The sequence below is a fragment of the Nocardioides terrae genome, from assembly GCF_900112345.1.
GTDB lineage: Bacteria > Actinomycetota > Actinomycetes > Propionibacteriales > Nocardioidaceae > Nocardioides > Nocardioides terrae.
In genome coordinates this window covers 1-226799 of sequence record NZ_FOLB01000004.1, presented here as the reverse complement: position 1 = coordinate 226799, position 226799 = coordinate 1, and the positions used below count along the sequence as shown (strand labels likewise).

212 protein-coding genes, 3 tRNA genes, 1 other RNA gene, 1 pseudogene and 1 riboswitch (1 of these 218 running past the window's edge) are annotated in these 226799 nt (G+C 72.4%); of the genes and pseudogenes, 78 read left to right on the top strand and 139 right to left on the bottom strand.

Annotated elements, in window-relative coordinates; translation table 11 throughout:
• From BM236_RS07460 to BM236_RS07435, 6 genes are all read right to left on the bottom strand, one after another.
• Positions 1 to 453, bottom strand: the start of a protein-coding gene (locus BM236_RS07460; protein WP_091122022.1) for an acyl-CoA dehydrogenase family protein. The gene continues 1572 nt to the left of window position 1, outside the view; the window shows 453 of its 2025 coding nt (coding positions 1-453); it begins with the start codon at positions 451 to 453; the stop codon falls past the left edge of the window.
• A 63-nt stretch (positions 454 to 516) separates the two neighbouring features.
• Positions 517 to 1824: a C40 family peptidase gene (locus BM236_RS18920; protein WP_175507592.1), complete on the bottom strand. Its 1308-nt coding sequence runs from the start codon at positions 1822 to 1824 to the stop codon at positions 517 to 519.
• An 84-nt stretch (positions 1825 to 1908) separates the two neighbouring features.
• Entirely contained in the window at positions 1909 to 2958 is a 1050-nt protein-coding gene (locus BM236_RS07450; RefSeq protein ID WP_091122017.1) for a phosphatase PAP2 family protein, read from the bottom strand.
• Between the two features lie 9 nt (positions 2959 to 2967).
• Complete coding sequence (locus BM236_RS07445) at positions 2968 to 3957, bottom strand: ABC transporter ATP-binding protein (protein ID WP_091122014.1); 990 nt, start codon at positions 3955 to 3957, stop codon at positions 2968 to 2970.
• On the bottom strand, positions 3957 to 5573 hold the full coding sequence (locus BM236_RS07440) for an ABC transporter permease (RefSeq protein WP_245750194.1): 1617 nt from the start codon (positions 5571 to 5573) through the stop codon (positions 3957 to 3959). The genes BM236_RS07445 and BM236_RS07440 overlap by 1 nt, the downstream gene beginning before the upstream one ends.
• Positions 5570 to 6622, bottom strand: coding sequence for a thiamine ABC transporter substrate-binding protein (locus BM236_RS07435; protein WP_091122012.1), 1053 nt, complete (start codon positions 6620 to 6622; stop codon positions 5570 to 5572). The genes BM236_RS07440 and BM236_RS07435 overlap by 4 nt, the downstream gene beginning before the upstream one ends.
• Positions 6612 to 6718: riboswitch (TPP riboswitch) on the bottom strand. (Overlaps the previous gene by 11 nt.)
• A 92-nt stretch (positions 6719 to 6810) precedes the next feature.
• Between BM236_RS07435 and BM236_RS07430 the strand changes: the two genes are divergently transcribed.
• From BM236_RS07430 to BM236_RS07410, 5 genes are all read left to right on the top strand, one after another.
• Positions 6811 to 7839: a LacI family DNA-binding transcriptional regulator gene (locus BM236_RS07430; RefSeq protein ID WP_091122009.1), complete on the top strand. Its 1029-nt coding sequence runs from the start codon at positions 6811 to 6813 to the stop codon at positions 7837 to 7839.
• Between the two features lie 116 nt (positions 7840 to 7955).
• Positions 7956 to 9566 carry a glycoside hydrolase family 13 protein gene (locus BM236_RS07425; protein ID WP_245750193.1) on the top strand — a complete coding sequence of 537 codons (1611 nt, stop codon included), beginning with the start codon at positions 7956 to 7958 and terminating at the stop codon, positions 9564 to 9566.
• Positions 9567 to 9604: 38 nt separating this feature from the next.
• Positions 9605 to 10978, top strand: coding sequence for an ABC transporter substrate-binding protein (locus BM236_RS07420; protein WP_091122002.1), 1374 nt, complete (start codon positions 9605 to 9607; stop codon positions 10976 to 10978).
• Between the two features lie 104 nt (positions 10979 to 11082).
• Entirely contained in the window at positions 11083 to 11967 is an 885-nt protein-coding gene (locus BM236_RS07415) for a carbohydrate ABC transporter permease (protein WP_091122260.1), read from the top strand.
• Positions 11967 to 12848 (top strand): carbohydrate ABC transporter permease, encoded by an 882-nt coding sequence (locus BM236_RS07410; RefSeq protein WP_091122000.1) that lies wholly within the window; start codon positions 11967 to 11969, stop codon positions 12846 to 12848. The genes BM236_RS07415 and BM236_RS07410 overlap by 1 nt, the downstream gene beginning before the upstream one ends.
• Here BM236_RS07410 and BM236_RS07405 read toward each other — a convergent pair.
• From BM236_RS07405 to BM236_RS07395, 3 genes are read right to left on the bottom strand one after another with little or no spacing between them, the layout of a single operon-like run.
• On the bottom strand, positions 12845 to 13906 hold the full coding sequence (locus BM236_RS07405) for an MBL fold metallo-hydrolase (protein ID WP_091121998.1): 1062 nt from the start codon (positions 13904 to 13906) through the stop codon (positions 12845 to 12847). The two genes, BM236_RS07410 and BM236_RS07405, sit on opposite strands and share 4 nt — an antisense overlap.
• On the bottom strand, positions 13903 to 14313 hold the full coding sequence (locus BM236_RS07400) for a hypothetical protein (protein ID WP_091121996.1): 411 nt from the start codon (positions 14311 to 14313) through the stop codon (positions 13903 to 13905). The genes BM236_RS07405 and BM236_RS07400 overlap by 4 nt, the downstream gene beginning before the upstream one ends.
• Entirely contained in the window at positions 14310 to 14666 is a 357-nt protein-coding gene (locus BM236_RS07395; protein WP_091121994.1) for a hypothetical protein, read from the bottom strand. The genes BM236_RS07400 and BM236_RS07395 overlap by 4 nt, the downstream gene beginning before the upstream one ends.
• A 16-nt stretch (positions 14667 to 14682) precedes the next feature.
• Here BM236_RS07395 and BM236_RS07390 point away from each other — a divergent pair, with 16 nt between their 5' ends.
• Positions 14683 to 15525: a methyltransferase gene (locus BM236_RS07390; RefSeq protein WP_245750192.1), complete on the top strand. Its 843-nt coding sequence runs from the start codon at positions 14683 to 14685 to the stop codon at positions 15523 to 15525.
• A gap of 113 nt (positions 15526 to 15638) precedes the next feature.
• Here BM236_RS07390 and BM236_RS07385 read toward each other — a convergent pair whose 3' ends face one another.
• Entirely contained in the window at positions 15639 to 16721 is a 1083-nt protein-coding gene (locus tag BM236_RS07385; RefSeq protein WP_091121989.1) for a PLP-dependent cysteine synthase family protein, read from the bottom strand.
• Positions 16722 to 16864: 143 nt separating this feature from the next.
• On the opposite strand from BM236_RS07385, the gene BM236_RS07380 reads away from it, so the two are divergent.
• Positions 16865 to 19726 carry an immune inhibitor A domain-containing protein gene (locus BM236_RS07380; protein ID WP_091121987.1) on the top strand — a complete coding sequence of 954 codons (2862 nt, stop codon included), beginning with the start codon at positions 16865 to 16867 and terminating at the stop codon, positions 19724 to 19726.
• Between the two features lie 91 nt (positions 19727 to 19817).
• Here the strand turns inward: BM236_RS07380 and BM236_RS07375 are convergent, their stop codons facing one another.
• A complete protein-coding gene (locus BM236_RS07375; protein WP_091121984.1) occupies positions 19818 to 21443 on the bottom strand; it encodes an AMP-binding protein in 1626 nt (541 codons plus the stop codon).
• Positions 21444 to 21594: 151 nt separating this feature from the next.
• Between BM236_RS07375 and mqo the strand changes: the two genes are divergently transcribed.
• A complete protein-coding gene (mqo, locus tag BM236_RS07370; RefSeq protein WP_245750191.1) occupies positions 21595 to 23085 on the top strand; it encodes a malate dehydrogenase (quinone) in 1491 nt (496 codons plus the stop codon).
• A 119-nt stretch (positions 23086 to 23204) separates the two neighbouring features.
• Here the strand turns inward: mqo and BM236_RS07365 are convergent, their stop codons facing one another.
• The 3 genes from BM236_RS07365 to BM236_RS07355 all read right to left on the bottom strand — a co-directional run bounded on the left by BM236_RS07365 (position 23205) and on the right by BM236_RS07355 (position 26391).
• Positions 23205 to 24005: a sigma-70 family RNA polymerase sigma factor gene (locus BM236_RS07365; protein WP_091121981.1), complete on the bottom strand. Its 801-nt coding sequence runs from the start codon at positions 24003 to 24005 to the stop codon at positions 23205 to 23207.
• A gap of 202 nt (positions 24006 to 24207) precedes the next feature.
• The gene (locus tag BM236_RS07360) at positions 24208 to 24807 is read right to left on the bottom strand and encodes a response regulator transcription factor (RefSeq protein WP_091121978.1); all 600 of its coding nucleotides are present in this window, start codon (positions 24805 to 24807) and stop codon (positions 24208 to 24210) included.
• A gap of 120 nt (positions 24808 to 24927) precedes the next feature.
• The gene (locus tag BM236_RS07355; RefSeq protein ID WP_091121976.1) at positions 24928 to 26391 is read right to left on the bottom strand and encodes a benzaldehyde dehydrogenase; all 1464 of its coding nucleotides are present in this window, start codon (positions 26389 to 26391) and stop codon (positions 24928 to 24930) included.
• 145 nt (positions 26392 to 26536) lie between these two features.
• Here BM236_RS07355 and BM236_RS07350 point away from each other — a divergent pair, with 145 nt between their 5' ends.
• The gene (locus tag BM236_RS07350) at positions 26537 to 26977 is read left to right on the top strand and encodes a DUF2269 family protein (protein ID WP_091121973.1); all 441 of its coding nucleotides are present in this window, start codon (positions 26537 to 26539) and stop codon (positions 26975 to 26977) included.
• 10 nt (positions 26978 to 26987) lie between these two features.
• On the opposite strand, the gene BM236_RS07345 is transcribed toward BM236_RS07350, so the two are convergent.
• The 3 genes from BM236_RS07345 to BM236_RS07335 are packed head-to-tail and all read right to left on the bottom strand — an operon-like array spanning position 26988 to position 29532.
• Positions 26988 to 27638, bottom strand: coding sequence for a 3-oxoacid CoA-transferase subunit B (locus BM236_RS07345; RefSeq protein ID WP_091121971.1), 651 nt, complete (start codon positions 27636 to 27638; stop codon positions 26988 to 26990).
• Positions 27638 to 28333: a 3-oxoacid CoA-transferase subunit A gene (locus BM236_RS07340; RefSeq protein WP_091121969.1), complete on the bottom strand. Its 696-nt coding sequence runs from the start codon at positions 28331 to 28333 to the stop codon at positions 27638 to 27640. Before BM236_RS07340 ends, BM236_RS07345 begins: the two co-directional genes overlap by 1 nt.
• The gene (locus tag BM236_RS07335; protein ID WP_091121966.1) at positions 28333 to 29532 is read right to left on the bottom strand and encodes a thiolase family protein; all 1200 of its coding nucleotides are present in this window, start codon (positions 29530 to 29532) and stop codon (positions 28333 to 28335) included. The genes BM236_RS07340 and BM236_RS07335 overlap by 1 nt, the downstream gene beginning before the upstream one ends.
• Positions 29533 to 29617: 85 nt before the next feature.
• Here BM236_RS07335 and BM236_RS07330 point away from each other — a divergent pair, with 85 nt between their 5' ends.
• Positions 29618 to 30502: a LysR family transcriptional regulator gene (locus BM236_RS07330; protein ID WP_091121964.1), complete on the top strand. Its 885-nt coding sequence runs from the start codon at positions 29618 to 29620 to the stop codon at positions 30500 to 30502.
• Here BM236_RS07330 and BM236_RS07325 read toward each other — a convergent pair.
• From BM236_RS07325 to pcaH, 5 genes are read right to left on the bottom strand one after another with little or no spacing between them, the layout of a single operon-like run.
• Positions 30483 to 31709: a 4-hydroxybenzoate 3-monooxygenase gene (locus BM236_RS07325; RefSeq protein WP_091121962.1), complete on the bottom strand. Its 1227-nt coding sequence runs from the start codon at positions 31707 to 31709 to the stop codon at positions 30483 to 30485. The genes BM236_RS07330 and BM236_RS07325 overlap by 20 nt on opposite strands.
• Positions 31706 to 32842: a bifunctional 3-oxoadipate enol-lactonase/4-carboxymuconolactone decarboxylase PcaDC gene (gene pcaDC / locus BM236_RS07320; RefSeq protein ID WP_091121959.1), complete on the bottom strand. Its 1137-nt coding sequence runs from the start codon at positions 32840 to 32842 to the stop codon at positions 31706 to 31708. Before pcaDC ends, BM236_RS07325 begins: the two co-directional genes overlap by 4 nt.
• Positions 32842 to 34041, bottom strand: a complete 1200-nt coding sequence (locus tag BM236_RS07315) for a lyase family protein (RefSeq protein WP_091121958.1) — start codon at positions 34039 to 34041, stop codon at positions 32842 to 32844. Before BM236_RS07315 ends, pcaDC begins: the two co-directional genes overlap by 1 nt.
• Positions 34038 to 34583, bottom strand: coding sequence for a protocatechuate 3,4-dioxygenase subunit alpha (gene pcaG, locus BM236_RS07310; RefSeq protein ID WP_091121955.1), 546 nt, complete (start codon positions 34581 to 34583; stop codon positions 34038 to 34040). Before pcaG ends, BM236_RS07315 begins: the two co-directional genes overlap by 4 nt.
• Positions 34584 to 34597: 14 nt before the next feature.
• Entirely contained in the window at positions 34598 to 35446 is an 849-nt protein-coding gene (gene pcaH / locus BM236_RS07305) for a protocatechuate 3,4-dioxygenase subunit beta (RefSeq protein WP_245750190.1), read from the bottom strand.
• Between the two features lie 66 nt (positions 35447 to 35512).
• Here pcaH and BM236_RS07300 point away from each other — a divergent pair, with 66 nt between their 5' ends.
• The gene (locus tag BM236_RS07300) at positions 35513 to 36247 is read left to right on the top strand and encodes an IclR family transcriptional regulator (RefSeq protein WP_091121950.1); all 735 of its coding nucleotides are present in this window, start codon (positions 35513 to 35515) and stop codon (positions 36245 to 36247) included.
• A gap of 46 nt (positions 36248 to 36293) precedes the next feature.
• Here BM236_RS07300 and BM236_RS07295 read toward each other — a convergent pair whose 3' ends face one another.
• From BM236_RS07295 to BM236_RS07255, 9 genes are all read right to left on the bottom strand, one after another.
• Positions 36294 to 37244: a catechol 2,3-dioxygenase gene (locus BM236_RS07295; protein WP_091121947.1), complete on the bottom strand. Its 951-nt coding sequence runs from the start codon at positions 37242 to 37244 to the stop codon at positions 36294 to 36296.
• Between the two features lies 1 nt (position 37245).
• Positions 37246 to 38289 (bottom strand): PrpF domain-containing protein, encoded by a 1044-nt coding sequence (locus BM236_RS07290; protein ID WP_091121944.1) that lies wholly within the window; start codon positions 38287 to 38289, stop codon positions 37246 to 37248.
• A gap of 64 nt (positions 38290 to 38353) precedes the next feature.
• Complete coding sequence (locus BM236_RS07285) at positions 38354 to 39064, bottom strand: 4-carboxy-4-hydroxy-2-oxoadipate aldolase/oxaloacetate decarboxylase (protein WP_091121941.1); 711 nt, start codon at positions 39062 to 39064, stop codon at positions 38354 to 38356.
• 17 nt (positions 39065 to 39081) lie between these two features.
• Positions 39082 to 39816 carry a PIG-L deacetylase family protein gene (locus tag BM236_RS07280; RefSeq protein ID WP_091121939.1) on the bottom strand — a complete coding sequence of 245 codons (735 nt, stop codon included), beginning with the start codon at positions 39814 to 39816 and terminating at the stop codon, positions 39082 to 39084.
• Between the two features lie 128 nt (positions 39817 to 39944).
• Positions 39945 to 41198 carry an ABC transporter substrate-binding protein gene (locus tag BM236_RS07275; protein ID WP_091121936.1) on the bottom strand — a complete coding sequence of 418 codons (1254 nt, stop codon included), beginning with the start codon at positions 41196 to 41198 and terminating at the stop codon, positions 39945 to 39947.
• Entirely contained in the window at positions 41195 to 42292 is a 1098-nt protein-coding gene (locus BM236_RS07270) for a branched-chain amino acid ABC transporter permease (RefSeq protein ID WP_091121934.1), read from the bottom strand. Before BM236_RS07270 ends, BM236_RS07275 begins: the two co-directional genes overlap by 4 nt.
• Complete coding sequence (locus BM236_RS07265; RefSeq protein WP_091121932.1) at positions 42292 to 43173, bottom strand: branched-chain amino acid ABC transporter permease; 882 nt, start codon at positions 43171 to 43173, stop codon at positions 42292 to 42294. The genes BM236_RS07270 and BM236_RS07265 overlap by 1 nt, the downstream gene beginning before the upstream one ends.
• 2 nt (positions 43174 to 43175) lie before the next feature.
• Positions 43176 to 43886 (bottom strand): ABC transporter ATP-binding protein, encoded by a 711-nt coding sequence (locus BM236_RS07260; protein WP_091121929.1) that lies wholly within the window; start codon positions 43884 to 43886, stop codon positions 43176 to 43178.
• Positions 43873 to 44655 carry an ABC transporter ATP-binding protein gene (locus tag BM236_RS07255; protein ID WP_091121928.1) on the bottom strand — a complete coding sequence of 261 codons (783 nt, stop codon included), beginning with the start codon at positions 44653 to 44655 and terminating at the stop codon, positions 43873 to 43875. Before BM236_RS07255 ends, BM236_RS07260 begins: the two co-directional genes overlap by 14 nt.
• 243 nt (positions 44656 to 44898) lie before the next feature.
• Here BM236_RS07255 and BM236_RS07250 point away from each other — a divergent pair, with 243 nt between their 5' ends.
• On the top strand, positions 44899 to 45552 hold the full coding sequence (locus tag BM236_RS07250; RefSeq protein WP_091121926.1) for a GntR family transcriptional regulator: 654 nt from the start codon (positions 44899 to 44901) through the stop codon (positions 45550 to 45552).
• A gap of 22 nt (positions 45553 to 45574) precedes the next feature.
• Here BM236_RS07250 and BM236_RS07245 read toward each other — a convergent pair whose 3' ends face one another.
• The 3 genes from BM236_RS07245 to BM236_RS07235 are packed head-to-tail and all read right to left on the bottom strand — an operon-like array spanning position 45575 to position 47864.
• On the bottom strand, positions 45575 to 46534 hold the full coding sequence (locus tag BM236_RS07245) for a PDR/VanB family oxidoreductase (protein WP_091121924.1): 960 nt from the start codon (positions 46532 to 46534) through the stop codon (positions 45575 to 45577).
• A complete protein-coding gene (locus BM236_RS07240; protein ID WP_175507590.1) occupies positions 46531 to 46743 on the bottom strand; it encodes a hypothetical protein in 213 nt (70 codons plus the stop codon). Before BM236_RS07240 ends, BM236_RS07245 begins: the two co-directional genes overlap by 4 nt.
• A 5-nt stretch (positions 46744 to 46748) precedes the next feature.
• Positions 46749 to 47864, bottom strand: coding sequence for an aromatic ring-hydroxylating oxygenase subunit alpha (locus tag BM236_RS07235; protein ID WP_091121921.1), 1116 nt, complete (start codon positions 47862 to 47864; stop codon positions 46749 to 46751).
• A gap of 109 nt (positions 47865 to 47973) precedes the next feature.
• On the opposite strand from BM236_RS07235, the gene BM236_RS07230 reads away from it, so the two are divergent.
• A complete protein-coding gene (locus BM236_RS07230) occupies positions 47974 to 48783 on the top strand; it encodes an IclR family transcriptional regulator (protein ID WP_091121920.1) in 810 nt (269 codons plus the stop codon).
• Between the two features lie 15 nt (positions 48784 to 48798).
• On the opposite strand, the gene BM236_RS07225 is transcribed toward BM236_RS07230, so the two are convergent.
• The 6 genes from BM236_RS07225 to BM236_RS07200 form a co-directional block, all read right to left on the bottom strand.
• On the bottom strand, positions 48799 to 49911 hold the full coding sequence (locus BM236_RS07225) for a 5-methyltetrahydropteroyltriglutamate--homocysteine S-methyltransferase (protein ID WP_091122257.1): 1113 nt from the start codon (positions 49909 to 49911) through the stop codon (positions 48799 to 48801).
• A gap of 94 nt (positions 49912 to 50005) precedes the next feature.
• Complete coding sequence (locus BM236_RS07220) at positions 50006 to 50854, bottom strand: class III extradiol dioxygenase subunit beta (protein ID WP_091121917.1); 849 nt, start codon at positions 50852 to 50854, stop codon at positions 50006 to 50008.
• On the bottom strand, positions 50847 to 51206 hold the full coding sequence (gene ligA, locus BM236_RS07215) for a protocatechuate 4,5-dioxygenase subunit alpha (protein ID WP_091121915.1): 360 nt from the start codon (positions 51204 to 51206) through the stop codon (positions 50847 to 50849). Before ligA ends, BM236_RS07220 begins: the two co-directional genes overlap by 8 nt.
• Positions 51203 to 51481, bottom strand: coding sequence for a muconolactone Delta-isomerase (locus BM236_RS07210; protein WP_091121913.1), 279 nt, complete (start codon positions 51479 to 51481; stop codon positions 51203 to 51205). The genes ligA and BM236_RS07210 overlap by 4 nt, the downstream gene beginning before the upstream one ends.
• Before the next feature lie 24 nt (positions 51482 to 51505).
• Positions 51506 to 52210, bottom strand: a complete 705-nt coding sequence (locus tag BM236_RS07205) for an alpha/beta hydrolase (RefSeq protein WP_091121911.1) — start codon at positions 52208 to 52210, stop codon at positions 51506 to 51508.
• A gap of 115 nt (positions 52211 to 52325) precedes the next feature.
• Complete coding sequence (locus BM236_RS07200; RefSeq protein ID WP_245750203.1) at positions 52326 to 52715, bottom strand: DUF1932 domain-containing protein; 390 nt, start codon at positions 52713 to 52715, stop codon at positions 52326 to 52328.
• A gap of 184 nt (positions 52716 to 52899) precedes the next feature.
• Between BM236_RS07200 and BM236_RS07195 the strand changes: the two genes are divergently transcribed.
• Positions 52900 to 54759: a penicillin-binding transpeptidase domain-containing protein gene (locus BM236_RS07195; RefSeq protein WP_091121907.1), complete on the top strand. Its 1860-nt coding sequence runs from the start codon at positions 52900 to 52902 to the stop codon at positions 54757 to 54759.
• Positions 54760 to 54768: 9 nt separating this feature from the next.
• Here the strand turns inward: BM236_RS07195 and BM236_RS07190 are convergent, their stop codons facing one another.
• Both BM236_RS07190 and BM236_RS07185 read right to left on the bottom strand, forming a co-directional pair.
• A complete protein-coding gene (locus BM236_RS07190) occupies positions 54769 to 56367 on the bottom strand; it encodes a S53 family peptidase (protein ID WP_091121904.1) in 1599 nt (532 codons plus the stop codon).
• 169 nt (positions 56368 to 56536) lie between these two features.
• Positions 56537 to 56836, bottom strand: coding sequence for a chorismate mutase (locus BM236_RS07185; protein ID WP_091121903.1), 300 nt, complete (start codon positions 56834 to 56836; stop codon positions 56537 to 56539).
• 171 nt (positions 56837 to 57007) lie between these two features.
• Between BM236_RS07185 and BM236_RS18915 the strand changes: the two genes are divergently transcribed.
• Together BM236_RS18915 and BM236_RS19610 are read left to right on the top strand one after the other, a co-directional pair.
• Entirely contained in the window at positions 57008 to 57385 is a 378-nt protein-coding gene (locus tag BM236_RS18915) for a hypothetical protein (RefSeq protein ID WP_175507589.1), read from the top strand.
• A complete protein-coding gene (locus tag BM236_RS19610) occupies positions 57346 to 57750 on the top strand; it encodes an ATP-dependent DNA ligase (RefSeq protein ID WP_175507588.1) in 405 nt (134 codons plus the stop codon). Before BM236_RS18915 ends, BM236_RS19610 begins: the two co-directional genes overlap by 40 nt.
• 64 nt (positions 57751 to 57814) lie before the next feature.
• Here BM236_RS19610 and BM236_RS07175 read toward each other — a convergent pair.
• The 7 genes from BM236_RS07175 to topA form a co-directional block, all read right to left on the bottom strand.
• Positions 57815 to 57887 (bottom strand) — tRNA-Thr (locus BM236_RS07175).
• Between the two features lie 104 nt (positions 57888 to 57991).
• On the bottom strand, positions 57992 to 59545 hold the full coding sequence (locus BM236_RS07170) for an alpha/beta fold hydrolase (RefSeq protein WP_091121900.1): 1554 nt from the start codon (positions 59543 to 59545) through the stop codon (positions 57992 to 57994).
• Positions 59542 to 60711, bottom strand: a complete 1170-nt coding sequence (locus tag BM236_RS07165) for a DNA polymerase III subunit delta' (protein ID WP_245750189.1) — start codon at positions 60709 to 60711, stop codon at positions 59542 to 59544. Before BM236_RS07165 ends, BM236_RS07170 begins: the two co-directional genes overlap by 4 nt.
• The gene (gene tmk / locus BM236_RS07160) at positions 60708 to 61352 is read right to left on the bottom strand and encodes a dTMP kinase (protein ID WP_091121898.1); all 645 of its coding nucleotides are present in this window, start codon (positions 61350 to 61352) and stop codon (positions 60708 to 60710) included. The genes BM236_RS07165 and tmk overlap by 4 nt, the downstream gene beginning before the upstream one ends.
• 10 nt (positions 61353 to 61362) lie before the next feature.
• Positions 61363 to 61671: a putative quinol monooxygenase gene (locus BM236_RS07155; RefSeq protein ID WP_091121896.1), complete on the bottom strand. Its 309-nt coding sequence runs from the start codon at positions 61669 to 61671 to the stop codon at positions 61363 to 61365.
• Positions 61672 to 61680: 9 nt separating this feature from the next.
• Positions 61681 to 62502, bottom strand: a complete 822-nt coding sequence (locus BM236_RS07150) for an alpha/beta hydrolase family protein (protein ID WP_091121893.1) — start codon at positions 62500 to 62502, stop codon at positions 61681 to 61683.
• Complete coding sequence (gene topA / locus BM236_RS07145; protein ID WP_091121891.1) at positions 62499 to 65195, bottom strand: type I DNA topoisomerase; 2697 nt, start codon at positions 65193 to 65195, stop codon at positions 62499 to 62501. Before topA ends, BM236_RS07150 begins: the two co-directional genes overlap by 4 nt.
• Before the next feature lie 175 nt (positions 65196 to 65370).
• On the opposite strand from topA, the gene BM236_RS07140 reads away from it, so the two are divergent.
• On the top strand, positions 65371 to 66144 hold the full coding sequence (locus tag BM236_RS07140; protein ID WP_091121888.1) for a hypothetical protein: 774 nt from the start codon (positions 65371 to 65373) through the stop codon (positions 66142 to 66144).
• On the opposite strand, the gene BM236_RS07135 is transcribed toward BM236_RS07140, so the two are convergent.
• From BM236_RS07135 to BM236_RS07125, 3 genes are all read right to left on the bottom strand, one after another.
• The gene (locus BM236_RS07135; protein ID WP_091121887.1) at positions 66141 to 67637 is read right to left on the bottom strand and encodes a DUF7059 domain-containing protein; all 1497 of its coding nucleotides are present in this window, start codon (positions 67635 to 67637) and stop codon (positions 66141 to 66143) included. The genes BM236_RS07140 and BM236_RS07135 overlap by 4 nt on opposite strands.
• 122 nt (positions 67638 to 67759) lie before the next feature.
• Positions 67760 to 70063: a sodium-translocating pyrophosphatase gene (locus BM236_RS07130; RefSeq protein WP_091121885.1), complete on the bottom strand. Its 2304-nt coding sequence runs from the start codon at positions 70061 to 70063 to the stop codon at positions 67760 to 67762.
• A gap of 165 nt (positions 70064 to 70228) precedes the next feature.
• A complete protein-coding gene (locus tag BM236_RS07125; protein WP_091121883.1) occupies positions 70229 to 70567 on the bottom strand; it encodes an anti-sigma factor antagonist in 339 nt (112 codons plus the stop codon).
• 186 nt (positions 70568 to 70753) lie between these two features.
• Between BM236_RS07125 and BM236_RS07120 the strand changes: the two genes are divergently transcribed.
• The 3 genes from BM236_RS07120 to BM236_RS07110 are packed head-to-tail and all read left to right on the top strand — an operon-like array spanning position 70754 to position 73840.
• A complete protein-coding gene (locus BM236_RS07120) occupies positions 70754 to 73087 on the top strand; it encodes a DEAD/DEAH box helicase (protein WP_245750188.1) in 2334 nt (777 codons plus the stop codon).
• Positions 73088 to 73097: 10 nt separating this feature from the next.
• Positions 73098 to 73400, top strand: a complete 303-nt coding sequence (locus tag BM236_RS07115) for a MotA/TolQ/ExbB proton channel family protein (protein WP_091121880.1) — start codon at positions 73098 to 73100, stop codon at positions 73398 to 73400.
• A complete protein-coding gene (locus tag BM236_RS07110) occupies positions 73397 to 73840 on the top strand; it encodes an MOSC domain-containing protein (RefSeq protein WP_091121878.1) in 444 nt (147 codons plus the stop codon). Before BM236_RS07115 ends, BM236_RS07110 begins: the two co-directional genes overlap by 4 nt.
• Positions 73841 to 73887: 47 nt before the next feature.
• On the opposite strand, the gene BM236_RS07105 is transcribed toward BM236_RS07110, so the two are convergent.
• The 7 genes from BM236_RS07105 to ssd all read right to left on the bottom strand — a co-directional run bounded on the left by BM236_RS07105 (position 73888) and on the right by ssd (position 78612).
• Positions 73888 to 74229 carry an Rv3654c family TadE-like protein gene (locus BM236_RS07105; protein ID WP_091121876.1) on the bottom strand — a complete coding sequence of 114 codons (342 nt, stop codon included), beginning with the start codon at positions 74227 to 74229 and terminating at the stop codon, positions 73888 to 73890.
• Positions 74226 to 74597, bottom strand: coding sequence for a TadE family protein (locus tag BM236_RS07100; RefSeq protein WP_091121874.1), 372 nt, complete (start codon positions 74595 to 74597; stop codon positions 74226 to 74228). Before BM236_RS07100 ends, BM236_RS07105 begins: the two co-directional genes overlap by 4 nt.
• Positions 74597 to 74779 carry a DUF4244 domain-containing protein gene (locus BM236_RS07095; RefSeq protein ID WP_091121872.1) on the bottom strand — a complete coding sequence of 61 codons (183 nt, stop codon included), beginning with the start codon at positions 74777 to 74779 and terminating at the stop codon, positions 74597 to 74599. Before BM236_RS07095 ends, BM236_RS07100 begins: the two co-directional genes overlap by 1 nt.
• A gap of 147 nt (positions 74780 to 74926) precedes the next feature.
• Entirely contained in the window at positions 74927 to 75646 is a 720-nt protein-coding gene (locus tag BM236_RS07090; RefSeq protein WP_091121870.1) for a type II secretion system F family protein, read from the bottom strand.
• Positions 75643 to 76404, bottom strand: coding sequence for a type II secretion system F family protein (locus BM236_RS07085; RefSeq protein ID WP_175507587.1), 762 nt, complete (start codon positions 76402 to 76404; stop codon positions 75643 to 75645). Before BM236_RS07085 ends, BM236_RS07090 begins: the two co-directional genes overlap by 4 nt.
• 7 nt (positions 76405 to 76411) lie before the next feature.
• Complete coding sequence (locus BM236_RS07080) at positions 76412 to 77578, bottom strand: TadA family conjugal transfer-associated ATPase (protein WP_091121866.1); 1167 nt, start codon at positions 77576 to 77578, stop codon at positions 76412 to 76414.
• Positions 77575 to 78612 carry a septum site-determining protein Ssd gene (gene ssd / locus BM236_RS07075; RefSeq protein ID WP_091121864.1) on the bottom strand — a complete coding sequence of 346 codons (1038 nt, stop codon included), beginning with the start codon at positions 78610 to 78612 and terminating at the stop codon, positions 77575 to 77577. Before ssd ends, BM236_RS07080 begins: the two co-directional genes overlap by 4 nt.
• Before the next feature lie 131 nt (positions 78613 to 78743).
• Here ssd and BM236_RS07070 point away from each other — a divergent pair, with 131 nt between their 5' ends.
• Entirely contained in the window at positions 78744 to 79565 is an 822-nt protein-coding gene (locus BM236_RS07070) for an HAD family hydrolase (protein WP_091121861.1), read from the top strand.
• A 291-nt stretch (positions 79566 to 79856) separates the two neighbouring features.
• On the opposite strand, the gene BM236_RS07065 is transcribed toward BM236_RS07070, so the two are convergent.
• Positions 79857 to 80585: a Fic family protein gene (locus tag BM236_RS07065; protein ID WP_091121859.1), complete on the bottom strand. Its 729-nt coding sequence runs from the start codon at positions 80583 to 80585 to the stop codon at positions 79857 to 79859.
• A 141-nt stretch (positions 80586 to 80726) separates the two neighbouring features.
• On the opposite strand from BM236_RS07065, the gene BM236_RS07060 reads away from it, so the two are divergent.
• Positions 80727 to 81617, top strand: coding sequence for a class I SAM-dependent methyltransferase (locus BM236_RS07060; protein WP_091121857.1), 891 nt, complete (start codon positions 80727 to 80729; stop codon positions 81615 to 81617).
• A 13-nt stretch (positions 81618 to 81630) separates the two neighbouring features.
• On the opposite strand, the gene BM236_RS07055 is transcribed toward BM236_RS07060, so the two are convergent.
• The 8 genes from BM236_RS07055 to BM236_RS07025 all read right to left on the bottom strand — a co-directional run bounded on the left by BM236_RS07055 (position 81631) and on the right by BM236_RS07025 (position 92079).
• The gene (locus tag BM236_RS07055) at positions 81631 to 82425 is read right to left on the bottom strand and encodes an SDR family oxidoreductase (protein WP_091121855.1); all 795 of its coding nucleotides are present in this window, start codon (positions 82423 to 82425) and stop codon (positions 81631 to 81633) included.
• Between the two features lie 40 nt (positions 82426 to 82465).
• Positions 82466 to 82624: a hypothetical protein gene (locus BM236_RS18905; protein WP_175507586.1), complete on the bottom strand. Its 159-nt coding sequence runs from the start codon at positions 82622 to 82624 to the stop codon at positions 82466 to 82468.
• A 175-nt stretch (positions 82625 to 82799) separates the two neighbouring features.
• Entirely contained in the window at positions 82800 to 83942 is a 1143-nt protein-coding gene (locus tag BM236_RS07050; protein WP_091122248.1) for a uroporphyrinogen-III synthase, read from the bottom strand.
• Positions 83943 to 84067: 125 nt separating this feature from the next.
• Complete coding sequence (nirD, locus tag BM236_RS07045) at positions 84068 to 84391, bottom strand: nitrite reductase small subunit NirD (protein ID WP_091121853.1); 324 nt, start codon at positions 84389 to 84391, stop codon at positions 84068 to 84070.
• Positions 84388 to 86958, bottom strand: a complete 2571-nt coding sequence (gene nirB, locus BM236_RS07040; protein WP_091121850.1) for a nitrite reductase large subunit NirB — start codon at positions 86956 to 86958, stop codon at positions 84388 to 84390. Before nirB ends, nirD begins: the two co-directional genes overlap by 4 nt.
• A 92-nt stretch (positions 86959 to 87050) precedes the next feature.
• Positions 87051 to 88451: an FAD-dependent oxidoreductase gene (locus tag BM236_RS07035; protein ID WP_091121847.1), complete on the bottom strand. Its 1401-nt coding sequence runs from the start codon at positions 88449 to 88451 to the stop codon at positions 87051 to 87053.
• The gene (locus BM236_RS07030) at positions 88448 to 90514 is read right to left on the bottom strand and encodes a molybdopterin oxidoreductase family protein (RefSeq protein WP_091121844.1); all 2067 of its coding nucleotides are present in this window, start codon (positions 90512 to 90514) and stop codon (positions 88448 to 88450) included. Before BM236_RS07030 ends, BM236_RS07035 begins: the two co-directional genes overlap by 4 nt.
• Complete coding sequence (locus BM236_RS07025) at positions 90514 to 92079, bottom strand: MFS transporter (RefSeq protein ID WP_091121843.1); 1566 nt, start codon at positions 92077 to 92079, stop codon at positions 90514 to 90516. Before BM236_RS07025 ends, BM236_RS07030 begins: the two co-directional genes overlap by 1 nt.
• Before the next feature lie 229 nt (positions 92080 to 92308).
• On the opposite strand from BM236_RS07025, the gene BM236_RS07020 reads away from it, so the two are divergent.
• A complete protein-coding gene (locus BM236_RS07020) occupies positions 92309 to 92929 on the top strand; it encodes an acetate uptake transporter (RefSeq protein ID WP_091121841.1) in 621 nt (206 codons plus the stop codon).
• A 110-nt stretch (positions 92930 to 93039) separates the two neighbouring features.
• Positions 93040 to 95016, top strand: a complete 1977-nt coding sequence (gene acs, locus BM236_RS07015) for an acetate--CoA ligase (RefSeq protein ID WP_091121838.1) — start codon at positions 93040 to 93042, stop codon at positions 95014 to 95016.
• Positions 95017 to 95084: 68 nt separating this feature from the next.
• On the opposite strand, the gene BM236_RS07010 is transcribed toward acs, so the two are convergent.
• Positions 95085 to 95381, bottom strand: a complete 297-nt coding sequence (locus BM236_RS07010) for a hypothetical protein (protein ID WP_139230051.1) — start codon at positions 95379 to 95381, stop codon at positions 95085 to 95087.
• A gap of 139 nt (positions 95382 to 95520) precedes the next feature.
• Complete coding sequence (locus BM236_RS07005; RefSeq protein WP_091121834.1) at positions 95521 to 96522, bottom strand: agmatine deiminase family protein; 1002 nt, start codon at positions 96520 to 96522, stop codon at positions 95521 to 95523.
• 14 nt (positions 96523 to 96536) lie between these two features.
• Between BM236_RS07005 and BM236_RS07000 the strand changes: the two genes are divergently transcribed.
• On the top strand, positions 96537 to 98216 hold the full coding sequence (locus tag BM236_RS07000; RefSeq protein WP_091121831.1) for an amidase: 1680 nt from the start codon (positions 96537 to 96539) through the stop codon (positions 98214 to 98216).
• A gap of 18 nt (positions 98217 to 98234) precedes the next feature.
• Here the strand turns inward: BM236_RS07000 and BM236_RS06995 are convergent, their stop codons facing one another.
• Entirely contained in the window at positions 98235 to 98612 is a 378-nt protein-coding gene (locus BM236_RS06995; RefSeq protein ID WP_091121829.1) for a cupin domain-containing protein, read from the bottom strand.
• A gap of 78 nt (positions 98613 to 98690) precedes the next feature.
• Here BM236_RS06995 and BM236_RS06990 point away from each other — a divergent pair, with 78 nt between their 5' ends.
• The 4 genes from BM236_RS06990 to BM236_RS06975 all read left to right on the top strand — a co-directional run bounded on the left by BM236_RS06990 (position 98691) and on the right by BM236_RS06975 (position 102595).
• Positions 98691 to 99158: a MarR family winged helix-turn-helix transcriptional regulator gene (locus BM236_RS06990; RefSeq protein ID WP_091121827.1), complete on the top strand. Its 468-nt coding sequence runs from the start codon at positions 98691 to 98693 to the stop codon at positions 99156 to 99158.
• A 97-nt stretch (positions 99159 to 99255) separates the two neighbouring features.
• Positions 99256 to 100713 carry an MFS transporter gene (locus BM236_RS06985; protein WP_245750187.1) on the top strand — a complete coding sequence of 486 codons (1458 nt, stop codon included), beginning with the start codon at positions 99256 to 99258 and terminating at the stop codon, positions 100711 to 100713.
• A 129-nt stretch (positions 100714 to 100842) separates the two neighbouring features.
• Entirely contained in the window at positions 100843 to 102129 is a 1287-nt protein-coding gene (gene nhaA, locus BM236_RS06980) for a Na+/H+ antiporter NhaA (protein WP_091121825.1), read from the top strand.
• Between the two features lie 46 nt (positions 102130 to 102175).
• Positions 102176 to 102595, top strand: a complete 420-nt coding sequence (locus BM236_RS06975) for a phage holin family protein (RefSeq protein WP_091121823.1) — start codon at positions 102176 to 102178, stop codon at positions 102593 to 102595.
• Between the two features lie 137 nt (positions 102596 to 102732).
• On the opposite strand, the gene BM236_RS06970 is transcribed toward BM236_RS06975, so the two are convergent.
• Positions 102733 to 103410 (bottom strand): Crp/Fnr family transcriptional regulator, encoded by a 678-nt coding sequence (locus BM236_RS06970; protein ID WP_091121820.1) that lies wholly within the window; start codon positions 103408 to 103410, stop codon positions 102733 to 102735.
• Positions 103411 to 103570: 160 nt separating this feature from the next.
• Here BM236_RS06970 and nth point away from each other — a divergent pair, with 160 nt between their 5' ends.
• The 4 genes from nth to BM236_RS06950 are packed head-to-tail and all read left to right on the top strand — an operon-like array spanning position 103571 to position 106786.
• On the top strand, positions 103571 to 104299 hold the full coding sequence (nth, locus tag BM236_RS06965) for an endonuclease III (protein ID WP_245750186.1): 729 nt from the start codon (positions 103571 to 103573) through the stop codon (positions 104297 to 104299).
• Positions 104299 to 104904, top strand: coding sequence for a TlpA family protein disulfide reductase (locus tag BM236_RS06960; protein WP_091121816.1), 606 nt, complete (start codon positions 104299 to 104301; stop codon positions 104902 to 104904). The genes nth and BM236_RS06960 overlap by 1 nt, the downstream gene beginning before the upstream one ends.
• The gene (locus BM236_RS06955) at positions 104901 to 105599 is read left to right on the top strand and encodes an NUDIX hydrolase (RefSeq protein WP_091121815.1); all 699 of its coding nucleotides are present in this window, start codon (positions 104901 to 104903) and stop codon (positions 105597 to 105599) included. The genes BM236_RS06960 and BM236_RS06955 overlap by 4 nt, the downstream gene beginning before the upstream one ends.
• A complete protein-coding gene (locus BM236_RS06950; RefSeq protein ID WP_091121812.1) occupies positions 105596 to 106786 on the top strand; it encodes a MarP family serine protease in 1191 nt (396 codons plus the stop codon). Before BM236_RS06955 ends, BM236_RS06950 begins: the two co-directional genes overlap by 4 nt.
• Before the next feature lie 9 nt (positions 106787 to 106795).
• On the opposite strand, the gene BM236_RS06945 is transcribed toward BM236_RS06950, so the two are convergent.
• The 4 genes from BM236_RS06945 to sp36 all read right to left on the bottom strand — a co-directional run bounded on the left by BM236_RS06945 (position 106796) and on the right by sp36 (position 108983).
• Entirely contained in the window at positions 106796 to 107542 is a 747-nt protein-coding gene (locus BM236_RS06945) for an MBL fold metallo-hydrolase (protein WP_245750185.1), read from the bottom strand.
• 44 nt (positions 107543 to 107586) lie between these two features.
• Positions 107587 to 108279, bottom strand: a complete 693-nt coding sequence (locus BM236_RS06940) for an NUDIX hydrolase (protein ID WP_091121811.1) — start codon at positions 108277 to 108279, stop codon at positions 107587 to 107589.
• Between the two features lie 96 nt (positions 108280 to 108375).
• On the bottom strand, positions 108376 to 108834 hold the full coding sequence (locus BM236_RS06935; protein WP_091121808.1) for a RidA family protein: 459 nt from the start codon (positions 108832 to 108834) through the stop codon (positions 108376 to 108378).
• Positions 108831 to 108983 carry a Sp36 family protein gene (gene sp36, locus BM236_RS18665; RefSeq protein ID WP_139230050.1) on the bottom strand — a complete coding sequence of 51 codons (153 nt, stop codon included), beginning with the start codon at positions 108981 to 108983 and terminating at the stop codon, positions 108831 to 108833. The genes BM236_RS06935 and sp36 overlap by 4 nt, the downstream gene beginning before the upstream one ends.
• 79 nt (positions 108984 to 109062) lie before the next feature.
• Between sp36 and BM236_RS06930 the strand changes: the two genes are divergently transcribed.
• The 5 genes from BM236_RS06930 (at position 109063) to BM236_RS06910 (ending at position 114991) form a co-directional block, all read left to right on the top strand.
• Positions 109063 to 110247, top strand: a complete 1185-nt coding sequence (locus BM236_RS06930) for a sensor histidine kinase (protein ID WP_091121807.1) — start codon at positions 109063 to 109065, stop codon at positions 110245 to 110247.
• Positions 110248 to 110297: 50 nt separating this feature from the next.
• Entirely contained in the window at positions 110298 to 110963 is a 666-nt protein-coding gene (locus BM236_RS06925) for a response regulator transcription factor (protein WP_091121804.1), read from the top strand.
• A gap of 76 nt (positions 110964 to 111039) precedes the next feature.
• Positions 111040 to 111744, top strand: coding sequence for an ABC transporter ATP-binding protein (locus BM236_RS06920; RefSeq protein ID WP_091121801.1), 705 nt, complete (start codon positions 111040 to 111042; stop codon positions 111742 to 111744).
• Entirely contained in the window at positions 111744 to 114098 is a 2355-nt protein-coding gene (locus BM236_RS06915) for an ABC transporter permease (protein ID WP_091121798.1), read from the top strand. Before BM236_RS06920 ends, BM236_RS06915 begins: the two co-directional genes overlap by 1 nt.
• 71 nt (positions 114099 to 114169) lie before the next feature.
• Positions 114170 to 114991 carry a maleylpyruvate isomerase family mycothiol-dependent enzyme gene (locus BM236_RS06910; RefSeq protein WP_091121797.1) on the top strand — a complete coding sequence of 274 codons (822 nt, stop codon included), beginning with the start codon at positions 114170 to 114172 and terminating at the stop codon, positions 114989 to 114991.
• On the opposite strand, the gene BM236_RS06905 is transcribed toward BM236_RS06910, so the two are convergent.
• On the bottom strand, positions 114981 to 115577 hold the full coding sequence (locus tag BM236_RS06905; protein ID WP_091121794.1) for a YdeI/OmpD-associated family protein: 597 nt from the start codon (positions 115575 to 115577) through the stop codon (positions 114981 to 114983). The two genes, BM236_RS06910 and BM236_RS06905, sit on opposite strands and share 11 nt — an antisense overlap.
• 38 nt (positions 115578 to 115615) lie before the next feature.
• Positions 115616 to 116281 carry a VOC family protein gene (locus BM236_RS06900; RefSeq protein ID WP_091121793.1) on the bottom strand — a complete coding sequence of 222 codons (666 nt, stop codon included), beginning with the start codon at positions 116279 to 116281 and terminating at the stop codon, positions 115616 to 115618.
• A gap of 48 nt (positions 116282 to 116329) precedes the next feature.
• On the opposite strand from BM236_RS06900, the gene bagA reads away from it, so the two are divergent.
• Positions 116330 to 117331, top strand: coding sequence for an ATPase BagA (bagA, locus tag BM236_RS06895; RefSeq protein WP_091121790.1), 1002 nt, complete (start codon positions 116330 to 116332; stop codon positions 117329 to 117331).
• Positions 117328 to 118500, top strand: a complete 1173-nt coding sequence (gene bagB, locus BM236_RS06890) for an ArsA family ATPase (protein WP_091121789.1) — start codon at positions 117328 to 117330, stop codon at positions 118498 to 118500. Before bagA ends, bagB begins: the two co-directional genes overlap by 4 nt.
• 56 nt (positions 118501 to 118556) lie before the next feature.
• On the opposite strand, the gene BM236_RS06885 is transcribed toward bagB, so the two are convergent.
• Complete coding sequence (locus BM236_RS06885; RefSeq protein WP_091121786.1) at positions 118557 to 118835, bottom strand: WhiB family transcriptional regulator; 279 nt, start codon at positions 118833 to 118835, stop codon at positions 118557 to 118559.
• A gap of 217 nt (positions 118836 to 119052) precedes the next feature.
• Between BM236_RS06885 and BM236_RS06880 the strand changes: the two genes are divergently transcribed.
• Complete coding sequence (locus tag BM236_RS06880; protein ID WP_175507584.1) at positions 119053 to 121446, top strand: transglycosylase domain-containing protein; 2394 nt, start codon at positions 119053 to 119055, stop codon at positions 121444 to 121446.
• 54 nt (positions 121447 to 121500) lie between these two features.
• On the opposite strand, the gene BM236_RS06875 is transcribed toward BM236_RS06880, so the two are convergent.
• Positions 121501 to 121968 (bottom strand): GatB/YqeY domain-containing protein, encoded by a 468-nt coding sequence (locus BM236_RS06875; RefSeq protein WP_091121785.1) that lies wholly within the window; start codon positions 121966 to 121968, stop codon positions 121501 to 121503.
• 17 nt (positions 121969 to 121985) lie between these two features.
• On the opposite strand from BM236_RS06875, the gene BM236_RS06870 reads away from it, so the two are divergent.
• Positions 121986 to 122939, top strand: a complete 954-nt coding sequence (locus BM236_RS06870) for a metallophosphoesterase (protein WP_091121782.1) — start codon at positions 121986 to 121988, stop codon at positions 122937 to 122939.
• Positions 122940 to 122993: 54 nt separating this feature from the next.
• Positions 122994 to 123070: transfer RNA gene (locus BM236_RS06865), tRNA-Pro, on the top strand.
• A gap of 172 nt (positions 123071 to 123242) precedes the next feature.
• Here the strand turns inward: BM236_RS06865 and BM236_RS06860 are convergent.
• From BM236_RS06860 to BM236_RS06845, 4 genes are all read right to left on the bottom strand, one after another.
• On the bottom strand, positions 123243 to 123914 hold the full coding sequence (locus BM236_RS06860; protein ID WP_091121780.1) for a M15 family metallopeptidase: 672 nt from the start codon (positions 123912 to 123914) through the stop codon (positions 123243 to 123245).
• Positions 123915 to 124008: 94 nt separating this feature from the next.
• On the bottom strand, positions 124009 to 125205 hold the full coding sequence (locus tag BM236_RS06855) for a SpoIID/LytB domain-containing protein (protein ID WP_091121778.1): 1197 nt from the start codon (positions 125203 to 125205) through the stop codon (positions 124009 to 124011).
• Between the two features lie 286 nt (positions 125206 to 125491).
• Positions 125492 to 126076: an LOG family protein gene (locus BM236_RS06850; protein WP_091121776.1), complete on the bottom strand. Its 585-nt coding sequence runs from the start codon at positions 126074 to 126076 to the stop codon at positions 125492 to 125494.
• A 9-nt stretch (positions 126077 to 126085) separates the two neighbouring features.
• Positions 126086 to 127219 carry a citrate/2-methylcitrate synthase gene (locus BM236_RS06845; protein WP_139230049.1) on the bottom strand — a complete coding sequence of 378 codons (1134 nt, stop codon included), beginning with the start codon at positions 127217 to 127219 and terminating at the stop codon, positions 126086 to 126088.
• A 109-nt stretch (positions 127220 to 127328) separates the two neighbouring features.
• On the opposite strand from BM236_RS06845, the gene BM236_RS06840 reads away from it, so the two are divergent.
• Positions 127329 to 128312: a DUF2332 domain-containing protein gene (locus tag BM236_RS06840; protein ID WP_245750184.1), complete on the top strand. Its 984-nt coding sequence runs from the start codon at positions 127329 to 127331 to the stop codon at positions 128310 to 128312.
• A 20-nt stretch (positions 128313 to 128332) separates the two neighbouring features.
• Positions 128333 to 129013, top strand: coding sequence for a chromosomal replication initiator protein DnaA (locus tag BM236_RS06835; RefSeq protein WP_139230048.1), 681 nt, complete (start codon positions 128333 to 128335; stop codon positions 129011 to 129013).
• Between the two features lie 94 nt (positions 129014 to 129107).
• On the opposite strand, the gene BM236_RS06830 is transcribed toward BM236_RS06835, so the two are convergent.
• From BM236_RS06830 to BM236_RS06805, 6 genes are all read right to left on the bottom strand, one after another.
• Positions 129108 to 130157, bottom strand: coding sequence for an aspartate-semialdehyde dehydrogenase (locus BM236_RS06830; protein WP_091121770.1), 1050 nt, complete (start codon positions 130155 to 130157; stop codon positions 129108 to 129110).
• A gap of 1 nt (position 130158) precedes the next feature.
• Entirely contained in the window at positions 130159 to 131442 is a 1284-nt protein-coding gene (locus BM236_RS06825) for an aspartate kinase (RefSeq protein WP_091121768.1), read from the bottom strand.
• Positions 131443 to 131542: 100 nt separating this feature from the next.
• On the bottom strand, positions 131543 to 132115 hold the full coding sequence (locus BM236_RS06820; RefSeq protein ID WP_091121765.1) for a DUF5063 domain-containing protein: 573 nt from the start codon (positions 132113 to 132115) through the stop codon (positions 131543 to 131545).
• Positions 132112 to 132708 (bottom strand): recombination mediator RecR, encoded by a 597-nt coding sequence (gene recR, locus BM236_RS06815; RefSeq protein WP_091121763.1) that lies wholly within the window; start codon positions 132706 to 132708, stop codon positions 132112 to 132114. The genes BM236_RS06820 and recR overlap by 4 nt, the downstream gene beginning before the upstream one ends.
• Positions 132709 to 133080, bottom strand: coding sequence for a YbaB/EbfC family nucleoid-associated protein (locus BM236_RS06810; protein WP_091121761.1), 372 nt, complete (start codon positions 133078 to 133080; stop codon positions 132709 to 132711).
• A 13-nt stretch (positions 133081 to 133093) separates the two neighbouring features.
• Positions 133094 to 135280: a DNA polymerase III subunit gamma and tau gene (locus tag BM236_RS06805; protein WP_091121757.1), complete on the bottom strand. Its 2187-nt coding sequence runs from the start codon at positions 135278 to 135280 to the stop codon at positions 133094 to 133096.
• 70 nt (positions 135281 to 135350) lie between these two features.
• Between BM236_RS06805 and BM236_RS06800 the strand changes: the two genes are divergently transcribed.
• From BM236_RS06800 to BM236_RS06790, 3 genes are all read left to right on the top strand, one after another.
• A complete protein-coding gene (locus tag BM236_RS06800) occupies positions 135351 to 136217 on the top strand; it encodes an NAD-dependent epimerase/dehydratase family protein (protein WP_091121754.1) in 867 nt (288 codons plus the stop codon).
• Positions 136218 to 136262: 45 nt separating this feature from the next.
• An RNA gene (gene ffs / locus BM236_RS06795) (signal recognition particle sRNA small type) lies at positions 136263 to 136352 on the top strand.
• Positions 136353 to 136420: 68 nt separating this feature from the next.
• Positions 136421 to 136508 (top strand) — tRNA-Ser (locus BM236_RS06790).
• A gap of 44 nt (positions 136509 to 136552) precedes the next feature.
• On the opposite strand, the gene BM236_RS06785 is transcribed toward BM236_RS06790, so the two are convergent.
• Positions 136553 to 137596 carry a LacI family DNA-binding transcriptional regulator gene (locus BM236_RS06785; protein ID WP_091121753.1) on the bottom strand — a complete coding sequence of 348 codons (1044 nt, stop codon included), beginning with the start codon at positions 137594 to 137596 and terminating at the stop codon, positions 136553 to 136555.
• Between the two features lie 103 nt (positions 137597 to 137699).
• On the opposite strand from BM236_RS06785, the gene lacZ reads away from it, so the two are divergent.
• The gene (gene lacZ / locus BM236_RS06780; RefSeq protein ID WP_091121750.1) at positions 137700 to 140735 is read left to right on the top strand and encodes a beta-galactosidase, LacZ type; all 3036 of its coding nucleotides are present in this window, start codon (positions 137700 to 137702) and stop codon (positions 140733 to 140735) included.
• 15 nt (positions 140736 to 140750) lie between these two features.
• Here the strand turns inward: lacZ and BM236_RS06775 are convergent, their stop codons facing one another.
• From BM236_RS06775 to BM236_RS06760, 5 genes are read right to left on the bottom strand one after another with little or no spacing between them, the layout of a single operon-like run.
• The gene (locus BM236_RS06775; protein WP_245750183.1) at positions 140751 to 141395 is read right to left on the bottom strand and encodes a cation efflux transmembrane domain-containing protein; all 645 of its coding nucleotides are present in this window, start codon (positions 141393 to 141395) and stop codon (positions 140751 to 140753) included.
• A 51-nt stretch (positions 141396 to 141446) separates the two neighbouring features.
• Entirely contained in the window at positions 141447 to 141605 is a 159-nt protein-coding gene (locus tag BM236_RS18900; protein WP_175507582.1) for a hypothetical protein, read from the bottom strand.
• Positions 141602 to 142858, bottom strand: coding sequence for an EsaB/YukD family protein (locus BM236_RS06770; RefSeq protein ID WP_175507581.1), 1257 nt, complete (start codon positions 142856 to 142858; stop codon positions 141602 to 141604). The genes BM236_RS18900 and BM236_RS06770 overlap by 4 nt, the downstream gene beginning before the upstream one ends.
• Positions 142855 to 143145, bottom strand: a complete 291-nt coding sequence (locus tag BM236_RS06765; protein WP_091121745.1) for a WXG100 family type VII secretion target — start codon at positions 143143 to 143145, stop codon at positions 142855 to 142857. Before BM236_RS06765 ends, BM236_RS06770 begins: the two co-directional genes overlap by 4 nt.
• Positions 143146 to 143154: 9 nt before the next feature.
• Complete coding sequence (locus tag BM236_RS06760; protein ID WP_091121742.1) at positions 143155 to 143463, bottom strand: WXG100 family type VII secretion target; 309 nt, start codon at positions 143461 to 143463, stop codon at positions 143155 to 143157.
• Between the two features lie 163 nt (positions 143464 to 143626).
• Here BM236_RS06760 and BM236_RS06755 point away from each other — a divergent pair, with 163 nt between their 5' ends.
• The gene (locus tag BM236_RS06755) at positions 143627 to 147001 is read left to right on the top strand and encodes an FtsK/SpoIIIE domain-containing protein (protein ID WP_091121740.1); all 3375 of its coding nucleotides are present in this window, start codon (positions 143627 to 143629) and stop codon (positions 146999 to 147001) included.
• Between the two features lie 144 nt (positions 147002 to 147145).
• Positions 147146 to 147325, top strand: coding sequence for a hypothetical protein (locus tag BM236_RS06750; RefSeq protein ID WP_091121738.1), 180 nt, complete (start codon positions 147146 to 147148; stop codon positions 147323 to 147325).
• A 57-nt stretch (positions 147326 to 147382) separates the two neighbouring features.
• Here BM236_RS06750 and BM236_RS06745 read toward each other — a convergent pair whose 3' ends face one another.
• On the bottom strand, positions 147383 to 149023 hold the full coding sequence (locus BM236_RS06745; protein ID WP_091121733.1) for a helicase HerA-like domain-containing protein: 1641 nt from the start codon (positions 149021 to 149023) through the stop codon (positions 147383 to 147385).
• A gap of 48 nt (positions 149024 to 149071) precedes the next feature.
• Here BM236_RS06745 and BM236_RS06740 point away from each other — a divergent pair, with 48 nt between their 5' ends.
• On the top strand, positions 149072 to 149377 hold the full coding sequence (locus BM236_RS06740; protein ID WP_091121730.1) for a type II toxin-antitoxin system VapB family antitoxin: 306 nt from the start codon (positions 149072 to 149074) through the stop codon (positions 149375 to 149377).
• Positions 149374 to 149874 (top strand): LytR C-terminal domain-containing protein, encoded by a 501-nt coding sequence (locus tag BM236_RS06735; RefSeq protein ID WP_091121727.1) that lies wholly within the window; start codon positions 149374 to 149376, stop codon positions 149872 to 149874. The genes BM236_RS06740 and BM236_RS06735 overlap by 4 nt, the downstream gene beginning before the upstream one ends.
• A 21-nt stretch (positions 149875 to 149895) precedes the next feature.
• Here BM236_RS06735 and BM236_RS06730 read toward each other — a convergent pair whose 3' ends face one another.
• A complete protein-coding gene (locus tag BM236_RS06730) occupies positions 149896 to 151395 on the bottom strand; it encodes a potassium/proton antiporter (protein WP_091121726.1) in 1500 nt (499 codons plus the stop codon).
• A 61-nt stretch (positions 151396 to 151456) separates the two neighbouring features.
• Between BM236_RS06730 and BM236_RS06725 the strand changes: the two genes are divergently transcribed.
• The 3 genes from BM236_RS06725 to BM236_RS06715 are packed head-to-tail and all read left to right on the top strand — an operon-like array spanning position 151457 to position 154272.
• Positions 151457 to 152629 (top strand): pyridoxal phosphate-dependent aminotransferase, encoded by a 1173-nt coding sequence (locus BM236_RS06725; RefSeq protein WP_091121723.1) that lies wholly within the window; start codon positions 151457 to 151459, stop codon positions 152627 to 152629.
• A gap of 57 nt (positions 152630 to 152686) precedes the next feature.
• Complete coding sequence (locus BM236_RS06720; protein WP_091121721.1) at positions 152687 to 153136, top strand: hypothetical protein; 450 nt, start codon at positions 152687 to 152689, stop codon at positions 153134 to 153136.
• A complete protein-coding gene (locus BM236_RS06715) occupies positions 153133 to 154272 on the top strand; it encodes a hypothetical protein (protein WP_139230047.1) in 1140 nt (379 codons plus the stop codon). The genes BM236_RS06720 and BM236_RS06715 overlap by 4 nt, the downstream gene beginning before the upstream one ends.
• Positions 154273 to 154275: 3 nt before the next feature.
• Here BM236_RS06715 and BM236_RS06710 read toward each other — a convergent pair whose 3' ends face one another.
• Genes BM236_RS06710 through BM236_RS06700 form a run of 3 tightly spaced genes read right to left on the bottom strand, consistent with a single transcriptional unit; the run spans position 154276 to position 157249 of the window.
• The gene (locus BM236_RS06710; protein ID WP_091121716.1) at positions 154276 to 155643 is read right to left on the bottom strand and encodes a vWA domain-containing protein; all 1368 of its coding nucleotides are present in this window, start codon (positions 155641 to 155643) and stop codon (positions 154276 to 154278) included.
• Positions 155640 to 156509, bottom strand: a complete 870-nt coding sequence (locus BM236_RS06705) for an AAA family ATPase (RefSeq protein WP_091121713.1) — start codon at positions 156507 to 156509, stop codon at positions 155640 to 155642. The genes BM236_RS06710 and BM236_RS06705 overlap by 4 nt, the downstream gene beginning before the upstream one ends.
• A gap of 35 nt (positions 156510 to 156544) precedes the next feature.
• A complete protein-coding gene (locus BM236_RS06700) occupies positions 156545 to 157249 on the bottom strand; it encodes a winged helix-turn-helix transcriptional regulator (protein WP_091121712.1) in 705 nt (234 codons plus the stop codon).
• A 91-nt stretch (positions 157250 to 157340) separates the two neighbouring features.
• Here BM236_RS06700 and BM236_RS06695 point away from each other — a divergent pair, with 91 nt between their 5' ends.
• From BM236_RS06695 to BM236_RS06680, 4 genes are all read left to right on the top strand, one after another.
• Positions 157341 to 158240, top strand: coding sequence for an SMP-30/gluconolactonase/LRE family protein (locus BM236_RS06695; protein WP_217645251.1), 900 nt, complete (start codon positions 157341 to 157343; stop codon positions 158238 to 158240).
• Positions 158237 to 158758: an RBBP9/YdeN family alpha/beta hydrolase gene (locus BM236_RS06690; protein ID WP_091122233.1), complete on the top strand. Its 522-nt coding sequence runs from the start codon at positions 158237 to 158239 to the stop codon at positions 158756 to 158758. The genes BM236_RS06695 and BM236_RS06690 overlap by 4 nt, the downstream gene beginning before the upstream one ends.
• A 63-nt stretch (positions 158759 to 158821) precedes the next feature.
• On the top strand, positions 158822 to 159820 hold the full coding sequence (locus tag BM236_RS06685) for an ATP-binding cassette domain-containing protein (RefSeq protein WP_091121709.1): 999 nt from the start codon (positions 158822 to 158824) through the stop codon (positions 159818 to 159820).
• The gene (locus BM236_RS06680) at positions 159817 to 160569 is read left to right on the top strand and encodes an ABC transporter permease (RefSeq protein ID WP_091121707.1); all 753 of its coding nucleotides are present in this window, start codon (positions 159817 to 159819) and stop codon (positions 160567 to 160569) included. Before BM236_RS06685 ends, BM236_RS06680 begins: the two co-directional genes overlap by 4 nt.
• Before the next feature lie 11 nt (positions 160570 to 160580).
• On the opposite strand, the gene BM236_RS06675 is transcribed toward BM236_RS06680, so the two are convergent.
• The gene (locus BM236_RS06675; protein ID WP_091121704.1) at positions 160581 to 161270 is read right to left on the bottom strand and encodes a haloacid dehalogenase type II; all 690 of its coding nucleotides are present in this window, start codon (positions 161268 to 161270) and stop codon (positions 160581 to 160583) included.
• Positions 161271 to 161367: 97 nt separating this feature from the next.
• Here BM236_RS06675 and BM236_RS06670 point away from each other — a divergent pair, with 97 nt between their 5' ends.
• From BM236_RS06670 to BM236_RS06660, 3 genes are read left to right on the top strand one after another with little or no spacing between them, the layout of a single operon-like run.
• Entirely contained in the window at positions 161368 to 162078 is a 711-nt protein-coding gene (locus BM236_RS06670; RefSeq protein ID WP_245750182.1) for a response regulator transcription factor, read from the top strand.
• 10 nt (positions 162079 to 162088) lie between these two features.
• Positions 162089 to 163504, top strand: a complete 1416-nt coding sequence (locus BM236_RS06665) for a sensor histidine kinase (RefSeq protein ID WP_091121699.1) — start codon at positions 162089 to 162091, stop codon at positions 163502 to 163504.
• Positions 163501 to 164079 (top strand): DUF3558 family protein, encoded by a 579-nt coding sequence (locus BM236_RS06660; RefSeq protein WP_091121696.1) that lies wholly within the window; start codon positions 163501 to 163503, stop codon positions 164077 to 164079. Before BM236_RS06665 ends, BM236_RS06660 begins: the two co-directional genes overlap by 4 nt.
• Positions 164080 to 164104: 25 nt before the next feature.
• On the opposite strand, the gene zwf is transcribed toward BM236_RS06660, so the two are convergent.
• The 8 genes from zwf to BM236_RS06620 all read right to left on the bottom strand — a co-directional run bounded on the left by zwf (position 164105) and on the right by BM236_RS06620 (position 173764).
• On the bottom strand, positions 164105 to 165544 hold the full coding sequence (gene zwf, locus BM236_RS06655) for a glucose-6-phosphate dehydrogenase (protein WP_091122231.1): 1440 nt from the start codon (positions 165542 to 165544) through the stop codon (positions 164105 to 164107).
• Positions 165545 to 165607: 63 nt separating this feature from the next.
• Positions 165608 to 166024 (bottom strand): VOC family protein, encoded by a 417-nt coding sequence (locus tag BM236_RS06650; protein ID WP_091121694.1) that lies wholly within the window; start codon positions 166022 to 166024, stop codon positions 165608 to 165610.
• Positions 166025 to 166028: 4 nt separating this feature from the next.
• A complete protein-coding gene (locus BM236_RS06645) occupies positions 166029 to 167324 on the bottom strand; it encodes an anthranilate synthase component I family protein (RefSeq protein ID WP_091121692.1) in 1296 nt (431 codons plus the stop codon).
• The gene (locus tag BM236_RS06640; RefSeq protein ID WP_091121690.1) at positions 167321 to 167866 is read right to left on the bottom strand and encodes an anthranilate synthase component II; all 546 of its coding nucleotides are present in this window, start codon (positions 167864 to 167866) and stop codon (positions 167321 to 167323) included. The genes BM236_RS06645 and BM236_RS06640 overlap by 4 nt, the downstream gene beginning before the upstream one ends.
• A 5-nt stretch (positions 167867 to 167871) precedes the next feature.
• Complete coding sequence (locus tag BM236_RS06635; protein WP_091121687.1) at positions 167872 to 169842, bottom strand: anthranilate synthase family protein; 1971 nt, start codon at positions 169840 to 169842, stop codon at positions 167872 to 167874.
• Between the two features lie 78 nt (positions 169843 to 169920).
• A complete protein-coding gene (locus tag BM236_RS06630) occupies positions 169921 to 170553 on the bottom strand; it encodes an SGNH/GDSL hydrolase family protein (RefSeq protein ID WP_139230046.1) in 633 nt (210 codons plus the stop codon).
• A 117-nt stretch (positions 170554 to 170670) separates the two neighbouring features.
• Entirely contained in the window at positions 170671 to 172869 is a 2199-nt protein-coding gene (locus tag BM236_RS06625; protein ID WP_091121682.1) for a HelD family protein, read from the bottom strand.
• 142 nt (positions 172870 to 173011) lie between these two features.
• The gene (locus BM236_RS06620) at positions 173012 to 173764 is read right to left on the bottom strand and encodes an enoyl-CoA hydratase family protein (protein ID WP_091121680.1); all 753 of its coding nucleotides are present in this window, start codon (positions 173762 to 173764) and stop codon (positions 173012 to 173014) included.
• 26 nt (positions 173765 to 173790) lie between these two features.
• Here BM236_RS06620 and BM236_RS06615 point away from each other — a divergent pair, with 26 nt between their 5' ends.
• Positions 173791 to 175305 (top strand): glycosyltransferase family 39 protein, encoded by a 1515-nt coding sequence (locus BM236_RS06615; protein WP_091121678.1) that lies wholly within the window; start codon positions 173791 to 173793, stop codon positions 175303 to 175305.
• 40 nt (positions 175306 to 175345) lie between these two features.
• Positions 175346 to 175903 (top strand): protein-L-isoaspartate O-methyltransferase family protein, encoded by a 558-nt coding sequence (locus BM236_RS06610; protein ID WP_091121676.1) that lies wholly within the window; start codon positions 175346 to 175348, stop codon positions 175901 to 175903.
• Between the two features lie 45 nt (positions 175904 to 175948).
• On the opposite strand, the gene BM236_RS06605 is transcribed toward BM236_RS06610, so the two are convergent.
• Entirely contained in the window at positions 175949 to 177046 is a 1098-nt protein-coding gene (locus BM236_RS06605) for a YihY/virulence factor BrkB family protein (RefSeq protein WP_245750181.1), read from the bottom strand.
• A gap of 81 nt (positions 177047 to 177127) precedes the next feature.
• A complete protein-coding gene (dinB, locus tag BM236_RS06600) occupies positions 177128 to 178342 on the bottom strand; it encodes a DNA polymerase IV (protein ID WP_245750180.1) in 1215 nt (404 codons plus the stop codon).
• 120 nt (positions 178343 to 178462) lie between these two features.
• On the opposite strand from dinB, the gene BM236_RS06595 reads away from it, so the two are divergent.
• Positions 178463 to 179470, top strand: a complete 1008-nt coding sequence (locus tag BM236_RS06595) for a matrixin family metalloprotease (protein WP_139230045.1) — start codon at positions 178463 to 178465, stop codon at positions 179468 to 179470.
• 20 nt (positions 179471 to 179490) lie between these two features.
• Here the strand turns inward: BM236_RS06595 and BM236_RS06590 are convergent, their stop codons facing one another.
• Genes BM236_RS06590 through BM236_RS06555 form a run of 8 tightly spaced genes read right to left on the bottom strand, consistent with a single transcriptional unit; the run spans position 179491 to position 189086 of the window.
• Positions 179491 to 180669 (bottom strand): acyl-CoA dehydrogenase family protein, encoded by a 1179-nt coding sequence (locus tag BM236_RS06590; protein ID WP_091121668.1) that lies wholly within the window; start codon positions 180667 to 180669, stop codon positions 179491 to 179493.
• Positions 180666 to 182747 (bottom strand): acetyl/propionyl/methylcrotonyl-CoA carboxylase subunit alpha, encoded by a 2082-nt coding sequence (locus BM236_RS06585; RefSeq protein WP_091121665.1) that lies wholly within the window; start codon positions 182745 to 182747, stop codon positions 180666 to 180668. Before BM236_RS06585 ends, BM236_RS06590 begins: the two co-directional genes overlap by 4 nt.
• Before the next feature lie 5 nt (positions 182748 to 182752).
• On the bottom strand, positions 182753 to 184336 hold the full coding sequence (locus BM236_RS06580; RefSeq protein WP_091121663.1) for an acyl-CoA carboxylase subunit beta: 1584 nt from the start codon (positions 184334 to 184336) through the stop codon (positions 182753 to 182755).
• Positions 184333 to 184797, bottom strand: coding sequence for an SRPBCC family protein (locus BM236_RS06575; RefSeq protein ID WP_217645250.1), 465 nt, complete (start codon positions 184795 to 184797; stop codon positions 184333 to 184335). Before BM236_RS06575 ends, BM236_RS06580 begins: the two co-directional genes overlap by 4 nt.
• Positions 184794 to 185921 carry an acyl-CoA dehydrogenase family protein gene (locus BM236_RS06570; RefSeq protein WP_091121659.1) on the bottom strand — a complete coding sequence of 376 codons (1128 nt, stop codon included), beginning with the start codon at positions 185919 to 185921 and terminating at the stop codon, positions 184794 to 184796. The genes BM236_RS06575 and BM236_RS06570 overlap by 4 nt, the downstream gene beginning before the upstream one ends.
• Positions 185921 to 187687, bottom strand: coding sequence for an acyclic terpene utilization AtuA family protein (locus BM236_RS06565; protein WP_175507579.1), 1767 nt, complete (start codon positions 187685 to 187687; stop codon positions 185921 to 185923). The genes BM236_RS06570 and BM236_RS06565 overlap by 1 nt, the downstream gene beginning before the upstream one ends.
• A complete protein-coding gene (locus BM236_RS06560) occupies positions 187684 to 188487 on the bottom strand; it encodes a TIGR03084 family metal-binding protein (protein ID WP_091121655.1) in 804 nt (267 codons plus the stop codon). The genes BM236_RS06565 and BM236_RS06560 overlap by 4 nt, the downstream gene beginning before the upstream one ends.
• The gene (locus tag BM236_RS06555) at positions 188484 to 189086 is read right to left on the bottom strand and encodes a TetR/AcrR family transcriptional regulator (RefSeq protein ID WP_091121652.1); all 603 of its coding nucleotides are present in this window, start codon (positions 189084 to 189086) and stop codon (positions 188484 to 188486) included. The genes BM236_RS06560 and BM236_RS06555 overlap by 4 nt, the downstream gene beginning before the upstream one ends.
• Positions 189087 to 189169: 83 nt before the next feature.
• On the opposite strand from BM236_RS06555, the gene BM236_RS06550 reads away from it, so the two are divergent.
• The 4 genes from BM236_RS06550 (at position 189170) to BM236_RS06535 (ending at position 191928) form a co-directional block, all read left to right on the top strand.
• Positions 189170 to 189538 (top strand): VOC family protein, encoded by a 369-nt coding sequence (locus BM236_RS06550; protein ID WP_091121650.1) that lies wholly within the window; start codon positions 189170 to 189172, stop codon positions 189536 to 189538.
• 103 nt (positions 189539 to 189641) lie between these two features.
• On the top strand, positions 189642 to 189956 hold the full coding sequence (locus BM236_RS06545; RefSeq protein ID WP_091121648.1) for an STAS domain-containing protein: 315 nt from the start codon (positions 189642 to 189644) through the stop codon (positions 189954 to 189956).
• Positions 189953 to 191557 (top strand): PP2C family protein-serine/threonine phosphatase, encoded by a 1605-nt coding sequence (locus BM236_RS06540; protein ID WP_139230043.1) that lies wholly within the window; start codon positions 189953 to 189955, stop codon positions 191555 to 191557. The genes BM236_RS06545 and BM236_RS06540 overlap by 4 nt, the downstream gene beginning before the upstream one ends.
• The gene (locus tag BM236_RS06535) at positions 191557 to 191928 is read left to right on the top strand and encodes an ATP-binding protein (protein WP_091121644.1); all 372 of its coding nucleotides are present in this window, start codon (positions 191557 to 191559) and stop codon (positions 191926 to 191928) included. The genes BM236_RS06540 and BM236_RS06535 overlap by 1 nt, the downstream gene beginning before the upstream one ends.
• A 7-nt stretch (positions 191929 to 191935) precedes the next feature.
• On the opposite strand, the gene BM236_RS06530 is transcribed toward BM236_RS06535, so the two are convergent.
• From BM236_RS06530 to BM236_RS06515, 4 genes are read right to left on the bottom strand one after another with little or no spacing between them, the layout of a single operon-like run.
• Entirely contained in the window at positions 191936 to 194605 is a 2670-nt protein-coding gene (locus tag BM236_RS06530) for an ABC transporter permease (protein WP_091121642.1), read from the bottom strand.
• Positions 194602 to 195312, bottom strand: a complete 711-nt coding sequence (locus BM236_RS06525; RefSeq protein WP_091121640.1) for an ABC transporter ATP-binding protein — start codon at positions 195310 to 195312, stop codon at positions 194602 to 194604. The genes BM236_RS06530 and BM236_RS06525 overlap by 4 nt, the downstream gene beginning before the upstream one ends.
• Positions 195309 to 195491 carry a hypothetical protein gene (locus BM236_RS06520; RefSeq protein WP_091121637.1) on the bottom strand — a complete coding sequence of 61 codons (183 nt, stop codon included), beginning with the start codon at positions 195489 to 195491 and terminating at the stop codon, positions 195309 to 195311. Before BM236_RS06520 ends, BM236_RS06525 begins: the two co-directional genes overlap by 4 nt.
• Positions 195488 to 196009, bottom strand: coding sequence for a PadR family transcriptional regulator (locus tag BM236_RS06515; protein ID WP_091121636.1), 522 nt, complete (start codon positions 196007 to 196009; stop codon positions 195488 to 195490). Before BM236_RS06515 ends, BM236_RS06520 begins: the two co-directional genes overlap by 4 nt.
• Before the next feature lie 110 nt (positions 196010 to 196119).
• Here BM236_RS06515 and BM236_RS06510 point away from each other — a divergent pair, with 110 nt between their 5' ends.
• Positions 196120 to 196785, top strand: coding sequence for an RDD family protein (locus BM236_RS06510; RefSeq protein ID WP_091121633.1), 666 nt, complete (start codon positions 196120 to 196122; stop codon positions 196783 to 196785).
• Between the two features lie 6 nt (positions 196786 to 196791).
• On the opposite strand, the gene BM236_RS06505 is transcribed toward BM236_RS06510, so the two are convergent.
• From BM236_RS06505 to BM236_RS06485, 5 genes are all read right to left on the bottom strand, one after another.
• Positions 196792 to 198339, bottom strand: coding sequence for a hypothetical protein (locus tag BM236_RS06505; RefSeq protein WP_091121632.1), 1548 nt, complete (start codon positions 198337 to 198339; stop codon positions 196792 to 196794).
• Entirely contained in the window at positions 198314 to 199036 is a 723-nt protein-coding gene (locus tag BM236_RS06500; RefSeq protein WP_091121629.1) for an ABC transporter ATP-binding protein, read from the bottom strand. The genes BM236_RS06505 and BM236_RS06500 overlap by 26 nt, the downstream gene beginning before the upstream one ends.
• 181 nt (positions 199037 to 199217) lie before the next feature.
• Positions 199218 to 201398: a 3-hydroxyacyl-CoA dehydrogenase NAD-binding domain-containing protein gene (locus BM236_RS06495; protein WP_091121626.1), complete on the bottom strand. Its 2181-nt coding sequence runs from the start codon at positions 201396 to 201398 to the stop codon at positions 199218 to 199220.
• A gap of 130 nt (positions 201399 to 201528) precedes the next feature.
• Positions 201529 to 202743, bottom strand: a complete 1215-nt coding sequence (locus tag BM236_RS06490; RefSeq protein WP_091121624.1) for an acetyl-CoA C-acetyltransferase — start codon at positions 202741 to 202743, stop codon at positions 201529 to 201531.
• 42 nt (positions 202744 to 202785) lie between these two features.
• Positions 202786 to 203919, bottom strand: coding sequence for an acyl-CoA dehydrogenase family protein (locus tag BM236_RS06485; protein WP_245750179.1), 1134 nt, complete (start codon positions 203917 to 203919; stop codon positions 202786 to 202788).
• A 173-nt stretch (positions 203920 to 204092) separates the two neighbouring features.
• Here BM236_RS06485 and BM236_RS06480 point away from each other — a divergent pair, with 173 nt between their 5' ends.
• Positions 204093 to 204722, top strand: a complete 630-nt coding sequence (locus BM236_RS06480; RefSeq protein WP_091121620.1) for a TetR/AcrR family transcriptional regulator — start codon at positions 204093 to 204095, stop codon at positions 204720 to 204722.
• Positions 204723 to 204735: 13 nt separating this feature from the next.
• Here the strand turns inward: BM236_RS06480 and BM236_RS06475 are convergent, their stop codons facing one another.
• The 3 genes from BM236_RS06475 to BM236_RS06465 form a co-directional block, all read right to left on the bottom strand.
• Positions 204736 to 206145, bottom strand: a complete 1410-nt coding sequence (locus BM236_RS06475; protein WP_245750178.1) for a DEAD/DEAH box helicase — start codon at positions 206143 to 206145, stop codon at positions 204736 to 204738.
• 190 nt (positions 206146 to 206335) lie between these two features.
• The gene (locus BM236_RS06470) at positions 206336 to 207862 is read right to left on the bottom strand and encodes a flavin-containing monooxygenase (RefSeq protein ID WP_091121616.1); all 1527 of its coding nucleotides are present in this window, start codon (positions 207860 to 207862) and stop codon (positions 206336 to 206338) included.
• A gap of 49 nt (positions 207863 to 207911) precedes the next feature.
• Positions 207912 to 209081 carry a CaiB/BaiF CoA transferase family protein gene (locus BM236_RS06465; RefSeq protein WP_091121613.1) on the bottom strand — a complete coding sequence of 390 codons (1170 nt, stop codon included), beginning with the start codon at positions 209079 to 209081 and terminating at the stop codon, positions 207912 to 207914.
• A 120-nt stretch (positions 209082 to 209201) separates the two neighbouring features.
• On the opposite strand from BM236_RS06465, the gene BM236_RS06460 reads away from it, so the two are divergent.
• Together BM236_RS06460 and BM236_RS06455 are read left to right on the top strand one after the other, a co-directional pair.
• A complete protein-coding gene (locus BM236_RS06460) occupies positions 209202 to 212555 on the top strand; it encodes an ATP-binding protein (protein ID WP_175507578.1) in 3354 nt (1117 codons plus the stop codon).
• Between the two features lie 44 nt (positions 212556 to 212599).
• On the top strand, positions 212600 to 214633 hold the full coding sequence (locus BM236_RS06455) for an NADPH-dependent 2,4-dienoyl-CoA reductase (protein ID WP_091121608.1): 2034 nt from the start codon (positions 212600 to 212602) through the stop codon (positions 214631 to 214633).
• Between the two features lie 5 nt (positions 214634 to 214638).
• Here BM236_RS06455 and BM236_RS06450 read toward each other — a convergent pair whose 3' ends face one another.
• The gene (locus BM236_RS06450; RefSeq protein WP_091121606.1) at positions 214639 to 215979 is read right to left on the bottom strand and encodes a GH1 family beta-glucosidase; all 1341 of its coding nucleotides are present in this window, start codon (positions 215977 to 215979) and stop codon (positions 214639 to 214641) included.
• 16 nt (positions 215980 to 215995) lie between these two features.
• Here BM236_RS06450 and BM236_RS06445 point away from each other — a divergent pair, with 16 nt between their 5' ends.
• Together BM236_RS06445 and BM236_RS06440 are read left to right on the top strand one after the other, a co-directional pair.
• Entirely contained in the window at positions 215996 to 216667 is a 672-nt protein-coding gene (locus BM236_RS06445; RefSeq protein ID WP_175507577.1) for a pirin family protein, read from the top strand.
• Between the two features lie 56 nt (positions 216668 to 216723).
• On the top strand, positions 216724 to 217725 hold the full coding sequence (locus BM236_RS06440; protein ID WP_091121602.1) for a helix-turn-helix domain-containing protein: 1002 nt from the start codon (positions 216724 to 216726) through the stop codon (positions 217723 to 217725).
• 33 nt (positions 217726 to 217758) lie between these two features.
• Here the strand turns inward: BM236_RS06440 and BM236_RS06435 are convergent, their stop codons facing one another.
• From BM236_RS06435 to BM236_RS06415, 5 genes are all read right to left on the bottom strand, one after another.
• Positions 217759 to 219216 (bottom strand): NAD-dependent succinate-semialdehyde dehydrogenase, encoded by a 1458-nt coding sequence (locus BM236_RS06435; RefSeq protein ID WP_091121599.1) that lies wholly within the window; start codon positions 219214 to 219216, stop codon positions 217759 to 217761.
• A 148-nt stretch (positions 219217 to 219364) separates the two neighbouring features.
• The gene (locus BM236_RS06430; protein WP_091121597.1) at positions 219365 to 220375 is read right to left on the bottom strand and encodes an SGNH/GDSL hydrolase family protein; all 1011 of its coding nucleotides are present in this window, start codon (positions 220373 to 220375) and stop codon (positions 219365 to 219367) included.
• 94 nt (positions 220376 to 220469) lie between these two features.
• A complete protein-coding gene (locus BM236_RS06425) occupies positions 220470 to 222257 on the bottom strand; it encodes a DEAD/DEAH box helicase (protein WP_091121594.1) in 1788 nt (595 codons plus the stop codon).
• Positions 222258 to 222380: 123 nt separating this feature from the next.
• On the bottom strand, positions 222381 to 224216 hold the full coding sequence (gene glmS, locus BM236_RS06420; RefSeq protein WP_091121591.1) for a glutamine--fructose-6-phosphate transaminase (isomerizing): 1836 nt from the start codon (positions 224214 to 224216) through the stop codon (positions 222381 to 222383).
• A gap of 28 nt (positions 224217 to 224244) precedes the next feature.
• Complete coding sequence (locus tag BM236_RS06415) at positions 224245 to 224505, bottom strand: hypothetical protein (RefSeq protein WP_091122227.1); 261 nt, start codon at positions 224503 to 224505, stop codon at positions 224245 to 224247.
• 217 nt (positions 224506 to 224722) lie between these two features.
• Between BM236_RS06415 and BM236_RS06410 the strand changes: the two genes are divergently transcribed.
• Positions 224723 to 225310 (top strand): YceI family protein, encoded by a 588-nt coding sequence (locus tag BM236_RS06410; RefSeq protein WP_091121589.1) that lies wholly within the window; start codon positions 224723 to 224725, stop codon positions 225308 to 225310.
• 132 nt (positions 225311 to 225442) lie between these two features.
• Positions 225443 to 226390 carry a GNAT family N-acetyltransferase gene (locus tag BM236_RS06405; RefSeq protein ID WP_091121588.1) on the top strand — a complete coding sequence of 316 codons (948 nt, stop codon included), beginning with the start codon at positions 225443 to 225445 and terminating at the stop codon, positions 226388 to 226390.
• A gap of 198 nt (positions 226391 to 226588) precedes the next feature.
• Here BM236_RS06405 and BM236_RS18895 read toward each other — a convergent pair.
• Positions 226589 to 226799: pseudogene (locus tag BM236_RS18895) on the bottom strand (sodium:solute symporter); the annotation flags it as partial.

Here is a 226799-nt window from a genome sequence, read left to right as displayed (position 1 = left end):
TGCGAAGCACCCCATGGTGCGGGCGGCGACCGTGTCGGCGAGGTAGGCGTCGTAGTGCCGCTTCGTGCCGAGCTGGAGGATGGCGCCGCCGAAGAGCCCGAACTGCACGCCGACCTTGACCAGCACCGACAGGTCGCCGTGCGCGAGTGCCTCGAAGGCCGCGACGCTGGCGCCGATGTCGCCCCCGCCGCCGTACTCCTCCGGGAACCCCAGACCCGTCAGCCCCGATTCCGAGAGCTCGACCACCAGGTCGCGCACCCGCTCGCGGAAGTCGGCGTAGGGCATCGTCTCGGCGTCCTCGAGGATCGAGGCGTGGGGCGTGAGCCCGTCCACCACCAGCCGTCGCACGCCGGCGTGGGAGCCGTCGAGGAGCGCCCGCATGCCCGCGGTGAGATCGGCGTCGGTGGCGCCCTCCGGCGCCGGCTCGGTCAGGGTGGTGTCAGTCGCCGCCATGGCGCCACAGTAGCCAGAGCCGACCCCTCCTGAACGCGCGAGCTTCTGCCGACGCGGGGGGGATCAGGGGCGGGCGTAGAAGGTGGGCGGCGTCCAGTAGTACATCGACGCCTCCTGGACCGGCTGGCCGGTGCGCGGGGCGTGCAGGATGCGGCCGTTGCCGAGGTAGAGCGCGACGTGGAAGATCGAGCTCGGCCTGGCGTTGTCGCCCCAGAACACCAGGTCACCGGGCTGGAGCTGGCTCGCCTTGATCGGGGTCGACTGCTCGTACTGCGCGACCGAGTAGTGCGGCAGGGACCGGCCGCCGGCCGCCCACGCCTTCATCGTCAGGCCCGAGCAGTCCCAGCGGTCGGGGCCCGCCGCGCCCCAGACGTAGGGCTCGCCCAGCTGCGCCCTCGCGAAGGCGATCGCGGCCGGGGCACCCCCCGACGGCGCGGGCGGGTCGGACTGCGGGGCGGGGTCCGGAGCGGGCGTGGTCTCAGGGGCCGAGTCCGGCGCCGGGTCGGGAGCAGGAGCGTGCGTGGCCGGAGCAGAGCTCGGCGCAGGGTCCGCGGCGGGCGCCGGATCCGGCGCGACAGGGGCGGGGTCGGGTGCGACGGCCGCTGCAGCGGCGGCGGCCTGCGCCGCCTGCTCGAGTGCGGCCTGCCGCGCGCCGGCGGTCGCGACGCTGACGTGCTGAAGCCTGGCCAGCCGGCGCACCAGCCTGGTCTTCTCGGCCGCGATGCTCGCCGCCTCCGCGGCGGCGGCGTCGGCGCTGCGCTGGGCGGCGGCCCGCGCGTCGGCCGCGTCGCCCTTGGCGTCCTGCGCGTCCCGGTCGGCCGTCCGAGCCTGCGTCGATGCGGCCTTGGCAAGGGCCGAGGCGGCGAGGAAGCGCTGGTACTGCAGGTCGAGCGCCGTCCGGGCGTTGCCGATCGTCGACGCCCGCTGCAGCAGCGTGTCGATGCCGTCGGAGTCGGCCAGCGCCGCCATGGCCGTCAGCTGTGGGGCCAGCTCGGAGTCGGCGAGCAGCGTCTCGGCGTACGCCGACCGCTGCTGCTCGAGGTCGGTGCCTGCGACGTGCGCACGCTCGACGGCGCGCCGGGCGGCCCGGGCGGCCTGCTGGGCGCGGTAGCGGGCTCCGTTGTAGGCCTCCTCGGCGTGCTCGGCGGCGATCGCGCTGCGCCGCAGCCGCTCGTTGGCGGCGCTCAGCGCGGCCCTGATGCCGGCCACGTCGTTGGCGGCCGACGCGGCCCGCTCCTGCGCGTCGCGGACCTCCTGCTGGCTCGGCGCCGAGGGCGGCGCGACCGGTGGCGTGGGGTCGGCTGAGGCCGGGACGACGGTGCCGGAGAGGCCGAGCACCGTGGCGGACAGAAGCGTTCCTAGCCGAGACACTCGCGCCACGTTAATGCGCAGAAGTCACAGAAGGAACAGAAATCCCAAAAATAACAGAATCTGACGGCGTGTCGGCTTGACTAACTACACGGCTGTTATTCGGGCCGATGGTTCCGCTTCGAGTGCTTCCCGTCGGGCGAACCCCCTGCGCCGGAACTGCTGCTTGCTCGCGACGCCGCCCAGGTAGAAGGCCGTCAGCGCGATCATCACGCCGGCGACGTCGTCGGAGACGTAGTGCCAGCCGAAGTAGAGGGTCGCGACCGCGGTGCAGCAGAAGTTGACCCAGAAGAGGATCCGCAGCCACTTGATGCCGACGGTGTACTGCACCATGAGCGCGGTCAGCAGGGTGATCGCGACGTGGAGCGACGCGAAGCCGGCCACCGTCTGGGCCGCCCGGGCCTGGGTGTCCCACAGCGCGTTGTAGCGCGCGTTGACCAGCGCGTTCATCAGGTCGGACGTCGGTGTGTGGGTCAGCGGCTGGTAGACGTGCGGGTACTGGATGCCCGGCCCGACGGTCGGCAGCGCGTAGTAGGAGACCGTGCCGAGCGTCCAGGCGATCGCCTGGGCGCAGACGAACCAGTAGCCGAAGCTGAGGTTGCGCGACCAGACCAGCCAGCAGGTGACCGCGATCGGCACCAGCGGCAGGAACCACAGATAGACATAGGAGAGGAACCACGCCGCGACGTGCGTGCCGATCGCCGCCTGGAGCACCACCCCCGGCTCGTGGCCGAAGAACAGCGCCTTGTCGATGAGGTGCAGCTCGTGGTCGAACTGCGCGTCGGTGAGGGCCGGCAGCGCGGACTTCAGGTTCCGGTAGCTCACGTAGACGATGTAGAACCCGATGACGCCCAGGGCGACGAGCATCAGCCGCTCCTGGTTCCAGTGGGTGCGCAGCCGCCTCAGCGCGATCGACCGCCACAGCGTCGGCTTGAACCTCGAGTCCCACAGCGTCCGCGGCACGAGGTCGAAGGCGAGCGCCGCCATCAGCAGCAGCGGGAGGCGCATCCAGGTCGGCCCGAGGAAGCTGCCGTCGGGGTCGATGAGGGGCTTGTCGGCGACCATCGAGACGACGATCGCGGCGACCCCGATGAGCACCGCGTTGGCCACCAGGGCGATCTGGGCGCGGCGATACATAGGCGCAGTCTATTGCCCCGGCATCACGGCGAGCCTGGTGGCATCCAGGCGCAGTCGGACGGGCTCGCCGGGACCGGGATGGCGGTCGAGCGGAGCGACCGCGTCGAGCTCCCCGATGCCGTCGGCGACGACCACGAGTCGCACCACGTCGGGGGTCGCCCGGGCCCACGCGACGGTGGCCCGGATCGGGCCGGCGTCGTCGAGGACGAGCGCGGACCGGCGTACGGCGACCCGCGGCTCGTCCCGCTGGTCCAGGGTCGTCCCGTCGAGCAGCCTGCGTGCGGCCGCACCCTCGAGGACGTGCGCGTAGCCGAGGAAGAGCGCGGTGTCGGCGTCGACCGGGGCGGCCCAGACCTGCGCCGCATCCCCCTCCTGGACCAGCCGCCCGTCGCGCATCACGGCGAGCCGGTCGGCCACGGCGAAGGCCTCCTCCTGGTCGTGGGTCACGAGCAGGGCGGTGGTGCCGGCCGCCTGCAGGATGCGGCGCAGGTCGCCCGCGAGCCGCTCGCGCAGCCCGGCGTCGAGCGCGGAGAGCGGCTCGTCGAGCAACAGGAGGCGCGGCTCGACGGCCAGCGCGCGGGCCAGCGCGACCCGCTGCCGCTCACCGCCGGACAAGGTGGCGGGCATCCGGTCGGCGTACCCGGCCAGGCCGACCAGGTCGAGCAGCTCGGCGACCCGCGCCGCACGCCCGGGCGCCCGGCGCAGCCGGAGCGAGTAGCCCACGTTGCGCCCGACCGAGAGGTGCTCGAAGAGCTGGCCGTCCTGGAACATCAGCGCGAACCCGCGCTTGTGGGTGGGTACGCCGGCCAGCGACCGCCCGTCCCACGTGATCGTGCCGCGGGCCGGCTCCAGGCCGGCGATCGCCCGGAGCAGCGTGGACTTCCCCGATCCGGACGGCCCGAGGACCGCGAGGACGTGGCCGTCGGCGAGGTCGAGCGTCACGTCGCGGACGGCCTCGTGCCCGTCGTAGGAGACGGAGACGTGGGAGAGGGAGAGCATCAGAAGCTGCCGATCGAGGGGACGCGGAGCCGCTCGACGAGCAGCATCACGACGGTCGTGGCGGCGGCGAGGACGACGGAGGCCGCGAGCGCCATGCCGTAGTTCATCGCGCCAGGGTGGCCGATGAGCCGGAAGATCACCACCGGCAGGGTCGGGTGCTCGTCGCGGGCGAGGAAGCTGGTGGCGCCGAACTCACCGAGCGAGACCGCGAACGCGAAGCCGGCCGCCGCCAGGAGCGGCTTCCAGACGACCGGGAGGTCGACGGTGAGGAACTGGCGCAGCGGTCCGGCGCCCAGGGAGGCGGCCGCCTGGCGGAGCCGGTCGTCGACGCCGCCGAGGACGGGCGCGAGCGTGCGGACGACGAGCGGAAGTGCCACCAGCGCCTGCGCGATGGGGACGAGCAGCGGGTCGTCGCGGAAGGAGCCGAGCGTGATGAGGAACCCGAAGCCGAGGGTCACGGCGGAGACGCCGAGCGGGAGCATGAAGAGGCCGTCGAACGTCGCGCGCAGTCGCCGCTCGGCCCGGCCGTGCGAGCGCCGGGTGACGACCACCGAGACCAGGCCACCGAGCAGCAGCGACATCCAGGTGGCATCGACGGCAGTGCGCAGGCTGGTCACCAGCGCGTCGGTCACCGGCACCAGCAGGGCGGTCCCGGGGGTGCCGAGGGCGCGGTAGTTCGCGGTCGTCCAGTGCCCCTCGTGGCGGAGGCTGCCGACGACCAGCGTGGCGATCGGGGCCGCCACCATCGCGAGGAGCAGCCCGGTCGCCGCCAGCACCGGCGCATCGCCTCGGCGCGGCCGGCGCGGACGCGACACGGTGCGGCGTACGGCGGTCGCGACTCTGACCCGGGCGGCCAGAGCCAGCAGGACCGTCACGACGACCAGCTGGAGGATGGAGAGCGCGGCGGCGGCCTGGAGGTCGAGGAGGTTGGTGGTCAGCAGGTAGATCTCGGTCTCCACCGACGAGTAGCGCAGCCCGCCCATGGTGAGCACCACCCCGAAGCCGGTCGCACAGAAGAGGAAGACGACGGTGGCCGAGCTGACGATCGCCGGCCGCAGGGCCGGCAGGGTGACGGTGCGGAAGACCGTGAGCGGCGCGGCGCCGAGCGCGGCCGCCGCCTCGCCGGCCCGCGGGTCGAGCGACTCCCAGGCGGCGCCGACGGTGCGGATCACCACCGCGACGTTGAAGAACGCCAGGCCCGCGACGATGCCCGCAGCGGTCCCGTCCAGGCCGAGGAAGCCGAGCGGGCCGGACTCCCCCAGCAGCTGCCGGAAGGCGACCCCGACGACCACCGTCGGTAGGACGAACGGGACGAGCAGCGCGGCGCGGACCACCCGCCGCCCCGGCCAGGACAGCAGGTGCAGCGCGAAGGCCGCGGGCAGGCCGAGCGCCACCGAGACGGCCGTCGCCGCGGCCGCCGACCACACGGTGAACCACAGGACGCGGTGCACCCGCGGCCGGCCGAGGACGTCGAGGACGGGCCCGGCACCGTCGGAGAAGCCGCGCGAGACCATCCCGGAGACGGGCAGCACGAAGAAGACCGCCATCACCGCCAGCGGCAGGGCGCCGAGGGCGAGGAGGGCCAGCGGTCTCCCGACGGGCCTGGCGGTGGTCACCGGGAGACCAGGTCGCTCCAGGTCCGGAGCCACTCGTCGCGATGGGCGTCGATGTCCTCGGGCGAGACGGTCCACGGCTTGGTCGGCTGGACGGCGAACTTCGACCAGTCGGCGGGGAGGGGCGCGTCCTGCGCGACGGGGAAGACGTACATCGCGTCGGGCAGCGCGGCCTGGACGTCCTTGCTGAGCAGGAAGTCGACCAGCGCCCGGGCGCCCTTCTCGTTCTTCGCGCCGGCCAGTACCCCGGCGTACTCGACCTGCGTGAAGCAGGTGTCGAGCAGCGCCTTGGTCGTGGACGTGCCGTCGGCGACGGTGAACGCCGGCGAGGAGTCGTAGGAGAGCACGATCGGACGGCTGCCGTTGCCGCCGCCCTGGGTGAAGTCGACGGTGTAGGCGTCCTCCCAGCCGTCGACGACCTTGGCGCCGTTGGCGAGCAGCCTCGTCCAGTAGTCCGTCCACCCGTCGCCGTACTTCGCGATCGTGGCCAGGAGGAAGGCGAGGCCCGGCGAGGAGGTGGTCGCGCCGGGGGTGACGAAGAGGTCCTTGTACGCCGGCCGGGTGAGGTCGTCGAGGGTAGCCGGCGGCGTCATGTGGTGCGCGGCGAACCAGGTGGTGTCGACGTTGACACAGACGTTGCCGTCGTCGACGGGGGTCAGCCTCGCGCCGCCGTCACCCGGCAGGTCGAACGCCTCGGCGCCGGCGGGCACGCCGGTGGGGGTGTTGTCGGCGAAGACCCCGGCCTTCAGCGCCCGCGACGCGAAGGTGTTGTCGACGCCGAACGCGACGTCGCCGGTCGGGTCGTCCTTGGTGAGGACGAGCTTGTTGGTCAGCGCGCCGGCGTCGCCGCTCTGCCGGACCACGAGCCGGAACCCGGAGTCCTTCTCGAACTCGGTCTTGAGCTCCTTGGGCAGGTTGAACGAGTCGTGGGTGACCAGGACGACCCGGTCCGACCCGCCGCCGGCGGCGCCGTCGTCACTCCCGCTGCCCAACGAGCAGGACGTGAGCGCGAGTGTGGTGATGATGCTGATCGCGAGGGCGCGCTTGCGCACCGTGACTCCCTTCGCCGGTGCTAACCGGAGCAGGTTCGGAGGGTCTGCGGCGATGTCCGCACTCTCAGCCCGTCGTGGGCTCCCCTGTCTGACCTGACGAGTCTATCGGCGTCCCGACGAGGTGCGGCGACCCGTCCAGCACCGGGATCTTGCGAGATTCTTGCGTTTGGCTGTCATAGTCTTGCGTCGTGACTCGACGACTTGCAGAGGTGGCCGCCCGCTCCGGCGTGAGCGAGGCGACGGTGAGCCGGGTGCTCAACGGGAAGCCGGGCGTCTCGGAGTCGACCCGTTCCCGCGTCCTGACCGCCCTTGACGTGCTGGGCTACGAGCGGCCGACGAAGCTCCGCGGCGAGCGCGCCCGGCTCGTCGGGCTCGTGCTCCCCGAGCTGCAGAACCCCATCTTCCCTGCCTTCGCCGAGGCGCTCGGGTCCCACCTGGCGCAGTTCGGCCTCACCCCCGTGCTGTGCACGCAGACGGCCGGCGGCGTCCAGGAGTCCGACTACGTGGAGCTGCTGCTCGAGCAGCAGGTCGCCGGCGTCGTCTTCGCCGGGGGCAACTACAGCCAGGCCGACGCCGACCACCGGCACTACGACCGACTGGTCAACCGCAAGCTGCCGGTCGTGCTGATCAACGCGGCCATCGACGACCTGCCCTTCCCCCGCGTGGTGTGCGACGACGCCAGCGCGATGGAGCAGTCGATGGAGCACCTGCTCTCGCTCGGTCACGAGCGGATCGGGCTCGTCCTCGGCCCGCGCGACCACGTGCCCTCGGAGCGCAAGCTCGCCGCCGCCCGCGAGGTCGCCGCCGCGGCCGGCCACGAGCTCGACGAGGAGCTCGTCGTGCGCAGCCTCTACTCGCTGCAGAGCGGCCAGGCGTCGGCAGCGCGCCTCATCGAGCGCGGCGCGACCGGCATCGTCTGCGCCAGCGACCCGCTCGCGCTGGGCGCGGTGAGGGCCGTCCGCCGGGCCCGGCTCGCCACACCCGACGACGTCTCGGTCATCGGCTACGACGACTCGGCCTTCATGGCCGTCTCCGACCCGCCGCTCACCACCGTCCGGCAGCCCATCGAGGCGATGGCGCGCGCCGCCGTGCAGTTCCTGATGAGCCAGGTCGACGCATCCATCGGGCCGGTCGACGAGCTGCTCTTCGAGCCTGAGCTGGTCGTCCGACGCTCCACCGGACCGGCAAGATCGCGGCCTGTCACTGCAAAGTCATGAAATTAATTACGTCCTGTCAAGTTCTTGCAACCGACTGATTGACCGGCATACGTTCCGGTCGCCCGATCGAGTGACGGGCGACACACGCGCCCCGGGCGCTGACGGAACGGAGCATCGTGAGCTGGTGGCGCGACGCCGCGATCTACGAGATCTACCCTCGCAGCTTCGCGGACGGGAACGGTGACGGCACCGGCGACCTCGCCGGCATCCGCGAGCGGCTGCCCTACCTGCGCGACCTCGGCGTCGACGCGATCTGGTTCACGCCGTGGTACCCCTCCCCGATGGCCGACGGCGGCTACGACGTCGCCGACTACCGCGGCATCCTCCCGCTCTTCGGCGACCTCTGCGAGGCCGAGACGCTGATCAAGGACGCGCTCGAGTACGGCATCCGCACGATCATCGACGTCGTCCCCAACCACGTCTCCGACCACCACGAGTGGTTCCGGGCCGCCGTCGCGGCCGGCCCGGGCTCGCCGGAGCGGGAGCGGTTCTGGTTCCGCGACGGACGCGGCACCGACGGGGAGCTGCCGCCCAACGACTGGACGTCCGAGTTCGGCGGCACGCCCTGGACCCGGCTCACGGGGCCGGACGGCCGGCCCGAGCAGTGGTACCTGCACCTCTTCGCCGCCGGCCAGCCGGACCTCAACTGGAGCCACCCCGACGTGCGCCGCGAGCACGAGGACATCCTCCGGTTCTGGTTCGACCGCGGCGTGGCCGGCATCCGGATCGACTCGGCCGCACTGCTCGCGAAGGACCCCGAGCTCCCCGACGTACCGGCCGACCCGCAGCCCGGTGAGCATCCGTACGTCGACCGCGACGACCTGCAGGAGATCTACCGCGGCTGGCGCCGGATCGCCGAGGAGTACGGCGGCGACCGCGCCCTGATCGGCGAGATCTGGCTGCCGGACCCGGACCGGTTCGTCCGCTACCTGCGCTCCGACGTCATGCACTCGGCCTTCAACTTCGACTTCCTCACCGCACCCTGGGACGCCGAGGTGCTGCGCCGTTCGATCGACACGACGCTGTCACTGCACGGCCAGGTCGGCGCGCCCGCCACCTGGGTGCTGTCCAACCACGACGTCACCCGTCCCGTCACCCGCTACGGCCGCGAGGACACCGGCTTCGCGTTCGACCGGAAGCGGTACGGCGTCCCGACCGACCGCGCGCTCGGCGTACGCCGGGCCCGCGCTGCGGCCATGCTCGCGATGGCGCTGCCCGGCGCCTACTACCTGTTCCAGGGCGAGGAGCTCGGCCTGGACGAGGTCGAGGTCCCACCGGAGAGCATCCAGGACCCGATGCACTTCCGCAGCGGCGGCGTCGACCCCGGGCGCGACGGCTGCCGGGTGCCGCTGCCGTGGTCGGGCGATCGGGCGCCGTACGGCTTCAGCCCGGACGGCACCGCGACGTGGCTCCCCCAGCCCGACGGCTGGGCCGGCCTCACCGCGGAGGCCCAGTCCGCCGATCCCGGGTCGATGCTCTCGCTCTACCGGATGGCGCTGCTGATCCGGCGCACCCACCCCGACCTCGGGGACGGCACCTTCGCCTGGGCCGACCCGACCGCCGGCGTGCTCGCCTTCCGGCGCGGCGCCAGCTTCCTCAACGTCACCAACGTCAGCGCCGCGCCCGTCGCGCTGCCGGTCCACGAGCACCTCTGGCTCGCCAGCGCACCGCTGGTCGACGGGAGGCTCCCCCGCGACGCCACCGCCTGGCTGCGCCTTCCGGCGTGAGTCGGACCACCACCCCACCACCAGGAGAGAAGACCATCATGAGGAGATCACGACTGCGCACCCTCGCGCTGACCGGCACCGCGGTGGCCATGGCAGCGGCCCTCGCCGCCTGCGGTGGCGGCTCGTCCGACTCGGAGTCGAAGGGCAAGGGCGTCACGATCACCGTCGAGGGCTGGCGCCCCGGCGACCAGAAGGCGACCATCGACTACGCCAAGAAGCAGGCGGCCGCCTTCCACAAGCTGCACCCGTCGATCACGATCGTGCCCAAGGAGTGGCAGTGGAACGCGCAGACGTTCTCGGCCCAGCTCGCCGGCGGCACGCTGCCGATCTCCTTCCGGGTGCCGTTCACCGACACCAAGGGGCTCGTCGAGCGCCACCAGGTCGCCGACGTGGACGCCGAGGTCCGCAAGCTGTCCTACTTCGGCCAGCTCAACCCCAACGTGCTGGCCGCCGCGACCGGCGCGGACGGCAAGGTCTACGGCCTGCCCAGCGACGTCTACGCCAACGCCCTGCACTACAACCGCGAGCTGTTCACCCAAGCCGGGCTCGACCCCGACAAGCCGCCGACGACCTGGGACGAGCTCCGCGCCGACGCCAAGGCGATCACCGACAAGACCGGCGTCGCCGGCTACGGCGAGATGACCAAGTCGAACACCGGCGGCTGGATCCTCTCCACCCTGACCTACGCCATGGGCGGCCGGATGGAGAGCGAGGACGGCAAGACCGCGACGCTCGACAACCCGGCCAGCGAGCAGGCGCTCCAGCTGCTGCACGACATGCGGTGGACCGACGGCTCCATCTCCTCGAACAACTCCTACGACTGGGCGAGCGTCCACCAGGCGTTCGCGAGCGGCAAGATCGCGATGTTCGTCTCCGGGTCCGACGTCTACAACGCGATGGTGACGACGGACAAGATCGACCCGAAGATCTACGGGCTGGCCGGGATCCCGGTCTCCGACTCCGCCGACGCCGGCGCTCTGGGCGGTGGCTCGGTCAACGTGGTCAGCGCCAAGGCCTCGAAGGCGGAGGCCGCAGCCGCCGTGCAGTGGGCCGACTTCTTCCGGGTCGCCAAGTACAGCGACCAGGACGCCGCGGTCGCGGACGCGAAGGCCACCGCCGACTCCGACCAGCCGGTCGGAACACCGACCTTCTCGATCTTCGACGAGGCGTCGTACACGACCTACCAGGGCTGGATCAAGGACTACGTCAACGTCCCGCTGGACCAGATGAAGCCCTACACCGACGCGATGTTCGCGGTGAAGCTCATCGCCGAGCCGCCGGCCCAGACCCAGGGCGTGTACGGCGCCATGGACTCGGTCGTGCAGAAGGTGCTGACCGACAAGAACGCCGACATCCCGGCCCTGCTCCAGGCAGCCAATGACAAGGCGCAGCAGCTGCTCGACCAGGGCTGAACCAGGGCTGACGGCCCGGGTGACCACACGCCGGCCGGGTGTCTCGACACCCGGCCGGCGACGTACGACCGACGACGACGAGGGGAAGCGCGATGGTGCGCGCGATGAGGTGGGTCCGCGGGAGCGGGCCGGCGACACTGCTGTTCCTGCTGCCGATGCTGCTGGTCTTCGGGCTCTTCTCCTGGTGGCCGATCGCGCGCACCGTGGTGATGGCCTTCCAGCAGACCAACCTCGTCGAGCCGGCCCACTGGGTCGGTCTGGACAACTTCCACCGGGTGCTCACCGACCCGCTGCTGCCGACGGCGATCCGCAACACCGCCGTCTTCGCAGGCCTCGCCTTCGTCTTCGGCTATCCGGTCCCCCTGCTGCTGGCCGTCGTGATGAGCGACCTGCGCCGGCTGCGGGGCCTGTACGCCGCGCTGGCCTACCTCCCGGTCGTCGTGCCCCCTGCCGTCGCCGTGCTGCTGTGGCAGTTCTTCTACGACGCCACCGACACCGGCGTCTTCAACACCGCGCTGGGCTGGTTCGGGATCGGGCCCGTCCCCTGGCTGGTCTCGCCGCACTGGGTGCTGCCCGCGCTCGTCATCCAGGCGACCTGGGCGGCGGCGGGCGGCACGGTGATCATCTACCTCGCGGCGCTCACGTCGGTGCCGCGGGAGCTCTACGACGCCGCGCAGGTCGACGGCGCGGGCGTCCTGCGCAAGCTGTGGCACATCACCCTGCCGCACCTGCGCGGGATCATGCTGGTCACCTTGATCCTGCAGATCATCGGCACCGCGCAGGTCTTCCTCGAGCCCTACCTCTTCACCGACGGCGGGCCCGACAACGCCTCGCTGACGGTGCTGCTGCTGATCTACAACTACGCGTTCGGGAGCACCACCGGCGGCGGTGACTACGGCGACGCGACGGCGCTCAGCCTGATGCTGGCCGTCGCGCTGGCGCTGCTGTCCTGGCTCTACTTCCGGCTGACCCGATCCTGGAGCGAGTGATGACCGAGTCCAACAGCTTCGTCTCCGACGACGACCTCCGACGCCCCGCCGTCCGGGCCGTGCGGAGGGTGCTCAACGTGCTGCTGCTGGCCTTCCTGGTCGTCGTCGCGCTCGGCCCCCTGCTGTGGCTGGCCAAGTCGGCCGTCACGCCCGCCCAGGAGACGCTGCGCCGGCCGATGTCGCTGTGGCCCAGCGGCCCGGACTGGTCGATCGTGAGCGACGCGTGGACCTCCCTCGACCTGGGTCGCTACCTGGTCAACACGGTCGTGATCGCGGTGGGGTCGTGGGCGGTGCAGATGCTGGTCGCCACGACCGGTGGCTACGCGCTGTCGGTGCTCAGGCCGTCGTACGGCCGGTTCCTCTACGGCGCCGTGCTGGTGACGATGTTCGTCCCGACCGTGGTGCTGCTCGTCCCGCTCTACCTGACCGCGCTCGACGTCCCGCTGGTGCACGTCTCGCTGGTCGACACCTACTGGGGCGCCTTCCTGCCGGCCGGCGCCAGCGCGTTCAACGTCGCGCTGGTCAAGCGGTTCTTCGACAACCTGCCGAGCGAGGTGATCGAGGCGGCGCGCGTCGACGGCGCGGGCCCGGTCCGGTTGTTCACCTCGATCGTCCTGCCGATGTCGCGGCCCGTGCTCGGCGTGGTGTCGGTCTTCGCCCTGCTCGCGGCCTGGAAGGACTTCATCTGGCCGCTGCTGGTGCTGCCCGACCCGGCGAAACAGCCGATCTCGGTCCGGCTGCCCGCGCTGGCGCCGGTGACGCCGGTGGACACCTTCCTCGCGGCGCTGCTCGTCTCGACCGCGCTGCCGATCGCGTTCTTCCTGGTCTTCCAGCGGTTCTTCCTGCGCAGCGAGGGGATCGACGGCGCCGTCAAGGGCTAGCGTCCGGCGACTGCCGCGAAGACCACGCCCCCGGCCTCCTCGCTGCGGGTCGCCTGGCCGCGGGCGACGAGCAGCTCGAGGTGCGCCTTGGTCTCCATCGCGGCCAGGGCCGCGTTGAACGCGTCGAGGGTGTCGAAGGCGTGCTCGTGGCGGGTCCAGGGCAGCTGCCCGGCGACGGCGTACGCCGTCCGCGGACCGCCGGACAGGGCCGCCAGGCAGGCCGCGAGCCGGTGCTCGTGGTGCTCGAGGAGCTGATCGACCCGGGCGTGGACCGAGGGCGCGACCGGGCCGTGGGCCGGCAGCAGCACCTGGTCGGGCAGGGCACGCACCTTGGCCAGCGACTCCATGAAGTCGCGCAGCGGCTGCCGGACCGCGGCCGGCTCGAAGCCGATCGACGGCGTGATCGTCGGCAGCACGTGGTCGCCCGCGAAGAGCAGCCCGGCGGCCCGCTCGGAGAAGACGTAGTGGCCCCGGGTGTGGCCGGGCGTGTGGACGGCGTCGAGGGTGCGTTCCCCGACGCGGACCTCGAGGTCGCCGTCCAGCCAGCTGTCGGGGTAGCGGATCGACTGCTCGTCACGGCCGTCGCTGGAGGGGTCCTGGCCGAAGAGGTGGGCCAGCTCGGCGGCGCCGGCCGCGCGCAGCTCGCCGATCATGGGCACCTCGTCGACGGACGTGGCGCCGAGCATGATGTCGAGGGTCGCCTTCTCGCCGAGGCCGAGCGTCACGTCGGCGCCGACCTCGGCCCCGATCGCCGCCGCGAGCGAGAAGTGGTCGCGGTGGACGTGGGTGACCAGGAAGCGGCGGATGTCGGTGAAGCTCCGGCCGAGCTCGCGCAGCCCCTTCCCCAGCGCCTCCCGTCCCTCGGTGATCGCCCAGCCGCCGTCGATCAGGGTGAGGCCCTGCTCGGTCTCGATCGCGTAGACGTTGACCGCCTTCAGCCCGTCCATCGGCAGGGGCAGCGGGATCCGGTGGATCCCCGGCGCCACCTCGAAGGCGCCGGGCGCCGACCAGTGCTCGCCGGAGTCCGGGGAGACGGCGTACGCCGTGGGGGTGCTCATGCTGCCTCGTCCTCCTTCGGGGCCGAACGGTGCAGCCAGACCAGGCCGGCGATCGGCAGGATCGCCGGGACCCAGCCGTAGCCGCGGCCGTAGTCGGACCAGACCGTGGCGTCGGGGAACCAGTCCCCCTTGACCAGGGAGAGCGTGCCGACCACGACCACGCCGGCCAGCTCGACCCAGAGCATGACGCGGGCGAAGGCGGGTCGCCCGTGCGCGGCCCGGCGGATCGCGAACCAGCCGGCGGCGTAGGTCAGCGCCGCGACGAAGGACAGCACGTAGGCGAACGGCGCCTCGTCGAACTGGGTGGCGATCTGCACGATCGAGCGGGCGCCGGCGGCGAGCACGAAGAGCGCGTAGACGGCCAGCAGGACGAGATGCGGGCCCTGCCGTGGATTCGGTGCGGTCACCGGGTCATCATGATCCGTACCGCGACGACGCCCGTCGCCAGGGCCGCCACGGCGACCACGCCGGACGACCAGGAGCCGCGGTCCTCCCGGATGGAGAGGAGCGCGATCGGCATCATCACGACCACCGCGGCGACGTACCCGAGGTGCGTGGTGAGCTCGTCGGGCCGACCCTCGTCCAGCGCCGCCAGCGCACCGAGGGCGAGGACGATCGCGAGCACCTCAAGCATCCAGGCGAGCTGGTCCAGCCAGCCCGGCCGCGGCGCCTTGAGGGCGACGCCCAAGCCGGCGGCGACGGTCACGAGCAGCGCGTAGCCGACGACGATCCATGCGATGGGGGTCAGGGCGCCGGACATGGGAGCATCCTTCCCGATGATCCCCGACCCTTCGCTGGTGGCCCGGCTGCGCGCCGCGGGCTGCGTCTTCGCCGAGGAGGAGGCCGCCCTGCTCGTCGAGGCCGCGGACTCCCCCGCCTCCCTCGAGCCCCTGGTCGCACGCCGCCTCGCCGGCGAGCCCCTCGAGACGATCCTGGGCTGGGCGTCCTTCGCCGGCCTGCGGGTCGCCTGCGCGCCGGGAGTGTTCGTGCCCCGCCGAAGGACCGAGCTGATGGTCCGCCTCGCCGTCGCCCGGCTGCGTCCCGATGGACCGGACGAGGTGACGTCGGCGACCGCCGCCCAGCGCGCGGCCGAGCGCGGGGCCGAGCGCGGGGCCGGACTTCGTCCGGTCCATCGGCACGTCCTCGACCTCGGCTGCGGCACCGGCGCGATCGGGGCAGCGGTCGCCGCGAACGCACCCGGTGTGGACGTCTGGGCGGTCGACGTCGACCCGGCCGCGGTCGACTGCGCGCGCCGCAACCTGCCGCCCGAGCGGGTCCTGCTCGGCGACCTCTACGAGCCGCTGCCCCCGGACCTCCGGTTCGACCTGATCCTCGCGAACGCTCCCTACGTCCCGACCGACGCGATCGCGCTGATGCCGCCCGAGGCCCGCGACCACGAGCACCGCGTCGCCCTCGACGGCGGCCGCGACGGGCTCGACGTCCAGCGCCGGGCGATCGCGGGCGCTGCCGGCCGGCTCGCGCCCGGCGGCGCGATCCTGGTCGAGACGAGCAGACGCCAGGCCGAGCCGACGGCGGCGCTGATGGAGGACGCCGGACTGCTGCCGAGCCTGCACACCGACGACGAGATCGGCGGCACCGTCGTCCTCGGCCGGGGCTGATCCGGGAGAAGGTCGTCCACCCCCCACCGGTGGACGACCCTCCTTCCTCCTTGCATGAAACGGGACCGGTGGGTGCTGCGCGCGTGGTTCTGCGAAAATGGGTGCCGACCGGTCTAGACCGCCGGCAGCACGCCCGACTCGTCGTACGCCGCCAGCGCCCGGCGGTAGGGATCCAGGTCGATCCCCTGGGCGCCCACCCACGCGTCGGAGTAGTAGGTGGTGGAGTAGCGGTCCCCGGCGTCGCACAACAGGGTGACGACGCTGCCTGACGCATTGTCTGCCCGCATCCGCGCCATCACCTGCAGGGCGGCCCAGACGTTGGTGCCGGTCGAGCCGCCGACCGGGCGGCCGAGCCGGTCGGTGACCCAGCGCATGGTCGCGATCGAGGCGGCGTCCGGCACCCGGAGCATGTCGTCGACGACGCCGCCGACGAAGGACGGCTCGATCCGCGGGCGGCCGATGCCCTCGATCCGCGAGCCAGGGCCGGTGGCATCGGACGTGTCGGAGGCCCATCCGTCGAGGAAGGCCGACCCCTCGGGGTCGGCGACGAGCAGCCGGGTCGGGTGGCGCAGGTAGTGCAGGTAGCGGCCGATCGTGGCCGAGGTGCCGCCGGTGCCGGCGGACACCACGATCCAGGCCGGTATCGGGTGCGGCTCCCGCCGCATCTGGTCGAAGATCGACTCGGCGATGTTGTTGTTGCCGCGCCAGTCCGTCGCCCGCTCGGCGTAGGTGAACTGGTCCATGTAGTGGCCGTCGCAGTCCGCCGCGAGGCGACGTGCCTCGTCGTAGACCTGGCCGGCGGCATCGACGAAGTGGCACCGGCCGCCGTACCACTCGATCAGCGCGACCTTCTCCGGTGAGGTCGTGCGCGGCATCACGGCGACGAACGGCAGCCCGATGAGGCGGGCGAAGTAGGCCTCCGAGACCGCCGTCGACCCCGACGACGCCTCGACGACGGTCGATCCGGCGTGCAGCCAGCCGTTGCAGAGCGCGTAGAGGAAGAGCGAGCGGGCCAGCCGGTGCTTCAGGGAGCCGGTCGGGTGCACCGACTCGTCCTTGAGGTAGAGCGTCACGTCCGACGGCCCCGGCAGCGGGAGCACGTGCAGGTGGGTGTCGGCGCTGCGGTTGGCGTCCGCCTCGACCCGTCGGACGGCCTCGTCGATCCACGCACGGCGTTCGGAGCTCAGCACTGGCACGGACCGATCGTAGAGAAAACCCGGCGCAGACCCTTCCCTTCACCCACAGCGAACACACAGAATGCCCGGCAGTCGGCCTTCTCGGCCGACGAATCTGCGCCGTTCCGCGTCCTGCGGGCGGCAATCATTTCGGGAGTGTGTGCATGAACAGCAGATCACGCGCACGGCGGGTGGCGTTGGGGACCTCATCGGTCCTCGCGCTGGCACTCGCCGGGTTCACCACGACGGGCACAGCGACGGGCCAAGCGACGGGCACAGCCGCGTCGACGCCGGCGGCGCCCGCCTTCACCAGCTCGGACTACTACGTGAACTACGCCGAGCCCGCCGTCCAGCCCGACCTCAGCTCCGACGTGGAGGTGACCAGGGACGGCAGGACGATCGTGCACCACGCCAAGGGCGGGGCGGCGCTGCAGGCGCCCGACCCGAAGGTCGTGGCCAAGTCGAAGGCGCTGGACCGCAAGCTCGCGTCGGGCAACCCCGCGGCGGCGCGCGGCCTGGCCAAGATCGAGGCCCAGTCGCTGAGGACCGGCAAGAGCCCCAAGGAGATCCGGGCCTCGCGCTACAAGCAGGCCAAGACCACCCAGCAGGCCAAGCTGCTGACGATCCTGGTCCAGTTCAACGACCAGGCCGACGACGACTTCTCCGACCAGTACGTCCCGACCTACTGGGGCTCGAGCACCTGCAAGCTCGGCAACGTCCAGAACGGGCCGCTGCACAACAGCATCCCGGACCCCGCGACGCTGGGGCTCAAGGACAACAACACGATGTGGGTGCCGGACTTCTCCAGCAAGCACTTCAACGACATGCTCTACACCGACAAGGGCATCACCGAGCGGGTGCGGACCGACCTCACGGGCCCCGACGGCAAGCCCGGCTTCGACATCTCCGGCTACACGATGAAGAAGATGTACGAGGAGATGTCGCACAAGGCCTACACGGTCAGCGGCGCGGCCACGCCGTGGGTCACGGTCCCCCACTCCGAGGCCTGGTACGGCGCCCAGCGCTGCTACCAGGACGAGAACGGCAACTGGGTCGCCGGCGCCTACCAGACCATGAACGGTCACCCCGACAACCCCGACGGCGCGAGCCGCCTCCCGGTCGATGCCGTCGCGGCGCTCGCTGCGGCCGAGCCCGACTTCCCGTGGGAGGACTACGACGTCGAGGACCAGTCCGACCGCGACGGTGACGGCAACGTCAACGAACCCGACGGCGTCATCGACCACGTCGTGCTCGTCCACGCAGGCGAGGACAAGTCCGGCGGCGGCGGTGCCCAAGGCACCTACGCGATCTGGGCGCACTCCTCGTCGGTCCCGGGTGGCGCGAAGGTCCCGGGTCACGACCTCTACCTGTCCAACTACATCGTCCAGCCGGAGAACGCCGGCGTCGGTGTCTTCGCCCACGAGTACGGCCACGACCTCGGTCTGCCGGACCTCTACGACACCAGCGGCGCAGGCGAGTCCGACATCGACTTCTGGGACCTGATGAACTCCGGCTCCCACTCCGGCCCGATCTTCCAGTCGATGCCGACGCACATGGGCCTGTGGGACAAGTGGGTCCTCGGCTGGGCCGACCCGGTCGAGATGAAGCCGGGCGACAAGCCGCGCACGGTCAAGGTCGGCCAGTCCTCGCGCCCGCTCAAGGGCACCGAGGACGGCGTCAAGATCGACCTGCCGGACAAGACGATCACGCTCGCGACGCCGCACAGCGGCAGCGGGATGTGGTACTCCGGCGCCGACCAGTCCTGGGCGGACGCCCGGCTGACCCGCACGGTCGACGTACCGACGGATGCGACGTTCTCCTTCTGGGCCGACTACGTCATCGAGAAGGACTGGGACTTCGGCTTCGTCGAGGTCTCGACCGACGGCGGCACGACATGGACCGAGCAGAAGGTCACCGACGACGCGGGCACCGTGCTCACCACGCCCGACGACTATGCCGACCCCAACGGCCGGATGACCGACTTCGGTGACAAGAAGTACGGGCTGACCGGTACGACGGACGGATGGAAGCACCTCAACGTCGACCTGTCGCCGTGGGCCGGGCAGACCGTCCAGGTGCGGCTGCGCTACGCGACCGACGAGGCGTTCCAGGAGCGCGGCTGGTTCTCCGACGACTTCTCGCTCACCAGCGGCGGCACCACTGTGTGGAGCGACGACGTCGAGACCACCGACCCGAGCTGGACGCAGGAGACGACGACGTTCGTCGACACCACCGGCGCCGGCTGGCACGTCGACTCAGGCACCTCGGTCCAGGCGCAGTACTACCTGGTCGAGTGGCGCAACCTCGACGGCTTCGACAAGGGTCTGAACTACGCCTACGACACCACCTACGGCCCGCCGGACAACGAGGCGTGGAAGGTCGAGAAGCTCCGCTACAACGCGCCCGGCATGCTGGTCTGGTACCGGGACACGACCTACGGCGACGCCAACCTGGTCACGACCAACGTCACGGCCCTGCCCAGCACCGGCCCGAAGGGCGGCCTGCTCCTCATGGACGCCCACAACCGGCCGCTGCGACGGAACGCCTCGGCCACACCGGACACGACGACGCTGAAGAACCTGCCGTCGCGGCCGCAGTCCTCCAACATCGCCTTCGGCCTCCACCCGACGTACCCGTTCAAGGAGTGCATCACGGGGGCCGACCCGACCAAGGAGTTCTGCACCTCGTTCCCGGCGCAGGCGCCCGTGGCGTCGTTCACCGACGACCAGGGCTGGTACCCGGGCATCGAGTACCACGCGGCGGACGACTCGCTGTTCTTCGCCGACCAGGACGCCTCGGCGGTGGTGCCGTCGGTGGGCAACGCGCCCTACTCGGTGCGGATCACCGACGAGAACGGCACGCTGCTGCCCGACCTGTTCGGCGAGGACATCGGCCTCGGCGTCCCGCTCGGCAGCGGCAACCCGAAGGACGACCACGTCGGCTACGGCACGGTCGTCACGGTGAAGAAGGCGGCCAAGGACAACACCTCGGCCCAGATCGCGATCACGCCCCCGCGCGTGCGGTGATCACCGCCTGAGAAGGAACGTCCCGCTCCGTCGTACGACGGGGCGGGACGTTCCGCGTCACCCGACCTGGTCCGGACCGGGTCGGTGCAGGTCACGACGTGACGCTGAGCCCCAACAGCTCCGCGGACCGTTCCCGCATCTCGACCTTGCGCACCTTGCCGGTCACCGTCATCGGGAAGTCGTCGACGACCAGCACGTAGCGCGGGACCTTGTAGTGGGCCAGCCTGCCCTCGGCGAACGCCCTGACCGCGTCGGCGTCGAGCGGCTGCGCGCCGGCCTTCATCCGCACCCAGGCGCACAGCTCCTCGCCGTACTTCTCATCCGGTACGCCGACCACCTGGACGTCCTCCACGTCGGGATGGGTGTAGAGGAACTCCTCGACCTCGCGCGGGTAGACGTTCTCGCCGCCGCGGATCACCATGTCCTTGATCCGGCCGACGATGTTGCAGTAGCCGTCCTCGCGCATGACGGCGAGGTCACCGGTGTGCATCCAGCCGTCGTCGTCGATCGCTTCGGCGGTCTTCTCGGGGTCGTCCCAGTAGCCGAGCATCACCGAGTAGCCGCGGGTGCAGAACTCGCCCGGCTCGCCGCGCGGCACCGTCCTCCCGGTCGTCGGGTCGATGATCTTGATCTCGACATGCGGGGCGGCCCGCCCGATGGTCGAGGTGCGGCGCTCGAGGTCGTCGTCGACGCGGGTCTGGCACGAGACGGGTGCGGTCTCGGTCATGCCGTAGGCGATCGAGACCTCCCCCATGTGCATGTCGTCGACGCAGTGCTTCATCACCTCCACCGGGCAGATCGCGCCGGCCATGATCCCGGTGCGCAGCGAGGAGAGGTCGTAGGACGAGAAGTTGGGCAGGTTCTGCTCGGCGATGAACATCGTCGGGACGCCGTAGACCGCCGTGCAGCGCTCGTCCTGCACCGCCTGCAGCGTGCCGGCGGGGTCGAAGCCCGGACCCGGGATGACCATCGTGGCACCGTGGGTCGTGCAGCCGAGGTTGGCCATCACCATGCCGAAGCAGTGGTAGAAGGGCACCGGGATGCAGAGCCGGTCCTCCTCGGTGAGCCCGATCATCTCGGTGACGAAGTAGCCGTTGTTGAGGATGTTGCGGTGGCTGAGCGTGGCGCCCTTGGGGAAGCCGGTCGTCCCCGACGTGTACTGGATGTTGATCGGGTCGAACGGGTCGAGCGTCGACATCCGCTCGGGTACGGCCCGCGGCGGCAGCTCCCGGCCCTCGTCGTTGAGCGCCCGCCAGCCGTCGGTGTCGATGTAGACCACCCGCTCGAGGGTCGGGCACTGGTCGGCCGTCTCGCGGATCATCGCCCGGTAGTCGCTCGACTTGAAGCTGCTCGCCGCCATCAGCAGCCGCATGCCGCTCTGGTTGGCGACGTAGGCGAACTCGTGGGTGCGGTAGGCCGGGTTGACGTTGACCAGGATGGCTCCGATCTTGGCGGTGGCGTACTGCACGATCGTCCACTCGGCGCAGTTCGGCGCCCAGATGCCGACCCGGTCGCCCTTGCGGATCCCGGCGGCCAGCAGGCCGCGGGCCAGCCAGTTGACCGAGTCGTCGAGCTGCTTCCAGGTCCAGCGACGGCCGGAGCCGACCTCGACGAGCGCCTCCCGGTCGGCGTACGCCGCGGCGGTCCGCTCGAAGTTGGACCCGATGGTCTCCTCGAGGAGCGGGGTGTCGGTCTCTCCGGCGGCGTACGACTCCATGGGGCATCTCTACCATCTGTGTGACGCGGGTTACAGAGCCGGGGAGATCGGCTCACCTGGTGGCCGGGTCGTTTATGACGTGGGACACAAACCCGTCGTCGTCGGGCCACCCGATTTGCGGCGGAGTGCGGCGATGACGCATACATGGAGGGTGGAGACACCTATCGACGCTGTTCTCATCGGCGGCGGCATCATGAGCGCCACCCTCGGCACTCTCCTCCAGGAGCTGGAGCCGGGCTGGAACATCAAGGTGCTCGAGCGTCTCGACACGCTCTCCCAGGAGAGCTCGGGGCCGTGGAACAACGCCGGCACCGGCCACTCCGCCCTGTGCGAGCTCAACTACACGCCCCTGGACGCCGACGGCACGATCGACATCTCCAAGGCCGTCGTGGTCAACGAGCAGTTCCAGATCTCGCGCCAGCTGTGGTCCTTCCTGGTCGAGAGCGGCCGCATCCCGGACCCGTCGGCCTTCATCAACCCGATCCCGCACATGAGCTTCGTGTGGGGCGCGGACAACGTCGTCTACCTGCGCAAGCGCTACGAGGCTCTGAGCAGCCACCCGCTGTTCGCCGGCATGCACTACAGCGAGGACCCGCAGGTGATCGGCCAGTGGGCGCCGCACCTGGTCGAGGGTCGCGACCTGTCCGTCCCGATCGCGGCGACCTTCACCGACGCCGGCTCCGACGTCGACTTCGGTCGCCTCACCGAGCTCCTGACCGACTCGCTGGTCGAGCGCGGCGCCGCCCTCGAGCTCGGCTCGGAGGTGCGCAAGGTCAGGAAGAACGCCGACGGGCTGTGGGAGATCACCGGCCGCCGGGTCGGCACCGGCGAGCAGTTCTCCTACACGGCCCGCTTCGTCTTCGTCGGCGCCGGCGGCTTCGCGCTGCGCCTGCTGCAGGGCGCCAAGATCCCGGAGATCCGTGGCTTCGGCGGCTTCCCCGTCTCGGGTGAGTTCCTCCGCACCACCAAGCCGGAGATCGTCTCCCGGCACCAAGCCAAGGTCTACGGCAAGGCCGCCGTCGGCGCGCCGCCGATGTCGGTGCCCCACCTCGACACCCGCTTCGTCGACGGCAAGCAGGCGCTGATGTTCGGGCCGTACGCCGGCTGGAGCCCCCGCTTCCTGAAGTTCGGGTCCTTCTTCGACCTGTTCGCCTCGATCCGGCTGCACAACCTGTGGCCGATGCTCAAGGCCGGCCTGACCAACATCGGCCTCACGATCTACCTGATCCAGCAGCTGATCGCCCGGCCGAAGACGAAGTTCATGGATCTCCTCGACTTCTATCCCGAGGCCGACCCGGCCGACTGGGAGAAGATCACCGCCGGCCAGCGCGTCCAGGTCATCAGACCCGATGGGGTCCTGCAGTTCGGCACCGAGGTGATCACCGGTGCTGACGGCACCATCGCCGGCCTGCTCGGCGCGTCCCCGGGCGCCTCGACCGCGGCGCCGATCATGCTGCAGCTGCTCGAGCGCTGCTTCGCCGACCGCTGGGAGGCATGGCAGCCCGCGCTCGACCAGATCATCCCCAGCCACGGCCAGCACCTGGCCGACGACCCGGTGAAGGCGCAGGAGGTCCTGGTCAGCACGGCCGCGGCCCTGCGGCTCGCGAGCCCTGCCGCGCCGTCGCAGGCGCGCTCGGCCTGACCCCTGCCCGGGTTCTATCCGGCGCGGGTGACCGTTGGCGCCGGGACCGGGTCAGCCGTCGGCCCGGAGACGACGACGCCCCTCCTGCAGGTCTGCAGGAGGGGCGTGGCGTCGGTGTCTCAGGCGGCGGGCTCGATCGACTCGCGCAGCTTGCCGAGGATCCCGCCGAGCAGCCGGGAGACCTGCATCTGGGTCACGCCGATCCGCTCGCCGATCTCGGCCTGCGTGAGGTCCTCGACGAAGCGGAGACGGACGATGAGCTGCTCGCGCTCGGTGAGCCGGCTCAGGGCGGGCGCCAGCAGGGCGCGGGCCTCGGCGGCGGTGAGGTCGGAGTCGAAGTCCGGCAGCAGGTCGCCCAAGCTCGCGGCGTCCGGCTCGCCGGAGGCGACCGGCGCGTCGAGGGAGAGCGGCGTGAAGCAGCCCTCGGCGGTCAGCGCCTCGACGACGTCGCTCTCGGCGACGCCGAGCTCCGCGGCGATCTCGGCGGCCGACGGGACCCGGCCGCGGGCGTCGCGCAGCGTCTCGCGGACCCGGAGCACGCTGGTCTGCAGCTCCTGGATGCGGCGCGGCGGGCGCACGGTCCAGCCGAGGTCGCGGAAGTGGCGCTTGATCTCGCCGCGGATGGTCGGGACGGCGTAGGTCAGGAAGTCCTCCGCCTTGTCGCCGTCGAACTTCCGGGCGGCCCGGACCAGGGCCAGGTAGGCGACCTGCTCGAGGTCCTCGAGCGGGATGCCCCGGCCGACGTACCGGCGGGCGATGGAGCGGGCGACACCGGTGTTGACGAGGATGACCTGCTCGATGAGGTCGTCGCGCTTCCTGTTGCCGCGAGCCGCCGTCGACGCCTCGTCGAAGAGTCGAGTGGTCTCACGCCGGCGGGTCTCGCGCGGCACGTCGTGGTGAAGAGTCGCCGTGATGGTCATGCCGTCGATGTCCCCGGCCCGAGAGGCGCTCAACCATCGTGCGGGTCAATTGGTCCTTGGGGGTGGCCCCTGCACCGAAACCGCTCACCCCTGCGGGTGAGGTCGGCCGGAGGTTCGGGTGTCCCCCCACGGGTCACCCGACCCCGACCGACATCAGGCGGTACCCCTGTCAGGGGAAGCGCTATTCGCCGACCGGTGGGGCTCAGGCGTCAGGTGGGGCGAAACCGTGCTGCATGCACCAGGCGACCGCCTGGGCCCGCGAGCTCACGCCGATCTTCTTGTAGGACTGCCTGATGTGGCTCTTGAGGGTGTTGATCGTGAGGAAGAGCCGGTCGGCGATGTCCTGGTTGGACAGGCCCTGGGTGATCAGCGAGAGGACCTCGACCTCGCGCGGTGACAGGCCGGCCTCGTGCCCGATCCAGTCGACCTGATCCTCCGTCGGCTTGCCGTCGGCGATCCGCTCGACGGCCTCGACCAGCTCCCCGGCGTGCAGGCTCATCGACACCCAGCCGTCGACGCCACGAGCGAGCGCTCGGGCCCGCAGGTCGGGGCGCATGTCGCGGCTGTAGATGACGACCTTGGCGTCGGTCTTCTGGATCAGGTGGTCGAGGTCGGAGGCGTCGGACCTGTGCAGGCCGAGGGTGTCGTAGAGCACGACGTCGACACCCTTCGCGCGCGCATATGCGCTGGCCAACGCCACGACCGTGACCCGGTCGGGATAGTCCGCCAGCATGGCGGTCAGGCCGCGGGCCACCACTTCCTGTCGACTGACGATGGCGAGGCGGAGGGGCTGGTCAAGCATGGGCGGCGTCCATAACCGCAGCGTGCCAGACCTGGTCGCAGATGGCGACAGCGACGGGCCGTCGTGGCGGCACGGCTCGCAGGGGCGCCGTCCCGCACGTGACTCGGCTTCACCTCGACGTCAGAACGGGTACGTCGCCGGCTTGCCGCGCATGGTGATCCACCGCGTCTCGGTGAAGGCCTCGATGTTCGCCGCGGCGCCACCGAAGCGCGACCCGGTGCCCGACGCCTTGACGCCACCGAACGGCGCCACCGCCTCGTCGTTCACGGTCTGGTCGTTGATGTGGACGATGCCGGTCGGGATCTGCTCGGCGATCTCCAGGCCGTGCATGACGTCCTGCGTCACGATGCCCAGCGAGAGGCCGTACTCGCTGTCCGACGCCAGCCGGACGGCGTCCTCGACGGACGCGACCCGGGTCACCGGGGCGACCGGGCCGAAGACCTCCTCGGCGAAGGCCGGCGCCTGCAGCGGGACCTCGGACAGCACCGTCGGCTGGTAGAAGAGCTGCTCGAACTCGCCTCCGGCGGCGATCTTCGCGCCCTGGTCGGCGCTCTCGGTGACGAAGCGGTGGATCTTGTCGCGCTGGCGCTCGTCGATGATCGGACCGAGCGCGACCTGCTCGGTCGCGGGGTCACCCACCGGCAGGCTGCGCGCCTTCTCCGCGAGCGCGTCGACGAAGTCGTCGTAGACCGACTCGGCGACGAGGTGGCGCCCGGTCGTCATGCAGATCTGGCCCTGGTTGAGGAAGGAGCCCCAGGCCGCGAGCCCGGCAGCGGCCTCCACGTCGGCGTCGTCGAGCACCAGCATCGCCGAGTTTCCGCCCAGCTCCAGATGGGCGCGCTTGAGGTGCTTGCCGGCCAGCTCACCGATCCGGCGGCCGACCGGCGTCGAGCCGGTGAAGGAGATGACCCGCACGTGCGGGTCGGTGACCAGCGCCTCGCCGACGTCTGGGCCGCCGGGCAACATCTGCAGCACGCCCGCCGGCAGCCCGGCCTCCTCGAAGATCCGCGCCATGAGGGTGCCGCCCGTGACGGCGGTGCGCGGGTCCGGCTTGAGCAGGACGGCGTTGCCGAGGACGAGCGCCGGGGCGACCGACCGGATGCCCAGGATGATCGGCACGTTGAAGGGCGAGATGACGCTGACGACGCCCGCCGGCACCCGGCGCGCCATCGAGAGTCGCTGCTCCTCGGACGGCAGCAGCTCGCCGTACGGACGGCTGGGCAGGGTGGCCGCCTCGTAGCACTCCTCCGCCGCGACGTGCAGCGCGAAGCCGGCCATGGCGGGGACGGCGCCGACCTCGCGGATGTTCCAACCCTGGATCTCCTCGGCATGCTGGAGCCACAGGTCGCCCGCCCGGCGAAGGACGGCGGCGCGCTGGTTGTAGGGCGTCGCCGCCCACTCCCGCTGCACCTCGGCCGCGGCCGCCGCTGCCTCGGCGACGTCATCGGCGGTGGCCGAACCCATCCGGCCGAGCTCGGCGCCCGTGGCCGGCTCGACCACGGCGTAGTGGCCGCCGCGGCCCTCCCGCCACGTCCCCTGCGCGAAGATCCGGCCCTGCCAGTCGACGGTGTCGAGAAGTCCCATCACAGTGCTCCCTTGTCGTTGTGCGCTCGCCGCATCGTGCCTCTGCCGGTGGGCCCAGGCAACGAGCCGTTTCCAGCCACCGGAAGCCCAACTCATCGGGCAGGTCGGTGACGCCCGCCCGCGTCGCGAGCGGTACGGTCGAGCCATGTTCAAGGTGCTGCTGGCCCTCCACATCCTCACCGCCGTCTTCGCGATCGGACCGCTCGTCCACGCCGCCACCACGGCCTCCCGCGGCCTGCGGCTCGGCGACGCGGCCGCGATCAGGACCTCGGCGCGCATGTGCAAGATCTACTCAGCCGCGTCGGTCGTCGTCGTCATCCTCGGCTTCGGGCTGATGTCGGCCACGTCGCCCTACACGCACGAGAAGGTCGCCGACGTCGGCGACGTGTGGATCTGGCTGTCGCTGCTGCTGTGGCTGGTGGCCGCGGGCTTGGCGTTCCTCGTGGTCGTGCCGGCCCTCGACAAGGCCGCCGAGAACACGGAGGCGGCGCGCTCGATGGTCGGCCGGGTGGCCGCCGCGGGCGGGATCGTCGGGATCCTCTTCGCCGTCATCGTCTTCCTGATGGTGTACCGGCCCGGGTCCTGAGCCGCAGGGCTCACCCGGCCGCTGCCTCCAGCGGCACGTAGAGCCGCTCCCGGAGCTCATCGATCGTGGTGCCGAAGGTCTCCCGCACGCTCAGCCCCGACGGCCCGACGTCGAAGACCGCGACGTCGGTGTAGACCCGGCTGACGCACGCGACGCCGGTCAGCGGGTAGGTGCACTCGGGCACCAGCTTGGCCGTGCCCTTCTTGTCGAAGAGGGTCATCATCACGAAGACCTGCTTGGCGCCGATGGCGAGGTCCATCGCACCCCCGACGGCCGGGATGGCGTCGGGCGCACCGGTGTGCCAGTTGGCCAGGTCGCCGGTCGCGGAGACCTGGAAGGCACCGAGCACACAGACGTCGAGGTGGCCGCCGCGCATCATCGCGAAGGAGTCGGCGTGGTGGAAGTACGACGCCCCGGGCAGCTCGGTGACCGGCACCTTGCCCGCGTTGGTCAGGTCAGGGTCGACGTCGTCGCCGACCGCGGCCGGGCCCATGTTGAGCATGCCGTTCTCGGTGTGCAGCACCACGCCCGACCCGGCGGGCAGGTGGTCGGCGACCTTGGTCGGCTGGCCGATGCCGAGGTTGACGTAGGCCCCCTCGGGGATGTCGCGGGCGACGATGGCGGCGAGCTGGTCAGGGGTCAGCGGCTTGTCGTGGACCATCAGCGGGCTCCCTGCACGGTGTAGTGGCGGGCGTCGGCGCGGACCACCCGGTCGACGAAGATCCCCGGCGTGACCACCGCCTCGGGGTCGAGCGAGCCGATCGGGACGACCTCGCCCACCTGGACGATCGTGGTGCTCGCCGCCGTGGCCATGACGGGCCCGAAGTTGCGGGCGGTCTTGCGGTAGACGAGGTTGCCCATCTCGTCGGCGCGGTGCGCGCCGATCAGCGCGTAGTCGCCCTTGATGGGGTGCTCCAGCACGTAGTCGCGACCGTCGATGGTCCGCTGCTCCTTGCCCTCGGCGAGGGGCGTGCCGACCGCGGTCGGCGAGAAGAACGCACCGATGCCGGCGCCGGCCGCGCGCATCCGCTCGGCGAGGTTGCCCTGCGGCACCACCTCGAGCTCGATCCGTCCGCTGCGGTAGAGCTCGTCGAAGACGTAGGAGTCGCTCTGCCGCGGGAAGGAGCACAGGACCCTGCGGACCCTGCCCGCCTGGAGCAGCGCGGCCAGCCCGACCTCCCCGTTGCCGGCGTTGTTGGACACGATCGTGAGGTCCTTCGCGCCCTGTCGGATCAGCGCGTCGATGAGGTCGAAGGGCATGCCGGCGAGGCCGAAGCCGCCGACCAGGACGGTGCTGCCGTCCTCGATCCCGGCGACCGCCTCGTCGGCGGTCTCGAGGATCCGGGTGCGGCCCATCAGGCCACCTCGGTGTTCTCGAGCACGACGGCCAGGCCCTGCCCGACGCCGATGCAGATCGCGGCCACGCCCCACCGCTCGCCGCGCTCGCGGAGGACCTTGGTCAGCGTGCCGAGGATGCGGCCGCCGCTGGCGCCGAGGGGGTGGCCGATCGCGATCGCGCCGCCCCGGGCGTTGACCAGCTCGGCGTCGACGAGGCCCTCCTTCAGCCAGGCGTCGACGCAGATCAGCGACTGGACCGCGAACGCCTCGTTGAGCTCGACCGCGCCGACCTGGTCCCACGTGATCCCGGCCCGGGCGAGCGCACGGTTGGCCGCCTCGACCGGCGCGTATCCGAACGCCTGCGGCTCCAGCGCGAACGCGCCCCGTCCGGCGATCCGGGCGACCGGCTCGAGCCCGATCCGCTCGGCAGCGCGCTCGGACCCGAGCAGCACGGCGGAGGCCCCGTCGCTCAGCGGCGAGGCGTTGCCCGCGGTGACCGTCCCGCCCTGCTCGGGCGTCCGGAAGCTCGGCTTGAGGCCGGCCAGCTTCTCGACGGTCGAGTCGGGGCGGATCCCCTCGTCGCGGGCCAACCCCTCGACGGGCGTCACGAGGTCGTCGTACCAGCCCGCCTCCCAGGCCTCCTGGGCCAGCCGGTGGGAGCGGACCGCGAACTCGTCCTGCCGCTCGCGGCCGATGCCGTGCTTCTCGGCGAGCTGCTCGTTGGCCTCGCCGAGGCTGACCGTCCACTCCTTCGGCATGCGGGGGTTGACCAACCGCCAGCCGAGTGCCGTCGAGACGGCGGTGAGGTCGGTGGCCGGGAAGGCCTTCGCGGGCTTGGGGAGCACCCAGGGCGCGCGGGTCATCGACTCGACGCCGCCGATCAGCACCACGTCGGCGTCGCCGGTCTCGATCTGACGGGAGCCGATCATGGCGGCGTCCAGGCTCGATCCGCACAGCCGGTTGACCGTGCTGCCCGGCACCGAGGTGGGCAGCCCGGCGAGCAGCGCGGCCATGCGGCCGACGTTGCGGTTCTCCTCCCCGGCGCCGTTGGCGTTGCCCCAGACGACCTCCTCGATGGCCGCGCGGTCGAGGCCGGGCGCCTGGGCCAGCAGCGACCCGATCACCCCCGCCGCGAGGTCGTCGGGGCGGACGCCGGCCAGCGCACCGTTGAACCTTCCGAACGGCGTGCGGACGGCGGCGTAGACGTAGGCGCTCATGCCTACCGACGGTAGGCCGTGCCCCCGATATGGTGAAGTATCCATATCAGCACCGATTGAGACTCCAAGCGTCTGAGAGGTCCCGATGCTCGAGCTCCGGCACCTGCGCTACTTCGTCGCCGTCGCCGAGGAGCGACACTTCGGCCGGGCCGCGGACCGCCTCCACATGGCGCAACCGCCGCTGTCCCAGGCGATCCGCCGCCTCGAGGCCGACCTCGGCGTCACCCTGCTGCACCGCACCACCAGACGCGTCGACCTCACCGACGCGGGCGCCACCTACCTCGCCCGGGCACGCACCATCCTCGCGGAGGTCGACGACGCGGCCCACGCGGCGCGACTGGTCGCGGCCGGCTCGGTCGGGCACCTCGCGGTCGGCTGCGTCGGCTCGGCGACGTACAGCCTGCTCCCGACGCTGTCGCGCCGCCTGGCCGACGAGCTCCCCGGTGTGGACTTCTCCTTCCAGGGCGAGATGCTCGCGCCCGACCAGGTGGAGGCGCTCCGCTCGGGGACCATCGACGTGGCGCTGTTGCGGCCGCCCGTCGCAGACCTGTCCCTCGCGCTCACGACGCTGCGTCACGACCGGCTCGTCGCCGCCGTGCCCGCCGACCACCCGCTCGCCGCCCGGCGTCAGGTGCGCGTCACCGACCTGCGCGACGCCGACCTGATCGTGCACTCCGCCGACCGTCGCTCCGTGCTGTACGACGTCGTGGTCGGCCTCTTCCGGGACGCCGGCGTCGAGCCGCACGTGCGCCACGAGGTCGGCGAGACGTCGACCCTGGTCACGCTGGTCGCCGGCGGGCTGGGCGTCGCCGTCGTGCCCGAGCCGGTGACCGCGCTCAGCCTCGACGGTGTCGCCTACCGGCCGCTGGTGCGGCCGGTCACCTCGGTCGAGCTCGCGCTGGCGCACCGCGCCGGCCGCACGGAGCCGCACCTGCTCCGCACGCTCGACATCATCCGCGGGATGTTCTGACCGCCGGCTGCGGCCAGCCGGTGTAGCACTCCGCGAGGTACGCCGACCCGGCGGATGACGACGTGATGCTGGTGAGCTCGCCGACCTGGCGGCGCTCGTCGAAGTCGCTGGCGCCCTCGCCGCGGTGCAGCATCGTGGTCATCCAGTAGGAGAAGTGCTGGGCCTTCCAGACGCGCTGCAGGGCGCGGTCGGTGTAGGTGTCCAGCGCGGCCCGGTCGCCGCGCCCGCCCCGCCCGCCCAGCGCCCGCTCGACCACCTCGGCCAGCACCCGGACGTCCGCGAGGGCGAGGTTGAGGCCCTTCGCCCCGGTCGGCGGGACCGTGTGCGCCGCGTCGCCGGCCAGGAGCAGGTTGCCGTGCCGCATCGGCGCCTGCACGAAGCTGCGGAACGGCAGCACCGTCCGCTCGATCACCGGCCCCTCGTTGAGCCGGAGGCCGTCCTCGCCGGCCAGCCGCGCCTGCAGCTCGGCCCAGATCCGGTCGTCGGACCAGTCCTCGACGTTCTCGGCCGGGTCGCACTGGAAGTAGAGCCGCTGGATCGCGTCGGTGCGCTGGCTGACCAGCGCGAAGCCGCGCTCGGAGCGGGTGTAGATCAGCTCGGGCGCGCTCGGCGGCGCCTCGACCAGCACGCCGAACCATGCGAACGGGTACTCCCGGAAGTACTGCGTCGCGCCCTCCACCAGCGAGCGGCAGACACTGCGCGAGCCGTCCGACCCGACCACCAGGTCGGCGACGATCTCGTGCCGGGCGCCGGCGGCATCGGTGTAGCGCACCCGCGGCTGGGTGAGCACGTCGAGGACCTCGGTGTCGGCGATCCCGTAGCGCAGGTCGCCGCCGTCGGCGGTGCGGGCGCGGTGCAGGTCGACGAAGACGTCGGTCTGGGGATAGAGCCAGACCGAGGCGCCGACCAGGTCCTCGAAGTCGATGCGGTGGCTCACTCCGTCGAAGCGCAGGTCGATGCCCTCGTGCTGGTGACCGTCGCGCAGCACCCGGTCGACGCCCGCGTCGACGAGCAGGCGCACGCTGTCGTGCTCCAGGATCCCGGCACGGTGGGTGTGCTCGATCGTCTCGGCGGTGCGGTTGTCGACGACCACCGACTCGATCCCGGCCAGGTGCAGCAGGCGCGAGAGCATCAGCCCGGCCGGGCCGCCCCCGACGATGGCGACCTGGGTGCGGGTGGTGCTGGCCGCGGTGCTGGCCGCGGTCACGCGTCGTCCTCCGCGAGGACGCGCTTGGCGACGGCGAAGGCCGTGTTGGCGGCGGGTACGCCGACGTAGATGGCGGACTGGAGGAGCACCTCGACGATCTCCTCGCGAGTCAGTCCGTTGCGCAGCGCAGCCCGCAGGTGGAACTCGAGCTCCTCGAAGTGGCGGCCCGCGACCAACGCGGTCAGCACGGCGATGGAGCGGTCGCGGCGGGCCAACCCGGGCCTGGTCCAGATCTCACCCCACGCGTAGCGGGTGATGAGGTCCTGGAAGTCGCGGGTGACGTCGGTGGTGCCCGCGACGGCACGGTCGACGTGCTCGTCGCCCAGCACCGCCCGGCGCACACCCATGCCCGCGTCGAGCCGCCCGTCAGGCGACAGCGCATCGGCCAGCAGGCTGGCCACGGTCCTCGGCGCCTCGGCCGGCGCCTGGTGCCCGACCCCGTCGAGCTCGACGAAGCGCCCGCCGGGGACGGCTCCGGCATCGACCAGGAGCAGGTCGGCCGGCGCGGACCCGTCGTCGCTGCCGCCGACGGCCAGCAGGGGGACCGTGATGGAGCCGAGCCGGTCGCGGACGTCGTACGCCGCCAATGCCTCGCAGACGAGCGAGTAGCTCTCCGCGTCCGCGTCCTGCAGCGAGGACAGCAGGCCGGTCGCGGCGTCGGGGTGGCGCTCGATGAAACCGGGCGCGAACCACCACTTGGCCGAGCCCTCCACCATCACCGGCGTCCCGGAGGCGCGGACCAGGGCGGCGCGCTCGTGCCAGCCGTCGGGCGTGCCGATGCGGGCGCCGGTGCAGAGCACCGCGGCAGCGATCAGTCGCTCGGGCGCGTCGAGCGCGAGCTGGAGCCCGACAGCGCCACCGACGGAGACACCCGCGTAGGCGAAGGCGACCGGGCCGAGCGTCCGGTCGACGACCGCCACGACCGCGGCCGCGAGGTCGGCGACGGTGAACGGCGTCGTGGCGGGCGCGCCGCGCCCGTGGCCGGGCAGCTCCCAGCCCACGACGTGGAACCGGTCGCCGAGCAGCTCGGCGCACCTGCCCCACAGGGCGGTGACGGACGTCCCGAGCGAGGGGCCGACGACGAGCGGCGGCAGGGTGTCGTCTCCGGCGAGTCGGACGAGGGTCAGCTCCATCAGAGGTCACTCCAGACCCGAGCGGCTCGCTCGAGGGTGTTGTCGATGATCAGGTCCGTGGCGCCGAGGTACGGCGGCTCGCCGCCGCCGTCCGACGCGGTCATGCTGCGCTGCTCGGCGCGCAGCGTCTGGTCGGCCTCGGCCGCGCGGGCGGCCATCCGCTCGGCATCGACGACGAGCCCCTCGAGCAGGTCGGCCGCCTGGGACGCCGCGACGACGCTGCGCCGGGCGAGCGTGCGCAGGGTGTCCCACTCGGCGTGCCAGCCGCCGTCGGGTCGCTCGTCGACGTACGACGACGCCGCGACGTGCAGGGTGGCGGCGAGCCCGGGCGCCGCGAGCGCGTGGCGGCGCAGCAGGACCGACAGGACGGGGTTGGCCTTGCCGGGCATCGTCGAGGAGCCGCCGCCTAACGCCTCGCGCAGCTCGCCGATCTCCGGGCGGGACAGCAGCGCGACGTCACCGCCGAGACGGCCCCACGTGTCGGCCACCGTCACGAGCGCGTCGCCGGCCCCGGTGATCGGGGTCCGACGGGTGTGCCACGGAGCACCGCCCTGCAGGCCGAGGCTGCTGACGTAGGTGCGGAGCACGCCGGTAGCGGCGGCCACCGGGTCGGGCAGGCGCTGGGCCAGCTCGACGGTGGCGGCCATCGTGCCCGCCGCGCCGCCGGCCTGGCCGGGGAGGTCGTCCCTGACTCCGCGAAGCGCGACGGCGGAGTCGACGAGCCCGAGCAGCCAGGTCGACGCCTTGAGCCCGAAGGTGATGGGCACTGCGTGCTGGGTGAGGGTGCGGCCGGCCATCACTGTCCCGCGGTGCGCGCGGACCAGCCCGGCGAGCGCCCGGGCCTGCCGCTCGACGTCCGCGAGCACCTGGTCGAGCGCGTCACGCAGGCACAGCACGAGCGCGGTGTCGAGGACGTCCTGGGAGGTCAGTCCGCGGTGCACCCAGCTGGAGCCGGTCCGCTCGCGCAGCAGCCGCACCAGGCCGATGACGGGGTTGCCGCCGGTCTCGGCACCGGCGGCGAGCTCCTCGAGGTCATCGACCCCGACGACGCCGTCCAGCGAGGTGGACGACGGTGCGATCCCGGCCACGGCGAGCGCGTCGAGCCACGCCTGCTCGGCGCGCACCATCGCATCGAGGAGGGCGGCGTCGGAGAACAGCGACCCGGCGCGCTCGTCGCCGGGCCACAGCAGGTCACTCATGCTGGTCGATCATGCTGGAGGAAGACCGTCTCGCCCTCGCCCTGCAGCCGGATGTCGAACCGCAGTCCCGTCGCGTCGGCGGACGCGACGAGCGTCGCCCGGTCGGGCTCGTCGAGCGAGGACAGGAGGGCGTCGGAGGCGTTGGCCGGGTGGTCGGGGAGGTAGATCCGGGTGAAGAGCCGGTCGAGCAGGCCGCGGGCGAAGACCACGACAGCGAAGAACGGCGCGCTGCCCTCCTCGGTCGGGCCCGGCAGCACGGTGGTGAACGAGTAGCGGCCGGTCCGGTCGGTCTCGCTGCGGCCCCAGCCCGTGAACGTCCAGCCGTCGCGGTGGAGCGAGCCCTCCTCGCGGGGCACCTGCCCGGAGGCGTCGGCCTGGCGGATCTCGATCAGGGCGTCGGGGATGGGGGCGCCGTCGCCGTCGTACACGACGCCGTGCAGGCGGATGGCGTCCGCGCGGCCGGCCGGCACCAGCTCGGGGCCGCCGGGGTAGGGCAGCGCCTGGCCGAAGAAGGGACCGATGGTCTGTCCGGGGGTGGTCATGAGGGCATGTCTCCTTACTTCTCGGGCTCGGTCCAGATCCGGCCGGAGCCGGTCAGGACGATGTCCCAGCGGTAGCCCATGCTGAAGTCGGGGACGGTCCGGTCGTGGTCGTAGGTCGCGACGAGGGCGTCGCGTGCCTTCTGGTCGGTGATCGCCTGGTAGATCGGGTCGAGCGCGAAGAGCGGGTCGCCGGGGAAGTACATCTGCGTGACGAGCCGCTGCGTGAACGCGTTGCCGAAGAGCGAGAAGTGGATGTGCGCCGGCCGCCACGCGTTGCGGTGGTTGCCCCACGGGTAGGGGCCGGGCTTGATGGTCCGGAACCGGTAGTCGCCGTTGGCGTCGGTGAGGCAGCGGCCGACCCCGGTGAAGTTCGGGTCCAGCGGAGCGGGGTGCTGCTCGTTCTTGTGGACGTAGCGCCCGGCCGCGTTGGCCTGCCAGATCTCGACCAGCTGGCCGGCGACCGGCCGCCCGTCGCCGTCGACGATCCGGCCGGTCACGGTGATCCGCTCGCCGATCGGCTCGCCCGACACCGCGGAGTTGGTGCCGGCGTGCGCGCCGATCGTCAGGTCGGCCTCGAGCGGGTGCACGTCGCGGTGCCCGAAGCACGGCGCGACGCGCTCGATGGTCTCCGGGTCGACGTGGCGCGGGTCCTTGGTCGGGTGACGCAGGATGCTCGACCGGTAGGGCGGGTAGTCGATGCGCGGCTGGCGCGCGCCGCTCGGCTGTCCGTCCGGCGTGGCCTGCGCCGCCTGGGCGGCGATCTCGGCGATCTCGGCGGAGATCTCCTCCTGCGTCGTCGCGGTCGCGTCGGACGACGGGACTGCCGTCTCCTCCGCCGCGTCGGTCCTGGGTGTCGTGCTCACCGTCACACCGTAAGGGCCGGTCGCTAGGCTTCCGAGCGATCACTTCCACTGGACGGAAGGACTCCGATGCCTGGCGAGTCCGTGGCGTCGCGGACGCTGGCGGTGCTCGGTGCCTTCGACGAGGAGCACCGTCGGCTGCGCCTCTCCGACCTCGGGGCGCGGGCCGGCCTCCCGCTGAGCACCACGCACCGGCTGGTCGCGGAGCTCGTCGGGTGGGGTGCGCTGCGCCGCCTGTCGAGCGGCGAGTACGTCGTCGGCCGCCGGCTGTGGACCCTCGGTCTCCTCGCCCCGATGCAGACCGGCCTGCGCGAGACGGCGTCCCCCTTCCTGCACGACCTCTACGGCGCGACGCTGTCGACGGTCCACCTGGCCGTGCGCGAGGGCGACGAGGTGCTCTACGTCGACACCTTGCGCGGCAACGCGTCGGTCCCGATCGTCAGCCGGGTCGGCTCCCGCCTCCCCCTGCACTCGACGGGGGTCGGCAAGGTCCTGCTCGCGCACGCACCGGACGACGTACGCCGGGCCGTGCTGTCCGCGCCGCTGCAGCGGGTCACCCCCTACACGATCACGCAGCCCGCGGTGCTGGAGCGGCAGCTCACCCGGGCCCGCAGCGACGGCTATGCCACGACCACCGAGGAGATGACCCTCGGGGCCTGCTCGGCGGCCGTCCCGATCACCGCCGACGGGCAGGTGGTCGCCGCGCTGGGCATCGTCGTCTCGGACCTGCGTCGATCGCGCGGCCGGCTGGTCGCCGCGCTGCAGGTCGCCGCCCAGGGCATCGGCCGCAGCCTCGGCGGCTGATCGCGGAGCCCGGTGCGCACCAGGTGCGCACCTCCCTCCACGATGTTCAGTCGACGGGCGGCATCCCGTGGGTGTGGAAGGTATCGATCGTCTTCAGGCCCCACGCCTGCCCGCGCTTCCGCTCCTCCTCGGTCCAGGTGATCAGCGGCCAGTCGGGCGCGAGCACCAGCCGGGTGAGCGGGTTGCACAGCTCGATCCGGTTGCCGCCGGGCTCGTAGACGTAGAGGAAGAAGGTCTGCTGGATGGCGTGCTTGTGCGGACCGGTCTCGATGTGGACGCCGTTGTCGAGGCAGAGGTCGGCCGCGCGCAGGATGTCCTCGCGGGTGTCGGTGGCGAACGCGATGTGGTGCAGCCGGCCGCTCGACCCGGTCCAGTCCTCGGTGTAGACGATGTCGTAGGACTTGTTGGTGAAGGTCATCCAGCGGGCGGCGACCCGGCCGCTGTCGAGCCGGATCTGCTCGGTCGGCCGGGCGCCGAGCAGGCCCTCGACCCAGGCCGCGTTGGCCTCGACGTCGGCGCCGAGGTAGTTGACGTGGTCGAGCCGGCGTACGCCGACCCCCTGCCGCGGCTTGGCCTGCGGCTGGTTCTTCAGGCCCGGCCGGAGGTCGTCGGGGGCGACGTACCACTCGGTGTCGTAGTAGAGCGCGTACTCGTGCCCGTCCGGGTCGTGGGTGAGGTACGTGCGGCCGGTGCCGGCGAGCCCGTCGGTCCACTCACCGGCGCCGCCGGCCTCCTCGATCGCCCGGACGCGCCGCTGCAGCGCCTCCTCGCTGGAGGCGCGCAGTGCGGTGCGCCGCACCCCGGTGGTCGTGTGGGCGGTCAGCACGAGGCTGGTCTGCTCGTAGTCGTCGAAGGTACGCAGGTGGATCGAGTCGCCCTCCCGGCGGGTCTCGGTCATCCCGAGGATCTCGGTGAAGAACCAGGTGCTGCCCTCGACGTCCGGCGTGAGCAGCTCGACGTGGCCGAGGTGGGCGACGTCCCCGAGCGGTGCGGGCATGTCAGGACTCCTTCGATCGCGCGGGGGCGGGATGGAGCACGCCCTCCATGATCAGGCGGGCGGTGCGGACAACGGTGGTGCGGTCTCCGTCGAGGACGAGGTCGGAGAACCCGGTCGGGTGCTCGAGGCGGACCCGTCCTTCGTGGACGGAAGCAGCCAGACCGGCGGCCACGCCGTCGCGCAGGGCGACCGCGGCGGCGACGCTCGCGGCGCCGAGCACCCCGATGGCCTGGTGCACCCGGAGGGGGATGAAGCTCCGCGTCGCGATGGTGCCGCCCTGGCGGGGCGGGGAGACCAGGACGATCTTCGGCACCGTCGTCGCCTCGAGGTCACCGGAGAGGCCCATCGCGGTCATGGCGGCCGCCCGGATCTCGCGGACCTTCGCGGTGAGGTCGGCGTTGTCCTCGAGCTCGGCCGGCGGCTCGTCGCCGCGGACACCCAGGTCGGTGGCGCGCACGACCACCGAGGGCATCCCGTTGTCGACGCAGGTCGCCTCGACGCCAGCGAGCACGTCGAGCGCCCGGCCGGTCGGGAGCAGCGGCCGCCCGGACGGCGCCACGTCGATCTCCACCGGTGCGGCCGTGCCGGGCACGCCGGAGAGTGCGGTGTCGCCGTCGTAGGTGACGGCGCCGTCGGGGGTGCGGACCCGGAGGGTGGCGACGGCCCCGGTGTTGACCAGCCGCACGCGCACCGACGTGACCGGGTCGGACGCGCGCACCAGGCCGTGCGAGATCGCGAACGGCGCGACCGCGGCCAGCATGTTGCCGCAGGTCTGCGAGTCGGTGACGACCGGCTCGTCGACCACGACCTGCAGGAAGAGGTAGTCCACGTCGGCCTCCGCCACGGTCGACGGGGAGACGACGGCCACCTTGCTGGTCAGCGGGTGCGCGCCGCCGAGCCCGTCGATCTGGCGCGGGTCCGGGCTCCCCATCAACCGCAGCAGCAGGCCGTCGCGCTCGGCAGGAGCGGACGGCAGGTCCGAGGCGAGGAAGACACCGCCCTTCGACGTGCCTCCCCGCATCAGCGCACACGGCACTCCCGTCATCGGGGCCCCCGATCGGCTGTTCGCGGAGGAGCGGAGCGGGGGAGCGACGAACCGAGTGCGGTGATCATGTGAGGTCCCCGTCGGCGAGCGCCTGGTCGTAGGTCTTGTAGGCGACGCCGAGGTCGCTCAGCAGCGGCCGCAAGCCGTAGCGGTCCAGGCCCAGCTCGCCGGAGCGGAAGGCGGCCCGGCTGGCCTCCTCCTTGGCGACCCGAGCCTGCGAGGCGGCGACCGTGGCGGGGACCTGTGCCCGGGGCACGACCACGACACCGTCGTCGTCGGCGACCACCACGTCACCGGCGCAGATGCGCTGGCCGGCGATGACGACGGGCAGGTTCACGTGTCCGGCGGTCGCCTTCACGGTGCCCTCGGCCGAGACGTGCCGGGACCAGCCGCCGAAGCCCATCTCCCGCAGCTCGGCGGTGTCCCGGATCCCGCAGTCGAGGACGACGGCGAGCACGCCACGGTGCTGCAGCGCCGTCGCGAACAGCTCACCGAAGGCGCCGTGCGTGCTCGGCGCTGCGTTGGCCACGACGAGCACGTCGCCCTCACGGCACTGCTCCACGGCCGCGTGGATCATCAGGTTGTCGCCCGGCCAGCACAGCGCGGTCACCGCACTGCCGGCCACGGTCAGCCCCTGCTGGACCGGACGGATCTCCGGCCCCAGGCTGCCGACCCGGCCCATCGCCTCGTGGACGGTCGCGGCACCGTGGCGCGCGAGCTCGGCGATGTCCGCGGCGTCGGCGCGTGGGACGTCGGTGACGATCACGTTCCTCATGGCTGTCTCCCCCGGGCTCAGGCCAGCCGGTCCGTGACCTGCGGATAGGGACGCATGAACGCCTCGGCGTAGGTGTTGCTGGCGAAGCCCAGGTTGGGGCCCGCGTTGCGCCGGAGCTGGACACCGCGGCGCCTGCCGAGGTCGGTGTAGTACTCCCACAGGTGCTTCTGCGCGGGCAGGCACTCCATCGCCTTGCGCTTGGTGTCCCACACCTCGGTGATGTCGAGCAGGACCTCGGGCGCGAAGCCGGACTGCTCGGGCTGGTGCGGCTCGAAGTAGAAGACCGGCGGCGCACCGACGACCTCGCCCTCGGCCGGGTAGCCGATGGCTCCGGCGAGCACCCGCGCGTCGAGGGCCATCCGCGCGGCGGCGGGGTGGTCGCCGTTGTAGGGGTCCTCGAGGGTGTGCGTCAGGACGACGGTGGGCTGGACCTCGCGGTAGAGCCCGACCAGCTCGTGGGTGAGCTCGTCGGTCACCTTCAGCGGGTAGTCGCCCGCGTCGAAGAAGCGCACCTCGGCACCGAGCACGCCGGCCGCGGACTCCGCCTCGGCCCGACGGCTCGCCTTGATCTCCTCGAGCGTGCGCCCGGCGCGCCACTCCGACGCCGACTCGCCGCGCTCGCCGAAGGTGAGGCAGGCGATCGTGACGCGCTCACCGCGCGACGCCGCGAGCGCGATCGCCCCGCCCGCCCGCCAGACGAAGTCGCCCGCGTGGGCGGTGACGACCAGGGTGTGAGCAGTCAGTTCAGGCACGTTCTCTCGCTTCCGGTTTCGATGCGTGGAGGTGGATCGGCGGACCGCCAGGGCCGGGCGGGCTGTCGCTCGCCGGCCCCAGGCGATCCTCGGCGATCTCTCGGCGATCTCTCTTGGGCGGTGCGGGGTCAGCCGAAGTTCTCGACGGTGGCGTAGCCGGTGCCGTTGTACTTCTGCACCACGACGCTGGACACCGCGGGCTGCCCGTCGACGGTCGTGTCGACCGACGTCCCCTCGAGCATGAGCGGCGCGGTGAAGTCCTTGATGTCGCGCAGGGACTTCATGAAGCCCTCGCGGGTCGGCTCCTTCATCTTCTGGAAGGCCTGGTCGAGGGTGGCGCCGACCATGTAGCTCCACATGCAGTGCGGGAAGGCCGGCATGTCCGGGTAGTCGGCGTACTGCTTGAGGTCGGAGAGGAACGTCTTGACGTCCTCGTCGCCGGCGAAGGCCGGGCTCTGCGGGGCCTTGGCGAAGGAGACCGAGTAGACGCCGGGATAGGCCATGGCCTTGCCCGGCTCCAGGATCGCCTTCGGGCTCGAGGTGTTGGACGGGAGGAACCAGCTCGGCTTCCAGTTGAGCTGCTGCGCCTTCTGCAGGGAGGCGATGGCCAGTGGGGTGATCGACATGGCGTTGAAGACCACGTCGGCGTGCGTCCCGGCGAGCTGGGTGATCTGCGCGTCGACCGAGGTGTCCGTGGCCTCGTAGGTGAGCTCCTTGACGATCGAGATGTTGCTCGCGCCCTCGACGCCCTTCTTGAACCCCTCGACGTAGCCCTGTCCGTAGTCGTCGTTCTGGGAGAGGATCGCGACCTTGTGGTCCTGTCCGGACGCCGCGAGGAGCTTGCCGAAGGCCTCGCCCTCGTTCACGTACGTCGGCACGAACCCGAGCTGCTCCGGGCTCTCCTTGGTGTCGCTGAAGATCGGGTCACCGGTCATGACGAGGACCTGCGGCACCTTGTCGGCGATCGCCGCCTCGCGGTAGGCGCGGTTGGTCGGCGTACCGAGGCCCGAGGTCATCGCGAAGACGCTGCCCTTGAGCTGGTCGTAGTTCGACTTGGCCTTCTGGGGGTCGTAGGCGTCGTCCTGCGCCTTGATCTCGACCTTGCGGGTCTTGCCGTCGCCGAACTTCACGCCACCCTTGGCGTTGACGGCGCCGAAGTAGGCCTTGAGCCCGGCGACCGTGCACGTGCCCGGGCCGGCCGTCGCGCCGCTGAGAGGAGTCGTGACGCCGAGGGTGACGGTCGTGTCGGTGATGCCGGTGCTCGCGCCCCGCGCGCCGCCGGAGGAGTCGTCGTCACGCCCACCGCAGCCGGTGAGCGACACCGCGACGGCCGAGATCAGGGCGATCGCGCCCGTCAACCGCACGTTCTTCTTGCGCTTCATGCCTGTTCTTGCCTCTCTGTTGGCGACTGGGCCGGAATACCGCCCACCGTGGGGGTCTCCTCTACCGACGCCCGCCCCGGTGCGGGTGGCGCAGAGGGGGTCTGTCGGCGCTCGGACGGGTCGGGAGTGCGCGTCCGGCGCAGCGTCCGGGCGAGCACGCGGGGCAACGTCGCGAGCCCACCGGGGAGCAGGAGCAGCGTCAGGAGCAGGAGGGCGCCCTGCAGCAGCTCGGTCAGGTTGGGGTCGATGTCGTTCGACCACTGCGGGACGAGCACGTAGTAGGCGCCGCCGAGGAGCGAGCCGAGGATGCTGGCGGCGCCGCCGATCACCATCGACGCGAGCAGCGTGATGGAGTGGCCGAAGCTCATGGTCTCCGGCGACGTGAACTGGATGACCGCCATGTAGAGGAAGCCGCTCGCGCCGCCGATGAGCGAGGCGACCGTGAACGCCAGCACCTTGTAGCGGTACGGCGAGATACCCATCGAGGCCGCCACGGCCTCGTTGTCCTTCACGATCGCGAAGGCGCGCCCGTACTTGCCGCGCACCAGGTTGCGGATGAGCAGGAAGACGGCCCCGCCGACCACCAGCACGATGTAGAGCTGCCACTGGTCGTTGTAGAGACCGGTCCAGCCCGGAGCGTTCGAGAAGGCCGACGACATGCCCTGAGAGCCGCCGGTGAAGTCCGAGAGGCGCTTGGCGAAGGGCACCCCGACGATCGGCAGGGCGATCGTGACCATGGCGATCGCCAGGCCGCCGAGCCGTGCCGCGGCGAGGGCGACCAGGAGCCCGATGACGCCAGGGACGAGGACGCTGGCCACGAAGACCAGGACGATGTTCCAGTCGTGGCTCGCGCCGTAGCCCGTGACGTAGGCACCTGCGCCGACGAAGAAGATCTGCCCGAGCGAGACCTGGCCGGTGTAGCCCATCACGACGTTGAGGCCGAGCACCGCGACGGCGAAGACGCCGATCCTGGCGAGGTTCTGGTTCGTGTACTCGTCGAGCTGGAGGGGCAGCACGAAGAGCACGACCACCACGACGGCGGTGATCGCCCAGCGCACCCATGCGCGGGAGAGGAGACCTGTGGCGAGACTCATCAGACGCGCACCACGACTTTCCGACCGAAGAGGCCCTGGGGTCGCACGATCAGGACGACGAAGATGAGGATGAACGGGACGGCGACCTTGAGGTCGTAGCCGATGAAGTGCACATAGACGGCCGCGAGGTTCTCGAGCACGCCGATGAGCCAGGCGGCACACACGACGCCGACCGGGCTGGACAGACCGCCGAGGATGACGGCCGCCAGGGCGTAGACCAAGGCGGTGTCCATCATCCCGGGCGTGAGCGTGAGCTGGGGCGCGACGAGCGCCCCGGCGACGGCGCCGAGCGCCGCCGCCAGGCCCCAGCCCGCCATCAGCAGGCGTCCCACGGGCAACCCCGAGAACGCCGCCGACTCGGGGTTGATGGCGACGGCGCGTAGCGCCAGCCCGAGCTTCGTGCCGAGGAAGAGCGCCTGGACGACCAGCATGATCGCGACGATGGCGAGGAACGTGCCGATCGACCTCACGCTGACGGCTGCGCCGAAGATCCTCACCGTGTGCAGCGGGAAGAGCGACGGGAACTGCTGGTTGTTGTAGGTCCACAGCCAGCCGCACACCCCGGTGATCAGCGTGAGCAGGCCGATGGTCACCACGACCGCCGTGTCCGGGTCGCCCCGCTCGAAGCGGCGCATCAGGAAGCGCTCGAGGAGCCCCCCGACGATGAACGACGCCAGCACCGCGAGAAGGATCGCGACGATCAGCGGCAGGCCCGCCTCCACCAGCCGCCACGTCACGTAGGCGGAGAGGACGGCCATGCCGCCCTGGGCGAAGTTGATCATCCCGGTCGCCTGGTTGACCAGGACGATCGCGAGTGCGAGCACCGCGTAGATCGACCCGTTGGAGAGCCCGTCGACGACGAGCTGGATGAATTGGCCCACGGTCAGCCTCCCAGGTAGGCGCGTCGGATCTCGTCCATGCCGCGCAGCTCGGCCGACGTGCCGCTGAGCACGCTGCGACCGGTCTCGAGCACGGTGGCGCTGTCGACGAGGCGGAAGGCGAGGTTCGCGTTCTGCTCGACGACGAGCATGGCGATGCCGGACTCCCTGCGGAGTTCGGCGATCGCGTCGTAGACCGTCTTCGCCGTGCTCGGCGCCAGGCCGAGCGAGGCCTCGTCGAGCAGCAGCAGCCGCGGCTTGGCCATGAAGGCGCGTCCCACGGCGAGCATCTGCTGCTCGCCGCCCGAGAGCGCCGATGCGTTCGACTTGAAGCGCTCCTCGAGGTTCGGGAACAGCTCGAGCAGGAAGTCGATGTCGGACTCGATCTGCTTGCGGTCGCGCCGGAGGTAGGCGCCGACGCGCAGGTTCTCCCGCACGGTGAGGGCGCCGAAGGTGCCGCGGCCCTCGGGCACGTGGGCGATGCCCAGCGCGGCCACCTGGTCCGGGCGCTTGCCGCGGATGTCGCTGCCGTCGAAGAGGATGCGACCACCGGCCCGCACCGTCCCGCTGATCGCGCGCAGCGTGGTCGTCTTGCCGGCCCCGTTGGCACCGAGGATGCCGACCGCGCCACCCTCCGGCACGGACAGCGACACCCCGTCGAGGACCTGGACCGGGCCGTAGGACGCGGTCACCGACTCCAGCTCAAGCAACGTCATCGGCGTCGTCCTTCCCGAGGTAGGCCTCGATGACGCGAGGATCGGACTGCGCCTCGGCGGCGGTGCCCTCCATGAGCTTGGCGCCGTGGTCGAGCACGACGACCCGGTCGGTGAGCGCCGCGATGAGCCCCATGTGGTGCTCCACGACCACGACGGTGATGTCGTCCTCGCGGCCGATGCGGCGGACGGTCCCGATGAGCTGCTCGACCTCCGAGTGGGGCAGGCCCGCCGCCGGCTCGTCGAGGAGGAGGAGCTTCGGCCGCGAGAGCAGGGCGCGGCAGAGCTCGATCCCCTTGTGCAGACCGTGGGAGAGCTCGTCGGCGCGCTTGTTCACGGCCCAGCCCAGTCCGTTGCGCTCGAGCAGCGCGAGGGCCTCGACCCGCAGGTCGCGCTCGGAGCGGGACAGCCGGGGCAGGCGCAGCGCCCACTCGACCGGACCGCCGGGGAGCCGGGTGTGGCCGCCCAGGAGGACGTTCTCGAGGACCGTCGCGTGCAGCTGGAGCGCCGGGTGCTGGAAGGTGCGCGCCAGTCCGTGCCGGGCGAGGGTCGCGGGCGGCGTACCCAGCACCTCGACACCGTCGATGGTGATCGAGCCCGAGTTGGGCCGGTAGTGCCCGCTGATGCAGTTGAACAGCGAGGTCTTGCCCGCTCCGTTCGGGCCGACGAGGCCGAAGATCTGGCCCGGCTCGACCTCGAAGTCGACTCCCGTGAGGACCTTGATCCCGCCGAAGCGGAGGTTGAGGTCGGTGAGCTTGAGATGTGCGCCCATCGGCCGCCCTTCTGTCGTCCGCGCCGCTGTGCGTGACCGCCGTCACGTTTGACCCGGACCGTACGGACTCCCGACGACATTGTCAACAATTCTGTCTGGAGTCTTGGCGGCGATCTTGTCCGACTGCTTTAGTGGGTGCAGTGGTCCGATCCCGGCCGACGGCGGGATTGCACTAGTCTCGCTGCGCCTCTCGGGTCGTCATGGCCGCGAAGAGGCCGCATCCCGCTCAGCCGAGGAGGTCCTATGGGAGTCAATGCCGTGCGAGCGGTCTCCCAGGCGGAGGTCGCCGATGCCGTACGCCGTGCCATCCTCGCCGGCGACCTCGTCGCCGGTCAGCGGCTCGTCGAGGCGGAGCTGACCGAGTCGCTCGGCGCGAGCCGCGGCGCGGTGCGTGGCGCGCTCATCGACCTGACCCACGAGGGCCTCGTCGAGCGGATCGCCAACCGCGGCGCCCGGGTCAGGGTCGTCACCGTCGAGGAGGCCCTGCAGATCACCGAGGTCCGGATGGCCGTGGAGGGCCTGTGCGGCGCCAAGGCGGCGGAGCGGATCACGGACGCCGAGATCGCCGACCTGCGCGAGCTCGGCGAGCTCATGCGCGGCTGCGTCGACACCGGCGACGTGGTCGGCTACTCCCGGCTCAACCAGCAGCTGCACGAGAGCGTCATCCGGATCGCCGCACAGCCGGTGGCCGCCGAGGTCATCAGCCGGCTGCGCGCCCGCAACGTGCGCCACCAGTTCCGGCTGGCCTACCGCCCCGGCCGGCCCCAGGCCTCGCTGCCGCAGCACCTGGCGATCATCGAGGCGCTCGCGGCCCGCGACCCCGAGGCCGCGCAGGCCGCCGTACGCGCCCACATCTCCAGCGTCATGGACGCGCTGCGCCAGTCGGACCACACCTGACCAGAGCCCGGACAGGGCCTGATCAGAGCTGGAGCACCAGCTTCGGGCACGACGCCCGCGAGACGCAGACGAACATCACGTCGTTGGCGGCGCGCTCGGCCTCGGTGAGCAGCGAGTCGCGGTGGTCGACCTCGCCCGCGACGACCTCGGTCTCGCAGGTCCCGCAGGTGCCTTCGCGGCACGACGAGAGGATGTCGATGCCGGCGGCCTCGAGCACGGACAGGACCGACTGGTCGGCGGGGACCCGCAGGGTCATCCCCGAGTCGGCGAGCTCGACCTCGAACCCGGTGTCCTCCTCGTCCCGGTCGTTGCTGACCGGGACGAACCTCTCGATCCGCAGCTCGACGCCCTGCTCCCGGCAGAGCCCGTCGATGGCGTCGAGGAGGGGCCCCGGTCCGCAGCAGTAGACCACCGCGCCGGGCGAGGCCGCGGCCAGGATCGCGCGCAGGTCGATGAGCCCCTTCTCGTCCTGCGGGTGCAGCCGCACCCGGTCGCCGTACCGCTCGGCCAGGTCGCGGCCGAAGGCCATCGAGGCCAGGTTCCGGCCGCCGTAGTCGAGGGTCCACCGGCTGCCGGCCGCCTCGGCGGCGTCGATCATCGGGAGGAGCGGGGTGATCCCGATGCCACCACCGACGAAGACGTACTCGGGGGCCGGCACGAGCTCGAAGTTGTTGCGGGGTCCGCGCACGGCGACCCGGTCGCCGGGCGTCAGCTTGTCGTGGACGTACGCCGACCCGCCGCGCCCCTCGGGCTCGCGGAGCACGGCGATCCGCCAGTGGTCGCGCCGGCGGGGGTCGCCGCACAGCGAGTACTGCCGCACGAGGTCGTCGGTCAGGTGCAGGTCGATGTGGGCGCCGGGCGACCACTCGGGCAGGTCGGCGCCCGTCGGCGAGACGAGCTCGACCAGCCGGACCGAGCTGGCGACGTCGTCGACGTGCGCGACGACGAGCTCCAGCTCGTGCTCGGTCGCTGACCGGGTCATCGCGCACCACCCGCGGGGTCGTGCGTGGCGGGGTGGGCCAGCAGCCAGTCCCACAGCGCGATCGGGTCGACGTCCTCGTGGGACTCACCGCACCAGCAGTAGCCGACCAGGACGTCGGTGTTGAGCTTCCAGACGACCCGGTAGACGCTGCGCCCGGTGAGCATCTTCGTCGGCGGGGGCAGCTCCGCCCGCAGCGGTGGCTCCGTCATCGCGCTCACGCCGTCGGGACGGGCTCGGCGGGCGCCCGGACGGCCACCTCGGCCACGTCACCCGCCCCGGCCGTCTCGCCCACCGGAGCCGCCTCCCCCTGCGCGATCAGCTTCTGCAGCAGTCGGCGGGCGGCCAGACCGCCGGTGTCGATGTTGATGGACAGCTCCTGGTAGTGGTCCTTCTCCCCCTCGACGACGGTCTCGAGGACGTCGAGCGCCGTGACGTCCTGGAGCACGACGGTCCGGTTGTTCTCGGCCAGGAACGTGCTGATCTCCTGGTCGTCGAGCGCGAAGTCGCGCGCGACCATCCAGAAGTCGTGCGTCGAGTGCTCGGTCTCGGGCGTGATCGCGTAGACGACCTCGACGTGGAAGGCCTGGTCGTCCGGGCCGTCCTCGGGCGGCAGGACGCCGACCGGCGCGATCCGGCTGTGCAGCAGGTAGAGGCACGGCGGGTGGTACTCGATGTCCTGCCAGCGCGTGATCCGGCCGTCGATGCCGGTCGACCTCGCGTAGAGCGAGGGGCACTCAGCGTCGGCCATGTGCCGGCTGACGTAGACGACGTTGGCCTCCTCGTCGACCTCGGTCGTCATCGGCGTCTCGGCCACCTCGGGGGTACCGATGTAGCCCCCGTGCAGGTAGGTCTCGTGCGACAGGTCGAGCAGGTTGTCGACGAGCAGCCCGTAGCGCGCCTTCAGCGGCTCCATGCCCCGCACCGTCGTGTAGGCCGGGTCGTCCAGCCACGGGGCCCGCGGGATGAGCGCGGTGTCGGCGCGCTCGTTGTCACCGATCCAGACCCACACGAACGAGTCCTGCTCGTGGACCACGAACGAGGGGACGCGGGCGGTCCGGGGGATCCGCTTCTGGGCCGGCGCCGCGATGCACTGGCCGCCCTTGTCGTAGGTGAAGCCGTGGTAGCCGCAGACGATGCTGTCGTCGACGCGGTTGCTCATCGACAGGGGGAAGCGGCGGTGGACGCACCGGTCGGCGAGCGCGACGACCTCGCCCTCGCTGGTTCGGTACATGACCAACGGCTCGTTGCAGATCGTGCGGCCCAGCAGGTCGTCGCCGACCTCTTGGCTGTACGCCGCGACGTACCACTGGTTGAGCGGCCAGCTCGGCATCTCGGACTCCCTCGGCTCTCGGGTGGTGACCTGTCGTCCGGTCGACTGTGACTGCCGCTCCGTGACGCAGGGCACACCCTTTCCGCCTACCGGAAGACATACTGGTTCGGTGACCGACCCGGCGACCGCTGCCACCTCCCTGACGACGAAGACCCTCGAGGTCCTGTCGGCGTTCACCAGCTCGCACCCGCGGCTCTCGCTCTCGGACGTGAGCCGGCGCTCCGGCCTGCCGCTCACCACCGTGCACCGCATCGTCACCGACCTGGTGGCGTGGGGCGCGCTGGAGCGGGGTGGCGACGGCGGCTACGAGCTCGGGCTGCGCCTGTGGGAGATCGCGTCGCTGGCGCCGCGCGGTCTGCCCCTGCGCGAGGTGGCGCTGCCGATCATGGAGGACCTCTACGAGGCGACCCACGAGAACGTCCAGCTGGCCGTCCGCGACCACCTCGACGCGGTCTACCTCGAGCGGCTGACCGGTCGCAACGCGGTGCGGGTGCTCACCCGGGTCGGCGGCCGCTTCGACCTGCACGCCACCGGGGTCGGGCTGGTGCTGCTGGCCTACGCGCCGCCGGGGGTGCAGGAGGAGGCGCTCGGCGGCACGCTGCGGCACTGGACACCGCGCACGGTGACCGACCCGGCGCGGGTTCGGGCCGTCCTGGCCGACGTACGCCGCACCGAGGTGGCCGTGAGCGACCGCCAGGTCACCATGGACGCCGTCTCCGTGGCCTGCCCGATCCGGGACGCCGACGACGCGGTGGTGGCTGCGCTCTCGGTGGTGTTCCACGCCGACGGGCCGATCACGCCGCAGGCCGTGACCCCCGCCGTCAGGGCCGCGAGCCGCACGATCTCCCGCGTGCTCGGCGCCCCGTCGGCGCGGCGGCAGCCGCAGGGCTCCCGCCGGCGCTCCGGCGGGACGGCGTGACGGGCGCCGGACCGCTCAGGCCCAGACGTCGCCGGCGATGTCGACCACCGAGCGGACCTTCGCCCACTGCTGCTCCTCGGTGAGGACGTTGCCCTCCTCGGTCGAGGCGAAGCCGCACTGGGTGCTGAGCGCGAGCTGATCGAGCGGGGCGTACGCCGTCGCGTCGTCGATGCGTCGCTTGACGGCGTCGGGGTCCTCCAGCACGCCGTCCTTGGAGGTGACCAGCCCGAGCACGACCGTCTTGTCACCCCGCGGCAGGTGGCGCAGCGGCTCGAACCCGCCGGCCCGCTCGGTGTCGTACTCGAGGAAGTAGCCGTCGTAGTCGGTGCCCGCGAGCAGCGGCTCGGCGACCGGCTCGTAGCCACCGGAGGCGATCCAGGTGGAGCGGAAGTTGCCCCGGCAGACGTGCGTGGTCACGACCATGTCGTCGGGCTTCTCCGCGAGGGAGGCGTTGATGAGCGCGGCGTACCGCTCGGCCAGGCCGTCGGTGCGGATCCCCCGCGCCTTCGCCTTCTCGAGCTCGACCTCGGAGCACAGGTAGGCCCAGGCGGTGTCGTCGAACTGGAAGTAGCGGCAGCCCTCGTCGTAGAAGGCCCGGACGGCCGCGCGGTAGGCGGCGGCGAGGTCGTCGAAGAGGGCCTCGTGGTCCTCGCCGTACTGGCTGGCGGTGACGGCGTCGGCGTCCAGACGGAAGTGCAGCACCGTCGGGGAGGGGATGGAGAACTTCGGGACGACGCCGTCGGGGACGTTGTCGCGAAGGAAGCGGAAGTGCTCCAGCATCGGGTGGTCGGAGGGGAAGGTGATCGTGTCGTCGACGCGCAGCACCTGGCTCCTGGTCGTCACACCCTGGAACTCGATGCCATGGTCGGAATCGACCACGTCCACGCCGCCGAGCATCCCGAAGAAGTCGTAGTGCCACCACGCCCGGCGCATCTCGCCGTCGGTGGCGAGCCGCAGGCCGGCCTCGGCCTCACGCGCGACCGTCTCCCGCACGGCCGCGTCCTCGACCTCCCTCAGGCCGGCGTCGTCGAGCGTGCCCGCCGCGTGCTGGTCGCGGGCCCGGTGGACGGCGTCGGGGCGCAGGAAGCTCCCCACGATGTCGGCACGGAACGGAGGAGAGATCGACAACCGGACCACCTCATTCGAGTCACTGGCTCACTTGGTCGTTCGCTGCTGGGCTCGCGCGGAGCCCGCCCCAGTCTGGCGGCGCCGGGCCCGGCGATCAATCACCTCTGTTGTCGAAGAGGGCGAGCGCGGCAGCGGTGTTCGAGGCCGGCACGTGGTAGGTCTCGTGGATCCGCCGGATCTCGTCGTTCATCGCCCCGCGCATGACCAGCCACATGATCAGCTCGATCCCCTCGGACCCGGCCTGCCGGATGAGCTCCTCGCGGGAGAGAGCGGCGAGCCGCTCGGGGTCGGTCTGGATGGCCTCGAGGAACATCGCGTCGAACTTTGGGTTGACGAAGCCGGCACGCGCCCCGGCGAGCTGGTGCGACATGCCGCCGGTCCCGAAGATCGCCACCTTCACGTCGGGCTGGTAGCTCGCCAGCGCCCGGCCGATGGCCCTGCCCAGGGCGTAGCAGCGCGCCGCCGTCGGCTGGGGGTACTGGATGACGTTCACCAGCAGGGGGACCACGCGGCAGGGCCAGGCCTCGCCCGGGTCCGGACAGTAGATGGACAGCGGCACGGTGAGCCCGTGGTCGACGTCGAGCTCCTGGAAGAGCGTCATGTCGAAGCCGTCGTCGATGAGGTGCTCGATCAGGTGCTGGGAGAGGTCCGGGTCGCCGACGACCTCCGGCACCGGGCGCGGGCCCCAGCCCTCGTCGGCGACCGGATACCGGTCCGCCGTACCGATCGCGAAGGCCGGAACGACGTCCAGGTCGACGCCGTTGGCGTGGTCGTTGTAGATCACGATCGCCACGTCGGGCCGGTGCTCGGCCATCCACTCGCGCGCCGGCTGGTAGCCGTCGAACAGCGGCTTCCAGTAGGGGTCCTGCGTCTTCCCGTGGTCCATCGCCGCGCCGATCGACGGCACGTGCGACGTCACCATCCCCCAGATGACCTCAGACATCGGTCCGTCCTCCCGCCATCAGGGCCGCCCTGAAGTCCTGCTCGGACATCCCCGAGAAGACGCCGCCGAGGTACTGCATCGACAGCCCGTCCATCATCGCCAGCTTGTAGATGTAGAAGATGCTTCCGCCCAGGTCGACCATCGCCTGCCAGTCGCGCTCGAGCACCGCACGCTCCTGCTCCGGCGTGAGCCGGAACTCCTCGCAGTAGGCGCGCTCGTCGGCCGCGAAGCGTTCCCGGCTCTCGGCCGAGCGCAGGCTCATGAACAGCTTGTTCATGCGCAGCCCGCGGCGGCTGGCCCGGCCGTCGAAGACCGGTGTGCCCGGCAGGTCGTGTCCGGCCGGGGCGGTCACGACCGCTCCTGCGGGTGCTGGGCCAGCGCCTCCACCTGCACGTCGAGCCAGGGCGCCATCGGCAGCGACATCAGCGCGTCGTGCAGGGCGGCCGGGTCGGGCGCCTCGTAGAGCCCGATCGTCGCGTTGCGGCCGGGGACGCGCCACAGCCGCTTCAGGATGCCGGCCTCGCGCAGCTCCATGGCGCGGGCGCGCTCCGCCGTCCGCAGCTCCTCGCGTCGATCGGCGCTCGTCTCGACGGGCAGCCGGTTCTCGGACCTGACCAGGAACTCCACGGTGTCTCTCCTCTGCGTTCGGACTCAGTCGGCCAGGGCGCTCAGCAGGTCGGCCAGCTCCTGGGGAGCCGTGACCATCGCCTCGTGCCCCGTCGGAAGGTCGTGCACCGGCCAGCCCTTCGCCCGGGCCCGGTCGGCCTGGGACTCGAAGACGCGCATCCAGTCCACGCACTCGATGAAGGCGGCGGGCACCCGCTCTCCGGCGCCGGTCAGCCGGAGCGGGTCGGTGTAGGTCTTCCACGGGTGCGGGGTGAGCCGCGGCGTCAGCCACTCGATGTCCGCCGCGGCACTCACCCCGAGCACCTCGAGCTTGCGCACCGGGACGAGCCAGCCGAACCCCGGGCCGGCGGCCGACTCCGACCAGTGGTGGGCCACGGTCTCGGGCTGCAAGGAGACTGCCGTCTCGCCGTCCTCCCCCACGAAGGCATCCAGGTAGACCCGCCGGGCGACCGCGTCCGGGCGCCGGTCGGCGACGCCGGTGATCACCTGGCCGGCGTAGCTGTGCCCGACCAGCACGACGTCTCGCAGATCGAGCACGTCGATGAGCCGGACCACGTCCTCGACATGCGTGTCCAGGCCGACCATCGGCGAGAGCAGGTGGGCCCGCTCGGAGAGGCCGGTGAGCGTCGGGGTGTGGACGTCGTGCCCGGCTCCGCGCAGCAGCGGTGCGACCCGGTCCCAGCACCAACCGCCGTGCCATGCGCCGTGCACCAGGACGAACGTCGCCACGCATCCTCCATCAGACAGGGGCCGGCGCCCCGGGGGTGAGCACACTCTGTCAATGCTCGACAGAATTGGCAACAATCCTGTCTGATATTCCGCTCTTCGCGCTCGGGAGGGGCGATCACTCGATGAGGTCGCGCAGCCAGTCGCGGCTCGCGGCGCTGACCCGGGACGGTACGTCGAGCCCGTCGAGCATCTCGACGGCCGCCTCCATCTCGTGCGACCGACGAAGGGCGTGCCGCCGGCTGCCCTCCTCGAGGCGGGTCACGGTCGCGGCGGTCGCCGCCTCGAGCTCCGTCGCGATCTCGGCGCGGGTCTGGTCCTCGAGCCCCGCGGCCCGCGCGGCGGCGAGGCTCTCGGTGACTGCTGCGGCGAGCCCCTTGACGAACACGCTGCGCAGCAGCTTCCGGGTCGCCGCGTCACCGATCTCGGTGCCGACCACCTGCACGTCGGCGCCCAGCGGCCCGACGATCGCGGCGTACCGCTCGGCGCCCGGCCCGCTCGCCGCCATCGGCACGGCGAGCCCGCCTCCCCGAGGCCGAGCAGTGTGATGACGGGAGCGCTCATGCCTGCTTTCTACCGCCCGCGTGAAGACGCCGGCACGCGGGACCCCGAGCGCCGGCGTCCTCCGGGCTGCGGGGGACGCGCCGGCCTTTTGCTTTGTGCCGTCTGCCGGGATCGACCAGAGTGAGCCCATGCGCCGCGCCCTCGGAGCCCTCGCTCTCACCGTCCTTGTCGTCACCTCCACAACCGCCTGCGGTGACGACGAGGCAGGGGCGAAGGCCGCTGCGGCCGACCTCGCCAAGACGCTGCAGAAGCACACCCTGAAGGGGGTGCGGCTGACCGATGCAGGAGCCGCCAAGCAGTTCGGCACCCAGGTCGCCGACCTCGAGTCCTACCCGGTCGAGGTGCGGGCGGACAGCGTGCGGACCGACGGCGACGCCGCGACCGCCCGGCTGAGCTGGGAGTGGCAGGTCGGCGGCCACGAGTGGAGCTACCGGACCACGGCGGCCCTGACGAAGGTCGACGACGAGTGGCGGGTGGCCTGGAAGCCGACCGCGCTCGCCCCCGACCTGGCCGCCGCCGAGCGGATCGACGTGAAGCGGACGCTGCCCGGCCGCGCCGACATCCTCGGTGCGGGGGACCGGCCGGTCGTGACCGAGCGCCGGGTCTACCGCTTCGGGCTCGACAAGGCGCGCCTCCCCGCGGCCGACGTACCCGGCTCGGCGCAGCGCATCGCCGCGGCGGTCGGCGTCGACTCGGAGCGGTTCGTGAAGGAGGCCCAGGGCGCCGGGCCGAAGGCGTTCGTGGAGGCGATCGTGCTCCGGCCCGAGGACTCGCACGGCGTCGAGGGCTTCGGCGCCATCCCCGGGGCGCTCATCCTCCCGGACAGGCTGCCGCTCGCGCCGACCCGCGACTTCGGCGCCGGGCTGCTCGGCACGGTCGGCCCGGCGACCGCGGAGGTGGTCGAGAAGTCCGACGGCCGCGTGCAGGGCGGCGACGAGGTCGGCCTGTCCGGCCTGCAGGCGCGGTACGACGAGCAGCTGGCCGGCACCCCCGACGTGGAGGTGCGCGCGGTCGGCGAGGGGACGGCCGCCCGCACGCTCGCGACGTGGCCCGGCACGGCCGGGCAGCCGCTGCGGCTCACCCTCGACCTCGACCTGCAGAAGAAGGCCGAGCGCATCCTGACCGCTGCCGGGGACGAGAAGTCGCCGGCCAGCGCCATCGTCGCGATCCGGCCCTCGACGGGCGACGTCCTGGCCGCCGCGAACGGCCCGGGCAACGGCGGCCAGGACATCGCGGACTACGGCCACGCCGCGCCGGGGTCCACCTTCAAGATCGTCAGCTCGCTCGCCCTGCTCCGGGCCGGGCTGAAGCCCGACGACGTCGTCGACTGCCCGGCCACCGTCGACGTCAACGGCAAGCGGTTCAAGAACTACAGCGACTACCCCTCGTCCCGGCTGGGGCGGATCGCTTATCGAACCGCGATCGCGAACTCCTGCAACACCGCAGTGATCGGGCAGCGCGACCGGCTGAAGGACGGCGACCTCGCCGACGCCGCCGCCGCGCTCGGCCTCGGCGTCGACCACGACCTCGGCTTCCCGGCCTACTTCGGCCAGGTCCCGCCTCCCGCCGGTGAGACCGAGAAGGCCGCCGACCTGATCGGCCAGGGCAAGGTGCTGGCCAGCCCGCTGGCGATGGCGACGGTCGCGGCGTCGGTCGCGGCGGGCCATGTCGTCGTACCGCACCTGATCGACGGGATCGCCCCGACCGCGTCGCCCGAGAAGCCGCTGACGGCCACCGAGGCGAAGCAGCTGCGCGGGCTGATGCGCGCGGTGGTCACCGAGGGCTCCGGGCGTTTCCTCGCCGGGCTCGGCGACGTGGGCGCGAAGACCGGCACGGCGGAGTACGGCGACCCCCGACCCGACGGCTCGCTGCCGACACACGTCTGGATGATCGCGACCCGAGGCGACCTCGCCGTGGCCGTCTACGTCGAGACAGGTGAGTCCGGGTCGCAGACGGCGGGGCCGCTGCTGAAGTCGTTCCTCTCCTGAGCGCCGCGTCTACCTGACCTTCGCCGTCCGGCGGGAGAGATAGGTCGACGGCAGGAAGCCGGGCGCCACCGCGGTGATCCGGAACGAGAGGCGCTTGCCCGCCCAGGCCCTCCTGACCACGAGACGCCTGCCGTGCGCGCCCCGGACGACCCGGCCGTCGACGTACCAGCTGATCGTGACGGCCGGCCGGAGGACCGTGCCGAGCAGGCTGTCGGCGCGGAAGGTCCCGTAGGAGGCGCGGACGCTCCTGCCCCGCCTGGCCGGTCCGCTCACCCTCATCGCGCCGGAGCGGGCGAACCGGTGCGACGTGACGGCCGGGGACGTGGGCGCCTGGCTCGGCGGGACCGGCGGAGTGGCGAGGGCCGGAGCCGGCGTCGACGCCCTGGTTTGGAGCGAGAGGGCGGCGAGGCCGTCGGGTGTGCCCAGGCCGGTCGGTCCGTCCCATCCGGGGCCGGCGGTGCAGCGGCTGCTGCCGTCGCAGCCGGCGGTCGCCCCGGACGTGATGTCGGTCAGCCAGGCGGTCTTGTAGTAGACGCTGAACGGATCGGTGTGGTTGCCGGCGAGCGCGTACATCGCCGCGATCAGGGGCGCCGAGAGCGACGTACCGCCGCCGTTGTACCAGGCGTGCTGGGCATAGACGAGCATCCCGGTGTGCGGGTCGGCGAGCGCGGAGAGGTCGCCGGTCGCTCGCTTGAGGCCGCACGCGGTCACCGCGACGGACGCTGCGCGCTGCACCGTCGGCATCGGGTCGTAGGCCGAGCACCCCGACCCGGCGTGGTCCCAGGCCGTCTGGTGCCAGACGCCCGAGACCTTCTCGACGTGGGTCCCTCCGGCGGCGACGACGTGGGTCGAGGAGGCGGGGAAGGACGTGCCGCCGGCGAAACCGTCGTCTCCGGTGGAGGCGGTGAAGACGACACCGGGGTTGGTCGCGAAGACCCTGTCGTCGACGGCCTGGTGGGACCACTCGGCGCCGCCGTAGGACATGGAGACGTAGCGCGCGCCCCGGTCCACCGCCGTCTGCACGGCGGCGTTGAGGTCGTTCATGTAGGCGCTGGCCGCGCCGACGACGAGGATCCTGCACGCCGGGCAGGCGGCGGAGACCGCTTGGACGTCCATGTTGATCTCGAAGTCCCAACCGGCCACCGGTGCGGGCAGGACCGAGCCGCCGCTCTGGTTGAGCTCGGACAGGCAGCCATTGGCCTTCGAGCACGCGGCAAGGCCGAACCGGGAGCGGTACGTCGCCAGGTTCGTCTCGAGCTCGGGGCTGCTGCCGGCCTCGATGACGGCGACGGTCGTGCCGGCCCCTGCGTCGGCGGGCAGGCGGTAGAGGGCGGCGATGTCGGCCGGCGTGTAGGACCCGACCTTCGAGGCACCGCTCTGCGGAGACAGCTGGGCCCGGGCGAGGGAGCGGACAGACGTCGGCGCGACGGCCGCGCCCACCTCGCTCATGCAGGTCATCTGGCCGGCGACCCGGGGAAGGTCCTGGCAGGTGACGGGCTCGGCCGGGACGGTCTGCACGTCGGTCGCCTGCGCTCCTGTCGACAGGGTGACGACGCTGAGCGGCGAGGCCAGCAGCGCGGCTGACCCCAGCAGGGCGCGAAGCCTCATCGGGTGCGGTTCCTGTCTCGTGCGGACCCGCAGGCACCCGGCTCGTCGGCGCTGGCACGCGGATGGTCACCCGAGACATCGGCAGGACCTGCCCGCTCCTGAGACTGGACCGGGTCAGGCCGCGGTGGCGTCGGTCACGCGGTCCGACCAGTCGGCGCCGACGACCTCGCTACTCCTCGAGCGCGAAGGCCTCGTGGTTGCGGATGACCTCGGCGATGATCACGTTGAGCACCTTCTCGGCGAAGACCGGATCGAGCCCGCTCTCCTCGGACAGTCGCCGCAGGCGGGCGATCTGGACCGCCTCGCGATCCGGATCGGCCGGCGGGAACCCGGCACGGGCCTTGAGCCGGCCGACCTGCTCGGTGCACTTGAAGCGTTCGGCGAGCAGGTGCACGAGGGCCGCGTCGAGGTTGTCGATGCTGCCGCGCAGCCGAGCCAGCTCGGCACGCGCGTCGTCGGGGGCCGTCACCACTCCATCAAACCAGCGTCCGGCAGGCCGCTCGTGCCGTGCCGCCGACCGTGGACACGGGGGTGGCTCGCCTCGGGAACGACGGAGCCCCCGCCGACAAGCTCGACCTGACCTCCTCCGTGCCTGGCGCCGGTTTCAACGGCCTGGGTGATTGGGGCAGGATCAACCGACGTGGAGGCGACGACCGACAACCGTTACGGCATCTGGCTGCTGACGCGCATCGTGCTGATGCTCGGGTGCGCGGGCATCTCGATCTGGTTCCTCGTCAGCAAGTCGATCAACCCGGCCATCGTCCTCACCGCGGTCACTCTGGTGGTCAGCCTGCTGGACGCCTGGATCCTGCGGGTCCGGAGCGTCGTCGATCCGATCAGCAACGGCGTCCGCGTCGCCTCGACGATCGACACCTGGCAGCCGCCGGTTGCTTTCGCCGCCCTGGCGCAGTTCGGGCACGCCGTCGGAGATCCGTCCGCCGGCCAGCACGTCTTGCTGCTCACCGGCGCCGTCCTGACGTGGGCCGTGATCCTGGTGTCCAGGAAGCGCTGTGCCTGAGGGCGCGACGACTGGAAGGACGACGCGGTCCGGGTCGGTCGCGGAGGAGGCGAAGAGGCGGCGGTGGAGCACATCGTGCGCTGGGTCGTCCGCGGTTCTGGGCTGAGCTGAAGTACGACGGCTACAGGGGGATCGTCCTGGTAGAGGAGGACCGGGTGGGGATCTTGTCGCGCAGGGGCTCGGACCTCACCGGCGCCTTCCCCGACGTCGCGACGGCCGCGGGGCAGATGCTGCCGCCGGAACGGTCGTCGACGGAGAGCTGCTGGTGTGGGCAGGCGACGGTCTTGACTTCAACGCGCTCCAGCGACGGATGGCCTCGCCGGCTATGGCGAGGCGGTTGGCCCCGAGCCAGCCGGCCAGCATGACCGCATCGAAATGACGAAAGGCCACTCATCCCGGGGTGTTCCCAGGTGAGAGGCCCTTCGGGTGAGCCGCCTGTCAGAATCGAACTGACGACCTACTCATTACGAGTGAGTTGCTCTACCGACTGAGCTAAGGCGGCGTGCTGCACGCTCGTCGAGGGTGCAACGCGGGAAGCATACCGACGACCCACCGGGCCGACGAAACCGGCGGGCCGTCGGACGACGCAGGCCGCGGGGAGCCCGATCAGCAGGCGAGCCCGTCCTTCGGGACCTTGCCGTCGATCATGTAGTCCTCGAGCGCGTTGTCGACGCACTTGTTGCCAGAGTTGTAGGCGGTGTGGCCGTCGCCGTCGCGGGTGACGAGGACACCGGACTCGAGCTCGGCGGCCAGGTTCTCCGCCCACTGCAGCGGCGTGGCGGGGTCACGGGTGGTGCCGGTGACCACGATCGGGGCCGCTCCGGCCGCGCGGACCGGATGCGGCTTCGAGGTGGTCGCCTGCTGGAACCCCGAGCAGGACGCGCCCATCCACGCGAAGGCGCGCCCGAAGGTCGGGGAGGCCTCCTCGAAGGCGGGCACCTCGGCCTTCACCTCGGCGGGCGTGTGCAGCGCCCATGGGTCGTCGAGGCAGTTGATCGCGTAGATCGCCTCCTGCGAGTTGTTGGCGTACTCCCCCTTCGAGCGCTCGGCATAGGCGTCGGCCAGCACCATCAGCCCACTGCCGTCACCGGCCAGTGCCGCCTTCAGGGCGGTGCTGAGGATCAGCCACAGGTCACGCGAGTAGAGCGGGTAGGCCAGGCCGATGAAGGCGTCGCCCTCGGTCACCTGGCGACCGTCGCTGCTGGGCAGCGGCTCGGCGTCCACGTCGTCGAGGAACGACTTGATCTTGGCGACACCCTCGTCGACCGTGTGGCCGAGGAAGCAGCCGCTGGACTTCGTGCAGTTCTCCACGTAGGCGCGCAGGGCGGTCTCGAAGCCCTTGGCCTGCTGCAGGTTGATCTCGCGGGTCGGTAGCGCCGGGTCCAGTGCCCCGTCGAGCACGAACCGGCCCACGCGGGTCGGGAAGAGGTCGGCGTACGTCGCCCCGAGCTTGGTGCCGTAGGAGGCTCCCCAGTAGGTCAGCTTCGCCTCGCCGAGGGCGGCACGCAGGACGTCGATGTCGCGGGCGGCCTCGACCGTCGAGACGTGCGCGGCGACGGCGCCGGACCGCTGCGCGCAGCCCGCCCCCATCGCGCGGGCGGAGTCGAAGAAGGCCGACTCCTCCTTCGAGTCGTCAGGGTCGGGATCGGCGGAGAGGAAGGCTGTCAGCGCACTGTCGCCCAGGCAGTCGACGGGGCTGCTGGCGCCCGTGCCACGGGGATCGAAGCCGACGATGTCGTAGCGCTGCCGCAGCGGCTCGCGGAATGCCCGTGAGCTCACCGCCGCGTAGTCGGTCCCGGGAACGCCCGGACCGCCCGGGTTGACGACCATCGATCCGATCCGCTTGCCGGTGGCGGGCGCCTCGAGCAGCGCCAGGCGGATCGTCTGCCCGGAGGGCTGGGCGTAGTCGAGCGGCACCTCGAGGGTGCTGCACCAGAACCGGCTGCGGCACCTGCTCCAGTCCAGGGTCTGGGTGTAGAAGCTCTGCAGCGCGGGATCGGGCGCGTCCTGCGCACCCGGCTCGATGGACGCCGCGGCCGGCGACGGAAGCGGCGCCGAGGTGGAGCCGTCGTCGTCGCTGCGCAGCAGGGTGAGCGCGACCAGTCCACCGCCGCCCAGGACCAGGGCGAGGACGACGACCGCCGCGACGATCCGGCTCACTGATCGTCCTCGGTGCTGCGCAGGGCGACCATCATGGACTCCAGCGCGAGCGCCGGCTGGACGTTGAACTCCAGCATCTGTTCGCGCGCCTGGAAGATCGCCGCGATCCGCTGAAGGTTGAGCTCCGGGGTCGAGGCGCGCGCGAGCGCCTCGACGTCGGCGCGGATCTCCTCGTTGACGAGCGCGCCGGGGGCTCCGGTCGCCAGCGCGATCGCGTCGCGATAGACACTGACGAGGTCCATCAGGCCACGGTCGACGACGTCGAGCACGCGGCGCTTGGCGCGGGTCTTCTGCGACTCCTCCAGGCGACGCAGGGCCGGGGCGTAGTCACGCGGTCGGCGTCCCCGCTCGACGACGCCGTAGCCGACGTCGAGGTCGGCCTTCTCACGGGAGTCGAGGTCGGTGGTGATCGCCTCCGCCTCGGCCTTCGCGACCTCGACGAGGCTCTCGGCGGCCCGCATGCAGGCGCCGAGCGTGGTCAGTCTCCGGGGCAGGCCGACGACCTCCTCGCGACGACGGCGGGTGGCGTCGTCGCGGGCGAGCGCCCGCGCCCGGCCGATGTGGCCCTGGCTCGCCCGGGCCGCATAGGTCGCCAGCGCGTCGTCGACGCCGTCGGTGCTGCGCAGGAAGCCGGCCACCTCCTCCGTCGTCGGCGTCGACAAGGTGACCAGCCGACACCGGGACCGGATCGTCGGGAGGAGGTCCTCGGTGGTGGGCGCGCACAGCATCCAGACGGTGTGGGCGGTGGGCTCCTCGATCGCCTTGAGGAGGGCGTTGTTGGCCTGCTCGGTGAGCCGGTCGGCGTCCTCCACGACCATGATCTGCCACCGTCGCCCGGCCGGGGCGAGCGCCGAGCGGCGGACCAGGTCGCGCACCTCGTCCACGCCGATCGACAGCTTCTCGGTGCGCACGACGCTCACGTCGGCGTGGCTTCCGGCGAGCACCGTGTGGCACTCGTGGCAGGTCCCGCACCCGCCGTCGGGGCACTGCAGCGCCGCCGCGAACGCGATCGCCGCATTGGACCGGCCCGACCCGGGCGGGCCGGTGAAGAGCCACGCGTGCGTCATCCCCCGGCCGGCGGCGGCCGCCTGCAGGGTCGCGATCGCGTGCCGCTGGCCGACCAGCCTGTCCCACGTCGTCATCCGGGTCGTCATCTCGGCCGTCATCTGGCCGCCTGACCGAGCAAGGGGTCGAGCCGCTGCAGGATCTGCTGGTGGATGTCGCCCACGGGCGCACGAGCGTCGAGCACGAGGTAGTGGTCGGGATCGGCCTCAGCCATCCGCACGAACGCCTCCCGGACGCGCTCGTGGAACTCCACCGACTCCCCCTCGATCCGGTCGCGCTCCTCGAAGCGGCCCAGGCCGGCGGTCGCCTCCAGGTCGAGGAGCACGGTGAGGTGAGGGCGCAGGTCGCCGGTCGCCCAGCGGGCCACCTGCTCCACCTCGGCGACGTCGAGCGAGCGACCCGCCCCCTGGTAGGCCAGCGTCGAGTCGACGTAGCGGTCGGTGATGACGACCTCGCCGCGGGCGAGCGCGGGAAGGACGACCGTCTCGACGTGCTCGGCCTTGTCGGCGGCGTAGAGCAGCGCCTCGGTCTTGTCGGCCAGCGCACCGGTCGCGGGGTCGAGCACGATCCGGCGCAGCTCCTTGCCGACGAGGGTGTCGCCGGGCTCGAAGGTGAGCAGCACGGTGTGGCCCGCATCGGTCAGCGCGTCGCGGAGCAGCCGCGACTGGGTCGACTTGCCCGACCCCTCACCGCCCTCGAAACACACGAAGACGCCGCGGGGGGTGTAGACGCCTGGGCTCACGCGGGACAACCTACGTGGTGGCGCGGAGGGGTGACCCGACGACCTCGAACCGGAAGCCACCGAACTGCCCGGACAGCATCGGGCGCGCCTCGGCGATCGCCTGCTGCACCTCCGGGAGCTCGAGCGAGGCCCGATGGGCGCCGGCCGACGTCCACAGCTCGACGACGAAGACCGTGTCGGGTTCGTCGTCGTTGACGCCGACCTCGTAGAGCAGGCAGCCGGCGTCTGCCAGGCGAGGACCCCGGCGGGTCAGGTGGGCGACGAGCTCGTCCCGTCTGCCCGGGACGGCGCCCAGTGTGCCGGCGTTGGCGAAGGTCATGAGGAGAGGCTAGGCGTCGGCTCCGACAGCGCTCGCGGCCCACGCCACGATCCGGGGTACGACGGCCTCGGGCCGCCTCGCCCACTTGAAGTGGTCGATCCCATCGACGTCGAGGTGGTCGCGCGTGACGTGTGCGTTCGGCACCTTGGCGGTCAGCGCGTCGACGGCCCGCGGCGGGCCGAGCCGGTCGCCCTCGACCGAGATCGCGAGGACCGGGAGGTCGACGCCGGCGAGCCGGTCCTCACCGGCCACGAAGCGGCCGGTGCGCGCGAGGTGGGCCCAGTCGCGCATGGTTCCGCGCGCCTCCCGGCCGGCGAACTTCACGCGCTGGCCGGGGAAGTGGCCCAAGAGCCTGCTGACGCCGACGAAGCCGACGCCGAGCGGGAGGATCCAGGGGGACCAGGTGCGCCAGTGCGGCGTCGAGGACGCCACCAGGACGATCCCCGCGACCCGGCCCGGGTGCAGGGCGGCGTACATCGTGGCGAGCTGGCCGCCCATGCTGTGGCCGAGCAGCAGGACGGATGCGCCGGGCAGCGCACGGCGGGTCGCTCGGACCGCGTCGTCGAGATCGTCGGCCATGTCGGCGTACCCGAGGTCGTAGTCACGACCCGGGATCCGCCCGCCGCTCGCCTCGTGGCCGCGCAGCTCCATGAGGGAGCAGTGCATGCCCGCGGCGGCGAGCGCCTCGCCGAACCGGTGGTAGTAGCTCGCGGGCATGCCCATCGCCGGGACGATGAGCGCGACGACAGCGGCCGGGTCGGCCGCGGGCCAGATCGTCAGCGTCGACGAGGTGCCCTCCGCGCGCTCGAGGACGATCTCGGTGCTGCTCACGACTTCTTGGCGGTCCTCTTCGCGGTCTTCTTGGCGGGAGCCCGCTTGGCGGGCGCCTTCTTCGCGCCCTTCTTCGCGGTCTTCTTGGCGGGGCCCTTGGCGCGCTTCTCCGCGAGCAGCTCGGCGGCGCGCTCGAGGGTCATCGCCTCGACGGAGTCGTCGCGGCGCAGGGTCGCGTTGTACTCGCCGTCGGTGACGTACTCGCCGAAGCGGCCGTTCTTGATGACCACGGGGTTGCCCGACACCGGGTCGTTGCCGAGCTCCTTGAGCGGAGCGGCGGCCGCGGCACGACCGCGCTGCTTGGGCTGGGCGTAGATCCGCAGCGCCTCGTCGAGGGTGATCGTCAGCAGCTGGTCCTCGCTCGCCAGGGACCGCGAGTCGGTGCCCTTCTTGAGATAGGGGCCGTAGCGACCGTTCTGCGCGGTGATCTCCTCGCCGTCCTCGGCCGTGCCGACCACCCGCGGCAGCGAGAGCAGCTTGACCGCGTCGTCGAGCGTGACCGTGTCCAGCGTCATCGACTTGAACAGCGAGCCGGTGCGCGCCTTGGCGCTCTTCGGGGCGTCCTCGGGCAGCAGCTCGGTGACGTAGGGGCCGAAGCGACCGCTCTTGGCGACCACCTCGAGCCCGCTCTCCGGGTGACGACCGAGCCGGACCTCCTCGCCGGCCGGGTTCGCCAGCAGCTCCTTGGCCTTCTCGAGGGTGAGCTCGTCGGGCGGCAGGTCGTCGGGCACGTTGGCCCGGACGGCGGCGCCAGCCTCCCCCTCGTCGTCACCGGCGGCCTTCGTGTCGACGGTCTCGACGTAGGGGCCGTAGCGGCCGACGCGCAGCTGGACGCCCGAGTCGGGCCCGCCGATCGGGAAGGTCGCCAGCTCGCGGGCGTCGATGTCGCCGAGCTCGTCGACGAGCTTCTTGAGCCCGTCGATCGACTCCGAGCCGTAGTAGAACTCGTGCAGCTCGGTCGTGCGGCTCTTCTCGCCCCGCGCGATCTCGTCGAGGATGTCCTCCATCACGGCGGTGAAGTCGTAGTCGACGAGCCGGTGGAAGTGGTCGTTGAGCAGCCGGATCACGCTGAAGGCGATCCAGGCGGGCACCAGTGCGGTGCCCTTCTTGTAGACGTAGCCGCGGTTGAGGATCGTCCCGATGATCGAGGCGTACGTCGACGGGCGACCGATCTCGCGGTCCTCGAGCTCCTTGATGAGCGTCGCCTCGGTGTAGCGCGCCGGCGGCTTCGTCTCGTGCCCCTGCGCCCGCAGGCTGGCCGCGGTGACCGTGTCGCCCTGCGCGAGGTTCGGCAGGCGGGTCTCGGCGTCGTCGCTGCTCTGCTCGGCGGAGTCGGTGCCCTCGACGTAGGCCTTGAGGAACCCGTGGAAGGTGATGACCCGGCCGGAGGCGGAGAACACGACGTCCTCGCCGGTGCTCGCGGCGCCGCCGAGCCGGATCGTGACGGACTGCCCGGTGGCGTCCTTCATCTGCGACGCGACGGTCCGCATCCAGATCAGCTCGTAGAGCCGGAACTGGTCGCCGGTCAGCCCGGTCTGCGCCGGGGTCCGGAAGGAGTCGCCCGCCGGGCGGATCGCCTCGTGGGCCTCCTGGGCGTTCTTGACCTTGCTCAAGTAGGTCCGCGGGGCGTCGGGCAGGTACTCGGCGCCGTACAGCTCCTGGACCTGGCGGCGGGCGGCCCGGATCGCGGTGTCCGACAGGCTGATGCTGTCGGTTCGCATGTAGGTGATGAAGCCGTTCTCGTAGAGCCGCTGCGCCACGCTCATGGTGACGCTCGCGCTCATGCCGAGCTTGCGGGAGGCCTCCTGCTGCAGCGTGGTGGTGCGGAAGGGGGCGTAGGGGGAGCGGCGGTAGGGCTTGGACTCGACCGAGCGGACGTCGTACGTCGTGTCGGCCAGCGCCGCGACCAGCGCCTCCGCCCTCGCGCGGTCCAGGTGCACGACGTCTCGGCCCTTGAGCAGGCCGTCCGGGCCGAAGTTGCTGCCGTTGGCGACCCGGGAGCCGTCGACGGTCCACACCTTGGCCGGGAACATCCGCTGGTCGGCGGCGTTGCCCGCGTCGAAGGTGCCGTCGAGGTCCCAGTAGGAGGCGACCTTGAAGTCGATCCGCTCCTGCTCGCGGTCGACCACGAGCCGCGTCGCGACCGACTGCACCCGGCCGGCGGAGAGACCCGAGGAGATCTTCTTCCACAGCACCGGGGAGACCTCGTAGCCGTAGAGCCGGTCGAGGATCCGACGGGTCTCCTGCGCCTCGACGAGGTCCATGTCGAGCTCGCGCGGGTTCTCCGCGGCGGCCTGGATGGCCGACTTGGTGATCTCATGGAAGACCATCCGGCGGACGGGGATGTTCTTGGGCTTGAGCTCGTCGAGCAGGTGCCAGGCGATCGCCTCCCCCTCGCGGTCCTCATCGGTGGCGAGGTAGAGCTCGTCGGCGTCCTTGAGCAGCGTCTTGAGCTTGGAGATGTGGCTCTTCTTGTCGCGCGGCACGACGTAGTAGGGCTCGAAGCCGTTGTCGACGTCGACGGCGAGCCGGCCCCACGGCTTGTCCTTGATCTTGGCCGGGGTGTCGGCGGCGCTCTGCGGGAGGTCGCGGATGTGGCCGATGGAGGACTCGACGACGTAGCCCTGGCCGAGGTACCCGCCGATCGTGCGGGCCTTCGCCGGAGACTCGACGATCACCAACTTGTGCGCCAACTGCTTACTTCCCTACTCGCTGATTCGCTCGGGATCGCCCCAAGCGGGGCTCCCGGCCGAACACGGTAGCGCGTGCTGTCCATTCCACCGCCCGCGCAGTCCCCCACCGGACCGTCGGTGGTGAGGTGTCTCATGGTCCGCGGACGACGACTTCCAACCCGACTGGAGGTCTGACATGTACGACGACTACGACGACTACGACGACTACGGCGGCCGTGAGGCGGCCGGCGCCTCGAGCTGGTACGGCGACCGACGCCCCGATCGCGAGGAGGTCGTCCATCTGTGCCCGGAGTGCCGCGACCTGATGGGTGCGGTGGTCGGCTACGCCCGCTCGCTCCCCGAGCCGCGCCGTGAGCCGGACTGGTCGCGCGCGCTGCGCTGGCTCGACTCCGTCTGCGGCGGACGCGACGCGGTCCTCGGCCTCGACACCGTGCCCCTCGCCGACGACGGCCTCGAGCTGCCGGACGGGCTCCCGCCCGGCCACCGTCAGCGGCTGGAGTCCTGCCTGGTCCTGCTCGACGCGACCGCGCGGCAGTTCTTCGACGAGGAGACCGGCATCGCGCTGCGCCGCGGCCTGGTGCGGCTCCACGAGCGCGCGCCCGGCGTCGTCACGGGGACGCGCTCGGCCTCGCTGCTGACGCTCGGCGTGGTGTGGGCGGTCGGTCACGCCAACGGCCAGCTCTTCCCGCGGGGCGTGGTGACCGAGAAGGAGCTCAAGCCCTATCTCAACGCCACCCAGGGCGGCTCGACGATCGGCGCCAAGGTGCGCGATGCACTGGCGGGTCCGTTCGGGTGGAGCCCGGTCGACCGCCCGTGGTCCTACGGCGGTCAGTCCCGCGACCTCCTGCCGCTCGGCCACGCGGACCTGCTGGTGTCCTCGGTACGCCGCCAGCTGCTCGGCGTGCGCGAGCGTGCTCTGGCCGCGCAGGTGCGGGAGGAGGTCGCCTAGGTGGTGGTCAGGAACCCCTCGGCGACGAGCTCCTGCGCGATCGGCTCGTACGTCGCCCGGGTGCTCGCGGCGTCCAGGTCCAGGAGCTCGGAGATGGCGTCCAGCAGCCGGCCGAGCGCGAGCTCGCCGTCGCAGGCGCCGACCAGGGCGGCGGTGACGGTGTCGACCTGACGTGCTCGGCGCAGGCCGCGTTGCTGACGGAGGACGACGGCCGTCGGGTCCTCGGCGCCGGGCACTCCGACGGTCTCCTGCTGCACGTCGGCGGGGAGCAGCAGCCGCGAGTCCGGTCCGACCTCGGCACGCACGGCGCTGCCCCAGGCCGCGATCGCCGGAGCGATCGGCTGCTCGACGTCGTACGGCCACTCGAGCAGCTCGCGCCGGGGGTCCTGGCCGCCGGACTTGTGCAGGTTGATCCAGCCGAAGCCCACGCCCTCGACGCCCTGCTCCTCCATCCAGGAGAGCCAGGTGTCGTAGCGCGAGCGGTAGTCGTCGGCGTGCTCCGAGCCGGTGGCGGGGTGGTGGCCGGAGTCCTTCAGCCACAGCTCGACGTAGGCCGCGGGGTCGAGGATCTCGCGCTGGACGACGAAGGCGTCGGTGTCCTCGCCGAGCCACGACTCGATCCGCTCGTCCCAGGCGGTGCCGCGGGTGATCGCCCAGTTGGCGAGGATCTGGCACCAGCCGCCCGGGTTGAGCAGGTCGGGGGCGGCGCGGACGATGTCCTCGACCACGCGGTCGCCGGGGAGCCCGGAGTCGCGGTAGACGAGCCGCTCGCCGGTGGCCGGCGAGATCACGAAGGGCGGGTTCGTCGCGATCAGGTCGAAGGTCTCGCCGTGGACCGGCTCGAAGAACGACCCCTCGCGGACCTCGACCTGGTGGCCGACCCAGTTGAGGGCCGCGTTGAAGCGGGTGATCCAGAGCGCCCGCTCGTTCACGTCGGTGGCGACGACCTGGCTCGAGTGGGCCGCGAGGTGGAGGGCCTGGACCCCGCAGCCGGTGCCGAGGTCGAGGCTGCGGCTGACCCGGTCGCGGATGGTGAGCTGGGCCAGCGACGTCGAGGCCGGGCTGATGCCGAGCACGTAGTCGCTGCCCACCCGCTGGGGTGCCCCGTCCAGGCCGGGGGTGAGGTCGGAGACCACCCAGAGGTTGCCGCCCTCCTCGGCCCCGGCGTCGGTCGCGTAGGGGCGCACGTCCATGCGGGCGGCGACCTCGCCGACCGACTGCTCGAGCAGCCCCTCCACGGCGAGCCGGTCGACCAGACGCGGCAGCGCGGCCTCCGCGGCCTCGAGCGAGACCGGGGCCTGCAGCAGGAAGAGCCGGACCAGCGTCTCCAAGGGGCTGCCGCCCCGGGTGCGCCGCAGGCCCGGCGTCGTCTCGTTGCGGCCCAGGGCCGCGTGCGCGAGGGGGCCGAGCACCTCCGCGACCTCGTCATAGGTGAAGTGCGCGGCGACCAGCGCCTCGCGGAGCCGGTGGGGCAGATCGCTGATCTCGCGCACGGACAGAGCCTAACGGCGGGTGTCGGAGGTGGGCTCCCGTGGCCCGGCCGCCCGAGGGGCCGACACGACGGAGGGGCCGGAGCGGGTGCTCCGGCCCCTCCGGCCGTTCGTCGGGTCCTGGGTCAGACCGGGGAGACGGGGTCGCCGACCGATGTGACCGCGTCGGGCTCGCCGTCGCTGCTGCCGATCGCCACCGGCCGCCGCTTCGAGATGTAGACGGCGACGGCGATGCCGAGGGCCGCCGCGACGGCGATGAGGATGCGCAGCCAGTCGCTCTCGTGCTTCCCGTAGGAAAGGTTCACGATCGCCGCGACGATCAGCAGGCTGACCAGGTTCATCACCTTGAGCAGCGGGTTGATCGCCGGGCCGGCGGTGTCCTTGAAGGGGTCGCCGACCGTGTCGCCGATGACCGTCGCGGCGTGGGCGTCGGAGCCCTTGCCGCCGTGGTGGCCATCCTCGACCAGCTTCTTGGCGTTGTCCCAGGCGCCGCCGGAGTTGGCCAGGAAGACGGCCATGAGCGTGCCGGTGGCGATCGCACCGGCCAGGAACCCGGCCAGCGGCCCGATCCCGAGGCCGAAGCCGACGGCGACCGGAGCGAGGATCGCGAGGATGCCCGGCGTGGCCAGCTCCCGGAGCGAGTCGCGGGTGACGATGTCGACAACCCGGCCGTACTCGGGCCGGCCGGTGCCCTCCATGATCCCGGGGATCTCACGGAACTGCCGGCGTACCTCGTAGACGACCGCGCCGGCCGCCCGGCCGACCGCGTTGATGGCCAGCCCGGAGAAGAGGAAGACGACGCTGGCCCCGAGCAGCGCCCCCACGAGCAGCTTGGCGTCGAAGACGAGGAAGCCGCCGAGGATGGCGTCCTCGGTGTCCCCGGTGGCGTCGGCGAAGGCGTCGAAGGCGCTCTGCGTGTAGGACGCGAACAGGGCGCTGGCCGCGAGCACCGCGGTGGCGATGGCGATGCCCTTGGTGATCGCCTTGGTCGTGTTGCCGACCGCGTCGAGCTCGGTGAGGATCTGCGCGCCCGCTTCGCCGACCTCGCCCGACATCTCGGCGATGCCCTGGGCGTTGTCGGAGACGGGCCCGAAGGTGTCCATCGCGACGATGACGCCGACGGTGGTCAGCAGGCCACAGCCCGCGAGGGAGACCGCGAAGAGCGCCAGCGCCGTGGTGCCGCCGGCGAGCAGGGCCGCACCGAACACGGCCGCGCCGATGACGATCGCGGTGTAGACGGCCGACTCGAACCCGACCGAGAGGCCGCTGAGGATGACGGTCGCGGCGCCGGTGAGACTGGTCAGGCCGACGTCCTTGACCGGTCGGTGCTCGGTCCCGGTGAAGTAGCCCGTCAGCGCGAGGATCGCGGCGGCCAGGACGACCCCGATCACGACCGCGCCGGCCGCCAGCAGGCGCGGGCTGATGTCGGCGGCCACCCCCGAGGCGCCGGCCAGGTCGCTCCACTCACCCGGCAGGTAGAGGAATGCGGCGAGAGCGGAGCCGACCGCGCCCACCGCGGCGGAGATGTAGAACGCGCGGTTGATCGTGCGCAGCCCGTTCTCACCGGCTCGCGGCCGGCAGAGGTAGATGCCGATGACGGCGGTCAGGGCACCGATGGCCGGGACGATGAGCGGGAAGACGAGGCCCTTGTCGCCGAGCGCCTGCGACCCGAGGATCAGCGCGGCGACCAGCGTGACGGCGTAGGACTCGAAGAGGTCGGCGGCCATGCCGGCGCAGTCACCGACGTTGTCACCGACGTTGTCGGCGATCGTCGCGGCGTTGCGCGGGTCGTCCTCGGGGATGTTCTGCTCGACCTTGCCGACGAGGTCCGCACCGACGTCGGCGGCCTTGGTGAAGATGCCGCCGCCGACCCGCATGAACATGGCGAGCAGGGCGGCGCCGAAGCCGAAGCCCTCGAGCACGTGCGGAGCCTCGTCTTGGAAGATGATGACGACGACGCTGGCCCCGAGCAGCCCGAGGCCGACGGTCAGCATGCCGACCGTCGCGCCGGTCCGGAAGCCGATCTTCATCGCCGGCTCACGGCCGGCGGCCTCGGCGGCCGCGGCGACGCGGACATTGGCCCGGACCGCCAGCGACATGCCCAGATAGCCGACGGTGGCGCTGAACCCGGCGCCCAGGAGGAAGAAGATCGAGCGGCCGATGCGGACCGTGGCGTCATCGGCCGGTAGTGCGAAGAGCACCACGAACGCCACGGCGGCGAAGACGGCGAGGGTGCGGAACTGGCGGCCGAGGTAGGCCCCGGCTCCCTCCTCGACCGCGCGGGCGATCGTCATCATCTTCTCGGTACCGGTCGGGGCCGCGAGGACCTCACGCCGGAACATGAATCCCAACGCAAGGGCGGCCAGCGCGACCACCGCGACGATGACGACCAGGACGAGGTCGCCTCCGGTTACTTCCACATCGGACATTCGGTCCTCCTGTGAGCACGGGTCTTCTCCCCACGGCAGGGTAGGTGACCGGCGCCACACTGGGAAGGAGGCGAAGCGAACGACTGCGCGGAAAGTGCGCGCAACGCGGGAGAGACGGCTGTCAGAGCCGTCGACCCGGGCCGAGAACGGCGGAGGAGGTCAGCGTCAGACGGCGGCGATCGCCGACTCGGCGGAGCCGTGGATCGCGAAGACCTTGGCCAGCCCGGTGATCCGGAAGATCTTCAGCAGGCGGTCCTGCGTGCAGACGAGCTGGAGGCTGCCGTCGTGGGCCCGGACCTTCTTCAGGCCACCGACAAGGACGCCCAGGCCGGTCGAGTCGAGGAACTCGACGGCCTCGAGGTCGACGACGAGGTTGTGCGCTCCGGCGGCGACCAGCTCGGTGATCTTGTCGCGGAGCTTGGGTGCCGTGTAGACGTCGATCTCACCACCGACCGAGACGATGGTCGTCCCGTCGACCTCTCGGGTCGCAAGGGTCAGGTCCACGGAGCACTCCAGAGTGACGTCAGGTGACGAGCGATCCGGCCTCTGATCGGGGCTCAGATCCCCCCGGTCTGCGAAGCCGGACCCTATGTAATCACGTCTGGCCACACGGCGCGCAAACAAGCACACAGCCGTGCACGCCGCCGGTCTGCCGCCGCCACTGTCGGTGACCTTTGCGAGGATGGACGGGTGACCGCTCCTGCCCTGCACCACGACGTGCCGACGCTGCTGCACCGGCTCGCCGCGGTCCCCGGTCGGGAGGGTCGGCTGACCCATCTCGAGGAGCTCCCGCCGCGTGCCGCCGACACGGTCGACTGGCCCGGGTGGGCGGACGCCGAGGTGGTCGACGCCTTCCGCTCGCGCGGGGTCGAGCGGCCGTGGCGACACCAGGTCGTCGCCGCCGACGCCGCCTACTCCGGCGCTCACGTCGTGCTCGCGACGGGCACCGCCTCGGGCAAGTCGCTGGCCTACCAGCTGCCCGCGCTCACCGCTGTGCGCGAGGCCAGGGGCCCGAAGGGGCAGCGCGGCGCCACGGTCCTCTACCTCGCGCCCACGAAGGCGCTCGCCCAGGACCAGCTCGCCCGGGTGCAGGCGCTCGGGCTCGACGTACGCGTCACCACCCACGACGGCGACAGCCCCCGCGAGCAGCGCGAGTGGACCCGGGCGTACGCCGACTACGTGCTCACCAACCCCGACATGCTGCACCGCTCGCTGCTGCCCGGGCACAGCCGCTGGGCGTCGTTCTTCGGGTCGCTGGCCTACGTCGTGGTCGACGAGTGCCACCACTACCGCGGCGTCTTCGGCGCCCATGTCGCCCACGTCCTGCGTCGGCTGCGCCGGGTCGCGGCGTCCTACGGCGCGTCGCCGACCTTCATCCTCGCCTCGGCGACGGTCGCGGAGCCGGAGACCGCCGGGCGCCGGCTGACAGGTCTCGACGTCGTCCCCGTGACGACCGACGGCTCGCCGCGAGGTCAGGTCTCGCTGGCGCTCTGGCAGCCGCCGCTGACGAGCCACGCGGGTGAGAACGGCGCCCCGGTGCGCCGAGCCGCGTCCTCGGAGACCGCCGACCTGCTGGCCGACCTCGTCTCCTCCGACGTGCGGACGCTGGCGTTCGTGCGCTCCCGGACGGGCGTCGAGCAGGTGGCGATGACCGCGGCCGGACTGCTCGCCGACGTCGACGCGGAGCTCCCCGGGCGCGTCGCCGCCTACCGCGGCGGCTACCTGCCCGAGGAGCGTCGCGAGATCGAGCAGGCTCTTCGGTCCGGACAGCTGCTGGGCATCGCCGCCACCAACGCGCTCGAGCTCGGCATCGACGTCAGCGGGCTCGACGCGGTGCTCATGGCGGGATACCCGGGGACCAGGGCCGCGCTGTGGCAGCAGGTCGGCCGAGCCGGCAGGGGCGCGCAGGACGCACTGGGCGTGCTGATCGCCCGCGACGACCCGCTCGACACCTACCTCGTCACCCACCCCGAGGCGCTGATCGGCCGACCCGTCGAGGCGACCGTCTTCGACCCCGGCAACCCCTACGTCCTCGGTCCGCACCTGTGCGCCGCCGCGCAGGAGATCCCGCTGACCTCCGCCGACCTCGAGCTCTTCGGCCCGACGGCACCGGACATCGTGCACTCGCTGACCGAGGCCGGCGTGCTGCGCAAGCGGCCGCGCGGGTGGTTCTGGACCGACCGGCGTCGGGCTGCCGACCTCGTCGACATCCGCTCGGCCGGCGGCAGCGCCGTCCAGCTGATCGAGGCGTCCACCGGCCGTGTCGTCGGGACCGTCGACGCGGCCCGCGCTCACGGCACCGCGCACACCGGGGCGGTCTACCTGCACCAGGGTGAGACCTGGCTGGTCCGCTCGCTCGACCTCGAGGAGAGCGTCGCGGTCATGGAGCGAGCCGACCCCGGCTACTCCACCGTGGCGCGCGAGACGACCGACATCACGATCGTGGCCGAGCGGGAGAGCGAGCGCTGGGGCGACTGCCGGCTCTCGTTCGGGGACGTCGACGTCACCCACCAGGTCGTCTCGTTCCTCCGGCGCCGTCAGCCGGGCGGCGAGGTGATCGGAGAGGAGCCGCTCGACCTGCCGGAGCGCAGCCTGCGGACCAGCGCGGTGTGGTGGACGGTGCCCGACCACGTCGTGGCCGATGCGGGACTGCAGCCGGTCGACGTCCCCGGGTCGGCGCACGCCGCCGAGCACTGCTCGATCGGGCTGCTCCCGCTGTTCGCGACCTGCGACCGGTGGGACATCGGCGGTGTCTCGACCGCCGTCCACCCCGACACCGGCGTCCTGACAGTCTTCGTCTATGACGGCCACCCCGGCGGGGCCGGCTTCGCCGAGCGGGGGTTCCGGTCGGCCCGCGGGTGGCTGTCGGCGACGGTCGAGACGATCGAGGCCTGCGAGTGCGACGACGGCTGTCCCTCCTGCGTGCAGTCACCGAAGTGCGGCAACCAGAACAACCCGCTCGACAAGGCCGGCGCTGCGCGGCTGCTGCGAGCGCTGCTCGCGGGGGCCGGTCCGACGCCCTAGGCTGCGCACCATGCTGGTCTTCGGGCTCATCCTGATCGTGCTCGGCGTGATCGCACTGCTCGCGGGCCTGTTCACGGCCGGCGACTCCGGCCATGCCAGCCTGCTGGGCATCCACATCGGGGCGACGTCAGTTTTCCTGGTGGGCGTCTTCGCCGGCGTCGCGATCCTCTGGGGCTTCTCGATCAGCAAGTTCGGCACCAAGCGCGAGCTCCGTCAGCGACGCGACCAGAAGCGCCTGCGCGAGCTGTCGGACAAGCTCGACAGGGTCGACGGGGACCGTCGCGACGACGACGACGAACGACCCGGCCAGTGACGCGGGTCGTCGAGATCCACATCGCGCCGGGTAGCCGGCTGCCGACGCGGTCGGTCCCCGCCGTGGAGGCCGAGGCCGGGCGAGGGCTGGTCGGCGATCGGTACCACGGCACCAAGCACCGGCACGTGACGATCCAGGCCCGTGACGAGCTGGACCTCGCCGCCGCCGATCTCGGCGCCGACATCCCCTCGGGCGCGACCCGACGCAACATCACGCTCGCCCACGGCCCGGTCCCGACCCGCCCGGGCGAGCGCCTGCGGATCGGACCGGTCCTGCTCGAGGTCGTCCGGGTGGCCGCCCCGTGCCGATTGCTCGACGACTGGATCGGAACCGGCGCCGCGAGCGCGCTGCGTCGCCGGGCAGGAACCGCCTTCCGGATCCTCGAGTCCGGGACGATCGCGGTCGGGGACGAGGTCGTGCCGGTCGAGGACGACGAGTAGGAGCCGACCGCGCCTGCCGGAAGCGCGGGTGCTGCCGTACGCGGCGCTCACCCCGGTCCTGCACGCGCCTCGGCCATGAGGTCGCCGGAGTCGCCGAGCCAGCGCGGGCCCGTGACGACCACGGACACCCGGACCTCGGCGCCCTCGACGCGGCAGTCGGACAGGGCGGCGCCGTTGTCGGACGCGATGCGGCCGGCAGCGGCACAGCCGGCGCCACCGTGGGCCACGTCGGCTGCGCCGGCGAGCGCGGCCAGGTCGGCCGCCCCCTGGGCGCGGCGGTGGTCGGCGACCATCGCTCCGGCCGCGCCGAGGGCCGCGCCGAGCAGCAGCACCAGGCCCAGGCAGGCGACCGCGAAGGGGACCGCCGAGCCGCGCTCGCGACGGCTCACGGCGCCGCCTCCTCCTCGGCGGCGGCCACGGCTCGGGCATGGACCGTGACGGCCGGCAGGAAGCCGAACAGCCCGCCGGGGCCACGCACCGACGCCTCGGCCACCGCCACGACCCGGTCGCCGTCGGTCTCGACGGCGACGCTCGTGCCCCGGGGCCCGACGCTGACGCCCCGGTCGACCGCCTCGGCCCGGTCGTCTCCCCGGGCGAGCGCCCGGGCGGTCTCGCGGGCCGCGTCCACGGCGCGGACCTGGGCGGCGCCGACCGCGAGCAGCCACACCAGCCCGATGGTGACCGCCACCAGGACGGGGAGCACCATGACGAGCTCGGCCGTGGCGGCGCCCCGGCGGGACAGGCGTCGGCGAGGCATCAGATGCCGAGCAGCCTGAGGACGTGGTCGTAGAGCTTCGTCAGCAGCTCGTTGCCGAAGCCGCCGGTCAGCATCTTGTAGAGCAGACCGGCGAGGCCGGCGCCCGCGGCCGTGCCGACGGCGTACTCGGCGGTCGTGATGCCGCGCTCGGTGCGACGGCGGAGGTGGAGGGAGCGGTGCATGGTGTCTCCTTCGGATGGTTGGACGAGCCGCACGGTGCGGCCGGTGGCCGACGATCTGCCCCGGAGCAGGTCTCCCGCACCCGGGTCGCCGGCGTCTGTGGATCGCGGGGTCCGGGGCGGCGGCTGTGGACGGCGAACGGCCCGTCGTCAGAGCCGCAGCGAGGTCAGGAGCCCGCCGACGAGCGGGACGATGCCGATGAGCAGGAACGACGGGAGCAGGCACACCCCGAGGGGGACGGCCGCCTTCACGCCGACACGTCGGGCGCGGTCCTCCGCGTCGGAGCGGGCGGCACGGGCGAGCTCCTCCCCGAGCCGCTCCACCGACGCGACCACGCTGGAGCCCGACGACTGCCCCCGGGCCAGCGCCCGCCCGAGCGGGGCGAGCGCAGGGTCGGCCGCGAGCCCCTGCCACACGCCGACCGGGTCGGCGCCGAGGCGCAGTCGTGCGGCTGCCCGGGCCAGGCGCGCGCCGCCGGGTCCCGGGAGGGCGTCGGCGACCGCCTGGGCCGCCTCGGCGGGGGCGGCGCCGGCGGCCAGCGCAGCGGCCATCAGGCGAGCGAGGTGTGGCAGCTCGCGCTGGAGCTCCGCCCGCTCCCGGCGTACGACGGACGGCTCGGTGCGCCCGATCGCTCGCCAGCAGGCCACTGCAGCGAGCGGTGCGGCGACCATGCCCGGTGAGCCACCCACGAACGTGGCCGCCGCGACCCCCGCGAGCAGGCTCAACGGCAGCCGCAGGCGCACCATCCAGTCGGCAGGCCCGGCATCGTCGACGAGCGTAGGCGACGATCCGGACAGCGATGTCACTCGTGGCCGCGGCAGGAACGCGGCGGCCGCACCGGCGACGGCGCCGACCAGCAGCGGGCTCATGTCGCCTCCGCCGCGCGGGCGATGGCCTCGATCCACCACAACCCGACCCAGCCGATCGCGAGGCCGAGGCCGAGGCAGCCGAGCCCGACGGGTGTGCCGAGGAGGAACGCCCACGGATCGCCGCCGACGCCGCTGCCCATGGCCAACGCCGCGACCGGGAGCAGCGCGACCAGCTTCGCGGTGGCGCGGGCGGAGGCGAGCTCGCCGTCGACCACGCGGCGGGTCGCCTGCTGGGCCCTGAGATCGAGGGCGACCCGGTCGACCGCGTCGGCCAGGCCTTGGCCGGTGCGGTGGGCGACCTGCCAGGCTGCGGCCACCCAGCGCAGCCCGTCGGCGCCCGGGGTCGACCCGGCCGCACGCAGCGCACCCGGCACATCAGCACCCACGCGGGCAGCCTCGGCGACCGGTGCGAGCACCGGCCAGTCGCGCGCGGCCCGATCCAGGGCCCAGCCGGCGGGCCGACCGACGCTCAGCTCGGCCGCGAGCAGCTCGCAGACGTCCACCAGCCGGGCAGCGGTGCGTGCGGCTGCCAGCCGACCGGCCCGGCGGCGCCACAGGACGCCACCGCCGAGGAAGAGGGCCGCCGCAAGGAGCACGAGGGCGACCACTCGCGCCGGTGCCGCGAAGGCGAGGACAGCGAGCCCGACCACGGGCAGGACCACCGGTGACCGGAGCGGGCCGGGTCGGGCACGCGGCCTGGGCAGCAGAGCGGCGGCCTGGCCGGCGGCCACGACGGCCGCCAGCCACGATGTCGTCACGACGTCGTCACCGCCCCTCCAGCAACGCCATGAGCCGGGCGGCACCGGGCCCCTCGGCCAGGTCGCCTCCGGCGGGGAACGAGACGGCCAGCTCCATCCGGACCAGGCCGTCGGCCTGGCGGACCGGAACGGCGACCTGCACCAGCCGGCGCACACCGTCGCGGCCGCGCTGCAGGTGCAGGACGAGGTCGACCCCCGACGCGAACTGGCTGTGCACCGCCTCCCGGTTGAGGCCCGCGGCGAGGGCGAGGGCCTCGACCCGGGCGGGCACGTCGACGGCGGAGTTGGCGTGCAGGGTCCCGCAGCCACCCTCGTGACCGGTGTTGAGCGCCGCCAGCAGGTCGACGACCTCGGCACCACGCACCTCCCCGACCACGAGCCGGTCGGGGCGCATCCGCAGCGCCTGCCGGACCAGCGCCCGCAGCTCGACCGCCCCCGCCCCCTCGATGTTGGCTGGCCGACCCTCGAGCCCGACGACGTGGGGATGGTCGGGACGCAGCTCGGAGGCGTCCTCGACGAGCACGAGCCGCTCCTCAGGATCGACCTGCCCCAACAGTGCCGCCAGCAGCGTCGTCTTGCCGCTGCCGGTCCCGCCGCTGACCAGGAACGCCGCTCGCGAGCGCACGACCGCCCGCACGAGGGCGACGCCCGAGCCGGTCAGCGCGCCGCTCGCGACCAGGTCGTCGAGGGGGAAGGAGCGCCGCGACGGGACGCGGAGGGAGATGACCGTGCCGGGTCTGGCCAACGGCGCGAGCACGGCGTGGAAGCGGGTCCCGTCGGGCAGCCGGAGGTCCACGAAGGGCATCGCGTCGTCGAGGCGTCGGCCGGCCGCGGCCGCCAGCCGCTGGGCCAGACGACGTACGGCCCCGTCGTCGGGGAAGCGCAGCTCGGTCGGCTCGAGTCCGCGGCCGCGGTCGACGAAGACCTGGTCGGGGCCGTTGACGAGCACGTCGGTCACGTCGGGCAGCCGCAGCAACGGCTCGAGCGGACCGGCCCCGACGACGTCACGTCGCAGCAGCTCGTAGACGGTCAGCACGGTCACGTCGCCGACGGGGCGGCCGGCCGCACGCAGCGCCTCTGCGACCCGGTGCGGCGTGAGATCGCCCGGAGTCCGGGCGAGCCAGTCCCTGACGTCGTCGACGACGTCTGGAGCGAGATCGACCGGCGTCCTCATGCCGCGACCGGCATCAGCCCGAGCACCGTCCGGGCGGCCCGACCGAGGGGGCCGCGCCGCGACCGCATCGGCCCGATGCCGAGGTCGATGCTCTCCGCGAGACCGCGCTGGTCGCCCATGGCCGCGATGAGCGGCACGCCGACGGCGCGCCCGACCGCCTCCGGCTCCGCCCCTCCCCCGCGAACGACGAGCCGCAGCCGCGACCGGTCGCCGAACCGCGCGACCAGCCGGGCCGCCGACGCGATCCCGGTCACCGAGGCGGCCACCACGACGAGCACCTGGTCGCACCGGTGGCCGATCTCCTCGGTGACCGGGTCGGCCGAGCGCGGCAGGTCGACCACGACGGTGTCGTGGCCGCGTCGGGCCGCCGAGAGCACCTCGCGGACGGTCGGCACGTCGAGCTCGCGCCGGTCGCCGCTGCCCCAGGTGAGCACGCCGAGGTCGGCGTAGCGCGGGATGCCCTCGCGCAGCGAGCGGGCGCTGAGCCGGCCCGCCGTCCCGGCCAGGTCGCCCCACCGCGCTCCCGGCCGCTCCTCCAGCCCGAGGACCCGGTCGACGCCGGGTCCGAGCGGGTCGGCGTCGAGCACGACCGTCGGGCCGGTCCGGGACGCGAGCTGGGCGAGCCCGCAGGCGAACGTGGTCGCTCCCGCTCCGCCCGAGCCCGGCATCACCCCGATCGTGAGCCCTCGCGCGCGGCCGACATCGCCGACGTCCCCGAGGACCGCCGCGAGCCACTCCGCCGAGCCGGGCAGCAGCGCGACACCCTCGGCACCGACCGCGAGCGCCGTGCGGAACACGCCGTCGGGCGCCGCTCCCCAGGCCACCACGTGGACGCCGTCCCGGCGCGGCGGTGAGGCGCGCGCCAGGTCGGGGGCGAGGTCGGCGCCGAGCAGCACCAGCGCCGCCGAGGACCAGCCCTGCAGCGCCGTCCCGACGTCGGCGGCGACGTCGGGGGTGGTGCCGGCCGCCGCGCAGAGCCGGACCAGCTCGTCGAGGAGCGTCTCGTCAGCGGTGATGAGGAGTGCGTGGGTCATGCCCGGAGGCTTCCCGCGCCCACCGACGCTCAGACCAGGTCCGAAGCGCCCTGTGGATCGGCATGCACCCGATCGGGCCTGTGGACGGCAAACGGCCTCTCCGGCGCCCATCCGCCAACTAAGGTGCACCCATGGCAAGCGGCCGGCAAGCGGCGTTCTTCGACCTCGACAAGACGATCATCGCCAAGTCGAGCACCTTGGCGTTCAGCAAGCCCTTCCAGGCCGGCGGGCTGATCTCGCGCCGGGCCCTGCTGCACAGCGTCTACTCCCAGTTCGTCTACGTCGTCGGCGGGGCCGACCACGACCAGATGGAGCGGATGCGGCGGTTCATGTCCGAGCTGGTCACCGGCTGGGACGTCAGCACCGTCCGGGAGATCGTCGCCGACACGCTGCACAACATCGTCGACCCGCTCGTCTACGACGAGGCGGTCACGCTCATCGCCGAGCACAAGGCCGCCGGCCGCGACGTCGTCATCGTCTCCACGAGCGGCACGGAGGTCGTCGAGCCCATCGGCGAGATGCTGGGCGCCGACCACGTGGTCGCCACCCAGGTCGAGATCGAGGACGGGCGCTACACCGGCGAGATCGTCTACTACGCCTATGCCGAGGAGAAGGCCAACGCGATCCGGGCGCTCGCGGAGGAGCGCGGCTACGACCTCGCCGAGTGCTACGCCTACAGCGACTCCGCGACCGACGTCCCGATGCTCGAGGCCGTCGGCCACCCGTTCGCCGTCAATCCCGACAAGGACCTGCGCCGCGTCGCGACGGCTCGCGAGTGGCCGATCCTGGTCTTCACCAAGCCCGTCGCGCTGCGCGGCAGCCTCCCGCTCCCGCCGGCCAGGCCGACCCTCGCGGCGCTCGCCGTCGGCGGCGTCGTGGTCGCCGGAGGCGTGATCTGGGCCCGCGGCCGTGGGCCGAAGCCCCGCCGTGGCCTCGGTCGACTGGGCGCCTGAGCCGGATCCGGCCACCCCCACGGAGCCTCAGAAGTCAACCCATGACGGGGGTTGAAGGGGCCCGCAAAGCGGCGTAGAAACGAACGTGAGAGAACTCAAGAGCGCCACACGATCGGGTACCCACGCGGCGATCCACCCTTCCTACAGGGCGCTGTGGAGGCGGGGAGAAAGCCCGCCGGCAGCAATTAGACGGTGCACGCCTGGTAGCCCGAGATCGTGTGACAAGCGGTGGCATCCGGCCTGTTCATCTTGAGAACCCGGGTGCCACCTGCACGTGCTGACGAGGCTCCGCTACTCCGCGGCGCGCCGCAGCGGGGACGCCTCCGCACCGGCCGCGAACGCCTCGGCGCCATAGAGCAGCCAGGCGTGTACGCCGGCCTGGGACCCGCTCGCATAGCCGCGCAGGTTCGACTCGTACTCCGCGCGCAGCGCCAGGTGACCGGCCTCAGGCACCACCAGCGACTTCTCGTCGACCCCGCGCGCGACCAGCACCAGCCGCTCCGCCGCCCGCGCCACGATCCCGTTGTGCGACGCGAACGGCGCGACGGTCGCCAGGTCGGCGTGGACGATGGCCGCGACCACGAGCGCGGGGGCCGAGGTCCGGGCGGCGAGCAGGTCCGCGAGCGAGCGCAGCCGTGTCGCGGCCTCGGCCGAGCGCGGCCGGCCGAGCTCCTCGTCGCTCACCGACCCGGCCGCGGTGACGGCGTGCAGCCGGGCCAGTGCCTGCAGCGGCGCTCGCTGCAGCACCGGCACCAGCCCGAGCAGCTCGGTCGAGAGCCGGACGGAGTCCGTCGCGATCGGGTCGCCGCCCGAGGACCGCACGTCCTCCAGGGACGAGGACGAGCCCTCGAGGACGGCCGAGGCGTGGGCGCCGCGCAGCAGCGACTCGGCGGTCGTCTCCGGGGAGGTCCGGCGCAGCCCGCGGTCGCGCAGCATGACGTCGATGCCGTCCCGGGTGGCGGCGTACGCCGACGACACACCCTCGAGCGACACCAGCCAGGCCAACGGATCAGCGGTCACGGCGCAACGCTAGCCGCAGCGGCTCCGACCCGACGGGCCTCACCCGCGGTCAGCGCCATGACGACCGTCACGGCCACGGGCCTCGATGACACGCGGTGACGCAGCCGGTCGCGACGCCTCTCCGCAGGTAGCCTGCGGGAGATGAGTGACCAGGGGCGCGTGTTCGGCAAGGTCGCGGAGTCCTACGACCGCGGTCGGCCGAGCTATCCCCGAACGGCCGTCGAGTGGTTGGTCGGCCCGATGCCGATGAGCGTGCTCGAGCTCGGCGCGGGCACCGGCAAGCTGACCCGGACCCTGGTCGAGCTCGGTCACGACGTGCACGCCACGGATCCCGACGAGGCGATGCTCGACGTGTTGCGCCGCCACCTGCCCGACGTGCGCACGTCGGTCGGGAGCGCCGAGCAGATCCCCGCGCCGGACCTGACCTACGACGTCGTCGTGGTCGGCCAGGCCCTGCACTGGTTCGACCTGGACAAGGCGCTGCCGGAGATCGCCCGGGTGCTGAACCCGGGCGGCACCCTGGCGATGGCCTGGAACGAGCGCGACGAGTCGATCCCGTGGGTGCGCAAGCTGGGCCGGCTCATCGAGAATCCGGTCGAGTCCGCGGACCCCAGCGAGCCGGTCCTCGACAGCGGCCTCTTCGAAGGCGTCGAGCACGCGCGCTACGACTTCTGGCAGACCATCGACCGGTCGAGCGTGGTGGACCTGGTGCTCTCCCGGTCCAACCTGGCAGGTCGCTCCGATGAGGAGCGCGAGGCCAAGCGGCGGGAGGTCCTGGCGTTCTACGACGACTACGGCCGCGGCATGGACGGCATGCAGCTGCCCTACAAGTGCCTCGCCTACCGGGCGACCGTCGTCCCGCGGGTCCCCGGCCGCCCGGTCGTCGAGACCCCGGTCGCGACCACGTTCATCTCCTCTGGTGGCTCGCTCACCGACACCGCGCACTCGCTGCCGCGGATCCTCGACTCGATCGCCGAGGACCGGCCCGACCCGGGTTCCACCGGCTCGATGCTGCTCATCGACTTCCGCTGACGCAGGGCCCGGCTCAGACCCCGCGCCAGTCCGCGCCCGAGGCGTCGTGGCCGTGCGCGGCCATCAGCATCAGCCCGCCGTCGACGGCGTACGACGACCCGGTGACGTAGGCCGCCCGCGGTGAGGCGAGGAACGCGATGACCGAGGCGACCTCGGCGACGTGGCCCGGTCGTCCGGTCGGGTTGCCCGGCCGCTCGACGTGGTAGGCGTCCTCCTCGGCCTGGCCGGTCATCTCCGTGGCGATCTCGCCCGGAGCGACCGCGTTGACCGTGATGCCGTGCTCGCCCAGCTCGAGGGCCATCACCCGGGTGAGCATGCCGAGCCCCGCCTTGGCGGTGCAGTAGGCGGCCGAGCCGTACCGCGGGACGTGCTCGTGGACGCTGGTGATGTTGACGATCCGACCACCTTGGCCGGCGTCGACCATCCGCTGCGCGGCCCGCTGGGCGCACTGGAACGGGCCGTCGAGGTCGGTGGCGATCACCTGCCGCCACCGGTCGAAGGAGAGGTCGAGGACCGCGTCGCTGTGGCCGGTGCCCGCGACGTTGACGAGCACGCCGAGACCGCCGAGCTTCTCGGCGAGCCGGTCGACGACGTCGCCAGCGGTCGGCGAGGCTGCGTCGAAGGGCTCCACGAAGGCGCGCTGGCCGCGCGCCTCGACAGCCCGGACGGTCTCCGCGAGCGCGTCCAGGTCGTGATGGGCGGTCAGCCCGACGTCGAAGCCCTCGGAGGCGAGGAGCTCGGCGGTGGCGGCTCCGATGCCGGAGTCGCTGCCGGTGACGATGGCGAGGCGGGGGTAGGTGCCGGACATGCGGGAGGGGTACCCACGATCGATCGCGGGTACGACCGGATCAGACGGCGGTGGGGAGCGGCATCGGATGCAGGTGCACGTACTCGCTCACCGCGCACACCGGGCACAGGCGGCCGGTGCGGGTCTCGCTGAGGATCACCGCGGGTGCGCCGCAGTCCAGGCACGGCATCGTGAGCAGCGGAGCATGTGCATAGGACACCGACGGACTCCCTTCGAACGTGCTGATCACTCGGGTCGATACAACGCCGCTCGAAGCTCGTTCAGGGAAATTCTGCCGTTCTGGTCGCGGAGTTCCCCCAGATGCGGTATGGCCCTCCGTGCCGTATTCCGCGGCCACCGCCGCGTCGGTCGGACGAGGCGTCGACGACGCGCTGTCAGGCGCCCGTCGGAGCGACCGCCAGGCGGTAGCCGCGCTTGACGACCGTCTGCACCGCGCGGGTCCCCAACGCGGAGCGGAGCCGGGCGACGGCCATCTCGACGGCGTGCTCGGAGCCCGCCGTGCCGGAGGGCAGCGCGGCCAGCAGCGCCTGGCGTGGGACGACGTTGCCGGGGTTGGCGACGAGGGCCTGGAGCACGGCGGCCGGGGCCGGCGAGAGCCTCACCTCGACGCCGTCGAGGAGGATGTCGTCGCCGTGCAGGAGCAGCTGGTGGCCGCCGGCGAGGCCGACGGCCAGTCCGGCGCGTCGCGAGGGCAGCTCCGTCTCGAGCTGCCTCACCATGGCGGCGAGCCGGGACCGGTCGGGATAGATCGTCGGCACGCCCCACATCTCGAAGGCGGCGGCGGTCACCGGCCCGACGCAGGCGGCGATGACGTCGGCCTGGAAGGCGGAGACGACCTCGTCACGACGTCCGGTCGAGCCGGCCGCCTGCATGAGGGCGGCGATGGCGGGTGCGGCGGTGAAGGTGACCGCGTCGACCTCGCGGTCGACGATCTGGTCGATGAGGTGGAACATCGGCTCGGGGTCGGCCGCCGACTCGACGCGGTAGACGGTCACGGTCACGACCGATGCCCCCTGGCGGCGCAGGGCGTGGGCGACCATCGACAGCGACTGGCCGTGTTCCTGGACGACGATCCGGCGGCCGGTGAGGTCGCGGCCACGCAGGTGCTCGAGCACGTCGTCGAAGGACTCCGACTGCGGCGCCCACAGCTCCCGCAGGCCACGACGGCGGAGTGCGCCCACGCTCTTCGGGCCCCGGGCGAGGATCTCGGCGCGGCCGAGGTGCTCGGTGAGCCGGTCGAGCAGCCCCCACTCCTCGGCCCGGTCGAGCCACGCCTTCATCCCGATGCCGGTCGTCACGAGCAGCATGTCGACCTTCTCCGACAGCACCTCGTCCGTGGCCGCGCGGAGGGAGGCGTCGTCGACGTGGTTCGGCTCGATCGAGAGCGCCGGCGCCCAGACGACGCTCGCGCCGCGCCGCTCGAGGAGGACCATCTGCTCGTCGGCCTTGCGTGCGGCGGTGATGCCGACCCGGAAGCCGGCGAGCGGCTGCGTCTCCGCGGGCGCGGCGGCAGGCATGTCGGTCACGCGTCGATTGTGCGGGCAACCGGTAACGGCCGCCATCCGGCCGCAGTGTCCCGACGGTCACGAACTCCTCACGACCTCACAGGCGCCGATCACGGCGGGTCTCGACGGGCGATCGCTCAGCGGCGCCTCCCGCCGACGAGGACCTGCCCGTCCCTGACCTCGACCTCGTACGACGCCACGGAGACCGTCGGGTCGTCGAGGCACTGCCCGGTGCGCAGGTCGAAGGCCTGCTTGTGCAGCGGTGAGGCGACGAACGAGACGTCGCCCCGGGTCCCCACGATGCCGCGCGCCAGGACCCCGGCCCGGCCGAACGGGTCGAAGTTGGAGAGCGCGAAGACCTGGTCGTCGTACGTCCTGAAGATGGCGACGGCATGCCCCTCGACGAGCGCGGTGACGCCCGACTCCCGGTCGATCCGGTCGAGACCGCAGACCGGGGTCACCGGCCAGCCCCGACGGGGATCGAGGCGCCGAGGTCGACCGCGGCGGGAGCCGGGACGATCTGGTCACGGGCGGTGTCGAAGCTGATCGCCGGGTCGGGCAGGTCCGGGGCGTTGACGAAGGAGACGAAGCGGGCGAGCTTGTCGGGGTCTTCGAGGGTGGCGGTCCACTCGTCGACGTAGCAGTCCACGTGCTGGGCCATCGCCGCCTCCAGCTCGGTGCCCAGCCCGAGGACGTCGTCGACCACGACCTCACGGACCCGGTCGAGGCCGCCGTCGAGCTGGTCGATCCACGTCGACGTGCGCTGGAGCCGGTCGGCGGTGCGGATGTAGTACATCAGGAAGCGGTCGAGGTAGCGGACGAGGTCCTCGGTCGCCAGGTCGCCGGCCAGCAGCTGGGCGTGGGCGGGGACGGCGCCGCCGTTGCCGCCGACGTACAGGTTCCAGCCCTTCTCCGTCGCGATCACGCCGAAGTCCTTGCCGCGGGCCTCCGCGCACTCGCGCGCGCACCCTGAGACGCCGCCCTTCAGCTTGTGCGGCGACCTGAGCCCGCGGTAGCGCAGCTCGAGCATGATCGCGAGGCCGACGGAGTCCTGGACGCCGTAGCGGCACCAGGTCGACCCGACGCAGGACTTCACCGTGCGCAGCGCCTTGCCGTAGGCGTGCCCGGACTCGAAGCCGGCGTCCACGAGGCGGCGCCAGATGGCGGGGAGCTGCTCGGTCCGGGCGCCGAGCAGGTCGATGCGCTGGCCGCCGGTGATCTTGGTGTAGAGCCCGAAGTCGCGCGCCACCTCGCCGATCACGATGAGCTTCTCGGGGGTGATCTCGCCGCCGGGGATGCGCGGGACGACCGAGTAGGTGCCGTTGCGCTGGAGATTGGCGAGGTAGGCGTCGTTGGTGTCCTGCAGGGTGCGGTTCTCGCGGGCGAGCACGTGGCCGTTGAGCTGGCTCGCGAGGATGGACGCCACGGTCGGGCGGCAGATGTCGCAGCCCCGTCCCGTGCCGTGCGCCTCGACGATCTGGTCGAAGGTCCGGTGGCCGTGGATGAGCACGACGTCGAAGAGCTCGGCCCGGGTGAGGGGGAAGTGCTCGCAGAGGGACCTGTCGACCGTGCGCCCCTGCGCGGCGAAGTGGTCCTCCACGATCTTCTTGACCTGCGTCTTGCAGGAGCCGCAGGTGGCGCCGGCCCTGGTCTGCCTGGTGACGTCGGCGGCCGTCTCGCAACCGGCGTCGACGGCCGCCTCGATCTCGCCCTTGGTGACGTTGTTGCAGGAGCAGACCTGCGCGTCGGCCGGCAGCGCGAGCGCGACTCCCCCGCCGCCACCGGCCGGGAGGATGAGGTCCTCCGGGTTGTCGGGGAGCGGCAGGCCGGAGGCGGCCATGGGGCGGAGCACGCCGTAGGCGCTCGCGTCGCCGACGAGGACACCGCCGAGCAGCCGGCGGGTGCCGTCCTCCGGGTCCTCGGCGATCACGAGCTTCTTGTAGACCCCGGCGACGTCGTCGGCGTACGTCAGCTCGAGCGCGCCCTCGGTGGTGCCGTGCGCGTCGCCGAAGGAGGCGACGTCGACGCCGAGGAGCTTGAGCTTGGTGGACATGTCGGCGCCCTCGAAGGTGCCCTCGCCGCCGAGCAGCGTGTCCACGACGACCTCGGCCATCGCGTAGCCGGGGGCGACCAGGCCGTACATCACGCCGCCGGGCGCCGCGCACTCGCCGATCGCGTAGATGTGCTCCTCACTGGTCCGGCAGCGCTCGTCGACCAGGATCCCGCCGCGCTCGGCGACGACGAGCTCGGCTGCGCGGCCGAGGGCGTCCTGCGGTCGGATGCCCGCGGAGAAGACGACGATGTCGACGTCGAGGGCCTTGCGGTCCTTGAGCGCCAGGCCGGTCACCCGGCCCGCGCGGTCGGGCCCGAGGATCGCCTCCGTCATCGCGCCGGTGTGGACCGAGAGGCCGAGGGCCTCGATGTGACGCGAGAGCGTGCGGCCGCCGGCCGCGTCGACCTGGACCGCCATCAGTCGCGGCGCGAGCTCGACGACGTGGGTCTCCAGGCCGAGCTGGCTCAGGGCGTTGGCGGCCTCCAGGCCGAGGAGGCCGCCGCCGATCACGGCGCCCGACCGGGCCTTCCTGGCCGCCTTCCGGATCGCCTCGAGGTCCTCGATGGTGCGGTAGACGAAGACGTTGTCGAGGTCCTTGCCGGGGACCGGCGGCACGAACGGGTAGGAGCCCGTCGCCAGCACCAGCTCGTCGTAGTGCATGTCCTCGCCGGTGTTGAGCGTGACGATCCGCTGCCGCGGACTCACGGCGACGACCTCGACACCCGTGCGCAGGCTGACCCGCGGGTCGTCGTACCGCCCCCTCGGCAGCAGGTTCAGCGCCTTGGCGCCGACCTCGAAGAAGCTGGTCAGTGCCACCCGGTCGTACGCCGGCCGGGCCTCGGCGCCGAGGACGGTGATGTCGTGGGTCTCGGTGAGACCCCGCTCGATCGCCGCCTCGACGAGGCGGTGTCCGACCATGCCGTGCCCGACGACCACCAGCTGCTGGCGTCGGTGCGGCTGCTCCTGATCCGTCATGCGTCCTCCTCGCGTCGTCCCTGACGCTAGGAAGCGGATGTGAGGGACCGGTTTCCTCGTGTGACAGATCTGGTCACGGCCTTCTCACGGCCTCACGATCCGACCGACGAAGGGACGGGGCCGAGCAGGGCGGCGACCGTCGGCGCGCAGCCGCCGCAGCCGGTGGTGGCGCGGGTGGTCTCGCGGACCTCGTCGATCGAGGAGCAGGCCCGGATCCGGCCGGCCGAGACACCCGCGCAGGCGCAGACCTCGGCCTCGTCGGGCAACGCGGACGCGGCGGTCTCCGGCGCGGGCCCGGTGCGCGGCGGCGTGACCAGGGCGGCCGGCTCCCGCGGGCCGAGGACGGTACGCCGGTCGAAGTACTGCGTGATCACGCCGATCTGCGACAGGTCGCCGACGAGCGTGGCGGCGACGATCGCGCCGTCGCGGACGACCAGCTTCTTGTGCGTGCCGGTCATCGGGTTGGAGGCCTGGACGACATCGGCGTCCTCGGCCCCGCCGGCCTCCGGGTCGCCGAGGACGGCGACCTCCAGGTCGGTCGCCCGCAGCCGCGCGACGGTGCGGTGCCCGGTGTAGGCGGACGACCCTCCGGCGAGCCGGTCGGCCAGGACCCGCGCCTGCTCCCAGGCCGGGCCGACGAACCCGGTGGTGCGGCCGTGCTCCGCGCAGTCGCCGATCGCGAAGACCACGGGGTCGCTGGTCGCGAGGGTGCCGTCGACGAGGATGCCGCGGCGGGTCGCCAGCGCCGCCCGCCGGGCCAGGCTGATGCTCGGCCGCCCGCCGGCCGTCAGCACGACGAGGTCGGTGTCGAGCGTGACGCCGTTGTCGAGCCGCAGCCCCTCGTCGGTCAGTCGGACGGCCCGCGCGCCGGTGTAGACCCGCGTGCCCAGCCGCTCAAGCGACCGGCGCAGGACCCCGCCCGCCGCCCCGTCGACCTGGCTGCGCAGCAGGTGGTCGCCGCCCTCGACGATCTCCGTCTCGACGCCACGGACCGCCAGGGCGCGCGCGACCTGCAGCCCGAGCAGCCCGCCGCCGACGACCACCGCGCGGGGGGCGCCGTCCTCGACCGCCGCCACGAGCCGCAGACAGTCGTCGAGCTGCCGAAAGGCGTGCACCTGCTCGTGCAGTCGCCCCTCCACCCGGACCAGCCCGCGGATCGGCGGCAGTGTGGGGATGCTGCCGGTGGCGAGAACGAGCCGGTCGTAGGCGACGCGGCTGCGGTCCGCGATCTCGACCTCCCGCTGGGCGCGATGGATGTCGACCACGCGCGTCCCGAGCCGGAGATCGACCCCGTGGTCGGCGTACCACTGCTCGGGTCGGAGCGTGATCGCCTCCGCCCGGTGGGTGCCCTCCAGGACGGCGGAGAGCAGGATCCGGTTGTACGGCGGGTGCCGCTCGTCGCCGATCACGGTGATGTCGCCGATGCCGCGGGCGACGAGCCCCTCGACGAGCCGGACCGCGGCCATGCCGTTGCCGACGACGACCGTCCTCATCGGGCTCCCACAAGCGCCGGCACGGTGACCGCGCACGCGCACACCTTGAACTCGGGCATCCGGCTCGACGGGTCCAGCGCGTCGGAGGTGAGCCGGTTCGCGCCGACCCAGTGGAACGGGACGAAGACGGTGTCGGGCCGGATCGTCCCGACCACCCGGGCCGGCGCGGTGAGCGAGCCGCGCCGGGTGGTGACGGTGACCGGCTCGCCGTCCCGCGCCCCGAGCCGGACGGCGAGCAGCGGATGCAGCTCCACGAACGGCCCGTCGTCGGGCAGGTCGCGGATGCGGCGGGTCTGGGCTCCGGACTGGTACTGGGCGAGCACCCGGCCGGTCGTGAGGTGCACGTCGAAGGTGCCGTCGAGCGGCTCGGCCGGACCGTCGTAGGAGACCGGGACGAACCGGGCGCGACCGTCCGTCGTCGGGAAGGACAAGGCGAACATCCGCGGTGTCCCGGGGTGCGACGGCGACGGGCAGGGCCAGAAGACGCCGTCCTCCTCGCGGATGCGCGCATAGGTGATCCCGGCGTAGTCCGCCCGACCGCCCGCCGACGCCAGACCCAGCTCGGCGAAGACCTCCTCCGGGTCGGTGGACCAGGTCGAGGCCGCCCCCAGGCGCACCGCCAGCGCGGCGATGACCTCCAGGTCGGACCGGACGCCCGCCGGCGGGGTGACCGCCTGCTGGCGGAGGACGACCCGGCCCTCCAGGTTGGTCATCGTGCCGGTCTCCTCGGCCCACTGGGTGACCGGCAGAACGACGTCCGCCAGCGCCGCCGTCTCGCTCATCACGAGGTCGCAGACGACCAGCAGGTCGAGGGCGCGGAGGCGCGAGGCGACGGCGGTGGCGTTGGGCGCGGAGACGACCGGGTTGGAGCCGAAGACCAGCAGCGAGCGCGGTCCGAGCGGCGTGCCGATGGCCGAGAGCAGCTCGTAGGCGGACAGCCCCTTGCCGGGGAGCGACTCGGGAGGGACGCCCCAGACGGACGCGACGTGGGCGCGGGCGTCCGGGTCGTCGATCATCCGGTAGCCGGGCAGCTGGTCGGCCTTCTGGCCGTGCTCGCGGCCGCCCTGGCCGTTGCCCTGACCGGTGAGGCAGCCGTAGCCGGCGTACGGCCGGCCGGGCAGCCCGAGCGCGAGGGCGAGGTCGATCCAGGCGAGCACGGTCGCGGTGCCGTCGGCGTGCTGCTCGGCGCCGCGCGCGGTGAGCACCACGACCCGCTTGCTGGAGGTGAGCACGGTCGCGAGCGAGCGCAGGTCGGCAGCGGCCACACCGGTGATGCGCTCGACCCGCTCCGGCCACCACGCGGCCGCGGTCGAGCGGACGGCGTCGAAGCCGGTCGTCCGGGTCGCCACGTAGGACTCGTCGACGGCCCCGGAGGCGTCGACCAGGTGCAGGAGACCGAGCGCAAGGGCGAGGTCCGTGCCCGGCACGGGCTGGAGGAACACGTCGGCATGGTCGGCGGTCGGCGTACGCCGCGGGTCGACGACGACGACTCTGCCACCGCGTGCGCGGAGCCGGTCGAGGTGGCGGGCGGCGGGAGGCATCGTCTCGGCCAGGTTGGAGCCCACGAGGACGACCACCTCGGCCTGCTCGACGTCGGCGAGCGGGAAGGGCAGGCCGCGGTCGAGGCCGAACGCCTGGTTGGCGGCCGTGGCCGCCGACGACATGCACCAACGGCCGTTGTAGTCGATGCGGGAGGTGCCGAGGGCGACCCGGGCGAACTTGCCGAGCTGGTAGGCCTTCTCGTTGGTCAGGCCGCCGCCGCCGAAGACGGCGTTGGCATCCGCACCGTGCTCCTCACGTAGCGCTGCGAGCCGGGAGGCCACGAGGTCGAGAGCCTCGTCCCACGTCAGCACCGACCACTCCCCGGTCTCGCGGGAGCGGACCAGCGGGGTGGTGAGCCGCTCCCGGGAGCCGCGCAGGCCCGTCGAGGTCCAGCCCTTGCGGCAGAGCGCGCCCTCGTTGACGGGGAACTCCCGGGCAGCGACCTCCAGGACGGACCGGCCCCTGCGGAGCAGCGTCATCCCGCACTGGAGGCTGCAGTAGGGGCAGTGCGTGTCGGTCATCAGATCCGCGCGTCGGCCAGCACGACCGCGTGGGCCCGCGGCCGGCGCAGGTAGACGACGGCCGTGACGATCGCGCAGACGACGTAGAAGGCGGTGAAGGCGACGAAGGCGGCCGTGGTCGCCTCCAGCGGCGTCGTGACCCACGGGCTGTTGAAGGAGACCGGGATGAGGAAGCCGCCCAGCGCACCGACCGCGCCGATGATCCCGAGCGCGGCCGAGGACTGCCGGCCCGCGGCGACCAGCGCGTCGTGCCGCTCGACCGTGGCCGGCGCGGTCGCGATCTCGGCATCGCGGCGGAAGAGCGCCGGGATCATCTTGTAGGCCGACCCGTTGCCGATGCCGGTGGCGGCGAACACGAAGAGGAAGGCGAGCAGGAACCACGGGAACACGGCGGCGTTCGCGTCGACGGCCGCGACGACCTCGGGCTTGAAGGAGAACGCCGACGGGTCGGCCTTGATCGCGGCCAGTGCCGCGCCGGTCGGGGCCGCCGGCAGCGGCTCGAGCCGGGTGAGCGTGAGGAGGACGCCCAGGGTGCCCACGATCATCGCGACGAACGCGCCCAGCGTCACCCGGGCACCGCCGAGCCGGTCGGCCAGCCAGCCGCCGAGGGGCCGGGTGAGCGAGCCGACGAGCGCGCCGAGGAAGGCGTAGTAGGCGAAGTCGATCCCGATCCCGGCGACGCCCGGGACGGGCTGGCGCCAGAAGTTGAGCTTGATGAGCAGCGGCATCGCCGAGCTGTAGCCCATGAACGACCCGAAGGTCCCGACGTAGATGAACGCCATGATCCAGGTGTGCCTGCTCCTCAGCGCGGCGAGCTGCTCGCGCGGTGACGACGTGGCGGTGGAGAGGTTGTCCATGAGGAAGTAGGCGGTCCCGGCCGCGACCAGGCACAGCGCGGCATAGACGTACGCCGCCCGCTGCAGGTGGATCCCGTCGGAGCTCGCGCCGACCAGGCCGAAGATGCCCGCGCCGCCGACCATGACCGGAAGCAGGAGCTGGATCAGCGCGACGCCCAGGTTGCCGCCCGCGGCGTTGAGGCCGAGGGCGGTGCCCTTCCTGGCGGCCGGGTAGAAGAAGTTGATGTTCGTCATCGACGAGGCGAAGTTGCCGCCACCCAGGCCGGCGAACGCGGCGATCACGCAGAACACCCAGTAGGGCGTCGACGTGTCGGTGACCGCGACGGCGTACCCGGCCGTCGGGACCAGGAGCGCGAGTGCGGAGAAGACGGTCCAGTTCCGGCCACCGAAGGCCGGCACCGCGAACGTGTAGGGCAGCCGCAGCAGGGCGCCGACGAGGCTGGGGATGGCCACGAGGAAGAAGAGCTGCTGTGCCGAGAAGGCGAACCCGACCGCCGCCAGGAGCGCCGAGCTGACGCTCCAGATCATCCAGACCGAGAAGCCCAGGTGCTCCGCGAAGATCGACCAGACCAGGTTGCGGCGGGCGACCCGCGCGCCCGTGGCGGCCCAGAAGCCCTCGTCCTCGGGGCGCCAGTCGTCGATCCAGCGGTGGGTACGGCGGGGCGCGCCGCTCCCGGCGGCGGTCGGTCTGCTGCTCGTCACGGTCATGGAGGGCTCCTCTGATCGGGTGCCACCGATCCTCGGAGCGCGCCGTAACGCCTCGGTCCGGCGCGGGTCTCCGTCCGGTCAACTTCCGCTCACGGCCTCACCGCGACGGCAGGGGCAAGGAGACACACCGTCCTGTTCGGACAAATCGGCTGTGACGTGGCTAACATGATTTTACGTTCAACTGCCCCGGACACCCGGGAGCGGTCTTCGATCTCTCGAAGGAGCAGGTATGTCGACCAACTACGGCAGCGAGGTCCCCGCGGAAGCGCCGATCTCCCGTCCTCTTCCCGGAGCGCACCTCGCCGACCCGGGCCCGCTGGGCCTGGCCGCCTTCGCGCTCACCACCTTCCTCCTCAGCGTCGTCAACGCCGGCTGGATGGACAGCGCGAACGAGGGCTACGTGCTCGGTCTCGCGCTGGCCTACGGCGGCGTGGCCCAGTTCGCGGCCGGCATGTGGGAGTTCGCCAAGGGCAACACCTTCGGCGCGCTGGCCTTCTCCTCGTTCGGCGCCTTCTGGATCTCCTTCTGGTGGCTGGTCGAGCACGACGCCGGCAACCTGGCCGACGCCGACAAGGCGGTCGGCTGGTACCTCTTCGCCTGGGGCCTGTTCACCCTCTACATGACCGTCGCGGCGAGCCGGGTCAGCCTGGCCGTCCTGGCGGTGTTCGTGCTGCTGACGATCACGTTCTTCGTGCTCGCCTGGGGCAAGTGGGCGACCTCCGACGGCATCACCCATGTCGGCGGCTACTTCGGCCTCGCGACCGCGCTCGCCGCCTGGTACACCTCGTTCGCGGGCGTCACCGCGTTCACGTTCAAGCGCCAGGCGTTCCCGGTCTACCCGCGGACCTGAGCGCCGAGAGGTCCGCAACCGACTGCCAACCTGTCTACGCCACGCTAGGCCCCACCGGGCCTAGTGTGGCGTAGCCCATGCTGCTGACTCCGTACGGGAAGTGATCGACAGTGACTGAAGAGACTCTCTCGAACCTGCTCCACGAGAACCGCAGGTTCGAGCCGCCGGCCGAGCTGGCCGCCGCCGCCAACGTCAAGGCCTCCGCGTACGACGACGCGGCGGCCGACCGCGAGGGCTTCTGGGCCGCTGCGGCCGAGCGCCTGGCCTGGACCAAGAAGTGGGACCGCGTCCTGGACTGGGACAACCCGCCCTTCGCCAAGTGGTTCGTCGGTGGCGAGCTCAACGTCGCCTACAACTGCGTGGACCGGCACGTCGAGGCCGGCAACGGCGACCGCGTCGCGATCCACTGGGTCGGCGAGCCCGCCGACGAGGCCCGCGACATCACCTACGCCGACCTCCAGGCCGAGGTCAGCAGGGCGGCCAACGCGCTGACGTCGCTCGGCATCGGCAAGGGCGACCCGGTCGCGATCTACATGCCGATGATCCCCGAGGCCATCTTCGCGATGCTGGCCTGCGCCCGGATCGGCGCGCCGCACACCGTCGTCTTCGGCGGCTTCTCGGCCGAGGCGCTCGGCAGCCGGCTGGAGGACTTCAAGGCCAAGCTCGTCGTCACCTCCGACGGCGGCTACCGGCGCGGCACCGCATCGGCCCTCAAGCCCGCCGTTGACGAGGCCCGCCAGATCTCCTCGCGGGCCGGTCACGACGTGGGACGCGTGCTCGTGGTCCGGCGTACGGGTCAGGAGGTCGCGTTCGACGAGGACGTCGACGTGTGGTGGCACGACGTCGTGGACTCGGCCAGCCCCGAGCACACGCCGGAGTCGTTCGACTCCGAGCACCCGCTCTTCGTCATGTACACCTCCGGCACCACCGGGAAGCCGAAGGGGATCCTGCACACCACGGGCGGCTACCTCACCCAGTGCGCGTTCACGCACTGGGAGGTCTTCGACCTCAAGCCGGAGACCGACGTCTACTGGTGCACCGCCGACATCGGCTGGATCACCGGTCACTCCTACATCGTCTACGGCCCGCTGGCCAACGGCGTCACGCAGGTGCTCTACGAGGGCACGCCGGACTCACCCGAGCGCGGCCGGTGGTGGCAGATCATCGCCGACAAGAAGGTGACGGTCTTCTACACCGCGCCCACCGCGATCCGGTCGTTCATGAAGCAGGGTCGCGAGATCCCGGATCGGCACGACATGTCGTCGCTGCGCATCCTGGGGAGCGTCGGCGAGCCGATCAACCCGGAGGCCTACATCTGGTACCGCCTCGTCATCGGCGGCGACCGGACCCCTGTCGTCGACACCTGGTGGCAGACCGAGACCGGCGCGATCATGATCAGCCCGCTGCCCGGCGTCACCGCCGGCAAGCCCGGCTCGGCGATGACCGCGTTGCCGGGGGTCTCCGCCGACGTGGTCAACGACGAGGGCGTCCCGGTCCCCCACGGCTCGGGCGGCTACCTCGTCCTCACCTCGCCGTGGCCGTCGATGCTGCGCACCATCTGGGGCGATGACCAGCGCTACATCGACACCTACTGGTCCCGCTTCCGCGACCAGGGGTTCTACTTCGCCGGCGACGGGGCCAAGAAGGACGAGGACGGCGACCTGTGGGTCCTCGGCCGCGTCGACGACGTCATGAACGTCTCCGGCCACCGGCTGTCCACCACCGAGATCGAGTCGGCGCTGGTCTCGCACCCGAAGGTGGCCGAGGCCGCCGTGGTCGGCGCGACCGACCCGGACACCGGTCAGGCCGTCGTGGCGTTCGTGATCCTCCGTGAGAACGCGGGCGACGGCGGCGAGGGCATCGCCAAGGAGCTCTCCGACCACGTCCGGACACAGATCGGCCCGATCGCGAAGCCGCGCCAGATCATGATCGTCCCCGAGCTGCCCAAGACGCGCTCGGGCAAGATCATGCGGCGCCTGCTCCGCGACGTCGCCGAGAAGCGCGAGGTCGGCGACACCACCACCCTGGCCGACTCCACGATCATGGAGCTCATCTCCGCCGGCCAGGCGACCTCGACCGAGGACTGACCCCGCGGGGGTCGCGCCGCGTCACCCGGCCTTCTGGACGCCGACACGCCGGTCGAGCGTTCAGAAGGTCAGGTGCGCGGCGGCGTACGTCGGATCCGGGCCGTGCCGCTCCGGAGGTCGACGGTCACCGGCCGGTCGTCGTCGTCCGGCGACGGTGCTGCCTCGCCCTGGTGCTCCTTGGAGTCCAGGTCACGGTCCGCGCGGGCGCGGGCGGGGTCGAAGACGTCGATGAAGCTGCCGAAGGCGTCGGCCATCGACCCGCTCGACTCGTCCGGGTTCCGCACCATCCGCGTGCCCACGACGACGATCAGACCGAGCGCCACCACGCCCAGCAGGGCGATGCCGGCAAAGACGACGAGGGTCACCCGGCCAGTGTGCACCGGGAAACCGTTGGTGACACTGCGTACGCCCATGCTCGGACCAGGTCGTGACCGAGCTCGTCGGTCCCTCCCTCGACCGGGTCCTGGTGACCTGCGACGCGGACACCGTCGATCGCGGTGCGACCTAGACCCGCGCGGACGGCTGCTGCTGGGTGATGCAGTGGATGCCGCCGCCGCGGTCGAAGAGCGGCCGGGCGTCGACGGGGACCACCTCGCGACCGGGGTAGGCATCGCGCAGGATCGCCACGGCATCGGCGTCGTTCGGGTCGTCGAAGGAGCAGGCGATGACGCCGCCGTTGACGACGAGGTGGTTGACGTAGGACCAGTCCACCCAGCCCTCGGCGTCACGCAGCGTCGCCGGCGCGGGCAGCTCGACGACGTCGAAGCGGTCGGCCAGCAGGGAGTGCAACGAGGCGGAGACCTCGTGGTCCGGGTGCGACTCCGAGTGCTGGGTGTGGAGCAGCACCCGCCCGGGTGAGGTGAAGGTCGCGACGATGTCGACGTGGCCACGGGTGCCGTAGCGCTCGTAGTCGCGGGTCAGCCCGCGCGGCAGCCACACCACCTCGGTCGCGCCGATCGTCCGGGCGAGCTCGGCCTCGACCTCGGCCTTCGTCCATGTCTCGTTGCGGCCCTGCCCGAGCTGGACGGTCTCGGTGACCAGGACGGCGCCGGACCCGTCGACGTGGATCGCCCCACCCTCGTTGACCATCGCCGACCCGATCCGCGACACGCCGGCCTCCGCGCACACGAACGACCCGATCTTCTCGTCCTTGTCCCAGGCCGCCCAGTCGCACTGCCCCCAGCCGTTGAAGACCCAGTCGACGCCGGCCAGCTCCCCGGAGGGCAGGTGCACGAACGTCGGCCCCATGTCCCGCATCCAGGCGTCGTTGAGCGGCGTCTCGACGATCTCGACCTCGGGCGCGAGCACTGCGCGCGCCGCGGCGGCCTCGGCGGGGTCGACCACGACGGTCACCGGTTCGAACCCGGCGCAGGCGTTCGCCACGGCAGCCCACGTCCGGCGCGCCTCGTCGGCCTCCTCGGCCGTCTCGCCCAGCGAGTAGCCGGGCGCGGGGAACGCCATCCAGATCCGATCCTGCGGGGCCCACTCCGGCGGCATCACTGACATGCCAGGATTCTTGCGTGTTCGATGTCGTCGAAGCGACCATCCCCGAGATTCGCGCCGCCCTCGAGGCCGGCGCGGTCACCAGCGTCGGGCTCGTGGAGGCCTACCAGGCCCGCATCCGCGCGTACGACGACCGGCTGAGCTCGGTCGTCGTCGCCAACCCGGCAGCGCCGACGGAGGCTCGGGAGTCCGACGAGCGCCGCGCCCGCGGCGCGACCCTCGGTCCGCTGGACGGCATCCCCTACACGGCCAAGGACTCCTACCTCGTCCGAGGCCTCACCGCCGCGGCCGGCAGCCCCGCCTTCGAGCACCTCGTGGCGCAGCGCGACGCCTTCACCATCGAGCGGCTCCGCGGTGCCGGCGCGATCTGCCTGGGCCTGACCAACATGCCGCCGATGGCCAACGGCGGCATGCAGCGCGGCGTCTACGGGCGCGCCGAGAGCCCCTACAACCCCGATTACCTGACGGCGCCCTTCGGCTCCGGCAGCTCCAACGGGAGTGGCACCGCGACCGCCGCCAGCTTCGCCGCGTTCGGTTTGGGCGAGGAGACCTGGTCGAGCGGCCGCGGCCCCGCGTCCAACAACGCGCTCTGCGCCTACACCCCGTCCTGGGGTCTGATCTCCACCCGCGGGAACTGGCCGCTCGTGCCGACGATGGACGTCGTCGTCCCGCACACGCGCACGATGGCCGACCTGCTCGAGGTCCTCGACGTCGTGGTGGCCGACGACCACGACACGCGGGGCGACTTCTGGCGCGCGCAGCCGTGGGTCGACATCCCGCGGGCGAGCGAGCTCCGCCCGCCGTCGTACGTCGACCTGCTCGGCCATCCGCTCGGCCTCGACGGCCACGTCATCGGCGTGCCGAGGATGTACGTCAACGCGGACGACGCGCCCGACGGCGTCGGCATCGGCGGACCGACCGGCCGCCGCATCGTGACCAGGGCATCGGTCATCGAGCTCTGGGAGCAGCTGCGCGCCGACCTCGAGGCCGCCGGCGCGACGGTGGTGGAGGTCGACCTGCCGGTCGTCAGCAACTACGAGGGCGACCGCCCCGGAGCGCCCACGATCCGGACCCGTGGGCTCGTCTCCGAGGCCTACCTGAAGCGCGAGATCGTCGATCTCTCCGCCTGGTCCTGGGACGACTTCCTCGCCGCCAACGGCGACCCGGCTCTCAACACCCTCACCCAGGTCGACGGCGCGACGATCTTCCCCCACCCCGAGGGCGCGCTGCCGGACCGCTACGACGGCTTCGACGACGACATCGCGACCTATCCCGAGCAGGTCCGCACCCACCCGTACGCCGCCCTGACCGAGATCCCGGAGCTCGAGGCGGGCCTGCGCGGACTGGTCGAGACGCGCCGCATCGACTTCGACGAGTGGCTCGACGACCACGACCTGGACGCGGTGGTGTTCCCAGCGGTGGCCGACGTCGGCCCGGCCGACATGGACGTCGACCCGGCCTCCGCCGACCTGGGCTGGCGCAACGGCGTCTGGGTCGCGAACGGCAACCTGGTCTGGCGCCACCTCGGCATCCCCACCGTCACCGTCCCGATGGGCACGATGGCCGACACCGGCATGCCGGTCGGCCTCACCATCGCCGGCCGCGCGTACGGCGACACCTTCCTGCTCGGCCTCGGCGTCCGCATCGAGGCGACCGGCCGACGCCGCACCGAACCGCCCCTCACGCCTGGCCTCTGAGGGGTCCGGCCGAGACCGCTATCCGGCCCAGGGCGGAGCGATCTCCTGCTCGCCGGGCAGCATGACGGCTCTCATGCCGATCAGGGAGGTCGCCCACGCCTGACTGGGCCGGTCGGTCGTGTTGCTGACCCGGAAGCCGGCGCCTGCCGGCACCAGGATCGCGTCACCAGCCCGCGCCGTGAACCTGTCGGCGCCCACCTCGACGTCCAGCTCGCCGGAGAGGACGTAGAGGACCTCCTCCTCGGTCATCGTGTGCGCCTGGCCGGGCACGTGGGGCTCGAACTCCACCCGCCAGCCCGCCAGCCGGGAGGCCCCGCTCGCGCTCGCCGCGTAGGAGTGGAAGCTCACCCCGTGCATGTGGAACGTCCGTGCCTCGGAACTCTTCAGGTGCGTCATCCACCCTCTCCTTAATAGTCAACTGGGTTGACCATAGATGGTCAACCAGGTTGACGGCAAGCCGCTAGCATTCGCGCCATGGACCCGGTCGACGACGTGGCGATGCCCTTCCTCCTCCAGTCCGCCTTCCGCAACCTGGTCGATTCCGTCCACGACGCACTGGACGCCGCCGGCTTCCCAGGGGTCCGCGCCACGCACGGCTTCGCGATGCAGGCCATCGGTACCGGCTGCACCAGCGTCGAGCTGGCCGAGCGGCTCGGCGTCTCCAAGCAGGCGGCCACCAAGACGGCGCAGGCCCTGGAGACGATGGGGTTCATCGAACGCGCCGCGAACCCGCGGGACCGGCGCGAGCGGCTGCTGAGGCCCACGAGGCGCGGCCGGACCATGCTCCGGCTGTCGGCCACGGCCTTCCGGGCCGAGCTGTCCGCGTGGCGGGAGCGGGTCGGCGACGCCGACGTGGACACGACCCTGGCCACCCTCGCGCAGGTCGGCCGGGGCGGGCGCAGCCACACCGACCTCTCCGACTGGACACCCGAAGGCGGTTGAAAGCGGCGTGAAGGCCGGGTGAAGGCCGGGTGAAGGCCGGGTGAAGGCGCCGCCCCGCATGCTCGGGGCAACGCCGATCGACCTCAGGAGCTCTCCCGTGTCCACCGACACCGTGCCCGCCGCACCCACCCGGACCTACGCCTCGCTGCGCGCTGCGTGGATCCCCCTCTTCGCCCTGTGCCTGGCCTTCTTCGTGGAGATGGTCGACAACACGCTGCTGACCATCGCGCTGCCGACCATCGGTCGCGACCTGGGCAGCGGTACGACGGCCCTGCAGTGGGTCACCGGCGCCTACTCGCTCACCTTCGGCGGCCTGCTGCTGACCGCGGGGTCGGCCGCCGACCGGCTCGGGCGCCGCCGGGTGCTCCTGGTCGGCCTGGCGGCGTTCGGACTGGTCAGCCTGCTCGTCGTCGCCGTCAGCTCGGCCGGCGAGCTGATCGCGCTGCGGGCCGCGCTCGGCGTCGCGGCAGCGGCGATGGCGCCGATCACCAACTCGCTGGTGTTCCGGCTCTTCGACGACCAGAAGCTGCGGATGCGGGCGATGACCGTGATGATCGTCGTCGGCATGGCGGGCTTCGTGCTCGGGCCGCTCCTCGGCGGCACCGCGCTCGCCCATGTCCGCTGGGAGTGGCTGCTGGTGGTCAACGCGCCGATCGCGCTCGTCGCGTGGGTCGGGGTCCGGCTCGGCGTACCGGCCGACCGTCCCGAGGACCTCACCAGCGAGCGGCTCGACCTCCCGGGCGCGGTGCTCTCCATCGCCACGATCGGCCTGGCGGCGTACACGCTGACGAGCGGCGTCGAGAACGGCTGGATCTCGCTGACCACCGTGGGCTCCGCGCTCGGGGCCCTGCTCGCGCTGGTGGCCTTCGTCCGGCACGAGAGCCGGACGGCGGAGCCGATGCTCGACCTCGACGTGTTCGCCAACCGCACGGTCCGCGGTGCCACCGTCGCGCAGGTCGGGACCTCGATCGCGATGGCCGGCGTGATGTTCGGGCTGATCCTGCACTTCCAGTACGCCTACGGCTGGAGCCCGGTCCGCGCCGGTCTCGCCAACCTCCCGCTCATCATCACGATGATCGCGGCGACGCCCATCTCGGAGTCGCTCGCGAGCCGGTTCGGCCACCGCGTGGCCTGCCTGGTCGGCGCCGTCCTGCTGGCCGGGTCGCTGGCCGGGCTGGCCTGGGGCGTCGACCACGGCTACCCGGTGATCGCCGCCTCCATGGTCGTCCTCACCGTCGGGCTGCGCACCGTCATGACGATCTGCGCGGTCGCCCTCGTCGACGCGATGCCCGAGAACCGCACCTCGATCGCGGCGGCGCTCAACGACACCGCCCAGGAGGTCGGCACGAGCGTCGGCACGGCGGTCGTGGGCACCCTCATCGCCGCCCTCGTCACGGTCAGCCTGCCGCCGGGCACGTGGAGCAGCGACCTCGTGGCCTCGTTCTTCCACGGTGAGCGCGTCACCTACGCCGTGCTCGCGGTGATCGTCGGCGTGGTCGCCGGCTGGGGCGCGCTGACGCTGACCGACTCGCGCTCCACCGAGGAGCCGCACTGACGCTCCCCGGGCGAGCGGGCCCGTACACTGGCCGAGCGCGGGTCGAGGAGGGCCGTCAGGCCTGAGACCGCGGAGGTGTGCCGGGAAGCCTGGTCGGCGACGACACGACCGACCCCGGAGGACGCCTCGATGACCCGCCCCAGCCGACGTACGCCCCTCTTCGCCCGGGGCACGTGGCTCGAGACGTCCCGGACCGCCGACATCCTGCGCGCCGAGACGACCGGCGGCATCCTCCTCATCACGGCAGCCGTGGTCGCGATCGTGTGGGCGAACACCCCGTGGCACGAGTCGTACGCCGACCTGCGCGACCTGTCCCTCGGGCCGAACGCCCTCCACCTTCGGCTCTCGGTCGGCGAGTGGGCGGCCGAGGGCCTGCTGGCTGTCTTCTTCTTCGTGGCCGGACTGGAGCTCAAGCGGGAGTTCGTGGCCGGCGACCTGCGCGACCCGCGCCGCGCGGCCCTCCCGGTGGCAGCGGCCGTCGGTGGCATGGCCGTGCCCGCGCTGTTCTTCGTCGCCGTCAACCTCGTCGACGCCGGCCATCCCGTGGGGTGGGCCGTACCGACCGCCACCGACATCGCCTTCGCGCTCGCCGCGCTCGCCGTGATGGGCACCCACCTGCCCAGCGGCCTGCGGACCTTCCTGCTCGCCCTCGCGGTCGTCGACGACCTGCTCGGCATCACCGTGATCGCGATCTTCTACACCGACGAGCTGAGCCCGGGCTACCTGCTGCTCGCCCTCGTCCCGATCGCCCTCTTCGCCGTCCTCGTGCAGCACCGGATCAGGACCCCGTTCCTGCTGGTCCCGTTGGCCGCGCTGGCCTGGTGGGCCATGCACATGAGCGGCGTGCACGCGACGGTGGCGGGCGTGCTGCTCGCGTTCACCGTGCCGGTGCGGCGCCGCGACGGCTCAGACGGCCGCGGGCTCACCGAGCACATCGAGCACCTTGTCCGCCCGATCAGCGCGGGCGTGGCCGTGCCGGTGTTCGCGTTCTTCGCGGCGGGCGTCCACCTCGGCGGCTGGTCCGGGTTCACCGCGTCCGTGCGCGAGCCCGTGGCACTCGGCATCGTCGCCGGACTCGTCCTCGGGAAGTGCGTCGGCATCGCCGGGTCGACCTGGCTGCTGGCCACCTTCACCCGCGCCGACCTCGACGAGGAGCTGGCCTGGATCGACGTGATCGGCATGGCGCTGCTCGGTGGCATCGGCTTCACGGTCGCGCTGCTGATCGGCGAGCTCGCCTTCGGCGCGGGGACGGCCGCCGACGAGCAGGTGAAGGTCGGTGTCATCACCGGATCGGTCGTGGCCGGCGTACTCGCGACGATCGTGCTGCGCACCCGCAACCGGATCTATCGACGGCTGTGTGAGGACGAGTCCGTCGATGCGGACGCCGACGGGGTACCGGACGCCTTCGAGCGCTGAGACTCGATAAGGTCGGATCGCAGTCACACCACCTGAAGGGGGACGCATGGGCCAGCACCAGGCCGAGCACCAGATCCAGCCGGTCGAGGAGCCCACCATCGGCCGCCTCGTCGCCGACGCGAGCCGGGACATCTCCACCCTCGTCTCCAAGGAGATCGAGCTCGCCAAGACCGAGCTCAAGGTCTCGGTCCAGGCGGGTGGCATCGGCCTCGCGATGTTCGCCGCCGCCGGCTTCCTCGCCGTGCTCGCGATCATCATGCTGTCGGTCGCGATCGCCTACTTCATCCACTGGAACGGCGACGGGCTCGCCCTGCACTGGGCCTTCCTCATCGTCTTCGCGTTCTACCTGCTCCTCGCCGCCCTCCTGGTCTTCATCGGCATCAAGAAGGTCAAGAAGGTCAAGGCCCCGGAGCGGACGATCGCGCAGGGCAAGGAGATCCCAAAGGCGCTCAAGGGCAAGGTCTGACCCCGCCGAGGAGTCAATCCCTTCGCACCGAAGAGTCGATCCTGACGCATCGAGGGGTCGGTCCCTGCTTCACACGAAGCATGGGATCGACCCCTCGATGCGTGGGGATTGACCCCTCGGCGTGCTATCGGCCCGGTTCAGCGGGCGCGGCGAGCCATCCGCTCGACGTCCATGATGACGACGGAGCGCGGCTCGAGGCGCAGCCAGCCGCGCGAGGCGAAGTCGGCGAGCGCCTTGTTGACCGTCTCACGGGAGGCGCCGACCAGCTGGGCGAGCTCCTCCTGGGTGAGGTCGTGGTGGACGTGTACGCCGTCGTCGGCGGTGCGGCCGAAGCGGTCGGCGAGGTCGAGCAGCGCCTTGGCGACGCGGCCGGGGACGTCGGAGAAGACCAGGTCGGCGACCACGTCGTTGGCCTTGCGCAGCCGCCCGGCGAGCTGGGCCAGCAGGCCGCGGGCGACGACCGGGCGGCCCTCGAGCCAGCGGAGCAGGTCCTCGTGGGAGAGCGAGGCGAAGGTCGCGTCGGTCACGGCGGTGACGGTCGCCGAGCGCGGGCCCGGGTCGAAGAGCGAGAGCTCGCCGAACATCTGGCCGGGGCCCATGATCGCCAGCAGGTTCTCGCGACCGTCGGAGGAGCTGCGGCCGAGCTTCACCTTGCCCTCGAGCACGACGTAGAGCTTGTCGCCCGTGTCGCCCTCGTGGAACAGCACGTCCCCGCGACGCAGCCTGGTCTCTGCCATCGACGCGTGGAGGGCCGCCATCGCCTCGTCGTCGAGCGCGCTGAACAGCGGCGCCTGACGGAGTACGTCGTTGTCCACCCCGAACCTCCTCCAAGCCGTCGGCCCCGCCCACGGCAGGTCCATCAGCCCGATCCTATCCAGTGCAATGCCTCACAGCGCGGACGCCCTGCCGCGCGGCCGGTCACCGTCCGCGTGGTCCGGAATGGGATTGTCCGCGGCGAGCCGTACCCTTGGGGCCGTGCCGGGCCCCGCTGTGACCTCCCCGAGCGCCGACGAGACCAGGACGGCGCTCGTCCGGCGCGCTCGCAGGATCGACCGGATCCTCGCGGTGACCTACCCCGACGCGAAGGCCGAGCTGGACTTCGACAACCCCTTCGAGTGCCTGGTGGTCACGGTGCTCAGCGCGCAGACCACCGACAAGCGGGTCAACGCCGTACGCCCGAAGCTCTTCGCCGCCTACCCGGACGCGAAGGCGATGGCCGCCGCCGACCGCGCCACGCTCGAGGCGATCGTCGGGCCGCTCGGGTTCTTCCGCGCCAAGACCGACGCGCTGCTCAAGCTGAGCGCGGCCCTGGTGGCCGACCACGACGGCGAGGTCCCGGCCAAGCTGGAGGCGCTGGTCAAGCTGCCCGGGGTCGGGCGCAAGACCGCCAACGTCGTCCTGGGCAACGCCTTCGACCTGCCCGGCATCACCGTCGACACCCACTTCGGCCGGCTCGCCCGGCGGTTCGGCTTCACGGCCGAGACCGACCCGGTGAAGGTCGAGCACGCCGTCGGCGAGCTCTTCCCGAAGCGCGACTGGACCATGCTCAGCCACCACCTCATCTGGCACGGCCGCCGCGTCTGCCACGCCAAGAAGCCGGCCTGCGGCGCGTGCCCGGTGGCGAAGCTCTGCCCGTCCTTCGGCGCCGGCCCGACCGACCCGATCGCCGCCGCCGCGCTGGTGCGCACCGAGGGGCCCAACTGATGCACCGCGCGCTCCTGCGCGCGGTCGTCGCCGTGATCGCGCTTGTGCTCCTGGCTGCCTGCGACGGCACGCCGAAGGTCAGCGCCCCCGACGAGTCCAACGTCAAGCTCGACACCCCCGCCTACCGCGTCGTCAAGCAGCAGGCCGGGATCGAGGACTGCCCGGCCGCCCAGACGACCGACGGCGGACTGCCCGATGTCTCCCTCCCCTGCCTCGGCGGCGGGCGCCGCGTCGACCTCTCGACGCTGAAGGGACCGTTGGTCCTCAACTTCTGGTACGCCGCCTGTGAGCCGTGCCGGCGGGAGATGCCGGCCCTGGCGGCCTTCTACGAGAAGTACGGCGACCGCGTCCCCGTCCTCGGGGTCGACTCCAGCGACACGATGCCCGGCGCCGCGCTCGACCTCGCCAAGGCCTCAGGGGTGACCTATCCGCTGGTCGCCGACGTCGGCCAGGACCTCCAGGGCACCGACCTGACCATCCGCGGCTATCCGACCTTCTACCTCCTGACCGCCGACGGCGACCTCAAGGGGCCGGTCGCGGGCGGACTGGGCACCGTCGACCAGGTCGTCGCGATGGTCGAGGACCAGCTGGGGATCCAGCTGTGACCCGCCCCGCCTGGCTCGACCCCGTCGAGAGCGCGCTCGAGGCGATCACCTGGCGCGACCTCACCGGCTTCGGCGTCCCCGAGGGCACCACCCCCCGTCGGTCAGCGGTGCTCATGCTCTTCGGGGAGGGCGCCCACGGGCCCGACCTGCTGCTGACCGAGCGCTCCCACACGATGCGCTCCCACCCCGGCCAGGTCTCCTTCCCCGGCGGTGCGCTCGACCCGGGCGAGACAGTCGTCGAGGCGGCGCTGCGCGAGGCCGAGGAGGAGGCCGGCATCGAGCGCACCGGCGTGGAGGTGCTCGGGCAACTGCCGGAGCTCTACCTCCCCCCGAGCGACAACGTCGTGACCACCGTCGTCGGCTGGTGGGCCGACCCGCGCGAGGTCGAGCCGACCAGCGTCGACGAGGTGCACGCGGTCTACCGGGTGCCGATCAGCGAGCTGCGCGACCCGACCCACCGGGTCACCGTCCGCTCGCCGCGCAACGGCTGGGTCTCCCCCGGCTTCCTCATCGGCCCGGCCAAGGACGTCATCCTCTGGGGGTTCACCGGGGGCATCGTGCAGCGGTTCCTCGGCTACCTCGGCTGGATCGACGACACCCCCGACGCGCCGGAGATCGAGCTGCCGTCGTACATGCTGCGCGGGCGCGAGCGCGCCGGCGTCCGTGACCTGCAGGAACTTCCGGAGGACGAGTGAACTGGATCGACTGGGTGCTGGTCCTGCTCGTCCTGGCCTATGCACTGTCCGGCTACTGGCAGGGCTTCATCACCGGCGCCTTCGCCACCGTCGGGCTGCTCGCCGGCGGCCTCCTCGGCGTCTGGCTCGCCCCCAAGCTGCTCGGTGACGCGGCCCCGTCGGTGTGGGTGTCGCTCGGCGCCCTCTTCGTCGTCATCCTGGCGGCCTCGCTCGGTCAGGGCGTCCTGCAGTACGTCGGGGCGAGGGCGCGCGACAAGATCCGCTGGCAGCCCGTGCGGCTCGTCGACGCGATCGGCGGTGCCGCGCTCTCGGCGGCGGCCGTCCTCCTGGTCGCCTGGGCGCTGGGCGTGGCGGTCTCGGGCTCACGGATCTCCGGGGTGTCCAACGCGGTGCGCGACTCGGCGGTGCTCGCGAAGGTCAACGGCGTCATGCCCACCGAGGCGTCGGGTGTCCTCGACCGGTTCAACACCGTCGTCGGGACGTCCTTCTTCCCGCGCTACCTCGAGCCCTTCGCACCCGAGCGGATCGTCCGGGTCGGCGTCGGGCCCTCGCGCCTGCGCAAGGACCCCGACGTGGTCCGCGCCGGCCAGAGCGTCTTCAAGATCCACGGCACCAACTCCTGCGGTCGCGGCGTCGAGGGGTCCGGCTTCCTCTACGCGCCCGGCTACCTGATGACCAACGCCCACGTCGTCGCGGGCGTCAGCCGCCCGACCGTGGAGATGCCCAGCGGCGACGGCGACCGCCACACGGACACCGCCGGCAAGGTCGTGCTCTACGACCAGCAGGAGGACATCGCCGTCATCCAGCTCGACAGCGGCGACGCGGCACCCCTGGCCTTCGACACGTCGGCCGAGCCTCGCGACGGCGTCGCGATCCTGGGCTACCCGCAGGACGGCCCCTTCGACGTCGAGCCCGGCCGCATCCGCGCCGAGCAGCGGCTCCGCTCGCCCGACATCTACGGCAACGGCACCGTCATCCGCAGCGTCTTCTCCCTGCGCGGCCTGATTCGTCCGGGCAACTCGGGCGGCCCGATCGTCGACTCCGAGGGCGAGGTCGTCGGCGTCGTCTTCGCTGCCTCGGTCACCGACAACGACACCGGCTACGCCCTCACCGCCAGTCAGGTCCGGGCCCTCGGCGCCCAGGGCAGCGGTCGCACCGAGCGGGTCTCCACCGGCGGCTGCGCCTAGCCGAGTCGGCTAGTGGGCGGACAGGAAGGCGAGCTGGGCGCGGACGGAGAGCTCGGCGGCACCCCAGAGGACCGGGTCCACGTCGGCGTACACGACCTCGACCACCGCCCGCGGGTCGGCCGAGGCGGCGGGCACGTCCAGCACGTCGAGCGCGGCGCGCACCTGCTCGAGCCGATCGCGCCGGTGCGCGATGTAGTGGTCGAGCACCGGCAGCGCGTCGCCGATGACCGGTCCGTGCCCGGGCCAGATCGAGGAGACCTCGTGGGCCGACGCCAGGGCGTGCAGCCGGTCGAGCGAGTCGAGGTAGGCGCCGAGCGTCCCGTCCGGATGGGCGACGACCGTGGTGCCGCGCCCGAGCACGGTGTCCCCGGTCAGGACGGCGCCGTCGGCGGGCACCCAGAAGGACAGCGAGTCACCGGAGTGGCCGGGCGTGCCGACGACGCGGACCTCGAGCCCGTCCACCTCGACGACGTCGCCGTCGGCGAGGCCCTCGGAGCCGAGGCGATAGGCCGGGTCCAGGGCGCGTACGCCGGCCCCGACCCGCTCGGCGAACTCACGTGCGGCCTCGGAGTGGTCCGCGTGGTGGTGGGTCAGCAGCACGACGGCGACGTCACCGGCCGCCTCGGCGACCGCGTCCAGGTGCCCGACCACTGCGGGCCCCGGGTCGACGACGACCGATCGGGCGGCGCCCGGCTCGCGCAGGATCCAGGTGTTCGTGCCGTCGAGCGTCATGATCCCGGGGTTCGGGGCGAGCACGCACCGACCACGCTCGCCGAAGGACCCTCCCGACCAACCGTCGGTCACGACTCGTCACCGAAGAGCACCGCCGCCCACTCCGGCACGGTGAGCCGACCGTCCCGGATCTCGGGGGTGTGCATCTCCACGCTGGCGTCCGCGGTCACGGAGAGGACCTCCGCGACGGAGCCGAAGGTGCCAAGGCGACGCATCGAGACGTAGGTCGGCGGCATCATCCTCCACTCGCCCGCGTCGACGCGCGCCAGCGCGGCAGCGGCCGTCGTCCAGTGCACCGAGGTCGACTCGGTCGACAGCTCACGCGCCTCCTGGCCGGCCGGCATCCGTGCGACGAAGAACCAGGTCCGGTAGCGACGCGGCTCGAACTCGGGCGTCGTCCAGGCGTCCCACAGGCCGAGGTCGGCGAGATCAAGCAGGACGCCGGTCTCCTCCTCGACCTCGCGCAGGGCGGCCCCCACCACCGCCGCTGCGACGTCCGGCGGGGCGCCGAGCCGCGCCGGCCAGTCGGTGGGCAGCTCGGCCCGGTCGGACGCAGCGACGCCGCCGCCGGGGAACGCCACCATGCCGCCCGCGAACGCCATTCCGCGGTGACGCACCATCACGTGCACCTCGGGCCCGTCAGCACCGTCGCGCAGCAGCAGGACGGTCGCGGCGTCACGCGGCGTGGCCGGGACGCGGGCGCCCTCGGCGTACTCGCGCGCGGTCTCGATCAGCGACGCGGGGAGCGGGACGTGCTTCACAGCGTTGCTCGGCTCCCTCGCAGCTCGGCCACATTCCCGCCTTCAGTCCACGACCACCGACCGCAGTGGCCCCTCGCTTCGCTCACAGCGCCCCCGTCACAGCTCGACGAGGATCTCCACCTCGACCGGAGCGTCCAGCGGCAGCACCGGGACGCCGACGGCCGAGCGGGCGTGCACACCGGCGTCGCCGAACGCCTTGCCCAGGAGCTCGGAGGCGCCGTTGGCGACACCCGGCTGACCCGTGAAGTCGGGGGTCGAGGCGACGAACGCGACGACCTTCACGACCCGCTTGACCAGGGAGAGGTCGCCGACCTCCGCCTTGACCGCCGCGATGGCGTTGAGGGCGCACTGGCGGGCGCACTCGGTGGCCACCTCGACGCTGACCTCGCCGCCGACCTTGCCGGTCGCGATCAGCACACCGCTGCGCATCGGCAGCTGGCCGGACGTGTAGACGTAGCGACCGGTCCGGACCGCCGGCACGTAGACGGCCACCGGCGGGACGACCTCCGGGACGGTCAGCCCCAGCTCGGCGAGTGCCTCCTCCGGGGTGGTCATTCGACCGGCCTCTTGAAGTAGCCGACGAGGTTGCCGGAGCCGTTGTCGGTGATGGTGACGAGCTCCCAGCCGTCCTGGCCGAAGTTGTTGAGGATCTGCCCCGCGACATGGTTGAGGATCGGGGCGACCTGGTACTCCCACTTGGTCATGGCGGCACCCTACTCGGGACCATCCGACGTCAGACCAGGGTCTGACGCGCAAGCCGCTCCGAGCGTCTAGCGTGACGCCGTGGACCACCCCAGCCGTACGCCGATCGCGCAACCGTGGCGGCTCAGCGACCGCGGCCGACAGTGGTTCGACGTCGTCCTCGTCGTGCTGCTCCTGCTGCCGCTGCCGCTCTTCGCGATCGCCCACCGGCCCGTCCCGGACACCGTGCTCGGGCTGGTCCAGATCGTCGCGGTCCTCGTGCGCCGGCGCCACGCGGTCGAGGCCTTCGCCGTCGTCGCAGCCGCCAGCGGCCTGCAGGCGGTGCTGATCGACACACCGATCTGGGGACAGGTCGCGTTCCCGATCGCCCTCTACTCGGTCGCCCGCTACGCCCGCGGCCGATGGGGGCTCGCGGCGCTCGGCGTCGGCATCGCCGGCGCGGCCGTCGCGTCGTACGACTGGGTGCACAACTGGCTGGCCGACGACGTCAACGACCCGTCGACGGGCGCCTACCTGTCCTACTTCGTCACCATCGCGGTCATCGTGGTCGCGGCCTGGGCGCTCGGCACGCTGGGCCGCACCCGGGCGGCGTACGTCGGCGCCCTGCTCGACCGCAACGACCAGCTGCACCGCGAGTCGGCGCAACAGGTCGCGCTGGCCGCCGCCGAGGAGCGGACCCGCATCGCCCGCGAGATGCACGACGTGGTCGCCCACGGCCTGTCCGTGATCGTCGTCCAGGCCGACGGCGCCCGGTACGCCGCCGAGCAGGACCCGGCGATCGCCGCGAAGACGCTCGGCACGATCTCCGAGGCCGCCCGCGAGGCGCTGACCGAGATGCGGCGCACCCTCGGCCTGCTGCGCGCTGACGACGCCGCCCAGACCCGGCCGCAACCACGGCTCGCCGACCTGCCGGCGCTGGTCGAGGAGACGCGCGCGGCGGGCACGCGGGTCCGGGCGACCCTGCCCGGACCGGACACCGTCGTCCCCGACGGCGTCGGCCTGACCACCTTCCGCGTGGTCCAGGAGGCGCTCAGCAACGTCCGCAAGCACGCCGGTCCGAGCGCGGTCGCGACGGTGCGGGTCGAGGCCGGCGCCGACGTGACCGTCGAGGTGCGCGACGACGGACGAGGCGCTGCGGCGGCCGACGACGGCGGCGGTCTCGGCCTGGTCGGCATGCGGGAACGGGTCGCCGCGCACGGCGGGACGCTCGAGACAGGTCCGGTCACGGGCGGCGGGTTCCGGGTGCTGGCGAGGATCCCGCTGTGAGCGGCAGCGAACGATCAGACGCTGTGAGCGGCAGCGAACGATCCGATGCGGTGAGCGGCACGGTCCGGGTCTTCCTCGTCGACGACCAGCAGATGGTCCGCGCCGGGTTCAGGATGCTCATCGACAGCCAGCCCGACCTGACCGTCGTCGGCGAGGCCGGCGACGGTGGCGAGGCCGTCGAGCGGCTGACGGCGACGCGGGCCGACGTCGTGCTCATGGACGTGCGGATGCCGCGGATGGACGGCGTGGAGGCGACCCGCCGCCTGCTCGCCCGGCCGGACCCGCCGCGCGTGCTGGTGCTGACGACCTTCGACCTCGACGAGTACGCCTTCGCCGCGCTGCGTGCCGGCGCCGCCGCGTTCCTGCTCAAGGACGCCCGACCCGAGGACCTGCTCGGCGCGATCCGGACGGTGCACGCGGGCGACTCGGTGGTCGCGCCGAGCACGACCCGACGGCTGCTCGAGCACTTCGCCGACGCGCTCCCCGACCCGTCGGCCGCGCCGGACGACCGGCTCGACGTGCTCACCAGCCGCGAGCGCGAGGTCCTCGAGCTGGTCGGCCGGGGCAGGTCCAACAGCGAGATCGCCGAGACGTTCGTCGTCTCCGAGGCGACGGTGAAGACCCACATCGGCCGGCTGCTCGCCAAGACGGGCAGCCGCGACCGGGTGCAGCTCGTCGTGCTCGCCTACGAGACCGGGCTGGTCCGGGCCGGCTGACGTCCACCCCTGGGCGGAGGGCGGATCCGCCCGCAGCCCGACGACATCGGGCGGCGCGGCGACGAGCGTTGCCCTCATGACGCAGACACCTCCCACGACCACCGTCGAGACCCTCGCGGCGAGCGCCCGCGGACTGACCAAGACCTACGGCCGCGGCGACGCGGCCGTTAACGCCCTGCGCGGCGTCGACCTCGACCTGGCGGCCGGCACGTTCACGGCGATCATGGGTCCGTCGGGCTCCGGGAAGTCGACCCTCATGCACTGCCTGGCCGGCCTCGACCAGCCGACGTCCGGGTCCGTCGCCATCGCCGGACGCCGGCTCGAAAAGCTCAGCGACGACGAGCTGACCGTCTTCCGCCGCGAGCACCTCGGCTTCGTCTTCCAGGCGTTCAACCTGCTGCCCATGCTGACCGCGGGGCAGAACATCCTCCTGCCGCTCGAGCTCGCCGGCCGCCGGATCGACGGCGCCGCGCGCGAACGCAGCCTGCTGCTCGCCGACGTGCTCGGCATCGGCGACCGGCTCGGTCACCGCCCCTCGGAGCTCTCCGGCGGCCAGCAGCAGCGCGTCGCCATCGCCCGGGCGCTCGTCGGCCAGCCGGCCGTCGTCTTCGCCGACGAGCCGACCGGCAACCTCGACAGCACCACCTCCGCCGAGGTGCTCGACCACCTGCGCCGCTGCGTCCGCGAGCTCGGCCAGACGGTCGTGATGGTGACGCACGAGGCCAGCGCCGCGGCGTACGCCGACCAGGTGGTCACGGTCGCGGACGGACGGGTCGCCTGATGCGCTCGGTCTGGCTCGGGTCGCTGCGCACCCACACGCGCCGCTACGTCTCAGCGGCCCTCGCGGTCGCCGTCGGCGTGGCGTTCGTGGTGGTCACCGCTGCACTGGCCTCCTCGACACGGTCCGGCCTGGCGGCCGGCATCGACGCGCCCTACCGCCATGCCGACGCCGTCGTGAAGAGGCCCGACGTCGACACCGCCGCCGCCCTCGTCGAGACGCATGACGCCTCCCCGGTCGGCTGGACCGACCAGCCCGTCCGGCGCGGCGACCGGGTGCTCGCCAACCACGTCGAGATCGGCGTCAGCCCCACCGAGCCGGCGTGGCAGTGGCAGGACCTGACCGCCGGACGCTTCCCGGTCGGGCCGGGTGAGGCGCTGGTCGACACCAACGCCGCGAAGGCCAAGCACGTCGCGCTCGGTGACCGGCTCCGGCTGGGCACCGGCGAGCAGCGCCTCGACGTGACCGTGGTCGGGCTCGCCAAGGCGCCGACCCAGCTCGCGCAGGCCACCGTCTACGTCATCTGGCCCGACCTGCTGACCTGGCGCGACCAGGTCTTCCTCACCAGCATCGGCGTCGCCGGCGACACCGCGGGCATCGACCACGCCCAGCCGGTCGACACCTACCTCACGGACGTCCGGACCGAGCTCGACCGCCAGGTCGACGTGGTCGCGCTCGTGCTGCTGCTCTTCGCGGCCATCGCGCTGTTCGTCTCCGTCCTGGTCATCGCCAACACGTTCTCGATCCTCTTCGCGCAGCGGATGCGCGACTTCGCCCTGCTGCGCTGCGTCGGCGCCACCCGGCGGCAGGTGGCCCGCTCGGTCCGGCTGGAGGCGATCACGATCGGCACGCTCGCCAGCCTGCTCGGTCTGGTCGCCGGCTTCGGCCTGGGCGACGGCATCGTGCGACTCATCGGGGCGCTCTCCGACAACGCTCCCCTGGGTCCGGTCGACATCGGCCTCGGCTGGATCGTCGGAGCCTTCGTCATCGGCCTCGTCGTCACGCTCGTCGCCTCCTGGCTGCCCACCCGCCGGGTCCTGACGGTCACCCCGATGGCGGCCCTCCGGCCGCACGAGGACGTCGAGCCGCGCACGGGCGCGGGCCGCCTCCGGCTCGCGCTCGGCCTCCTCCTCGTCCTCGGCGGCGTCGCGCTGCTGACGATGTCGGTGGCCGCCCGGAACACCCTCGTGATGGTCGCGGGCGGCGGGGCCGCCTTCACCGGCGTCCTCCTCCTCGGCCCGGTCCTCATGCCGGCGCTCGTCCGCGCGGCCGGCTCGCTGCTCGGCCGGTTCGCCGGCCCCGAGGCACGACTCGCCAGCGCCAACGCGGTCCGCAACCCCCGGCGTACGGCGGCCACCGCCGCGTCGCTGCTGGTCGGCGTCACCCTGACGACCGCGGTCCTCACCGGGATGGCGACCGCCCGCGACGCGATCACCGACGCAGGGGACACCGACCACCCGGTCGACCTGACGCTCACCAGCACCACGCCGCTCCCCGGCGACGTCGCCTCCAGAGCCGGCGCGGTGCCCGGCGTCGCCGAGGCGGTCGGCCTCGCCGGCACGCGGGCGCAGGTCGCCGGGCGCGACGTGGTCCTCCTCGCGGCCCCCGCCTCGCACGACGTGCTGCGGTCGACGGCGTTCGTGCCCGGACCGGGCGAGATCACCCTGCCCGCGGATGTCGCCGACGCCGTGCCCGACACCGTGACGGTCACGGTCGGCGGGCACAGGGCGGACCTGCGCGTCGTCACCGCGTCGAGCTTCAGCCAGGGCGCGCTGGTGACGCAGCAGACCCTCGCCGACCTCAGCGACCACCCCGAGACGTACGCCGTCTGGGTCCGCGCCGACGACGGCGCGGACCCGGACGACCTGGGCGGCGACCTCGGCGCGCTCGCCCCCGACGCCGACCTGGAGAACGGGCTCGCCGACCGGGCCTGGGTCGACCTGCAGCTCGACATCTTCACCGGTGCCGTCGTCGGCCTGCTCGCCATCTCGGTGCTCATCGCCCTGGTCGGGATCGCGAACACCCTCGGCCTCTCCGTCCTCGAGCGCAGCCGCGAGCACGCCCTGCTGCGGGCGCTCGGGCTCACCCGGCGCGGGCTGCGCCGGATGCTGGCGGCGGAGGCGGTGCTGCTGTCCGTCGTCGCCACGGTGCTCGGGACGGCGATCGGGGTGGCGTTCGCCTGGGTGGGCGTGCGGGTGATGGTCGCCCAGGCCTTCGACGACGTGCCGATGGTGCTCCCGCTCGGCCAGCTCGCCCTCGTCGTGCTCATCGCCGCCGGCGCGGGGCTGGTGTCCTGCCTCCTCCCGGCCCGGCGCGCGGCGCGGGTGGCACCGGCCCAGGGCCTCGCCCTCGACTGACGGGGATCCGGAGGGGCGACCCGATCGCCCCTCCGGACGGTCACGCGCCCCGATCCCGCTAGCGTCGGCCCATGAGCGACGCGACGCCGAGCCACCTGCAGGGCTACATCGACACCTGGTGGCAGGCCGTCGGCGACCTCGCCGACCTGGCGGACTCGCTGACCGACGAGGACTGGAGCCGGCCCACCGACCTCCCCGGCTGGGACGTGCGGGCGGTCCTCTCCCACGTCGCCCACCTCGAGGGCGTGCTCGGCGGAGCGCCGCGCGAGCACGCGGAGGTCGGTGAGCTCGAGCACGTCCGCGGGCCGATGGGGCAGTTCACCGAGATCGGCGTGCTGACCCGTCGCGACACCCCGCCGTCGGAGATCGTCGCGCAGATCCGGAGCTATGCGGCCGCTCGCCACGACGACCTGGTCGCGGACCCGCCGACCGACCCGGCCGCCAAGGCGCCCGGCCTCTTCGGGGCGATCGGCTGGGACACCGCCCGGCTGCTGCGAAACCGCCCTCTCGACGTCTGGATGCACGAGCAGGACGTCCGCCGGGCAGTCGGGCGCCCCGGCGGGCTCGACTCACTCGGCGCCGAGCACGCGACGACCTACCTGCTCGAGAGCCTCGGCTACGTGCTCGCCAAGCGCGCGGGAGCGGCACCGGGCACGACGGTCGTCGCCCACGTCGAGGGCAGCACCCCGGCGGCGTACGGCGTCGCCGAGGACGGCCGCGGCCACCGGCTCGACACGCCTCCTGCGACATCGACGGTGTCGCTGCGGATGGGCCGGGAGACGTTCATCCGGCTCGCGGGCGGTCGGGGTGTGGTCGACCCGGCCGAGGTCATGATCGAGGGCGACATCCCGCTCGGCGAGAAGGTGGTCGCCCACCTCGCGGTCACTCCGTGACTGTCCGCTTCTGGGGGTAGATCGTCTCGCCGCGGGCCAGCATCGCGACGTAGTCCGCCACGCGCCGCGCCCGCGCGGCCTCGGTCTTGAGCGAGGTCAGCCGGTGGTAGAGCGCGTAGCGGTTCTGCGAGGTGAGCACGTCGAACATCGCCTGGGCGGCCGGGTTCTCCGCGAGTGCCGCGACCAGGTCGGGCGGCGTCTCGGCGCTGGCCGAGCCGGCGTACGCCGCCTCCCAGCGACCGTCGGCCTTGGCGGCCTCGACCGCGGCGAGACCGGCGGGCTCCATCCGCCCCTCTTCCACGAGCCGCCCCACGTGCTCGACGTTGCGCGCCGACCAGCGGCTCCGCGGCCCCCGGGGCGTCATCCGCTGGAAGGAGGTCTCCTCGTCGCGGCGACGCCCCTGGCCGTCGATCCAGCCGAAGCAGAGCGCCTCGTCGAGCGCGTCGGCGTAGGTCAGCGAGGTGACCGTCCCGCCCTTCCTGGTCAGCACCAGCCAGACGGCGGGCACCGAGTCGTGGTTGTCGGCGAGCCAGGCCCGCCAGGCGGCGGCGTCGGGGAGCAGCAGCTCGACCCCGGACAGCACCATGAGGACTCCTTCTCTGAGCGCGATCGAGATCGCGAGGGTCAGGGGGTGAACGCGCAGAACTCGTTGCCCTCGGGGTCGGCGAGGACGGTCCAGCCGATCACGTCGTCCTGCTCCCGCAGCACCGTCGCGCCGTCGCCGGTGAGCAGCCCGAGGTCGCCGACGGTGACGTCCCAGTGGACGCGGTTCTTCACCGTCTTGGGCTCGGGCACGGGCACGAAGACGAGGGACTCGAACGGCGCCCCGGGCAGGCGCTCCAGCCACGAGTAGCCGTCACCGTGCTGGGCCGTGACGCCGAAGGCGTCGCCCCACCACGTCGCGATCCTCCGCGGGTCGTGACAGTCGACGACCACCTCGTAGAGCCGGTAGGAGGGCACCTCGTCACGCGGGAAGACGCACAGCTCGCCACCCTCCGGGTCGCGCAGCACCTTCCACGCGAAGGACTCCAGGTCCGCAGGGGTCGCGCCGAGGGCCAGCACGTCGTCGACCGAGTGTGCGTGGACGTCGAGGTGGACGCGCTGCTTGACCGTGACCGGCTCCGGGACCCGGTTGACCCACACGGCATGGGCATCGGTCGGGCCGGACAGCAGCAGGTCACCGTCGTCGAGGGTCGTGGCCTCCAGCCCGAGCACGGCGGCCCAGAACTCCCCGAGCCGCGGGGCGTCGATGGCGTCGATGACGAGGTCCTTGAAGGTCGCGAGAGCCATGGCCCACAACGTAGACCGGACCACCGACCCTCTGGCTAGAGTCGCCCCATGTCCATCGACTGGCCGCGCGTGCAGCTGCACGTGGTGACCGGCAAGGGCGGCACGGGGAAGTCGACCGTCGCCGCCGCGCTCGCGCTCGGGCTGGCCAGCCACGGCACGAACGTCCTGCTCTGCGAGGTCGAGGGCCGACAGGGCATCGCCCGGATGTTCGACGTCGACCCGCTGCCCTACGCCGAGACCCGCATCGCCACCGGTCTGAGCCGCGACGGCGAGCCCGCCGGCAGCGTCTACGCGCTGCACATCGACGCCGAGTCCGCCCTCCTCGAATACCTCGCGATGTACTACAAGCTGGGCCGCGCCGGGAAGGCGCTCGACCGGTTCGGGGTGGTCGAGTTCGCGACCACGATCGCGCCCGGGGTGCGCGACGTCCTGCTCACGGGCAAGGTCTTCGAGGCGGTCCAGCGCAACAGCCGCAACAAGGGCGCCCGGCAGTACGACGCCGTGGTGCTCGACGCCCCGCCGACCGGTCGGATCACCCAGTTCCTCAACGTGAGCGACCAGGTCGCCGGTCTGGCCAAGGTCGGTCCGATCAAGAACCAGGCCGACACGATGATGACCCTCTTCCGCTCCCCGCGTACGGCGATCCACCTGGTCACCCTGCTCGAGGAGATGCCCGTCCAGGAGACCGCCGACGCGATCATCGACCTGCAGCAGGCGCGGCTGCCGGTCGGCGGCGTGGTGGTCAACCAGGTCCGGCCGCAGGACCTCGACCCCGAGGAGCTCGCCGCCGCGCGGGCGGGGACGCTGGACGCCGCGGCGGTCGCCAAGGACCTCGACCGGGCCGGCGTCAGCCCGGACGACGACCTGGTCGACGCCCTGGTGGCCGAGGGCGGCGAGCACGCCGAGCGGCGCGCCCTCGAGGACGCGCAGCGGGCGGTCGTGGCCACACTGGGCGTGCCGGCGTACGAGCTCCCGAGGCTGGCCGGAGGCATCGACCTCGGCTGCCTCTACGAGCTGGCCGAGCGGCTGAAGGAGCAGGGCCTGGCATGAGTGCGCCCCGAACAACCGCCCAGAGGACCCGGGTCGGCCCGCTGGCCGCCATCCCGTCGAGCGCGCCGGTGCTCGACGTCGACCGTCTCCTCGACGACCGGACCACGCGGATCATCGTCTGCTGCGGCTCGGGCGGCGTCGGCAAGACCACCACGAGCGCCTCGCTGGCGCTGCGCGCCGCCGAGCGCGGACGCAAGGTCGCCGTGCTGACCATCGACCCGGCCCGCCGGCTGGCGCAGAGCATGGGGATCGAGCGGCTCGACAACACGCCGCGACCGGTGGCGGGCGTCGCGGGGTCCGGCGGACTCGACGCGATGATGCTCGACATGAAGCGCACCTTCGACGAGGTGGTGCTGTCGCAGGCGAGCCCCGAGAAGGCGAAGCAGATCCTGGCCAACCCGTTCTACATCGCGCTGAGCTCCAGCTTCGCGGGGACGCAGGAGTACATGGCGATGGAGAAGCTCGGCCAGCTCCACCGCGAGGGGCGCTACGACCTGATCGTCGTCGACACCCCGCCGAGTCGGAGCGCGCTCGACTTCCTGGACGCGCCGGACCGGCTGAGCAGCTTCCTCGACGGTCGCTTCGTGCGGCTGATGCTCGCTCCCGCGCGAGGCCCGGCCAGGCTGATGTCGGCTGGCTTCGGAATCATCACGGGGGCGCTGACCAAGATCCTGGGCGGGGACTTCCTCAAGGACCTGCAGACGTTCGTGGCCGCGCTCGACACCGTCTTCGGGGGGTTCCGGCAGCGCGCCCAGCAGACCTACTCGCTGCTCCAGGCGCACGGGACCGCGTTCCTCGTCGTCGCGGCGCCCGAACCGGACGCAATGCGCGAGGCGGCGTACTTCGTGGAGCGGCTGAGCGGCGACCGGATGCCGCTGGCCGGGCTCATCGTCAACCGGGCCACCACGACGCCGCCGGGGGACCTGTCGGCCGAGGGCGCGCTGGCGGCCGTCGAGCGGCTGCGCGCCGCCGGGGACGACGGGGTGACCGCCGGGCTGCTGCGGCTGCACGCCGACCGGATCCGCCTGGTCGAGCGGGAGCGCCAGCTGCGCGAGCGGTTCGCGGCGGCGCACCCGCGGGTGCCGACGGTCGTCGTGCCGGCGCTGGCCGGCGACGTGCACGACCTCACCGGGCTGCGCACCGTCGGCGGCCTGCTGGCCGGCGGCTGAGGAGAGAAGAGGAGGCCGCCGACACCCGTCCCGGGGTGAGGCGACCTCGTCCCTGCTCAGGCCTGAGCGGCCTCCTTGGTGCGTGCTGCCTCCAGCACCGAGCGCCACGACGAGCTCGGCTTGCGACGCAGCAGTGCGCGACGCTCCCGCTCCGTCATGCCGCCCCAGACGCCCCACTCGATCTGGTTGTCGAGCGCCTCGGCCAGGCACTCGGTCCGCACCGGGCAACCGGCACAGACCTGCTTGGCCTTGTTCTGCTCTGCCCCACGCACGAAGAGCTCGTCCGGCGCCTCTGTCTTGCAGGCGGCGCGCGGAGCCCAGTCCTCAACCCACATATGTGTCCCCAATGTCCCGAGATCGGCACCGCGGTCCCCACGACGACGACGCCGATCTTCTCGTCCTGTAAAACGTAAAGCGACGCGCTCCGACGAGACAGACACATTCGACCCAAGTTCCATGGTCCGTTGTGACTAGTCCGAGCGGGTCATATCGTGCCGGTGGTGCTTCACGGCGAAGCGACGTCTGCTAGGGACATCCCGTAATCTGAGGCGCATGTCGAGTCCCCGATCCGACCGCCTGCCGGCCGCGCGCCTGCTTCCCCACCTCGGCGTGATGCTGGCCGTCGCCGCCGTCCTGGGCGTCGTGGTGGCCGGACTGGCGATCCCGTTCGCGGGCGTGGCCGGCATCGGCGCCCGCAACGTGGCACGCAGCATGGACGACCTCCCGGCCCAGCTCGAGACCGGCGCCCTCTCCCAGCGCACCCGGATCGTCGACAGCGAGGGCAAGCTGATCACGACGCTCTACGACGAGAATCGCATCAACCGTCCGCTGAGCCAGATCTCGCGCAACATGACCCAGGCGCTCGTCTCGATCGAGGACTACCGCTTCTACCAGCACGGCGCCCTCGACCTGAAGGGCACGCTGCGTGCCTTCGTGACCAACCAGGCCAACAACGGCACCGTCCAGGGCGGCTCCTCGATCACCCAGCAGCTGGTCAAGATGACCCTCGTCGCGCAGGCCAAGGCGTCCGGCGACGAGGACGCGATCAAGGCCGCCACCGAGGACTCCTACGCGCGCAAGATCAAGGAGCTGCGCTACGCGATCGCGCTCGAGGAGACCCACAAGAAGGACTGGATCCTCGAGCGCTACCTCAACGCCGCCTACTTCGGCGACGGTGCGTACGGCGTCCAGGCCGCTGCCAAGCACTACTTCAACGTCAACGCCAACAAGCTGTCGCTGACCCAGGGCGCGACGCTGGCCGGCCTCGTGAAGAACCCGACCGGCTACGACCCGACCAACTCCCCCGACCGGGCCCTCGCCCGCCGCAACGTCGTGCTCGACCGGATGGCGCAGCTCCACGTCATCACCGAGCAGCAGGCCGCCGACGCCAAGGCGGCACCGCTCGGCCTCGACGTACAGCCCGCCCGCAACGGCTGCGTGAACTCGACCGCGCCGTTCTTCTGCGACTACGTCGTCAACTGGCTGCTCAAGAGCGGCGACCTGCCGGGCCGCACCGAGAAGGAGCGGATGGAGTACCTCCAGTCGGGCGGCTTCACCATCAAGACGACCCTGGACCTGCGCTACCAGAGGGCCGCGGACGACTCGGTCGCCGCGCACGTCGCCCCGACCGACCAGGCCATCGGCGCGCTCGCGATGGTCGAGCCCGGCACCGGCGCGGTCAAGGCCCTCGCCCAGTCCCGCCCGATGGGGCGGAACAAAAAGAAGGGGCAGACCTACCTCAACTACGTCACCCCGCAGGAGTACGGCGACTCCAACGGCTTCCAGGCGGGCTCGACCTTCAAGCTCTTCGTGCTCGCCTCCGCCATCGAGTACAACGGCTTCCCGCTGCACCAGAAGATCAACTCGCCGCACCAGAAGGACATCCCGCAGTCCAACTACAAGGGCTGTCCGGGCGACGGCGCCCAGGTCGGCGTGTGGCAGGTCCACAACTCCACCAGCGACGGCATGATGGACGCCTACTCCGGCACCCGCGAGTCGGTGAACACGTTCTTCGCCCAGCTCGAGGAGCTCACCGGCCTCTGCAACCCCTACAAGCTGGCCAAGTCGATGGGCGTCGAGCTCACCAACCCGACCGGCCCGCACGGCGAGCGCGTGCCGTCCTTCACCCTCGGCATCGCCAGCGTCAGCCCACTCGAGATGGCGGAGGCCTACGCGACGGTCGCCGCCCGCGGCCTGCACTGCGACGCCGAGCCGGTCACCGCGATCCTCGACGAGCACAACAAGCCCGTGAAGGAGTACGGCAAGTCCTGCCAGCAGGTGATGGCCCAGGGCACCGCCGACGCGGTCAACGACATCCTCCGCGGCGTCCAGGAGCCGGGCGGCTTCGGTGGCGACGCCGGCCTCGGCCTCAGCGTCCCGAGCGCGGCCAAGACCGGAACGATCGACAGCAACATGACGGTCTGGTACGACGGCTACACGCCGACCCTGGCGACCGCGTCGATGATCGCGGGCGCCAACTCGAAGGGTGAGTGGATCACCCTCAACGGGCAGAGCCTCAAGGGCGGCTACGTCGCCACGGCCCACGGCTCGACCACCGCGGGCCCGATGTGGGGCGACGCGATGCACGTCATCCAGCAGTGGCTGCCCGACCAGGACTTCGTGAAGCCCGATGCGAGCGTCGTCAGCGGCGTCCAGGTCGACGTACCGTTCGTCGGCGGCATGTCGGTCGAGCACGCCAAGGATGTGCTCCGCGAGGCCGGCTTCCGGTCCAGCGTCGGCAACCGGGTCTACTCCGGCTACTCCTACGGCACGGTCGCCTACTCGAACCCGTCCGGGAAGGCCGCCAAGGGCAGCCCGATCACGCTCTACCCGTCCGCCGGCCCCGAGCCGAAGAGGAAGCACAAGAAGAAGCGGCACGGGAACTCGGCACGGCTCTTCGACTGGCCGGGCAACGGGAACGGCAACGGCCCGCCCTTCGGGCACTGACGCCCCCGCCGGTTGAGGAGGTCGCGAGCGACCGCCTCGAAGCCGGCCGGAGGCTCACGCCCCCAGCTGGCGACGCACCTCGGCCGCGACGACTCCGCCGTCCGCCCGGCCCTTGACCTGGGGCTGCACGACGCCCATCACCTTGCCCATCGCGCGCATGCCCTCGCCGGCGGCGCCGACCTGCTCGATGGCCCGGGTGACGAGGTCGGCGACCTCCGCCTCGGAGAGCTGCTCGGGCAGGTAGTCGGCGATCACTGCGGCCTCGGCCTTCTCCTTCTCGGCGCTCTCCGGTCGGCCGCCGTCGGCGAACGCCGTCGCGGCCTCGCGGCGCTTCTTCGCCTCGCTGGTCAGCACGCCGATGATCTCGTCGTCGCTGAGCACGCGGGCCTCCTTGCCGGACACCTCCGCGTTGGTGATGGCGGTCAGCACCATCCGCAGCGTCGAGGAGCGGACCTCGTCGCGCGCCTTCATCGCGGTGGTCAGGTCGCTGCGCAGCGTCTCCTTGAGGCTCATGAACAGCATTGTGGCAGCCTTGCCGCATGCCTCTCGCCCCGCTGCCCGGTCGCGGCGCCGCCCGTGCCCTGGGTACGACGATCGCGACCGGCGCGCTCGCCGGCGTCGGGCTGACGGCGTACGCCGCCTGGGAGGCGCGGCAGTACACGCTGCGACGTGTCACGGTGCCCGTCCTCCCGGCCGGGGCCGACCCGCTGCGTGTGCTGCACCTGTCCGACATCCACCTGGTGCCCTCGCAGCGCCGGAAGATCGACTGGCTGTCGTCGCTGGCGCTGCTGCGGCCCGACCTCGTCATCAACACCGGTGACAACCTGGCCCACCAGGGCTCCGTCCCCGTGCTGCACGACGCCCTGGGGCCGCTGCTCGACGTCCCCGGCGTCTTCGTGCTCGGGTCCAACGACTACTTCGCGCCGCGGGCGCGCAACCCGTTCCGCTACGTGCTGCCCGACGACGGGAAGCGGCACACCAACGTGCCGCAGCTGCCCTGGCGCGACCTCGTCGCCGGCTTCTCCGCCGCCGGCTGGACCGACCTCACCAACCGGCGCGCGACGGTGAAGGTCGGCGACCTGTCCCTCGCGTTCGCCGGCGTCGACGACCCGCACCTGTCCTACGACGACCTCCCGGCCGTCGCGGGCCCGGCCGACGGCTCGGCCGACCTGCGGCTGGGCGTCGCCCACGCGCCGTACCTGCGGGTGCTCGACGCCTTCGCCCGCGACGGCTACGACGCCATCATCGCGGGGCACACCCACGGCGGTCAGGTGTGCCTCCCGGGCGGTCGCGCCCTCACCACCAACTGCGACCTCGAGCCGGCCCGCGCCCGCGGACTGCACCGGCATCCCGCTGCCTCCCGGCCGGGTGATCCGGGGTCGTCCTGGCTGCACGTCTCGGCCGGCCTGGGCACCTCGCCGTACGCCCGGATCCGGGTCGCCTGCCGCCCCGAGGCGACCCTGCTCACGCTCGTGGGTGCCGATTACAGGTGACGCATCGGGCTCCGGTATGGTTCCGTACTCGTGAGCCCTCCGGGGTTCGCGGATCGGGGTGTGGCGCAGCTTGGTAGCGCGCTTCGTTCGGGACGAAGAGGCCGCAGGTTCAAATCCTGTCACCCCGACCACTGTTCATGCAGATGAGGCTCCTACCGCGACGGTGGGAGCCTCTGCTGTTCCCGGGGTCGCGAGGGACCGCCGACCAGGCCGTACTCGACGACGCGGTGCCCGTCGGCGATGTCGATCACGGTGGGTGTTCGGCATCCGGTGGTTCAAGGCTCGCCGTCCGAGCGGATCGACTCAGGGCCGCATCCTCGGGTCCTGCGTCGGGTCGGCGTACGGCGCCGGGCACCCGTCGTCGACGGCGTCGGGTCGCAGCTCGTAGTGCCACGGCTCGTTCCGGTAAGTCTGGCACAGCCCGTACGTCGCCCCGTGCCGCGACAGCCACTCGTCGGCGTCGTCGGGTCCGAGGTCGACCGCCTGGCCGGCCTCGTGGACCGACGTGCCCGGCCGGGCGACCCACTGCGAGGCCTTCGCCTCGGAGCCGTACTCCGAGACCGCCTGGTCGAAGAGCTGCTCCTGGTACCTGTCCGAGCGCCACCCGCTGTTGACGTTGAAGGTCACCCCGTCCGTGCCCGCGTCCTCGGCCGCCTCGCGAAGGGCGGCGAGCAGGGCCGGGTCGAGCTTGGTGACGGCGGGGTAGTCGTCGTCGAAGACGGACACGACGTCGGGGACCTTGCCGTCGGCGGTGCCCAGGCGGTGGAGGCGGCTGTCGTGGAGGCGCCCCGGAGGGTCACCGGGGATGACCCTCTGCGCGGACGTCCCCGTCACGATCGGCGTCGCCTCGCGCCCGGAGGAGTGGATCGCAGAGCCGCACGCCGCCAGCGCGACGAACGCGGCGACGGTGGCGAGGACGGGAACAGTTGTGCGGGTACGGCGCGTGGCTCTCGGTGCTGGTCGGCGGGAGGTCATGCCGACGACTCAACGCGAGCCGGCGTTGCCAGGGCGTATGCGGTTTTCGATATGCCGACGACATGCGTCGCCGGTCAGGTGCTCAGGTCAGGTCTCAGCGCGTGAAGCGGAAGGACCCCGACCTCAGGCCCGCCCAGGCGCGGAAGTCCTCACCCGAGATCGCACCGACCTTGCCGTTGGTCCCGGTGAGGGTAACGGTCTGGACCCAGCCGCCCGCACCCGGATAGGTCGTCACGGCGATCGACCGCAACGGGAAGAGCGAGGGGAAGCGTGCCTGGAAGGCGCTCATCGGGATCACCTGGGTCCAGGCGTTCACCGGGTCGTAGGCGTCGGGACCGCTCACGAGGTAGGGCGCCGTCGAGTTGGCGAGCATCCAGCCGCCGTTGCTCGCGCTGAACTGGGTGAAGGCCGGCTGGCCGGCGTACGTCCGGATCTGGCCGCGGGTGGCGTCGACCGCGCGGCTCGACGCGCGCTGCTCGGAGCCCGCGCCGCGGTAGACCTGCGAGGCGGTGGTGTCGTAGACGTCGAACCAGCCGCGCTGCACGGTGGCCCGCTCGTGGACGGCGTAGGTCCGCGCCGCGATCGCCTGGGCCCGCACCGCGGCCGGCGCCCAGAGCGCGGGCATCTCGTTGGGGACGACGCCCTTCACGTAGGACTCGAGCGGGACGACGTTGACGATGTCGCGGTCGGCGGTGGTGGCCGACGTCGCCGCCGAGCGGAGGGTGCCGCGGAAGAGGCCGGAGTCGGCGCCGGCGACGAGCCGGATCGGCCGGCCGCCCGCGCTGAACTGCAGCTGACCGGCGACGTCGGCGTAACGCCGCCAGTGACCGCGCTTGAGGTAGGAGAGCCGCGACACCGTCGGGGAGAGCGGGGCGATGCTCCACCGCCTCGCCTTGCGGGCGGCGCGCTTGCGCAGGTGCGTCAGCCTCCAGCGCTTCGCGGAGCCGACGACGCCGGCCACCAGCCCCGGGCCGGTCCGGACGACCAGCGTCGGCCGGGTGCTGAGGAGCACGCGGACCTGGCCGCCGGCCCGGCCTGCGGCGGTGCCCGGGTAGTAGTGCGCGAGGATCTGGTTGGTGCTCAGGCCCCGCTTGGCGGCCGCGTTGGCGCCGTACTGCGACATCCCGTGCCCGTGGCCGTTGCCCTCGCCGTGGACCGTCACCGACGTCGCACCCACCGGGAGGGTCACCGTCGTGTCGGCGTACGACGGCGCGGTGGCGGAGAGCTGCAGGACGGTGGCGAGGCCGAGGCCGACGGCGGCGGCGGCTCGCAGGGCGGGGCGCAGAGGCATGGGCGTCACTCTGGCGGGCCGCGGGCCGCGAAGCAAAGGCGGCGCCGTCGTCGCCGGTGCTGGCTACAGTCGTCCGGGTGAGGGATGACCTGCGGGTCGGAGGGCCGGACGACGCCCTCCTCGAGGCCGCGATGGACCTCGCCCGCGAGCACAGCGCCGACCGGATGGACCTGAACACCTCGGTCACCGACGTGGCGGCCCGTGCGCTCTACACGAGCTGCGGCTTCACCAACCTGGAGTTCGGGCCGGGCGGTCCGCGATGCTCTACTACGAGCGGGACCTCTGATCAGCCCCTCAGCTTGTCGCCGAACTCCCGGCCGATCCGCGCGGTGAGACCGGACAGCGCCTCGTCGAGCGTCTCCGCGACCACGACGTCGTCCACCACGTCCTGGCGGACGAAGCCGGCGTCGACCAGGCCCTGGAAGGCCGTCAGCATGGGCGTCCAGAAGCCGCCGGCGTTGAAGAAGCAGACCGGGTCGTCGTTGAAGCCGATCTGGCGCCAGCTCCACACCTCCACGATCTCCTCGAGCGTGCCGATGCCGCCGGGCAGGCACACGAATGCGTCGGCGTACTCCGCCATCAGCGCCTTGCGCTCGTGCATCGTCTCCACCACGCGCAGCTCGGTGAGATCGTCCCGGCCCCACTCGCGCTCGACCATCGACCGCGGGATGACCCCGATGACCTCGCCGCCCGCGTCGAGAGCCCCCTGCGAGACGGCGCCCATCAGACCGAACCCACCCCCGCCGTAGACCAGGCCGATGCCACGCTCGGCCAGGCCCCGGCCGACGCCGTACGCCGTGGACATCAGACGCTCGTCGTGGCCCGGGGAGGAGCCGCAGAAGACGGCGACGCGGTCGAGCTCGGAAGACATGGTCGAAGGTTAGGAGACGTTCCCGCCCGGTAGCCATCGAGTAGCGGCACGTCCGGCGGACGAGGCGTCGGGGTCCTTCGCGCGCCAGCGCAACGGGTCCTCGCCGAGCTCCTCGACGACGTGCGCGGCCAGCCCGGGGGTCCGGCCGACCTGGAAGAGCACCTCCCCGCTGTCGTCGGGGAGGTCGCAGGCGAGGATGACCGCGGCCAGCGCGCCGTCGACGTTGGGTTGCCGGCCGGCCCGGTCGGCGATCTCCTCCAGACGGCCGATGACGGGAGCCGCGCCGTCGACGAGTGCCAGTCGGGCGAGGATCGCCTCCGCCCTCGGGTCGCCGTCAGGGTGGCGCCAGTGCCCGAAGCCCGGCGCCCGGTCGTCGGTCGGCCCGTCCCGCAGGGTGACGACGGCAGTCGTCGCGATGCCGCCGTGCAGCCGCCCGGAGAGCGCCGCGTAGCCCGCGAGCAGGCAGTCGTACGCCGATGCGCGGGCCGAGGCCGCGACCCGTGCTGCGACGACCGAGGCGGCCAGCCCGTGGTCGACCAGCGCGACCAGCGCGGTGTTCACGGTCGCCACCTCGGCGCGGCTGCCGTCCCGCCCGCTGAGGGCCGCGAACAGCGCCGCCGGGAGCGCGGTGCGGTGGCCGGGCCGGCCGTGGTGATCACCGAGCGCCACCGGCGCGGCATCGAGCAGGCCGCGGGCGGCCCGACCTGTCGACTCGGCGTCGAGGGCGGTCGGGCGCGAGGAGCCCGCCCACTGGGCCAGCGCAGGCAGGCGACGGTGCAGGGGCAGCCTCGCCAGGTGCTCGGGCACGTCGAGCTCGTCGACGTCGGACCCGCCGAGGACGAGATCGACCACGTCGGCGTACGGCTCGTCGGCGAGGTCGGCGAGCGGCACGCCCCTGAGGAAGAGCTCGCCCTCGCGCACCTCGCTGACCGCGGAGCGGACCGAGCGCATCTGGAGCAGGCCCTCCGGTGCGCCGGGATGGCGGCGGTCACGGGCGAGGGTGTCGATCTCGTGGCGGACGAACAGGCTCTCGCCGTGCTCGCGGCGGCGGGTCAGCAGGCCACGGCTGACGTAGGTGTAGAGCGTCGCGCGCTTCACCCCGAGCCGCTGCGCCGCCTCGCCGCTCGCGATCCAGTCCGTCACAGGGCCACTCTCCCGCACCGGCGCCGGACCGGCGATGTCGACTCGATCGACATCGCGCGGCCTCCTGCGGACGGCGCACGGTGGATCTCCCGGACCCGAGGAGGACACCGTGCTGCCACTGACCGACCTGACCGACATCGAGGCGAGCTACCGCTACCACGCCGCCGAGATGACCTCGTCGCCGTGCTACGAGGACTGGGCGCTCGGGGTCGCCGACGACCCCGAGGTGCTCGGCCTGCTCTCGACGCTCCCCACCGACAAGCAGCAGGCCAACCTCGTCTTCACGGCCGCCCGCTGGCACGGTCTCGCGCCCGGGCCGTACGCCGACCTGCGGACCCTCCTGCTCGGACCGGACTGGCCCACCGTCCGGTCGACGATCCTGTCCCGGCGCACGCAGACCAACGAGGTGGGCCGCCTCACCGCGCTCGTGCCCGCCATCTCCCTGCTCGGCGAGCAGCCGCTGGCGCTGGTCGAGCTGGGCGCCAGCGCCGGGCTGTGCCTCTTCCCCGACCGGTTCGACCACGTCTGGGAGGGCGTCGGCTCGCTGCGCGGCTCGGGCGGGCCGGTCCTGACCACGGCGGCCGACGGCCCGGTGCCGATCCCCGCCGCCCATCCACGGGTCGTCGCCCGCGTCGGCGTCGACCTCAACCCGCTCGACGTGACCTCGGCCGACGACGTGTCGTGGCTCCGGGCGCTGGTGTGGCCGGGGCAGGACGAACGCCTGGCGCGGCTGTCCGCGGCGATCGAGGTGGCCCGGGCGGAGCCGCCGCGGATCCTCGCCGGCGACATGCACGAGCGGCTGGACGAGGCGCTGGCTCTCGCCGAGGCGAGCGGTGGCGTGCCCGTCGTGCAGCACAGCGCCGCCGTGGCCTACCTGGACGCGGCCGCGCGGGCTCGCTTCGACGCGCGGATGCGCGGGCTGGTCGCCGCCGGCCGGTGCCACTGGATCAGCCTGGAGGGCGCCCCGGTGCTGCCCGAGATCGCCGCGACCGCGTCTCGGCCGGCCGCCACCGCGCACCCGTTCTGCCTCGCCGTCGACGGCCGGGCGGTCGGCTGGGCGACGGGGCACGGCGACGCCCTGACCTGGCTCTGAGCCCATGCCACACTTCGGCCATGGGGTCAGCGGATCAGGACAGGCCGTCTCTCGAGGCGCCGTCGCTGGGGTTGCGGCGACGGAGGAGGCGTGCGCCGGCGGACCGGGACAGCGGTGAGCAGGCGAGCGTTCCCGAGGCGCAGACGGTTGATGAGGCACCGCCAGCCGAGCCGGACCCGGACAGCGGTGAGCAGGCAACCGTCGCGGAGCCCCCGGCGGTTGACCAGTCACCGCCGCCCACGCAGGAGCTCGCCGCCGAGCAGGCGCCGGCCGAACGCCCGGCGCCACGAGCCGAGCGCCAGCCGCGTCCGCCGCGCGGACCGCTCAACGGCCACGTCGCGGCCGCGCTGGCCGGCGTCGCCGCGGGGCTCTTCCTGGTGCTCGGCACGTACGGCGGGCTGCGGGGTTGCGCGTCCCTGCGCGGGACGACGAGCTGTGGCGGCGGGCCGGGCTTCCTGCTGCTGGCGCTGATCTTCGTCGTCACCGTCGTCATCGGGGCCGCCGTCCTGCGCGCCGCGAAGGTGGCCAGCGCGGGCAGCATCAGCTTCCTGGCCGTCTCGCTCGCGGCCGTGCTGAGCGTGCTGTTCCTGCTCGACACGCTCGACTCGGTGACCGGAGCCGTGATCGCCGGGGTGCTGACGGTCGCGGCCTACCTGCTGTCGCACTGGGTGACGGCGCGCTTCATCGACACCGCCGTCTGAGCGGCGTGCGTACCGATCGGGGCGGGAGGGTCAGCCGTGACGATGGGACGCCACCGCAGGCTCACTGGCCCCGATCGGTACGCAAGCGTCAGCCTCAGCGGGAGGCGGCGACCAGCTCCGCGATCTGGATCGTGTTGAGCGCGGCGCCCTTGCGCAGGTTATCGCCCGAGACGAAGAGCGCGAGGCCGCGGCCGTCGGGGACGCCCTCGTCGCGGCGGATCCGGCCGACGTACGACGGGTCCTTGCCGGCCGCCTGGAGCGGGTTGGGGATGTCGCTCAGCTCGACACCCGGCGCGGCCGCGAGCAGCTCGGTGGCGCGCTCGGGCGACAGCGGCCGGGCGAACTCGGCGTTGATCGACAGCGAGTGACCCGTGAAGACCGGCACGCGGACGTTCGTCGCGGAGACCGGCAGCTCCGGGATGCCGAGGATCTTGCGCGACTCGTTGCGGAGCTTCTGCTCCTCGTCGGTCTCGTTCAGGCCGTCGTCGACGAGGTTGCCCGCGAAGGGCAGCACGTTGTAGGCGATGGTCCGCTGGTAGACGCCCGGCTCGGGGAAGGCGACCGCCTCGCCGTCGTACGCGAGCTCGCCGGCCTTGTCGCCCGCGAAGGCGATGCCGTCGGCCAGCTCGGCGACGCCGGCGATGCCGGAGCCGGAGACGGCCTGGTAGGTCGAGACGACCAGGCGCTGCAGTCCTGCCTCGTCGTGGAGCGGCTTGAGGACCGGCATCGCGGCCATCGTGGTGCAGTTGGGGTTCGCGATGATGCCGCGGCCGGCCTCGATCACCGCGGCGGCGGCCTCGGGGTTGACCTCGGAGACGACCAGCGGGATGGCGGGGTCCTTGCGGAAGGCGCTGGAGTTGTCGACGACGATGACGCCGGCGTCGACGAACACGGGGACCAGGGCACGCGAGGCGGTGGCGCCGGCGGAGAAGAGCGCGATGTCGAGGCCGCTCGGGTCGGCGGTGGAGGCGTCCTCGACGACGACGTCGCGGCCCTCGTAGGACAGCACGGTCCCAGCGGACTTCGGTGAGGAGAAGAAGCGGATCTCGTCGACCGGGAAGCGCCGCGCCGCGAGGATCTGCCTCATGGCGACGCCGACCTGGCCGGTGGCGCCGACGACGCCGATCCTGATGCCGTCGCTCATGTCAGCGCCCCGTCCCGCCGTAGACCACGGCTTCCACTTCGTCGGTGCCCAGCTCGAAGGCGGCGTGCGCCGCGTTGACGGCCGCCTCCACCTGGGTCTCGGAGACGACGACCGAGACACGGATCTCGGACGTCGAGATCATCTCGATGTTGACGCCCGCCTCGGAGAGCGACTCGAAGAACCGGGCGGAGATGCCCGGCGAGGTGCTCATCCCGGCGCCGACGACCGACACCTTGCCGACCGAGTCGTCGTAGCCGAGCCGCTCGTAGCCGACGGTGCTCTGCAGCTTGGCGAGCGCCGCCATCGCCATCTGGCCCTCGCCACGCGGGAGGGTGAAGGAGATGTCGGTCAGGCCGGTCGCCGCCGCGGAGACGTTCTGGACGATCATGTCGATGTTGATCTGGGCGTCGGCGATGGCGCGGAAGATCGCGGCTGCCTCGCCAACCTTGTCGGGTACGCCGACCACGGTGATCTTGGCCTGGCTGCGGTCGTGGGCGACGCCGGTGATGATGGCAGATTCCATGAGGCTCTCCTGTGCGACGCCGGCCTGCGGGTCCTTGACGACCCAGGTGCCCTCCCTCTCGGAGAAGGAGGACCGGACGTGGATGGGCATGTCGTAGCGGCGGGCGTACTCGACGCACCGCAGGTGCAGGATCTTGGCGCCCTGCGCGGCCATCTCGAGGGTCTCCTCGTAGGAGATACGCGGGATCTTCCGGGCGCGCGGCTCGATGCGCGGGTCGGCGGTGAAGATGCCGTCGACGTCGGAGTAGATCTCGCACACGTCGGCCTCGAGCGCGACGGCCAGGGCGACGGCGGTCGTGTCCGACCCGCCGCGGCCGAGCGTGGTGATGTCCTTCGTCGTCTGCGAGACGCCCTGGAAGCCGGCGACGATGGCGATCGCGCCGTCCGCGACGGCGCCGAGGATGCGCCCGGGCCGGACGTCGATGATCTTGGCCTTGCCGTGCTCGGCGTCGGTGATGACGCCCGCCTGCGATCCGGTGAAGGAGCGCGCCTCGTAGCCGAGGGTCTGGATCGCCATGGCGAGGACCGCCATCGAGATGCGCTCGCCCGCGGTGAGCAGCATGTCGAGCTCGCGCGCGGGCGGCAGCGGCGTGACCTCGTTGGCCAGGTCGATCAGCTCGTCGGTCGTGTCACCCATCGCGGAGACCACGACGACGACGTCGTGCCCCTGCTTCTTGGTGTTGACGATCCGCTGGGCGACTCGCTTGATCCCGACGGCGTCGGCGACCGACGAGCCGCCGTACTTCTGGACGACGATGCCCACGAGGCTGGTTCCTTGGTGGTCGAGGGGAAGAACGCGGCCGAGTTTAGTCGGCGGCCGCGAGATCCTCGCTCCGATATCGGAGTGCGGGCGCGGGCCGGCGCTACGGGACGGCGGGCGCCTCGCCCTCGAGGATCTCCTCGGCCACCGCGAGGTCCTCCTCCTCGCCGCTGAATTCGGTGTCGAGCCGGTCGTGCGAGACGACCGTCAGCAGCGCGTTGAGCACCGCCCCGGCGAGGTTGCCCCAGTTGGACACGTAGGAGAACTGCCACCACCACAGCGCCTCGTCGGCGTCGCCGCGGCGGTAGTGCCGCAGCCCGTTCTCGAGGTCGGCGGCGATGCTCGTCAGGTCGTCGGAGAGCTGGCTGACCACGATCTCCGGCGCGTAGGGGTCGAAGACGAAGCTGTAGGTGTCGGCCTCGCCGAGGATGTCGGCCAGCCGCAGCCGGAACTCGTCGAGGTCGGCCTCGGGGCCGACGTCGGGCTGGTACTCCTCGCGCGGCTCGAAGTCACGCTGCGCTCCGAGCCGGGCGCCCGCCAGCAGCACCTGGCTGACCTCGAGCAGCAGCAGCGGGATGGCCCGGCCACCGTCGCCCTCCGCCCCCACGGCGCGCAGGGAGAGCAGGAAGCTCTCGACCTGGTCGGCGATCTCCTCGGCGAAGTCCTGCTCGATCATTGCGCTGCTCTCCTTCCGGCGAACGCACGGCCGAGGGTGACCTCGTCGGCGTACTCCAAGTCTCCGCCCACCGGCAGTCCGCTGGCCAGCCGGGTGATGGCGAGGCCGAGTGGCGCGAGCTGGCGGGTGAGGTAGGTCGCTGTCGCCTCGCCCTCGAGGTTGGGGTCGGTGGCGAGGATGATCTCGGTCAGCTGGGTGTCGTTGAGGCGCGTCATCAGCTCGCGGATCCGCAGCTGGTCCGGGCCGATGCCGTCGATCGGGCTGATCGCGCCGCCGAGCACGTGGTAGCGGCCACGGAACTCGCGGGTGCGCTCGATCGCGACGACGTCCTTGTACTCCTCCACGACGCACAGCACCGTGGGGTCACGCCGCGGGTCACGGCAGATCCGGCACGTCTCCTCCTCGGAGACGTTGAAGCAGATCTTGCAGAACTTCACCCGCTGCTTGACCTCGACCAGCACGTCCGCGAGGCGGCGTACGTCGACCGGGTCGGCCTGGAGCAAGTGGAACGCGATCCGCTGCGCGCTCTTGGGACCGACGCCGGGCAGCCGGCCCAGCTCGTCGATGAGGTCCTGGACCACACCCTCATACATCTAGAAACCCAGCTTGAAGGGCGAGTCTGGGTCGTCGCCGCCGAGCCCGCCGGCGATCGGGCCGAGGGACTGGCCGGCGAGGGCGTCGGCCTGCTGCTTGGCGTCGCGGTAGGCGGCGACGATCAGGTCGCCGAGGTCGGACAGGCTGTCGGCGTCCGAGCCGTCGAACTCGCCGGCCTTGATGTCGACGCCCTGGAGCTCGCCGACGCCGTTGACGGTCACGGTGACCGCGCCGCCCGCGACGGTGCCGTCGACGGTCTGCTCGGCCAGCTGCTCCTGGGCCTGGGCGAGCTGCTCCTGCATCTGCTGGGCCTGCCCGAGCAGGGCGTTGAGGTCGAGGCCGCCGAAGGGGTTGCCCTGGTTCTCGGTCATGGTCGCAACTCTCTCACTGGTGCCGGATCTCTTCGATCATCTGGGCGCCGAGCTCGCGTTCGAGCAGCGCTGCGCCGCCGAGGTTGTCGGAGTCGGCGTCGATGTCATCGGGGTGCGCATGCTCGTCGGCGGCGCGCAGGTCGTCGGCCGTCGTGTCGGTCGCCCGGCCGGAGGCGCGGGTGGGCTGGATGGCCTCTCGGGCCGCGCCGATCGCGCCGGTGTCCCATGGCGGTCCGTCGGGATCGCGCTCCGCGCCTGGCTCGACGGGCTCCGGCGGGGGTGCCTGGTCCCACGGGGGTGCGTCGTCGGCGGGTCGCTGCTCGGCGGCGGGCGGCCGCTGCGGCTCCGCCGTGGGCTGCGGCGGGGGCTGCGGCGGGGACTGCGGCGGGGACTGCTGCGGGGACTGCTGCGGGGACTGCTGGGGTGACTGCTGGGGCGCGGAGCCGCGAGCCGGCGCGGACTGCCCGGCCGGCTGTACGCCGGGGTCGACGATCGCCTCGATGCGCCACTGCGCGCCGATGACGTCGACGATCGCCTGCTGCAGGTAGGCCGATCGGCCGCCACCGACGAACTGCTCGCGGAGGCCGGCCGTGCTGAAGCCGATCGTCAGGACATCGCCCTGCAGGTCGACGACCTGCGCGTGGTTGCTGAGCAGGGCCCAGGTCGAGCGGTTGAGCTTGGCCAGCGCCTGCACGACGTCGGGCCAGAGTCGGCGCGCGTCCACAGCGGCCATACCGCCCGACGGCACCTGGGTCTGCGCCGCCGACGCGGCCGGCTCGGAGGCGGCGGCGGGCTGGGCAGGTGGCGGTGTCGGAGCGGCAGGCTGGGGCGGCGAGACCGACACCGGCTCGTCGCTCGGCGGGGTCGGCTGCGCCGACGGAGCCGGCGGAGGGGCCGGCGTCGGCGTCGGGGCCGGCGTCGGGGCGGCGATCGTCGGCACGATCTCCGGCGTCGGGGCAGCGGCCCGGGGCGCCGGCCGGTCCTGCGCCGGAGCGGCCGGGGCGGCGACGGGGGCCGCGGTCGGCGTCCCGCTCACGGAGAGGCGGCGCTCGAGCCGGTCGAGGCGGGCGGCCAGGCCCTCGGTGCCGTGGTCGGCACCCGGCAGCAGCACCCGCGCACAGATCAGCTCGAGCAGCAGCCGCGGCGCGGTCGCCCCGCGCATCTCGGTGAGACCGGTGGCGACCAGGTCGGCCGCGCGGGACAGGTCGGTCGGGCCGAACCGGCCGGCCTGGGCGGCCAGGCGCTCCCCGGCGTCCGGGGCGACGTCGATGAGCCCGGTCGCGGGGGCGTCGGGGACCGCCGACACGATGACGAGGTCGCGCAGCCGGCGGAGCAGGTCCTCGGTGAAGCGACGCGGGTCCTGCCCGGTCTCGATCACCTTGTCGACGACGCCGAAGACGGCCGAGCCGTCGCCCGCCGCGAAGGCATCGACGACCTCGTCGAGCAGCGAGTCCGGCGTGTAGCCGAGCAGGCCGGCCGCCAGGTCGTAGGTCACGCCGTCGGGGCCGGAGCCACCGAGCAGCTGGTCCATCACGGAGAGGGTGTCGCGGGCGGAGCCGCCCCCGGCCCGCACGATGAGCGGCAGCGCGGCGGGCTCGACCGCGACGCCCTCCTTCTCGCAGATCTCGCCGAGGTAGGACGTCAGGAGCCGGGGCGGGATCAGCCGGAACGGGTAGTGGTGGGTCCGCGACCGGATCGTCGGGATGACCTTCTCCGGCTCCGTGGTCGCGAAGATGAAGCGCAGGTGCGGCGGCGGCTCCTCGACGAGCTTGAGCAGGGCGTTGAAGCCCTGGGCGGAGACCATGTGGGCCTCGTCGATGATGTAGACCTTGTAGCGGCTGCGCACCGGCGCGAAGAACGCCTTCTCGCGCAAGTCGCGGGCGTCGTCGACACCGCCGTGCGAGGCCGCGTCGATCTCGATGACGTCGATGCTGCCCGGCCCGCCCCGCGCCAGGTCGCGGCAGGAGTCGCACTCACCGCACGGGTCGGCGACCGGAGCCTGCTCGCAGTTGAGCGCGCGGGCCAGGATGCGGGCGCTCGTGGTCTTCCCACAGCCGCGGGGACCGGAGAAGAGGTAGGCGTGGTTCACCCGGTTGTTGGCCAGTGCGGCCCGCAGCGGACCGGTGACGTGCTCCTGCCCGATGACCTGCTGGAACGTCTCGGGCCGGTAGCGGCGGTAAAGCGCGAGGGGTGACTCCACGCTGAAACCCTAACCACCGTCGCCGACATCCGCCGACGCCGTCACCCGCCCCTCGCAGTAACGTGCCCGCATGGGCTCGGCAACAGGCAGGCGCGTGGTCGTCACCGGCGGGTGCGGGAAGCTCGGGAGGGCGGTCGTCGCCGACCTCGTCGCGCACGACTGGAAGGTCGTGGTCTTCGACCGGACCGCCCCGGACCGCGCCGACGTCACCTATGTCCCGGTCGACCTCACCGACTACGCGGCGGTCCTCGACGCGATGCTCGGGGTCGAGGAGCGCTACGACGCGGTCGATGCCGTCGTACACCTCGCGGCGGTTCCGGCGCCGGGGCTGCGCGGCGATGCGGCCACCTTCGCCAACAACATGAACGCGACCTACCACGTCTTCACGGCCGCCCGCCGGGCCGGCGTGACGAACATCGTCTGGGCCTCGAGCGAGACCGTGCTCGGACTGCCGTTCGACACCCCGCCGCCCTACGTCCCGGTCGACGAGGACTACCCGCCTCGGCCCGAGAGCACCTACTCGCTGGTGAAGACGCTCGAGGAGACCATGGCGGCGCAGCTGTGCCGGTGGGACCCGGCGCTGAAGATGTACGGCCTGCGGTTCTCCAACGTGATGGAGCCCCAGGACTACCAGGCGTTCCCCTCCTACGACGCCGACGCGCGGGCCCGCAAGTGGAACCTGTGGGGCTACATCGACGCCCGCGACGGCGCCCAGGCCGTACGCCGGGCGCTCGACCACCCGGGGACAGGGACCGAGGTCTTCATCATCGCCAACGCCGACACGGTGATGTCACGCCCGAGTGCGGAGCTCGTCGCCGAGGTGTTCCCGGACGTCGAGGTCCGCGGCAACCTCGGCGAGCACGACACGCTGCTGTCGATCGAGAAGGCGCGCCGGGTGCTGGGCTACGAGCCGGAGCACAGCTGGCGGGCGGTCTGAGAGCCCCTTTTGGACGAGCAGGACCGCTCGCCTAGACTCCCTCGCAACCCCCCGCGTGGCGGCATCTCGTGAACCTCCCCAGGGCCGGAAGGCAGCAAGGATAAGCGAGCTCTGTCGGGTGCGCGGGGGGCCTCTTCGTTCCCGGCGTGACGCGGGTAGCGCCGATTTCGTCGGCTGCGATCGGGACGGGTAGCCTCCTCCACGGATCTGTCGCCTAGTGGCCTATGGCGCTCGCTTGGAAAGCGGGTTGGGTGCAAGCCCTCGGGGGTTCGAATCCCCCCAGATCCGCCATCAGGAAACTGCAGGCTGACCTGCACGAACGCCGATCCGGACCACTAGGCCGGGTCGGCGTTGTGGTTCTCCGCCGCCGGACCGGTCGTCCGGCGCACGACAAGCTCGGTCGGTACGACGACCCGCTGCGGCTCGTCGGCGCCGGTCGCCCGGACCCGGTCCAGGAGGAGGCGGACGAGCTCGCGGCCGATGGCGTGGAAGTCCTGGCTGACCGTGGTCAGCGGCGGGTAGGTGAACTCGCCCAGGGCGATGCCGTCGAAGCCCACCACGGAGACGTCCTCGGGCACGCGCCGACCGGCCTCGTGCAGCGCGCGGAGCAGGCCGAGCGCCGTCTCGTCGTTGGCACAGAAGACGGCCGTGACGGACGGGTCGGCCGCGATCTCGTGGCCGAGGCCGTAGCCGGTGCGCGCCGTCCAGTCGCCGCGCCACGGCTCGGGCACCCGCCGCCCCGCCTCCTCGAGCATGCGCCGCCAGGTGTCGAGCCGGACGGCGGCCGGCTCGGAGTCCGCCGGTCCGGCGACGTGGTGCACGGTGCGGTGCCCGAGGTCGAGCAAGTGCTGGACGGCCTCGCGGGTGCCCTGCGCCTGGTCGGCCACGACGGCGGGATAGCGCCCGGCGAACCGCGAGTCCGACACGACCACGGGCAGGTCCGCCGGCAGCGCCAGCTCCTCGGGCGTCGCCTGCTCGGCGCGGATCACGACGAGCCCGTCGATGGCCTGGTGGGTCAGCCGCGACGCCGCCGACTGCCAGTCGTCGACCTCATCGCGCCGGACGTCGACGACGGTGACACCGACGTTCTGCGCCGCGGCGGCCCCGATCACGCCTTCGGTCGTCAGGGCCTCCCCGGTCCGTTCGAAGCGGTGCGCGAGCAGCCCGATCGTGCCGAACTCCCCGGCGCGGAGCGCCCGCGCCGCGTGGTTCGGCGCATAGCCGAGACGTTCCATCGCCGCCAGGACCTTCGCTCGGGTCTCGGGCCGCACGCTCGTGCTCCCGTGCGCCACCCGCGAGACGGTCTGGCCCGAGACCCCCGCCAGCCGGGCCACGTCGTTGATCGAGGCGCCGCGGCGCGGCCTCCGGGGGTCCAGCATGGCCGGATGCTAGCGCCTGGCCACCGGACCGGCGGCCGGTGCGGCGGAGACCGTCCGGCTACGATGTTGACGTCAACATGCCATCCCGACGAGGAGCCCCACGATGACGACGTCCGGTGCAGGAGCGAGCGCTCGCGTCACCTTCGACCCGCGCCGCACGGCCGATCCGCTCTGCGTCAGCGAGAACAAGCGGCCCGCGCACTCCGACCACCGCTGGTTCCGCGATGCCGACGAGGCGCTGAGCGGGGTGAGCTCGTTCGAGCAGAGCCTCTCGGGCACCTGGAAGCTGCACTGGGCCAGGAACGCCGACGGGGTCATCGACGGCTGGCAGCAGCCCGGCGTCGACACGTCCGGCTGGGACGACGTACGCGTGCCCGGCCACCTGCAGCTCCAGGGCTACGGCACCCCGCAGTACACCAACGTGCAGTACCCCTGGGACGGTCACGAACAGGTGGCGCCCGGCCAGGTGCCGACCCGCTACAACCCGGTCGCGTCCTACGTGACGACGTTCGCCCCCGATCGGCCGCTCGAGGCGGGCGAGCGGCTCGGCATCACGTTCCACGGCGCCGAGTCGGCGGTCGCCGTCTGGCTCAACGGGGCGTACGTCGGCTATGCGACCGACTCCTTCACGCCGTCCGAGTTCGACCTCACCGAGCACGTGACCGACGGCGAGAACGTCCTGGCCGCCCAGGTCTTCACGTGGACCAGCGGGTCATGGCTCGAGGACCAGGACTTCTTCCGGTTCTCCGGCCTCTTCCGCGACGTGGTGCTGACCCGTCGCCCGCGCGTCCACCTGGAGGACATCCGGGTGACGACAGCGGTGTCGGCCGACCTGGCCGAGGCCACGGTCACCGTGCGGGTGCGGCTCGGCGGTCCCGGCTCGGTCCGGGCCACCCTCGAGGGTGTCGGCGCGCTCGAGGAGCAGGCCGACGGCTCGCTCGCCGTCGCCGTCCGCGACCCGCACCTGTGGAGCGCCGAGGACCCCCACCTCCACGACCTCGTCGTCGAGGTGCTCGACGACGACGGCGAGCTCCTCGAGCACGTCCCGCTGGCAGTGGGGCTACGGCGGTTCGCGATCGAGGACGGACTGCTGAGGATCAACGGGCAGCGGGTCGTGCTCAAGGGCGTCAACCGGCACGAGTTCGGCCTCAACGGCCGGGTGGTGACGCGCGAGGAGACCGAGGCCGACATCCGGATCCTCAAGGCCGCCGGCGTGAACGCCGTACGCACGAGCCACTACCCCAACAACACCTACTTCTACGAGCTGTGCGACAGGTACGGGCTCTACGTCATCGACGAGATGAACCTCGAGACGCACGGTCTCTGGGACGCCGTCGCGAACGGCGACGTCACCCTCGACGAGGCCGTGCCGGGTGACCGGCCGGAGTGGCTCCCCGCTCTCCTGGACCGCGCGGCGAGCATGCTCGAGCGGGACAAGAACCATCCGTCGGTGGTCATGTGGTCCTGTGGCAACGAGTCGTTCGGCGGCAGCAACCTCCTCGCCGTCGCCGACTGGTTCCGCGAGCACGACGACCGCCCAATCCACTACGAGGGCGTGCACTGGGACCCGCGCCACCCCGAGACCACCGACGTCGTCTCGCAGATGTACACCCCGGCGGCGGCCGTCGAGGCCTTCCTGGCCGAGCACCGCGACAAGCCGTTCGTGCTGTGCGAGTACGCCCACGCGATGGGCAACTCGTTCGGCGCCGTCGCGAAGTACGTCGACCTCGCCTACCGCGAGCCGCTCCTCCAGGGTCTCTTCGTCTGGGACTTCGCCGACCAGGCGGTCCGGACCACGGACCGGCACGGGCGCACGTACGACGGCTACGGCGGCGACTTCGGGGAGGCGCCGCACGACGGCGACTTCTGCGGCAACGGTGTCGTCCTGCTCGACCGCACCCCGACGCCGAAGCTCGCCGAGCTGAAGTACCTCTACCAGCCGTTCCGGCTCTCGGTCACCCGCGACGAGCTGACGGTCGAGAACCGCCACCTGTTCACCGGCTCGGCGGCGTACGACGTCGTGGTGACCGTGGCCCGCGAGGGCGCCGTCCTCGCCGAGGCGCCGCTCGCCACCGACGTCGGGCCGGGTGGGACGACCGCCTACCCGCTGCCCGTGGCCGTCCCGGACGTGCCCGGCGAGTACACGGTCGACGTGTCGATCCGGCTCCGCTCCGCGACCGCATGGGCCCCGGCCGGACACGAGGTCGCGTCCGAGCAGGACGTCTTCCGGGTCGGCGCCCCGGTCGGTCGGCCCCCGGCTCCGCGGCCCCGGCTGGTGAACGGGATCCACAACGTCGGCGTGCACGGGCCGCGGTTCTCCGCGCTCTTCTCCAAGCTCCACGGCGGGCTGGTCTCCTACCGCTACGCCGGCCGCGAGCTGCTGCGGTCGTCCCCCCGCCCGTGCTTCTGGCACGCGCCGACCGCGAACGAGCGCGGGTGGGGCATGGGGGCCGAGGACGGCCAGTGGCTGCTCGCCAGCCGCTACGCGGCCCTCCGCCCGGGCACCCCGGCCCCGGAGGTCTCGGAGCAGGCGGAGGGCGTGGCCGTCACCTACCGCTACGCCCTGCCGACCGTCCCCGCCTCCGGGTGCGACGTGACCTACCTCGTCGACGGAGAGGGCCGCGTCGACGTCACGATGATCGTGCGTCCCGGCGACGGCCTGCCCGACCTGCCCGAGCTGGGCCTGCTCCTCGAGGTACCGGCCGACCTGCACCGGCTGGAGTGGTACGGCGACGGTCCGCACGAGGCGTACGCCGACCGGCGCGGCAGCGTTCGCCTCGGTCGCTGGAGCGCCGAGGTCACGGAGCTTCTGACGCCGTACCTGCGGCCGCAGGAGGCGGGCAACCGCACCGGCGTGCGGTGGGCCGCCGTGACCGACGACCGCGGCTGGGGCATGCGGGTCTCCGCCTCCGAGGCGGACGGGCTCGAGCTCTCCGCCCTGCCGTGGACGCCGTTCGAGATCGAGAACGCCGCGCACCCCGTCGACCTCCCTCCCGTGCAGAAGACGGTGCTGCGCCCGGCGTGGCGGCGCCGCGGTGTCGGCGGCGACGACTCGTGGGGGGCGCGCACCCATCCCGAGCACCTGGTGCCCGCTGGCGAGGAGCTCACGTTCCGGTTCTCGTTCGAGGGAGTGCTCTGAGTCGGCGGGCGCGGGTCAGCCGATGTCCTCGCCGGCCAGCGCCTTCGCAGCGAGGCGCTCCTCCTCGCTGACCTCCCAGACCTCCCAGGCCGCGTGCAGGGCGAGCGCGAGAATGCAGCAGCCGAGGACCAGGTCCGGCCAGCCGGAGTCGACCCACAGCGTCAGCAGGCCCATGGCGATGATCGCGACGTTGACGAGGACGTCGTTGCGCGCCGACGCGAACGCCGCGGTGCTCAGCGACCCGCCCCGGTGCCGGGAGCCGGCCAGCAGCCACGCGCTGGTGCCGTTGACCGCGATCGCCCCCAGGGAGGCGAGCACGAGCGGGACGACGTCGGGGGTCTGCGGGTCGGCGAACCGCCCGACCGTCTGCCACCCGGCGACCGATGCCGGGGCGAGGATCACCACGGCCATCGCCTTGCCCAGCACCGCGCGGCGGGCCAGCGGCCAGCCCAGCGCCATGAGGATCAGCAGGTTGACGGCGGTGTCCTCGAGGAAGTCGACGCTGTCGGCCAGCAGGGACACCGAGCCGGCCGTGAGCGCGACGGCGAGCTCGACGAAGAAGTAGCCGAAGTTGAGGACGGCGACGACCAGCACCGTGCGGCGCAGCCGGGCGACGTCCGGGAGCCGCTCCGGTCGATCCTCGGGGTCCACGGGGTCCACGGACCCGAACCTATCGATGGCGGGTGCGATCACCCGGCCGTGGGCACGGTCTCACTGCACACGCCGGACCACCTCTGCGCCGACCAGCAGCGCCGTCGCGAGCACCCCGCCGACCAGCGGTCCGAGGATGCCCGGCGGCGGTTCGGCACGGCCGAGCAGCGCGGCGAGCAGGCGCCGTCCCTCGTAGACGGCCGCCTCGATCTCGCTCACGGCAGCGACTCCAGGGCGCCGCCGGCGAGCACGAGCAGCGGAAGCAGCGCGACGAGGCAGGCCGTCTCCAGCGCCCGCAGCAGCGGTCGGACGAGCAGTGCCGGGCCGTGGGCGTCCTCGCCGCCGGCGGTCGGCCCGCGAGCCACGGCCAGCAGTACGCCGCCCGCGCCGGCGAGGCCCAGGGCACCGACCGTCCGCCAGGTGTCGTGCTCCCAGAGCGCCACGCCGACGGTGACGAGCAGTCCGAGCGCACCCGCGGCCAGCCCCGGCAGCGCAGCGAGCGACGGCGCGAGGTGACGGGCGCGCAGCAGGACGATCGCCGCGGCGCATCCCGACAGCGCCAGGCCTGCCGGACCGTGCCGCGCGACCAGCGGGGTCAGCCCCACGTGCACGACCGCGAGCCCGACCGACGCCCCGAGCAGGAGCTCGCGTGCGGTCCGCGCCTCGTCGGCGAGGGCGTCGACGTCGACCCGGCCGCGCGGACGGGTGATCCGCCCGACCGCGACCCAGGGAAGCCCCCCGGTGACAAGCGTCCCGAGACCGATCAGGACACTCGCCAGCACGCTCAACGGGACGTCCCGGATCGATAGCACGGCACCGATCACGGCACCGACCGCGCCGATGACCGCGGCCGGCAGCAGGCGGAGCCGATGCGCCGGCAGCCCCGTCATCGCCAGCGAGGCGACGGCGAGGATGGCGCCCCCGCCTGCGGCGCACGCCACACCGACGTCACCCGGTCTCAGGTCCGCTGCGAGCTGGACGGCGGCCAGGGCGGCGTACGCGGCGGCGATCAGTGTCGCGGCGATTGCCGCCGGGGCTGCGCGGCGCCCGAGACCGTCCGCGAGCAGCACGAGGGCCAGCGCCGCGGTCAGCCGGCCGTCGCCGACGACCGCCAGCGGCACGGCGGCGAGCACGAGCAGCACGGCGCCGACGAGGACCGGCCAGCCCGCCGGCTCGACGACGGGAACACCAGAGGGCAGCGCCTCGACCGGGTCGTCGTGGACGGTCGGCGGCGGGGGTGGCGGAGCGAGGACGAGCACGGCGCCGTCCGGCACGTCCTGCGTCGAGAGACCGGCCCGGTCGTCGAGGACCGCTCCGCTGACGGTGCAGAGTCGCAGGCCGTCGTACGACTCCACGTCGAGACGGCGGGCGAGACCCGGGACGAGCTCGGCGACCGGCAGCGCCGACGGGACCGCGAGGTCCAGCCGGCGGCCACCTCCGACGACGCTGACCCGGAGCAGCGCGGTGGTCACCGGAACGCCCGGGCCCCGGCCTGGTCGGCACTCTGGTAGGCCTCCTGCGCGGCCGCGACGGCAGCGCCGAGCCGGGCGAGCAGCATCCGCATCTCGCTCTGCGCGGACTCCCAGACCGCCTTCGCCTCGAGGTAGGCCATCTGGGCGGAGCCGTACCACTCCGCCTGCAGCGGGGCCAGCTCTGCGGCCAGCCGTTCGATCCGCTCCTCCGACGCGGCGACCGCGCGCGCCAGGTCCGCCGCCGCCTGCTGAAGCGCGGCGTGGTCGACGGTGATGACATCCGACATGGCCGGCTCCTAGCGGGACGGGTCGAGGCGGTGGCCGAGAGCAGCCGCCTGGGCCTGGTCGGTCGCGACGTTGAGCCGCTCGACGGCGGCGAGCTGGTCGTGGAACCACTGCAGCTTGGCGGTGACCCGCTGCTGCTGACGGGCCCACTCGGCATAGGTGGCGGTGAACGCCCGGCCGCCAGCGCCCCGCCAGCGGGAGCCGAGCGCGACCTGGCCGCTGAGCGACCCGAGCAGGCCGTCGAGGTCGGCCTTGGCGGTGAGGGCGAGGCGGGCGCCGTGGTCGAGCGCGCCGACCACCTGCCCGGTGGTGAGGGACATCGGAGCTCCTTCCTGTCCGGGTGCGGGCGCACCGCGGTACCGCCCTGTCTGCCCCCGCATCGGCCGCCGAAACCAGCGATCCGAGTTATCCACAGGCAGCGGCCGGACCGGCGCCGACGGTCGGTGCCGGCCCCTAGCGTCGGTCCCTCGGGAAGGAGTCGGCATGGACCGGATCGAGCTGCGACCACCGCCGGTGCTCGACCGCGCGGACGGCGGCGGGGCACTGCTGAGTGCCCTGCCCGTGCTCGGCAGCCTGGGCTCGATCGGGCTGGTGGCCACGATGGCGGGCGGCCCTCGGCAGTACGCCGGCATCGCGCTGTTCGTCGCCGCGGCGGTGCTGATCGCGGTGGCCCAGGTCGAGCGTCAACGCCGGCAGCGGAGCCGTTCGATCGATGCCGCCCGCCGGGACTACCTCGCCCATCTCGCCGACGTCCGCACCCGCCTCCGCGCCGCCGGCGACGGTCAGCGCGCCGCCGCACTGGCCCGGCACCCGCCACCTGCGGCGCTGGCCGCGCTCGTCGAGGGCGGTGCGTGGCGTCCCGGCGGCGGGAGGCAGGTCCGCTACGGTGCCGCCGACCTTCCGCTGGAGCGGGCGCCGACGTGCCCGGAGATCGGTGCGCGGGCGGACCCCTTCTGCGCCGCCGCCGTACGCCGGCTCGTCACGGCGTTCGAGACCTGGCCCGCGTTGCCCGCGACCGTCGACCTGCGCGGCACGAGGGTTCTGACCGCCCCCGCCGGCCTGGCGCGGGCCCTGGTCTGCTCGGCGGCGCTCACGCCGGACGTCGCCATCGGCGTCCTCGCCGCCACCGAGGCGGCATCGCGCTGGGAGTGGGTCAAGTGGCTGCCGCACTCGGCCGGCCGGGTCGACGACGGGGTCGGGCCGCGCCGATTGGTCGTAGGGACCGCCGAGGTGCTGTCCGCCCTGGCCCCGGAGGGGCGGCACCTGCTCCTCGTCGCCGACGGCGTGCCACCGCCCGCGCCGGGCCCCGCCATGACCGTGATCGCGGTGGCCGGCCGGTTCACCGTCGACGGCCGGACGGTTCCGGGCGTCGCCGACGACTGTCCGACGGAGGTGGCCGAGGCGTTCGGCCGCCGTCTCGCCGGGCGGGCACCGGCGCTCGCCGGCCAGCCCGACTGGTCACCGCGGCCGCCCGGCGACCGGCTCACCGTCGTGATCGGGACCTCGGACACCGGAGCCGACGTACGCCTCGACCTGAAGGAGGCGGCCCTCGGCGGCCACGGACCGCACGGCGCGGTCATCGGCGCGACCGGCTCGGGCAAGTCCGAGCTGCTCCGGGCGATGGTGCTGCGGCTCGCCCTCAGCCATCCGCCTGCCGAGCTCAACCTCGTCCTGATCGACTTCAAGGGCGGTGCCGCCTTCGACGGGCTCACCGGCCTGCCCCACGTCTCGGCGCTCATCACCAACCTCGCCGACGAGCTCGACCTGCTCGGCCGCACCGCGGAGGCGCTCACCAGCGAGCTCACCAGGCGACAGGAGCTCATCCGCGCCGCGGACGGCGATCGGGGCGGGCTGCCGACCCTGCTGGTCGTCGTCGACGAGTTCGCCGAGCTGCTCGCCGCCAGGCCCGACCTCGACGAGCTGTTCGTGACCATCGGCCGCCTCGGTCGCGGGCTCGGGATCCACCTGCTGGTCGCCTGCCAGCGGCTCGACGAGGGGCGCTGGCGCGGACTCGAGTCGCACCTCTCCTACCGCATCGGGCTGCGCACGTTCACCGCCGAGGAGTCCCGCGCGGTGCTGGGCGTCGTCGACGCCTACGAGCTCCCTGCGTCGCCCGGCCTCGGCTACCTCCGGACCGACCCGCGCACGCTCGTCCGCTTCCGGGCGCCGTACGTCGGCACGGTGCTGCGCCAGCCCCCCGACCCGCACCGGGTGCTGCCGTTCACCGCCGCCCCCGTCCAGGGCCCGCCCCCTCGCCCGGTCCCCGTCGTCGATGCGTGCGTGGCCGTCATGCAGGGGCGGGGCAGCGCCCATCGGATCTGGCTGCCGCCGCTGGACGTCCCGGCCACCCTCGGCGACCTCCTTCCCGAGGTGGCCGTGGACCCGGTGCGCGGGTTCGGGGTGCCGCGGGCGACCGTGCCGCTCGGCGAGATCGACCGGCCTTCCCGGCAGCGACGCGATCTGCTGGAGGTCGACCTGACCGCCGGCCACGTCGCGATCGTCGGCACGACCGGTAGCGGGCGCAGCACCCTGCTGCGGACCGCCGTCGCGGGGCTCGCCGTCACCCGGACGCCGCAGGAGGTCGCCGTCCACCTGCTCGACCTCGGCGGGGCGCTGGCGCCCCTCGCCGGCCTGCCCCACGTGACCGCCCGGGCCGGTCCGGACGAGCCCGAGCTGGCGGCGCGCATGGTGCGCGAGCTCCGACGCGGCCACCGCCGCCCGACGCTCCTGGTCGTCGACGACTGGGCGGCGCTGCGCTGCCACCTGCCCGACGTCGAGGAGGACGTGGCGCTCCTCGCGGCGCACGGTCGGGCGTCGGGCGTGCACCTGCTGGTCACGACCGGACGGTGGACGGACCTGCGGGCGGCGGTCCGGGACCTGTTCGACACCCGCCTCGAGCTCCGCCTCGCCGACCCGCTCGACTCGGAGGTCGACCGACGGCTCGCGGCCGCCGTGCCGCGCGACCGGCCCGGACGCGGCATCGTCGACGGCGCCCACTTCCTCGCCGCCGTCCCCCGCCTCGACACTTCGACGGATGCTCGGCCCGAGGCCCGACCCGCCGCCCGATCCAGCCAGCGACGCGCCGAGACGTCCGCCGACGCCGTGCTCACCGACCTCGTGGAGGCGGTGCGCCGACACTGGCCCGGCCCGACGCAGCCCCGGCTGCGAGCGCTGCCGGCAACTGTCCGGCTCGGGGAGCTGCCCGCGGCCGCCGGCGTCCGCCTCGGCATCTGCGAGGGCGATCACGCCGTGCTCACCCTGCCGCCGTCCGGCCATCTGGTCGTGCTGGGCGACGACGGGTCCGGCCGGACCAGCCTGCTACGCACGATCGTGCACGAGGTCGTCCGGGCCCATCCGGCGGATCGGATCGTCTTCCTCGACCCCCGCGCGACGTTGGCGGGGCGGCTCCCCGACCGGTCGATCCACGTCACCGGCGACCCGACGGCAGCCCTCGCCGTCGTGGCCGAGCAGCTGACCGGGATGCTGACTGGGATGCTGACCGAGGGGCCGGCCGCGCGACAGGCACCGGCCACCTCCACGTGGGTGCTCGCCGACGACGTCGATCTCGCTCCTGCCACCGCCTGGCAGCCGATCCTGCCCGTGCTCGCACGCTCCGCCGACGTCGGCCTCAGGCTCGTCGTCTCCCGCCGGGTCGGGGGTGCCGGCCGGGCGTTCTACGAGCCACTGCTCGCCACCCTTCGCGAGCTGGGCAGCCCCGGGGTGATCCTCTCCGGCAGCGCCGAGGAAGGTCCGCTGGTGACCGGTGTCCCAGCCCGCCCGGCCGACCCGGGACGGGCGCGATGGGCGCGCTCCCATCACGAGCCGACGGTCTTTCAGGCGGCGTACCTCGACCCCTAGGATTTGATCGATCCAACTGCTAATGTCGCCTAACCGGATAGACAAAGCGACGAGTCAACACCCAGCCGTAACCTGGCGTCAATCTCCCGGCGACGTCGAAGGTGCAGGCTGGCCGACGGACACCCGACAGCCAAGGAGGTTGAGATGGAGAATCCCACCACGACCGACCGGGACGACGACGCCGACCGCATCGTCCAGCAGCGGAGCAGGCTCAAGTCCCGCCACGCCAGCGCTCTCGCCAAGCTCATGATCGAGCGGGAGGACCTGCGTGGAACGCACGCGTTCGCCGACTTCATCGACGACTCGCTGCGCTGGTCTGCCTGACGACGGGACGTCCTGCGCTCTGGTCGCCCCACCGACCGGAGCGCAGGACGTCCGAACTCAGCGCTTCTTGAACATGCTGCGCATCAGCTCGCGCGCGGCGGTGTTCATCGCACTCTTGAACGCCGAGGACTTCACGACCTTCTCCAGCGTCGAGTCGTCGTCCTGGTGCGATCGGGGCCGGGACCGGGACTCCTTCGGGGCCTTCGCCTGCTTGGCGGCCACCTTCGCCTCCGCCTCGGCCCGCTCGGCAGCCTGGGCAGCGGCCATCTTCGACCCCAGCGACTCGGCGGCCGACGGGTTGTTCACGGCTGTCGCGTAGGTCGCATAGCTGGGCGACGCCTTCACCGCGGCATCGATGGCAGCCGGGTCGGTCGCAGCCATCAGCGACTCAGGCGCCCGCAGCCTCGTCCAGGCGACGGGCGTCGGTGCGCCGCGCTCGTTCATGACGGTCACGATCGCCTCGCCGATGCCGAGCGTGGTGATCACGGTGCCGAGGTCGTCGTACGACGAAGTCGGGTAGGTGTTGACGGTCTGCTTGAGCGCCTTGGCGTCGTTGGGGGTGTTGACCCGCAGCTGGTGCTGGATGCGCGACCCCAGCTGAGCCAGGACGTCCTCGTGGATGTCGGTCGGCGACTGGGTCACGAAGAAGACGCCCACGCCCTTGGAGCGGATCAGCCGGACGGTCCGGGTGATCGTGTCGAGGAACTCCTTCGACGCCCCGTCGAAGAGCAGGTGCGCCTCGTCGAAGAAGAAGACCAGCTTCGGCTTGTCGGGGTCACCGACCTCGGGGAGCTTGCGGAAGAGGTCGGCGAGCAACCACATCAGGAACGTCGAGAAGATCGCCGGACGGTCGGCGAGGTTGGGCAGCTCGAGCAGCGACACCCGGCCGCGGCCGTCACCCTCGACCGCGAGGAACTCCGCGGAGTCGAAGGCCGGCTCGCCGAAGAACGCCTCGGCGCCCTGGTCCTGGAAGGCGATCAGCTCGCGGAGGATGACCCCGACGGTCGCCGAGGAGAGGCCGCCCAGCCCGGTGAGGTCGGCCTTCCCCTGATCGCTGGTGAGGTACTGCAGCACGGCCCGCAGGTCGGCGAGGTCGATCAGCGGGAGCGAGGCGTTCTTGGCGTAGTGGAAGACCAGGCCGAGCGAGGACTCCTGGGTGTCGTTGAGCTCCAGCACCTTCGCGAGCAGGGTGGCGCCGAAGGTCTCGACGGTCACCCGCACCGGGATGCCGCTGCCGACGCCGCCGAGCGCGTAGTACTGCACCGGGAAGGTCTTCGGGGACCACTGCTGGCCCACCGAGGCGGCCCGCGCCGCGAGCTTGTCGCTCGGGGTGCCGGGCGACGCCAGCCCGGACAGGTCGCCCTTGATGTCGGCGGCGAAGACGGGGACGCCGTTGGCGGAGAGCTGCTCGGTGATGAGCTGCAGCGTCTTGGTCTTGCCGGTTCCGGTCGCCCCGGCCACCAGACCGTGGCGGTTGAGCATGCCGAGCGGGATCCGGATGTGGACGTCGCTGAGGTTCTCGGCGTCGAGCATCAACCCGCCGAGCTCGAGTGCGGTGCCGTCGAACTCGTAGCCCGGCCGCACGGCTGCGACCACCGGGTTGTCCGGCTCCGCGGGGGCCGTAGCAGGCTCCGTCGGAGCGACAGCGGTCTCGGCGGGCCGGCCGTCGGGTTCGGGCGCGGCAGGCGTCTCGGTCATGCGGCTGAGCCTAAGGCGCAACCCTCCGCAGTCGTTATAGTCGCGAAGGTGATCTTCAAGCGTGTGGGCGACGGGCGCCCCTACCCCGATCACGGGCTGTCGCCGAAGCAGTGGGCGGCCGTGCCGCCGCGTCAGATCCGGCTCGACGAGCTGGTCACGACCAAGGACACGCTGCAGCTGGCGGCGCTGCTCGACGAGGACTCCACGTTCTACGGCGACCTCTTCGCCCACGTGGTCGAGTGGAACGGCGAGCTCTACCTCGAGGACGGCCTCCACCGCGCCCTGCGCGCCGCGCTGCAGCAACGGCACATCCTGCACGCCCGCGTGCATACGATCGAGGACCGCACGACGTGACCCAGGCAGTGAAGACCACTGTCACACTCGCCGTGCTCGCAGCACTGTTGGGGTTCGGCGCCTCGTGGGGCTGGTCGGCGCTCACCGCACCACTTCCGGAGCTGGCCGACGCGCCCACCTGTGTCGAGACGCCCATCGAGGCCGGCGACACCATCACGCCCGAGCGGGTGACCGTCAGCGTGCTCAACGCGGGCAAGCGGGTCGGGCTCGCGACCCGCACGATGACCGCCCTCACCGGGCAGGGCTTCAACAAGGGCGACAGGGGCAACGCGCCGAGCGGCACGGACGTCGGCAACGCCCAGATCTGGACCGACGACCCCGGCAGCCCGGCGGTCGCGCTCGTCGCCAGCCGGATCCCCAAGGTCAGGGTCGTGCAGCGCGACGTCGACCAGGTCGGCGTCGTCCTCGTCGTGGGCGACAAGTTCGACACGGTCAGCGGAGGCGTCGCCTCGGTCGAGGCGGCGAAGGGTACGACGATCTGCTCACCGCCGACCTGACGCGGCCGGCCGGCGGGCGGGTCAGGGATCGTCGCGGAGCCACTGCGCGAGCCGCCCGTGACGGCTCACCTGACGCAGCCGTCGCTCGGTCTGCTCGCGGACGCCGCGCGGGGTGACGACGAGGACGTCGTCGAGCGCGCGGAGCACCGTCCGTTTCTCCGGCACCATCGCGTCGCCGTCCCTCACGACGAGCGAGACCGAGGCCCCGCGCGGCAGGCGCAGCTCGCCGACCTCGACGCCGTGGAGCTGCGACCCCGGCGTGACGGTGATCTGCAGCAGGTCGGCCGCCACCCGCTCGAGCGGTGCCGCCTCCAGGTCCAGGGCGCGCGGGTCCGAGGGCCGCGCCACGCCGAGCAGACGCGCGACGGCGGGTAGCGACGGCGCGGTCAGCAGGGTGTAGACGACCACCATCACGAAGACGAGGTCGAAGAGTCGCTCCGCGCCGGGCACCTCCTCCGCCAGCGGGATCGTCATGAGCACGACGGGTACGGCGCCGCGCAGGCCCGCCCACGACAGGAACGCCCTCTCCTGCCACCTCAGCCGGGCGCCCAGCCCGCTGACGAGCACCGACAGCGGCCGGGCGACGACCGTCAGCACGAGACCGGCCGCGAGGGCGAGGCCGACCGTGTGCCAGGAGATCCGGCCGGGCGAGAGGAGCAGCCCGAGCATGACGAAGAGACCGATCTGGGCCAGCCAGGCGAGCCCCTCGGCGAACGACCTCGTCGCCCTGCGGTGCGGCAGCTCGGCGTTGCCGAGCACGAGCGCGGCGACGTACACGGCGGCGAAGCCGCTGCCGTGGGTGAACCCGCCCAGCCCGTAGGCCAGGAGGGTCAGGATCAGGACGGCGAGCGGGTAGAGGCCGGTCGACGGCAGCGCCGCCCGGCGCATCAGCCAGGCGCCGCCGAAACCGACGGCGAGGCCGACGAGGGTGCCCTCGACCAGCTCGTAGGCGACCAGGCCGCCCACCATCCACAGCGGACGGTCGTCGACGGTCCCGCTCGCGATGATCGACACCAGCACGACGGTCGGGGCGTCGTTGAGCCCCGACTCGGCCTCGAGCGCGCCCATGATCCGCTGGGGCAGGGGGACGACGCGGAGCACGGAGAAGACCGCAGCGGCGTCGGTCGGCGCGGTCACCGCACCGAGCAGGACGGCGAGCCGCCAGTCCAGGCCGAGCAGGTAGTGCCCGGCCAGCGCGACGACGGTGACGGTGATGGCCACTCCGACGGTGGCCAGCGAGATGCCGAGCCGCAGCGACCCGCGCAGCGAGCGCCACTCGGTCGTGAGACCACCCTCGGCGAGGATGAGCGCCAGCGCGGCGAACCCGAGCGCGTGGGCGACCTCCGCGTCCTCGAACTGGATCCCGAGGCCCGACTCGCCGAGTGCGACGCCCATGAGCAGGTAGACCAGCAGCGTCGGCAGGCCGGTCCTCGACGAGACCCGCACCGCGAGGATCGCGAAGATCGTCACGGCGGCGCCCACCACCACGAACGTGTCGAGCTGATGGACGTCGAAGCTCATGTCACCTCACTTCAGGGGGTGGCGGGCTCTGATCCTACCGAGACGGATTACGGTCGCCCTCATGGACGACCGTTGGGCCGCCGCCTCGCGTGCGAACGTTCCGCCCTTCCACGTGATGGACATGATCGCTGCCTCCGAGCTGCGCCGCCGAACCCACGGGGACGCGCTCAACCTGCTGTCGGGCCAGCCCTCCACCGGGGCTCCCGCCGCCGTCGCGCAGGAGGCGGTGCGGCTGCTGCAGTCGGGCGACCCGCTCGGCTACACCCCGGCGACGGGCATCCTCGAGCTCCGCATGGAGATCGCGCGCCACTACGGCACGCGGTACGGCCTCGACGTCTCGCCCGACGACGTCATCGTGACGACCGGAGCCAGCGGCGGCTTCCTGCTGGCCTTCCTCGCCGCCTTCGAGGTGGGCGACCGGGTGGCGATGGCCCGGCCCAACTACCCGTGCTACCGCAACGTGCTGCAGGCGCTCGGCTGCGAGGTCGTCGAGGTGGAGACGGGGCCCGAGACACGGTTCCAGCCGACCGTCGAGCAGCTCGCCGCGATCCCCGACCTCAAGGGCGTCCTGCTCGCCTCGCCCGCCAACCCGACCGGCACGATGGTCCTGCCCGAGGAGCTCGCCGCGATCGCGGGCTGGTGCGAGGACAACCGGGTGCAGCTGATCTCCGACGAGATCTACCACGGGATCGAGTACGCGCCCGCCGGCCGGCACCTCGCCCGCTGCGCCTGGGAGGCGTCGCGCGAGGCGGTCGTCTTCGGCAGCTTCAGCAAGTACTTCTCGATGACCGGCTGGCGCATCGGCTGGCTGCTCGCACCCCGCCGGCTGCGCCGCCCGATCGACGTCCTCACCGGCAACTTCACGATCTGCCCGCCGGCGCTGGCCCAGCGGGCCGCCGTACGCGCGTTCACACCCGAGTCGATCGCCGAGCTCGACGCGCACGTCACGCGGTACGCCGCCAACCGGACCCTCCTGCTCGAAGGGCTGCCGCGGCTCGGGATCACGCGGCTCGCGCCCGCCGACGGCGCGTTCTACGTGTACGCCGACGTGAGCCACCTGACCGACGACTCGATGGCCTTCGCCCACCACCTGCTCGCCACCACCGGGGTCGCCGTGGCGCCGGGCATCGACTTCGACACCACCGACGGCCGCTTCCTGCGGCTGTCCTTCGCCGGGGAGGGGGCCGAGATCAGCGAGGCCTTGGAGCGGTTGTCCACAGCCCTCGCCGGCTGAGGTTTCCGCTGTCGGTCCGGCCGGGCACAGACCACCAGGGCCGGTGAGGAGGAGACCATGCAGGCAGAGCCCTTCGAGATCCGGGCGCTCGCCCACCGGGTCCGGGCGCAGGGGGCCGCCACGTCCGCTGCGGCGGATGCGCTGGCCGGCCGGGCCAGGGACATCGGATGGACCGGCCTGGCCGGGGCGGCGATGGTCGGCCGCACCACGGCCCAGGCGCGGATCCTCGGCGAGATCGCCGACCAGCACGACACGGCGGCCCGCGCACTGGAGGCCCATGCTGCGGCGGTGGAGCAGTCGCTCGCCCTCATCGCCGAGATCGAGCGGCGGGTGCACACGGCGATGGCGGGAGCCCGCTGCCGGGTCCGACGGTTCCTCGACGGGGTGCTCGACAGCCTGGACCCCGTCGACGACGCGCTCGCCAGCTTCGTCCCGCCACCGCCCGGCAGCCCGGACTGGTTGCACGTGCGGATCCCGGGCCTCTCCCTTCCCGGACTTCCGTGGTGACCGGCGACGACGCGCGGATCACGCGGGTCACCGAGGGCGGCGAGATCCAGCTGCCCTACGCCGATGTGCTGACGCTCGCCGGGTCGGTGGAGGAGACCGGCCACGGGGCTCTGCACGCGGCGACCCGGGCAGGCGCCGTGGCGACCTCGCCGCACCTGCTCGCCTCGGCGCCCTTCTCGCCAGCCACGGCGGCCGCCGCCGAGGCGGCGCTCGTGGGCCTCGGCGCCGCCCTCACCGCGTGGTCGGGCGCGACCGTGCTCGACGCACAGGCGGTCAGGCAGGCGGCCCACCTACTGGCGGAGGCCGACGACGTCGCCCAGGTCGGCCTGCTCAACCTGGAGCACACCGTGGCGGCCTCCTACGGCAGGGAGGGCGTGGCACCGGTGGTCAGGCCGACCGGCCTGGAGGTCCGGTCGTCCACCACGGCCCCGGCCGACCTCGCCTCGCTCATCGAGCACGTCGGTCAGCTCAACGACCTCTCCGACGCCGACCACCCGGGCAACAAGGGCACGATCGAGGTCCAGACGGTCACCGCCGCCGACGGGACCCGGCGCCACATCGTCTACCTCCCGGGCCTCGACGACTTCGACCCCGTCAGCGTCGACGGCGACGTCCGGGACGTCGGCGCCGCGGTCGCCCTGGAGGCCGGGGTGCCCACGGCGTACGGCGCCGGGGTGGTCCAGGCCTTGCACGACGCCGGCGTCCGGCCCGACGAGGACGTGCTGATCGTCGGCCACAGCCAGGGAGGGATGCAGGCGGCGGCGCTGGCCGTGCAGGGGACGCCCTACCACCTCACGCAGGTCGTGACGGCCGGCTCGCCCGTGGTCCCCGGGCACCTCCACCCCGGCGTCCACGTCCTCTCACTGGAGCACCAGGGCGACGGGATCCCGCTGCTCGACGCCGGCTCGGCGGACCACTCGGCACACCACGTCACGGTGACCTTCGCCGAGGGCCACAGCCCCGACCCGTTCGGCAACCACGACGCCAGCCACTACGTCGCCGGCGCCCACGCGGCCGAAGCGAGCACCGACCCCGTCGTGCACGAGGCGGTCGCCGACCTCGACCCCTTCCTCGCCCATCCGGGCGAGGAAGTGGAGAGCACCGTCTTCCAGATCACCCGGGGCGACGGGCGGTGAGCGTCAGAGGATGTCGTGCACGAACTCCGTGAGCTGGGTGAGGTTCCGGCACTCCACCATCGGCACCACGGCGGCGTAGTCGGATGCGGCGGAGTCACCGGTGTCCCAGCTCCGGCGTGCCTCCGGGTTGAGCCACCACGCGTGCCGGGCTGCTTCCCGCATGCGGCGCAGGGTGGGGAGCGAGAGGTCGCTGTAGTTCGAGCGCGCGTCGCCGAGGATGAGCAGCGACGACTTCGGTCCCAGGGCGTCCGGGTGGTCCTCGAGGAAGCGCGCGAAGGCCCGGCCGTAGTTGGTGCGGCCGAAGCGGGCGGCGTGGGAGGTCGCGTCGGCGAGCCTCGTCATGGTGTCGACGAGGTCCGCCCCGGGCGCGAAGTGGTCGGTCACCTCGTGGATGTCGTCGACGAAGGTGAACGCCCGCACCTTGCCCAGCTGCTCGCGCAGCGCGAAGACGAGCATCAGCGTGAAGGAGGCGAAGTTGGCCACCGAACCGCTGACGTCGCAGAGGATGACGAGCTCGGTGCGGTGCGGTCGCTTCGGCCGGTGGTGGGTCGTGAGCGGGACACCGCCAGTGCCGATCGACGCGCGCACGGTCCGCCGCATGTCCAGCGCACCGCGTCGCCGGGCGTGCTTCTCCTGGGTGAGCCGCGTCGCCAGCCGGCGCGCGAGCGGGTAGATCTCGCGGCGCAGCGCCTCGAGGTCGACCCGTCGCGCGGAGAGGAAGTCGAGCCGGTCGATGGTCGGCCGGACGGTGATCCGGGCGATCTGGTCGGGGCCCTTCTCCTCGGCGATCCGCCGCCGGGCGTCCGCCTCCACCATCTGCTGGTAGGAGCCGACCCGCGTGGACGCGGCGCGCACGGCCGCCTCCTCGCCCCAGCCGATGCGGCGCAGGCCCTCGATGAGCTTGAGGGTGAGCTCGTCGGTCGAGAGCCGCCGCAGGGTGGTGTACGCCGACCAGCTGCTCATTCCCGGCCCGCGACCCGGCATCGCGCCGAACCGGCCGACCGCCTCGCTGGCGAGCTGCCGCAGACGCTCCAGGTCGTCGGCCTCGAGGGCGTCGGCGAGCTCCTCGGTGAAGGCGGCCAGGTCGGCGGCCGAGTCGCGGACCGCCGGCTGGTCCTGCGCGGCGTCGGCGCGGGCGACGCCCTCGCCGACCATCCGCGGGAAGTAGATCTCGAAGTACTCGTCGAACGTCTCGCGCTGGCTCTGGCGCTTCAGCAGCGTGGCGGCGTAGGTGTCGTGGACCTGCTGGCGCTCGCCCCACCCGACCAGGCCGAGCGCAGCGACCGCGTCGAGATCCTCCGACAAGGAGACCGGCATCCCCGCGGCCCGGAGGGCCTCGAGGAAGGCGATGTGCCGGTCGAGCAGGGTCATCGCAGCTTCAGCTCCCGCACCGCCCGATCGGTGTCGGACGCGTGCTTGAGCACCACGCCGAGGGTGTCGTCGATCGCCATGGCGTCGAGGTCGTCGATGTGCAGCGCGAGCAGGGTGCGCGCCCAGTCGACCGTCTCGGCGATCGACGGCGCCTTCTTGAGCTCGAGGTCGCGCAGCCGGGCGACCGCGCTGACCAGCTGGGTCGCCACCTTGTCGTCGAGGTCCGGCACCTGGGAGGTGACGATCGCCCGCTCGCGCTCGGTGTCCGGGTAGTCGAGGTGCAGGTAGAGACAGCGCCGCTTGACCGCCTCGGACAGCTCCCGCGAGGCGTTGGAGGTGAGCACCACGAACGGCCGGCGGGTCGCCGCGACCGTGCCGAGCTCGGGGATCGTCACCTGGAAGTCCGAGAGCACCTCGAGCAGCAGGCCCTCGACCTCGACGTCGGTCTTGTCGACCTCGTCGATGAGCAGCACGGTCGGCTCGGAGCGCCGGATCGCGGTGAGCAGCGGCCGGGTGAGCAGGAACTCCTCGGAGAAGATGTCGTCGTGGGTCTCCTCCCACGCCTGGCCATCGTTGGCGGCCTGGATGCGGAGCAGCTGCTTCTTGTAGTTCCACTCGTAGAGTGCGCGGGCCTCGTCGAGACCCTCGTAGCACTGCAGCCGGACGAGGTCGGCGCCCGTCGCGCGCGAGACCGCCTTGGCGAGCTCGGTCTTGCCGACGCCCGCCGGCCCCTCGACCAGCAGCGGCTTCTCGAGCGCACCGGCGAGGAACGCGGTCGTCGCCGTGGCCGGGTCCGCCAGGTAGCCGACCTCGCCCAGCCGGGTCGTCGCGTCAGAGGGGGAGGAGAACCACACCATGCCCGCCATCCTCCCCCACCGACCCGACGGTGTCGGCGGAGCCGTCAGGCGAGCTCCGCGGCCACCCCGCGATAGAGCTCCAGCACGGCCGCGAGCGCGGCGCGGTCGCCGGTCACCGACAGCGCGCCGTCGTGCTCGAGCGCGTCGAGCGGCGCCATCCCGAAGACGGCGGCCGTCCAGGCGGTGGAGTCGCCGGTCACCGTGGCGTCGGGGGCCTCCACCGTCCCCTCGACGAGCTCGAAGGAGCGCCGCCGCCACCGCAGCCGATACCGGCGTACGCCGGCCGCGGGCCGCCGCACGTCGACGAGCTCGAGCCCGAGCTCGACGGGTCGGGGCGCCTGGGGCGACGGAGGCGTCATCGTGCGCATCGCGACGATCGCACCGTCGGGCGTCATGCCGGCGCCGGCGACGGGGAACCCGGCCGACGCGTGGGCCCATCGCCCGAGCGCCGCCATCACCGCCTCGAGCCCACTGCCCCACGGGGTGAGCCGGTAGGCGCGGGTCCGAGCCAGGTCGTCGAGCGTGACCTGCTCGACGACGCCGGCGTCGGCGAGGTGACGCAGTCGGTCGGTCAGCACAGCCGGAGTGATCCCGACGACTGCCGACTGCAGGTCGCCGAAGCGGCGCGGGCCGAGCATCAGCTCGCGCGCGATGATCAGGCTCCAGCGGTCGCCGACCACGTCCAGGGCGTGCGCCGTGGCGCAGGCATCACCGAGGTCGGCGTACGTCTTCTTCGGAGGCAACTCCACCAACTATCTTCACAAGAGTCCACGCTATGTTTAATGTATCACCTGTGCTGATGAGATCGCTGCCCCTCGAGTTCGTCAAAGCGGGCACCCGATGACCGCGGACTCGGGCCAGCCGAAGATCGCGCCCTCACCGCCGGTCATGGACGTTCTCGCGACCGGGCTCGGTCTCGTCGAGTCTCCCCGCTGGCACGCCGGACGGCTGTGGTTCAGCGACTGGACCGCCGGGCGGATCCACACGATCGACGCCGACGGCCACCTCGACACGGTCGTGGAGCATCGCTCGCTGCCGCTCTGCTTCGACTTCCTGCCCGACGGACGGCTGGTGCTGGTGTCCACGCCGGAGCGCGCGCTGCTGACGCTCGAGGCCGACGGCAGCCTCAGCACGTACGCCGACCTGGCCGGCCTGTCGGCGTACGGCTGCAACGACATCGTGGTCGACGGGCGGGGCAATGCCTACGTCAACGGCGCGGACTTCGACTTCGCCACCGGACCGCCCGCCGGTGGCCGGCAGCCGGGCTTCGTGGCGCTGGTGCGCCCGGACGGCACGGCGACCCGGGTCACGGACGACCTGGCGTTCCCGAACGGCATGGCCGTGAGCGCCGACGGCCGGACGCTCGTCGTCGCCGACTCCTACCGCTCCGAGCTCGTCGGCTTCGACATCGCCGACGACGGGACCCTGTCCGGTCGACGGGTGTGGGCGGCGCTCGGCACCGACAACCCCGACGGGATCTGTCTCGACGCCGAGGGCGCCGCCTGGTACGCCGACGTCCCCCACCAGCACTGCGTCCGCGTGACTGAGGGCGGCGAGGTGCTCGCCACCGTCCCGGTCGACCGTGGCGCGTTCGCCTGCATGCTCGCCGAGGCGAGCGACCTCCACATCGTCGGCGCCCGCTGGCCCGGGGCAGCCGGCCTGACCACCTATGCCGACTGGGACGGGCGCGTCTGGCGTGTCGCCGTGCCGGTCGGCGGAGCGGGATGGCCGGCGCGATGAGCCGCAACGCGATCATCTTCCACGGGACCGGAGCGCGGCCGGAGTACCTCTGGTACCAGTGGCTCGCGATGCGGCTGGAGGCGCGCGGCTACACCGTCTCCCTGCCGCACCTCCCCGGCATCAACGTCGAGCCGATCGATGCCTTCCTGCCCCGGGCTCTCGAGGCACACGCCTACGACGAGGACACGGTGGTCGTCGGGCACTCGGGCGGCGCCGCGCTGATCCTGGCGCTGCTCGAGCGGCTGGACGTCACCGTCGCCCAGGTGGTGCTCGTCGCGGGCTACTCCACGCCACCGAACGACAACGAGGAGCCGGTGCTCCGCCCGGCGTACGACTGGGACGCGATCCGCAGCCACGCCCGGGACCTCTGGTTCGTCAACTCGGTGGTCGATCCCTACGGCTGCGACGCGGCGCAGGGCCGTGTGCTGCTGGACCGGCTCGGCGGCACGCTGGTCGTCCGCCCGGAAGGCCACTTCGAGGTGGCCACGCTCGACCTCGTCGACCGGATCGTGGGGTGAGGCAATGCAGATGACGACTGTCGGTGGCTTGTGGTGGGCTGGTCCGGAGACGAAGGAGTGCCCATGATCCACGCACGCGGACTCAGCCACACGTTCCAGTCCGGGCAGGGGAAGAACAAGAAGGACGTCCTGGCCGTCGACGGCGTCGACCTCGACGTCTCCGAGGGCGAGGTCGTCGGATTCCTGGGGCCCAACGGCGCCGGCAAGACGACGACCCTCCGCATCCTCACCACTCTGCTCAAGCCGACCGCGGGCACCGCCACCGTCGCGGGCTACGACGTCGCCAGCCAGGCCGTCCAGGTGCGCCGCAGCATCGGCTACTGCTCGCAGGTCGGCTCCACCTTCTCCGGGGCCTACGCCGGTGACGAGGTCGTCGACCACGGGATGCTCTACGGCATGTCCAAGCGCGACGCCGTCGCCAAGGGGCAGGAGCTCTTCGACCGGCTGCAGCTCGAGGGGCTGTGGCGGCGCAAGCCCAAGAACATGTCCGGCGGCCAGAAGCGCCGCCTCGACATCGTGATGGCGCTCATCCACTCGCCCGGCCTGGTCTTCCTCGACGAGCCCACCACGGGTCTCGACCCCCAGGCGCGCGCCAACCTGTGGGACCACATCGCCGGCCTGCGGTCGACGCAGGGCGTGACGGTCTTCCTCACGACCCACTACATGGACGAGGCCGATGTGCTCGCCGACCGGATCCTCATCATCGACAAGGGCCGCATCGTGGCCAGCGACACCCCCGACAACCTCAAGGCGGCCGTCTCCGGCGACCTGGTCGACCTCGAGGTGGCCACCGACGAGCAGGTCGCCGTCGCTCGCGACAAGCTCGGCACGATCGCCGACAGCGTCGAGGTGTCCGACCGTCACGTGCGCGGGCGGGTCCCCCGGGCCGGCAAGGCGGTGCCCGGCCTCCTGCGCGACCTGGATCTCTCGGGGGTCTCCCTGGAGTCGATCGAGGTCGTCCGGCCCACCCTCGACGACGTCTTCCTCACCGTCACCGGCCGCTCCCTGCGCGACGCGGAGGCCGCGACCGAGCCGGCACAGCTCGAAGGAGTCACCCCATGAGCTTCCTGCGCGAGTCGTCGATCGTGTTCAACCGCCAGCTGCGGATGAACCTGCGCAACCCCGCCTGGGTCCTCATCGGCATCTTCCAGCCGGTCCTCTACCTGCTGCTCTTCGGCCCGCTGCTCAAGCCGATGATCGAGAACCTCGGCGGCAACGCCTACACGTGGTTCGTCCCCGGGATGCTGGTCCAGCTCGGGATCTTCGGGGCGTTCTTCGCCGGCTTCAGCCTCATCGGCGAGTGGCGGGAGGGGGTCATCGAGGCCGAGCGGGTCACCCCGGCGAGTCGGGCCGCCCTGCTCTTCGGTCGGCTCTGGCGCGACCTCCTGCAGCTGCTGGTCCAGGCGCTCGTGCTCGTGCTGCTCGGCTGGATCCTGGGGATGGACGCCAGCGTCGGGGGCGTCGTGATCGGGATCCTGCTCACGCTCCTGCTCGGCGGGGCCTGCGCGGCCGCCTCCAACGCCTTCGCCCTGACGACCAAGAGCGAGGACGTGATGGCGCCGGTCATCAACCTGGTGATGATGCCGGTGCTGCTGCTCAGCGGGATCCTGCTGCCGATGAGCTTCGGCCCCGGCTGGCTCGAGCGGCTCAGCGACTTCATGCCCATCAAGCACATCGTCAACGCGGTGCGCGAGTCGTTCTTCGGCACCTTCGACGCGAGCGCGATGGCCTGGGGCGTGGGCTGGTCGGTCGTGCTCTTCGGGCTGTGCATCTGGTGGGGCACCGCGGTGTTCAAGAAGGAGAACGCCTGACCGATGTCGCGTCAGCGCCCACCCGCGGGGAGAGCGCCGGCCAGCGCGGCGAGGTCGTCGACGACATACGTCGGCGCGGCGATCGCGCCGAACGGTCGCCGACCCTCGCGCGCGACGAAAGCGGTGGCCATCCCGACCGCCGCGGCACCGGCGACGTCCCAGTCGTGGGCCGCGACGAGCACGGCGTCCGCGGCCGCGACGCTCTCCCGCTCGAGCACGTGCCGGTAGGGCTCGGGCGCGGGCTTCAGCCTGCCGACCGTGTCGGCCGAGTAGACCGCATCCACCAGGCCAGTCAGACCGCTGTTGTCCAGCTGGGCGTGGGCGACGTCGAGCACCGAGTTCGTCAGTGTGACCACCCGATGACCCGCCTCGCGCAGCGACCGCAGGCCGGGCGCCACGTCGGGATGCGGAGGAAGGCCGGCGATGCCCGCCGAGAGACGGTCGATCACTCCGTCGTCCACCTTCCGACCGCTCGCCGCCGCCAGGTCCTGCAGGGCGGCCACCGCGAGGCGGCCGAACGCGACGTACTCGCCTGCCGCCGTCAGGGTCAGCGCGCTGCGCACCATCCGGTCGAACCAGGCCCGCCGCGACGCAGTCACCTCCGCGTGGGCGCCGGGGTCCACCCCCAGGGCATCGCCGACGACGGCGTCGAGCGGGTCGAGGTCGAGCAGGGTCTCGTTGACGTCGAGGACGAGGAGCATGGGACTTCCTTCGGAACGGCGTGCGTCGGCACCACCACGGTACGACGCTCGGCATGCCTCTCAGCGCGCGTTCAGCACCCGGTGGCACCCTGGTGCCGTGACCAGCCCTGCCGCGACCAAGCCGCGCGTCCTCGTCGTCGACGACGACAAGGCCGTCCGCGAGTCGCTGCGGCGGTCGCTGGAGTTCAACGGGTACGCCGTCTCGCTGGCCGGTGACGGCGCCGAGGCGCTCGCCGTGATCTCATCGGCGCGCCCCGACGTGGTCGTGATGGACGTGATGATGCCGCGGCTCAACGGCCTCGAGGCCACCCGCGCTCTGCGCACGGCCGGCAACGACGTGCCGATCATCGTGCTCACCGCACTCGACGCGGTCGGTGACCGGGTCGACGGCCTCGACGCCGGCGCCGACGACTACCTGACCAAGCCGTTCGCCCTGCCCGAGCTGCTCGCCCGGCTGCGCGCGCTGCTCCGGCGTGCCGTCCCGGTCGAGGGCGCGGACGACGAGGTCCTGTCCTTCGCCGACCTCACGATGAACGTCGCCACCCGCGAGGTGACCCGCGGCCCGCGTCGCATCGACCTGACCCGCACCGAGTTCACGCTGCTCGAGATGTTCCTGCGCCGTCCGCGCCGCGTCCTCGAGCGCTCCTTCATCCTCGAGGAGGTCTGGGGCTTCGACTTCCCGACCACCGCCAACTCGCTGGAGGTCTACGTCGGCTACCTGCGCCGCAAGACCGAGGCCGAGGGTGAGACGCGGCTGATCCACACCGTGCGCGGCGTCGGCTACGTGCTGCGCACGGGCGACTCGTGACGGCCCCCCGATGACCGCCGCGCTCGTCGAGCGGATGCCTGACGGCACCTGGCACTACCGCCGCTCGCTCGCCAGCCGCGTCACGATCCTCACCGCGCTCGCGGTGGGCCTCGTCGTGGCCGGCCTGTCCGCGGGCATCTACCTCACCCTGCGGATGCAGCTGACGTCGAACCTCGACGACTCGCTCCTCGAGCGGGCCCAGCTCGCGGCCCGCTCGTCGACCCTGCAGGAGCTCACCCAGGCCGAGATCCCGGCCGCCGCGCTCGGCGCCGCCGACATCCGCATCGCGATCCTCTACTCCACCGCCAACGTCCACATCACCGACCGCGCGGACGCCGGCGTCTTCACCCGCCTCACGAACGCCGAGCTCGCCGTCGCGACGGGTCGGAGCAGCTCCAGCATCCGCACGATCTCGGTCGACGGGGAGCGCTACCGCGTCGTCACCGTGCCGACGACCGTGTCCGGCCAGGCACTCGTGCTCGCCCAGTCCCTCGAGCCGCAGGAGCGCCTCCTGCACAGGCTCGGGATCGTGATGCTCCTCTTCGGCCTGTTCGGGGTGATCGTCGCCGCGCTGGCCGGCTGGGGCGTCGCGATCAACGGGCTGCGGCCCGTCCGCCGACTGACCCGGTCGGTCGAGGAGGTCTCCCCCACCGACCTGGCGCCGCTCCCCGTCGAGGGAGACGACGAGATCGCCCGGCTCGCCTCCGCCTTCAACGGTCTGCTCGCCGCGCTGGCGGCCTCGCAGGACCGCCAACGCCAGCTCATCGCCGACGCCGGCCACGAGCTGCGCACGCCGCTCACGTCGATGCGCACCAACATCGACCTGCTGACCCAGGCCGACCTGGCGCTCGAGCCCCAGCAGCGGGCCGAGCTGCTCTCCGACGTACGCGCTCAGATGGAGGAGCTGACCTCGCTGATCGGCGACCTCGTCGAGCTCGCCCGCGACGAGCCCCTCGCCCCCGTCGTCGAGGCGGTCGGGCTGCACGAGATCGTCGACCACGCGGTCGCGCGGGTGCGGCTGCGGGCGCCGTCGGTGACCTTCGCCGTGGACGCCGACCCCTGGTGGGTCGTCGGCGAGGCCAACGCGCTGGAGCGGGCGATCACCAACCTGCTCGACAACGCGGCGAAGTGGAGCCCGCCGGAGGGCTCGGTCCACGTCACGCTGCGCGACGGCACCGTCACCGTCGACGACCACGGCCCCGGCATCGCCGTGGACGACCGCCCGCACATCTTCGACCGGTTCTACCGGGCCGCCGAGTCCCGTTCGATGCCCGGCTCCGGCCTCGGTCTCTCGATCGTGCGGCAGACCGCCGAGCGACACGGCGGCACGGTGGCCGCCGAGGCCGCGCCGTCCGGTGGCGCGCGGCTGGTGCTGCGCGTCCCCGGCTCCCCCCGTCCGATGCCGAAGGAGGCCCCCCGCCGGTGACCCACCGACGCCCGACCGCCCTGCTCCTGGGCGGTCTCACCACCCTGTCCGCGCTCCTCGCCGGCTGCTCGTCCGACGACTCGCCGTCCGCACACGCGACGCCGACGTCGGCGGCCGGTTCACCGACCGGCTCACCGAGCAGCGCACCCAGCGCCGCCGCCCCCACGCTCAACCCGTGCGACGCCGTCGACGTGGCGGCGGTGTCCCGCGTGCTCGGGTCGAAGCTCACCAAGGAGACCGGCACCGCCGCGGCGCCCCGCTGCACCCTGACGCCGGTGGAGAAGGGCGGACCGGCCTTCGACCTGTCCTACCTCTGGTTCGACCAGGGCCTGGAGGCGGCGTGGTCGTCGATGCAGGTCCCGGCCGGCACGGTCTCGCGGCCGACCGTCCCGGGCGCCGACGACGCACGCCTGGTCGTCAACGACTCCGGGTCGGCGTACGCCGTCACCGCGTTCCTGCAGAACGGCAAGCTGATCCAGAGCGTCAACGCGCTCGCGCTCGCGCCGTACGACGGCCCGAAGGTCCTGCACGCGACGAAGCTGCTCCTCCGCCAGCTGTCCGCCAGCCGCTCCTGACCCCTCCAGGATCACGACCCGGGCGTCAGGGGTTGGTCGTGGTCCCCGTCTCCCGCCACGACCGCTCGAACGGCAGCCGCCACGCCCGGGGGGCGATGAGCTGGTGGATGGCGTTGGGACCCCACGAGCCGGGGGCGTAGAGGCGCACCGGCGGCGGGTTGTCGAGCAGCGGCTGGGAGATCGCCCAGAGCGTCTCGATGCCCTCCGCGCTGGTGAAGAGGGTGTGGTCGCCGCGCATGGCGTCGTGGATCAGCCGCTCGTAGGCCTCGAGCACGCCGACCGACGAGGACGTCTCGCTGGTCGCGAACTGCATCGAGAGCTTCTCGAGCTTCATGCCCGTGCCGGGCCGCTTGCCGTAGAACGACAGCGACATCTTCGACTGGTCGGCCAGGTCGAAGGTCAGGTGGTCGGGCCCCTGCGTGCCCGCGTTGGAGCCGGCGGGGAACATCGTCAGCGGGGGCTCCTTGAACGCGATCGAGATGATCCGCGCCCCCTCGGCGAGCTTCTTGCCGGTGCGCAGGAAGAACGGGACGCCCGCCCACCGCCAGTTGTCGATGATGACCTTGAGCGCGATGAACGTCTCGGTGTCGGAGTCGTCGGCGACCTCGTTCTTGCCGCGGTAGCCCTGGTACTGCCCGCGCACGACGTCGGCGGGGTCGATCGGCCGGATCGACCGGAAGACCTTGTTCTTCTCGTCGCTGATCGGATCCGGCGCCAGCGAGGTCGGCGGCTCCATCGCCATGAACGCCAGGATCTGCATCAGGTGGGTGACCACCATGTCGCGGTAGGCGCCGGTCCCCTCGTAGAAGGCCGTGCGGCCCTCGAGCCCGAGCGTCTCGGGGACGTCGATCTGGACGTGGTCGATGAAGTTGCGGTTCCAGATCGGCTCGAAGAGGCCGTTGGCGAACCGGAAGGCGAGGATGTTCTGCGCGGCCTCCTTGCCCAGGAAGTGGTCGATGCGGAAGATCTGCTCCTCCGCGAAGACCTGGTGCACCGCCTCGTTGAGGACCATCGCGGAGGCGAGGTCGGTGCCGAACGGCTTCTCCATGATGATCCGCGCCCGCTCGACCAGGCCGGCCTCGTCGAGCTCGTGGATGACGTCGAGCGCGGCCTTCGGCGGCACGGAGAGGTAGTGCAGCCGCTGCGCCGGCCCGCCCAGCATCTTCTCGGCGCCCTCGACGACCTCGGCCAGCGCGTGCGCGCCGTGGGAGGTCGGGACGTAGCAGAGCATCTTGGCGAACGGAGCCCAGCGCTGGTCGGTGACGACGCCCTTGCCGAACTCCTCGCAGGCGTCCCGCGCGAGCTTGACGAACCCCTCGGTGTCGATCTCCTCCAGCGAGGTGCCGACGATCATGGCGTCGGTGAGCAGCCCCGCCTCGAAGAGCCGCAGCAGGCCGGGCAGCAGCTTCCGGCGCGCCAGGTCCCCCGTCGCTCCGAACAGCACGATCACGTGCGGCTGAGCCATGTCGTCCACGTTAGTCCTCTCCTGTTGCGTCACCGTTGCGCGCTTCTCATCATCGGTGAACGATCACTGACCGCGCCATGCGAAGAGGCAGAGCGTGTGTCCCGCCGGATCGGTGAACACGCGCAGCGGCTCCTCCGGGTCATCCATCCGGTCCAGGCGTACGACGGCCCCGAGCTCGGTCGCCCGGCGGTGCTGCTCCTCGAGCTCCTCGACGCTGTCGACGAGGAAGTCGAGGTGCAGCTGCTGCGGCACTGCCGCGTCCGGCCAGGTCGTCGGCGTGACCGACTCCGTGCGCTGGAACGCGATCCGCATGCCGTTCGGGCCGACGAGCGTCCGCCAGCCCAGGCCGTCGGGGTCGTCGGGGTCGTCGGGGTCGTCGGCGCTCTCGGCGTAGCTCCACCCGAGCAGCTCGCGGTAGAACTCAGCCAGGCGCGGCACGTCAGTCGTGTCGAGCACGACGTTGCGCAGCGAGATGCCCATGCGCCTAGCCTGCCACGCCGCCTGCCGCACCGGTCGGGTCGCTCCCCGCATCCAGCGCGGCCAGCAGTCGCTCGGCCTTCCAGCGACTCTCGGCGTACTCCTCCTCGACGTCGCTGCGCACGGTGATGCCGCCGCCGGTGCCGAGCGTCCACCGTCGTCGGTCCGGGCTGAGGAGCGTGCGGATCACCACCCCGAGGTCGGCCCGGCCGTCGGCGGAGACCCAGCCGAACGCGCCCGCATAGGCGCCGCGCGGACCGCCGAGCCCTGCCTCGACCCGGTCGATGAGCTCCATCGTCCGCAGCTTGGGGGCGCCCGTCATCGACCCGGCCGGGAAGAGCGCCCGGAGCGCCCCGATGGTGCCGACGCCCTCGCGCAGCCGGCCCCGGACGGTGCTGACGAGCTGGTGGACGCTGGCGTAGGACTCGACCTGCATCAGGTCGGGCACCGTCACCGTCCCGGAGTCGCACACCATCGACAGGTCGTTGCGGATCAGGTCGACGATCATCAGGTTCTCGCTGCGGAACTTCGGGTCCTCGGCCAGCCGACGCGCGCTCGCCGCGTCCTCCGCGGGGTCGTCGGCACGCGGCGTCGTCCCCTTGATCGGCCGCGTCTCGATCCAGCCGTCCGCGTCGACGAGCGCGTAGCGCTCCGGGCTCGAGCTCAGCAGCCACGCCCCCGCGCCCGGCACGTCGTGCTGCAGATAGCCCGCGTACGGCGCCGGGTTGCTCCGACGCAGCCGCAGGTAGGTCTCCACCGGGTCCCTCGGCGCGTCCACCTCGAGCCGGTAGGTCAGGTTCGCCTCGTAGGTGTCCCCGGCGTGCAGTGCCTCCTGCACCTCGCCGAAGGCCGATCCGTAGGCCGCCGGCACCGGCGCCCGTTCGCCGGTCGAGTAGCCGGAGCCGCTGGGCGGAGGCGTATCGAGACCAACGTGCTCGACCAGCCGGAGCTGGGACGGCCTCATCCACACTGCGTCGGGCAGGGCGTCGGGCACGGCGTCGGACGGCGTGGCCGGCAGGTCCGCGCGGCAGGCGTAGCCGAGGTAGCCGAACCACCGACCACCGGTCGCGACCTCGCGCTCGAGCACGGCCCAGATGTCGTCGCCGACGACCGACGCACCACCGTCGACGTGGCGGGTGACCTCGCGGCGTGGGGCCGAGTAGGTGATCGAGACGTCCGACGGCTCGAGCCAACCGATCAGCGAGCGCCGGCCCGACCACTGCCGACCACCGCCGCCGTCGAGCCACACACAGCGCCGGTGCGACCGGGCGACCTCGGCGAAGTGGTCCTGGATCCCGTTCACGCCGGCCCCAGGAAGTTGCGGACCAGGTCGGCGCCGTGGGTCGAGAGGATCGACTCGGGGTGGAACTGCACGCCCTCGAGCGGCAGCGTTCGGTGCCGAACGCCCATGACCGTGTCGTCCCCGGCCCACGCGGTCGGCTCGAGGCACTCGGGCAGCACCAGGGCCGCCAGCGAGTGGTAGCGCACCGCCTCGAAGGGGTCCGGCACCCCGCGGAACACCCCGCGGCCGTCGTGCCTCACGGTCGCCACGTCGCCGTGCGCCGGCTCGACCCGGTCGACCACGCCGCCGTACGTCGTCACGAGGCCCTGCATGCCGAGGCAGACGCCCAGCACCGGCAGCCCGAGTTCCAGCACCGACCAGTCGTACTCGTCGGGATGCCCGGGGCCGGGCGACAGCACGACGTGCGTGAACCCGGCGATCTCGTCGAGCGAGGTCTCGTCGTGCTCGACCACCTGGGGCGACTCGCCGATGACCGAGGCGATCAGGTGGACCAGGTTCCACGTGTAGGAGTCGTGGTGGTCGACGACGACCACGCGACGCACGGCCGTCAGTCCAGCAGCAGTCGCGCGGCGAGCCCGTGGAGCACGTCGTAGCCGCGCTCGGTGAGGATCGACTCTGCGTGGAACTGGATGCCCTCGAAGTGCGGGCCGTGGACGGCGTGGACGTCGCCCGAGTCCGCGTCGACGTCGACCGTGATGCCGTCGGGCAGCGCCGCGGCGACCCGGCCGACGAAGGTGTTGTAGAAGCCGACCCGCTCGGTGCGGCTCTCGCCGCGCAGCGAGAAGGGCACCGCCGACTGCGTGCCCTGGAAGATGATGTCCTTGTAGTGCAGGCCGATCCCGAGCTGGTGGCACAGCGCCTGGTGGCCGAGGCACACCGCGAGGAACGGCCGCTCCGCGGCCAGCAGCGATCCCACCGCCGCGCGGAGGTTGGCCATCTTGGGGTCGGCGTCGTCGCGCGGGTCACCCGGCCCGGGGCCGACGATGACCAGGTCGTAGCCGTCGATGCACCCGTCGACGTAGTCCTCGTGCCGGACGACCGACGAGGTCATGCCGAAGCCGCGCAGGATGTGGCGCAGCATCTTCACGAAGTCGTCCCCGCCGTCGAGGATCACGACCGACTTCCCGGCCAGGCGCGGGTCCGGCGCGGCGCCGGCCTGGTCGGTGAGCCAGAAGGCCGACAGCCGGCGGTTGCGCTTGTTGAGCTCGAGCAGGACGTCCTCGTCGGCGACCAGCTCGGGGATGCCGACGCCGCTGGCCGCCGGGGCGGGCGGCACCAGGCCGAAGGCGGCGAGGATGCCGCCGGCCTTGGCGTGCGTCTCCGCCACCTCGTACGCCGGGTCGGAGTCCCGCACCAGCGTCGCGCCGGCGGTGACCTTCAGCCGGCCGTCGGTGGACACGTCGGCGGTGCGGATCACGATCGGGCTGTCGACGACCGGCGCGCCCGACCCGTCCCGGCCGAGGATGGCGAGCGCGGCGCCGTAGTAGCCGCGGCCCTCCGGCTCGTAGGCCTTGATGAGCCGGCACGCGTTCTCGACCGGCGAGCCGGTCACGGTGGCGGCGTACATCGTGTCGCGCAGGACCTCGCGCGGGTCGCGGTCGGTGTGGCCGGCGAGGAGGTACTCGGTGTGGATGAGCCGCGACATCGGCTTGAGGAACGGGCCGAGCACCTGGCCGCCCTCCGAGCAGATGTCGCACATCATCTTCAGCTCCTCGTCCACGACCATGTAGAGCTCGTAGATCTCCTTCTCGTCCTTGAGGAAGTCCAGCAGGGCCGGCTTCAGCCCGGCGGCGACCTCTTCGCTGGTCGAGGAGGGAGCGCCAGCGGCCGTATCGAGGCCCGTCCCGACACCCGGCAGCCGGAAGGTCCCCGAGATCGGGTTCATGCGGACGTCGCCACCGGCGATCGACACGTGCCGCTCCGGCGACGCCCCGACGAGGTAGCGGTCGCCGGTGAAGAAGAGGAAGGTCCAGTAGGCGCCGCGCTCGCGCTCGAGCAGCCGGCGGTAGACGGTCAGCGCCTTCTCGGCGGTCCAGTCGGCGACCACGGCGCGGTAGTGCCGGCCGATGACGAGGTTGGCGCCCTCGCCCTGCCCGATCTCGTCGCGGATGACCGCCTCGACGGTCTTCTCGTAGTCCTCGTCGGAGGTCTCGAAGCCGCCTCGGTCGGTGAAGTCGATGCCGCCGTCCGGCAGCGCCTCGACCACGTCGGCGACGCTCAGCTCGACCTCGGTGTCGATGTCGACGACCACCAGCGGGGTGCCGTCGTCGTGTGCTTCGAAGCCTCGCTCGGCGACCTGACGGAACGGCACGGCGAGGAGCCGGTCCACGGTCCGGCCGGGCTCCGGCACCCCGGTCTCCAGCGGTACGTCGAGCAGCGACTCCGCCACCCAGCGGCGACCGCCGAGCGCTCCGATCGTGTCCTTGCCCCCCACCCGGGTCGAGCGCCGGATGAGGGCCCACGCCTCGTGCTCCTGGATCGCGGCGATGGCGTCCCGGGCGTCGCTGTGCGTGGTCATGGGCGGAAGCCTAGTGATCTGCGTGGCGGCCGGTCGTCCCGTTTCAGCGGGCAGGCGACCGGGCCGAGATGACAGGCCTCAGCGGCAGGCCTCGTCGGCCTTCAGGAGGATGTCGGCCCACGTCGAGAAGTAGGCGGGCTTCGGGTGCAGACCGTCGCGCAGCCATCCCGGGTGTCTCTTCGCGCGGGACCGCCACGGAACGACGCAGGTGTGCGGGCGCTGTGCGGCGATCTGGTTCATCCAGTGCGCGTAGGCACCGGTGGTCCGGGCTGCCCTGTGCCCCCAGCGCCACGGCGCCTTGTAGGGCGTCACGAGCAGCACCCGGGTCGACCGCGGCAGGCGACGGACCGTCTCCTCGTAGTCCGCCTTCGACCAGCCCGCCGACTGGTTGGAGCCCAGCTCGATGACGACGCGGGACGGTCGCCGGTCGACGGCGCGGAGGTTGCTCACCAGCACCGGGAGGTCGGAGACCGGGCGGCCGTGGACGGCGTTGATCGTCCAGCCCGGGCGCTGCTCGGCGATGTCGTCGGTCGCATAGGCCGCGATGGAGTCGCCGAGCAGGTAGGACCCGGTCTCCGACCAGGTCAGCCGGTTGGCGGCCGGGCCGGACTGGCGCGCGTGCAGGCGAGGACCGGCCATCGCCGGCGGGGCCACCGACCCCGCCACGACCAGCACGAGGAGGGCACCGAGAAGAGTGCGAAGCGGCCGCATCGAGATCCGTTTCAGGTGAGAGGGGAGCGCGAAAACCATATCCCGGTCGGCCGCAGGACACACCGACGCGTCAGGTACGTCGGCAGGAGCCGCGCCTTCCTGCGTCGTTCTCCGGGCTCAGCTGATCGTGGTCAGCAGCTGGGTCGCCCGGGTGAGCACGACGTAGAGCGTGGCGCGGCCGGTCGGCGACTCGTCCTCGATCTCCTGCGGGCGCACCACGACGATGCCGTCGAACTCGAGGCCCTTGGTGTCGAGGCCGGTGAGCACGACGACCCGGTCCTCGCCGGACGGGGTCGACCCGGCATCGGCGGCCGACGCCCGGGCCGACGGCGCGTCGGCGGCGAGCTCGGGCCAGGACGCGAGCCAGGAGTTGACCTCGGAGCGACGGGCGACCGGGACCACGACGCCGACGGTCCCGGCGACCTGGCCGGCGAGCCGGACGACCTCCGTGCGGGTCGCCGCCTCGAGGTCGGCGACGCCGTCGAGCACCTCCGGCTCGACACCGGTCGAGCGCACGGCGGTCGGGAGGTCGGCGTCCAGGCCGACCCGGCCGGCGTACGCGGCAGCGAAGGCGTAGATCTCGGCACTGTTGCGGTAGTTCGTGCCGAGGTGGAACTCGTGGACCGGCTTGCCCTCGAGCGCCTCGGCGCGGGCCGTGGCAGCCTCCTCCGGCACCGGCCAGGAGGACTGCGCCGGGTCGCCGACGATGGTCCAGGACGCGGTCCGGCCGCGCCGGCCGACCATGCGCCACTGCATGGGCGTGAGGTCCTGAGCCTCGTCGATGAGGACGTGGGCGAACGGGTCGTCCTCGATCCGGTTGGTCGGCGGACGCCACCCCGGACCCGAGGCGAACTCGCGGTCCGAGGCGGTCAGCAGCTCCTGCACGTTGATGTTGAGCTCGGTGTCGACGTCGCGCTCGTCGGCGGGCTGCTCGGGCAGGTCGCCGAGGGCGTAGCGCAGCTCGTCGAGCAGGGGCACGTCCTGGATCGAGAGGTCGACCCGGCCGTTGGCACCGGAGTGGGACGACCACGACTTGAGCAGCAGCGCCTGGTCCTCGGAGCTGACCACGCCGTCGCCGACCCGGGCGAGGAACTCGGGGTCGCGCAGCCAGCCGAGCACGGTCTCGGCGTCCAGCGCCGGCCACCACGCGGCGGTGAAGTCGAGGAACCGCTGGTCGCCGAGCATGTCGTCCTCGAAGGCCGGCTTGCCGCGCTCGCGTCCGCGCTCGCTGCGGACCTGTCGCCACAGCGCGTCGAGCAGCGTGTTGGCGACGCGCGGCAGCTGGCGGTTGCGGCGGCCCTGGCTCATCAGCTGGCGGCGGAGGTTGCCGAGCCGGTTGCGGTCGAGGGTGAGCACGTCGTCGCGGTAGAAGATGCGGAACTCACCGGGGCTCCCGGGCACCTGCTGGCGGGCGGTACGCCGGAGCAGCTCGGTCATCCGCGCCGAGCCCTTGACGGCGGCGACCGCGGGCTCGTCGTGGCGGGTCGCCTTCACGCCGTCGACGACCTCGCCGAGGCTGCGCAGGGCCACGGCGGTCTCGCCGAGGCTGGGCAGCACCCGCGAGATGTAGGTCATGAACACGCCGGACGGGCCGACGATCAGCACGCCGCCGGCCTCGTAGCGCCGGCGGTCGGTGTAGAGCAGGTAGGCCGCGCGGTGCAGCGCGACCACCGTCTTGCCGACGCCCGGACCACCGGAGATCGAGACGACGCCCCGGCCGGGCGCGCGGATCGCCTTGTCCTGCTCGGCCTGGATGGTCGCGACGATCGAGTGCATCTGGCGGTCGCGGGCCCGGCTGAGCTGGGCCATCAGGGCGCCCTCGCCGATGATCGGCAGCTCGGTCTCGCGCCCCTCGTAGGCACTGGCGTCGAGCAGCTCGTCCTCGACACCGAGGACGTCGCGCCCGCGGGCGCGCAGCACGCGCCGGCGTACGACGTTCTGCGGCTCCGCCGCGGTGGCCTGGTAGAACACCGCGGCCGCCGGTGCCCGCCAGTCGATCAGCAGGGAGTCGCGGTCCTCGTCGCGCAGGCCGATCCGGCCGATGTAGCGCGGCTCGCCGTCGACCTCCGGGCGCAGGTCGAGGCGGCCGAAGACCAGCCCCTCGTGCGCCGCGTCCAGCTGGGCGATGCGCCGCGCGGCCTGGAAGACCATCGCGTCACGCTCGACCAGACCGCCCTCGTGGCCGAGCCCGCCACGCGCATGGCCTTCCTTCGCCAATGCCTGCGCCGACTTCGCCGACTTCTCCAGCTGCACGTAGACCCGATCCACGAACGCCTGTTCGCGTGCGATCTCCTGCTCGACAAGCTCCTCGCTCAACCCGCGTTCCCCTCGAGGCTCATCCGTGTCCGGTGCGCCCCGTCTCCCGAGCAGGGCAGCAAGTCGAAAAGCCTACCCCGCGAGGTGCTGGGGGCGCAGATCGTCCCACCGTTTCGTCGGCCGCGGGCCTTCCGGGCCGGCATCACTTCTTGGACAGGAACGCGAGCATCGCCTCGCGGGCCTCGTCGGAGGCGAAGAGCCGGGCGCTGAGCGTGGCCATCTCGTCCTCGCCGGCATCGATGGCGGCCAGCAACGGGCGGGCCAGCAGCGCCTTGGTCTCCCGCAGGCCCTGCGGCGCGCCGCTCGCGACCGAGGCGCACACCCGGACGACCTCGGCGGCCAGGTCGTCGCCGTCGACGACGGTCGTCACGAGGCCGAAGTCGGCCGCGGCGTCGGCGGGGAACTTCTCCCCCATCAGGAAGGTGTAGGCCGCAGCGCGGCTCGTCAGCCGGGGCAGCACGGTCAGCGAGATGGCCGCGGGGGCGAGGCCCAGCTTCACCTCGGTCAGTGCGAAGTCGGCGTCCTTCGTCGCGATCACGATGTCGGCGGCGGCGACGATCCCGATGCCCCCGGCGCGGACCGGGCCGGCGAGTGCGACGACGACCGGCTTGGGGTGCGCCACGATGGCCCGCTGCAGACCGACGATGGCACGCGGGCCGTCCTCGGCCGCACCGCTCGCCGCCTCCGACAGGTCCGCGCCCGAGCAGAACACTCGGCCCGATGACGTCAGCAGCACCACCTTCGCCTGCTCGTCCGCCGCCGCCCGCTGCAGCTGCGCGAACAGCTCCCGAACGAGCTGCCGGGAGAGCGCGTTGCGGTTGTGCGGGGAGTCGAGGGTGATCGTCGCAACGTCGTCGGCGACGGCGTAGTGGACCAGCTCAGCATCTTCGGGCATGCGGACCATCCTGCCGGATCTCTACGATGCCGAACGTGCCCCTCGCCGCCTCGCGCAGCGTCGGCCGCGGCGTGGCGCCAGGAGTGCTCGCCGTCGCGGTCGTGCAGGCGGTCGCCCTGCTCCTGCTCGCGCCGCACTACGGGCCGCATCGCGACGAGCTCTACTTCACCTCGGCCGGCCACCGGCTCGCGTGGGGCTACCCCGACCAGCCGGCGCTCACGGCCCTGCTCGCCCGCGCCGCCGACCTCGTCGCCCCGCACAGCGTCCTCGCGCTCCGGGTCCCGAGCGTGCTGGCCTCGGTCGGAGTGACGCTGCTGACGTCGTGGTTCGCCCGGGCGCTCGGCGGAACCAGGTCGGCCCAGATCGTCGCAGCGGTCGTCTGTGCCGCCTCGGTCATCGTGCTCGCGCTCGGGCACCTGCTGTCGACCGCCACGTTCGACATGCTCACGTGGACGGCCGTGCTCGCGCTGGTCACCGCGGCACTCCGGGCCGGCACCGGCCCGTCCGACGTACACCGGGCGCGGTGGCTGTGGCTCGGAGCCGGGCTCGTCGCGGGCGTCGGCCTCAACAACAAGCACGCCGTCGCATTCCTCCTCGTGTCACTGCTGGTCGCGCTCGCCGTCTGCGGGGCGTCCCGGCCGGCCCTGCGCACCCCGTGGCCGTGGCTGGCGGCGGCACTCGCGGCGCTGCTCTGGCTGCCGAACCTGGTCTGGCAGGCGCAGCACGACTGGCCGGTGTTCGCGCTCGCCGCCGACATCCGCGAGGAGTACGGCGGCCTCGGGGAGCGGGTCGCCTACGTCGGCGAGACGCTGATCATGTTCAGCCCGCTCATCGCGGTCGTCTGGATCACGGGGCTGGTCGCGCTCCTGCGCCGGCCGCACTGGCGACTGCTCCGGCCGCTGCCGGTGACGTTCCTGATCCTCGCCGGCTGGTTCCTCGTCGCCGGCGGCAAGGGCTACTACCTCGCCGGCGCCATCCCTCCCCTGCTCGCGGCGGGCTGCGTCGTGGTCGCCGAGCGCTGGGCACGGTTGCGGCTGGTCGTGGCGTCCGCGGTGCTCGCCCTCTCGGCGGCGGTCGCCTGGCCGATCTTCCTGCCCGTGCTGCCGGTCCACACCTGGGCAGGCACGTTCTACGCCGACGCCGGTGAGGACCAGCGCGAGACGGTCGGCTGGCCGGCGTACACCGACGAGATCCGCGCGGTCGTGGCCGGGCTGACCCCCGCGCAGCGGCGGACCGCTGTCGTCTTCACGCAGAACTACGGCGAGGCCGGCGCCGCGGAGTGGTACGACGTCGGGCTGCCCGTCTTCAGCGGCCACAACGGCTGGCGTAACTGGGGCCCGCCACCCGCGGGCGCCGGACCGGTCGTGGTCGTCGGCGACCTGGACGCCGAGCGGTTCTTCACCGGCTGTCGCGAGGTGGCCCGGCTCGACAACCACCACGACCTCGACGCCGAGGAGCAGGGCGCTCCTGTCCGGGTGTGCGACGACCCCGACGGGTCGTGGGCCGAGCAGTGGCCGCGGCTGTCGCACTACGACGCGTGACGCGTGATCGTCGACCGTGCCCGGCGGATACCGGGAGGCCATGGACAAGGTCGAGCAGGCCTTCGCCGCGGTCCCGCGCGAGGGGTTCCTCCTCGAGGGCGACCGGTGGCGGGCGGCCGAGGACGCCCCCATCCCGATCGGGCACGGCCAGACCAACTCGCAGCCCACGACCGTCCGGGCGATGCTGCGCCTGCTCGACGTCCAGCTGGGGCAGCGCGTGCTCGACGTCGGCGCGGGCTCCGGCTGGACGACCGGCCTGCTGGCCCACCTGACCGGACCGGAGGGCGAGGTCGTCGGGGTCGAGCTCGACCCCCGGCTGGCCCGCTGGGGCGCCGGCAACGTCGCGGCCGGCGGTTGGCCGTGGGCGCACGTCGAGGAGGCGCAGCCCGGCGTGCTCGGCGCACCGGCCGGGGAGCCGTACGACCGGATCCTGGTCTCCGCCGGCGCGGAGTCGATGCCCACCGCGCTGCTCGACCAGCTCGCCGACCCGGGCCGGCTCGTCGTGCCGGTCGAGGGCTGGATGACGCTCGCGGTCCGGCAGCAGGGCGTGGACGAGGTGACCACGCACGGCGCCTACCGGTTCGTGCCGCTGCGCTAGCCGGCGAACGCCTCAGAGGCGGCCCAGAGGCGGCCCAGGGGTGTCTCAGAGGTGGTCGTGCGGCTCCGCGATCTCGTGCGGCCCGGGCGGGTCTCCTTCGGGCCGGCGACGCGGACGGCGCGACTTCCGGGCCCAGCTCGGGTCCATGATGATCTCGTGGGTGTCGCCGTCGCGTCCGTCGAAGGTGACGGCGACGGTCTGGAAGCCCTTGTGCCGGTTCATCAGGGCGTAGGACGCGTAGGCACGGCGGTCGGCGTCGGTGAGGTCCACCGCATCCGTGAACGGGGTCAGCAGTGCCCGCGGCCACAGCCGCCGCACGAGCACCACGTTGATCTCGATGCCGAGGATGCCGATGACCGCGGCGAGGTAGATGAAGGCGATCAGACCCAGGACCGTCGCGAAGGTCTTGTTCGCGCCCCCGGCCTCGTTGATCACGTTGGTCACGTAGACCGCGCCGACCCACTGCAGCACCTGCCACATGATCGAGAGGGCGAACGCGCCCGGCGCCGCCGAGCGAAGCGGGTGGTCGCGCGCAGTGGCCAGACGGAACAGGAGCGTGATGACCGTCCCGATGACGATGACGGTCAGGATCATGATGAGCCAGCGCAGGACCGGGGTCTGCGCGGTCGGACCGAAGACCTTGGTGTTCGCGCCGAGGGTGGAGACGACCGAGAGGGCGAGCACGCCCAGGCCCGCGGTGGCGAGCAGGATCAGGCTGCGCACGCGCAGCAGGATCGGGTTGGGGCGGCTGTTGCGCGGCACCGACCACGCCGTGTTGAGCGCGTTCTGGATCGCCTGACCGAGACCCATGGCGCCGTAGAGCGCGACCACCGAGCCGATGACCACACCACCGGTCGAGCCCTGGATCGACTCGGGCCGGCCGAGCTGGTCGCCGATGATCGGGAACTGGCTCAGGGCCGTGTTGAGCAGCTGCTCCTGCAGGTCGGCGTTGCCCTCGAGGAAGAAGCCCAGGATCGAGGAGCCGAGCAGCATCAGCGGGAAGATCGCGATGAATGCGTAGTAGGTGACGATCGCGGCGAGGTAGTTGCCCTGGTCGTCGAAGAACTTGTAGATCACGCCCAGCGGGAACGCGACCGGGGGGAACTGCCGTTGCGCACGGTCAACCGCAGCCACGACGCCCACGTGGCCAGGCTAGGGCATGGGGTGGGGCGTCCGACCGGCTGCGCGCCGCCCAGGACGCGCGCTTCGGCCGGACGCCTGACCTCATGCCCTCTGGCCGTCGGGCGGACCCGGGTCGGGAAGCGTGGGCATCTCGTGCCCGGTGTGGCGCCCGACCAGGACGGCCCGGGTCACCGCCGCCTTCCCGAACCGGTCGTGCACGGCGTCCAGCGCGGTGTCGAGCTCGCGGTTCGTCGCACCCGCCCCGCGGTCCCAGAGCGGCAGCTCGAGCTGCTCGCTGCGGGCGTCGGCGAGCCCCGAGATGGTGATCCCGAGCAGCGTGCAGCCGCGCTCCTCGATCAGCGGTCGCGCCTCGCGGAGCACCCGACGGCCCACCTCCAGCCAGGTGGCGGTCGCGCCGGTCGACCGCGGGATCGTCGCCGACCGCGTCGCGCGGGTGTAGTCGTCGAAGCGGAGCCGGAGCGTGAAGGTGCGCCCGATCCGCTCGCCTGACCGCAGCCGCCGCGCCACCCGGTCGACGAGGGCCGCGAGGAGCGCCTCGAGGTCCTCGAAGGAGCGGTGCTGGCGGCCGAACGCGCTCTGCGAGCCGATCGAGCCACGCCGCCTGCCGACCACGACCGGCCGGGGATCCCGCAGGTTGGCCAGGGCGTGCAGGTGTCGTCCGGACGCCTTGCCGACGGCGAGCGTCAGCTCGGCCTCCTGGCGCGCGGCCAGCTGTCCGACCGTGTAGATGCCCTCCGCGTGCAGCTTCGCCGCCGTCACGGCGCCGACACCCCACAGCCGCTCCACGGGCAGGGGGTGGAGGAAGTGCTCCTCCCCGTGCACCGGCACGACCAGGAGACCGTCGGGCTTGCTGACCGCGCTGGCGACCTTGGCGAGGTACTTCGTCCGGGCGATGCCGACCGAGATCGGCAGCCCCACCTCCTCACGGACGCGCTGCCGCAGCGTCGTCGCGATCTGCTCGGGCGGGCCCACCAGCCGGCGCAGGCCGCCGACGTCGAGGAACGCCTCGTCGATCGAGACGCCCTCGACCAACGGCGTGGTGTCGCGGAAGATCTCGAAGACCCGCCGGCTCGCCTCGACGTACGCCTCGAAGCGCGGCGGCACGACGATCGCGCCCGGGCAGGCCGCGAGCGCCGCCCGGCCACCCATCGCCGAGTGCACGCCGAACGCCTTCGCCTCATAGCTCGCCGCCAGGACCACTCCGCCGCCGACGATGACCGGACGACCGCGCAGCCGCGGGTCGTCGCGCTGCTCGACCGACGCGAAGAACGAGTCGAGGTCGGCGTGGATGATCACCTCCCCATGATCGAACTCATGTTCGACCATGGCAACACCGGATCATCGTGCGCCCCGAACGGTCACGAGCTCAACGCACTCCTCAGGGGCCCGGGCCGGGTGCCGATCGCTGAGAGTGAGATGAACCGTCCCGCGCCTCGCCGCCTCTCCGCGCTCTGCGGCGCCACCTTGGTCGCCGCCCTCACGCTGCTCCCGGGCTCGATCGTCGGTCCCGGCGCCGTTGCCGCAGGTGCGGTCGTGCCGAGCGCGCGGCTGGCGCCGGCGGGTGCGCGCGTCATGGTCTCGCCCGTTCCGCGCCGGGTCGCGCTGGACCGTCGGGTCGTGGTCCGTGGACAGGTGGTCGACGGCTCGGGCGCGCCGGTCGGCGGTTCGGGGGTCGAGGTCGAGGTGAGCACGCGGGGCGGCTGGGCCGCGGTGCCCGGCTCCACCTCCGTCGCCGACGCGCTCGGTCGCTTCCGGCTGCCGGCGCCGACCTTCTACTACGGGCGCCACGTCTTCCGCGTGGTCGCTCCGACAGCGACCGGAACGGCCGTGTCACCGAGCCGGGCGATCACCGTCCGGACCCCCTTCCGACCGGCCGGGCGGGCGGGTGCCGGCCGGGTCGATCCCGCCCGGTTCGACCCGTGCACGGCGGTCCCCTACCGGATCAACTTCTCCGGTGCGCCGGGCAACGCTCGCAGCCTCGTCGCCGCCGCCCTGCACAAGGCGCGGGCCGCCACCGGCCTCACCTTCGTCTACGCGGGGTCGTACGCCGGGATCCCGTTCAGCCGCCAGGGTGACGGCGGTCTGCCGGCCAGCGGGATCGGCTTCGCCTGGACGACGCCGCGCGAGGTGCGCGGTCTCGCCGGCTCGGCGATAGGCCTCGGCGGCGGCTGGACGTCCGGCCGTCGGCGTACGTCCTCCGGAGTGGTCATCGACCGGACCTTCCACTACCGCCGGGGCTGGACGGGCGCGAACTCGATCGGCGGCCTCGTCCTCCACGAGCTCGGCCACGCGCTCGGCCTCGAGCACGTCTCAGACCCCCAGCAGCAGATGTACCCCCTCGACATCGGGGCGCCCCACGGCGACTACAACCGCGGCGACCTCGCCGCCCTCCGCCGCATCGGCCTCGACGCCGGCTGCCTGTGACCTCCTGACGAGGTCTCCGCTCAGTACGACTTCGGCAGCCCCAACGAGTGCATGGCCACGAAGTTGAGGATCATCTCCCGGCTGACGGGGGCGATCCGGCCGAGGCGGGCCGCGACCAGCTGGTTGGCCAGGCCGTACTCCACGGTCAGGCCGTTGCCGCCGTGGGTGTGCACGGCGACGTCGGTCGCGTTGCAGGAGACCTCGCCGCCGGCGTACTTCGCCATGTTGGCGTACTCCCCCGCCGCGAAGTCGTCCCCGGCGTCGTAGAGCGCCGCCGCCTTCTGCCACAGCAGCCGGGCCTGCTCGATCTCGATCTTCACCTTCGCCAGGGGATGAGCGATGCCTTGGTGGGCCCCGATCGGCTGGTCCTTCCAGACCGTCCTCGTCCTCGCGTAGTCGACCGCCTTGCCCAGCGCATACCGGGCGAGCCCGCACGAGAGCGCGGCCCCCATGATCCGCTCCGGGTTGAGCCCGACGAAGAGCTGCCACAGACCGCCGTCGGCGCTGTCCGGGTCGCCCACGAGCGCGTCGGTCGGGAGCCGTACGTCGTCGAGGAAGAGCGTGAACTGCTTCTCCGGCGCCTGCCAGGCCATCGGGATCAGCTGCCGGGAGAACCCCGGCGCGTCGGTCGGCACCACGAAGAGCGCGGGCTTCAGCTTGCCGGTCCTCGCGTCGGCCGTCCGCGCGACGATCAGCACCGCCTGCGCCTCGTCGACCCCGGAGATGAAGGTCTTCTGGCCGCTGAGCACCCACTCGTCGCCATCGCGGGTCGCGGTCGTGGTGATCTCGTGGGAGTTGGAGCCGGCGTCGGACTCGGTGATGCCGAAGGCCATCAGGAGGGAGCCGTCCGCGATCGCAGGCAGCCAGCGGCGCCTCTGCTCGTCGGTGCCGCACCGGGTGATGATCGAGCCGCAGATCGCCGGGCTGACAACCATCATCAGTAGCGGCGCCCCGGCCGTCGCCGCCTCCTCGAGCACCGCGGCGAGGTCGGCCATGCCGCCGCCTCCGCCGCCGTACTCCTCGGGGATGTTGACGCCGAGGAACCCGTTGCGGCCCATCTCCAGCCACAGGTCGGTGGTCTTGCCGCCCTCGCGCGCCTGCTTCTCGATGTACTCCCGGCCGTACTTCCCGGCCAGCCTGGCCACCGCCTCGCGCAGCGCTACGCGCTCCTCCGGCTCGGTGAAGTCGATCGTGCTCATGCCTGCTCCTCCGCTGTGTCCGCCGACTGCGTGCCCTCGACGACGGCGAGCACCGCGCCCGCCTCCACCTGCCGGCCGATGGTCGCGGCCAGCTCCGTCACCGTCCCGGCGCGCGGCGCCACGACGGTGTGCTGCATCTTCATCGCCTCCACGACCAGCAGCGGCTGGCCCTCGGCCACCCGGTCGCCGATCACGACGTGGACGGCCACAACGCTGCCGGGCATCGGTGCCAGCAGGCTGCCCTCCGCCACCTGCGTCGCCGGGTCCACGAACCGCGGGACCCGCTCGAGCGCCGTGTGCCCGAACGGCCCGTCCACGTCGATGCGGTCGCCGGTGACGCACACGTCGTACGTCGACCGCACGCCGTCGACCTCGAGCACGACCTCGACCTCGCTGATCGAGGAGGGCACGACCTCGCTGGTCGAGGAGGTCCGCGAGGGACGAGCGGCCCGTATCGAGACCACGGTGACCCCCTCGACCCGGTAGCCGTCGCGGCCGCCGTACCACTCGGCCGACGTGCCGTCGGTGAACTCCACCCGCTGCGGCTGGCTGGTCACCGTCCGGAACCCGACCGGGATGCGCTGCTGGACCTTCCGCGTCGCGCGCGCCGTCTCCGCGACCGCCAGCGCGGCGGCCTTGCGGACCTCTTGTTGCTCCCGGGGCCAGCGTGACCCCTGGGCCGACTCGGAGGTCGCACCGGCCCCGCAGGCCCCAAGAGGTCCTCCGTCGGCGAGGAACGCCGTCGAGAGCCGCTCGGCCAGGAACTCGGGCGACTCGAGGATCGCGACCAGCTGCTCGCGGTTGGTCCTGACGCCGTGGATCCGGGCGCGGCGCAGCGCCGCCGCCAGCCGGCGGGCCGACTCCGCCCGGGTCGGAGCATGGCCGATCACCTTGGCGAGCATGGCGTCGTAGAACGGCGTGACCGTCGACCCGGAGCCGAAGCCGGCCTCGACCCGGATTCCTTCCATCGCCGGGATCTCGAAGCGGGTCAGCGTGCCGGTCTGCGGCGCGTAGTCGGCCGCCGGGTCCTCGGCGTAGAGCCGCACCTCGATCGCGTGCCCCTGCGGCGTGGTCTCGATACGCCCGCTGGCGCTCGCTACTCGACCAACGACAGGTTCGCCGGTCGAGTAGCCGGAGCCGCTAGGCGGAGGCGCATCGAGACCCGGCACCGCCCTCGCCGAGGAGATCTGCAGCTCGACCAGGTCGACCCCGAAGACCTCCTCGGTGACGGGGTGCTCGACCTGGAGCCGGGTGTTCATCTCGAGGAACCAGAACCGCTGCGTGGCCTCGTCGTAGAGGAACTCCACGGTCCCGGCGCCGCGGTAGTCGATCGCCTCCGCGGCCTTGCGGGCCGCGTCGTGCATCGCCGTGCGGACGTCGTCGGGCAGGCCCGGCGCGGGCGCCTCCTCGAGCACCTTCTGGTGCCGGCGCTGGATCGAGCAGTCGCGATCGCCGAAGACGGAGCTGTCCACGAGCTGCACCTCGACGTGCCGCCCCCGCTCGACGTAGGGCTCGACGAAGACCGTGCCGTCGCCGAACGCCGACTCGGCCTCGGCGCGCGCCGCGGCGATCTCGTCCTCCAGCGCGGAGAGCGAGCGCACGACGCGCATCCCGCGGCCGCCGCCGCCCGCCGACGCCTTCACCAACAGGGGGAGGTCGGCCTCGGTCGGCCGGTCCGGCGCGGAGAGCACCGGCACTCCGGCCGCCGCCATGATCGCCTTCGCGCCGATCTTCGAGCCCATCGCGTCGATCGACTCCGGCGAGGGACCGATCCAGGTCAGCCCGGCGTCGATCACAGCGCGGGCGAAGGACGCGTTCTCCGACAGGAAGCCGTAGCCGGGGTGGATGGCGTCCGCGCCGGCCTTGAGCGCGGTGGCGACGACCAGGTCACCCCGCAGGTAGGTGTCGGACGGCGCCGACCCCGGCAGCCGGACGGCCAGGTCGGCCTCGGCCACGTAGGGCAGCGCCTCGTCGGCGTCGGAGAAGACGGCGACGGTCGTGATGCCCAGCCGGCGGCAGGTCCGGAAGACGCGGGACGCGATCTCGCCGCGGTTGGCGACGAGTACGCGAGAGATCACAGGAGTCACAGTCGGAACACCCCGAAGTTCATCTCGCCCTCGACGGGCTGGTTGGCGAGAACGGACAGGCAGATGCCCAGGACGGTCCGGGTGTCGCGGGGGTCGATGACCCCGTCGTCGTACCCCAGCCCGGAGAGGAAGAACGGCAGCGACTGCTCCTCGATCATCCCCTCGACCATCGCCCTGACCCCGGCGAAGCCCCCGGCGTCGAAGACCTCGCCCTTCGACTCTGCCGACTGCCGGGCGACGATCTCCATCACCCCGGCGAGCTGGGCCGGCCCCATCACCGCCGACTTGGCCGAGGGCCAGGTGAAGAGGAAGCGCGGGTCGTAGGCACGGCCGTTCATGCCGTAGTTCCCCGCGCCGTACGACGCCCCCATGATCACCGTCAGGTGCGGGACCTTCGAGTTCGAGACCGCGTTGATCATCTGCGCGCCGTGCTTGATGATCCCGCCCTGCTCGTAGTCGGTGCCGACCATGTAGCCGGTGGTGTTGTGCAGGAAGAGCAGCGGCGTGTCCTTCTGGTTGGCCAGCTGGATGAACTGCGCCGCCTTCTGCGCCTCCTCGCTCATCAACACGCCGCGCGCGTTGGCGAGGATGCCGATCTCGTAGCCGTGCAGCCGCGCCCACCCGACGCAGAGCGACGAGCCGTAGAGCGGCTTGAACTCGTCGAACGCCACCGCGTTGTCCGGCGAGATCCCGTCCACGATGCGCAGGATCGCCTCCCGCGGGTCGAACGGCTCCTTCAGGTCGGTGGGGATCAGGTCGAGCAGTCCGTCCGGGTCCAGCTCCGGCTCCGCGAACGTCGGCGCAGGGACCGGGCCGCGCTTGCGCCAGTTGAGCCGGGCGACGACGCGGCGCGCGATCCGGATCGCGTCACGCTCGTCGACGGCCAGGAAGTCCGACGACCCCGAGACCCGCGAGTGCATCTCCGCCCCGCCCAGCGACTCGTCGTCGGTGTCCTCACCGGTCGCCATCTTGACCAGGGGCGGGCCGGCCAGGAACACCTTCGCGGCCTCCTTCACCATGATCACGTAGTCGCTCATGCCGGGGACGTAGGCGCCGCCGGCGGTGGAGTTCCCGAAGACGACCGAGATCGTCGGCCGCTTGGCCGCCGAGGCTCGGGTCAGGTCGCGGAACCCCTGGCCGCCCGGGATGAAGATGTCCTTCTGGGTCGGCAGGTCGGCGCCGCCGGACTCGGTCAGGTTGATCGTCGGGATCCCGTTGCGGGCCGCGATCTCCGCGGCCCGGAACGACTTCTTCAACGAGTTCGGGTTGAGCGAGCCGCCCTTGACCGTCGGGTCGTTGGCCACGATGAGGCACTCGACGCCCTCGACGACGCCGATCCCCGTCACCATCGACCCGCCGACCGCGAAGTCCGAGCCCCAGCCGATCAGCGGCTGCAGCTCCAGGAACGCGGAGCCCTCGTCGACGAGCAGCTCGATCCGCTCGCGGGCGGTCAGCTTGCCGCGGGCGCGGTGCCGGGCGACGTACTTCTCCCCGCCGCCGGCCACCGCCTTGGCGTGCTCGGCCTCCAGCTCCTCGATCTTGGCCAGCATGGCCTCGCGGTTGCTCACGTCGGTGGTCATGCCTCGACCACGTCCTTCATCCGCCGCAGCGTGGTGGCCATGCCGCGCTCGTTGGTCAGGCCGCGCAGCCGCCCGAGCACGAGCCAGTAGAGCCGGAGGGCCCGCCTGGTCTCGAGCCGGAAGTACTCCGTGACGAGCGTGCCCCCGTCCCGCGGCTCGAGCCGGTAGCCCCAATTGTTCACCGCCAGCTCGTCGGTGCCGACGACGAACTCGAAGAGGCGCTCGGGCTCGCAGGCGGTCACCGTGCAGGGCGTCCAGTACGTCGGCCCGACGCCGTTGCGCTTGACGTGGCCCTTGAACCGGGCGCCGACGGCCGGCCCGTCGTGGCCGTGCCGCCAGCGCGCCTCGAACGTCTCCGGCGAGAACTCCCCGATGCGGGTGACGTCGCTGACGAGGTCCCAGACCTTCTCGGGCGGCGCGTCCATCCACAGCGACACCTCGCCGGACATCGGGCGGCTCATCGGTCGTAGCCCAGCAGCTTGGCGGCCAGGTCGGTCATCACTTCGGTCGTTCCCCCTCCGATGGGCAGGATCCGGGAGTCGCGGTAGTGCCGCTCCACCTCGGTCCCGTGCATGTAACCGGTGCCGCCGTGCAGCTGGACGGCCCTGTCGACCACCCGCTCGCACGCCTCGACGGCGGTCTGCTTGGCCAGCGCGGCGGCCGCGACCGTCTCGGCCGTCGTGCCCTCCGCGACATAGCGGTCGACGACGGCGTGGGTGTAGGTCCGTGCCACCTCGACCAGCCGGTGCATCTCGACGAGCGCGTGCCGCACCACCTGGCGGCCGATCAGCGGCTCGCCGAAGGTGCGGCGCTCCCGCGCGTACGCCGCGGTGAGGCCCAGCGCCCGTGAGGCGATGCCGTAGCCGTGCACCGCGAGCGCGATCCGCTCGGTCACGAACGCCTCGGCGATGTAGCCGAAGCCGGCGTCCTGCTCGCCCACCAGGTTCTCGGCCGGCACCCGGACGTCGCTGAAGCCGAGCTCGGCGGTGTCGGAGCAGTGCCAGCCCATCTTCCGCAGCGAGCGGTCCACCGTGAAGCCGGGCGTGCCCTTGTCGACGACGAGCAGGCTGATGCCGCCGGCGCCCGGTCCGCCCGTGCGCACGGCGGTCGTCACGAAGTCCGCGCGGACGCCCGAGGTGATGAACGTCTTGGCGCCGCTGACCACGAAGTGGTCGCCGTCGCGGACCGCCCGGGTGGTCAGGTGGGCGACGTCGGAGCCGCCGCCGGGCTCGGTGATGGCCAGCGACCCGATCAGCTCACCGGCCAGCGTGGGCCGGACGTAGCGCTCGACCAGCCCGGCCGACCCGTGCGCGACGATGTGCGGCAGCGCGATCCCGTGGGTGAACAGCGCGGCCATGAGGCCGGAGGACGCACCCTCGGCGTACATTCCCTCGGAGACGGCCACGACGTCGGCGAGGCTCCCGCCCTCGCCGCCGACCTGCTCAGGGAAGCCGATGCCGAGCAGCCCCTGCTGGGCGGCGGCCAGGTGCAGCGACCGGGGAACGGTGCCCTCGTCCTCCCACTCCTGCAGGTGCGGGAAGACGTCGCGGCGGGTGAACTCCGCGCCCAGGTCGTGGAGGTCCACTAGAGCAGCTCCTGGTCGATGTGGACGGTCCGGCTGCGGACCCACTCGCCCAGCGCCTTGGCCTGCGGGTCGAACCGGCGGCCCTCGGCGACGCCCGCGCCGAGCAGGCCGCGGATCAGGACGTTCACACCCCCCAGGTTCGGCAGCGGATGGACCTCGATCTCGAGGTCGGCGGACTCCGGGACCAGCTCGCGGACCTTGGCCGGCGTGATCAGCCTGGTCAGCCAGGCCACCCGCGCCCCCTGCAGGGCCGGATCGGCGTCGTGGCTCACCCACAGCCCCAGGTTGGCGTCGCCGCCCTTGTCGCCGGAGCGGGCGTGGACGAAGGTGCCGAGCGGCAGCCGCCGGTTGAGCGAGTCGGCCACCGCGGCGTCGGCCGAGGGTCGCTCGGCGGCCGGCTCCTCGGGCGCGGCGTACGCCGGCGGGTCGGCGACCTGCTCACGGGTCCCGTCGTCCATCACCACGGTGTGGGCCACGGCCGACCGGTCGACGTGATCCGCGCGGTAGACGCCGTAGGGCGCCGGCGACGTGGGCGGCGCGGTGACGTGGAAGCCGGGGTAGGACGCGAGCGCGAGCCCGATCAGCGGCTCGGTGAACGGCTTGCCGAGCGGGTCCGGCGTCGGCGCCCATGCCGTCAGCCGGAGCAGGCAGGCGGCGCCCTCCTCGGTGGGCGAGTCCGGCTCGGGCACGCGGTACGCCGACCAGACGTGCTCCACCCCCTCGAGCGAGACCTGCGCCTTGATCCAGGCGGCCTTCTCGTCGATGTCCAGCCCGGTGAGCACGAACTCGCAGGAGTTGCGGAAGCCGCCCAGCTCGGTGACCGCGACCTTGAGCCGCTGGGGCGGCGGTGTGCCACGCACCCCGCTGATCGCGACCCGGTCGCGGCCCTCCTGGCTCAGCCTGATCGAGGTGAGGTCGGTGGTGACATCCGGGCCGAGGTAGCGAGGCCCTTGGATCTCGTACATCAGCTGCGCGGTCACCGTGTCGACGGTGACCGCGCCGCCGGTCCCGTCGTGCTTGGTGATCACGCACGAGCCGTCCTCGGCCAGCTCGGCGATCGGGAACCCCAGCGGCCGCGGGCGGCTGGTCTCGGGACGGGCCCGGTGCTCCTCCTCCACCAGCGAGTCGCCGGTCGAGGAGGTTGCGCCAGCAACCGTCTCGAGACCCGGCAACGAGGTGAACCCGCTGAAGTTCCCGCCCGTCGCCTGCGTGCCGCACTCCAGGACGTGGCCCGCGACGACCGCGCCGGCCAGCCGGTCCCAGTCGTCGGCGGCCCAGCCGTGGTGCGCGACGGCCGGCCCCACGACCAGGGACGCATCCGTCACCCGACCGGTCACGACGATGTCGGCGCCCGCGGCGAGCGCCCGGGCGATGCCGAAGCCGCCGAGATAGGCATTGGCGGTCAGCGCGCCGGGGACGTCGACGCGGTCGCCCTCGACGTACGCGATCCTCGCCTCGGGCGCGATCGAGCGCAGCCGCCCGGCCAGGCCCGCCGGGTTGAGACCGCCGGCGTTGCTGACGATCCGCACCCCCTTCTCCAGCGCCAGCCCGAGGCAGTCCTCGGCCTGGCGGACGAAGGTCTTGGCGTAGCCGAGCGAGGCGTCCTTCATCTGGTCGCGCCCGAGGATCAGCATGGTCAGCTCGGCGAGGTAGTCGCCGGTCAGGAAGTCGAGGTCGCCGCCCTCGAGCTGGTCGCGCATGGCCGAGAGCCGGTCGCCGTAGAACCCCGAGCAGTTCCCGATCCTGACCACACCCGAGCGCGTCATCGCCGCTCCCTCCCCGCCCCCGCAGGCCCGGCGAACGCCTGCGCGATGTCGAGCCACCGGTCCGCCTCGTCGCCGGCGGCGACGAGCTCGGTGTCGTCGCGGTGGATGCGCTGGGTGACCAGCCGGGCGAAGTCGTACGCCGGCCCGCTGACCGTCTGGGCGGCCGACTCCGGCCCCCACGACCACACGTCGCCGCTCGGGGCGACCAGGTCGACGCGGAACTCCTGGGCGGGCGCGGTCAGCCCGTGCGTGCGGAACGCCCAGTCGCGGGTGCGGATGCCGAGGTGGCAGACGTTGCGGATCCGGTCGGTCGGCTCCGGGACGCTGCCCAGGCCGGCGTCGGCGAGCGCCTCGTAGACGTCCAGCGCGTGCGCCCAGGTCTCCATGAACCGGGCGGTCGCCATGGAGGCCGGTGACATCGGCGGGCCGAACCAGGGCAGCTTGCCGTCGGCCCCACGCAGCGCACCCGCCAGCGCCGTCCGGGCGGCGTCCCAGCGGGCGAGGAGGTCCTCGGGAAGGGCCGCGGCCACTGCGGTGGCGCCCTTGTCGACGAACCCGTCGGGGTCCTCGATCGCGGCGAGGACCACCTCGTCCCACTCCTGCTTGTCGCCGCGCGCCGCCCGCGCGGCCAGGACGGCCACCTCGTCGGTCCAGGTCAGGTGCGCGACCTGGGTCGCGACGTCCCAGCCCTCGGCGGGAGTGGGCGTGTGCCACCCGGCGTCGTCGAGTCCTGCGACGGCGGCGCGCAGCCGGTCGCCCTCGGCCGCGAGGTCGCGCAGCAGGTCCTCCAGCATGCTCATGAGAGCTCCTCCTCCAGCACCTCGGACCATCGGTCGAGGATCCGCTTGCGTCGTCGGGCGTCGTCGGTGATGGTGCTGGCGAGCCCCAGCCCGCGGACCAGGTCGAGCGTCGCCTGCACGAGCTCGCGCACTCCCGCCTTGGACTCGTCGGCGTCGAGCAGCTCCACGGTCAGCCGATGGGTCTCGCGGCCGACCCGCTGCTCGAGCGGGGCGACCTCGGCGAGCAGGTCCGGGTCGGTCCGTGCGGCCACCCACAGCTCGAGCGCGGCGGTGAAGACCGGCGAGGTGAAGTGGTCGGCGAGCATGCCCAGCACCGCTCGGGTCCGCTGCGGGCCGGCGGGGATCCGCGCCGCCGCCGCGGCCAGCTCGACGCCTCGGGTCGCGGTCACGTGCGAGACGGCCGCGAAGACGAGGTCGTTCTTCGTGGGGAAGTGGTGCAGCTGCGCGCCGCGGCTGACCCCCGCCCGCTCGGACACGAGCGTGGTCGTCGTACCCGCGAAGCCCCGCTCGACCAGCAGGGCGACCGTGGCGGCGAGCAGCCGCGCCCGCATCGCCCGGCTGCGCTCCTCCTGGGGGACGCGCGTGCTCGGCTGGCTCACGCGCCCACCCTGCCGTCGCAGCAACAAACAGTCAAGCCTGACTTTTATTGCTCGACGGTCCGCCACTGGGGTCAACTGGACCCATGGCCATCGCACGCACCCCCACGATCGTCCTGGACTGCCCGGACGCCATCGCCCTCGCCACCTTCTACGCCGCGCTGCTCGACTGGCGCCTCATGCCGCAGGAGGGCGCCGACTGGACCACCATCCGCGGCCCGGAGCCCCACCAGATCCTCGACTTCCAGCAGGTGGACGGTGACTATGCGGCGCCGACGTGGCCCAGCCAGACCGTCCCCCAGCAGATGCACCTCGACGTCGTCGTCGACGATCTCGACGAGGCCGAGGCCGCCACTCTCGAGCTCGGGGCGACCAAGGCCGAGCACCAGCCCGGGACGACCTTCCGCGTCTTCCTCGACCCCGCCGGGCACCCGTTCTGCCTCTGCCTGTCCTGACGGGCGTGACTTAGCCGATCGGTCAGCGTTTACCCGAGGTGATACCGAAGTCGTCGTCAGGGCGCTACCTTGCCTCGACTCCTCTCGGAAGCTGGTGGAACTGATGGTTGGGCTCGCGACGTCGACCGGCCCGGACGGCGCTGCCGTCCTCGCGGTCTCGGGCGACCTCGACATCGCCGGCGTCGCCGCGTTCCTCGAGCACGCCCAGCCGCTGCTGCAGTCGGACGCCGCCGTGATCGAGGTCGACCTGCGCGACGTGACGTTCCTCGACTCCAGCGGCATCGGCGCCCTGGTCCGGCTCCGCAAGGCCACGGCCGACGGTCAGCGCCTGCGCCTCTCCCACGTCCCGGCGTCGGTCGCCCGGGTGCTCGAGCTCACCGGCCTCACCGACCTCTTCGCAGACCGGTCCGACTGGTGAGCCGGGTGGGCCTCGGCCCTCGGGCGATCGCAGCGCTGATCGCCGCTGTCGGCATCGTGCTCACCTGCCTGGGCAGCTGGACCCTCGCCCGCGGCGACGCCGCCAGCGAGCACCGGATCCTCAAGGTGCAGACCGGCCAGGCGGCCTCCGTGCTGTCGGCGGCGGTCACGGTGATCGAGCAGCCGCTCTCCACCGCGCTGAGCGTCCTGCAGGTGGCCGGACCCGACGACGGCTCCGCGTTCACCGAGTTCATCACGCCGTACGTCGGCTCCAAGAAGCCGTTCGTGTCGGCCTCGCTGTGGAAGCGTCAGGGCGACGGCCTGACCCGGCTGGCGACGACCGGGGCAGCCCCCACGCTCGACCCGAGCAGCGACGAGGCGCGCGAATTCGTCCGGCACGCCTACGACAGCACGGGCACGACGATCCGGCTGCTCGCGGCCGGTGGCCGCAACCTGCTCCTCTGGGGCAAGGCGGACCCCCGCACCGGCCTGGCCGTCTACGCCGAGCGCGTCATGCCGGCCGACCGGCAGGCCAGTGTCGCCGCCAACTCGGCGTACTCCGGCCTCCACTACGCGATGTACGTCGGCCACCGCGCCGACTCCACGTCGCTGCTCTCCACCGACGTCGAGCCCGCGTCGCTCCCGATGAGCGGCTACACCACGCGGGCGACCATCCCGTTCGGGGACACCGACGTCACGCTGGTCACCGAAGCCCGGACCCACCTCGGCTCGGCGCTCAGCCGGTGGCTGCCGCTCGGCGTCCTCATCGGCGGCCTGCTGCTGACGGTGATCGCCGCGCTGACCGGCCTGCGACTCGCCCGCGGGCGGCGCGACGCCGAGCAGAACGCCACGACGATCACCGCGCTCTACGAGCGCGTCGACAACCTCTACGGCCAGCAGCGCGAGCTGTTCGAGCGCCTGCAGCGCGCGCTCCTGCCCCACGTCCACCCGACCATGCCCGACCTGGAGATCGCCTCGAAGTACGTCGCCGGGGCCCACGGCACCGAGATCGGCGGTGACTGGTACAGCGTCGTGGCCCTCGACGAGCACCGGTTCGGCTTCGTCGTGGGCGACGTCTCCGGGCGCGGCGTGGACACCGTCGCAGTGATGGCGCAGGCCCGTTTCACCGTCCGCGCCTACCTGATGGACGGCGACGAGCCGGCGGTCGCCCTGGAGAAGTGCTCCCGCCAGTTCGACATCACCAGCGATGGGCACATGACCACCGTCATAGCGGGGGTCGGCGATGTGCGCACGGGCGAGGTGATGCTCGCCAGCGCCGGCCACCCCGCACCGCTGCTGCTCAACGGGACCGCCAGCACCGTGCAGGTCCCGCCCGGCGTCCCGCTCGGCATCGGCCCGGCACGCTACGAGCAGACGGCGTTCCAGCTCGACCGCGGCGCCACCCTCTTCTGCTTCACCGACGGTCTCGTCGAGCGTCGCGGGGAGGCCATCGACCTGGGTCTCGACCGCCTGGCCGCGACGCTGGGCGAGGCTTGCGACCGTGCGGTCGACGAGCTGGTCGCCCATGCGGTCGACACGCTGCGGAGCCCGGACGCGAGCGACGACATCGCCGTCCTGGCGCTGCGCCGGGTGGGTGCCTGATGAAGACCCAGCTCCGTGGCACCCTGAGCGCTCCGGCCGAGGCGCGACGGTTCGTCCTCAGCGCGATGCGCAAGCTCCGCGGGCACGTGACCCGGCCCGACACCGACGACATCGTCCTCGTCGTCAGCGAGCTCGTCACCAACGCCGTCCGCGCCGACGCCGCCGTCATCGGGCTCTCGCTGGTCGTCGAGGACAAGCACATCCGCCTGGAGATCTCCGACGACGCCGAGGGCTGGCCGACACCCCGCCGGGCCGGAGCCGACGACCTCAGCGGCCGCGGCCTGGCGATCGTCGACGAGCTCGCCGACCGCTGGACCACCACCGAGCTGCGGCCCGGCAAGCGGGTCACGGTCACCTGGTACCGCGGCTGACTGTTCGTCAGCCGATCCGCGTCGCCATCGGCAGCCGCGAGCGGGTGAAGAGCCCGACGACGAGCGCGGTGAGCACCGGCAGTCCGAGCACGACGACGGCGATCATCAGCCAGGGGACCTCGAGGTAGGGCCCGCGGCCGTCGGCGTACGACTCGGCGGTCAGCGGCCAGGTGATGGCGAGCCCCGGGACGAACCCGACGAGCATCCCGAGCACGGCTCCGACGAACCCCACGACGAAGGTGTACGCCGCGGCGACGGCGCGCCGCGTCCGCGGTGCTGCCCCGACAGCCTGGAGCGTGGCCAGGTCCGGCCGGGCGTCCGAGAGCGCCAGGAAGCTCGCGGTGAGCGTGCCGCCCAGCATGAGGATCGCACCGAGCGCCGCCAGGACCCACTGGACGATGCGGGCCATCGGGTCGGCCTCGTAGCCGCGCTCGACATAGACCGTCGCCGGCGTCGCCAGGTCCTGTAGCGCCGCGTCGAGGTCCTTCTGCGCCGTCTTCGACAGGTGCGGCTGCTCGACGTCGAGCCCGACGACGGCCGCGTCGATCCCGGCACGCTGCGCGAGCGCCGGCGGGAGGATCGCCCGCACCGGGGTGGCAGCGTCCTCCGCGCGGTAGAGGACAGTGGCGGGCACGTCGACCGAGTGCGGGTCGACCGGCTGGCCCTCGTCGTCCGTGGGCTGGACCTCGACCGTCACCCGCTCGAGCGCTGCCTTCGAGCGGTCGCTGCTGAAGACGACCGCCCGGCCGGAGCGGAGCGCCCGGGCCACGTCCCCACCCGGGTCGGCGGCGGTGACCAGCGGGGGGAGGCGTCCGCCGTCGGAGACGAGCACGTCGCTGCCGAGGGTGGAGCCCCAGGTCCCCGGGCTGATCTCGCCCTGGCCCTCGTCGACGGCGGCCGTGGCGGCGGCCGGGTCGCGGAACTGCACGTCCGTCCAGCTGTCTCCCGAGACCGGCTGCGCGACCCCGGCCACCTCGGTGATCCGTGCCCCCGGCACCCGGTCGCGGACCACGTCCTCGACCTGCGACCAGTCGGTCGGGCCGTCGTCCACCGACACGTAGGAGTACGACGGCGTGACCGAGGCGTCGCCCATCACGAGGCTCGGCTGGTAGGTCTCGCGGTTCTCTCTTTCGTCGCTGCTGGTCCCGATGCCCAGCGCGACCACACCGGCCACCGTGGCCGCGACGGCGGCGACGGCCGGAGTGGTCCGGGTGCGGTGGCGGACGGCGTCGCGCGCCGCGAAGCGGATCGCGAGCGGGAACCGGCCGGCGACCAGCGCCACCCACGACACGACGACCGGCACGAGCAGCACCATCCCGAGCACGCAGACCACCGCTGACCACGCGACCGTCAGCTCACCGTGCCCGCCGGCCCCCAGGAACGCCATCAGGATCCCGACGGCGAAGAGGACGACGCCGAGGACGGGGAACGCCCGGCCCGGCTTCGGGTCACCGCGTCGCCCGGCGAGCACGGCGACGACGTCCTGCCGCGACGCGATCCAGGCGGGCACCACGCAGGCGGTCAGCGCGCTCAGGAGGCCGAACGCCGCGACGGCGAGGAGGTGCGGCCACGGGACGTCGAACGGGCCGAGCCAGTCGCCGCTGAACCGCTGCACCAGCGGCTGCAGAAGCCAGGCCGCCCCGATGCCGCCCACCACACCGACGACCGCGGCGATGGCGCCCAGCACGACCCCGCCGGCGAGGATGACGCGGCGCGCCTGGGCCGGCGTACCGCCCGAGGCGACGAGGAGCGCGATCGACCGCTGCTGCTTGCGGGCGCCGACCGCGAAGGCCGGGCCGGCGAGGAGGACGACCTCGATCAGCGCCATCACGACGATCAGGGCGACGACCTGCATCGTGGTCCCGCTGTCGGAGGAGGAGTACTGCAGCGGGTCGGGATAGTCGCCCGGATGGGTCGCGATCTGGCGGTCGGTGACGGTGACGCCGAGGGCGTTGAGCCGCTCGAGCTGTGACCACGAGATCGGGGGACCGTCCACGAGCCAGGCCTGGCTCGGTCCGGCATCGTCGAGGACGGGGAGCGACCCCGGCAGGCCGACCACGATCGCGGCGGAGCGCACGGTGGCGTCGGCCACGGTGCCGACGACCTCGCGGGTCGTCTCGGTGCCGTCCGCCTGGACGGCCGTCAGGGTGTTCCCGACCCCGCGGTCGCGGGCGGCCTTGTTCACGACGACCTCGTCCGGCGTCGCCGGCCAGCGGCCGCTCTCCAGGCGGAAGAGACCGCGCGCGAGCGGGGCCGACGCGTCGAGCTGGGTGCCGACCATCGTCTCCTTGCCGTGCGGCGTACGCACCACCTCGGTGGTCTGCGTCGGCATGGGCAGCATGGTGCGGTGCCCGATCACGCCCTCGATGTCGCCGACGGAGGTCGGCCGGCTCAGCGGCTCCCCCGAGCCGAGCCCGTTGAGCGGATCCGGGGCCTGGACCACCCCGGTCAAGGTGTCGAGGATCTCGACCCGAGCCGTCGCGACCGTGCCGAGGCGGCGGTCCATGCCCTCCGTCGCGGAGACCTTGGCGGTCTGCATGAGGACGTCGGCGCCGACCACGGCGAGCACGGGGAGCGTCACCATCACCAGCGCGATGATCGCCCGGCCCCGGTGCCTGGCCAGGTCGCGGCGGGCCAGCCGGAGGGAGACCCGCCATCCGGTGAGCCACCTCCTCATCGACGTGCTCCCACGGTCTCGCCCGCGTCCTCGTCGTCGAGGACGACGCCGTCGCGCAGGTAGACGACTCGGTCGGCCCAGGCCGCGTGCCGCGGCTCGTGGGTCACCAGCACCCCCGCGGCGCCGGCGTCGCAGCGGGCGCGCAGCAGCCGCAGGATGTCCTCACCCGTCACGGAGTCGAGGGCGCCGGTCGGCTCGTCGGCCAGGATCAGCCGCCGCTGTCCGACGATCGCCCGTGCGATGGCGACCCGCTGCTGCTGGCCGCCCGACATCTCGTCGGGGAAGCGGTCGGCCAGGTCGCCGATGCCGAGCTCGTCCAGCGCGGTCGCCGCGGCAGCACGGGCCGCACGCGACGGCGCTCCGTCGAGCTCGAGCGGCAGGCTGACGTTCTCCGCCGCGGTCAGGGCGGGGATCAGGTTGAAGTCCTGGAAGACGTAGCCGATCGCGGTCCGCCGCAGCCTGGCCCGGCCCCCGGCACCGGCCGCGGTCAGGTCGGTGCCCTCGACGACGACGCGGCCCGAGGTCGGCTCGTCGAGCCCGCCGGCCAGGGTCAGCAGCGTCGACTTCCCGGAGCCCGACGGCCCCATGACGGCGACCAGCTCGCCGGCGTACGCCTCGAACGAGACCTCGCGCAGGGCGTGGACCGCGAGCTCGCCGGACCCGTGGATCCGGCTCACTCCCTCCAGGTGCAGCACGGGTGTGTTCATCGCTCGGTCTCCTGAGTGTCGGGGAGGGTGTCGGGGAGGGTGTCGGGGAGGGTGTCGGGGGAAGGATCGGGTCGGGTACGCCGCCCCGGCTGGTGCAGTCGCTCGCGGGCCTGCTCGAGCCAGCGCCGCTCGGCGCGCTGCAGCCGGTCGGCGTCGTGGGGCGCCAGTCGCTCGGTCATCTCACAGCTCTGTCGGCCGTGCGACGCAGCTGCGCCTCGCAGTGGTCGAGCCAGCGGATCTCGGCCTCGGCGGCGAAGATCAGCGAGTCCAGGACCAGCTCGTGGCCGAGGTCGGTGGCCTTCCGCTTGAGCCGGTTGTAGTCCTGCAGCGCCTTCATGGTGGCGCTGCGCTGACGCTGGATGATGTCGGCCAGGTCGAGGTCGCGCGCCGAGACACCGAGCGCGAGCTTGATCGCGAGCTCGTCGCGGGCCGGCTGGGTGCGCGGCACGGCGCTGCCGAACCAGGCGGTCACCTCGGCACGCCCGGCGGCGGTGAGCCGGTAGAGCTGGTGACCGTCGCTGTCGGTCTCCCCCGCCGTGACGAGTCCGTCGCGCTCGAGCCGGGACAGCGTCGTGTAGACCTGGCCGATGTTCAGCGGCCAGGTCCCGGCCGTGCGCTCCTCGAACGCGACCCGGAGCTGGTAGCCGTACATCGGCTCCTGCTCCAGGAGCGCGAGCAGCGCGTGCTTGACCGACATGGGACCGCCTCTCAACGTGTGTATACCGAGTATGCACATACTGAGTATGCAAACGCAACCCCATGTCGAAGAGCAGGTCCCGCCTGCGCGGATAGGGCAGAGTGCGCGCCATGTCGACGAACGACCCCGACCAGAACCCCGACGAGCAGACGCCGTACGGCGGCTACCCGGCCCAGCCCTTCGGCCAGCCGTACGGCGAGCCCGGCCAGCCCTACGGCCAGCCCTACGGCCATCCCGGCCAGCCCTACGGCCATCCCGCTGCTCAGTACGGCGCGCCGGCCGTCCCCTACGCCTCCTGGGGCGCCCGGCTCGGCGCCTACCTGCTGGACGCCCTGGTGGGCAGCGTGGTGATCTTCGTCCCCGTGATCATCGGCGCTGTCGTGCTCGGGGCGGGCAGCACCACGAGCACCGACGAGTTCGGCCAGACGACCACCGACGTCGGCGGCGCGGCCGCGGCGATCGGCATCGCCCTCTTCGGCCTGGCCGCGATCCTGGGCGCGGCGTTCCAGATCTGGAACCTCGTCTTCCGGCAGGGCCGGACGACGCAGAGCCTGGGCAAGTCCTGGCTCGGCATCGCGGTGGTCAAGGAGGCGACCGGCCAGCCGATCGGGGCGGGGGCCGCGTTCGGCCGCTGGTTGATGCACTCCTACGTCGACACGCTGTTCTGCCTGTGCGTCCCGCTCGGCTTCTTCTGGCCGCTCTGGGACCCGCGCAAGCGCACGTGGGGCGACATGGCGGCCGGCTCGATCGTCATCCGGTCGCCGAAGCGCTCCTGATGCTGCTCAGCCCGCGACGGTCATGACCACCCGCGCCCGGGTGGGTGCGTCGACCCAGCCGTCGCGGGCCCTCAGCAGGCGCAGCAGCGACCAGGCCACGAAGGGCGCCGCCACGAGCACCGACAGCGGCCAGGCCTCGACCCGGGAGAGTCCCGAGAAGACCAGGCTGGTGACGGTGGTGCTGGCGGCGAGCTTCGTGGAGTAGCCGACCATCGCGAGCGGCGGTGCGGGGGTCGCGCGGGCGGAGCGCAGGTCGACGGCGTACGGCGACCTCAGCGACCAGCGCAGCGCGGCGCTGACGACCTGAAGGAGCACCACGGCCCACGTGCACAGCACCGCCGACAGCTCCGCGGCCGACGGCGTACCGGCACGCAGCACCGCGAGCCCGAGCGTGATCGCGGAGGCGACGACGAGGAACTCCAGGATCACCCAGGCGCGAGCGGTGAAGACAGCGGACGGCTGCACGGGCAGCGACTCGCGCCAGAGCGCGCCACGGCCCTCCAGGCTCCAGGCGTTGACGCCGAAGAGCAGCGCGCCGCCGGAGGCGACGAGGCCCGGCAGGATGGTGAGCTGGTTCCAGGGCAGGTTGCCGGCGAGGGAGACCAGGCCGGGTCCGACGGACAGCACGACGAGGCCGCGTCGCATGGGGACCGCTCGCCACACCGAGGCCCGGTCCACGCGCACCAGCATGGCGACGTCGGAGGACGGCATCGGGCGGGCGCGGTAGCGACCGCTCTCGACCCGGAGCTCCTCGCGCGGCTGCAGCCGCGCAGTGAGGTGCGCGGGTACGGCGCCCAGGACGACGGCGACCACGAAGATGCCCACGATGAGAGCGACCGTGAGCAGCCAGCGCCAGCTGAACCCGCCGATCAGACCGGTCACCAGCCACTGCGTCGGCAGTGCGTCGAGGACGTCGGAGAGCCGGTGCGTGATCTGCAGCGAGGCGGCGGTGACGAGCCCGACGGCGCCCAGGAGCCGCACTGCGGTGATGCCGTGGCGCAGCCGACGCAGCCCCTCCATCGACCAGGCGATGATCTGCGCGACGGCCGTCGCCGCCAGCACCCAGAGGAAGGCGCCGATCACGGCGGGGAGGAAGAAGTGTGGCCCGAGCGCGAACGATGCGGAGCCGAGCAGCAGCCAGCACTGCAGCAGCCAGGCGATGTTGAGCGGCGCCAGCAGGAGCGCGCCGAGGTGGTCGGTGGTCGGGTTGACCGGGTAGGCGACGAGCTGGTCGCGCGGCACGAGCTCGCGGCCACCGCCCGAGGCGACGGCCGAGGCGAGGGCGAGCAGCTGGAAGCCCGCGAGCGCCGACGGCATCAGCAGCAGCAGGTTGAACGCGTACCCCTTGCCACCGGCGTGGGGCAGGTAGGCCGGCACGACGGACGCGGCCACGGTGATGACGACGAACACCGCCAGCCCGATGGCGTTGCGCCGTCGGCGTACGGTGCTGGCCCGCAGGTGCAGCAGGTGGCCGACGTCCTGGACGGCCCACCACTCCTCGCGCAGGAGGTGACCGATCCGGGAGCCGTCAGTCGAGGAGGCCGCGGTAGGCACGAGCCCCCTCCTCGCCGGCCATGTCGTGCGCGGTGACGGTCGCGACGCGGGCGCCGCCGCGCAGGACGAGGACCGAGGAGCAGGCCTCGATGGCCAGCTCGCGCAGGTGGGTCGAGACCAGCACGCAGGCACCGCGTGCGCGGGCGTCGTGGACGACGTCGAGGGTCGCCTCCACGCCGATCGGGTCGACACCGTCGAAGGGCTCGTCGAGCAGCAGGACGTGCGGCTCGTGGAACGCCGCGAGGACGACCGAGAGACGCCTGCCCATGCCGTGGGAGAAGCCGCTGGTGACCCGGTGCGCGACGTCTCCGAGCTCGAAGCGCTCCAGCAGGTCGCGCGCCCGCTCCTCCCAGCCGGGACCCATCCGGCGGAGCCTCGCCGAGAGCTGGAGGTGCTCCCAGGGCGTCGCCCGCGGCACCAGGCCGCCGACGTCGGGGCAGTAGCCGACCGCACGCTTGACCTCGAGCGGCTCGGTGCGGACGTCGTGGCCGACGACGCTCACCGTGCCCTGGGTCGGCGGGACGACGCCCGCGATCACCCGCATGGTGGTCGACTTGCCCGCGCCGTTCCTCCCCAGGAGCGCGGTGCTGTGGCCGGCGTACGCCGCGAGGTCGACTCCGTTGACGGCCTCGACCTCGCCGAACCGGACGTGCAGGCCACGCACATCCACGACCGGCCAGGGGACTTGCTCGCTCACCGGCTGATCCTCCCCGCTGGAGCACCCCCGGCGACACCGTCGCACGGCCTGACCTTCCCACGCGGGTGTGACTAGGCCGCGACGCCCGAAAGGACTACTGCCCCTGGCGGTGCGCGCCCCCGCCTTGTGAGTGTCAGGGTGACCCTCAGGTCACGCTGACACTCACAAGGCAGCGCGTCGATCAGGCGGGGAAGGACTCGCCCTTCGCCGCCATGTCGCGGAGGTACTGCGTCGGACGCAGCTGCTCGCCGTACGCGTCGGCCAGCTCGTCGCCACGCCGGATGAAGGCGTCGAGCCCGATGGAGCCGTCAGCGGCCTCGTAGCCGGTGATGAACTGCGCGGCGCCACCCAGGGCGGGCGGGAAGCCGATGCCGAAGATCGAGCCGATGTTGGCGTGGGCGGCCGAGGTGAGGACACCCTCCTCGAAGCACTTCGCCGTCTCGATGGCCTCGCGGAAGAGCATCCGCTCGCGCGCGTCCTCGATCGGGATCTGCTGCTCGGCCACCGGGAAGAGCTCCGACAGCCCCGACCAGATCGTGCCGCGCTTGAGGCCCTTGTCGGTCTCGACGTACTCGTAGAAGCCGGCGCCCTTCAGCTTGCTCGGGCGACCCGCCTCGATCATCGCGCCGCAGACCTGCTCGGTGACGGTGAGCTCCTCGACACCGGCCGCGGCGCGGGTGGTCTTGGCGATCTTGACCATGAGCTCCATGTTGAGCTCGTCGGCGATCTGCAGCGGGCCGACCGGGAAGCCGGCGGAGGTGGCGGCGCGCTCGAGCGAGTACGGCGCCATGCCCTCCTGCAGCAGGGCGAGGCCCTCCTCGATCTGGGTGCCGATGACGCGCGAGGTGTAGAAGCCGCGCGAGTCGTTGACGACGATCGGCGTCTTCTTGATCGCCTGGACGACGTCGTAGGCCTTGGCCAGCGCCTCGTCGGACGTCTCGGCGCCCTTGATGATCTCGACGAGCGGCATCTTGTCGACGGGCGAGAAGAAGTGCAGGCCGATGAAGTCGGCCGGCCGGTCGACGCCCTTGGCCAGGTCGGTGATCGGCAGGGTCGATGTGTTCGAGCACAGCAGGGCGCCGGGCGCGAGGTGGGGGGCGATCTCGCCGAAGACCCTCTGCTTGAGCGTGACGTCCTCGAAGACGGCCTCGACGACCAGGTCGGCGCCGGCGGCGTCGGCAGGGTCCGTGCTGGCCGTGATCCGGTCGAGGATCTCGTCAGCCTTCTCCTGCGTGATCTTGCCGCGGGAGACGCCCTTCTCGTTGAGGGCGGCCGTGTAGGCCTTCCCCTTCTCCGCCGACTCGATCGCGACGTCCTTGAGGACGACCTCGACACCCGCACGGGCGAGGACGTAGGCGATGCCGGCGCCCATCATGCCCGCGCCGAGCACGACGGCCTTGACCGGCTGGTAGGTCTCGAAGCCGTCGGGGCGCAGGGTGCCGGCGTTGATGGAGCCGAGGTCGAAGAAGAACGCCTGGATCATGTTCTTCGACTGCTGGCCGGTGACCAGTGAGACGAAGTAGCGCGACTCGATGCGCGTGGCGGTGTCGAAGTCGACCTGGGCGCCCTCGACGGCCGCGGCCAGGATCGCCTTCGGCGCCCGCATGTCGGCCTGCTTGAGCTGGCGACGCAGGATCGGCGGGAAGGCCGGGAGGAACGCGGCGAGCGCCGGCGACGTCGGCTTGCCGCCCGGCATCTTGTAGCCGGGCTTGTCCCACGGCTGCTGGATCTCGTCGGGGTTGGCCTTGATCCACGCCTTCGCAGCGGGGACCAGCTCGTCCTGGGTCGCGACGAGCTCGTCGACGAGCCCCTTCTCCTGGGCGGCCGCGACCTTGAAGCGGGTGCCCTGGCCGAGGATGTCGGTGAGCGCGGTCATGATGCCGAACATGCGGACGGTGCGGGTGACGCCACCGCCGCCGGGCAGCAGGCCGAGGGTGACCTCGGGCAGGCCGATCTCGTAGCGGCCGTCGACGGCGATGCGGTGGTTGGTGGCCAGCGCGATCTCCAGACCGCCGCCGAGCGCGGCGCCGTTGATGGCGGCCACGACCGGCTTCGGGAAGGTCTCGAGCCGGCGCAGGGTCGCCTTGACGCGCTCGACCGTCTCGAAGATCTGCGGGGCGTCGGCCTTGGTCGCGGTGATCATGCCCTTGAGGTCGCCGCCGGCGAAGAAGGTCTTCTTCGCCGAGGTGACGACGACGCCGGTCACCGAGTCGGCCTCGTCGTAGAGGCGGTCGACCGCGGCCTGCATCGAGGCGGTGTAGGCCTCGTTCATGGTGTTGGCCGACTGGCTGGGGTCATCGAGGGTCAGGGTGACGATGCCGTCGGCGTCGATGTCGTACTTGACGGCGCTGTTGTCAGTCATTGATGGGTCCTTGAAGTGTGTGTTGCACGAAGTACTGGAGTCTCGATACGCGCCGTCACGGCCTCGCAGGCTCGGCCGCGGGCGCTGCTCGACCTGGCGGTTTCTCAGGCCCGCTCGTTCCTCGCGGCCTTCAGCCGCACAGCTCGACGACGGTGGCGATGCCCATGCCGCCGCCGACGCAGAGCGTGGCGAGGCCGCGGCGCTTGCCCTGGCGCTGCAGCTCGTCGACGAGCGTGCCCAGGATGATCGCGCCGGTGGCACCCAGCGGGTGGCCCATGGCGATGGCGCCGCCGTTGACGTTGGTGACGTCGTGGCTGATGCCCATGTCCTTCATGAACCGCATCGCGACGGCCGCGAACGCCTCGTTGATCTCCCACAGGTCGATGTCGTCGACGGTGAGACCGGCCCTGGCCAGCGCCTTGCGGGCGGCCGGGGCCGGCCCGGTGAGCATGATCGTCGGGTCGGCGCCGGACACGGCGGCGGACACGATCTTCGCCTTGGGGGTGAGACCGAGCTCCTGGCCGACCTCCTGGGTGCCGATCAGCATGAGCGCGGAGCCGTCGACGATGCCGGAGGAGTTGCCGGCGTGGTGGACGTGGTCGATCTTCTCGAGCCAGTGGTACTTCGACAGCGCGACGTCGTCGAAGCCGGCCTCCTGGCCGTGCTGGAGGAACGACGGCTTGAGGCCGGAGAGGCTCTCGACCGTCGTGCCCGGCCGGACGAGCTCGTCGCGGTCGAGGACGATCTGGCCGTTCATGTCGACGACCGGGATCACGGCGTCCTTGAAGTAGCCGGCCTCCCACGCGGCGGCCGCGCGCTTGTGCGACTCCGCGGCGTAGGCGTCGACGTCGGTGCGGCTGAAGCCCTCGACCGTCGCGATGAGGTCGGCGCCGATGCCCTGCGGGACGAAGTCCGTGGCCAGCGCGGTCGCCGGGTCCATCGCCCAGGCACCGCCGTCGGAGCCCATCGGCGCCCGGCTCATCGACTCCACGCCCCCGGCGAGGATGAGGTCCTCGAAGCCGCCGCGCACGCGGGACGCCGCCTGGTTGACCGCCTCGAGGCCGGAGGCGCAGAAGCGGTTGAGCTGGACGCCGGCCGTCGTCTCCGGCAGCCCGGCCTTGAGCGCCGCCGTCTTCGCGATGTCGCCGCCCTGGTCGCCGATCGGCGTCACCACGCCGAGCACGACGTCGTCGATGCGCGCCGGGTCGAGCGAGGGGTTGCGCTTGCGCAGCTCGTCGATGAGGCCGACGACGAGGTCGACCGGCTTCGACTCGTGCAGGCCGCCGGTCGCCTTGCCGCGACCGCGCGGGGTGCGCAGGTGGTCGTAGATGAATGCTTCAGCCATCGGATTTCCTGTTCAGGTGGTGAGGGTGCGGGTCAGTGCGGGTCAGGCGGGCGTGGGGAGGGAGCGCGCGATGATCTCCTTCATGATCTCGCTGGTGCCGGCGTAGATCTGCGAGACGCGAAGGTCGGCCCAGGCACGTGCGATCGGGTACTCGTTCATGTAGCCGTAGCCGCCGTGGAGCTGCAGGCACTTGTCGGCGACCTTCTGCGCCCGCTCCGAGCACCACAGCTTGACCATCGCGACGGTCGGGATGTCCAGCTGCTTGTCGAGGTGCAGGCCGATGCACTCGTCGAGGAAGGAGCGGGCGACGCGCGCCTCCGTGGCGATCTCGGCCATCTTGAACTTGGTGTTCTGGAAGGACCAGATCGGCCGGTTGAACGCGTGCCGCTCGTGCACGTAGCGCAGCGTCTCGTCGAAGCACATCTCCATCGCGGCGACGTTGGCGACGGCGACGAGCAGGCGCTCCTGGGGGAGCTGCTCCATCAGCTGGATGAAGCCCTGCCCCTCCTCGCTGCCCAGCAGGTTGGTGACGGGGATGCGGACGTCCGAGAAGTTGAGCTCGGCGGTGTCCTGGCCCTTCATGCCGATCTTGTCGAGCACCTTGCCGTGGGAGAAGCCCGGCGTGTCGGTGGGCACGAGCACCAAGGAGATGCCGGACGCCGCCTGCTCCGGGTCGGTCTTCACGACGGTGATGACGACGTCGGCCTGGGTGCCGTTGGTGATGAAGATCTTGGACCCGTTGACGACGTACTCGTCGCCCTCACGGATCGCGCGGGTCTTGACGTTCTGCAGGTCCGAGCCGGTGCCGGGCTCGGTCATCGCGATCGCGCCGACCACCTCGCCGGAGGCCATCTTGGGCAGCCAGTGGTGCTTCTGCTCCTCGGTGCCGTAGCTCAGGATGTAGTGGGCGACGATGCCGTTGTGGAGCGAGACGCCCCACGAGCTGTCGGTGGCCCGGGCCTGCTCCTCGATGAGGATCGCCTCGTGCGCGAAGGTGCCGCCTCCGCCGCCGTACTCCTCGGGGATCGACAGGCAGAGCAGGCCGACGTCGCCGGCCTTGTTCCACAGGTCGCGGTCCACCTGCTTGTTGGCGATGTACCGGTCGACGTTCGGCTTGATCTCCTTCTCGCAGAACGTGCGGGCGAGATCGCGGAAGTCATCCAGATCCTGGTTCATCCAGGGCGAGCGACGTGATGGCATCGTTCCTCCGGTGGCACGAGCGCCGATGGACACGGCGCAGCAGGTGGTACAACCTGTACCAGTACAAGGTGTACCACCGGAGCGCGGACGCCGCCAAGCAATGCCGTGCCGACGTGACGCCGCTCACAGCACCGAGGAGGCAGCGAGACATGGGACCGACCGCCACGGCGCGCCGCGACGACCTGATCGCTGCGGCGGTCACCTGCGTCGAGGAGCTCGGTCCCGGCGTGGGCATGGCGCAGATCGCCGAACGGGCCGGCGTCCCGCGGCCGCACGTCTACCGCGTCATCGCGAGCAAGGACGAGCTCGACGCCGAGGTCGGCCGGCTGGCGGCCGAGCGGTTCATCGAGAGGGTGCGCCCGACGGTGGCCCGGTCGGCCAGCCTGCGCGACACCGTGCACGACGCCGTCGCGGCGGCTGTCGACTGGGCGGCGGAGCACCCGAACCTCTACCGCTTCCTCGCCGCCCGCCAGCACGCCCGAGCGGCCACCGGGCCGCGACACGGCCGCGGCCGCTTCCTCGGGATGCTGGTCGCGTCGAGCAGCGAGTTCCTACGCCGCGCCGAGAGTCGTACCCCCGACGCACCCGGCGCCGACGGCGTCTTCGCGGGCATCATGGGGCTGATCGACGCCAGCATCATCTGGTGGCTCGACCACGAGGACGAGACCCAGCAGCAGGTCGTCGAGCGCGTCGCCCGTCAGGTCACCCTGATCCTCGGCGACATGCTCGCCCAGGCCGGCATCTCCGCCGACGACTACTCCGTCCTCGGCATCCTCTGACGCCGAGTCGGGGTCAGCGGGTGCGGTTGGCGCCGGCTCGGCCCTGACCGGACCGGTTGCCGCCGGCGGTGTTGCCCGAGCGGCTGCCCGAGCGGTTGCCCGAGCGGTTGCCCGAGGACGCCTGGCCGGACGAGGACTGCCCGGCGGAGCCGCGGCCACCCGACGTACGACGACCACCGCCACCGCCACCGGACGAGCGACGCCGAGCGCCGCCGGAGCGACCCCCGCCACCACCCGACGCGGAGCCGGAGTCGGCGACCTCGGAGACGTAGCCACCCTCGACGATGACCCGCTGCCCCGGCGCGAGCTGGGCGAGGACGGGGTGACGGGGGTCGTTGACGCGCGTGACCGTCGGCTTGATGCCGGCGGCCCGGGTCAGCGCCCGGACGTCCTTGACCTGCTCGTCGAGCATGAGCGTGATGACGGTGCCTGCCGCGCCGGCGCGGGCGGTGCGGCCCGAGCGGTGCAGGTAGGCCTTGTGCTCGGCCGGCGGGTCGGCGTGGACCACGAGCGCCACGTCGTCGACGTGGATGCCGCGGGCCGCGATGTCGGTGGCCACCAGGGTCGTCGCCCGACCGGAGTGGAAGGCCTCCATGTTGCGGGTGCGGGCGCCCTGGGAGAGGTTGCCGTGCAGCTCGACGGCGGGCGCGCCCGCCTTGTTGAGCTGGCGGGCGAGCGCCTTGGCGCCGTGCTTGGTGCGGGCGAAGACGACGGTGCGACCCGGCGCGGTGGCGAGGTCGACGAGGACCTGCAGCCGGTGCTCCCGGTTGAGGTGCAGCACGTGGTGGTCCATCTGCGCCACCGGCGACTGCGCGGAGTCGGCCTCGTGGGTGACCGGCTTGACCAGGAACTGCTTGACCAGCACGTCGATGCCCTGGTCCAGCGTCGCCGAGAACAGCAGCCGCTGGCCACCCTTCGGCGTCTGCGCCAGGAGCCGGCGCACGGCCGGGAGGAAGCCGAGGTCGGCCATGTGGTCGGCCTCGTCGAGGATGGTGATCTGGACCGCGGACAGGTCGGCGTGACCCTGCCCGATGAGGTCCTCGAGCCGGCCGGGGCAGGCGAGCACGATGTCGGCGCCCTTGCGCAGGCCCTCGACCTGGGGGTTCTGGCCCACGCCGCCGAAGACGGTCTGGACCGTCAGGCCGGCCTCCTTGGCCAGCGGGGCGAGCGCCTCCTTGATCTGGGCGACCAGCTCGCGGGTCGGGGCGAGGACGAGCGCACGCGGCTTGCGCGGCCTCGCCCGCTCGCCGTCGAGCAGGCGAGCGACCAGCGGCAGCAGGAACGCGTAGGTCTTGCCCGAGCCGGTGCGGCCGCGGCCGAGCACGTCGCGGCCGGCGAGGCTGTCGGGCAGCGTCGCGGCCTGGATCGGGGTCGGGGTGGTGATGCCCTGCTGCTCGAGCAGGGTGGACAGGCGTGCAGGCACGCCCAGGTCGGTGAACGACAAGGGGTTCTCAACTCTCGCGAGATCGTTGTCTCGCCAGAGGAAGAAACCGCCGCGTGAAGCGGCTGAGTGGGCGGGCCGGGGCAAGACAGGAACGGCCTCCGCCATGGAAGAGACTACGGGGCGGAGGCCGTCACCGACGATTCCTCACGATGCCGGGTGGTTCGAGCGGTCAGCCGAGGACCAGGTGCTTGTCGTCGTAGCTGTCGGTGGCGAGGACCTTCTTGTCGACGAGGTAGTTCTGCTTGGCCTCGAACGGGAAGCCGTCGCCCTGGCGCGGCATGGCGGGGGCGCCGCGCAGCAGGTAGCCCGACTTCATGTCCATGAGCGGGCGCGAGCCCGGCACCTCCGGCTCGGAGACGACGAACCGCTCGGCACCGCGCTTGTCCATCTCGGCGACCAGCCCGCTGACCCATGCCGACACGAGGTCGGCCTTGAGCGTCCAGGACGCGTTGATGTAACCGATCGTGAACGCGAAGTTCGGGACGCCCGCGAGCAGGGCGCCGCGGTAGGCGGTGGTGTTCCCCGGTTCGAGCGGCCGGCCGTCGACGGTCGCCTCGATGCCGCCGAAGATCTTGATGTTGAGCCCGGTGGCGCTGACGATGACGTCGGCGTCGAGGTGCTCGCCCGACTCCAGCTCGATCCCGGTCGGGGTGATCCGGCTGATCCGGCCGGTGACGATGTCGGCGCGCCGCTCGCGCAGCACCGTCCACAGGTCGCCGTCGGGGACGGCGCACAGTCGCTGGTCCCAGGGGTTGTACGGCGGGGTGAGGTGCTCGTCGACGTACGCCTCGGCCTCGGCCTTGGTGAACCCGGGCCCGCCGTCGCGCGCGGTCAGCGCGGTGACCTGGTGGTTGCGGATGAACCTCTTCGCCAGGCCGGGGGCACGCTTGAAGACGTGGTAGATGCCGACCGAGAGGCCGATGTTCTCCCAGCGGATCGCCTCGTAGTAGGACGCGGCCCGGATCTTCTTCAACGGCAAGGACTCAGGGATCCGGAGCCGCTTGAGGCCCGAGCCCAGGGCGTCGTGACCGGGGCGGGACAGGATGTAGCTCGGCGTCCGCTGCAGCATCGTCACGTGGCCGGCGCCGGAGTCGGCGAGCGCGGGCACCAGCGTCACGGCGGTCGCACCGGACCCGATGATGACGATCCTCTTGCCCGTGTGGTCGAGGTCCTCGGGCCAGAACTGCGGATGGATGAAGGTGCCCTCGAAGTCGTCAACGCCGGGGAACTCCGGCTGGAAGCCCTTCTCGTAGTCGTAGTAGCCGGTGCAGCTCCACAGGAACCGCGAGGTCAAGGTGACCTGCTCCCCGTCGCTGTCCGCCCGGATCGTCCAGGTGTTGCTGCCGCTGTCCCACGCGACGGAGGCGACCCGGTGGTGGTAGCGGATCAGCTTGTCGACGCCCTCCTCGACGGCGACCTGTTGGAGGTAGTCCTTGATGTGCGCGCCGTCGGCCAGGGCCTTCGTCGACTCCCACGGCTTCCAGCGGAAGGCGAACGTGAACATGTCGGAGTCGGACCGGATGCCCGGGTAGCGGAAGAGGTCCCAGGTGCCGCCGAGGTCGTCGCGCTGCTCGAGGACGACGACCGTCTTGTCCGGGTGCTGCCGGCGGAACGTCGCGGCGGCGTCGATGCCGGAGAGGCCCGCGCCGACGACCACGAGGTCGACGTGCTCGGTGCCGGAGAACGGGGATGCCATGGCGCACAAACTACCCGGGCACCACAGTTAGCGCGACACCCTGTCTCAGTTAGTTCGCCTCGACGGCGATGCCGTCGTCGATGAGGGCGTCCACGTCGTCGATGCCCCACGCGGCGAGCGCCTCGCGGGTGTGGGCGCCGGCCGCCGCGGCCGGCGGGGCGCCCAGCGTGGGCGGGGTACGGCTGAAGCGGGGGGCGGGGGCGGGCTGCAGCAGACCCTCGTGCTCGACCAGGGTCCCGCGGGCCGCGAGGTGGGGATGCTCGGCCGCCTCGATGAGCGTGAGGACGGGCGCGACGCAGGAGTCGGTCCCTTCGAACGTCTCCGCCCACTCGGCCATCGTCCGGGTCGCGAAGGTGGCCGCGAGCGTCTCGCGCATCTCGCCGAAGCGGGTCATGTCGAACTGGCCCGGCATCTCGCGATCGCCGAGGAACGGCCGCAGCCGCTCGCACAGCTCGGCGTAGAACTGGCGCTCCAGCGGGCCGACCGCGACGTGCCGCCGGTCGGAGGTGGCGTAGACGTCGTAGAACGGCAGGCCGCCGTCGAGCACCCCGCTCATCCGCCGGTCCGCGTGGTGCGTGCCCCCCGCGAGCTGGCCGTAGAACATCGTCTGCAGGTGGGCGGTGCCGTCGACGATCGCCGCGTCGACGACCTGCCCCTCGCCGCTGGTCCGTGCCTCGAGCAGGGCGGCGAGGATGCCGATGACGAGGTACGTCGACCCGCCACCGAAGTCGCCGAGGAGGTTCATCGGGAAGTGGGGCCGGTCGGCGTCCTGACCGAGACCGAAGAGCGCCCCCGCGGTGGCGATGTAGGTGATGTCGTGTCCGGCCGCTCCGGCCAGCGGGCCGTCCTGGCCCCACCCGGTCATCCGGGCGTAGACGAGCCGCGGGTTGCGGGCCCGGCAGTCGTCGGGGCCGAGCCCGAGCCGCTCCGCAACACCGGGCCGCATCCCCTCGACGAGGACGTCGGCGCTCTCGGCGAGGCGGAGCACGGTCTGGACCGCCTCGGGTCGCTTGAGGTCGAGGGCCACGCTCGGGCGGCCGCGGTTGGTCAGGTCGTGCGGACCGCCGCCGAGGCGCCCGCCGCCGGGCCGCTCGACGCGGATGACGTCGGCGCCGAGGTCGGCGAGGATCTGGCAGCCGTGCGGACCGGGTCCGATCCCGGCGATCTCGACGACCCTGACGCCACGAAGCGGACCGGTGCCCTGTCCCAGCTGCTGCACCCCGCGATCATGGCAGAGCGACACCTGCGGGGGCCGCGGGGACGGTCGGGATCCGAGGATGTCGCGGACGCCCCGCGCTGCCGGGTGCCGCCGGTCGCGGTGATCCCTACGATGCTGCGCATGGAGGTCGACGTACTCGGCCCCGTGGAGGCTCGACTCGGCGACCGGCTCCTCGACCTGGGTACCCCCAAGCAGCGCGCGGTGCTCGCCGTGCTTGCCCTCGAGCGCGGCCGCCCGGTCTCCGTCGACGCCATCATCGACGTGCTGTGGGGCGAGGACCCGCCGCCCGGCGTCATCGCGACGCTGCAGGCCTACGTCTCCGGGCTGCGCCGGGCTCTCGAGCCGGACCGGGAACGCCGCACCCCGGCGTCCGTACTGGTCACCGTCGCGCCGGGCTACTCGCTGCACGTGGCGGCAGACACGCTCGATGCCGGCCGATTCGAGCGGATCGTCACCGAGGAGGACCGGCGACTGCAGGACGTGCCCGCGCTGGCTGGTGTCGACCTCGAGGGTGCGCTGGCGCGCCTCGACGGCGCGCTCGCGCTGTGGCGGGGCACGCCGTACGCCGACCTGGCGGACGCGCCGGCGGCGGCCGCCGAGCGGACCCGGCTCGAGGAGCTCCGGCTGGTCGCGCTCGAGCGCCGCGCCTCGGTGTCGCTGGCCCTCGGGCGGCACGCGACGCTCACCGGCGAGCTCGAGGCGCTCACCGCGACCTACCCGCTGCGCGAGCGGCTCTGGGCGATGCGCGCCGTCGCGCTCTTCCGCTGCGGCCGCCAGGCGGAGGCGCTCGACACGATCACGCAGGTCCGCACACTCCTCGACGACGAGCTCGGACTCGAGCCCTCGCGCGAGCTCCGCGACCTGCAGACGGCCCTGTTGCGGCAGGACGAGGCGCTGCTGTGGAGGCCACCGCCGGTGGTGGACGGCGTTCCGGCGGCTCGTGCGGGAGGGGCGGGTGGTCTCGAGACGCCTGCTGCGCACGCTCCTCGACCAGCGCAGGACGCTCCCCGAGCTCCCGAGAGCCTCGCGCCGTGGCGCCTCGTCGGGCGCGGCCGTGAGCTGGAGATGCTCACCGGTGCGCTGTCGCGCGCGGCGTCGGGGGTGCCGACCTTCGCGGTGCTGACCGGCGACGCCGGCATCGGGAAGACCCGGCTCGCCGGGGAGATCGTCGAGCGGGCCCGTGCGCTCGGTGCCCGGGTGCTCACCGGACGCGGGTCGCAGGACGACGGTGCACCACCGCTCTGGCCCTGGTCCACGGTCCTGGAGAGCCTCGGGGAGCCGCTGCCCGAGCCGCCGGACGAGCGTGACGACGACGGCAGCCAGTTCCGGGTCTGGGAGCAGATCACCCGGTCCGTACGCCGGGCGGCGACCGCCCGGCCGACGGTGCTCTGGCTCGACGACCTGCACTGGGCCGACTCCTCGAGCCTGCGCGTGCTCCGGCTGCTGGTCGAGACGGCCGAGGCCGAGCGGCTGCTGCTCCTCTCGACGTGGCGCCCCGACAGCAGCCCGATGCTGGCCGACCTGGCCGAGACCCTCGCCCGCAGGCACGCGACGCGCCTCGAGCTGGGCGGGCTGTCGGCCGAGGAGTCGGCGGAGGTGTTCGCCGAGGTCGGCGGCCCGCCTCCCTCGCAGAGCCAGGCCGAGGCGATCAGGTCGCGCACCTCGGGCAACCCGTTCTTCCTGGTCGAGTACGCCCGTCTGGCGGGCTCGCACGGCGACATCGAGCGACTGCTCGAGGAGAGCCCACCGACGGCGGTGCAGGAGGTCGTCGCCCGCCGGCTGGCCCGGCTGCCCGAGCAGACCGTGCGCGCGCTGCGCACCGGCGCCGTGATCGGGCAGAGATTCGACACCGCCACCCTTGCTCGGGCGACGGGGCTCGACGAGGACGACCTGCTCGACCTCATCGACCCGGCCCAGGCGGCGGGGCTGGTCACGGAGGAGGGCGTGGACCGGTTCGGCTTCGGGCACGCGCTGGTCCGCGAGGTGCTCTACGCCGGCCTGCCGGCGTCGCGCCGGGCGCGCGAGCACGCGCGGATCGCGGCGGCGATGGACGAGGTGACCGACCGGGACACGGAGCGGGCGATGCACTGGCTCGCCGCCGGGCCGGCGTACGCCGCCAAGGCCCGGCAGGCCTGTCTGGACGCCGCCGTCGTCGCGCGCCGCCGGCAGGCACGCGAGGACCGGGCCGTGCTGCTGGAGTCTGCGCTCGGCCTGATGGGCACAAATCCGCCGGCCACCGAGGAGGAGCGCTACGACACGCTGATGCAGCTGGCCGACGCCTACCGCTGGCTGGTGCGCTGGGACGACCTGGCGGCCACCGTCCTCAAGGCGGTCGACGTGGCCCGCAGGCTCCGCGACCCGGTCCGGCTTGCCCGCGCCGCCGCGAGCCTCACCGAGGGGGCGCTGTGGGAGCCGGAGTCGCACGGCGACTACACGCGACCGGTCATCGAGGCACTGCGGGAGAGCCTCGACCTGTTGCCGAGCGACGACTCCGAGCTGCGCTGCCGGGTGCTGGTCGCGCTCGCCATGGAGCTCTACGAGGAGGCGCCGTACGACGAGCGGCGGGCCCTGGTCGACGAGGCGCTCGCGATGGCCCGCCGGGTCGGGGACGACGAGCTGCTGCTGCACACGCTGCTCGTCGCCACCCCTGCGCTGTGGAAGCCCAGCACCATGGCTGACCGGCTGGCCCTTGCCACCGAGGCCGCAGACCTCGCCGACCGCACCGGCAACCGGATAGCGCTCGTCTCGGCGTCGGCCCAGCGCGCGATCGCGCTCAACGAGCTCGGCCGGCGGGCCGAGTCCGACGCCGCTCGCGCCGTCGCCCGCGGGCCGGCCGACGAGCTGCGGCTGCACTACCCGCGGATGGTCGTGGAGTCGCTGGGCATCCCCTGGCTCGGGCTCGGCGGCCACATCGAGCAGGCGCGGAAGGTCGCCGACCTGATCGCCGAGCTCGGCTCCCGGGTCTCCCTGCCGGGGTCGAACGCCCTCGTCGTCGGGTGCGGGATCTCGATCCTGGTGTGGTCGGGCGACTACGACGCCGCCGCCCGCACGGTGATGGAGCTGCCGAGCGCGCTCCCCGTGGAGTCCAGCGTGGCGGCGCTGCTCTGCCGGGCCGGCGAGGTCGACGAGGCCCGGGCCTACCGCGAGCGCCATCCCTTCGCGCTCGACGCCGACGACTGGTTCTCGCTGCTCAACTGGAGCCACGCCGCCGAGGCGGCCGCCTACCTCGGCGACGCCCACCTCGGGTCCGCCATGTACGACCGGCTGCTTCCCTACGCCGGCCTCAACTCCTGCGCCGGCTCGGGCAACACCACCGGGCCGGTGGACCGCTACCTCGCCCTTGCCGCCTTCGCCGCCGGGGACCTGGTGGCCGCCACCGCCCACGCCCGCGAGGCCGACCGACTGAGCCGGGAGTGGCACATCCCCGTGCTGCTCAAGCTGCTGGACGACCAGCGGCACCTCTTCGGCTTCTGACCGCGAACGAGACAGACCGGTTACCTGTGGGTAACCTCGGGCCCATGGCCGAGGAGACCAGTCCCTTCCCGCACCTGCTCGCCCCGCTCACGCTGGGGTCGGGGGAGGATGCCGTCACGCTGCGCAACCGGGTGGTGATGGGCTCCATGCACACCGGCCTGGAGGACCGTCGCCTCGACCTGCCGAAGCTCGCCGCCTACTTCGCCGAACGTGCGCGAGGCGGCGCCGGCCTGATCATCACCGGGGGCTACGCACCCAACCGGCGCGGCTGGCTCAAGCCCTTCGCCTCGCAGATGACGTCGCGGCTGCAGGCGATGCGGCACCGCGAGGTCACCGACGCCGTGCACACCGAGGGCGGCGCGATCGCGCTGCAGGTGCTGCACGCGGGGCGCTACGGCTACACCCCGTTCTCGGTCTCCGCCAGCGCGCAGAAGAGCCCGATCACGCCCTTCCGCCCCTCGGCGCTGTCCACCAAGGGCGTCGACCGGACCGCCTCCGACTTCGCGAGGTCCGTCGCACTGGCGAAGAAGGCCGGGTACGACGCCGTCGAGATCATGGGCTCCGAGGGCTACCTGATCAACCAGTTCATCGCCGAGCGGACCAACGACCGCACCGACCGGTGGGGCGGGTCGGCGTACAACCGCATGCGGTTCCCCCTCGAGATCGTCCGGCGCTCCCGCGACCTGGTCGGCGACGGCTTCCCGATCGTCTACCGGATCTCGCTGCTCGACCTGGTCGAGGGCGGCCAGACCTGGGACGAGACGGTCGACCTTGCGCGGGCCCTCGAGGAGGCGGGCGTGACGGTCCTCAACACCGGCATCGGCTGGCACGAGGCGCGCGTCCCCACGATCATCACCCAGGTCCCGCGCGGCATCTGGGTCGACCACACCGCCCGGCTGCGCGCCGAGGTGTCGATCCCGGTCTGTGCGTCGAACCGGATCAACTCACCGGAGATGGCCGAGTCGATCATCGCCTCCGGCCAGGCGGACCTCGTGTCGATGGCGCGCCCGCTGCTCGCCGACCCGGCCTTCGTCAGCAAAGCCGCCGCGGGTCGCGCCGACGAGATCAACACCTGCATCGCCTGCAACCAGGCGTGCCTCGACCACGCCTTCTCCAACCAGAAGGCGTCCTGCCTGGTCAACCCGCGTGCGTGCCACGAGACCACGCTGGTCCTCTCGCCGACCCGCACGCAGCGCACCGTCGCGGTCGTCGGCGCCGGACCGGCCGGCCTCTCGGCTGCGGTCGCGGCCGCCGAGCGCGGTCTCGCCGTGACGCTCTTCGAGCGCCGCACCGAGATCGGCGGCCAGTTCCGGCTCGCCATGGCGGTGCCCGGCAAGGAGGACTTCAAGGAGACGCTGCGCTACTTCGGCCGGCGCCTCGAGGTGCTCGGCGTCGACGTCCGGCTCGGCACCGCCCCGAGCGCCCAGGAGCTGCAGCGCTTCGACGACGTGGTCGTGGCGACCGGCGTGACGCCGCGCATCCCTGACGGCTTCGAGCACCCCGCCGTCGTCACCTACGCGGACGTGCTCTCCGGCCGCGTCGTGCCCGGCCGGCGGGTCGCGGTGATCGGCGCCGGCGGCATCGGCGTCGACGTGTCGGTCGCGCTCACCCATACCGAGGAGACCCCCGAGGAGTGGCTGGCCCACTGGGGCGTGGGCGACCCGGCCTTCGACCGCGGCGGGCTGACCGAGCCGAAGCCGCGCACGCCCGCCCGCGAGGTCACCCTGCTGCAGCGCAAGACCACGCCGATCGGCATCGACCTGGGCAGGACGTCCGGCTGGGCGCACCGGGCCGTGCTGAAGCAGTCGGGCGTGCGGCTCGTCAACGGGGCGTCGTACGACGGCGTCGGCGGGGCGGCCGACGCGCCGGTGCTCCGCTACACCGTCGACGGCGAGGCGCGGACGCTCGAGGTCGACACGATCGTGCTCTGCGCCGGCCAGGAGTCGGTGCGCGACCTCTACGACGAGCTCACCGCGGTGGGCGCGGAGGCGAGCCTCATCGGCGGCGCCGACGTCGCCGCCGAGCTGGACGCCAAGCGGGCGATCGGCCAGGGGACGAGGGTCGCTGCCGCGCTCTGAGCGGGTCAGCTCGGGGCGGCGGCCTGGGCGGCGATGAGCCCTTGGTACCACTCGAAGGACCGCTTCGGCGTCCGCTCGAGGGTGCTGCGGTCGACGTGCACCAGGCCGTAGGGAGTCGTGTAGCCGTGCGCCCACTCGAAGCTGTCGAGCAGCGACCAGACGTAGTAGCCGCGGACGTCGACCCCCCGGGCGATGGCGGCCGAGACGGCCTCGAGGTGGCTGCGGAGGTAGTCGATCCGCGCGGAGTCGTCGACCACGCCGTCGGGGCCGGGTCGCTCCTCGAAGGACGCGCCCGACTCGGTGATGACGAACGGCGGCAGGCCGGCCCGGAAGCGGGCGCGGGTGAGGATCAGCCACTCGCGCAGCGCGTGCGGCACGACCGACCAGCCCGACGCGGTCTGCTCGTGGCCGAGCAGCGGCACGAACCGGAAAGGGGTCTCGGCACCCTCCTCGGCGGCGGCGACCCGGATCGGGCTGTAGTAGTTGACGCCGTAGAAGTCGAGCGGCTGACGGATCGTGGCGAGGTCGCCCGGCCGGACGATGTCCTCCAGGAGCGGCGCCAGGTCGGCCGGGTAGCGGCCGAGCAGCATCGGCTCCAGGAAGAGCCCGTTCCACAGCGTGTCGAAGAGCTTGGTGGCACCGAGGTCGGCCTCGTCGTCGCTCGCCGGCCACATCGGCGCGTGGTTGTTGGCGCAGCCGACGCTCGTGGCGCCGGCCGAGCGCAGCTCGATGGCGGCGCGGCCATGGGCGAGGAGCAGGTGGTGGGCGGCCCAGAGCGAGTCGAAGATGAGGGTGCGCCCCGGTGCGTGCTCGCCCGTGCCGTAGCCCATCATCGCCGCCACGGCCGGCTCGCTGATCGGCACCCAGTGCGCGACCCGGTCGGCGAAGCGGCGACCGACCACGGCGGCGTACTCCGCGAAGGCGTCGACCGTGGCCGGGTTGAGCCAGCCGCCGTCGTCCTCGAGGTACTGCGGCAGGTCGAAGTGGTAGAGCGTCGCCATCGGCTCGATGCCGGCCTCGAGCAGGCCGTCGATCATCCGGTCGTAGAAGTCCAGCCCCGCCTCGTTGGGCGTGCCGCGACCGTCCGGCAGCACGCGCGACCACGAGATCGAGAACCGGTGGCCACGCACGCCGAGGCGGCGCAGCAGCGCGATGTCCTCGTCGAGCCGGTGGTAGTGGTCGGTCGCGACGGACCCGTCCGACCCGTCGACGACCACGCCGGGGCGGGCGGCGAAGGTGTCCCAGATGCTGGGGCTGCGGCCGTCCTCGCTCGCGGCACCCTCGACCTGGTAGGCGGAGGTGCTCGTTCCGAAGACGAAGCCCTCCGGAAGCTGCGGAACGGACACGGGGACAATTGTCCCTGTGTCCGTCGAGATCCGCAGGGGAACCGCCCGTTTCACCGAGCGTGAGGTAGGTCGCGCGACCCGCCACGCGTTCTCCTTCGGAGCGGTCTACGATCCCGCGCACGTCGCGTTCGGCCCGATGATCTGCCACGACGAGCACCTGCTCGGCGACGGCCGAGGCTTCGACACCCACCGGCACGCCGGGCTCGAGATCGTGACCTGGGTCGTCTCGGGCGCGCTGACCCACACCGACTCCGCCGGTGCCGCCCACACACTCGTGGCCGGCGAGGTCGGGCACCTCCACGCGGGCTCGGGGGTGGAGCACAGCGAGGTCGCCGCCGCGCCGCAGACCAGGTTCGTGCAGGTGTGGCTGCGGTCGGAGGACACCGGCCAGCCGTCGTACGGCGTCCACGCGGTCTCTCGCGGGGAGCTCGTCGAGGCGCTCGAGGTCAACGGCTCGACGCTGTGGGTGTCGCACCTCGCGGCGGGCGGGTCGGTGGCCCTGCCGGTCGTCGACCGCCTGCACGTCTACGTCGCCTCGGGTGCGCTGCTCCGGAACTCGCTGGCCGAGCCGCTCGCGGCCGGCGACGCGCTGCTCGCCACCGAGGAGCCGGGCCCGCTCGTCGCCACCGCGGCGGTCGACTCCGTGCTGCTCGTCTGGGCGCTTGCAGCGGAGGACCAGACCACCTGAGGCAATTCGGGCAAAGCCGTCACCGAGGGCCCGCCGCACCTTTACTGTCTCCACCCATGGCCCCGACCCTTCCTCGGCCGTGGCCGGATTCAGCGCGCTCGGGGCCGCTCGTCGAGAGCTGGCAGCTGGTTCGGACCGGCTCCATCCGTCGCGCCGCGAGCGAGCTCGCGGCCGCCCTCCGCCGTGTCCGCACCCCCGAGGACCGGGCCGCGCACGCCGCGCTGCTGCTGACCTGTCGGCTCGCGTCGGGCGACCTGTCGGGGGCGGCGGTCGCCGGCACCGTGCTCGAGCCGTCGCTGGTCGAGAGCGGGACGCCGGGCGTCCTGGCCCGGCTCGCGCACGCCGAGCTCGCCGCCGCAGCCGGCGACCACGAGCGCGCGCTGATGCACTTCCGCCGGGCGGGTCGGCTCTCCGACGCCGACGGCTCCGCCCTCGTGCCCTGGCGGTCGGGCGCGGCGCTGGCCATGGTGCGGCTCGGCCAGCGCCCCGAGGCGACCGAGCTCGCCCGCGGCCTGCTCGCGCTCGCCGAGGAGATGGCCGACCCGTGGCACCTCGCCGTCGCCCTGCGGACAGTCGCGAGCGTCGACCCCACCGCCGACGCACTGACCTCGCTCGACCGCTCGCGCGGCCTCGCCCGGGCCGCCGACGACCGGCGCCTCGCCGCGCAGGTCGACACCGACCTGGCCGGGATGCTGCTGCTCCTCCCCGGGAGCGAGCACGGGCGCACCGTCGGCCTGCTCCGAGCGGCCGAGGACTACGCCATCGGCGAGGCCCTGTGGCCGCTGCACGGCCGGATCTCGCGCCTCCTCGGGCGCGCCGGCGAGCGGGCCCGGCCGCTGCACGAGGAGGCGATCGCCCAGCTGACCGGTGGCGAGCGCCGGGTCGCACAGCTGGCCGCGCGCGGGCTCACCAACCGGCAGATCGCCGAGCAGCTCACGGTGACGATCAAGGGCGTCGAGTGGCACCTCTCGCGGGTCTACCGCAAGCTCGCGATCAGCTCGCGCGAGGAGCTCGTGCCGCTGCTCGACGACGCCGCGCACGTCCCGGCCACCGCCTGAGATCCGCAGCGGCGTCGCCGGCAGCGCCGCGGCTCACCCGGCGGGCAGCGCGACGTACGTCGTCTCGAGGTACTCCTCGATGCCCTCGAACCCGCCCTCCCGGCCGAAGCCGGACGCCTTCATCCCGCCGAACGGGGCGGCGGCGTTGGAGATCAGGCCGGTGTTGACCCCGACCATGCCGTAGTCGAGCGACTCGGCCAGCCGGATGGTGCGGGCCAGGTCGCGCGTGTAGACGTAGGAGGCCAGCCCGTACTCGGTGGCGTTGGCGCGCTCGATCGCCTCCTCCTCCGTCGTGAAGGTGAGGATCGGCGCGACCGGCCCGAAGATCTCCTGCGTGTTGATCTCCGACTCGGGGTTCACGTCGAGCAGAACCGTCGGGCTGTAGAAGAACCCGGGGCTGTCCGGCGCCGCGCCGCCGGTCAGGACCCGAGCGCCGTCGTGGACGGCGTCGGTGACGAGCTGGTGCACCGACTCGACGGCCTTCTCCTCGATGAGCGGGCCGACGTCGACGCCGCTGTCCTGCCCGCGGCCGACGACGAGCTTGCCCATGCGGGTGGCCAGCTTCTCGGCGAACTCCTCGGCCACGTCGGCGTGCACGAGGAAGCGGTTGGCGGCGGTGCAGGCCTCGCCCATGTTGCGCATCTTGGCGATCATCGCGCCCTCGACCGCCGCGTCGACGTCGGCGTCCTCGAAGACCAGGAAGGGGGCGTTGCCGCCGAGCTCCATGCTGATCCGCAGCAGCTGGTCGGCCGACTGCTTGACCAGCAGCCGGCCCACCGGCGTGGAGCCGGTGAAGGAGACCTTGCGCAGCCGGTCGTCCGCCATCAGCGCCTTCGACATGGCGCCGGAGTTGCTGGTCGGCACCACGTTGAGCACGCCGTCCGGCAGCCCCGCCTCGGCGAGGATCGCGGCGAGGGCGAGCATCGTGAGCGGCGTCAGCTCGGCCGGCTTGACGACCATCGTGCAGCCGGCGGCGATCGCCGGACCGATCTTGCGGGTGCCCATCGCGAGCGGGAAGTTCCACGGCGTGACGAAGAGGCACGGGCCGACCGGCTTCTTGATGGTCAGCAGCCGCGAGGTGCCGGCGGGGTTCTGCATCCAGCGGCCGTGGATGCGCACGGCCTCCTCGGAGAACCAGCGGAAGAACTCGTTGCCGTAGGTCACCTCGCCCTTCGCCTCGGCGACGGTCTTGCCCATCTCGAGGCTCATCAGCTCAGCCAGGTCGTCGGCGCGCTCGTTGACCAGCTCGAAGGCACGGCGCAAGATCTCGCCGCGGTCCCGGGGTGCCGTGTGCGCCCAGTCCGACTGCGCGGCGGCCGCGGCGTCCAGCGCGTCCATGGCGTCGTTGACGCCGCCGTCGGCGACCCGGGCCAGCACGGAGCCGTCGGCGGGGTCGTAGACGGCGAACGTCTCGCCGCCCTCCGCGTCGCGCCAGCTGCCGCCGATGAAGAGCCCGCGCTGCTCCGGGCCGAGGAGGTCAAGTCCGCTCATGAGGTCCAGCGTGCCACCTCGGCGGAGTGTTTCGACACACCGGTCCTGGCGTTATGCTGGGTCGGTCGACTTGAGGAGGGAGCACTCCGCATTCGACCGCGCCCCTCGCTGACCCCATGCAGAGAGGGGCGCGCTGCATTTGACCCGGCTATCCGCGCCGGGCCGCCCACTTGCCGAAGTCGATGCCCTTGCGCTTCGCGATCCGGCGCAGCTGCGCCCGGTCCGGCGCCCGGACGACCTCGGGCTGGATGGTCGAGTCCTGGTCGGCGTACGCGCGCTGCTGCTCGGCGAGCGCCGGAGCTGTCGCGGCCGCCTTCTGTCGCGTCGCGGCGGTGACGGTCAGCGCGGCGCCCGTCAGAGGCGTGCTGACGAGCGGCGTGTAGCCGCTCGACTGGCCCGACCGGTTGGGGTGGTAGCTCTCGCTGATCGGGCTGGAGAAGCCGTTGATCCACTCCGTGGCGTCGCAGACGGCATGCCCGGTGAAGCGGCTGATCGGGTTGACGAAGGAGAAGCCCCTCGCGGCGGCCGCGCTCGCGGTGACGCTGTCGAGCAGCGTGGCGGTGTCGTTGAGGATCGTCTCGTCCGCGGGGGAGAACCAGGTCGCCGCGTTGCAGTCCTCGCCCATGAAGATCTTCGGGTAGCCGACGACGACCACCTTCGCCTTCGGCGCCCTGGATCGGATGCTCGCGTAGAGCGTCGAGAGCCGGCCCGGCAGCGCGGTGCGGATGAAGGACTGGGCCGCGCTCACCGCGCCCGCGCAGTCGCTGGCCCAGGCGGGCAGCGCGCACTCGGTGATCACGTCGGCGAAGCCGGCGTCATTGCCGCCGACCGAGATCGTGACATAGCCGGTCGTGCTGGACAGCGCGCTCAGCTGGGTGCTCGTGACGTCAGCGGTGGTCGCTCCGGAGCAGGCGCGGAAGTTCAGGCGATAGCCCTTGGCCGCCGCGACCAGGCTCGGATAGGCGTAGGTCGAGCGCTGGCAGGTGGATCCGTCGTCGATGTAGGACCGGGTGCCCACCCCGGAGCTGTAGGAGTCACCGAGCGCCACGTACGACGGCGCCGCCGCCTGCACGGGCGCCATCGATGCGACGGTGGCGGTCAGCGCGGCGGCGAGCACCGCGGCGAGGGTGGACAGGACCGAGCGATGCCGACGAGGCATGAGGTCTCCCGAGAGGTGCGGGACCGCCCCATGCGATCCACTGTCACACGACTACACCCGAAACCTCGGCTTGACCAGCAGCGACGCCGATCCGTCACTTGTGGCGGGGCTTGCGCTCCTTCTTGGGGGCGTCGTCGCGGTTCTCGCGGCGGTCGTCCCGACCCTCGTCGCGCCGGCCACGCGGGCCGCCGGAGCGGGCGCCCGACGCGCCCCGGTCGGCCTGGAGCTCGATGAGCTTGCCGCTGATCCGGGTGTGCTCCAGGGCGGCCCAGGTCTCGGGCGCGAGCTCGGCGGGCAGCTCCACGAGGGAGAAGTCCGGCCGGATGGAGATGTTGCCGAAGTCGGCGCGGCGCAGGCCGCCCTCGTTGGCGATCGCGCCGACGATCTGGCGCGGCTCGACCCGGTGCCGCTTGCCGACGTTGATGCGGTACGTCGCCAGGGGCTGGTCGGAGATCCGGGAGCGACCCGACTCCCGCGGCCGGTCGCCGCGGTCACCCCGCTCAGGGCGGTCGGTGCGCTGGCGGCGTGCGGGCTCGGGCCGCTCCTCGAGCAGCAGCGGCTCGTCGCCGTGCAGCAGCGCGGCGAGCGCGGCAGCCACCTCGAGCTCGGGGACGTCGAACTCGGTGACGTAGTGCGCGACGACGTCGCGGAAGAAGGAGATCCGGTCCTTCTCGGCCAGCGCGGCGGTGATCCCCTCGTCGAAGCGGTTGAGGCGGGTCGCGTTGACCTCGTCGACGCTCGGGAGCTGCATCTCGGCCGGGGTCGACCTGGTGTGCTTCTCGATCGCCTTGAGCAGCCAGCGCTCGCGCGGGGTGACGAAGGAGATCGAGTCGCCGCTGCGGCCGGCGCGGCCGGTGCGGCCGATCCGGTGGACGTAGGACTCGACGTCGGTCGGCAGGTCGTAGTTGACGACGTGGGAGATGCGCTCGACGTCGAGACCGCGAGCGGCGACGTCGGTCGCGACCAGGATGTCGAGGGAGCCGTCCTTGAGCTGGTTGACGGTCTTCTCGCGCTGGTTCTGCGCGATGTCGCCGTTGATCGCGGCGGCGGCGTAGCCGCGCGCGCGCAGCTTCTCGGCGAGCGTGTCGGTCTCGGACTTCGTGCGCGCGAAGACGATCATCGCCTCGAAGTTCTCGACCTCGAGGATGCGGGTGAGCGCGTCCAGCTTCTGCGGGTAGGAGACCATCAGGTAGCGCTGGGTGATGTTGGCGGCGGTGGCGGTCTTGGACTTGACCTGCACCTCCTTGGGGTTGCGCAGGTACTGACCCGTGAGCGCCTTGATCTGGCGCGGCATGGTGGCCGAGAACAGCGCGACCTGCTTCTCCTCCGGGGTCGAGGCGAGGATCGTCTCGATGTCCTCCGCGAAGCCCATCGAGAGCATCTCGTCGGCCTCGTCGAGGACGAGGAAGCGCAGCTCGGAGAGGTCGAGGGTGCCCTTGTCGAGGTGGTCCATGATCCGGCCGGGGGTGCCGACGACGACGTGCACGCCGCGCTTGAGCGCGGTCAGCTGCGGGCCGTAGGCCGAGCCGCCGTAGATCGGGAGGAAGCGGATGCCGGGCAGGTTGCTGGCGTAGCGCTCGAACGCCTCGCAGACCTGGATGGCGAGCTCGCGGGTCGGGGCGAGGACCAGCGCCTGCGGCCGCTTGGTCTCGTAGGGGTCGATGTTGGACAGGATCGGCAGCGCGAAGGCGGCCGTCTTGCCGGTGCCGGTCTGCGCCAGGCCGACGACGTCGCGGCCCTCCAGCAGCGTCGGGATGGTGGCGGCCTGGATGGCCGACGGGGTCTCGTAGCCGAGCTCCTTGATGGCCTCGAGGACCCCGGCGGACAGGCCCAGCTCGTCGAAGGTGGGGCCGGTCGGTTCGGGGGAAGTCTCGTCGCTCACCCGACAACGGTAGTGCGTCGGCGTATAGCACGGGGATTCCCCGGCGCGGTGCGCTGGGTCACCTCCGGGCGACCCCGGCTCAGTCGCCGGTCACTCCCCCGTCACTCGCCGGTCACTCGCCGGTCACTCGACCGTGACCGACTTGGCGAGGTTGCGCGGCTTGTCGATGTCGAGCCCGAGCGACTCGGCGGCGTGGAAGGCCAGCAGCTGCAGCGGGATGGTGAGCAGGATGGGGTCCAGCTCCCGCTCCAGCCGGGGTACGTCGATCCGCCGCACGTCCAGCGCTCCGAGGTCGACCCCGTCGTGGGTGACGACCACGAGCGGCCCGCCGCGGGCGGCGATCTCGTGCAGCGCCGCCACGTTGCGCTCGGTGAGCTCGTCGTCGGGAACGATCGCGACGGTCGGCACCTCGGGCGAGATCAACGCGAGCGGGCCGTGCTTGAGCTCGGAGGTCTGGTAGGCCTCCGCGTGCCGGTAGGAGATCTCCTTCAGCTTCTGGGCGCCCTCGCGGGCGACCGGGTAGCCGCGGACGCGGCCGACGAAGAACATCGAGTCGCACTGCGCGAGGTCGGCCGCGATCTCGGCGATCTCGTCCTCGAGCTTGAGCACCTGCTCCAGCTTGGCGGGCAGCTCCTGCAGCGCGTTGACCAGCCGCTTGCCGTCGGCGATGGACAGGTCGCGGACGCGGCCCAGCTGCAGGGCCAGCAGTGCGAAGGCGACGTACATGTTGGTCAGCGCCTTGGTGGACGCGACGGCGATCTCGGGGCCGGCGTGGAGGTAGATGCCGCCGTCGCAGGCGCGGGCGATCGCCGAACCCACCACGTTGACCAGGCCGATGACCCGGCCGCCCTTGCGCCGGATCTCCTCCACGGCCAGCAGGGTGTCGATCGTCTCGCCGGACTGCGACACCGCGACGTAGAGTGTGTCGGGCTCGATGACCGGGTCGCGGTAGCGGAACTCCGAGGCCGCCTCGGCGTCGGCGGGGATGCGGGCCAGCTCCTCGACGAGCGCGGCGCCCATCTGGCCGACGTAGTAGGCCGACCCGCAGCCGAGCATCTTGACCCGGCGGATCGCCCGCAGCTCGCGGGCGTCGAGATTGAGTCCGCCGAGGTGGGCGGTGCCGAACCGGTCGTCGAGCCGGCCGCGCAGGGCACGCTCGACGGCGGCGGGCTGCTCGAGCATCTCGGCGTACATGCGCGACTCGCCGTCCTCCAGCCCGTGCTCGTACGCCGACGGGTCGACGTCGACCTTCGTGGCCGTGGTCGCCGAGCGGCTCAGGTCCTGCCGGAAGGTGGTGAACCCGCCCGCGGTGACGGTGGCCAGCTCGCCGTCCTCGAGGTGGGCGACGGTGGTGGTGTGCCGGACGATCGCGGCCAGGTCGGAGGCCACGAACATCTCCTTCTCCCCCACGCCGACGATGAGCGGGCTGCCGTTGCGGGCCACCACGATGCGGTCGGGGAAGTCGGCGTGCACGACGGCGAGGCCGTAGGTCCCCTCGACCGACCCCACGGCCTCGACGACCTTGCCCTCGAGGGTGTCGGCGGTGCTGCGCGCGATCAGGTGCGCGAAGACCTCGGTGTCGGTGTCGCTGACCAGCTCCACACCAGCGTCGGTCAGCCGCTGGCGGAGCGCCGCGGCGTTGTCGACGATGCCGTTGTGGACGACCGCCACGCTGCCGGCCAGCCCGCCCGCCTCGGTGTGCGGGTGGGCGTTGACGTCGTTGGCCGGGCCGTGCGTCGCCCAGCGCGTGTGGCCGATGCCGAGCTTCCCGGCGAACCGCTTCGGCAGGCCCTCGCTCAGGTCACGGACGCGTCCGGCGCGCTTGGCGACCCGAAGGCCGCTCGGGCCGACGACGCCGACACCGGCCGAGTCGTAGCCGCGGTGCTCGAGCCGCGCGAGACCCTCCAGCAGCAGCGGCGCCGCCTGCTGGCTTCCGACGTATCCCACGATCCCGCACATGCCGTTCTCCTCTTCTCGGTCCCGGCGGTCAGCCGTAGATCATCCGCCGCAGCTGACGTTCGCTGAGGCGCGGTGCGGCCACGACACGGCCGGCCAGCTCCTCGGCGATCCGGGCGAAGATCTCGTCGTTCTTCGACCCGGCCGTCCTCAGCTGCGCGTGCCTGCGCCGGACGAACTCCTCGACGGGCTCCGCGTGGTAGGCGACGACGTCGTCGATCAGCCGGGCCGCCTCGGCGGGGGTGAGACCCGTGGTGGCGACGACGTGGTCGACGAGCGACTGCTCAGACACGACACCCACCCTGACGGGAAGCCGGGCACTTTTGCAAGTTCCTGCCCGGAATCGGGCAGAGATGCGATGGACGGCAGTCTGCCGACGCCTCGATGAGTCCTAATGGCCGCCCCGAGGCCCGTTCACCCGACGTTCTCCTCGGATCGGGAATCAAATCGGCCTGCACAGCATTGAGAGTGGTTGAACGTTTGATCATCTACGCCACAGGAGCAGCACCATGGGCATCTTCAGCAAGAACACGGACGACTTCGACGCGCCGACCAGTGTCATCGAGGACCTCAGCGGCGACTGGGCCATCGACCCGTCGCACACGCGGATCGGCTTCAGCGCTCGGCACGCCATGGTGACGACCGTCCGCGGTCAGTTCACCCAGTTCGAGGGCACCGCCCACATCGACACCGCGAACCCCGCCAGCTCCACCGTCACCCTCACGATCAAGGGCGAGAGCATCGACACCGGCAACGCCGACCGTGACGCGCACCTGCGCTCCGGCGACTTCTTCGAGAACGAGACCTACCCCGACATCACCTTCGTGTCGACCGGTGTCGAGCGCGACGGCGACGAGTGGGCCGTCACCGGCGACCTGACCATCAAGGGCGTCAGCAAGCCGATCACCGTCGTCTTCGAGTCCACCGGCTCGGCCCAGGACCCGTTCGGCAACACCCGCGCCGGCTTCGAGGGCACCGCCACCGTCAACCGCAAGGACTGGGGCATCAACTGGAACGCCGCCCTCGAGACCGGTGGCGTCCTCGTCTCCGACAAGATCAAGCTCGAGTTCGACGTCTCGGCGATCAAGACCGCCTGACCCCAACCGCTGAGTCGGCAGAAGCTCGCGTCACCCTCGCGAACTTCTGCCGACTCGCCGTTCCAGGGCGAGAGCCCTCTGCCGACTCGGCACGTCAAGTCATCCCCAAGTGGGGCGTGATGGGCTTCCGGCATGGAGCAACCCACCCTTCCCGAGGGCTACACCCGGCGGCCGCTCGCGCTGGCCGACGCCGAGCGGATCGCCGACGTCATGGGCGCGGAGGAGCTGCTCGCGACCGGTGAGGTCGGCGTCGAGGCGGCCGACCTGGTCGCCGACTGGTCGGAGCCGTCGTACGACCTCGCCACGCACAGCGTCGGCGTCCTCTCCCCCGACGGCGACCTGGTCGGCTACGCCGAGGCGTACGGCGGCGACCGCGCTGACGCGGCGGTGCATCCCGACCACCACGGGCTCGGCATCGGCACCGCCCTCGCGCGCTGGGTCGTCGCGCGTGCGGGCGAGCTCGGCGCCGATCGCGTCGGCATGCCCAACCCGGTCGGGTCACCCGGCGACCGGCTGCTCGAAGCGCTGAGCTGGGAGGCGCGCTGGACGTCCTGGGTGCTCGAGCTGCCGGAGGGGCGCACGGTGCCGGAGCGACCGCTGCCCGAGGGCCACACGATCCGCGAGGCGACCGGCGCCGACTACGAGCAGGCGTGGGACGTCGTGGAGTCGGCGTTCCTGGAGTGGTCGGAGCGCCCGCGACAGCAGTTCGACAAGTGGCTGCACCACGTCCTCGGCCGGCCCGGCTTCGAGCCCTGGAACCTGCGCGTGGCCACCGACCCGGACGGCGCGATCGTCGGGGTGGTGATCATCCTGCTCTACGGCGTCGACGACCCCGACGGCGCCGAGGGGTTCATCGAGAAGGTCGCGGTCCGCCGCGACCGGCGCGGGCTCGGGCTCGGGCAGGCCCTGCTGGCCGAGTCGTTCGCGTGCGCCCGCGCCCACGGCGCGGTCCGGTCACGGCTGTCCACCGACTCCCGGACCGGCGCGCTCTCGCTCTACGAGCGGGTCGGCATGCAGGTGATCCAGGAGTGGGTCAACCGCGCAGCGCCGACCTCCCCGCACCTGTCGCCGGTCGAGTAGCCCGAGCTGCTGGGCGAGGGCCTGTCGAGACTACCCGGGGATGGTCTCGATACGCCGCCTCGCTGGCGCTCGGCGGCTACTCGACCAGCGAAGGCTCACGGCTACCCGACCAGCGAAGGCTCACGGCTACCCGACCAGCGAAGGCTCACGGCTACCCGACCAGCGAAGGCTCACGGCTACTCGACCAGCGAGTACCTCTCAGTGGGCGGGGGTGCCCGGGGAGAGCTCGGGCTCCACGCCCGTGTCGCCCACGTCGACGCTGTAGTCCGCCGGCGCCGTCGAGTCGACACCGTCGGGGACCTTGAGCGCCCGCAGGATCAGCGTGCCGGCGATCGCGATGACGAGGTTGATCAGCAGCGCCATCAGGGCGACGTAGACCTTGGTGTCGGTGCCCCAGAACGTCGCGAGC

Excerpts from the sequence above, each read along its gene's own strand:
- BM236_RS06910 (WP_091121797.1), top strand. The coding sequence starts at position 114,170 with ATGAGCGACGCGACGCCGAGCCACCTGCAGGGCTACATCGACACCTGG.
- BM236_RS07250 (WP_091121926.1), top strand. The coding sequence starts at position 44,899 with ATGGGAGTCAATGCCGTGCGAGCGGTCTCCCAGGCGGAGGTCGCCGAT.
- BM236_RS07315 (WP_091121958.1), bottom strand. The coding sequence starts at position 34,041 with ATGAGTGACCTGCTGTGGCCCGGCGACGAGCGCGCCGGGTCGCTGTTC.
- BM236_RS06760 (WP_091121742.1), bottom strand. The coding sequence starts at position 143,463 with ATGTCCCTCACCACCGGGCAGGTGGTCGGCGCGCTCGACCACGGCGCC.
- BM236_RS07080 (WP_091121866.1), bottom strand. The coding sequence starts at position 77,578 with ATGAGGACGCCGGTCGATCTCGCTCCAGACGTCGTCGACGACGTCAGG.
- pcaG (WP_091121955.1), bottom strand. The coding sequence starts at position 34,583 with ATGACCACCCCCGGACAGACCATCGGTCCCTTCTTCGGCCAGGCGCTG.
- BM236_RS06525 (WP_091121640.1), bottom strand. The coding sequence starts at position 195,312 with ATGAACACACCCGTGCTGCACCTGGAGGGAGTGAGCCGGATCCACGGG.
- BM236_RS06665 (WP_091121699.1), top strand. The coding sequence starts at position 162,089 with ATGACCGCCGCGCTCGTCGAGCGGATGCCTGACGGCACCTGGCACTAC.
- BM236_RS06510 (WP_091121633.1), top strand. The coding sequence starts at position 196,120 with ATGTCGACGAACGACCCCGACCAGAACCCCGACGAGCAGACGCCGTAC.
- BM236_RS07240 (WP_175507590.1), bottom strand. The coding sequence starts at position 46,743 with ATGACGGAGCCACCGCTGCGGGCGGAGCTGCCCCCGCCGACGAAGATG.
- BM236_RS07005 (WP_091121834.1), bottom strand. The coding sequence starts at position 96,522 with ATGTCAGTGATGCCGCCGGAGTGGGCCCCGCAGGATCGGATCTGGATG.
- BM236_RS07055 (WP_091121855.1), bottom strand. The coding sequence starts at position 82,425 with ATGTCCGGCACCTACCCCCGCCTCGCCATCGTCACCGGCAGCGACTCC.
- BM236_RS06620 (WP_091121680.1), bottom strand. The coding sequence starts at position 173,764 with ATGCCCGAAGATGCTGAGCTGGTCCACTACGCCGTCGCCGACGACGTT.
- BM236_RS07090 (WP_091121870.1), bottom strand. The coding sequence starts at position 75,646 with ATGAGCCCGCTGCTGGTCGGCGCCGTCGCCGGTGCGGCCGCCGCGTTC.
- BM236_RS07415 (WP_091122260.1), top strand. The coding sequence starts at position 11,083 with ATGAGGTGGGTCCGCGGGAGCGGGCCGGCGACACTGCTGTTCCTGCTG.
- BM236_RS07235 (WP_091121921.1), bottom strand. The coding sequence starts at position 47,864 with ATGCCGAGCTGGCCGCTCAACCAGTGGTACGTCGCGGCGTACAGCCAA.
- nirB (WP_091121850.1), bottom strand. The coding sequence starts at position 86,958 with ATGACGGATCAGGAGCAGCCGCACCGACGCCAGCAGCTGGTGGTCGTC.
- BM236_RS06710 (WP_091121716.1), bottom strand. The coding sequence starts at position 155,643 with ATGACCCTGCTCGACCGGCACATCGCCTTCCTCGAGGCCCTCCGGGCC.
- BM236_RS06455 (WP_091121608.1), top strand. The coding sequence starts at position 212,600 with ATGGCCGAGGAGACCAGTCCCTTCCCGCACCTGCTCGCCCCGCTCACG.
- BM236_RS07390 (WP_245750192.1), top strand. The coding sequence starts at position 14,683 with ATGATCCCCGACCCTTCGCTGGTGGCCCGGCTGCGCGCCGCGGGCTGC.
- BM236_RS07340 (WP_091121969.1), bottom strand. The coding sequence starts at position 28,333 with ATGGGCCGCACCCGGATCCTCGAGACCGCCGACGAGGCGGTCGCCGGG.
- BM236_RS07155 (WP_091121896.1), bottom strand. The coding sequence starts at position 61,671 with ATGACCTTCGCCAACGCCGGCACACTGGGCGCCGTCCCGGGCAGACGG.
- BM236_RS06860 (WP_091121780.1), bottom strand. The coding sequence starts at position 123,914 with ATGACCTCCCGCCGACCAGCACCGAGAGCCACGCGCCGTACCCGCACA.
- BM236_RS07350 (WP_091121973.1), top strand. The coding sequence starts at position 26,537 with ATGTTCAAGGTGCTGCTGGCCCTCCACATCCTCACCGCCGTCTTCGCG.
- BM236_RS06595 (WP_139230045.1), top strand. The coding sequence starts at position 178,463 with ATGAACCGTCCCGCGCCTCGCCGCCTCTCCGCGCTCTGCGGCGCCACC.
- BM236_RS06695 (WP_217645251.1), top strand. The coding sequence starts at position 157,341 with ATGACCGCGGACTCGGGCCAGCCGAAGATCGCGCCCTCACCGCCGGTC.
- BM236_RS06615 (WP_091121678.1), top strand. The coding sequence starts at position 173,791 with ATGCCGAACGTGCCCCTCGCCGCCTCGCGCAGCGTCGGCCGCGGCGTG.
- BM236_RS06535 (WP_091121644.1), top strand. The coding sequence starts at position 191,557 with ATGAAGACCCAGCTCCGTGGCACCCTGAGCGCTCCGGCCGAGGCGCGA.
- pcaDC (WP_091121959.1), bottom strand. The coding sequence starts at position 32,842 with ATGGAGCTGACCCTCGTCCGACTCGCCGGAGACGACACCCTGCCGCCG.
- glmS (WP_091121591.1), bottom strand. The coding sequence starts at position 224,216 with ATGTGCGGGATCGTGGGATACGTCGGAAGCCAGCAGGCGGCGCCGCTG.
- nhaA (WP_091121825.1), top strand. The coding sequence starts at position 100,843 with ATGACCCGCCCCAGCCGACGTACGCCCCTCTTCGCCCGGGGCACGTGG.
- BM236_RS06430 (WP_091121597.1), bottom strand. The coding sequence starts at position 220,375 with ATGCCTCGTCGGCATCGCTCGGTCCTGTCCACCCTCGCCGCGGTGCTC.
- BM236_RS06750 (WP_091121738.1), top strand. The coding sequence starts at position 147,146 with ATGGAGAATCCCACCACGACCGACCGGGACGACGACGCCGACCGCATC.
- BM236_RS06490 (WP_091121624.1), bottom strand. The coding sequence starts at position 202,743 with ATGGCTGAAGCATTCATCTACGACCACCTGCGCACCCCGCGCGGTCGC.
- BM236_RS07405 (WP_091121998.1), bottom strand. The coding sequence starts at position 13,906 with ATGAGCACCCCCACGGCGTACGCCGTCTCCCCGGACTCCGGCGAGCAC.
- BM236_RS06800 (WP_091121754.1), top strand. The coding sequence starts at position 135,351 with ATGGGCTCGGCAACAGGCAGGCGCGTGGTCGTCACCGGCGGGTGCGGG.
- BM236_RS06720 (WP_091121721.1), top strand. The coding sequence starts at position 152,687 with ATGCAGGCAGAGCCCTTCGAGATCCGGGCGCTCGCCCACCGGGTCCGG.
- BM236_RS07420 (WP_091122002.1), top strand. The coding sequence starts at position 9,605 with ATGAGGAGATCACGACTGCGCACCCTCGCGCTGACCGGCACCGCGGTG.
- BM236_RS07260 (WP_091121929.1), bottom strand. The coding sequence starts at position 43,886 with ATGACGTTGCTTGAGCTGGAGTCGGTGACCGCGTCCTACGGCCCGGTC.
- BM236_RS06880 (WP_175507584.1), top strand. The coding sequence starts at position 119,053 with ATGTCGAGTCCCCGATCCGACCGCCTGCCGGCCGCGCGCCTGCTTCCC.
- BM236_RS07115 (WP_091121880.1), top strand. The coding sequence starts at position 73,098 with ATGCTGGTCTTCGGGCTCATCCTGATCGTGCTCGGCGTGATCGCACTG.
- BM236_RS07410 (WP_091122000.1), top strand. The coding sequence starts at position 11,967 with ATGACCGAGTCCAACAGCTTCGTCTCCGACGACGACCTCCGACGCCCC.
- BM236_RS07060 (WP_091121857.1), top strand. The coding sequence starts at position 80,727 with ATGAGTGACCAGGGGCGCGTGTTCGGCAAGGTCGCGGAGTCCTACGAC.
- BM236_RS06440 (WP_091121602.1), top strand. The coding sequence starts at position 216,724 with ATGGCCCCGACCCTTCCTCGGCCGTGGCCGGATTCAGCGCGCTCGGGG.
- BM236_RS06885 (WP_091121786.1), bottom strand. The coding sequence starts at position 118,835 with ATGTGGGTTGAGGACTGGGCTCCGCGCGCCGCCTGCAAGACAGAGGCG.
- BM236_RS06630 (WP_139230046.1), bottom strand. The coding sequence starts at position 170,553 with ATGCGGCCGCTTCGCACTCTTCTCGGTGCCCTCCTCGTGCTGGTCGTG.
- BM236_RS06755 (WP_091121740.1), top strand. The coding sequence starts at position 143,627 with ATGGACCGGATCGAGCTGCGACCACCGCCGGTGCTCGACCGCGCGGAC.
- BM236_RS07345 (WP_091121971.1), bottom strand. The coding sequence starts at position 27,638 with ATGGTCCACGACAAGCCGCTGACCCCTGACCAGCTCGCCGCCATCGTC.
- BM236_RS07450 (WP_091122017.1), bottom strand. The coding sequence starts at position 2,958 with ATGTATCGCCGCGCCCAGATCGCCCTGGTGGCCAACGCGGTGCTCATC.
- BM236_RS06560 (WP_091121655.1), bottom strand. The coding sequence starts at position 188,487 with ATGAGCATGCTGGAGGACCTGCTGCGCGACCTCGCGGCCGAGGGCGAC.
- BM236_RS07020 (WP_091121841.1), top strand. The coding sequence starts at position 92,309 with ATGTCGACCAACTACGGCAGCGAGGTCCCCGCGGAAGCGCCGATCTCC.
- BM236_RS06870 (WP_091121782.1), top strand. The coding sequence starts at position 121,986 with ATGCCTCTCGCCCCGCTGCCCGGTCGCGGCGCCGCCCGTGCCCTGGGT.
- BM236_RS06470 (WP_091121616.1), bottom strand. The coding sequence starts at position 207,862 with ATGGCATCCCCGTTCTCCGGCACCGAGCACGTCGACCTCGTGGTCGTC.
- BM236_RS06915 (WP_091121798.1), top strand. The coding sequence starts at position 111,744 with ATGCGCTCGGTCTGGCTCGGGTCGCTGCGCACCCACACGCGCCGCTAC.
- BM236_RS06850 (WP_091121776.1), bottom strand. The coding sequence starts at position 126,076 with ATGTCTTCCGAGCTCGACCGCGTCGCCGTCTTCTGCGGCTCCTCCCCG.
- sp36 (WP_139230050.1), bottom strand. The coding sequence starts at position 108,983 with ATGACCAAGTGGGAGTACCAGGTCGCCCCGATCCTCAACCATGTCGCG.
- BM236_RS07290 (WP_091121944.1), bottom strand. The coding sequence starts at position 38,289 with ATGACGGGAGTGCCGTGTGCGCTGATGCGGGGAGGCACGTCGAAGGGC.
- BM236_RS06765 (WP_091121745.1), bottom strand. The coding sequence starts at position 143,145 with ATGTCGGATGTCATCACCGTCGACCACGCCGCGCTTCAGCAGGCGGCG.
- BM236_RS07375 (WP_091121984.1), bottom strand. The coding sequence starts at position 21,443 with ATGGAGTCGTACGCCGCCGGAGAGACCGACACCCCGCTCCTCGAGGAG.
- BM236_RS06730 (WP_091121726.1), bottom strand. The coding sequence starts at position 151,395 with ATGAGCTTCGACGTCCATCAGCTCGACACGTTCGTGGTGGTGGGCGCC.
- BM236_RS06990 (WP_091121827.1), top strand. The coding sequence starts at position 98,691 with ATGGACCCGGTCGACGACGTGGCGATGCCCTTCCTCCTCCAGTCCGCC.
- BM236_RS06785 (WP_091121753.1), bottom strand. The coding sequence starts at position 137,596 with ATGCTGGACCCCCGGAGGCCGCGCCGCGGCGCCTCGATCAACGACGTG.
- BM236_RS06680 (WP_091121707.1), top strand. The coding sequence starts at position 159,817 with ATGAGCTTCCTGCGCGAGTCGTCGATCGTGTTCAACCGCCAGCTGCGG.
- BM236_RS06590 (WP_091121668.1), bottom strand. The coding sequence starts at position 180,669 with ATGAGCACGATCGACTTCACCGAGCCGGAGGAGCGCGTAGCGCTGCGC.
- BM236_RS07395 (WP_091121994.1), bottom strand. The coding sequence starts at position 14,666 with ATGTCCGGCGCCCTGACCCCCATCGCATGGATCGTCGTCGGCTACGCG.
- BM236_RS06550 (WP_091121650.1), top strand. The coding sequence starts at position 189,170 with ATGGCCATCGCACGCACCCCCACGATCGTCCTGGACTGCCCGGACGCC.
- BM236_RS07195 (WP_091121907.1), top strand. The coding sequence starts at position 52,900 with ATGCGCCGCGCCCTCGGAGCCCTCGCTCTCACCGTCCTTGTCGTCACC.
- BM236_RS06650 (WP_091121694.1), bottom strand. The coding sequence starts at position 166,024 with ATGGGCATCTCGCTGCGCAACGTCGTGCTCGACACGACTGACGTGCCG.
- BM236_RS07100 (WP_091121874.1), bottom strand. The coding sequence starts at position 74,597 with ATGCCTCGCCGACGCCTGTCCCGCCGGGGCGCCGCCACGGCCGAGCTC.
- BM236_RS07095 (WP_091121872.1), bottom strand. The coding sequence starts at position 74,779 with ATGCACCGCTCCCTCCACCTCCGCCGTCGCACCGAGCGCGGCATCACG.
- BM236_RS07070 (WP_091121861.1), top strand. The coding sequence starts at position 78,744 with ATGGCAAGCGGCCGGCAAGCGGCGTTCTTCGACCTCGACAAGACGATC.
- bagA (WP_091121790.1), top strand. The coding sequence starts at position 116,330 with ATGTCCATCGACTGGCCGCGCGTGCAGCTGCACGTGGTGACCGGCAAG.
- BM236_RS06905 (WP_091121794.1), bottom strand. The coding sequence starts at position 115,577 with ATGGTGCTGTCCGGGGTCGAGCTGCTGCTCCCCGACGCCGCCGCCTGG.
- BM236_RS06545 (WP_091121648.1), top strand. The coding sequence starts at position 189,642 with ATGGTTGGGCTCGCGACGTCGACCGGCCCGGACGGCGCTGCCGTCCTC.
- BM236_RS07220 (WP_091121917.1), bottom strand. The coding sequence starts at position 50,854 with ATGTCTGAGGTCATCTGGGGGATGGTGACGTCGCACGTGCCGTCGATC.
- BM236_RS06855 (WP_091121778.1), bottom strand. The coding sequence starts at position 125,205 with ATGCCTCTGCGCCCCGCCCTGCGAGCCGCCGCCGCCGTCGGCCTCGGC.
- BM236_RS07025 (WP_091121843.1), bottom strand. The coding sequence starts at position 92,079 with ATGACCGTGACGAGCAGCAGACCGACCGCCGCCGGGAGCGGCGCGCCC.
- BM236_RS07380 (WP_091121987.1), top strand. The coding sequence starts at position 16,865 with ATGAACAGCAGATCACGCGCACGGCGGGTGGCGTTGGGGACCTCATCG.
- BM236_RS06975 (WP_091121823.1), top strand. The coding sequence starts at position 102,176 with ATGGGCCAGCACCAGGCCGAGCACCAGATCCAGCCGGTCGAGGAGCCC.
- BM236_RS06725 (WP_091121723.1), top strand. The coding sequence starts at position 151,457 with ATGGACGACCGTTGGGCCGCCGCCTCGCGTGCGAACGTTCCGCCCTTC.
- BM236_RS06820 (WP_091121765.1), bottom strand. The coding sequence starts at position 132,115 with ATGATCGAGCAGGACTTCGCCGAGGAGATCGCCGACCAGGTCGAGAGC.
- ssd (WP_091121864.1), bottom strand. The coding sequence starts at position 78,612 with ATGACCCACGCACTCCTCATCACCGCTGACGAGACGCTCCTCGACGAG.
- BM236_RS06580 (WP_091121663.1), bottom strand. The coding sequence starts at position 184,336 with ATGACCACCGACGTGAGCAACCGCGAGGCCATGCTGGCCAAGATCGAG.
- BM236_RS06460 (WP_175507578.1), top strand. The coding sequence starts at position 209,202 with ATGGAGGTCGACGTACTCGGCCCCGTGGAGGCTCGACTCGGCGACCGG.
- BM236_RS06635 (WP_091121687.1), bottom strand. The coding sequence starts at position 169,842 with ATGACCACGCACAGCGACGCCCGGGACGCCATCGCCGCGATCCAGGAG.
- BM236_RS06705 (WP_091121713.1), bottom strand. The coding sequence starts at position 156,509 with ATGGCGGGCATGGTGTGGTTCTCCTCCCCCTCTGACGCGACGACCCGG.
- BM236_RS06920 (WP_091121801.1), top strand. The coding sequence starts at position 111,040 with ATGACGCAGACACCTCCCACGACCACCGTCGAGACCCTCGCGGCGAGC.
- BM236_RS06690 (WP_091122233.1), top strand. The coding sequence starts at position 158,237 with ATGAGCCGCAACGCGATCATCTTCCACGGGACCGGAGCGCGGCCGGAG.
- BM236_RS07330 (WP_091121964.1), top strand. The coding sequence starts at position 29,618 with ATGCTCGAGCTCCGGCACCTGCGCTACTTCGTCGCCGTCGCCGAGGAG.
- BM236_RS07030 (WP_091121844.1), bottom strand. The coding sequence starts at position 90,514 with ATGACCGACACGCACTGCCCCTACTGCAGCCTCCAGTGCGGGATGACG.
- BM236_RS07285 (WP_091121941.1), bottom strand. The coding sequence starts at position 39,064 with ATGAGGAACGTGATCGTCACCGACGTCCCACGCGCCGACGCCGCGGAC.
- BM236_RS07130 (WP_091121885.1), bottom strand. The coding sequence starts at position 70,063 with ATGTCCGATGTGGAAGTAACCGGAGGCGACCTCGTCCTGGTCGTCATC.
- BM236_RS06575 (WP_217645250.1), bottom strand. The coding sequence starts at position 184,797 with ATGAGCCGCCCGATGTCCGGCGAGGTGTCGCTGTGGATGGACGCGCCG.
- zwf (WP_091122231.1), bottom strand. The coding sequence starts at position 165,544 with ATGGCTCAGCCGCACGTGATCGTGCTGTTCGGAGCGACGGGGGACCTG.
- BM236_RS06960 (WP_091121816.1), top strand. The coding sequence starts at position 104,299 with ATGCACCGCGCGCTCCTGCGCGCGGTCGTCGCCGTGATCGCGCTTGTG.
- recR (WP_091121763.1), bottom strand. The coding sequence starts at position 132,708 with ATGTATGAGGGTGTGGTCCAGGACCTCATCGACGAGCTGGGCCGGCTG.
- BM236_RS07275 (WP_091121936.1), bottom strand. The coding sequence starts at position 41,198 with ATGAAGCGCAAGAAGAACGTGCGGTTGACGGGCGCGATCGCCCTGATC.
- BM236_RS06530 (WP_091121642.1), bottom strand. The coding sequence starts at position 194,605 with ATGAGGAGGTGGCTCACCGGATGGCGGGTCTCCCTCCGGCTGGCCCGC.
- BM236_RS06520 (WP_091121637.1), bottom strand. The coding sequence starts at position 195,491 with ATGACCGAGCGACTGGCGCCCCACGACGCCGACCGGCTGCAGCGCGCC.
- BM236_RS07050 (WP_091122248.1), bottom strand. The coding sequence starts at position 83,942 with ATGCCTGCCGCCGCGCCCGCGGAGACGCAGCCGCTCGCCGGCTTCCGG.
- BM236_RS06745 (WP_091121733.1), bottom strand. The coding sequence starts at position 149,023 with ATGACCGAGACGCCTGCCGCGCCCGAACCCGACGGCCGGCCCGCCGAG.
- BM236_RS07365 (WP_091121981.1), bottom strand. The coding sequence starts at position 24,005 with ATGACCATCACGGCGACTCTTCACCACGACGTGCCGCGCGAGACCCGC.
- BM236_RS06935 (WP_091121808.1), bottom strand. The coding sequence starts at position 108,834 with ATGACCACCCCGGAGGAGGCACTCGCCGAGCTGGGGCTGACCGTCCCG.
- BM236_RS07360 (WP_091121978.1), bottom strand. The coding sequence starts at position 24,807 with ATGCTTGACCAGCCCCTCCGCCTCGCCATCGTCAGTCGACAGGAAGTG.
- BM236_RS07445 (WP_091122014.1), bottom strand. The coding sequence starts at position 3,957 with ATGCTCTCCCTCTCCCACGTCTCCGTCTCCTACGACGGGCACGAGGCC.
- BM236_RS06685 (WP_091121709.1), top strand. The coding sequence starts at position 158,822 with ATGATCCACGCACGCGGACTCAGCCACACGTTCCAGTCCGGGCAGGGG.
- BM236_RS07140 (WP_091121888.1), top strand. The coding sequence starts at position 65,371 with ATGTACGACGACTACGACGACTACGACGACTACGGCGGCCGTGAGGCG.
- BM236_RS07295 (WP_091121947.1), bottom strand. The coding sequence starts at position 37,244 with ATGCCCGCACCGCTCGGGGACGTCGCCCACCTCGGCCACGTCGAGCTG.
- BM236_RS07255 (WP_091121928.1), bottom strand. The coding sequence starts at position 44,655 with ATGGGCGCACATCTCAAGCTCACCGACCTCAACCTCCGCTTCGGCGGG.
- BM236_RS06495 (WP_091121626.1), bottom strand. The coding sequence starts at position 201,398 with ATGACTGACAACAGCGCCGTCAAGTACGACATCGACGCCGACGGCATC.
- BM236_RS06875 (WP_091121785.1), bottom strand. The coding sequence starts at position 121,968 with ATGCTGTTCATGAGCCTCAAGGAGACGCTGCGCAGCGACCTGACCACC.
- BM236_RS06410 (WP_091121589.1), top strand. The coding sequence starts at position 224,723 with ATGGGCATCTTCAGCAAGAACACGGACGACTTCGACGCGCCGACCAGT.
- BM236_RS06900 (WP_091121793.1), bottom strand. The coding sequence starts at position 116,281 with ATGGCTCTCGCGACCTTCAAGGACCTCGTCATCGACGCCATCGACGCC.
- BM236_RS06480 (WP_091121620.1), top strand. The coding sequence starts at position 204,093 with ATGGGACCGACCGCCACGGCGCGCCGCGACGACCTGATCGCTGCGGCG.
- BM236_RS06830 (WP_091121770.1), bottom strand. The coding sequence starts at position 130,157 with ATGAGCGACGGCATCAGGATCGGCGTCGTCGGCGCCACCGGCCAGGTC.
- BM236_RS06835 (WP_139230048.1), top strand. The coding sequence starts at position 128,333 with ATGGGGTCAGCGGATCAGGACAGGCCGTCTCTCGAGGCGCCGTCGCTG.
- BM236_RS07190 (WP_091121904.1), bottom strand. The coding sequence starts at position 56,367 with ATGAGGCTTCGCGCCCTGCTGGGGTCAGCCGCGCTGCTGGCCTCGCCG.
- BM236_RS06675 (WP_091121704.1), bottom strand. The coding sequence starts at position 161,270 with ATGCTCCTCGTCCTCGACGTCAACGAGACCCTGCTCGACCTCGACCCG.
- BM236_RS06405 (WP_091121588.1), top strand. The coding sequence starts at position 225,443 with ATGGAGCAACCCACCCTTCCCGAGGGCTACACCCGGCGGCCGCTCGCG.
- BM236_RS07245 (WP_091121924.1), bottom strand. The coding sequence starts at position 46,534 with ATGACCCGGTCAGCGACCGAGCACGAGCTGGAGCTCGTCGTCGCGCAC.
- BM236_RS07335 (WP_091121966.1), bottom strand. The coding sequence starts at position 29,532 with ATGAGCGCCTACGTCTACGCCGCCGTCCGCACGCCGTTCGGAAGGTTC.
- BM236_RS06995 (WP_091121829.1), bottom strand. The coding sequence starts at position 98,612 with ATGACGCACCTGAAGAGTTCCGAGGCACGGACGTTCCACATGCACGGG.
- BM236_RS07355 (WP_091121976.1), bottom strand. The coding sequence starts at position 26,391 with ATGGGACTTCTCGACACCGTCGACTGGCAGGGCCGGATCTTCGCGCAG.
- BM236_RS06515 (WP_091121636.1), bottom strand. The coding sequence starts at position 196,009 with ATGTCGGTCAAGCACGCGCTGCTCGCGCTCCTGGAGCAGGAGCCGATG.
- BM236_RS06610 (WP_091121676.1), top strand. The coding sequence starts at position 175,346 with ATGGACAAGGTCGAGCAGGCCTTCGCCGCGGTCCCGCGCGAGGGGTTC.
- BM236_RS06565 (WP_175507579.1), bottom strand. The coding sequence starts at position 187,687 with ATGACGCGCTCGGGTGTGGTCAGGATCGGGAACTGCTCGGGGTTCTAC.
- bagB (WP_091121789.1), top strand. The coding sequence starts at position 117,328 with ATGAGTGCGCCCCGAACAACCGCCCAGAGGACCCGGGTCGGCCCGCTG.
- BM236_RS06485 (WP_245750179.1), bottom strand. The coding sequence starts at position 203,919 with ATGAACCAGGATCTGGATGACTTCCGCGATCTCGCCCGCACGTTCTGC.
- BM236_RS06435 (WP_091121599.1), bottom strand. The coding sequence starts at position 219,216 with ATGAGCGGACTTGACCTCCTCGGCCCGGAGCAGCGCGGGCTCTTCATC.
- BM236_RS07035 (WP_091121847.1), bottom strand. The coding sequence starts at position 88,451 with ATGAGGACGGTCGTCGTCGGCAACGGCATGGCCGCGGTCCGGCTCGTC.
- BM236_RS07300 (WP_091121950.1), top strand. The coding sequence starts at position 35,513 with ATGCCTGGCGAGTCCGTGGCGTCGCGGACGCTGGCGGTGCTCGGTGCC.
- BM236_RS07200 (WP_245750203.1), bottom strand. The coding sequence starts at position 52,715 with ATGGCGGCGAGCGGGCCGGGCGCCGAGCGGTACGCCGCGATCGTCGGG.
- BM236_RS07270 (WP_091121934.1), bottom strand. The coding sequence starts at position 42,292 with ATGAGTCTCGCCACAGGTCTCCTCTCCCGCGCATGGGTGCGCTGGGCG.
- BM236_RS07165 (WP_245750189.1), bottom strand. The coding sequence starts at position 60,711 with ATGACGGCCGAGATGACGACCCGGATGACGACGTGGGACAGGCTGGTC.
- BM236_RS06810 (WP_091121761.1), bottom strand. The coding sequence starts at position 133,080 with ATGACCGAGAACCAGGGCAACCCCTTCGGCGGCCTCGACCTCAACGCC.
- lacZ (WP_091121750.1), top strand. The coding sequence starts at position 137,700 with ATGACGACGTCCGGTGCAGGAGCGAGCGCTCGCGTCACCTTCGACCCG.